This is a genomic window from Halomonas sp. MCCC 1A11062 (assembly GCF_021404355.1).
Lineage (GTDB): Bacteria > Pseudomonadota > Gammaproteobacteria > Pseudomonadales > Halomonadaceae > Halomonas > Halomonas aerodenitrificans.
This window is the reverse complement of the sequence record NZ_JABFTW010000001.1, coordinates 225014-453135: the sequence shown is the minus strand read 5'-3', so window position 1 is coordinate 453135 and position 228122 is coordinate 225014. Positions and strand designations below refer to the sequence as shown.

Below are 228122 nucleotides of genomic sequence, written 5' to 3'. Positions count from 1 at the left end.
GCCGGTGAGATGTTCGCCCCCAAGCCGGACCCGCGACCCTTCCTGGCGGCCCTGGGGCGCCTGGGTGTGACGCCGGCCCGCGCCATGCACGTGGGCGACTCCTGGCGTGAGGACGTCGAGCCGGCCAGACGCCTGGGCATGCAGGCGGTGTGGATCTCTCCGCAGGTGGATACCTTGCCCCTGCCGCCCGGCGTGCATCACCTCGACCACGTACGCGAACTGCCCGCACTGCTGCGCCGGCTGGGTCAGGAAGCTCCGGAGCTGCCCGATTCCTGATTCCCGGTGGGCTCATTCAACCACTGGTCCAGGCGGGCGCACGCCTCGTCGACTCCCTCGCGCTTGAGCGAGGAGAACAGCTGCACCGTTACCAGGTCTTCCCACTCGCGCAGGCGGCTGCGCACCTGCTGCAGGGCGTTCTTGGCCGCGCCGGACTTGAGCTTGTCGGCCTTGGTCAGCAGGATGTGCACCGGCTTGTCCTGGTCGTCGGCCCAGCCCAGCAAGGTCTGGTCGAACTCGGTCAGCGGATGGCGCACGTCCATCACCAGTACCAGACCGCGCAGCGAATGCCGCCCCTCAAGGTACTCGGCCAGGTGACGCTGCCACTCGAGCTTGACCGCCTCCGGCACCTTGGCATAGCCATAGCCGGGCAGATCGACCAGCCGACGGCTGATGTCGTCGCCCAGCGAGAAGAAGTTGATCAGTTGGGTGCGTCCCGGCGTGCGCGAGGTGCGCGCCAGCGCCTTCTGCCGGGTCAAGGTGTTGATCGCGCTCGACTTGCCGGCGTTGGAGCGGCCGGCGAAGGCGACCTCGGCGCCGTCGTCGACCGGGCACTTGGCAAGCGTGGGGGCGCTGATCAGGAAACGCGCGCTCTGGTAGTTCAAACGGGACATGACCTCGACTTCCTACGGCATGGGCATCAGGGAACAGCGCCGGGTTCTTGACCTGCATTCCCGATGCCGGCTTGTTTCGTTATAATGCGATGTCTTTTGTCTGCGACCTGGGCGCGCTAGTGTACCACCGTGCTCTTGCCGGCAGCGACCGACGCACGCGGCGCTCGCTTCGGCAGGGTGAACCCGGCCTGGCTCGTGAGAGGCTCGGGCAGCTCCCAGGATGCGTACCGGTACAACCCATAACGGCATAGTGAAACAGCGATGAGAAAGTTACTGGCAAGCCTGGCATTTACCATCGGCGCCGTTGGCGTCGCCCACGCCGACCTGGAAGCAGACGCCGATCCTGCTGCCGGACGTGAGCTGGCACAGCCCTGTGCCGCCTGTCACGGTCAGAACGGCATCAGCTCCGCTTCTTCCTTCCCGCATCTCGCCGGTCAGAACATGACCTATACGGCCAAGCAGATCATGGACATCCGCGACGGCAACCGCGTGGTGCCGGAGATGGTCGGTCAGGTCGACGACTTCTCCGACGAGGACGCCTGGGACGTAGCCGCCTTCTATGCCGAGCAGGACGCCCATGTCGGCCAGGCCGATGCCGACGAGGAAGCGCTGATGCGCGGCCAGGAGCTCTACCGTGCCGGCGACATGACCAAGGGCATCCCCGCCTGTGCGGCCTGCCACGGCCCCACCGGCGCCGGTATCAACACTGCCGTCTACCCGGCGCTCTCCGGTCAGTTCCCGTCGTACACCGTCTCCACGCTGCAGGACTTCGCCAGCGGCGAGCGGGCCAACGACCCGAACAACATGATGGCCGACATCGCCGCCAAGATGAGCGATGCCGACATGCAGGCCGTGGCCAACTACATCTACGGTCTGCACTGAGGCGCTGCCGACAGGCATTCGCCGGCCCCGGGCCGGCAGCGGAAGGCGGCTTCGGCCGCCTTCTCCGTATGCAGCGGCAGAGGGTTCGTAGGGAACCGTAACCGACTCCAGCCCTCAAAGTGAGCAGCAAATTCGCTATGCTGGCATTGCCGCCCTAACCTGCGGCCTCTCAAGGAGTTCAATCCATGTTCAAGCCTTTTCGCCTTCTCCAGTCAGCCGTGATAGCCGTGGCCGGCCTCGGTCTGGCATCGCTCTCCTCGGCCAACGTGGTCGAGGGCCAGCACTACGAGCGCCTGCCCGAGCCCGTCGAGACCCGCGTCGAAGAGGGCCAGATCGAGGTGGTCGAAGCGTTCTGGTACGGCTGCCCGCACTGCTACAACCTGCAAAGCAGCGTGAAGGCGTGGTACGAGACCCTGGGCGACGACGTCAGCGTGGAGCATCTGCCTGCCACCATGGGCGGCGAATGGAACACCCACGCCGTGGTGTTCTATGCCGCCGAGGAGCTGGGCATCCGCGAAGAGGCGCATGCCGACATCTTCAACGCCATTCACCAAGAGGGCCGCCGGCTGACCGATGCCGACAGCATTGCCGCCTTCTTCAGCGAGTACGGTGTCAGCGAGGAAGAGGCTCGTAAGGCGCTGGACTCCTTCGGCGTCAAGTCGCAGGTCAACCAGGCCCATACGCGCATGCGCAGCATGCGCCTGATGGGCGTTCCGGCGCTGATCATCGACGGCCGCTATCTGGTCACCCCCAGCAGCGCCGGCAGCCTGGAGAACATGCCGCAGGTGGCCGATGCCTTGATCGAGCGCGTGCGTCAGGAGCGCGAAGACTGACCGTGACTGCCGAGAACTCGCACCTGGCCCAGGCCAGGACCCCGACCCTCGAAGGTGGGCACCTCAAGCTGCTCACCTTCAACATGCAGGTCGGTATCCAGACGTCGGCCTATCACCACTACCTCACCCGTAGCTGGCAGCACCTGCTGCCGCACCCGCATCGGGCGCGGCGGCTCGACATGGTCAGCAGCGTGCTGAGCCGCTTCGACATCGTCGGCCTGCAGGAGGTCGACGGCGGCAGCTTTCGCTCGAGCAACGTCAACCAGGTCGAGTACCTGGCCACCCGGGGCGGCTTTCCCCACCATTTCCAGCAGCTCAACCGCAACCTGGGACGCTTCGCCCAGCACAGCAACGGTCTGCTGTCGCGGCTCGCCCCGACGCTGGTCGAGGAGCACCGCCTGCCCGGCACGCTGCCGGGCCGCGGCGCCATCCACGCCCGCTACGGCGACGGCCCGGACGCCCTGCACCTGTTCGTCGCCCACCTGGCCCTGAGCCACCGGGCGCGGATGCGCCAGTTCGACTATCTCAGCGAGATCATCCAGCCGCTGCGCCACGTGGTGGTGATGGGCGATCTCAACTGCACGCCGGAGCAGCTGCACTCGCATTCGCGCTTCTGCGCCTCGCTGCCGCTACACCCCGTGCGTCCGCTGCTCAGCTACCCTTCCTGGCAGCCGCGCCGTGCGCTGGACCACATCCTGCTCTCCGATTCGCTGGAGGCGCGGGACGTGCGCGTGCTCGACCACCTCTTCTCCGACCACCTGCCGATCGCCGTCGACGTCGCACTGCCGTCATCCTGCCAGGCGGTGCTGGAAGCGCTGCACAAGAAGCAGACCCTCTAACAGCCGGGGCGTTGAGGACCAGGGATGACGCCCGCGGCGGAATCGGCGATGATGCGGTCCCTGAATTCGCTTCGACACGAGACCCTCCATGCCTACCGCGAACCGTGATCCGGTCCTGCTCGCATGGCTCGACGGCTTTACCGAGGTCGTGGGCCGCTCCATCGCCTGGCTGGTGATCATCATGATGGCCGTACAGTTCGCCATCGTGGTGATGCGCTACGTCTTCAGCATCCATAGCATCGTGATGCAGGAATCGGTCATGTACATGCACGCCATGGTGTTCATGCTTGGGGCCGCCTGGACCCTGCGTCACGACGGCCATGTGCGCGTCGACATCTTCTACCGCAAGCTCTCCGCCCGCGGCCGCGCCTGGATCGACCTCGGCGGCACGCTGTTTCTGCTGTTCCCGGTGGTGCTGTTCATCGCCTGGTCGAGCTACGGCTACGTGCGCAGCAGTTGGGCGATCCTCGAGCGCTCCCCCGACGGCGGCATCCCCGGCGTCTATCTGCTCAAAACGCTGATCCTGGTGATGATGGCGCTGCTGCTGGTGCAGGGCGTGGCTCAGGTGATGCGTCAGATTCTGATCCTGCGCGGCAAGGCGCCGGGTAATACTCCCGACCACGACGAGGTAGTCTGACGTGGAAGCCCTGCTCGAGTTCATGCCGCTGTTCCTGTTCCTCACTGTCTGCGCCGTGCTGATGCTGGGCTATCCGGTGGCCCTGGCACTGGCCGGTACCGCGCTGATCTTCGCCGGCCTCGGCCACCTGCTGCTGCAGATGGGCGTGCCGGTGCCCTTCGAGGCGCGCATGATGGGTGCGATGCCCAACCGCCTCTACGGCATCATGACCAACCAGACCCTGCTGGCGGTGCCGCTATTCGTGCTGATGGGGGTGCTGCTGGAGAAGTCCCGCGTGGCCGAGACCCTGCTCGACGCCATGGCGCTGCTGTTCGGCACCCTGCGCGGCGGCCTGGGCATCTCGGTGATCCTGGTGGGCATGCTGCTGGCCGCCTCCACCGGCATCGTCGGCGCCACCGTGGTCACCATGGGCCTGCTGTCGCTACCGACCATGCTCAAGCGCGGCTACTCGCCGGCGCTTGCCACCGGCAGCATCTGCGCCACCGGCACCCTGGGTCAGATCATCCCGCCTTCCATCGCCCTGGTACTGCTCGGCGACGTGCTTTCCAACGCCTACCAGCGCGCCCAGTTGGCCATGGGCGTGTGGAGTCCCAAGACCGTCTCGGTGGGCGATCTGTTCGTCGGCGCGCTGATTCCCGGCCTGCTGCTGGTGGTGGCTTACATCCTCTACATGATGATCGTCGCGTGGCTGAAGCCGGAAAGCGCTCCGGCCGCCGATCGGGACGTGCTGAAACAGGAGCTGGGCCACACCGGCAGCATCCTGCCGCTGCTGATCAAGGGGCTGATTCCCCCGGTGCTGCTGATCGTCGCCGTGCTGGGCTCGATCCTGGGCGGTTTCGCCACCCCCACCGAGGCCTCGGCGGTGGGCGCCACCGGCGCCTTCCTGCTGGCGCTGGTCAACCGCCGGATGAACCTGCCGATGCTGCGCGAGGTGGTGTTCACCACCACCAAGGTCACCAGCATGGTGTTCCTGATCCTGATCGGCGCCGCGCTGTTCTCGCTGGTGTTCCGCGCCTACGGCGGCGAGGAGCTGGTCAAGGAGATGTTCGAGGCGCTGCCCGGCGGCGTGGTCGGTGCCACCCTGGTGGTGATGCTGGTGATCTTCCTGCTCGGCTTCATTCTCGACTTCATCGAGATCACCTTCGTGGTGGTGCCGATCGTCGGCCCGGTGCTGCTGATGATGGGCCTCGACCCGATCTGGCTCGGCATCATGATCGCGGTGAACCTGCAGACCTCGTTTTTGACGCCACCGTTCGGCTTCGCGCTGTTCTACCTGCGTGGAGTGACGCCGGAGTCGGTGCCCACCTCCGCGATCTACCGCGGCGTGGTGCCCTTCATCCTGATGCAGCTCGGCATGCTGGGGGCGCTGGCTCTGTTCCCGGGGCTGGCCACCTGGCTGCCTTCGGTATTGAGGTAAGCTTGGCCCGGTCTTGAGCCTGGCTTGGTCTGACATTACTGGCAGAGCGGGGCCAGCCACGCCTGGGCCAGGTAGAGCACTACGGCGTAGCGCGTCCCCTTGGCCACGGTGATCAGCAGGATGGCCCGCCACCAGGGCAGGCGGAAGATGCCGGCCAGCACGGTGAGCGGGTCGCCGATCACCGGTGCCCAGGAGAGCAGCAGGCTCCACTCGCCGAAGCGGTGATACCAGCCCTCGGCGCGGGCCAGGCCCTGGGGCGAGGCGGGAAACCAGCGCCGGTCCTGGAAACGGCGCGCATAGCGACCCATCCAGACATTGACCACACTGCCCAGGGTATTGCCCGAGGTGGCCACCAGCCACAGCGCCAGCACCGGCTGTCCCAGGCACCACTGGCGCGCCAGCCACACCTCGGAGCCACCCGGCAACAGGGTGGCACTGACGAACGCCACCACGAAAAGACTCAGCATCCAGCCCCCTACACACCGCCATTCTGTTTGCGAGAGGACGCCATGACGACCCACCGCCCCGCTCCCAATGCGCTCACCATCGCCGGCTCCGATCCCAGCGGGGGTGCCGGCATTCAGGCCGATCTCAAGAGCTTCTCGGCGCTGGGCGCCTATGGTACCAGCGTCATTACCGCGCTGACCGCCCAGAACACCCTTGGCGTGCGGGGTGTGCAACCGATACCGGTGGAGTTCATTCGTCTGCAGCTCGAAACCCTGCTCGATGACGTGACCATCGATGCGGTGAAGATCGGTATGGTTGCCAGCCGCGAGGTGGCCGAGGCCATCCGCGACGCACTCGAGGCCAGGCGCCCCCGCTGGGTCGTGCTGGACCCGGTGATGGTGGCCAAGAGCGGCGACATCCTGGTCGACGACGTGGGCATCGCCGCGGTGCGCGAGGTGCTGGTGCCGCTGGCCGACCTGATCACCCCCAACCTGCCCGAGGCCGCGGTGCTGCTGGGACGTTCGGCGCCGGCCAGCCGCGACGAGATGCTGGCCATGGCACCCGCGCTGGCCGGCCTGGGCGCCGGCGCCGTGCTGCTCAAGGGGGGCCATCTGCGCGACGAAAGCTGCCCCGACCTGCTGATCGAGGCCGGCGAGAGCCGTTGGATCGAGGGCACCCGCATCGCCACCTCCAACCTGCACGGCACCGGCTGCTCGCTCTCTTCCGCCATCGCCGCCCGCCTCGCCCTGGGCGATGAGCTGCCCGCCGCCATCGCCGCTGCCAAGCGGTGGCTCGAGACGGCGCTGACCGAGAGCCGGCGGCTCGCGGTGGGCCAAGGCCACGGGCCGGTTCACCACTTCCATCGCTGGTGGTAACGAAACGGCCTTGCAGCCTCGCCAAGTGGCGCCCATGCTGAAGTCTGCCTCGCCAGGCTCATCGCATCGGAGAGACGCCATGACCCAGACCCTGCTGTTCGCCTGCGACCTTTCGGCCGAGAACCGCGCTGCCTTCGCCCGGGCCATTCGCCTGGCCACCGAGAGCGGCGCACGCCTTGACGTGATCCACGTTCTCGACCCCTATCTGCCGCGCCGCGTGCTGCACGATCTCGAGGCCGCCGTGGTCGACGACATGCAGGCCATCATGACGGACATCCGCGAGGACTATGCCCTACCGGAGCCCAGCGTCATGCTGCAGACCGTGGCCGGCGCCACCTATGCCGAGATCGTCCGCGAAGCCCACGACCGTGAAGTGGACATGATCGTGCTCGGCTCTCACCGCAAGCGCGGGCAGAACGATCTGATCGTCGGCACCACCCTGGCTCGCGTGCTGCGCAGCGCACCCTGTCCGGTACTATCGGTGATCCAGCCGGCCAACCGCGACTGGCAGGAGGTGCTTCTGCCCGTGGACTTCTCGCTGGCCAGCCGCAACACACTGCGCGAGGTGCTCAAGCGCTTCCCCGAGAGCCACCTGACCCTGCTGCACGCCTGGGACATCCCCGGCGAACGCGAGATGGGCTCCGACAGTGACTATGCCCGCTGGCGCGACCGCGAGGTGGAGCGCCTGCGCTGCCAGCTCGAACGCGAGACCGACCAGCTGATGGGCGAGCTCGACAGCGTGCCCGACGTCGACCTGGTACTGGAACAGGGCGACCCGCTGGAGGTGCTGGTCACCCGACTGCGGCGCCAGCCGCCCGACCTGCTGGCGCTGAGCAGCCGCGGTCAGCTGGGACGCCAGAGCCCCATCACCGAGGCGCTGCTGGCGGAGCCGCATTGCGACATCATGCTGTGCCGCGCTTGGTAACACCCTCTCCGCACCAGGCTGAAGTTGCGTGATACCCTTTCGGCAAACTCATGCTCAGAAAGGGGATATCGGCGCATGAAAGCCTTGATACAGCGTGTGCGACGCGCCAGCGTGACGGTGGACGAGCGAACGGTGGGAGCCATCGATCACGGCCTGCTGGCCCTGGTGGGGGTGGAGAAGGGCGACGACGAGACCGCCGCCGAGCGCCTGCTGCACAAGCTGCTGCACTACCGGGTGTTCAGCGACGAGGCGGGCAAGATGAACCTCGACCTGCAGCAGGTCGAAGGCGGGTTGCTGCTGGTCTCGCAGTTCACCCTGGCCGCCGATACCCGCAAGGGGCTGCGCCCGAGCTTCTCCAGCGCCGCGCCGCCGGCCGACGGCGAGCGGCTGTTCCACTACCTGCTCGACCGCGCCCGGGCGGCCTGGCCCCGGGTCGAGAGCGGCGAGTTCGCCGCCAACATGCAGGTCGAGCTGATCAACGACGGGCCGGTGACCTTTCTGCTGGAGAGTTGAAGGCACCATGCTGGCCGCATCCCGCGGCTGATCCGGGGACAGGCCATATTTCAAGCCCCACTTTCGAGCAGCTCCGCCTCCATCGCCTCGAGCGCCTCTTCAGCGGCCAACCAATCGGCTTCCAGCGTCTCCAGCCGTGACTTGAGCTCGCCCTGCCGGGCCAGCCGCTCGGTGAGCTCGGCCTTGCGCGCCGGGTCGGTGTAGAGCTCAGCCTCACCCAGCGCCTCCTCCACCGCAGTCAGCTCCGCCTGGGCCTTCTCCAGCGCCTGCTCGGCGCGGTCGCGCGCCTTCTTCAGCGGCCGTAGCTTCTCGCGCAGCTCGGCAGCGGCGCGGCGGCTCGCCTTGCGGTCCTCCTTGGGCGCGGCGCTCTCCGCCTGGCGCTCGGCCTTGTCGGCCCGCGCCTCGCGCCGCTCGCCCTCCAACCGCGCCTTGAGCCAGGCGCGATAGTCCTCCAGGTCGCCGTCGAAGGGCTCGACGCGATGGTCGGCCACGCGCCAGAACTCATCGACGGTGGCACGCAGCAGGTGGCGGTCGTGGGAGACCAGAATCACCGTGCCCTCGAAAGCGGCCAGCGCCTCGGTGAGCGCCTCGCGCATCTCCAGGTCAAGGTGGTTGGTGGGCTCGTCGAGCAGCAGCAGGTTTGGCTTGCGCCAGGCCACCAGGGCCAACGCCAGGCGCGCCTTCTCGCCGCCGGAGAAGCGCCCCACCTCGCCGAAGGCGTCGTCGCCCTGGAAACCGAAGCCACCGAGGAAGGTGCGGATCGACTGGTCGCTCGCGGTAGGCGAGAGCCGCTGCACGTGCATGAACGGCGTGGCCGCCATGTCGAGCCCCTCGAGCTGATGCTGGGCGAAGTAACCCACGGCGAGATGCTCGCCCGGGATACGCTTGCCCGCCAACAGCGGCAACTCACCGATCAGCGACTTGATCAGTGTCGACTTGCCGGCCCCGTTGGGCCCCAGCAGACCGATGCGCTGCCCCGGCAGGATGGTCAGCTTGACCTCATCGAGCTGGAGCTTTTCTTCGCCTGCGGCGTCGCGGTAGCCAAGCCGCGCCTGGTCGAGCACCAGCAGCGGATGCGAGGTCTTGTCCGATGAGGGAATGGTGAAGTGGAACGGCGAGTCGGCGTGGGCCACGGCGATGTCGCCCATGCGTTCGAGCATCTTCATGCGGCTCTGGGCCTGGCGCGCCTTGCTCGCCTTGGCCTTGAAGCGCGCCACGAAGCGCTCGATCTCCTCGCGCCGGGCCTGCTGCTTGGCCGCCTCGGCCTGCTGCAGCGCCAGCTTCTCGGCGCGGGTACGCTCGAAGGTGGAGTAGTTGCCGCGGTAGAGCACCAGCCGGCGCCGGTCGAAATGGACGATGTGGTCGCACACCGCGTCGAGAAAGTCGCGGTCGTGGGAGATCAGCAGCAGGGTGCCGGGGTAGCGCACCAGCCACTGCTCGAGCCACAGCAGGGCGTCGAGGTCGAGGTGGTTGGTGGGCTCGTCGAGCAGCAGCAGATCCGACGGCATGAACAGGGTGCGCGCCAGGTTGGCGCGCATGCGCCAGCCGCCGGAGAAGGCCGAGAGCGGGCGGCTCAGATCGGCCTGGCCGAAGCCCAGCCCGATCAGCAGCTGAGCGGCCCGCGACGGCGCGCTGTAGCCGTCCAGCGCCTCGATGTGGCCGTGCAGCTCGGCTTCGCGGTTGGCATCGCCCTGGCGACGCGCCTCTTCCAGAGCGGCCTCGGTCCGGCGCAGCTCGTGGTCGCCGTCGAGCACGTAATCGACGATGGGTCGGTCGAGGGCATCGACTTCCTGGGCCATGTGGGCGATGCGCTGGCCGCCGCTCATCTCGATCTCGCCGCGGTCGGGGGCAAGCGTGCCCAGCAACAGCCCGAACAGGCTGGACTTGCCGGCACCGTTGGGGCCGACGATACCGGCCTTGTGGCCGGCGTGCAGGGTCAGTTCGGCTTCCTCGAGCAGGGTCTGGGTGCCGCGTTGCAGGGCAACCTGGCGCAGTGCAATCATGCAGGCTCCAACTGGCGATACAGAGTACGGTCGCGGCCCGGTGCTCACTATCGAGACAGCGGCGGCGACATCCGAAACATGAGCAACGATTCTACCGCAACCATGGCGTCTCTGCGGGCCGGGCTTGCCGCCGACCCGCTGTGGGACTTCGCCCTCTCCTTCTATGCCCGCCCCGGGGTGGAGGCGGCCTGCCTGCTGCTGCAGGATGACGCCGGTGTCGATGTCTGCGAGCTGTTGTGGCGCTGCTGGCTGCATCGTCACGGCTTGGCGCCTGCCGGAGAGCCCGACGAACTGTCAGCGATACGCCGCTGGCAGGACGAGGTGACGGTGCCGCTGCGGACGCTGCGCCGACAGTTGAAGGCCCAGGCCGCCCACGACCCCGGCACCGCCGAGGTGCGCCGCTGCATTCAGCAGGCCGAGCTTGCAGCCGAACGCGAAACGTTGCTGCGACTACAGCATCTGGCCCTGCGCACGACGCCGCCGACGGCCCTGTCCGCCGCCACTCCCAACCTCGAAAATTCCCTTGCAAGTCGCTGGAAATTACAGAAAAAAGAGCAACTTTTGGCGGTTCAAACCCTCGAATGCCAGCTTGACCCTCTGTAGGCGGCACGCTAGCCTGAAAAAAGATGTGTAGCGTTTTGTGGCTACCAATGCCTGTCGATGCCGCTTATTTCACGGGCCAAACCTGCAAGGAGAACATAATAATGAAGGCAACCAAGCTGTTGACCACTGCCAGTATCGGCGCACTGCTGTTCGGCATGTCGGCTGCCGCCCATTCCGCCAACTGGCGCTATGCGCATGAGGAATTCGAAGGTGACGTTCAGGACGTTTTCGCCGTCGCCTTCAAGGAGTACATCGAGGAAAACTCCGATAATACCGTCCAGATTTACCGCTTCGGCGAGCTGGGTGAATCCGACGATATCATGGAGCAGACCCAGGCCGGCATCCTGCAGTTCGTCAACCAGTCGCCCGGCTTCACCGGCGCCCTGATTCCCGAAGCCCAGATCTTCTTCATCCCCTATCTGCTGCCCACCGACGAAGAGACCGTTCTGCAGTTCTTCGACGAGAGCGTGGCGATCAACGAGATGTTCCCGGAGCTCTATGCCGAACAGGGCCTGGAGCTGCTCAAGATGTACCCCGAAGGCGAGATGGTCATCACCGTGGATGAGCCGATCCGCACTCCGGAAGACCTGCGCGGCAAGAACATCCGCACCATGACCAACCCGCTGCTCTCCGAGACCTATCGTGCCTTCGGCGCCACGCCGACCCCACTGCCCTGGGGTGAGGTCTACGGCGGCCTGCAGACCGGCATCATCCAGGGTCAGGAGAACCCGATCTTCTGGATCGAATCCGGCGGTCTCTATGAGGTGTCCCCGCACTTGGTCTTCACCGGTCACGGCTGGTTCACCACCGCGATGATGGCCAACCAGGACTTCTTCGACGGCCTCTCCGAGGAGGAGCAGCAACTGGTGCGTGACGCCGCCGAGGCGGCCTACGCGCACACCATGGAGCACATCTCCGGCCTGGCCGACGAATCGCTGGAGAAGATCCAGGCCGCCTCCGACGAGGTCACCGTGACACGTCTCGACGAGGACGAGATCGAGGCCTTCCGTGAGCGTGCACCGCGGGTCGAGGAACGTTTCATTGAGATGACCGGCGATCGCGGTCGCGAACTCCTCGAGCAGTTCAAGGCAGACCTCGAAGCCGTCACCGGCGACGAGTAAGCCGCGAGCGATTCGACGTGCAAGCATGCGAGGGGGTAGCCGGTCGGCTGCCCCCTCGGCGTTTGGACGGCTACCCGACCGAGACTCAACCCAACCCGACTCTGCGCATCATCCCGCGCAGCGGAGCCTGGAGCCTGCCGCCATGGACATGAGTGAAGAAGACATCGCCGAGAAGAACTACCGTTCCACGCTCCCCGGCCCCCTCGGCGTCGTCGATACCTGGATCAGCCGCGTCGAGGCCATCATCCTGGCCATGGGTGTGATCCTGATGGCGATCAATACCGTTGCCAACGTGATCAGCCGTTTCGCCTTCGGCGAGAGCCTGCACTTCGCCGAAGAGATCAACCGTATCCTGATCATCATGATCACCTTCGCCGGCATCGGCTATGCGGCGCGCCACGGCCGCCATATCCGCATGTCCGCCTTCTACGACGCTCTGCCCACCGGCGGCCGTCGCACCCTGATGATCTTCATCTGCCTGTTCACCGCGCTGGTGATGTTCGTGCTCTGCTACTTCTCCATCGGCTACATCCAGACGCTCTACGGACGCGGCCGGGTGCTGCCCTCGCTAAGCATCCCGGTGTGGACGATCTATCTCTGGGTACCCATCGGCTTCGCCATCACCGGCATCCAGTATCTGCTCACCGCGTTCAAGAACCTCACTTCACGCGACGTCTATCTGTCGACCCATGTGGTCGACGGCTACAAGGATACCGAGACGGAAGTCTGACGCAGGGCGACAAGGAACAATAACCATGACAGCCATCATTCTCTCCATCATGATCGTGCTGCTGCTGCTGGGGTTTCCGATGATGATTCCCCTGGCCACGGCGGCCTTCGTCGGCTTCTACATGACCTTCGGCGGCATGGGTCAGATGGAAACCCTCATCCAGCAGATGATGGGCGGCATCCGGCCCACGGCGCTGATCGCCGTGCCGATGTTCATCCTCGCCGCCGACATCATGACCCGCGGCCAGTCGGCCGGCCGTCTGATCGGCTTGGTCATGAGCTTCGTCGGCCACATCAAGGGCGGCCTGGCCGTCAGTACCGCGGCCTCCTGCACCCTGTTCGGCGCCGTATCGGGCTCCACTCAGGCCACCGTGGTGGCGGTGGGCTCGCCGCTGCGCCCGCGCATGCTCAAGGCTGGCTACAAGGATCCCTTCACCCTGGCGTTGATCATCAACTCCAGCGACATCGCCTTTCTGATACCGCCGAGCATCGGCATGATCATCTACGGCGTCATCTCGGGCACTTCCATCCGCGAGCTGTTCATCGCCGGCATCGGCCCAGGGCTGCTGATCCTTGCCATGTTCTCGGTCTACAGCATTTTTTACGCCATCATCCACAAGGTTCCCACCGAGCCCAAGGCCACCTGGAAAGAGCGTGCCTTGGCACTACGCGACTCATTGTGGCCGCTGGGCTTCCCGGTTCTGATCGTGGGCGGCATCTATGGTGGTGTGTTCAGCCCCACCGAGGCCGCCGCGGCCTGCGTGCTCTATGCCGTGCTGCTCGAATTCGTGATCTTCCGCTCACTGAAGATGTCGGACATGTATTCCATCGCCAAGTCCACCGGGTTGATCACCGCGGTGGTGTTCATTCTGGTGGCGGTGGGCAACGGCTTTTCCTGGATCATCTCCTTCGCCCAGATCCCGCAGACCCTGCTCGAGGCGTTCGGCATCAACGAGGCGGGGCCGGTCGGCGTGCTGATCGCCATCTGCGTGGCCTTCTTCATCGCCTGCATGTTCGTCGACCCCATCGTGGTGATCCTGGTGCTGACGCCGATCTTCGCCCCGGCCATCGCCGCCTCCGGTCTCGACCCGGTCCTGGTGGGCGTGCTGATCACGCTGCAGGTGGCGATAGGCTCGGCGACGCCACCCTTCGGCTGCGACATCTTCACCGCCATTGCGATCTTCAAACGACCCTACTGGGAGGTGATACGCGGCACGCCGCCCTTCGTCTTCATGCTGATCCTGTCGGCTGCGCTGATCATCATGTTCCCGCAGATCGCCCTGTTCCTGCGCGACATGGCCTTCCGCTAGCGGCCCGATGCTGAGGAGACGCTGAGATGTTCAATCGCATACTGATACCGGTGGACGGTTCGAAGGGCGCCCTGAAGGCGCTGAAGAAGGCAGTGGGCCTGCACCTGCTGACCGGCGCCGAGCTCTACGTGCTGTGCGTGTTCAAGCACCACAGCCTGCTGGAGGCCTCGCTCTCCATGGTGCGTCCGGCGAAGCTCGACATCCCCGACGATGCGCTAAAGGCGTACGCCACCGAAATCGCCGTGCAGGCCAAGAGCGAGGCGGTGGGGCTGGGGGCCGACCCCGACAAGCTGCGCGCCTTCGTCAAGGGTGGCCAGCCTTCGCGCACCATCGTGCGCTTCGCGCGCAAGCGTGAGTGCGACCTGATCGTGGTCGGCGCCCAAGGCACCAACGGCGAGAAGAGCCTGCTGCTGGGCAGCGTGGCGCAACGGGTGGCGGGAGCCGCCCACTGCCCCACTCTGGTGGTGTGACCCGCAGGCCGGGTTCGTCATGCACCATGCATGTGCGGAACCGGCCCCGCCCTGATAGAGTCCGAGTACTGTTATCGAGCCGACCGCTCCCAAGGGAGCGCAGTACAAATCGCCCAACGATCAATCGCCCAAGACTATTCGATAGGACTCTGCATGAAGACACTGCTGACTTCCGCCTCCCTGGCTGCCCTGGTGGCCGCGGCGCCTTTCGCCCTGGCTGCGCCGGAGACAGAGGATGAGCGTCTCAGCTACAGCCTCGGCATCGCCTACGGCCAGAGCATCGCCCAGGAGTATCCCGAGCTCGATGTCGACGCCTTCAGCGCTGCCATTCGCGACATCATCGAGGGTAACGACACGGCCATGAGCGCCGATGAGATGGCCGAGACACTAAGCCAGTTCCAGCAGGACGCGCTGGCGGCCCGCCAGGCCGAAGCCGAGCAACTGGCCGAGCGCAACCTCGCCGAAGGTCAGGCCTTCCTGGCCGAGAACGCCGAGCGTGAGGAGGTCACCACCACCGACTCGGGCCTGCAGTACGAGGTACTGGAGAGCGGCGACGGCGAAAGCCCGGGGCCCAGCCACCATGTGGAAGTGCACTACGAAGGCACCCTGGTCGACGGCACGGTGTTCGACAGCTCCCTGGAGCGCGGCCAGCCGCTGAGCTTCCGCGTCGACCAGGTGATCGAGGGCTGGCAGGAGGCTCTGCAGCTGATGAGCGTGGGCGACACCTGGATGCTGTTCATTCCTCCGGAGCTGGGCTACGGCGCCCAGGGCCAGGGCCCCATCGGCCCCAACGAGACGCTGATCTTCCGCGTCGAGCTGCTCGACGTCATGGAGTGACGCGACGCCATGAGAGCCTCGTCACTACTGGTCGCCGGCCTGCTGCTGGCGACCGGTGCGCAGGCCGCCGAGCGCCTGCCGGAACTGCCCCGGCTCGGCATCGAGCCTGAGGGAGTCAGCGTGATCGGTGTCTCCTCGGGTGGCTACATGGCCACCCAGCTGGCCGTTGCCTGGCCGGAGCGCTTCACCGGCGTGGCCGTACTGGCGGCCGGCCCCTGGAGCTGCGCGCAGGGCGGCCTCGGTCAGGCGCTGGGCCAGTGCATGGCCACGCGTCGTGGACCGCCCGACCTCACCGCACTGGACGTGCGCCTGCGGGACTATCAGGCCCGCGGCCTGGTGGGGGCGGCGGAAGCGCTGGCCGAACTGCGGGCCTTCGTCTGGCATGGTGACGAGGACGGCGTGGTGGATCCCACCCTGGGCGCGGCACTGGCGGAGCAGCTCTCCGGCTGGCTGGCCAGCCCCAACGAGCAACTCAGGGTCGTGCGCTCACCCGGTGTCGGCCACGGTTGGCCCGTGCAGGCCGACGAGCAGGTCCCACCGAGCCAGCTGGCGCAGTGTCGTCTCGGCGGGGGAACCCATATGCTGGCCTGCGATCTAGACATCGCCGGCGAAGCACTGAGCTGGCTACACGGCACGCTGACGCCACCCCAGCAGGGCACCGATAGTGAGCTACTGCGCTTCGATCAGGCCCCGTTCGCTGCTCGCGGCCTGGGCAAGGCCGGCTATGTGCTGATTCCTGAAGGCTGCGAGGCGGGCGGCTGCGAGTTGACGATTGCCCTGCATGGCTGCGGCATGACCGAGGAGCAGATCGACCGCGCCTTCGTGGAGCACAGTGGTCTCAACGAGTGGGCCGAGGCCAACCGGCGCGTGGTGCTCTATCCCCAGGCCACCACCAGCCTGGCCAACCCCCAGGGCTGCTGGGACTGGTGGGGCTTCACCGAGAGCACCTGGCAGCTCGACCCGCTGCACGACACCCGGGAAGGCGTACAGGTCAAGGCACTGATGAGCATGCTCGAACGGCTCGGACAGAGACCAAGCCCTGAAGGAGAGTGAGAGGTAAGCGCTCGGCGGCCTCAGCCGCCGAGCTCTTGCTCCAGCGCCGAGCGCAGGGCATGCGGCGCCGGCGAGTAGAGGACGCGCTGACGGATCGTGCCCTCGCGATCGACCAGATAGAGCGAGGAGCTGTGATCGACGGTGTACTCCATCGCCGACTCGGGCGTTTCCACCCGGCGCCAGACCACACCATAGCGCGCGGCCAGCTCTTCGAGCTGCTCCTGGCTGCCGGTGGCGCCGATGAAGTCGTCGCCGAAGTAACCGACGTATTCAGTGAGCCGCTCGATGGTGTCGCGCTCGGGGTCCACCGAGATCAGCACCGGCACCACACGGCGGCGCTGCTCGTCGTCCAGCCCCTGCATCACCTGGCGCATCACCGCCATGCTCATCGGGCACACGTCGGGACAGTAGGTGTAACCGAAGAACAGCACGGCCAGCTGGTCGTCCTCGAGCTGGGTCAGCGAGAAGTCGCCCTGGGTCGAGGCCAGCTCCACCGGGCCGCCCCGCGGGCTGCCGTCGTCGTCATCCTGGAACTGCTGGTAACCGAACAGCCCCCCCAGGCCCACCACGACGATCAACGCCCCCAGCGCCATCCACATACGTTGACGTTTCATGGCAAACTCCGCTCCACCGTGAAATCGAATCGGCTTCCCAGCCGGCCTTCAGGTGTCTCCACCACCACCTGAGCCTGCCAGCGCATGACCGATTCGGTACAGATCGGCACCTGGCCGACACCTTCGAAATGCCCTCTATCCTGCTTGCTCAAGGGGAAACGATGCAAGCCCATATCCATGTCGCTGCCAACGAAGTCGACCCTGACCGACTGCGCCTCGACGCCATCCACATGGACCTTCAGCGGCAGGAGCTCCAGAGCCCGAATGCTCCCGGGCGCGTCGACATCGAGGGTCAGCCTGCGCCCTTCGCCCAGGGAGGCACTGCACTGGCCGCGTTGAAGTTCGCAGGGCAGCGTGGCGAGATGCCAGTCGACGTCGGCGCCGCCACGCAGCAGGTGCGAGGCCAGATACCACAGCGCCACGCAAAGCGTCAGCAGCGTGGCCAGGATCAGCAGACGAAGCCCCGGAAAGCGGGACTTGCCGACGTTAGGCAGGGTGGGCGAAGACATGGCAGCGAAAGCAGCACTTCACGAAACGGCGGTAGAGGGTAAGCTTAACAGCATTTGCCGGTCGCCCTGGCGTGTACCGTTGTCGCAGGGTTTAACGGTTCCGGCAGCTCAAACCCCGAGAACGACAAGGACATCGAGATGGATGGCGTTACCAATGCGCTGGGCCCCCTGTTCCTGCTGATACTGCTCGGCGCCGCGCTGGGACGATTGCGTCAGCCGAGCGACGACTTCTGGGTACAGCTCGAGAAGGTCATCTATTTCCTGCTCTTTCCCGCCATGCTGGTCGCCACGCTGGCTACCGCCAACGTGGGTGAGGTGCCGGTGGTGCGCCTGGCCATCGCCCTGCTCGGCGGCATGCTGGTCTTCGCCGGGCTGCTGTGGGCAACACAGCGGCGGCTGGGCCTGGAGCCGGCGGCCTTCACATCGGTGTTCCAGGGTGCGCTGCGCTTCAATACCTACGTGGGGGTCGCCGGCGCCGCCGCGCTGCACGGTTCGGCCGGCGCCACCGTGGCGGCGGTCGCCGTGGCGCTGATGGTGCCGGTGGTCAACGTGCTGTGTGTGGCCAGCTTCATCGCCGCCGGCACCCTGGGCCCATCGAGCCTGGGCAAGAGCCTGACGGCCCTGGTGCGCAACCCCTTGATACTGGCCTGCCTGGCCGGTATCGCTCTCAATCTCTCCGGTATCGGCCTGCCCGGTTGGAGCGGTTCGGCGGTGGAGCTGCTGGGCCGTGCCGCCCTGCCACTGGGGCTGGTGGCGGTTGGTGTCGCCCTGCGTCCTCAGGCGCTACTGCGCCTGGATCGCGGGGTGTGGACATCCAATCTGGTCAAGCTGATGCTGATGCCAGCGCTGGTGTTCGGCCTGGCGCTACTGCTGGGGCTGGACGCAGTGAGCCGCGACGTGGCGCTGCTCTTCGCCGCCCTGCCCACCGCCACCTCGGCCTACATCCTGGCCCGTCAGTTGGGCGGCGACGCCGAGCTGATGGCAGCCCTGATCACCGGCCAGACGCTGCTCGCCATGGCGACACTACCCTTGTGGCTGCATCTCGCCGGGAGCTGAAATAAAAAACATTCGCATTCGTGTTGACATCGATAATGAGAATGGATTACATTGAATGCGTGGTGTTGATGAGGCACCACGGCCATTAGGGGAACCGCCAGTTTCCCGCTATGGTTTCTCCCCCTCATTGCTAGTCACGGTCTTGCCTGCGCCCTCTATGAGGGCGCTTTTTTTGTGCAAAAAACAAATCCCCCTCATTGCTGCTCTTTACCAGGTCAGGGTCTTGCCCGCGCCTCCCAATCATCCCGCCGCTGCGCTGCGCCAGGGGCCGCGTCCGCGCAGGCGCTCACGCAGCAGGTCGGCCAGGGCCTGGGCGGCGGGCTGCGACGCAGGTTCGATGGCGCGGGCGAAATGCAGCCGCGCCTCGCAGCGGCCGAGCGCGGGCAAGCCTTCGGCCTCGCCTAGCTCGCGCATGGCGGGAGTCAGGCGTTCGCGGTCGAGCACGCTGATCGCCAGGCCCGTCTCCACTGCGCGCTCGATGGCGTGGATGCTGGTACTGGTGAACAGCGCATGCCAGGGCCTGCCGAGCCGCTCCAGGGCTTCGGTGGCCAGCGCCCGGTAGGGGCAGTCGACCTCGTGCAGGGCCAGCGGCAAGCTCTCCCGCTCGATCAGGTTAGCGTGGCGCGGTGCGGCCCATACCGGCGTGGTGCGCCATAGCGGCTCGCCACCGGGCAGTGCGATGGGCCGGTCCAGCACCACTGCCAGGTCCAGCCGCGAGCGCTCCAACTGCCGCACCAGCTCGCCGCTGGTGGCCGTCACCGCTTGCAGCAGCACCTCCGGGTGGTAAGCGGTGAACTCGGGCAGCACGTCGCCGAGCAACTCGCGGGCGTAATCCTCGGGCAGCCCGAAGCGCACCTTGCCCCGTAGCCCGCGCCCGGCATAGCGAGCAAGCATCCCATCGTGCATGCGCAGCAGCTCCCGCGCCTCCTGCAACAGCGCCTCACCGGCGGTAGTGGGCACCACGCCGCGAGGGCCCCGCTCCAGCAGGCGGACGTCGAGCAACGCCTCCAGGCGCTTGATCTGCATGCTGATGGCGCTGACGGTACGGTGCCTCTGCTCGGCCGCCGCCGCCAGCGAACCAAGCTGGGCCGCAGCCTGGAAACTGCGCAGCAGTTCGAGATCCAGCGTTGCCGATGAGACTTCAGCCATATTGAACTCTGCCTACAAAATATATCGCTTCATTGAAACCGGGATGACCTTCAAGCTCAAGCACCGTCATCGAGAAGGAGTACGACGATGCCAGCACAGGTCCTCGCGCTACTGATCGCCGCCGGCTTCGTGGTGTGCTGGAGTTCGGGTTTCGTCGGTGGGCGGCTGGCCAGCGAGCTCGACACGCCGGTGCTCGACCTGTTCGCCTGGCGCTTTCTGCTCGCCGCGCTGCTGGTGGCGCTGTGGTGTCGCCTGACGCTTGGCGCGCTTCCGGCAATGCGCGACATGGGACGGGAGATGCTCGTGGGCAGCCTGACCATGGGCGGCTACCTGCTGGGAGTGATCGTGGCCATCGATCTCGGTGTCAGCGTCGGCATCACGGCGCTGATCGCGGCTCTGCAGCCACTGCTGGCGGCAGCACTGGCCGGACGCTGGCTGGGCGAGCGCCTGGGCGCCTTCGGCTGGTTGGGGATGGTGCTGGCCACCCTGGGCGTGGCGCTGTGCGTGGGTGACGACATGCAGCGCTCGCTGGATGCGCCGGGCTGGGCCTATCTGCTGCCACTGTTGTCGGTCGCGGCAGTGACGCTCGGCAGCCTGCTGGCGGTGCGCCAGTCCTCGGTACTGCCGCTGCCGGCGGCGCTGCTGGCGCAGCTGCTCGCGGCCGGCGGTATCTTCCTGGTGGCCGCCTGGGCGATGGGGGGCGGCAAGCTGACCGCCCCTGGCTTCGAACCTGCCGTGCTGGTGAGTATGAGCTGGCTGGTGGTGCTGTCGAGCCTCGGGGGCTACGGCTTCTTCGTCGTCAGCCTGCGTCGGCTCGGGGTCACCCTGACCTCGGCACTGGTGCATCTCACGCCGGGAGTGACGCTGCTGTGGGCCGCGGCGATGTTCGGCGAACGCCTCGGCCCCACCGGCCTTGCGGGAATGGCGCTCGCCGGGGCGGGCGCCGGTCTGGCTATTCGCAGCGCTCGAAGATCAGATCCCACACGCCGTGCCCCAGGCGCTCGCCACGGGCCTCGAACTTGGTCAGCGGACGAAACTCAGGACGCGGCACATAGGGCGCCGTCGCGGGCGTCGCCGTATTGACGTAGCCCGGCGCGACTTCCATCACCTCGGCCATCCATTCGGCATAGGCCTGCCAGTCGGTGGCCATGTGCAGCTTGCCGCCCAGCTCGAGACGGCTACGAATCAGCTCGACGAAGGCGGGCTGAACGATACGCCGCTTGTGGTGCTTCTTCTTCGGCCAGGGGTCGGGGAAGAACAGCTGCAGGGTGGCGATGCTGGCCTCCGGCAGGCACTGTTCGAGCACCGCCAGGGCGTCCTCACGGTAGACGCGGATATTGGTCAGGCCGCGCTTGTCGGCCTCGTCGAGCAGCTTGCCCACGCCCGGGGCATGCACCTCGATGCCGATGAAGTCGGTATCGGGATGGGTCTCGGCTTGCTCGATCAGCGAGGCGCCCATGCCGAAGCCGATCTCCACCACCCGCGGCGCCCGGCGTCCGAACAGGGCGTCGAGATCCTGCCGCCCCTCGGCCAGGGTCAGGCCCAGCCGCGGCCAGACCTCTTCCAGGCCGCGGGTCTGGGCCTGGGTCATGCGACCGGCGCGCAGCACGTAGCTCTTGATGCCGCGGCGATGCAGCGGGGCGTCCGGCCCTTCCGGGCCGGTGGTCGAGGAATCGCGTTGCGGGTCACTCATGGATTCGTTGCGGCTCCGGTGGATTCAGCCGTTGATGCGGCCGGCAAAGGGAGAGGAGGGGTCGGCGCTCTGGCGGCGCGGCATGCGTCCGGCGAGGAACGCCTCGCGCCCGGCCTCGACGGCCTTCTTCATGGCGCTGGCCATCAGCACCGGCTGGCGGGCATGGGCGATGGCGGAGTTCATCAGCACGCCGTCGCAGCCCAGCTCCATGGCCATGGCGGCGTCGGAGGCGGTACCGATGCCGGCATCCACCAGCACCGGCACGTTGGCATGCTCGATGATCAAGCGGATGTTGTGCGGGTTCTGGATGCCGTGCCCGGAGCCGATCAGCGAGCCCAGCGGCATGATCGCGCAGCAGCCCAGGCGCTCGAGCTCCTGGGCCACGATGGGATCGTCGCTGGTGTAGACCATCACGTCGAAGCCGTCGCGGATCAGCTCTTCCGCCGCCTTGAGGGTTTCGACCACGTTGGGGTAGAGGGTGGAGTCGTCACCGAGCACCTCGAGCTTGACCAGCTTGTGGCCGTCGAGCAGCTCGCGGGCCAGCTTGCAGGTGCGCACGGCGTCCTTGGCCGTGTAGCAGCCGGCGGTGTTGGGCAGCAGGGTGAAACGCTCCGGCGGCACCACGTCGAGCAGGTTGGGGCCGTCTTCCTGGCCGAGATTGGTACGCCGCACGGCGAAGGTGACGACCTCGGCGCCCGAGGCGGCGATGGCCTCGGCGGTCTCGTCGAAGTCCTTGTACTTGCCGGTACCGACCAGCAGACGTGAGGTGAAGGCGTGGCCGGCAATCCGCAGCGGCTGATCCTGGAAGAAGTCTGTCATCGCGTGGGCCTGTGTCTTTAGCGGGTCTTGGAGCGGTAAACCGTCGGCGGGTGGCAATCAGCCGCCGCCGATGGCGTGAACGATCTCGATGCGGTCGCCGTCGGCCAGGCGCGTGGCATCGTGCTCGCTCTTCGGCACGATCTCCTCGTTGCGTTCGACGGCGATACGCCGACCGGTCAGGCCAAGGTCGTCGACCAACTGCGCCACCGTGAAGCCGGGGGCAAGGTCTCGGGGCTCACCGTTGAGCTGGATCTGCATGGCGTCCCTCTCCAGTTGACGAGTGTCGCGGGCCCATATTGTAGCCCCTTAACGCCTCCCGGGGTACGGTAGGCGGCAATCCCAATCCCCCAAGGAGAAAGAGATGCGCGATCGCGGATGGTGGTGCCTGGCAGCGCTGTCGGGCGGAGTGGCGGTCATGGCGGGTGCCTTCGCCGCCCATGCCCTGCAGGGCCAGCTGTCGGAGCGGCTGCTGGCCGCCTTCGAGACCGGCGTGCGCTACCAGATGTGGCACACCCTGGCGATGCTCGGCGTGCTCGCCTGGCGCGCCACGCATCCGCGGCACGGGTTCGGCATCGTGCTGGGCCTGTGGGCCGTGGGGGTGCTGCTGTTCTCAGGTTCGCTGTATGCCATGGCGCTGACCGGCCTGCGCGGCCTGGGCATGATCACCCCGTTCGGCGGCGTGCTGATGATCGCCGGCTGGCTGACACTTGCCGTGGGAGCCTTGCGCGCCGGGCGCGACGCTCAGTCGGAGTCGGGAATGGCGTAGGTGGCGGTGACGTGGGCCACAGGACGCTCGTCGCCAGCGGAGAAGAGCTGCACCTCGCCCACCGCCAGGCGGCGGCCCAGCTTGATCACGCGGGCATTGGCGATGAGGTCGCGGTCGCCGCGGGCACGGCGCAGGAAATGGCAGTTGAGATCGGTGGTCACGGCCATCGGCTCGGGGCCGATCTGGGCCAGGATGGCCACGTAGAGACAGACATCGGCCAGCCCCATCATTGTCGGTCCGGAGACGCTGGAGCCGGGCCGCAGATGCTCGTCCTCGATAGCCAGACTCATGGTGGCGCGCATGTGATCGACCGCCTCGATGGTGCCGGCACGCTGGGGAAAGACCTCGTCGAGAAAATCTTCGATGGCGGCGGCGGTCATCACGGTCATCGTCGGGCTCCCTGCTGGTTGTGCTCGTGGCTAGCGGTTGTGATCGTGGAGCCCAACATAACCCAAAGCGCCCCGGGCGGGTACCCGGGGCGCAGTGGATCAGACGTCGGTCTGAGGACGAGACCTTGAGGATCAGCCCGCCTTGTGCACCGCCCGCCAGTGATGCAGCAGCGGCTCGGTGTAGCCGGAGGGCTGCACGCGGCCCTTGAAGACTAGGTCGCTGGCCGCCTTGAACGCGGTGGAGGCCGCGAAATCGGCGCTCATCGCGGTATAGGTCGGGTCGCCGGCGTTCTGCTCGTCGACCACCTTGGCCATGCGCTCCAGGGTCTTCTGCACGCGCTCGGCGTCGACCACGCCGTGGTGCAGCCAGTTGGCGATATGCTGGCTGGAGATACGCAGCGTGGCACGGTCCTCCATCAGGCCCACGTCGTGGATGTCCGGCACCTTGGAGCAGCCCACGCCGTGCTCGACCCAGCGCACCACGTAACCGAGAATGCCTTGGCAGTTATTGTCGAGCTCTTGCTGCAGCTCAGCGTCGGACCACTCGGCCTTCTCGGCCACCGGCACGGTGAGCAGCTTGTCGAGCAGCTCCTCCAGCAGGGCAGGCTCGCCCTGGGCCTCCAGCTCGCGCTGGATCTCGCTGACGTCGATCTGATGATAGTGCAGCGCATGCAGGGCGGCGGCGGTGGGCGACGGCACCCAGGCGGTGTTGGCACCGGCCTTGGGGTGGCCGATCTTCTGCTCCAGCATGGCCGCCATCAGGTCCGGCATGGCCCACATGCCCTTGCCGATCTGGGCCCGTCCGCGCAGGCCGCAGGCCAGACCGACCAGCACGTTGTTGCGCTCGTAGGCGCCAATCCAGGCGGCATTCTTCATGTCGCCCTTGCGGATCATGGGGCCTGCTTCCATGGCGGTGTGCATTTCGTCGCCGGTACGGTCGAGGAAGCCGGTGTTGATGAACACCACGCGCGAGGCGGCCTCGGCAATACACGCCTTGAGGTTGACCGAGGTGCGACGCTCCTCGTCCATGATACCCATCTTGAGGGTGTCACGGGCCAGGCCCAGCAGGTCCTCGACGCGGCCGAACAGCTCGTTGGAGAAGGCGACTTCCTTCGGCCCGTGCATCTTCGGCTTGACGATGTAGACCGAGCCGCTGCGGGAGTTGCGCGGATCGTTCGCGCCCTTCTTGAGATCATGAATAGCCAGCAGGCTGGTCACGATGCCGTCGAGAATGCCCTCGGGCAGTTCGTTGCCGTCGGCGTCGAGCACCGCCGGGGTGGTCATCAGGTGGCCGACGTTGCGCACGAACATCAGCGAACGGCCGGGCAGGGTCAGGTTGCCGCCGTCCGGGGTAGTGTAGCTACGATCGGCGTGCAGGCGACGGGTGAAGGTCTTGCCGCCCTTCTCGATGGCCTCTTCGAGATCGCCCTTCATCAGGCCCAGCCAGTTGGCGTAGACGCCGACCTTGTCCTCGGCGTCGACCGCGGCCACGGAGTCTTCGCAGTCCATGATGGCGGTCAGCGCGGCCTCGACCAGCAGATCCTTTACGCCGGCCGGGTCGGTCTTGCCGATGGGGTGGCTGGGATCGAACTGGATTTCCAGGTGCAGGCCATGGTTGGAAAGCAGAATCGACTCCGGGCTTGCCGCCTCGCCGCTGTAGCCGACCAGCTTGCCCGGCTCCTTGAGACCGGTCTCACGGCCGCCTTCGAGACTCACGACCAGGTGGCCGTCGCGCAGCACGTACTTGACGGCATCGCGGTGGGAACCGGTGGCCAGCGGTGCGGCCAGGTCGAGCACGCCGCGGGCGTAGGCAATGACCTTCTCGCCGCGCTTGGGGTTGTAGCCCGAGCCCTTCTCGGCGCCGCCCTCTTCGGAGATGGCGTCGGTGCCGTAGAGCGCATCGTAGAGGCTGCCCCAACGCGCATTGGCGGCGTTGAGCGCATAGCGCGCATTGCTCACCGGCACCACCAGCTGCGGGCCGGCCTGAATGGCCACTTCACGGTCGACGTTGGCCGTGGACACCGTAACCTGTGCCGGGGCGTCCACCAGGTAGCCGATCTCCTCGAGAAAGGCGCGATAGACGCTCATGTCGCGTACCGGACCGGGATTCTCACGATGCCAGGTATCCAGCTGCGCCTGCAGCCGCTCGCGCTCGGCGAGCAATTCACGATTTTTCGGTGTCAGATCATGAAAGATGGCGTCGACCCCGGCCCAGAAGCTCTCGGCATCGATGCCGGTGCCCGGCAGGGCCTGGTCGTTGATGAAACGGTCCAGCTCAGCGGCCACCTGGAGACGATGGCGAGTAACGCGTTCGGACATGGAAGAGTCTCCTCCTGCGTGGCGGCCGAATATCCTGCTCTCGGCTCGCCGCAATTCGTGGGGGTGATACCACTGCGAGGCGCCAATTTTGTGGAAAACTGTTCCATATGTAAACCCGAAGGAAGGGCTACCCTACTAGACATAGGGTTAAGAGTCGTTTTTCTGACCAAATGGTCAACAAATATCGGCTACCGCAGCGATCTTTCGGGAAGCGCTGCACAAGTCGATGAGCGAGTGCAGTGGTTTCCCTCACTCGACAGCATGGCCGGAAGTTATACTCACTGCACGCTCGGTGTCGCGACAGATGAAAGGAATCGAAGGGAAAGTGTCTTGATCCGCTGGAGCACGTCATGACCGACTTTACGCCCCTGCAGGCGCTGGGACCGGTGGCGCCCTTTCGTGCCGAAGGCGAGCCTTCGCTGGCGAGCTATCTGGCGCATTACGGCCTGGCGCCGCTGCTCACCGAACATGTCGGACTCTACGTTGGCTATACCGGCACTCAGCGCTATCAGCTGTGGACTCAGGTATGGAACCCCGCGGAGCCCATCGGCACGGCCTTCGTGGTGCACGGCTACTACGATCATCTCGGTCTCTACCGCCACCTGCTGCAGCGGCTGCTGGAGCGTCGCTGGCGGGTGGTGATGTGGGACCTGCCAGGCCACGGCCTGTCCAGCGGCAAGCGCGCCTGCATCGACGACTTCGCGCATTACGGAGAGTGCCTGAACGCGTTGCAGGAGCAGCTGGAAGGTAGCGGGTTGGCCCCCCGGCCCTGGCTGGGAGTCGGCCAGAGTACCGGCGCCGCCATTCTCGCCACCGACGCCCTGAGTCACCCCGACGAGGATCGCTGGGCTGGCCTTGCACTGCTCGCGCCCCTGGTGCGCCCTTTCGGCTGGCCCCAGGCGGGGTGGCTGCACAGCCTGGTGGGCCCCTTCGTCGAGACCCTGCCGCGTCGCTTCGGCGCCAACTCCACCGACGCCGAGTTTGCCGCCTTCCTGCGCGAACACGATCCCCTGCAGCCGGAGCACCTGTCGCTCAATTGGGTCAGCGCCATGCGCCGCTGGATGCCTCAGCTGCTTGCCCTGCCCCCGCGTGACCTTCCCACCCTGATCCTTCAAGGGGAGCAGGACGTCACCGTCGATTGGGAGTGGAATCTGGCGGTATTGGAGCGAAAATTTCCCAAGGCCCGCATCGAGCGTCATCCTGAAGCGCGCCATCATCTGGTCAACGAAGCCGAACCCATCCGCGACGCTCTGTTCAGATCACTCGACGGCTTCGTCGAAGAGCTGGAGCAGCGCCTGGCACCGGCCGCTCAGGAGCCTAACATTCGATGCTGAGACACATCGCGCCGCTCGCTCTTCTCATCCTGCTGGCGGGCTGTGCCGCCCAGCCTCCCGAGCCCGATCCCATTCGCCGCGCCCTGCAGAACCTGAGCGACCGTGCCGTCGACCGGGTGATCCAGGTGGATGCCTTGCAGCCCCCCGCCGAGCAGGTGCTGCTGCTGGTCTCGCCCCAGGTGGACGATAGCCTCGAGATCGACAGCGACCGCTTCCTCGAAAGCCTCACCCGCGCCCTGTTGGGCGTGAGCGACGGCCCCCAGGTGATCGACTGGCGACCGGCGATGGCCGGAGAAGGCGGCGCTCACCAGTGGCGCATGGAGAGCCGGCTGGAAGCCACCGCGCCGCGCCTGCGCCTGACCGACCGCGACCTGCTGCCCTACCGCCTCACACTGTCGCTGCATCGCCCCGACAACGACAGCGCCCTGTGGCAGACCGAGGTCGAAGGCGCCTTCGACGCCACGGCTCTGTGATCCCCTATCCCTGTCGTAATTGGCGATCCAACTGCCGATACCCGATCGCCTCCATCAGCTCGCCGCGCTCCGGGTGCGGCTTTTCGAGCAGATCGGCCAGGGTCAGCGCCACCCGCAGCACCCGGTGGTAGGCCCGCGCCGAGAGCCGCAGGCGTTCGAGCACCCCAGCCAGCCAGGCACGGTCGGCCGTGGAGAGCGCGCAGGCCGCCTCCAGCTCGCGCCCGCCCAGGTGGGCATTGAGGGCGCCGCGGGCGTACTGGCGCTGGCGAGCGGCCATGACCCGGGCACGCACCACGGCAGAGCTTTCGCCCACCTCACGTGACGTCAGCTGCTCCGGCGGCAGCGCCGGCACCTCGATCTGCAGGTCGATGCGGTCGAGCAGCGGCCCGGAGAGGCGCGACTGATAGCGCTGGATCTGCGCCGCAGTGCATTGGCAGGCCTGGCGCGGGTCGCCCAAATGGCCGCAGGGACACGGATTCATCGCTGCAACCAGTTGAAATCTAGCGGGAAACTTACGTTCGTGGTTGGCCCGGGCGATATGAATGCGCCCTGACTCGAACGGTAGGAGCTTTTCTCAAACTTATACAAAAGGAATGGATTGGATGACATTTCTAATCCTTCTTGTGTATAATTAAGGATTATAAAGTTGCTTGGGGTGTGATCATGCTAATGGCTCTACTGGTGGCAAAACTTTTAGATTTAATTGGCTTCATAATAGCTGGGACTATAGTTCTATTCTTCAAATCAAAGTGGGGAATAGTAACATCTGGTGCAATAGCCTCGATTGCAACAATATTTATTATTCAAGCCACTGGCAGAAGCTTACCCCCAGACATCATTGCTTCAGTTTTTTTTGCAGGTGTAATTGCTCATAGCATTCATGCTGGAATTGTTTACTACATCAAACAGCTATTCACCAAGAAAAAATCTAAAAGTGAGGTTTAAAAATGGGCATCATTTCTGACTTAATTCTCGGCAATGCTCTAACAAAACTCACCAATTTTTTTGTGGACCTTGAAGAATCTCATAGTTACAATTTTATTGGTGCAGGTGGCGGCATTGATAGCCTGCCAAAGCATAAGAGAGAGCTCTATGAAAAGAAGGTCGAAAAGTGGATTGGGACATTAAAAAAACATCCAAGACATGTCATCACCCGCGAACTAATAAAAAATATGCAGGTGTCGCACTCATTTAATAGAATAGGAAGGGCAAAAGCCCAATTCCAGTTGCTAGAGTTTTTGATTAACGAAGAAGTCGCATTAGGGATAGAGGATTTTGAGAAATCATACCTTTAACTCTCTAGGTTACAATGCCGTCTCGTAGAGCCTAAAACCGCTATCTAAGCGATTTATTGCGGTAAAGTCATACTGACAGAGCCTCATGTCTATACGGCTTTTTAGGCTTGATTCTGCTAAGCACCCCAGCACTAGAGTCAGGCATTTTTAGAACACTTTCGGCATCTATGTCTTTTATAATTTTATCCGCCAAGCCTGGGTTGCTTATCATCTTGCTGAGTTCTTTGTTTACCTGAATCAACTTCTCGTTTTTCTCTTTCTGCAATTTAAGCTCTTCTGCCAGAACCGATATTGTCTTATATTGCTCGTTTAAGCTATAATTCGCCTCTTCTGAGAATATCTTGAAATCTTCTCCCACTTGCTCCTCAACTATTTCGCTTATAAGCTCACCGCACCTTTCTCTATATTTAGAAGCACTTTCGAATCTCTTTGGCTTTGGCATTTTAAAACCATATATATTTACATCTTTTGGCCTTTCGATACCCTCAACCTCTATTTCACTATTTAATGCCTGATGAACCCTTCTAGCATATTCATCGGTCTCTGTGTGCTTTGCTTGAGTAAACTCTTTCTTCTCACCAGGCTCTACTTCCAACCCTTCTGCATTGCAGTAATTAGAAAACCTCTCTTGTAACTCATCAAATAACTTTGGGTTAAGCATATCTCTGGCTGATAATGAGTTAACAACTTTGGTAGGCTTTGGCTCGCCTCTTTCTTCCCTAGCCAACCTTTGCTTCTTTGTCTCTCTAACTTTAACTTCCTTCTCAACAATAGGAACAAAGGTCAAATGAATATGCGGAGTAGTCTCCGACAAGTGAAGTTCCATGGAAATAATATTTTCTTTACCGAAAGTATCAAATGCAAACTTTTTAGCTGCTTTTTTAAATCTGTTAACTCTGTCCTCATCATATAAGCCACTTCCATCTGGGTCACCAGACTCATACTGAGGTCTAAACACAGGAGAGGAGGCACTTAAAACCGCCGTGGCAGCTATAACGGAATTCTTTCTAGTCTTGATACCACACTCTTTAAACTTCCGGGCTATAAGCAGGTTGTAATCAGTGTTTAACTCGAACTCATCTCGGTAAGCCCTGTGAAGTATCTTTATTTTACTTTTGAGCTCTTGCTTGCTATTAACTCTATCTCTGCTATGCAATTCTAACTTCCCTTCATTGCTTAGCCTTCTGTTGTGCTTGAAAAGCTTTTTTAGCTCACCATAGCTCTTCCTTTTCTTTATATTAACAAATACTTTATTTCTCATCCTAAGATCTCCTTTTGATTAAATCAATTCCATTTCAAACCCCCTTTCTTCAATAACTAATATGCTTGCGCAGCAAGCATTGATGCGATAGCATCATAGCCCTCGGCAGAGCTCACACAATGAAGTAGGCGGAGCCGTTAAGCTTCATTGTATAGTGAGCTATACAATGAAGCTCATTATATTCTAACATACTTATGCGAGACTGTTGTTATCGGGAAAAATGACATCCGCTTTACTCTCCATCTCTTCCATAGCCTTTTCCATTTTGTGCTTGTAGCCATGACCCTTCCAAGCTAAGTCTAAATGCAACCTGATGCCTTTATACTGTGTAGACAAAAACCCATACTCTCGTAGCTTCTTTATTGACCTACTGATATGCGGTTGTTTTTTATTTAGCTTAACAGCGATTTCTTTTTGCGACATTTTCACATAGTTTCCATAGTCGGCAATGCCGATTAAGTAAAGCAACAGCATTAGATCTGTTTTATGTAGGTTTGAGTCTATAAGTTTTTGTATCGCTGTCTTCTTCTCTTTATCATTCATTGTTGAACTCTCCCTTATTTCTTCACACTTCTTTTTTATGTCCGCCTCTCTTTCCATATCTTCCATTACTATCCTAATATAGTGGTCCTGATTGTTGCTTATCGTTCGACTGAAGTCGTTTCCCACAGGCTTTGATTTTTGAATCACCTCCTGCTCAAAAATCTCACCGAACTCATCTTCATAATAAACCTTTCCATTTTCCTGAAAAAAACTTCCCTCTTTTGTAATTCCCATGATATACTATCCTTATTGTTAGCGGTTAAATTAGGAGTTCTGGCGGAACTCCTTTTTTGTGTGCATAATTATACCACACAATGTATATTTAGTCAATCTAATTTAAAAAAATTACCTTGCACGGTAATCAAGATACCTTGTAAGGTAATTAAAGTTACCGTATAAGGTAAGCGATGGTTTCATTTATAAAGCAAAAGTGCTTGAAATATGACAGCGAAATCTTTCTATATTCTATAGGCTTGGGAAAAACCACATTATTTTTTTGTTGAAAACCACCCAAGCCTTCGGCATTATTTTGTTTTTAATCTTGCTCCCGCCCTTCGGTTGGGGTTATTGAGCCAAGAAGTTTTAATATTCCATATAGTCAGCCAAGTTAGTTAATTTGTATTTTTCTAATGTTTCGTTGCCTCTCAGCTTAAACCTTCCTATTTCAAAAGAATACTGTTCGTCATTTATATATATTGACAATTCAACTGCCCGATGCTTTTTAATATGGTTCACGTAGAGCTTCACCCCAGCATCCTTTAAAAACTTATTTATTCTCAACCTCCCGTTTTCTGTATAAACCATATCTAAAAGCTCATTGAAAGAGTATATATTTAATCTTTCTTTTTTCTGGAAGTCCATTTTGTTTATGTCTGCCTTGAACCTTTCTATTTCCTCTTCAATCATTGCCATTTTTTTGAAAAGATAGGTTGGTGCTTTCCCTTCAAGTTCGTCTGCTGTTTTTTCAAGATTAGAGAGAATGGATATATTTTTAGAAAGCTCTTCTTTCTTTTCATTAAAAGCTTCTAGGTCTTCTGGTTTTTCTTTTGGCCTCATTATTTCGTAGATGAGCTTGTCTTTTTCGTTAATATCTTTCTTGTATTCTAGCCTTAGCTCCAACTCAGCCAAGAACATGCTGACAACGTATTCAGCACGGAGGAACTGTCCTTCACACCCAGCCTTCTTTTCTTTCCTCGTTTCGCATTGATAATAGCTATACCAAACACCCCTTGGGTTCCTGTTTTTCATAAAAATCATAGTGGAACCACACTTGGCACATTTAATGCAGTGCTTGAATATATTTAAGTTGCCAACCGACTTGTTGCCATACTCAACCTTTACCCTCCTGCTCTCCATTGCCTTTTTTGCTTCATAAAAATCGGAATCGCTAACTATTTTAGGGTAGTAATTTTCTATATATCGCTCATGAACTTTTTTGCCATCGACCCTTCGCTGTGCTCTATAAGCTCCCCTGATATACTGATTTTTCATGAAGTGAGCTATATGTTTACTTTGCCACTTTCGTTTTGACCACTCGTTTACTTTTCTTATTGACTGACTAGCACCTTCATACTTCAAATTTTGAATAATGAAACGAATTTCCTTCGCTTCTTCTTCAATAATACGGAACTTCCCATCCACCACCTCCAGCCCGTAAGGTGTGTTCTGCTTCGTGTTAAAAACTTCACCTTTTTCTGCTAGTTTTTTGGTTTTATTCCAAGCCGAACGACGACGTTTACTTTTTGTCTCACTTTCCTCATTGGCACGTTTAGCTATTAGGCCAATCATTAAATAGTTTTCGAGATCCCTTTCTTTATCTTCATAGTTGTAAAGCTTCTCGTCTATAGTTGTATATATCTTAATCCCTTTTTCAAGTATGTCTTGCAATATCTTCGCTGTTTTGTTGAGCTCTTGCCTGCTTATGCGATCTATACTTTCGATGACAAGAAAATCCCCCGGCTTTATTTCTTGATTGTCAATTTTTTCCAGTATTTCCGAGAATCGGCCTTTCTTAATATTATCGCCTCTATAAGACGATATGCCTTCATCTGTGTAGATTTCATCAACCTTGACATTGAATCGGCTCTCAAAGGCTTCCAGGGGGCTTCTCTGCCTTTCTATGCTGTCGCCCTTGGACTGGATGGCCGACGAGTAGCGGACGTATGCGATTGCCTTGGTCATAGAGGTGTCCCTTGTCATTCAATTTGTTTGACTATAACACCCTCCGCTCTCCATCGGCTCGCGCATCACCTCCAGCACGTGGCGACTGAACTCAGGCAGCTCGTCGAGAAACAGCACACCGTGATGGGCCAGGGAGATCTCCCCCGGGCGCGGCCAGGAACCGCCGCCGACCAGGGCCACGGCGCTGGCGGTGTGGTGCGGTGCGCGAAACGGCCGGCGCCCCCACTGCTCGGCCAGGGGCAGACCGCATACCGAGCGGATGGCGGCGACTTCCAGCGCCTCCTCCTCGGTGAGCTCGGGCAGGATGCCGGGCAGGCGGCTCGCCAGCATGGTCTTGCCGGTACCGGGCGGGCCGGCGAACAAGAGGTTGTGCGAACCCGCCGCGGCAATCTCCAACGCACGTCGCGCCTGGTGCTGGCCACGCACGTCGGCCAGATCACCTTCACGCACGGTGGCAACCGGCGGCGCCTCGAGACGATGCGCGGCGATGGGCTGCTGCCCTAGCAGGTGCGCCATGACATCGAGCAGGTGTTCCGCCGGCAGCACCTGCAGATCGCCGGCCAAGGCCGCCTCGTCGGCATTCTCCTTGGGCACGATCAGCTTGCGCCCGGCCTTGCGTGCCGCCAGGGCCAGCGGCAATACGCCGCTGATGGGACGCAACCGGCCGTCCAGCGCCAGCTCGCCGACGCTCTCGATGCCCTCCAGCGCCTCACCCGGCACCTGGCCTGAAGCCACCAGAATGCCCAGCGCGATGGGCAGGTCGAAACGCCCGCCGACCTTGGGCAGGTCGGCGGGCGCCAGGTTGAGTACGATTCTGCGCGTGTTTGGGAAGTCGAAGCCAGCGTTGGTGAGGGCGCTGCGCACCCGTTCGCGGCTCTCCTTGACGGCGGCCTCGGGCAGACCCACCAGGGTCATTCCCGGCAGGCCGTTGGCCAGATGTACCTCGACCTGCACCTCGGGCGCTTCCAGCCCCAGGCCGGCCCGCGTGGCAACGATCGCCAGCATCTTGCGGTCCCTCGCTCCATTAGCTAAGGGTTAGATACTAGCACTGTGCTACCACGGGCTCTCCACGCTGGCTCAGCGCTTGGCTTCGCCGGGCTCGTCAGCGTCCTTGCCCGCATCCTCGGGCAGCGTGAGGGTCGCCTGGGTCACCGGGGTCTCGCGGGCCGCCAGCGCCTTCTCCAACGCCGCCACCTGCTGCTCCAGCGCCTCGACCCGGATGCGCGTGCGCTGCAGCACGTCCATCAGGATGTCGAAATCCTCCCGCGATACCAGCTCGAGGCGGTCGAAGGCGCCGCGTACGACCTGCTGTATTCCCTTCTGCAACTCTTCCGGCGCCTGGGCCGCCCCCTGCAGGCGCTCGCCGAGCTGCTGCGCCAACCGGCTGATGGGGTCCTGACTCGCCATGGTGCGCTTCTCCTTTCGCCTGGGCATGTTGCTCTACAGCATACGCAAGGCGCTGCAACGACGCATTCCCTTCTCACGCTCCGACATGGCGCGCCTGCACCACAACAAGGCACCAAGCTGGTGCACGGGCGCGTAACCCTCCTCTCCCTCTTGGTGAATCGAGCCTATCTCGTCCTGAAAAACGGCTGTAAGAAAAGGTTTTTTTCGGAAATGGCACGTAATGCGCATAAGCAAGACACAGCAGCTGGCAACCCATCGCCCAATACCAGCATGGAGAGACGCTAATGAAGCTCATCACCGCCATCATCAAACCGTTCAAGCTCGACGACGTACGGGAGGCCCTGGCCGACAACGGCGTGCAAGGCATCACCGTGACCGAAGTGAAAGGCTTCGGCCGTCAGAAGGGCCACACCGAGCTCTACCGCGGCGCCGAATACGTGGTCGATTTCCTGCCCAAGGTCAAGGTCGAGGTGGCCGTGGACGACTCCCGCGTCGAGAGCGTGCTGGATGCCATCTGCGGTGCGGCCAACAGCGGCAAGATCGGCGACGGCAAGGTCTTCGTGACGCCGCTGGAGGATGTGATTCGCATCCGTACCGGCGAACGCGGCGCCGAAGCCGTCTGATCGACATAACGAGAACAACGGAGAACAGCCATGAGTGAACTTGCCGAGTTGAGCTATGCGCTCGACACCTTCTATTTCCTGATCTGCGGCGTGCTGGTGATGTGGATGGCCGCCGGCTTCTCGATGCTGGAAGCCGGCATGGTGCGCGCCAAGAACACCGCCGAGATCCTGACCAAGAACATCGCCCTGTTCGCCATTGCCTGTACCATGTATCTGCTGGTGGGCTACTCGATCATGTACTCGAGCGATGCCGGTGGCATCCTGCCCAACCTGGGCGTACTGATCGGCGGCGAGAACAGCGTCGATGCGGTCACCGCCGGTGGTGAAGACGCCCCCTACTACTCCATGCGCGCCGACTTCTTCTTCCAGGTAGTGTTCGTCGCCACCGCCATGTCGATCGTCTCCGGCGCCGTGGCCGAGCGCATGAAGCTGTGGGCCTTCCTCGCCTTCGCCGTGGTCATGACCGGCTTCATCTACCCGGTGTCCGGCTACTGGACATGGGGCGAGGGCTGGCTCGACGAGCTGGGCTTCTCCGACTTCGCCGGCTCCGGCATCGTGCACATGGCCGGTGCGGCCGCGGCACTGGCCGGCGTGCTGGTCCTCGGCCCGCGCAAGGGCAAGTACGGCAAGGACGGCAGCATTCACGCCATCCCGGGTGCCAACATGCCGCTGGCCACCCTGGGTACTTTCATCCTGTGGATGGGCTGGTTCGGCTTCAACGGCGGCTCGGAGCTCAAGCTCTCCGACGTGGCCTCGGCCAACAACGTGGCCCAGGTGCTGGTCAACACCAACGCCGCGGCGGCCGGTGGCGTCATCGCCGCGCTGATCCTGGCCAAGCTGTGGTTCCGCAAGGCCGACCTGACCATGGCCCTGAACGGCGCCCTGGCCGGCCTGGTGGCGATCACCGCCGAGCCGCTGGAGCCCACGGCGCTGGGCGCGACCCTGATCGGTGCCGTGGGCGGCATCATCGTGGTAGCCGCCATCGTCACCCTCGACAAGCTGAAGATCGACGATCCGGTCGGCGCCATCTCGGTGCACGGTGTGGTCGGCATCTGGGGTCTGCTGGCAGTGCCGCTCTCCAACGGTGACGCCACCTTCGGTGCACAGATCATCGGCGGCCTGGCGATCTTCGCCTGGGTCTTCGCCGCCAGCCTGGCCGTGTGGCTGATCATCAAGGCGATCATGGGCGTGCGCGTCAGCGAAGAGGAAGAGTACGAGGGGGTCGACCTGGCCGAGTGCGGCATGGAAGCCTACCCCGAGTTCAGTGTCGCCCGTGTCTACGGCGGCAGCGGTGGACGTCCGCAGTCCGGCGGCTACGCAGCCGGCGCACCGGTCGGTCAGCCCCGCCCAGAATAAACGCTTACCCCTTCCGGGCTCCCTGCGGGGAGCCTTTTTTTCTTCCTGCCAAGGGCGGTGTATGCTTGAGGCCAGCCGATTCGTACCCGCCCGGGTTCGAGCGAAGAACCCCGCACGACAATGAGGAAACAGACCATGAAACTGGTGACCGCCATCATCAAGCCGTTCAAGCTCGACGACGTTCGCGAGTCGCTTTCGGAGATCGGGGTGCAGGGTATCACCGTGACCGAGGTGAAGGGCTTCGGTCGTCAGAAGGGCCACACCGAGCTCTATCGCGGTGCCGAATACGTGGTCGACTTCCTGCCCAAGGTGAAAGTGGAGATCGCCATCGACGACGACCTGATCGAGCAGGTGATCGATGCCATCACCCAAGTGGCCAATACCGGAAAGATCGGCGACGGCAAGATCTTCATCACGCCGCTTGAGCAGGTGATCCGGATTCGTACCGGCGAAACCGGCAAGGATGCGGTATAAGCCCAGTCAAACAAAAACCCACGACCGCAAGGCCGTGGGTTTTTTGAAGCTCGCCAAGCACCGAACGCCCCTTTTTATTTCTCGACGAAGGCGCGCTCGATGACGTAATCGCCGGGTTCGCCCATGCGCGGCGAGATGTTGAAGCCCAGGTCGTCCAGCAGGGCGCTGGTCTCGTCGAGCATCGCCGGGCTGCCGCAGATCATGGCGCGGTCCTGCTTGGGATCCATCGGCGCAATGCCGGTGTCCTCGAACAGCTTGCCGCTGCGGATATGGTCGGTGAGGCGGCCCATGGTGTGGAACTCCTCGCGGGTCACCGTGGGGTAGTAGACCAGCTTCTCGCGGATCTCGTCGCCCAGGTATTCGTGAGCCGGCAGCTCCTTCTGGATGAAGTCGGCATAGGCCAGCTCGCTGACGCTGCGCACGCCGTGCACCAGGATCACCTTCTCGTAGCGTTCGTACACCTCCGGGTCCTGGATCAGGCTCATGAACGGGGCCAAGCCGGTACCGGTGGAAAGGAAGTAGAGGTTGCGCCCCGGCAGCAGGTCGTCGGTGACCAGGGTGCCGGTGGGCTTGCGGCTGACCATGATCTGGTCGCCCACCTTGAGGTGCTGCAGACGCGAGGTCAGCGGGCCATCGGGCACCTTGATGCTGAAGAACTCGAGGTGGTCCTCGTAGTTGGGGCTGGCGATGGAGTAAGCACGCATCAGCGGCTTGCCGTTCACTTCGAGGCCGATCATCACGAACTGACCGTTCTTGAAGCGCAGGCTGCGCTCGCGGGTGGTGCGGAAGCTGAACAGGGTGTCGTTCCAGTGGTGGACACTGAGAACCTCTTCCAACGCAAACTTGCTCATGCCGGCTCCTAGATATTCCTATATCGAATAAAGCATTGGGCTAGATGATTTGCTTGCATTATAAGAGCGCAAGGTTTATCTGTTAATTGGATTGTATGGATATCCTTTATCCAGATTACTGATATAGATCAACATCGAGCCGTTTCATGCATTTCACCCTGCGCCAACTCGAGGTCTTCGTCGCCGTCGCCCAGCACGAGAGCGTCTCCCGCGCCGCTCGGGCGCTCTCCCTGTCGCAGTCGGCCACCAGTACCGCCCTGGCCGAACTCGAGCGCCAGTTCGACTGCCAGCTGCTCGACCGTATCGGCAAGCGGCTGCGGCTCAACGCGCTGGGCTTTCAGCTGCTGCCCAAGGCGGTGGCGCTGCTCGACCGCGCCGAGGAGATCGAGGAGATCCTGCACGGTCAGCAGGGCATCGGTTCGCTCGACGTGGGCGCCACCCTGACCATCGGCAACTACCTGGCGACGCTGCTGATCAGCGATTTCATGCAGCGCCATCCGGGCAGCCGAGTACGCCTGGCGGTGCGCAATACGCGGGAGATCATCGACCGCGTGCGTCAGCACGAGCTCGACCTGGGGCTCATCGAAGGGCACTGCGAGGAGGAGGACGTGATCACCCAGTCCTGGGTGGAGGACGAACTGTCGGTGTTCTGTTCGCCCCGCCATCCGCTGGCCGGCCAGGGGCCGGTGGAGCTGGAGCGGCTGCTGCGCGAGGCCTGGATCATGCGCGAGCAGGGCTCGGGCACGCGCATGACGCTGGAGCAGGCCGCAAGGCACCGCCGCGGGCGCTTCAATACGCTGCTGGAGCTGGAACATACCGAGGGCATCAAGCGCGCGGTGGAGTCGGGGCTCGGCATCGGCTGCGTGTCGAAGCTGGCGCTGCGTGACGCCTTCCGCCGCGGTAGCCTGGTGCCGATTCCCACTCCCGAGCTCGACCTGAGCCGCCAGTTCGCCTTCATCTGGCACCGCCACAAGTACCTGGCCACCGGCATGCGCGAATTCCTGCGCCTGTGCCGGCAGATGACCGAGGGGGTCAGGCGCAGCGACGAGATCGACCTGCCGCCGGTCTCCTGACCCTCCTGTTGCCTTACCCCAGGGTCCCTTGGCCCCTGCCGTCAGCGATCGCGCAGACGGAACCCGCCGACGACCTGGGCCAAACGATCGGCCTGCTCGCTGAGCTGCTCGGCGGCGGTGGTCGACTCCTCCACCAGCGCGGCGTTCTGCTGAATCGTACGGTCGAGGTCGGCCACGGCCACGCTGACCTGGCCGATGCCGTCGCTCTGCTCACCAGCGGCCATACTGATCTCGCCGAGCATGTTGGCTACCCGGTTCACGCTGGCCATCAGCTCGCCCATGCTCTCGCCGGCGCGTCCCACAAGCTCGGTACCGGTGATGACACGCTGGCTGGAGGCCTCGATAAGGGAACGGATGTCGCGCGAGGCCTCGGCGCTGCGCGTGGCCAGTTGGCGCACCTCACCGGCCACCACGGCGAAGCCGCGGCCGTGCTCGCCGGCCCGGGCGGCTTCGACCGAAGCATTGAGCGCCAGCAGGTTGGTCTGAAAGGCGATGCCGTCGATGACCTTGACGATCTCGCCGATCTGCTGCGACGAGCGGCTGATCTCCTGCATGGTGTCCACCACCTGGCCGACCGTTTCGCCGGAGCGCTGGGCGACCTCGGCGGCCGACTTCGACAGGCCGTTGGCTTCCCGCGAGGAGGCCGAGGTGTGCTCTACCGTGGCCGAGATCTGCTCCATGGAGGCGGTGGTCTGCTGCAGACTGGCAGCGGCCTGCTCGGTGCGCCGCGACAGATCCTCGCCGCCGTTGGCGATCTCGCTGGCCGCTATACGTACCGATTCGCTGCTGGCGCGCACGTCGAGCAGCACGTCGTGAATCTTGTCGACGAAGGCATTGAACTGAATGGCGAGCTCGGCGCTCTCGTCGCGCCCTCGTACCGGCAGGCGTTGGGTCAGATCGCCGTCGCCGGTGGCGATCTCACGCATGCGTTCGGCCAGCAGGCGCAGCGGCCGCGACACGCGGGTGCCGACCCACCACAGGGCGGCGAGCCCCAATGCCGCCAGCAGCAGGCCGACCAGCGCCATGCCCAGGGTGTCGGCCCGGCGCTGCTCGTTCATCATCGCCTGCAGCGCCGTTAGCTCTGCCATCACCGCCGCTTCGGGCAGCCGGATCATCAGCGTCCAGGGCTGCTCGCTCTCGCCGATGGTGAAGGGCTGATAGCGCTCCAGCATGCCATCCCGCACCAGGCTCACGCTGGAGCCCTCCGCCTGAGCCTGCTCGAGGGCCGACAGCACCTGAGCATCGAAGGCTTCGCTTGCCGCATCGCCGAGCCGCTCGGCATTGGCGGTATAGGCCACCAGCCCCCCGCGCCCCGCCACCAGGGCCATTTCGCCCGCCCCTCCGTAGAGCGACTGGTTGGCCTCGAGCAGCAGTGCCTGGATGAAATCCAGCGACAGGTCGACACCGGCCACGCCGCGAAACGCCCCCTCGACCAGGATCGGCACGTTGAACGAGGTGACCAGTAGCGTCTCGCCGCCGAAGTCGTAGGGCGCCGGGTCGATGATACAGGGGGCGAGGCTCTCCCGCGGGCAGAGGTAGTATTCGCCCTCACGCACGCCATTGCCGAGCAGCGCCGTGCTCTCCATGGTCTCGCCCAGCGGCAACACCTCGACGCCGCCCTCCCCGGTGCGATACCACCAGGGCATGAAGCGACCGCTGCCGTCGTAGCCGTCGCTTTCGCCAAGATCGGCATACAGCGCATCGCGGCCGAAAGCATCAGGCTCCCAGCCGATGAAGGCGTCCAGCAGCGAAGGGTTCTGCACCACCGTCTCGCGCACCAGATTGGAGAGCTCGCGCCGGCTCAGGCCAAGGGCGGTGCGGCCGCTGCCGTCCCGCTGGCCCATCAGCGCGTTGGTATCTGCCAACTGGGTGGCCAGGGTCAGGGCATGCTCGAGTTCGCGCTGGATCCTGCCGGCCTCGGCGTCCGCCAACACCGCCAGGCGCTCGTCTACGGCCCCTTCGAGCAGTTCGCGCGTGTGGGTCTCGACGGTCTGCTGGGTACGTGCCGAGGAGAACAGGGCATAAACGACCAGAGCCACGACCACTGCCAACAGGCAGGGTCCGGCCAGCATGACCACGAATTGGCGGATCGATCTGAGGTGCATGGGCGTTCTCGCTGAAGTGGATAGCATGTTGCAGCGAAGTAAACTTCACAGCCATGCTCCTTCTATCGGCAAGAACGCCCCTTTCTTGAGTGCACGCTTGAGTTCAGGCTCGAGCGCGAGGCCAAAGTCGCTTCAGCGCATGTCGCTGACGGCTTTCTGGATATCGTTCAGCGGCGCCTTGGAGAGATCCTTGTCCAGGGTGTGGATGATCAGCTTGCTGGTCGGCCCGTCGATCTTGTCACGCAGCACGCCCAGGAAGCGGGGCGGAGCGACGAGGATCAGCTTGTCCATGCTGTTGTCGACCCTGGCCTTGTAGATTCGCTCGGCGATCTGCTTGGCGAAGATCTCCGCCTCATGGTCCAGCGCCACGCTGTCACCGCGACTGGAACGCCGAGTGTGAGAGGTCGACTCGTCGACGGCTCCCGTCTCGCCGGTGACCAGGTCTCCCTCGTGCAGACGCCCTTCGGCGTGCACCAGGCTCTCCTTCTCCTCCAGCTTCAGCGCGTCGCGGGTGAATACGCGCGCCCTAGCCGCATCGGCCACCACGATATACGTTGTCATAGCCTCTCCTTGATGCAGTGAATGGAGCCCCATCGCGGGACCTCGATTTCAACATGGCAAGGGCAGCCGGGAAGGTCAACCGACCAACAAGCCGTCGTCCCTCAGAGCACCTTGCGTCGCAGCAGGCCCGTCACCGCCTCGCCGATCAGCACTAGCACGATGATGGCGATGAGGATGGTGGCCACCGTGGGCCAGGCGAAGGTGTCGATCGCTCCCTGCAGGATCACCCCGATACCGCCGGCGCCGACCAGACCCAGCACCGTCGATTCACGGATGTTGATGTCCCAGCGCAGGATGACGATGGCGAAGAAAGCTGGCATCACCTGGGGCACGACGGCATAGGCGATGACCTTGGCCTTGGAGGCGCCGGTGGCTTCCATGGCCTCCACCGGGCGACGGTCGATCTCCTCGATGGCCTCGCCCATCAGCTTGCCGATGAAGCCGATGGAGCGAAACATGATGGCCAGGATTCCCGCCAGAACCCCGGGGCCGAAGATGGCCACGAACAGCAGTGCCCAGATGATGGTGTTCACCGAGCGGCTGGCTACCAGGATGAAGCGCCCCAGCCACAGGCAGGCGCGGTTGGGCGTGGTGTTCTGGGCCGCGATGTAGGAGACCGGCAGCGCAATGAAGATCGTCAGCAGGGTCGCCAGGGTGGCGATGTGCACCGTCTCCAGCAGCGCGTTGGTGATCGCGGCAAGCCGCGAGGGGTCGGGCGGCCACATGCGCGCGCCCAGGCTCGAGATCTGGTTGGGAGCGTCCCACACCCAGGGCCAGAAGATGTCGATGTCGCGTATCGCCCAGTAGACCACCATCACGGTAATCAGCAGCACGCCGTAGCGGATCAGCTGCTGCTTGCGGTCGTAGCGCCGCCAGACGCGGTCGGCCAGGGCTCCGGCATGATCTACCATATCTTCTTCCTCACCCAGCCGCTGATGCCTTCACTGACCAGAATCACGGCAATGATCATGAGCAGGATGGCAAAGGCGAAATCGTAGTCGTAGCGACCGAAGGCATTCATCAGGGTACCGCCGATGCCGCCGGCGCCGACGATGCCGACCACCGCCGAGGCGCGCAGGTTGCTGTCGAGCTGGTACATGGAGAGCCCCACCTGGCGCGGCAGGATCTGCGGAAACACGGCATAGATCAGCGTCGCCAGGTAGCCCGCTCCGGCGGCTTTCATCGCCTCGACCTGGCCCCAGTCGATCTCCTCGATCTCCTCCGCCAGCAGCTTGCCGACGAAGCCGATCGAGTAGATCGTGAGCGTCAGGATCCCGGCCAGCGGACCGAAGCCCACCGCTGCCACGAACAGGATGGCGACGATCACCGGATGGAAGCTGCGCGAGACGATGATCACCGCACGTCCGAGAAGGTAGATGGGCTTGGGCGCCACGTTCTTGGCCGCCATCACGGCGAAGGGGATCGACAGCGCTACCCCCATCAGGGTGGCCAGAATGGCGATCTGGAAACTCTCCTTGAAGCCGGTGATCAGCAGCCCGCTGCGCTCGAAGCTGGGAGGAAAGCCGCCGCCGAAGATACGTGCCGCCCGTGGCAGGCCCTCGCTGATGCGCGCCCAGTTGAACGGCAGCGAGCCGAAGGCCCACACCAGGTAGACGATCACCACCAGCCACAGCCCATAGCGCAGCACCGGGTTGGCGATGAAGGGCGGTTTGCGCCAGGTACGCGGCGCGGCGGCCTGGTCAGGTCGAGTCATGAGCCACCCCCTGCTGCGCCGGGCGGCCGGGCTCCTCGGTGATCTCGTCTTCGGCTGTCTCGATGCCGCCGTAGATGGCGTCCAGCGCCTCCTTGCCGAAATCGGCCGGCGCGCCGTCGAAGATCATCCGGCCATGGCGCAAGCCGACGATGCGTTCGGTGTAGGCCTTGGCCTGGGCCACGTTGTGAATGTTGATCAGCACCGGCAGTGAGAGTTCGCTGGCCAGGCTCTGCAGCAGCTTCATGATCTGCTCGGAGGTACGCGGGTCGAGCGAGGCCGTAGGCTCGTCGGCGAGCAGGATTTCCGGTTCCTGCATCAGCGCCCGTACCACGCCGACCCGCTGACGCTCACCTCCGGAAAGCTCGTCGGCCCGCTTGTTGGCATAGTGGGCGATGCCCACCCGTTCCATCAGCGTGAAGGCGCGCTCGATATCGCTCTGGGGATAGCGGCGGGTAATCGCCTGGTAGAGATTGACGTAGCCGAGCCGTCCTGCCAGCACGTTCTCCATCACCGTGAGACGGTCGATCAGGTTGAAGCCCTGAAACACCATGCCGATCTTGCGCCGGGCACGGCGTAGTTCGCGCCCGCGCAGGTGAACCAGCTCGGTGCCGTTGAGCTTGATCGAACCCGACGTGGGCTCCACCAGGCGGTTGATACAGCGCAGCATGGTGCTCTTGCCGGCCCCGGAGGCGCCGACGATGGAGACCACACTGCTGCCTTCGACCGTCAGATCCAGCTCTTTGAGCACCGGCTCGTCACGGCCGTAACGCTTGACCAGCTTTGAAATTTCCAGCATTCACCCACCTCGCGGAAAGAGAAACGGAGACGCCCCCGGCGAAGCCGAGGGCCCCGGCTGCACGCTGCCAGGTTTACTCCTGCTCCAGGTCCTCGCGGGTGTAGCGCACGTCGTTGGCGGCCTGGATGGTACGGATGACCTCCCAGTGCTCCTGGTAGTTGATGGGGATGAACTTGTCGACGCCCTCGAACTCATCGCCCAGCGCCGTGCCTTCGAAATCGAAGGTGAAGAAGGCTTCCTTGATCTTCTCGACCAGGTCAGGGTGGAGGTTGTGCGCATGGTTATATGAGGTGGTGGGGAACGCATCGGTCTCGTAGATGATCTTGACCTCGTCCGGATCATAGAGACCCCGCGCCGCCATGCGCTCGACCACCTCGGAGGCCACCGGTGCGGCGTCATAGTCGCGAGCGACCACGCCCAGCATCGACTGGTCGTGACTGCCGGAGTAGACCACCTCGTAGTCCTCATCGGGCACGATGCCGAGCTCCGGGAACAGCGCCCGCGGCGCCAGATTGCCGGAGTTCGACGTTGGCGAGGTGTGCGCCACCCGCTTGCCACGCAGGTCCTCCAGATCGTCGATGCCGGAATCGACGTGAGTGTAGACCTGCAGGGTGTAACCGAACTGACCGTCGTCGGAGCCCATCAGGGCGAACGGCACCGCGCCGGCCAGGTTCACCGCGAACGGCGTCGGGCCGGTGGAGAAGCCGGCGATGTGCAGTCGCCCGCTGCGCATGGCCTCGACCTGAGCCGAGTTGGACTGCACGGCGAAGAAGCGTACGTTACGCTCGGTCACTTCCTGGAGATGATCAATGAAGGGCTGCCAGATGTCGGAGTAGATGGCTGGATCCTCCACCGGGGTATAGGCGAAGATCAGCGTATCGGGGTTGGCCCACTCGGATTCGTCGGCGGGCAGATCGGCGACCATGTCGCCATCCTCGTCGCAGAAAAGAGTGTCCAGGGCGCCGCGGGGGCAGTCGGCCTGGGCCTGCGCCGAGATCAGCAGGGCCAGAGGCAGCAGGCTGGACAGAGCCAGTGAATTGAGGGCGGCGCGGCCGAAAGTCTTAGGTGTTGTCATTGGCGTGTCTCTCTGATCTTTGTCGTTATTCGAGTTATTGGATTCATGTATGCCGATCTTGCGGCAAGACGCGGGATGACCTGTGCCGGCATCCCGCCTAGCCTGCTCGAAAGTGAACATGCTGAAGCCCGCATGATCGCAAACGAAACTAACCTTCAATCTAGGTAGTGTGACAAGACGATGTCAAACCGATTTCAATTCTCTTCGGGCTCGCGCCACAACCGCTACCTGCTGATGCGGCATGGTCACAGCGAGGCCAACGAGCGGCACCTGATCATCAGCACCCCGGCCAGGGGGCTCTCGGCGTTCGGCCTCTCCCACCAGGGCGAGGCACAGCTGCAAGCGCTGCTCGACGACTGGCGCTGGCCATCGCCGACTCGCATCCTGCATTCCGACTTCCTGCGTACCACCGAAACCGCCACCCGAGTGGCCACTCACTTCGGGCTCGCGCTGCAGGCCGAGCCGCGCCTGCGCGAGCGCGACTTCGGCGATTTCGAAGGTGGGCCGGACTGCCGTTATCCCGACGTCTGGGCGCTGGATGCCCAGGACCCGGAGCATTGCGAGCATGGCGTGGAGAGCGCCGCCAGCGTCGCCGCTCGCATGCAGGGGGTAATCGCCTCACTGGAGCAATCGCTGCGCCAGGAGACCGTGCTGCTGGTGAGCCACGGCGATCCGCTGCAGATCCTGCTGACCGCCCTGGCGGGCCGTGCGCTCGGTGAGCACCGCGCCCGCGACGCGCTGCTACCGGCCAGCATCACCCTGCTCGACTGAGCGGCGAAGCGCTGCCCGACGTAACGGCTGACGCTGGCCGCGATCTGGGGTAGCATCGAACCGCCGGCAGGGATGTCGGACCGTTCATCGTATGCCGATGTCCCTAAGGGAGGAGCCCGATGCGCCAATTTCTGTTTCCCAGCCGCCCCATGTCCCGCGGCTTCCTACTCTTCTTGCACCTTCTGTTGCAGATGGGGCTGCTTGTAACCGCCGCTCTATGGCTGCTGCCACGCACCCCTTGGTTCGCTGCCACCGACTGGTACCTGGCCTGGCCCGAACTGGCAGCGGGTGCCGGGCTGTGGCTGGCGGCAGCATTCACGCTGCGCCTGCTCATCGAGCTCTGCCTGTTGCCTCATCACCTCGCCGCTCGTGCCGGTTTCGCACCCGGCGACGTGGTGACGCGCTCCTTCGAGCGCCGCCCTGCAGTACATGATGCCCAGGCCGCATGGACCAGCGAGGCACGCTCGGTCGAGATCGAACCCAGCGTGCTGGGCAGCGCACGAGTGACACGCCCCGCCGAGCCCCTCAAGCCTCAGGGCAGCATCTGACCTTCGGCCGGCCAGAATTCGTCCCATTCATCGTGCACGCTACGGTGTAACAGAAATGTAAGCCTCTGTTATGATCGGTCTACCGCCCGATGGATGAGTCGACCCATGACGGTTCCGATCCAGCCAGACGCCATGCGCCTCCTCGCCGCTCTCGCCAAGGGCAGCCGGGCCTTGATGAAGGGACGTTTCTGGGGCGACGGCGTCGATGCACTGCTGGGCGAGATCGGCCGGGCCTCGGGGGCCAGCCGGGTATGGATCTTCCAACTGCTGGAGCTGCAGGACGAGGCGGTCATTCAGGACTATGTGTTCGAGTGGGCCGCCAAGCCACGCTATCGCCAGCTCACGCAGAAGCGCTTTCGCTTCTTTGCCAGCGTTTTCGATGACCCCACCTACCGCCACATGGTCGCCGAGCGTCAACGCGGCATGTCACAACGCTTCATCACCGAACGAATGGCGCCGGGGCCGCTGCGCGAGAACCTCGAGAGCCAGCAGATACTCTCGATGATCACGGTCCCCATCATGGTGGACGGCCGCTGGTGGGGCACGCTGGGAATCGACGACTGCGAGCGCCCCCTCGACTGGGAGGGCGCCGGGCTCGACGCACTCATCATCGCCGCAGAACTGATCGCCTCGTCACTCTATCGCCACCAGCTGACCAGCCGCCGACGCCAGTTCGAGCTGTTTCAACAGGTCGCCGAATGCGGGATCTGGGAAATCGACCTGCATAGCGGTTCGACCTGGTGCTCTCGCGCCCTGCTGCGCACGCTGGGCTACCCCGACGACTATGCCCGCCTGCCGCTACGACGGTTGCTGGCCCATATGCTAAGAGCCGACCGGCGGCGCCTGTGGAAGCGGATGCGCCAGTGCCTGAACGGCTCGGATGCAGGCCAGAGCTTTCGCCTGGACGTGCGGCTGCAACGCCCTGGAACCCCGGCACGCTGGCATGAGCTCGTCGCCGAACTGGCTTGCGACACCAGCGGCCGGCCCAGCGTCATATCGGGGCTGGTCATCGACATCAGCCGTCGCAAGCAGGGAGAGGAGCGAGCCATGCTCGCCGCCGAGTACGATGAACTCACCGGCGTGATGAACCGACGCGGCCTGACACGCCATCTGCAGACGACACTAAAGCGCTCCTCGACCACGCTCTGCCACCTGTTGATGCTCGACATCGACCACTTCAAGCAGATCAACGATCGCTACGGGCACCCCGCCGGCGATGCCCTGCTCAAGCTGGTCGCCACACGGCTGGACAACGAGCTGCGCGGCCAGGACGTGCTGGCCCGCATGGGCGGCGAGGAGTTTGCGGTATTCGTCAGTGGGCTCGACGATGCTCTGGCGTGGCTGCTGGGCGAACGTCTGAGGGCCAGCATCGCCGATACCCCCTTTTCGCTTCCCCCGCTGGCGGGCATGGCCGCAGCACCGCCCGTCATCATCACGATCAGCATCGGTATCGCCCGGCTGATTCCCGGCGAGGATCTGGAGCACGCCCAGAGCCTGGCCAGCACTCAGGCCGACCAGGCGCTCTATGCCGCCAAGCGCACGGGACGCAACCGTGTCATGGCGTATCCTCAGGCGACGCCGGCGATGCAGCAAGCCACACCGCCGCCGGTCTCGCCACCTAGTGACCGAGGATCTGACTGAGGAAGAGCTGGGTACGCTCGGACTGCGGGTTGTTGAAGAAAGGCTCCGGCGCATTCTCCTCGATGATCTGTCCCTGATCCATGAAGATCACGCGGTCGGCCACGGTCTTGGCGAAGCCCATCTCGTGGGTCACGCAGAGCATGGTCATGCCCTCGTTGGCCAGCTCGACCATGACGTCGAGCACCTCCTTGATCATCTCCGGGTCGAGCGCCGAGGTGGGCTCGTCGAACAGCATCACCTCGGGGTGCATGCACAGCGAGCGGGCGATCGCCACGCGCTGCTGCTGGCCGCCGGAGAGCTGGCCCGGGTACTTGCGCGCCTGCTCGGCGATACGCACCCGCTCCAGGTAGCGCATGGCCTGCTCCTCGGCCTCGCGCCGCGGCTTCTTCTGCACCCACATTGGCGCCAGACAGCAGTTCTCCAGCACCGTGAGGTGCGGGAAGAGATTGAAGTGCTGGAACACCATGCCCACATTGCGGCGAATCTGCTCGATGCGCTTGACGTCCTGGGTCAGCGGAATGCCGCCGACCACGATCTCGCCGGCCTGATGCTCCTCGAGATGGTTGATGCAGCGGATCAGCGTCGACTTGCCCGAGCCCGAAGGGCCGCAGATGACGATGCGCTCGCCGCGCTTGACCTCGAGATCGATGTCGCGCAGCACGTGGAAGTCGCCGTACCACTTGTTGACGCCACGCATCTGGACCATGGGGGTCTCGTTGCCGGCCTGGGTTGCTTGTTCAGTCATTGTTCTCATTCCTATCTCTTATGGCCGGTGTGCAGCTTCCGCTCGAGGTACTGACTGTAGCGCGACATGCTGAAGCAGAAGACCCAGAACATGAACGCGGCGAACACGTAGCCCTCCAGGGCGAAGCCTAGCCAGCGGGAATCCGACAGTGCCGCCTGGACGATGCCCAACAGGTCGAACAGACCGATGATCATGACCAGGGTGGTGTCCTTGAACAGCGAGATGAAGGTGTTGACGATACCGGGAATCATCATTTTCAGCGCCTGGGGCAGCACGATCAGGCCCATGCGCATCCAGTAGCTCATGCCCAGCGCCGCCGCCGCTTCCTCCTGGCCGCGGGGTATCGCCTGCAGCCCGCCACGGATGACCTCGGCCATGTAGGCGCTCTGGAACAGGGTGATACCGATGAAGGCGCGGATCAGGCGGTCGACGCTGACGCCGGTGGGCATGAACAGCGGCAACATCACCGAGGCCATGAACAGCACCGTGATCAACGGCACGCCGCGCCAGAACTCGATGAACACCACGCAGAAGCTCTTGACGATGGGCATCTGAGAGCGCCTTCCGAGCGCCAGCAAGATACCGATCGGCAGCGCTCCCACCATGCCCACCACGGCCAGCACCAGGGTCAGCATCAGACCGCCCCAGCGATGGGTCTGCACGACGGGCAGGCCGAAGTGGCCACCGTAGAGCATGACGTAGGCGAATACCGGGAAGGCCACCAGGGTTGCCAGCGCCACCCAGCGCTTGAACGGTAGGCGCGGAATCATCAGCCAGGCGATCATGCCGACGAAGACGGCGAAGGTCACATCGACCCGCCAGATCTGGCTGCGCGGATAGAGGCCGTAGATGAACTGGGTGAAACGGGTGCTGACGAAAACCCAGCAGGCCCCCTCCCGTGAGCAGTCGTCTCGGGTGGTACCGACCCAGTCGGCATTGATGAGGGCCCACTGGATGGTCGGTACCAGCAGCAGATAGAGCAGGTAGAGGCCAAGCAGGGTGAAAATGGTGTTCACCGGCCCGCTGAACAGGTTGGCACGCAACCAGGCGACAGGCCCCACCGTATTACTCGGCGCAGGACGCGCCTCGATCATCTTGTATTGAATCGTCATGGCGCCTCTCCTAGCGTTCCACCAGCGCCACGCGGGCGTTGAACCAGTTCATGAACATCGACACCAGCAGGCTGATGGTCAGATAGACCGCCATGGTCATGGCGATGACCTCGATCGCCTGACCCGTCTGGTTCAGCGTGGTACCGGCGAATACCGAGACCAGGTCGGGATAGCCGATGGCCGTGGCCAGCGAGGAGTTCTTGATCAGGTTGAGGTACTGGCTGGTCAGCGGCGGAATGATCACGCGCAGCGCCTGAGGCACCACCACCAGGCGCAGCACCAGGTTCTGCGGCAGGCTCAACGCCTGGGCCGCTTCGGTCTGACCATGGGAGATCGCCTGGATACCGGAGCGCACGATCTCGGCGATGAACGACGCCGTGTAGATCGAGAGCGCCAGCCACAGAGCGAGGAACTCCGGGATGATGGTGATGCCGCCGCGGAAGTTGAAGCCGCGCAGCTCGGGTACGTCCCAGGTGACGGGTACGCCGGTCGCCAGCAGAACGAATAGCGGCAGGCCGACGATCAAGGCCAGCGAGATCCAGCCCGCAGGCAGGCGCTTACCGGTAGCTTCATGGCGGCGCTTGTTCCAGATCGTCAGCGCGATGCTGGCGACGACGGCGACACCGAAGGCCAGCGGGATCAGGCCGAAGCCCGACTCGAACAACGGCTCGGGCAGAAACAGCCCGCGCACGTTGAGAAAGATGACTTCGCCGAAAGCCAGGCTATCGCGCGGACCGGGCATGGCCCGCAACACGGCGAAGTACCAGAAGAATATCTGCAGCAGCAGCGGGATGTTACGGAATATCTCGATATAGCCGCTGGCCAGTCGGGCGATCAGCCAGTTGGGCGACAGCCGCGCGATACCGACGATAAAGCCGATGATAGTGGCGGCCACGACACCCAGTGCCGATACCAGCAGCGTATTGAGCAGGCCCACCACGAAGGTACGGCCGTAGGTGCTCTGGGACGAATATTCGATCAGGGTCTGGCCGATGCCGAAACCGGCGGTTCTGTCGAGAAAGCCGAAGCCGGTGGTGATGCCGCGGGCGGCCAGGTTGTCCTGGGTATTGCCGATGATGTAGAGCAGAAAGGCGACGACAGCGGCAACCAGCAGCGCCTGGAAGATCAGGGCGCGCTTGGCGCGGTCGCGCCAGAAAGGCGGTTTGGGGCCCAGCGAGTGAGCTTTGGGACGAACGGACATGAAGGGACTCTCCGCCTGGATCCGTCAAGCAGTTATCAAACCCCGGCCTGGGGGTATCCAGGCCGGGGCAGGGTTGGATCGAGGCACCGCAGGTGACTCGGGCGGGCGATCAACGAATCGGCGGAGCGTACATGATGCCGCCATCGGTCCACAGGGCGTTCACGCCACGCTCGATCTGCAGCGGTGAGTCCATGCCCACGTTGCGGTCGTAGCTCTCGGCGTAGTTACCCACTTGGCTGATGATGTTGTAGGCCCAGTTGGCGTCGAGACCCATGCCCTCACCATAATTGCCGTCCTGTCCCAGCAGACGAGCGATGTTGGGGTTGTCAGACTCGCGCATCTCGTCGACGTTCTCGCTGGTGATGCCATACTCCTCGGCATTGATCATGGCGAACAGCGCCCACTTGACGATGTTGAACCACTGATCGTCGCCCTGGCGCACCGACGGCCCCAGCGGCTCCTTGGAGATGACGTCGGAGAGGACCACGGCGCCATCCGGGTCGGAGAGCTGGATACGCAGCGCGGCGAGCTGGGAGGTATCGGAGGTCAGCACGTCACAGCGACCGGCTTCGAAGCCGCCCACGGTCTGCTCGGAGGTATCGAAGACGATGGGCTGGAACTCCATGCCGTTGGCACGGAAGTAGTCCGCCAGGTTGAGCTCGGTGGTGGTGCCCGACTGGGTGCAGACCGCAGCGCCGTCGAGTTCCTTGGCGCTGGTCACGCCGAGGTCACGCGAAACGAGGAAACCCTGACCGTCGTAGAAGGTCACGCCGGTGAAGTTCAGACCCAGAGTGGTATCGCGAGTGGTGGTCCAGGTGGTGTTGCGCGAAAGGATGTCGACCTCGCCGGACTGCAGCGCGGTGAAACGCTCCACGGCGTTCAGGGAGATGTAGCGCACGGCTTCGGCATCGCCGAATACCGCAGCTGCCACGGCACGACAGACATCGACGTCCAGCCCCTGCCATTCGCCCTGGTCGTCGGGGGCGGAGAAGCCCGGCAGGCCGTCGCTGACGCCACACTGGACGGCGCCACGCTCGAGGGTGTTCTGCAGGGTGTTGGCCGAAGCCAGGGAGGCGCTACCCAGTGCCAGTGCCGCTGCGGAAGTGGCCAGTAGCCACTTGTTCTTGTTGTCACGCATGAAAAATATCCTCGATGGGTTATTGGTCTTCTTGAGTGATGCATGCCTGGGCATGTGCCCAGCACCTTAGCAAGGATTGTTCCAGGACAGGGATAGAGCAGGCAAAACACTTATTCAACGGTCGCAGCCAAGGCGATCCGTCCTGTGAGAACGCACCGCCTTAGTGCGCCCAGAGCCTACCGGCAGCCCACTTGCACCTGCAGAGTGCCACCTGGAAGGAGGAGCGACAGGCGGAGATCGAGACCGCTGAAAAGACGATGCCCCGCAGGTCATGGCCTGCGGGGCATCGAGTGAAGCGGCGGCCGGCAACGAGTTCCCGTTGCCGGCCGCGGACGTCAGTGACGTATCAGGGCGTCAGTGGCGAATCAGATAGTCGAAGGCGCCAAGTGCGGCCTTCGAGCCCTCGCCCATGGCGATGACGATCTGCTTGTAGGGCACGGTGGTGACGTCGCCGGCGGCAAAGATACCGGGCACCGAGGTCATGCCGCGCTCGTCGATCACGATCTCGCCGCGCGATGAGAGCTCGATGGGCGAATCGGTAAGCCACTCGGTATTGGGCACCAGGCCGATCTGGACGAAGATGCCCTCCAGCTCGAGCCGCTTGATCTCGCCGCTGGCACGCTCCTCGTACGTCAGGCCGTTGACCCGAGTGCCGTCGCCGTTCACTTCGGTGGTACGCGCGCCGAGGATGATCTCGACGTTGGACAGGCTGCGCAGCTTCTTTTGCAGCACTGCGTCGGCACGCATCTCGTCCATGAACTCGATCAGCGTTACGTGACCGACGATGCCAGCCAGATCGATGGCCGCCTCGACGCCGGAGTTGCCGCCGCCGATCACCGCCACGCGCTTGCCCTTGAACAGCGGACCATCGCAGTGGGGGCAGTAAGCCACGCCCTTGTTGCGGTACTCGGCCTCGCCTGGCACGTTCATCTCGCGCCAGCGGGCGCCGGTAGAGAGAATTAGCGTCTTGCTCTTGAGGCGCGCGCCGGAGGCGAACTCCACCTCATGCTCGCCGCCCTGGTCGGAGGCCGGGATCAGCCTGACCGCACGCTGCAGGTTCATGATGTCGGCTTCATACTCCGTGACGTGCTGCTCGAGGGCCGCGGCCAGCTTGGGGCCTTCGGTGTAGGGCACGGAGATGAAGTTCTCGATGGCCATGGTATCGAGCACCTGGCCGCCGAAGCGTTCGGCCGCCACGCCGGTGCGGATTCCCTTGCGCGCGGCGTAGATGGCCGCTGCGGCGCCGGCCGGGCCACCGCCCACCACCAGCACGTCGAAGGCATCCTTCTCGTTGAGCTTGGCCGCCTCGCGCTGGGCCGCGCCGGTGTCGACCTTGGCCAGGATCTGCTCCAGGCTCATGCGCCCCTGGTCGAAGGGTTCGCCGTTGAGGTAGATGCTCGGCACCGACATGATCTGGCGCTGTTCGACCTCGTCCTGGAACAGCGCGCCGTCGATGGCGACGTGGCGCACGCCCGGGTTGAAGATGGCCATCAGGTTGAGCGCCTGCACCACGTCGGGGCAGTTCTGGCACGACAGCGAGTAGTAGGTCTCGAAGTGGAACTCGCCTTCGAGCGCCTTGATCTGGGCGAGGGTGTCGTCGCTGACCTTGGGCGGATGACCGCCCACCTGCAGCAGCGCCAGCACCAGCGAGGTGAACTCGTGGCCCATGGGGATACCGGCGAAGACCACGCCGGGCTCCTCGCCGGGACGGTTCAGGGCGAAGGAAGGCTTGCGCGCATCCGTACCGTCCAGGCGCAGGGTGATCTTGTCGCTCAGGGCGACGATGTCCTTCAGCAGCCCATGCAGCTCCTGGGATTTCGCGCCGTCATCGAGGGATGCGACGATCTCGAACGGCTGCGTGACCTTCTGCAGGTAGGCTTTTAGCTGACTTTTCAGATTGTCGTCCAACATGACAGCGGTTTCCTTCATGTCTGGGCTGGAAAATGGCAAGACGATGCTCTCAGCGCTGACGTGGCGTCGGCACAGGCATGGGCTTGCACGTATCGGAAAATCGCCCGGGCAGCACATGCCCGGGCGGGAACGCGAGGCCAGCTCGCAGCCTCGCGATGATTCGACTTAGGGAACTGCTGATTCATGTCGCGAGCGATGAGAGGTTGGCCACCGCCGGAGCGCAGTACCGAGCGAAGCGACAAACAGCCGTAGGCTGGCCCCGAAGGGGCGAGAAGCCGAAGGCTGCGAGTCAACCGGAGCCTATGCGGTACTAGGTGAGGATTTCGAGCACCGCCGGTGGCCAAGATATCGAGCGCAGCAATGAATCAGTGTTTCCTTAGATCTTGCCGACCAGATCCAAGGAGGGAGCGAGAGTCTGCTCGCCTTCCTTCCACTTGGCCGGGCAGACTTCGTTCGGGTTGTTGCGAACGTACTGGGCGGCCTTCAGCTTGCGCAGGGTCTCGGCGACGTCGCGGGCGATGGCGTTGTCGTGGATCTCCAGGGTCTTGATCACGCCTTCCGGGTCGATCACGAAGGTGCCGCGCAGGGCCAGACCGGCTTCTTCGATATGCACACCGAAAGCGCGAGTCAGCTGGTGAGTCGGGTCACCGACCAGCGGGAACTTGGCCTTGCCCACCGCCGGGGAAGTCTCGTGCCATACCTTGTGCGAGAAGTGAGTGTCGGTGGTGACGATGTAGACCTCGGCACCGGCCTTCTTGAACTCCTCGTAATGCTCGGCGGCGTCCTCGACTTCGGTCGGGCAGTTGAAGGTGAACGCGGCCGGCATGAAGATCACCACAGACCACTGGCCCTTCAGGTCCTCGTTGGAGACTTCGACGAACTCGCCGTTGTGGAAAGCGGTGGCCTTGAACGGCTGGACTTCGGTGTTGATCAGGGACATTCAGTAATGCTCCGTGTCATTGGTGGGGTGATCCGAATACGGGGGCTATCTTATCTATCGCAACCCATAGGCGAAAATTGATTGCCGCCATGGTTCCGATAAGGGTTCTCTATGGTGTCACCGAAACGCTATTGCAAGGCTATCGCCTCACCCTGACGATTCAGCGCCAGGAAGCTCTGGGTATTGCCCATCTGCAGCGACTGCACCATACGCTGCACATGGTTCTCGGCCTCCTCGCTGGTGGGCGCCTCTCGGCCGCGGCCGGACAGCGCGCCGACGAAGACGACGTCCCACTCAATGCCGGTGTGCTGCGACTCCGCCACCAGCGCATCCATGTCACTGAGCTCCTCGGGCGCCTTGTCGACGCACAGTACCGGGGTCAGCGCGCCACCCTCACCCTGCTCGAAGCGCTCACGCTGCTCCTCGGTGGGGTTGTCCGGCAGCTCGGCGCGGGTGAAGACGAACAGCAGCCGCTGCGGCTCGGGCTGACGACGCGCCTCGTCCAGCAGATCGGCAAAACGGGAAATGGCCAAGGCAATCCTCCAGCAGATTCCGTGCGCTTTCGCGACATGATCGAGTCGTGCGCCGGGCATCCGGCGGCTCCCGATACGATAGCGCATCGAGCACCGCTGCGTGCAAGCGATCAGGGCGACCAATCGACGCGCAGGGCCGTCTCCTCGAGCGGCCAGGCGCCGGTAGTCGTTTCGTCGCCGTCCACGATCAGGTAGCCATGTGCCAGCTGATGGCGCAGGCTGCCCAGCAGGCGCATGAGGGTCTCCCGGTCGTCAGCGCTGACCGCCGTCACGGTGGTGCCGGGCAGGGTCCAGGCCCGTGCCTGGCCACGTTGCGCCATGTCGGGGACGACACCATCGAGCCCCTGGCCCTCGAGCCAGCCAGCGACGGGCTCGGTCAGCCCCACCAACAGCAGCGGCGGCGCGCCTTCTGCCAGCGACATCCCCTCGCTGGCAGAAGGCAGCGGGGCACCCAGGGCCTGCCTGACCGGCTCGGCCAGCGAGGCCTCCAAGGCCAGCAGCCGACTGGCAGGATCGAGCGCCACCCGGCGCAGGATCGGCGGTCCGCCCACCCGGCGCAGCAGGTCGAAGTCGGGGTCGACGAGAAGCGCGAGCGGCTCATTCTCCAGCCGCAGCGAGAAGTCGGCGCGCTCCGCTTCGAGCGAAACACGGTGCCGCTCCACGCCGGCAGTAGTCTCGACCGTGAGCGGCACCTGGAGCGGCCAGGGTGCACCCACCCCGCTCTGCTCTAGCACCCCCGCTAGCGTCCAGCCGTCCGGCGTCTCACGGCGAGTGGCCTCGACACCCAGCGCTGGACGCCCCGGCTGCTGCGCCCAGGCTTCGACAAACGCGTGAAGCGACTCGCCGGCGGCCTCGCCCAGCGCCTTCGCGAGGTCGCCCCAACCGGCCTCACGATGCATATGGCGCTCGGCGAAGCGGCGCAGCCCCGCATCGAAGGCTTCGTCGCCGATACGCTGGCGCAGCATGTGCAGCAGCATGGCGCCGTGCTGATAGCCCAGCAGGCGTAGCGCCGGGTCGCGCTGGCCGCGGAAATCAGTCAGGCGGCGGTCGTAGCCATCCGGCAGCGCCGCCAGATCGAGCAGCCAGCGGCGGCGGGTCTCCCGCGCCTCGCCGCGGGCTTCGTCGAGGGCATAGTCGGCCAGGTAGGTGGTCAGCGCCTCGGACCAGTTGCCGCCGATCCCGTCTTGGTTGGAATAGTCGACCAGCACCCCGGCACCCCACCAGGCGTGCATCAGCTCGTGGGCCAGCGAAGTGCGAGGGATGAACGGCAACGGGATGACCCGCTCGCCGAGCAGGGTGAAGCCGGGATAGGCCAGCCCAACCGGGGCCGGCGAGGCGGCGATGCTGAAACTGGCGTAGGGATAGGGGCCGACGCGTTCGACGAAGCGCTGCAGGTAGTCGGCGGCATGGTCCAGGTAGGTTTCGGCGTGGGCGGCATCGAGCGCCTCGGGGAACAGCGTGCGCAAAAGCACGCCGTCGACCTCACGGCTGCGCTCCACCCACGGGCCGGAGGCCAGCTCCACCACCCGCGTGCGCGGATGCTCATGGCGCACGCGATAACCCACCTCGTCGACCCGGGGCTCGCCCTGCAGCGAACCGGTGGCCACCGCCCGCTGCCCTGGGGGTAGCGCGATCTGCAAGGTCAGTGCAAAAGGGCCGAGGTCGTCGAAGCGCGGATACCAGCCGCCGTGGGCCGGCAGCAGGCTGCCACGAGGCGAGACCATTAGCCGCTCGCCGTCCTCCAGCCGCCCCTGCCAGCGCAGCGTCAGCGTTTCGGCTCCCGGCGGCAGCGCCAGCCGATAGTGGCCGTCGCCCTCAGCCGCCGCCGCGATGGCGTCGCCGTCGGCCTGCGCGGCAACCAGCTCGAGGCCGGGCAGAAGCGTGAAGTCACTCGACTCGGGCGGCGGCGAGAAGGTCATCTCCCCCGCCAGGCGGCCACTGTCGGGATCGAGCGAGATATCGAGGCTGACCTGGGGCAGCGCCTCGGCCCGCGCCGCAGCGATGCCGAAAAGCAGGGCGAACGCCGTCAGTCCGACCAGGAGTGCGCGCAGCGCGTTCGGCATGGCCCGGCTCATCGCGTGCCGCTGCCGCCGTCACTCGGCGGGAAACGCGCCAGGATCTCGCGCCGCTCACCGTTGCGCTCCACCTCCAGCGGCAGCAGGGTGCCGGGCGGCTGCCGCTGCACCCGTTGGGTCAGATCGGCAGGCCTCGCCAGCGCCTCACCCGCGGCGCGCATAATGATATCCCCCTCCTCCAGGCCCGCGCTCTCGGCCACGGAGCCACTCTGAATGCCGCGCACCTCGATCCCGGCCTCATTGGGCACGATATAGACCCCGAGCTGCATCGGCGGCTGGGCCTGCGCCGGGGTCTCGGCCAGGGTGAATACGGCATGCGCCAGCCCCGCCGGCGGCAGCTCGCAGCCGTCGACTTCCACCGCCCAGGGCAGCAGGGTAGCGTGGGCGTCTACATCCAGGTCGTTGAGCTGATGGGGCACCCCGTGCTCGTACTGCAGGTGGCCTTGGCCGATCAGCCCCACCGCCAGCACCCCCTCGGCAGTGGCTTCGGCCAGCCCTGTGGCCATGGCGCGGTCCCATACGAGCTGCGCGGCGATGAAGCGCTCGAGGCTCGCTTCATCGTCCCCCGCGCTGGGATGCTGGGCATGCACGGCGGCCAGACGCTCGCGGTAGGCCGGCAGCGCCTCGGCCGGTGGAGAGATTCCGAAGCGCTCGCTCTCCGGAACCCCATCCCAGCTCTCACCGACCAGGCGACCGCGCAGCTCGGGGGTGACGTTGATCGCCTTGAGCGGCACCTGGTTCAGGCGGGCGAAGTGCAGGATCGGCAGGTAGAGCTCCGGATCGAAGCCCCAGGCGCTGCGCCAGTTGCTGGCGTCGAGGAACTCCGCCTCGTCGAGCTCCCCCGCCACCCAGGCATCCAGCGCGGGCTGGGCCTCGCGGGGCAGCATCTCCAGGCCGATCACCATGTCCGGGCGCAGGGCGTGCAGGCCGGCCAGGGTGTGCAGCTGCCAGCGGTGGTGATCCATGCGGTCGTGCTGCTCGCCGAGCAGCACCACGTCGCGCTCGGCGAGATTGGCGAACAGTGCCGCCGAATCGAGCCGCTCGCCGCCGGGCTGCAGCCATTGGCCCGGCGGCGGGCAGCTGTCGGCCTGTACGGTCATGGGCAGCGCCAGGCAGGTCAGCAGGCCCAGCGCATGGCCCAGCATACGGGGCAGGGCGAATGAACGTCGCATCGGTCTTTTTTCTCCCTCTGAGGGCGTCCCCCATGATGGCGCATTCGCCAGCCTCAGGCAGCCTCTTCCCGCGACGTCCCCGCGGCCTCCTCGAAGTGGAACTCCATCTGGGTCGGCTCCAGGCGCGGATCGAGCTCGGTGAAATGCGGCGTCTCCAGGGTCGGCACCGCCACGAAGGGCTCCTGCTCGACTTCCTCGATCGGCTCACCGGGACGACGGCGCAGGCGCAGCGTCACGAACAGCGCCAGCGCCAGCGAGGCGCCGCCGAGGAACATCCACAGCCCATCGGGGCCGATCGCCTGCATCACCAGCGAGGCCGAGAAGGGGCCGATGATCGAGCCGATGCCGTACCAGATCATCAGCTTAGCATTGGCGGCGACGATCTCGCCGGGCTCCAGCCAGTCGTTGGTATGGGCCAGGCTCAGAGCGTAGAGGGTATGCAGCATGGCGGTGTGGAAGCAGGCCACCAGTACCAGCAGCCAGAAGTCGATGCGCACCAGCATCGACACCAGGACACCGGAAATCGTCATCACCACCGCCATGCCGAGGATCACCTTGCGCCGGTCGATACGGTCGGAGAGCCGCCCGAGCCCCCACTGGGCGAACAGCGCCACCATGGTGGTGATGGCCATGAAGCGCGCCGTTTCGCCAGTGGTCAGGCCGATCTCCTGACCGTAAAAGGGCGTCATGGCGAAGAAGGACTGCACCATCAATCCGGCGGTGAATGCCCCCACCAGCCCCACCGGTGCGCGTTTGAACAGCGTCTTGAGCGGGATCTTCTGCGGCTGGATGTCGTGGGTCTGGCGCGGACCGTGGATGCGCACGATCGACAGCGGCACCAGCGCCAGGGCGAACAGCATACCGACCAGTGAGAACAGCGCCGGGCCGGCCGGATCGGCCAGGTTGAGCATCCACTGCCCGCCGGCCAGCGACAGGGTCGAGATGATCATGTAGATCGCCAGCACCCGGCCGCGATTGTCGTTGGTCGACTCCCCCGAGACCCACGACTCCATCACCATCAGCATGCCGGCCGTGGCGACCCCGCCGAGCAGGCGCCAGACCAGCCAGGCCCAGGCGTCGACCCACAGGCCGTGAAGCATGGCGGTCACCGCCAGGATGCCGGCGCAGGCGGCGAACACACGGATATGCCCCACGCTGCGAATGCGCTTTTCCAGCAGGTAGCTGCCCAGCACGAAGCCGAGCGAAAAGCTCGACATCAGCAGGCCCGCCATGTGCGAGGGGAAGCCCTCGATGGACATGCGCACCCCGAGCAGGGTCATGATCAGACCGTGCCCGAGCAGGAAGCTGATTTCACAGACGAACAGGATCGGAAGGGTGGCCGGTAAACTGCGCAAGATGTCACTCCATTGACGATGCCGGACGATGGACGATGCCGGACGCGAAACGAACGTGACCACCCCGGCATCCCATCGGGCGGCCTGGCTCCAGTGTAGAAAGGCGTAGCGAGAGATTGCCACTCATCGAACCCAGGCTCCTCGCTGTCGGCCTCAGCCGACAGGGTCTACGCTGGGTGTGTGAGAGCGGCAGGCAAGGAGGCAAGCATGGCAGCCAAGACATTCCCCCCTATGCTGCTGGGAGCCATCATGCTCTGGTCGGCCCCAGCACTGGCCACCGACCCGGCCACACCGGACGAGAGTGCCGCCGGCATGGACCCGGCGGAGATCACCGAAGCGCCGGATGTCACCACCGGACGGGCCGGCACCACCAGCGGTATCACCGGTGCCGACATGGAAGAGGAGGATCAGGGCAGCGGCAGCGGCGAGACCCAGGGCGACGAGCTGTTCCAGACGCCCGCCGCCGCATCCGATGCCGGCCCGGCCTACGAGACCCAGTCGCCCGAGCGCGAGGAGGATGGCGAAGGCGATGACGAGGTCATGCCCGACGAACCGCTGGGCGCCGACGACACCGGTCGACAGGAAGACGGCGAGCCCCAGGCCAGCGGCGATCAATCGCCCTGATGACCCGGCGACAGCCATCCCGCGGCAGCCATTCGTTACCAACGGAAACCAACGACGAACCGCGATCCTGTCAGGAGTCGCTACGCTTAATACAGACCGCTAGCAAAGATGCATAACGATACAATGGGTACGGGAACCAGGCAGGAGGCCTCATGACCCTCAGGGTTTCGCGCAGACAGTTCTTCAAGCTCGGTGCGGCGGGGATGGCCACATCCAGCATGGCGATGATGGGCTTCGCCCCGGATCCCGCCATCGCCTCGATTCGCCACTTCAAGCTCACCGGCGCCAAGATCACGCGCAGCAACTGCACCTACTGCTCGGTGGGCTGCGGCGTGCTGATCTATGCCCGCGGCGACGCCGCGATCAACAACATCGACGACATCTATCACGTCGAAGGCGACCCGGATCACCCGGTGAGTCGCGGCTCGCTATGCCCCAAGGGCGCGGGGCTGCTCGACTACATCCGCAGCGAATCGCGCCTGCGCTATCCCCAGGTACGCGAGGCCGGCAGCAGGGAGTGGAAGCGGATCAGCTGGGACGAGGCCTTCACCCGCATCGCCCGACACATGAAGGACGATCGCGACGCCAACTTCGTTACCCAGGACGACGAAGGCAATACGGTCAATCACTGGACCACTACCGGCATGCTGGCGGCCTCGGCCTCGACCAACGAGACCGCCTACTGCACTCACAAGATCGCCCGCAGTCTGGGCATGGTGGCGTTCGACAACCAGGCGCGCGTCTGACACGGACCGACGGTGGCAGGTCTTGCCCCAACATTCGGTCGCGGTGCCATGACCAACCACTGGGTCGACATTCGCAATGCAGACCTGATCATCGGCATGGGTGGCAACCCTGCCGAGGCTCATCCTGTTGGCTTCCGCTGGGTGATGGAGGCGCGCGAGCACAACGACGCCCGGCTGGTGGTGGTCGACCCGCGCTTCACCCGCACCGCCGCGGTGGCGGACTATTTTGCCGAGATACGCACCGGCACCGACATCGCCTTCCTCGGCGGGCTGATCCATTACCTGATCGAGAGCGGTCGCTTCCAGCGCGACTACGTGCTCGCCTACACCGACGCCAGCCTGCTGGTGGCCGATGAGTTCGGCTTCGAGGACGGTCTATTCAACGGCTACGACACCGACAACGGCGAATACGAGATGGAGGGCTGGCAGTACCAGTACGACGAGGACGGTCACGCCCTGCGCGACGAGACACTCGAGCACCCGCGCTGCGTGTTCCAGCTGATGCGCCAGCACTACAGCCGCTACACCCTTGACGTAGTCTCCTCGGTGTGCGGCACGCCGCGCGACAAGATCCAGCACGTGTGGGACATGGCCGCCGAAACGGCCGCCCCCGACAAGACCATGACTTTCCTCTATGCGCTGGGCTGGACGCAGCACTCCATCGGCTCGCAGATCATCCGCACCGCGGCCATCGTCCAGTTGCTGCTGGGCAACATGGGCATGCGCGGCGGCGGGGTCAACGCCCTGCGCGGCCACTCCAACATCCAGGGACTGACCGACCTGGGGCTGCTCTCCGATCAGTTGCCCGGCTACCTGACCCTACCCGACGACGACGAGCAGGACTACGAGGATTTCATCCTCGAACGTGCACGGCCGCCGCTGGTGCCTGAAGAGATCTCCTACTGGCGCTACTACGAGCGCTTCCACGTCAGCCTGATGAAGGCGTGGTACGGCAACGCCGCCACCGAGGCCAACGACTGGTGCTACGACTGGCTGCCGAAGATGGGCGAGGACCTCTACGACATCCTGCACACCTTCGAACGCATGCATCGCGGCGAGATGACCGGCTACCTGTGCCAGGGCTTCAATCCGCTGGCGGCCTTCCCGCACAAGGCCAAGGTCACCGAGGCGCTGTCGCAGCTGAAATTCCTGGTGGTGATCGACCCGCTGCGCACCGAAACGGCGGAGTTCTGGATGAACCACGGCGAGTATCACGACGTCGACCCCGCCGCCATCGATACCGAGGTGTTCCGCCTGCCCACCACCAGCTTCGCCGAGGAGGACGGCACCATCGTCAACAGCTCGCGCTGGCTGCAGTGGTTCTGGCAGGCCGCGCCACCGCCGGGCGAAGCCAAGCCCGACACGGCGATCCTGGCCGGCATCTTTCTGCGCATGCAACGGCTCTACCAGGAAGAAGGCGGTGCCTTCCCCGACCCCATCCTCAACCTGCACTGGCCCTACCGCCGGCCGGAGGAACCGAGCCCCGAGGAGCTGGCTCGGGAGTACAACGGCTGGGCGCTGGAGGACGTCTTCGACGAGGACCGCAACCTGGTGGTACGCGCCGGCGAGCAAATCGAGGATTTCGGCTTCCTGCGCGCCGACGGCTCCACTGCCTGCGGCTGCTGGATCTTCGCCGGCTGCTGGACCGAGGGCGGCAACCAGATGGTGCGCCGCGACAACTCCGACCCCTACGGCACCGGCCAGACCCTTGGCTGGGCCTGGTCGTGGCCGGCCAACCGCCGCATCCTCTACAACCGCGCCAGCGCCCGCCCCGACGGCACGCCGTGGGCGGCCAACAAGGCCGTGGTGTGGTGGGACGGCGAACGCTGGGTCGGTAACGACGTGCCTGACTTTCCCGAGGACTCGCCGCCCGAGGCGACCCAAGGCCCGTTCATCATGAATCAGACCGGGCGCGGCCAGCTGTTCGCCCGCGACCGCATGAAGGAGGGGCCCTTCCCGGAGCACTACGAACCCTTCGAAACGCCAGTCGCGAACAACCCGCTGCACCCGGACAACCCGCTGGCCAAGCACAACCCGGGAGCGCGCATCTTCCCGCAGGATCGGGAAAACCTCGGCACCTTCGAGGAGTTCCCCCATGCCGCCACCAGCTATCGCCTGACCGAGCACTTCCACTACTGGACGATGCACAACCGGCTCAACGCCATCGCCCAACCGGAGAAGTTCGTCGAGATCGGCGAGAGCCTGGCCCAGGAGCTGGGCATCGCCAAGGGCGATCGGGTGCGGGTCAGCTCCAAGCGCGGCTACATCGATGCGGTGGCGGTGGTGACCAAGCGCATTCGTCCGCTGCAGGTGGCCGGCAAGACGGTGCATCAGGTGGGCATTCCGCTGCACTGGGGCTTTCTCGGCGAGACCAAGAAGGCCCATCTGACCAACACGCTGACCCCATCGGTGGGCGACGCCAACACCCAGACGCCGGAGTACAAGTCGTTCCTGGTGCGCGTCGACAAGCTGTAGCGCAAGGAGGCCAAGATGAGAGGCGAACAGGTCAATCTGCAGAACATCATCGCCCGCTCGGCGACCACGGTGCCCTCGCCCCAGGAGCGAACGGGGGGCATCGACCCGGTGACCAAGCTGATCGACGTGTCGCGCTGCATCGGCTGCAAGGCGTGCCAGGTCGCCTGCGCCGAGTGGAACGACCTGCGCGACGAGGTCGGCAACAACGTCGGCGAGTACGACAACCCGCTCGATCTCACCCCCAATACCTGGCAGGTGATGCGCTTCGACGAGTACGAGAACGAGCAGGGCAACCTGGAGTGGCTGATCCGCAAGGACAACTGCATGCACTGCGCCGACCCCGGCTGCCTCGAGGCCTGCCCGGCACCCGGCGCCATCGTGCAGTACGCCAACGGCATCGTCGACTTCAACTCCGAGCACTGCATCGGCTGCGGCTACTGCGTCACCGGCTGCCCCTTCGACGTACCGCGCATCTCGGAGGTGGACGGCAAGTCGTACAAGTGCACGCTGTGCTCCGACCGGGTGTTCCACGGCCTGGAGCCGGCCTGCGTCAAGTCGTGCCCCACCGGTTCGATCATGTTCGGCACCCGGGACGACATGCTCGACCTGGCCGAGACCCGCACCAACTTTCTCAAGAGCCGCGGCTACGACAACGCCGGGGTCTACAACCCCGAGGGCGTGGACGGCACCCACGTGATCTACGTGCTGCAGCATGCCGACAAGCCGGGGCTCTACAGCGCCCTGCCGGAGGATCCCCGCATCAGCCCGATGGTCAGCGCCTGGAAGGGCGTGACCAAACCGCTGGCCTCGGCGGCCATCGGCCTGGCCGCCCTGACCGGCTTTCTCCACTACGCCACCGCCGGCCCCAAGGAGCACGGCGAGGAGGACGAGCAGGCGGTGCGCGACGACGAGGCCCGCCAGCGGGAACGGGAGGAGCGACCATGAGCCTGGCCAAGACGGATCCGCAGCTGCTGCGCTACGGCGTCTGGACACGCCTGCTGCACTGGCTCGTCGCCATCAGCTTCGTGCTGCTGGTGCTCAGCGGGCTGCCCTTCTTTCACCCCTTCTTCTGGTCGCTGACCGGGCTGTTCGGCGGCCCCACCATGACCCGCATCCTGCACCCCTGGATCGGCCTGTTCATGTCGCTGCTGTTCGTGCTGATGGCGATCCGCTTCTTCAAGGAGAGCCTGTTCAAGCGCCACGACGTGCAGTGGCTCAAGCAGATCGACGACGTGCTGGCCAATCGCGACGAGAAGCTGCCGCCGGTGGGCAAGAACAACGCCGGCCAGAAGCTGGTGTACTGGGTCATGCTGCTGTGCGTACCGCTGCTGCTGATCAGCGGCGTGCTGATGTGGCAGCCCCTGGTCGGTGAAGAAGTACCGATCACTCTGCGCCGGCTGGCCTCGATGGGCCACGCCTACCTCGCCTTTCTCGCCATCATCACCCTGATCATCCACATCTACTCGGGCATCTGGGTCAAGGGCTCGTTCCAGGCCATGGTGCGCGGCCGGGTGAGCAAGGCCTGGGCCCGCCATCATCATGACCTGTGGTACGAGGAAGAGATGGAGAAGGAGCGCAAGCACCGCGAGATAAGCCGCCGCCACGAAAGCCGCAAAGGGGAGTCGCCGTGACCCACGCTTATGGCAATGCCCCCTCGGGGATCATGCAACCGCCCGAGGTCCGCCTGCCCGGCGACGACCACTTCGCCCGGCGCGCGCGGCGTCTGCAGGCGCTGGCCGAACGCAACGCCCCGCTGGGAGAGTTTCTCGGTTTCATGGCCCAGCTGGCCACCGCCCAGCAGGTGGCGCTGGAGCGGGCCACGGGCTGGCAGCCCGGGCCCGAGGCGTTTCACCTGGCGCTGGAGCACGGCATGCCGCCGCTCAATGCCCAGGCGCTGCAGGGCGACATCGACATCCAGGGCGAGCTGACGGCTCTGCTCGGCGCACTGGAGCTGCACGTGGGCGAGGCTCAACGCCCCCTCATCGCCGCCCTGCGCGAACTGCCCGACGCCACGCTGAAGCAGCTCATGGCCCAGCTCCTGGCCGGTGAGGCCGGTGACGAGCAGCACCGTGGGCTGATGCCGCTGATCGCCGCTGCCCTGCAGGTGGCCTGGCAGCGGCTGGTGCAGGCGCTGCCGCATGCCCCGGCCCGCCCCAGCGGCGAGACACGTACCCTGTGCCCCTGCTGCGGTTCGCCGCCAGTGGCCAGCGTGATCGAGAGCGAGGCCAGCTGCAGCGGCGTACGCTACCTGCAGTGCGGCCTGTGCGCGACCCAATGGTACTTCGAACGCTCCCTGTGCAGCGTGTGCGAGCAGAGCGGCAAGCTCAGCTACTTGAGCCTGGCGCCGCAAGCGAGCGAAGGGGAAGACGAAGCGACTGCCGAGGCGGCCCAGGCCGAGGCCTGCGGCGACTGCGGCAGCTATCTCAAGATATTCCCCCGCACGCTGGACGCCGAGGCCGAGCCGCTGGCCGACGACCTGGCCAGCCTGGCGCTGGACCTGCTGCTGGGCGAGGAGGGGCGCTACCGACGCAGCGGCTATAACCCGCTGCTGATCGCCGAAGGCTGAGCCGGCGGTTGGACGCCGCGCGGTCGGACATGCTATGCCATAGGGAGCCACAGTGCGCTTAGGCGCCTGGCAACGCCACCTGATCGCTCCGACATGGACACGAGCACGACAATGGACGTTCGACGCAGCCTGCCCGCAGTGGATACCCTGCTGGCCCATCCCGCCGTGGCCGCCGCCCGCGCCCGCCATGGCCACCGCCTCGTGCGGCGCGCGGTACGCCAGACCCTGGACGAGGCCCGCCAGCAGCTCGCCGCTGACCAGAAGACCAGTGAAAGCGTCGATGGCGACGCCCTGGCCAACGCCGCCATCGAGCGGCTCACCGAGCTGGCCCGCCCGGCTTCCCGCGCGGTATTCAATCTCACCGGTACCGTGATCCACACCAACCTGGGCCGCTCCACCCTCGCCGAGGCGGCCATCACGGCCATGGCCGATGCCGCACGCCACCCCATGGCGCTGGAGTACGATCTGGACGATGGCGGCCGCGGCGACCGCGACCGCCTGGTCGAGGATCTGCTGTGCGAACTGACCGGCGCCGAGGCCGCCACCGTGGTCAACAACAACGCCGGCGCCGTGCTGCTGGCGCTGGGCGCCCTGGGAGCCGGACGCGAGGCGCTGATCTCCCGCGGCGAGCTGATCGAGATCGGCGGTGCCTTCCGCATGCCCGACATCATGCAGGCGGCCGGCTGCCGGCTGCGCGAGGTGGGCGCCACCAACCGCACCCACCCGCGGGACTTCGAGTCCGCCATCGGCGAGCACACCGGGCTGATCGTCAAGGCGCACACCTCCAACTACGCCATCACCGGCTTCACCAAGAGCGTGCCGGAACCCACGCTGGCCGAGATCGCCCACGCTCACGGCGTCCCCCTGCTGGTCGACCTGGGCAGCGGCGCGCTGGCCGACTTCACCGCCCTCGGCCTGCCCTACGAGGCGCAGCCGAATGACGCCATCGCCGCCGGCGCCGATGTGGTCACCTTCAGCGGTGACAAGCTGCTCGGCGGCCCCCAGGCGGGCATCATCGTCGGCCGCCGGGAAGCCATCCAGACCATCAAGCGCCATCCCCTCAAGCGCGCCCTGCGCCTGGACAAACTGACCCTGGCGGCGCTGGAGGCCACCCTGCGCCTCTACCGCGACAGCGACGCCCCCGAGCGCGACATCCCCACCCTGGCGCTGCTGACCCGCCTCGAGGCGGAGATCGCCGCCACCGGCGAACGCCTGCTCCCCCATGTGAGCAGTCTGCTCAGCGACTTCGAAGTGACGCTCGCCCCCTGCGCCAGCCAGCTCGGTAGCGGCTCACTGCCGGTGGACCGGCTGCCAAGCCGGGCCCTGACATGGCGCCCCCGCGCCGAGCAGCGACGCCAGCGCGAGCGTCAGCTGCATCGCCTGGAAGGCGCCCTGCGCCAGCTGCCGCGCCCGGTCATCGGGCGCATCGGCGATGGCGCCCTGCACCTTGACCTGCGCTGCCTGGCCGGCGAGGCGGAAATCGCCATCTTCATCGGTCAGCTGGAGCAGCTGCCCCGCCTGTATGGCGCTGCCCCGCCGGGAGACACGCCGTGATCGTCGGCACCGCCGGCCACGTCGACCACGGCAAGACCGCCCTGATCCAGCAGCTCACCGGTATCGACACCGACCGGCTGAAGGAGGAGAAAGCACGTGGCCTGACCATCGAGCCCGGCTTCGCCTATCCCGAGGTGGCCGAGGGCGTCGAGCTCGGCTTCGTCGACGTGCCCGGTCACGTGCGCTTCCTGCATCACATGGTGGCCGGTAGCGCCGGGGTCGATACGGTGCTGCTGGTGGTGGCCGCCGACGACGGCGTGATGCCGCAGACCGTCGAACACCTGCAGATCCTCTCCCTGCTGGGGCTCGACCGCGGCCTGGTGGCACTGACCAAGGTCGACCGGGTCGACGCCGCGCGCCGCCGTCAGGTGCGCGAGGAGATCGCCGCTCTGCTGGCCGGCACGCCGCTGGCCGAGGCGCCGCTTCACGAGGTGTCGAGCACAAGCGGCGAAGGGGTGAATGCCCTGCGCGAACGGCTGTGGGCGATGGCCTCGGCGCAGCGCGACACCGTCGTGCGCGGCCATTTCCGCTTCGTCGTCGACCGGGTCTTCACCAAACGCGGCGCCGGCGTGGTGGTGACCGGTACCGCACTGGCCGGCCGGGTGAGCGTGGGCGACACGCTACGCCTGGCCCTCAGCGGCCATAAGGCCAGGGTGCGCGGCCTGCGTCGCCAGAACCGCGAGAGCGAGTGGGCGCACCAGGGCGACCGCGTGGCGCTCAACCTGGCCGGCAGCGACATCGACCACGACCTCGTTCAGCGCGGCGACTGGCTGGTCGCCGATGCGCTCGAGACGCCGCCGCTGCGTCGCCTGGACGCGGCACTGCAGCTGCTCGACTCGGCTCCGAGCGTGAAGCACTGGACGCCGGTGCAGGTGCACCTGGGCGTGGGCCGCTATGGCGGGCGCCTCTCGCTGCTGGAAGGCCAGCACCTCTCCCCCGGTGAGAGCATGCTGGGTCAGCTGGTGCTGGACGAGCCGGTGCACGCCTGCCTGGGCGACCGCTGCGTGATTCGCGATCCCGCAGCGGGCATCACCCTGGGCGGGGCCACGGTGCTGGAGGGCGACCCGCCGCGCCGCGGCCAGCGCCGTCCCGAACGGCTGGCCTGGCTCGCCGCCCTGGCCCGCTGCGCCGACAGCACGCCGCTCGACCTGGCACCGGCGCTGGAAGCCGGGCTACGCCTGCAGCCTACCGGCATCGATCTCGACGCCCTGGCACGCAACGCCAACCTCGAGCCGGCGGCGCTGATCGACGCGGTGGCGGCGCTGGGCGGCGTTACGCTACCGAACCGGGAACGGACCCGCGTCTTCTCCGCCGAGGCCATCGCAGCTCTGGAAGCCCGGCTGCTCGACAGCGTGGCCACTAACCACGAGCGCGAGCCTTCGATGCTGGGCACCGAGCGCGGCCGGCTGACGCGCCAGGCCGTTCCGCAGCTACCCGAAGCGACGGGCCGGCAGCTGATCGAGCGGCTGGTGGCCTGCGGCAAGCTGGTGTCCCACGGCCCCTTCGTCGCCCTGCCCGGTCACCAGGCCAGCCTCGGCGAAGCGGACGAAGCACGTTGGCAACGGCTCGAACCGCACATCGCCGAGGCAGGCTTCCAACCGCCGCGAGTGCGCGATCTGGCCGCCAGCGAAGGCTTCGCAAAAGAGAGCCTCGATGAAGCCCGCATCCGCGAGGTGCTCATCGCCTGTGCCCGCCTCGGCCGGCTCTACCAGGTGCGCCGCGACCACTTCTATCCGGCCGCCACGGTGGCCGAGATGGCCGCCATCGTGCAGGCACTCGAACGCGAGCACGGCAGGATCCGCGCAGCCGACTTTCGCGACCGCATCGGCACCGGCCGCAAGCTGGCCATTCACATACTCGAATTCTTTGATAAGGTAGGCTTCACGCGCCGTATCGGAGACGAGCGCGTGATACGCAACGCCGAGATGTGGCCGTAGGACAACGGCCTATCATGAAGAACCGCTCAAGGAAGAGGATCGACCCCCGGTGGGGCGACTAGACTTCAAATCTAGTAGGGGCTGCCAGCGGTCCCTGGTGGGTTCGACTCCCACGCTCTTCCGCCAGCTCCCCCTATTGCACAAGACTTTGCCTAGCCCTTGATCACCACTCGTGTGCCGATGCGCAGCCACGGGTCGAGTGCACGAATCTCCTCGTTGCTGACCGCCACGCAGCCCTCGGTCCAGTCGAAGCTGCGATGGATCTCGGGGTCGCCCTGCCCCAGGCCATGAATCCCGATCAACCCGCCCAGCGCCGTGGTATGCGGTGCCCGGCCGTGGCGCGCCCGGTAGTTCTCGATGTGCCAGTACTCCTGCATGGTGATCTTGCCGCTGCGCAGCGCTTCTTCGGCGACTTGGGCATTGGGATAGTCGAAGCCGAAGAACAGGCCGAAGCGCGAGGCGCGGTTGATGCGGTCTACGCGGAACTCGCCGATCGGCGTCATCGAACTGCCCCTGGCGCGCAGCGGCGCCGCACCGCCGGCACCGAAGGCGAGGTGTTCGATGCGCTTGATCTCACGCTCGCCGCGCATCACCCGCACCCGGCGGTTGCGCAGATCGATGCTGAGCCAGACCTCGTCGGCGGTCAGCCCTTCGGGCTGCGCCACCGCGTCCAGCACCTGCCACAGCGTCGGCAGCTCCGGCATCACGCCATTGAGTGTATGAGAAGATTCGGGAATATTGGCCTGGGCCGTCGGCCCAAACGCGAAGAAGCCTGCCGTCATGGCGGCAGCCTGGAAGAATGCCCTGTTCATGAGCCCCTGCCCGTGCGTAGTGGAGTTATCGTCGACTCGAGCCGATCGAATTATTCGGACCCGCCATGGCCCGCGCCATGAGGATATGGCACGACTCCCTTCGAGGGGACGTCATCGCATGGAAGCCGGGGCAAAGATCCTGGACCGGGCCCTATCGGCCCGCTGTCGAGGTCGCCAACCGAACCATGAGACGCATGGGCCGAATATACCATAGGCACGCTAAGGCAAAAGAGGGGCTCGCCTCCTTTCGTTGAAAAAGCGCGGGAAAGACCGGTATCGGGCGTCAGGCGCTCGCCGAATGCGTCTCGCTCTGGCTCTGTGCCAGCCGCTCGATGGCCTGCCGGGCCAGGGGCGACAGCTCGCTGCCGTCCTGCTGGAGATAGTCGACGATCTGGCGTTTCATGCTGCGCGCCCAGAACTTCTTCAGATGGGTATACACGCGTTCGGCAGCGTCATCGCTGTAGTGGGCATTGTTGGCGGCGATCTGGTTCGCCATATGGATCAGGGTATCGAGCTGACTGCGGCTCATGGCGACTTCAACCTCCGCTGGCTTGAACGACCGGCACGGCTTCGCGTACCGGCTGATGATAGATGACGTGGCGCCCCGTGCGGGCGAAGCCGACCAGCAGCAGGCCGGCATGGCGCGCCTGCTCGATGGCGAGCGAGGTGGGAGCCGATACGGCGACGAGGCAGCCGATGCCGGCGCTGGCGCACTTCTGCACCATCTCGTAGCTGGCCCGGCTGGAGACCAGCGCAAAGCCGTCCCCCACCGATAGACGACGACTCAGCATCGCGCCGATCAGCTTGTCCAGGGCGTTGTGGCGACCGACGTCCTCGCGTGCCAGTTGGATCTGCCCGCCGAGGTCGCACCAGGCGGCGCCGTGGGTGGCGCCGGTTTCGCGCTGCAGCGGCTGGTGCCACTTCAGCGCCTCCAGTGCCTGCTGAATGGCAGCGTCGTCAATGGCCGGCGCTGCCACCCGGCCGATGGGACGGATCGCCTGCTCCAGCGACTCGGTACCGCACAACCCGCAGCCGGTACGACCGGCCAGACTGCGGCGGCGCTGCTTGAGCTCCATGAAGCGCTGAGTGGCGATCTCCAGATGCACGGCGATCCCTGCGGCCTCCTCCCGCACCTCGATGCCGTAGAGCTCATCCGGCGTGTGCAGGATGCCCTCGGTGAGGCTGAAGCCGAGGGCGAAGTCGTCGAGATCGTCCGGCGTGGCCATCATCACGGCATGTGAGATGCCGTTGTAGACCAGCGCCACCGCCGTCTCCACGGCGACGCTGTCCTCCAGCCGCTCGGCGCTGCCGGTCCGGCGCACGTCCACCGAAACCCGGCAGCGGCTGTGGTCGTCACTCATTCACGCGCTCCGCTGAGAGCCTCGCCCGCTTCGTCCTTGTTTCCACCGCGCAGCAGCTCGAGCTGCTGCCGGTCGAAGGTCTGGAACTGGCGCTGCCAGGCGGACGGCTGGCTGACCTTCTCGACCTGTACGGCGGTCACCTTGTACTCCGGACAGTTGGTCGCCCAGTCGGAGCTGTCGGTGGTGATCACGTTGGCCCCGCTGCCCGGATGGTGGAAGGTAGTGTAGACCACCCCCGGCGGCATGCGGTCGCTGATCCGCGCGCGCAGCACCGTCTGGCCGGCGCGGCTGGTGATGCCGACCCAGTCACCGTCGCGCACGCCGCGCAGCTCGGCGTCGGTCGGGTGCAGTTCGAGCACGTCTTCGTCGTGCCAGGCCTGGTTGTGGGTACGCCGGGTCTGGGCGCCGACGTTGTACTGGGAGAGGATGCGCCCGGTAGTCAGCAGCAGCGGGAAGCGGCGGTTGGAACGCTCTTCGCTGGCGATGTAATCGGTGATGGCGAACTGACCAAGGCCGATGGGGAAGTCCTCGACGTGCATGGTCGGCATGCCCTTCGGGTACGCTTCGTTGCACGGCCACTGGATGCTGCCCAGCTCGTCGAGCCGCGCGTAGCTGACCCCGGTGAAGCTCGGCGTGAGGCCGGCGATCTCGTCCATGATCTGCGACGGGTGGTCGTAGTGCATGGGGTAGCCCAGCGCATTGGCCAGATCCACGGTCACTTCCCAGTCCTGCTTGCCGGCCAGCGGCGGCATCACCTTGCGCACCCGATTGATGCGGCGCTCGGCGTTGGTGAAGGTACCGTCCTTCTCCAGGAACGAGGAGCCCGGCAGCAGCACGTGGGCGAACTTGGCCGTCTCGTTGAGGAAGATGTCCTGCACGATCAGGCACTCCAGCGAGCGCAGCGCCTGCTCGACGTGCTGGGTATTGGGGTCGGACTGGGCGATGTCCTCGCCCTGCACGTAGAGGGCCTTGAATTCGCCGGCCACGGCGGCATCGAACATGTTGGGGATGCGCAGCCCCGGCTCGTCGTCGATGGGCACGCCCCAGGCCGCCTCGAAGCGCTCACGCACGGCGGGGTCGCCGACGTGCTGGTAGCCCGGCAGCTCGTGGGGGAAGGAGCCCATGTCGCAGGAGCCCTGGACGTTGTTCTGCCCGCGCAGCGGGTTGACGCCCACCCCTTCGCGGCCGATGTTGCCGGTGGCCATGGCCAGGTTGGCGATGCCCATCACCATGCTCGAGCCCTGGCTGTGCTCGGTGACGCCGAGGCCGTAGTAGATCGCGCCGTTGGGCGCCTGGGCATAGGTGCGCGCGGCGCGGCGCACCTGCTCGGCGGGCACGCCGGTGATCGCCTCGACGTTCTCCGGCGCATGGCGCGGATCGAGGATGAACTCGCGCCAGGCCTGATAGCCCGCCGCGTCGCAGCGCTTGGCAATGAACTCGCGATCCTCGAGCCCCTCGCCGATCACCACATGGGCCAGGGCGTTGATCATCGCCACGTTGGTGCCGGGGCGCAGGGCGAGATGCTGGGCGCCGCGATGGTGCGGGGTCTTGAGCAGGTCGATGCGGCGCGGGTCGACGACGATCAGCTCGGCGCCCTGGCGCAGACGACGGCGCATCTGCGAGGCGAACACCGGGTGGGCGTCGGTGGGGTTGGCGCCGATGACCACGATCACGTCGGCTTTCATCACCGAATCGAAGGTCTGGGTGCCGGCGGACTCGCCCAGCGTCGTCTTGAGGCCGTAGCCGGTGGGCGAGTGACACACCCGGGCGCAGGTATCGGTGTTGTTGTTGCGGAAAGCCGCACGCACCAGCTTCTGCACCAGGTAGGTCTCCTCGTTGGTGCAGCGCGACGAGGTGATGCCACCGATGCTTTCGCGGCCGTACTTGGCCTGGATCGCCTTGAGCCGCTCGGCGGCGAAAGCGATCGCCTCCTCCCAGCTCACCTCGCGCCAGGGCTGGTCGATCGACTCGCGAATCATCGGCGTCTTCAGGCGGTCGGGGTGGGTGGCGTAGCCGAAGGCGAAGCGGCCCTTGACGCAAGAGTGGCCGTGGTTGGCGTCGCCGCCCTTGTACGGCACCATGCGCACCACCCGGTCGCCCTGCATCTCCGCCTTGAACGAGCAGCCTACGCCGCAGTAGGCGCAGGTGGTCACCACGCTGTGCTCCGGCTGGCCCTGCTCGATCACCGATTTTTCCATCAGCGTCGAGGTCGGGCAGGCCTGCACGCAGGCGCCGCAGGAGACGCACTCGGAATCCATGAACGCCTCGCTCTGGCCGGCGGCGACCTTGGACTCGAAGCCACGCCCCTCGATGGTCAGGGCGAAGGTGCCCTGTACCTCTTCACAGGCGCGCACGCAGCGCGAGCAGACGATGCACTTGCTGGGGTCGAAGCTGAAGTAGGGATTGGAGTCGTCGGTTTCGGCGTCCAGGTGATTCTCGCCGTCGAAGCCGTAGCGCACCTCGCGCAGCCCCACCGCACCGGCCATGTCCTGCAGTTCGCAGTTGCCGTTGGCCGGGCAGGTCAGGCAGTCCAGCGGGTGATCGGAGATGTAGAGCTCCATCACGTTGCGCCGCAGCTTGGCCAGACGCGCGTTCTGGGTGGTGACCTTCATGCCGGCCGCAACCGGCGTGGTGCAGGAGGCCGGCAGGCCGCGCCTGCCCTCGATCTGCACCGCGCACAGGCGGCAGGAGCCGAACGCCTCGAGGTTGTCCGAGGCGCACAGCTTGGGAATGTTGATGTCGGCCAGCGCCGCTGCGCGCAGCACCGAGGTGCCTTCGGGCACGGTGATCGCGACGCCGTCGATCTCGAGGCTGACCAGCGTCTCGGAGAGCCGCGCCGGGGTACCGTAGTCGCGCTCCGGCAAGAAGTGCTGGGGAACGGACGTCTGCTTGGGATCGTAATAGTTCAACATATCGGGCCTCCTCCCGCTCAATGCGGCTGCGCGTCGCGCTGCAGATCGTCGGGAAAGTGTTTCATCACGCTCTGCACGGGAAAGGGCGTCATGCCGCCCATGGCACAGAGTGAGCCGTCCACCATGGTCTCGCACAGGTCGGCGAGCAGTACGAGATTGGCCTCGCGACGCTCACCGGCACGGATGCGGTCGATCACCTCGACGCCGCGCACCGATCCGATGCGGCAAGGGGTGCACTTGCCGCACGACTCCACCGTGCAGAACTCCATGGCGAAGCGCGCCTGCTCGGCCATGTCCACCGTGTCGTCGAACATCACCACGCCGCCGTGGCCGAGTACCGCGCCGACCTCGGCGAAGGCCTCGTAGTCGAGCGGCAGGTCCCACTGGCTGTCGGGCAGATAGGCGCCCAGCGGGCCGCCCACCTGCACCGCACGCAGCGGTCGTCCGCTGAAGGTGCCGCCGCCGAACGCCTCCATCAGATGGCGCAGGGTGGTGCCGAAGGCGAGCTCCACCAGCCCGCCGCGCTGGACGTTGCCGGCCAGTTGCAGCGCCAGGGTGCCCCGCGAACGGCCCATGCCGTAGTCGGCGTACGCCTGCCCGCCGTCGCTGAGAATGAAGGGCACCGCCGCCAGCGACAGCACGTTGTTGACCACGGTGGGCTGACCGAACAGGCCTTCGATGGCCGGCAGCGGCGGCTTGAAGCGCACCATGCCGCGCTTGCCTTCGAGGCTTTCGAGCAGCGAGGTCTCTTCGCCGCAGATGTAGGCGCCGGCCCCCAGACGCACCTCGAGGTGGAACGTCCGGCCGCTGCCGAGGATGTCGCCACCGAGATAGCCGGCGGCCTCGGCGCGGGCGATGGCCTCATTGAAGATCTCCTGGGCCAGCGGATACTCCGAGCGCAGGTAGACGTAGCCTTGGGTGGCACCCACGGCGAGGCCGGCGATGGCCATGCCCTCGATCAACAGGTAAGGATCGCACTCCATCACCAGGCGGTCGGCGAAGGTGCCGGAGTCGCCCTCATCGGCATTGCAGACGATGTACTTCTGCGCGGCGGGAGCGTCGAGCACGGTCTGCCACTTGATGCCGGTAGGGAACGCCGCCCCGCCGCGACCGCGCAGGCCGGAGGTCTTGACCTCATCAACGATGGCCTGGGGAGCGAGGCCAAGTGCCCGGCGCAGGCCGCGGAAGCCGTCGTGGGCGCAATAGTCCTCCAGCGACAGCGGGTCGGTGACGCCGATGCGCGAAAAGGTTAGGCGCTGCTGGGCCTGAAGATAGGGAATCTCCTCGGCCGGCCCCTGGCACAGCGACGATGCCTCGCCACCTTCGAGCAAACCGGCATCGAACAGCCCGGCCACGTCCTCGGGGGCAACCGGCCCGTAGGCGATGCGCCCGGCAGCGGTCTCGACCTCGACCAGCGGCTCCAGCCAGAACAGCCCACGGGAGCCGTTGCGCACCAGTTCGATCTCGACGCCACGGGCCTCGGCCTCGGCCTCGATGCGCTGGGCGACCTCGTCGGCGCCCAGCGCCAGCGCGGTGGTCTCGCGGGGAACGAAGAGTCTCGTGGTCATCAGCTCACCTTCAGCACTTGGGTGGTCAGTTCATCGACCAGCCGGTCGAAGCGCTCGGGGGTGACCCGGGCCAGGATGCGATCGTCGACGCGCAGCGACGGGCCGCAGGCGCAGTTGCCCAGGCAGTAGACCGGCTCCAGGGTGATCTCGCGGTCGGCAGTGGTCTGGTGGTAGTCGATCCCCAGGGTGTCCCGCGCGTGCATTTCCAGCGCCCGTGAGCCCCGCGCCTGGCACGCCTCGGCGCGACAGATCTGCACCACGTGGCGCCCCGGCGGCGTGGTGCGGAAGTGATGGTAGAAACTGATCACGCCGTGCACCTCGGCCCGGGTGAGCTGCAGCGATTCGGCGATGAGCGGCACCGCCTCGCGCGGCACGTAGCCGCAGCGGTCCTGAATCGCGTGCAGGATGGGGAGCAGAGCGCCGGGCTTGTGCTTCAGGGCGTCGATCTCGTCCTGAATCAGTTGGGGCGTCCATGAAGGGAATGGGCTATTGAGCATGGCCTGGCCTCGAGGCGAACGTATGGAGCGCATCTTCTGGCGTCTTGCGTCGGTACGTTCGGAGCTGCTGGTTACGGTCTAGTTATGTACCACTTGTTTATGTACTACAGTGCATATATTGGATAAGGTGCCCGTAGCATCATTGATGGTGCGTATTTGTGAAGGTAGCAGTCCTGCTTGGGTTACGAAATATGAAAAACACATCATATGAAACGCATTAAAATCGAACCTGCCTGGTCCTTCACCGACGAGGCCGGCAACCGCCTGGATCCGCAGCTGTTCGGGCTGCTGCAGGGCATCCATCGCAGCGGCAAGCTGACCGAGGCTGCTGCCGAGGCCGGTATCTCCTACCGCCATGCCTGGAACCTGCTGAATAAATGGGCCACCTTCTTCGGTGCTGCCTTGGTGGAGATGCAGAAGGGCCGTGGCGCACGGCTCACCCCGCTGGGCGACAAGCTGCTGTGGGCACGCCAGCGGGTGGCCGCCCGGCTCGGACCGCAGCTGGAGAGCCTCGGCTCGGAACTCAATCTCGAGCTGCAGCAGCTGTTCGAGGGTGTCGAACCGGTGCTGCGCATGCACGCCAGCCACGGCTATGCAGTGGCGCTACTGCCCAGGTTCGCAAGCGACTTTCAGCTCGATCTGCAGTACTGCAGCCCCCAGGAGGCGCTGTCAGCGCTGAATCGAGGCGCCTGCGACGTGGCCGGCTACCACATGCCGACCTCGGCGACCCGGGGCCCGCTGATGCAGGGCTACCGCCGTCAGCTGCGGCCACGCAGTCACAGCATCATTCGCTTCATCACCCGCTGTCAGGGGCTGATGCTCGCGCCGGGCAATCCCAGGGGCCTGACCGGCCTGGCCGATCTAGTGCGCGAAGACGTACGCTTCATCAACCGCCAGCAGGCCTCCGGCACCCGGGCACTGCTCGACATCCTGCTGCGGGAGGCTGGCCTCTCGTCACAGCGTATCCGCGGCTTCGAACTGGAGGAGTACACCCACTCCGCCGTGGCCGCCTACATCGCCGCCGGCATGGCCGACGTCGGCTTCGGCGTCGAGGCCGCTGCGCGCCAGTTCGGCCTGGATTTCCTGCCGCTGGCCACCGAGCACTACCTGCTGCTGTGTCAGCGCCGGAGTCTGGCCGACCCCAGCGTCGTGCACCTGCTCGAGATGATCCGCAGCCAACCGTTCCAGGCGGCCGTCCGCGAGCTTCCCGGCTATTCGCTGGACCGCTGCGGCGAGGTGTGCGGCGTCGACGAGCTGTTTGGCGAGGCCCAGCACGGCTGAGCCTCGCCGGTGCCGTCGTCAGTAGTCGACCACCACGTTGCCCCGGGGCTTGCTGCAGCAGGAGAGGATGTAGCCCTCTTCGATGTCCTCGTCGGTGATGCCACCGTTGTGCTCCATGTCCACTTCACCGGACTTGAGCCCCACCCGGCAGGTGCCGCAGATGCCCATACCGCAAGCCTTGGGAATGTGCAGCCCCAGCTTGGCCGCCGCGGCATGCACCGTCTCGCCCGGCTGAATGCGTACGCTCTTGCCCGAGCCGACGAACTCGACGCTGAGCATGTCGGCGTAATCGATCTCCTCGGCCTCGGCCTCGGCTTGCTCGGCCAGCTCCAGCACCTCCTCGCGCACATCGAGCGGCGTGGCGCCGAAGGATTCCTCATGGTAGCGGCTCATGTCGAAGCCGTTATCGCGCAGAATGCGCTTGATCGCGTTCATGTACGGCGTAGGGCCGCAACAGAAGATCTCCCGCTCGAGGTAGTCGGGCGCCATCAGCTCGAGCATCGGCTGGGTCAAATACCCGCGATAGCCGGCCCAGGCCTCGCCGACGTCGTCCTTTTTCTCACAGACGATATGCAGTTTGAACTCGGGGATCCGCGAGAACATGTGCACCAGCTCGCGATGGTAGATGACATCGCGGGGGGCACGTGCACTGTGGATGAACTCGACGTCGACGTTGGCGTTGGTGTCGAAGAACCAGCGTGTCATCGACATCAGCGGCGTGATACCCACGCCACCGGAGAGGAACAGCACCTTGTCGGCGGGAAAGTCGATCGAATTGAAGTTGCCCACCGGGCCATGCACCGCCAGTTCGTCGCCGACCTTCAGGTTGTCGTGCAGCCAGTTGGAAACCTTACCGCCGGGCACCCGCTTGACGGTGATCGAGAAGCTGTAGGGAATCGACGGTGAACTGGAGATGGTGTAGGAGCGCATGATCGGTTCGCCTTCGATCTCCAGCTCCAGGGTCACGAACTGCCCCGGCTTGAAGAAGAACAGCACCGGCTGCTCGGCCATGAAGCAGAAGGTACGAACGTCCCAGGTTTCCTGGATCACCTTGACGCAACGCACCATGTGGCGGCCGTTGGTCCAGGTCTGGGTCGTGACGGGGTTGAGAAAGTTCATGGTCATGTCGAGTCGCCTGGCATTGATCAGCGTGGAAGGCTCCGACTGCGGAACACCGCCTGCCGTTGATCGAATTCTGCGTCAGCCGGCAAGCCCTCGACTTGCCTGACTGCGACACGAACGTACCCCTGGCTTCCACTTGGGGGGATTTTTCTGCACCCACTGGTCGCGACTGAACGCTTTCGGGTCGTCGGCAGACAACTGAACGACCTGAGGCTGATCCACACTCGCCGTATTCGTACTCGGCACCCAAGACAATTACCATGCCGCTCCCTGGCGAAAACCAACAATTCGACCGATGCCGCCACCGCGGCCAGCAATGAGGATGTCTCTCCATGGATCCGATCTCACCCACCACTCTGGACGATCCCCTGGACCCGGCGCGTGAAGCCGTCGTCGCGATGCTCGCCGAGCGCGAGCGCAACTTCTCGCTGCCCCAGGCGTTCTACAACGATGCCCGCCTGTTCGCCCTGGACATGCAGGAAATCTTCGGCAAGGAGTGGCTGTTCGCCGGCATGACCTGCGAGATTCCCGCCAAGGGCAATTACATGACCCTGCAGGTCGGCGACAACCCGGTGATCCTGGTACGCGGCGACGGCGGTACCATCCATGCGTTCCACAACGTCTGCCGTCATCGCGGCTCGCGGCTGTGCGTCAGCGACAAGGGCAAGGTGGCCAAGCTGGTCTGCCCCTACCATCAGTGGACGTATGAGCTCGACGGCCGCCTGCTGTTCGCCGGCAGCGACATGGGCGAGAACTTCGACCTGGGCAGTTATGGCCTGAAGCCGGTCCACGTGCGCACCGGCGGCGGTTTCATCTTCATCAGCCTGGCCGAGCAGCCGCCCGTCATCGACGACTTCCTGATCACCCTGGAGCACTATCTCGAGCCTTACGAGATGGGCAACCTCAAGGTCGCGGTGGAGTCGAACATCGTCGAGCAGGCCAACTGGAAGCTGGTCATCGAGAACAACCGCGAGTGCTACCACTGCAACGGCTCCCACCCGGAGCTGCTCAACTCGTTGCAGGAGTTCGACGACACCGACGATCCCCGCGCCACGCCCGCCTACAAGGCGCTGGTGGCGAAGAAGCAGTCCGACTGGGACGAGCAGCAGATTCCCTGGCAGCTCAAGCGCTTCGGCAAGCGCAACCGGCTGACCCGCACCCCGCTGCTGGATGGCGTGGTCTCGATGACCATGGACGGCAAGCCGGCCTGCGCCAAGCTGATGGGCCGCCTGACCAGCCCCGACATGGGCTCGCTGCGCATCCTGCACCTGCCCAACTCCTGGAACCACTTCATGGGCGACCACGCCATCGTGTTCCGCGTGCTGCCGCTGGGTCCGCAGGAGACCCTGGTGACCACCAAGTGGCTGGTACACAAGGATGCCGTGGAGGGCGTCGACTACCAGCCCGAGGAGATGCGCCGGGTATGGGACGCCACCAACGCCCAGGACAAGCGCCTGGCCGAGGAGAACCAGCGCGGCATCAACTCCAAGGCTTACCAGCCGGGCCCCTACTCCGAGACCTACGAGTTCGGCGTGATCGACTTCATCGACTGGTACAGCGAGCGGATGCAGGAGAACCTGGGCCACAGCGCCCCTCACCTGCAGGTGGTGAAGGGCTAGGCCCCACCTACTCCTCGTGACGTGAAACAAATCGCCCCCGGCCAAGGCCGGGGGCGATTTGTTTCACTCGGGTTCGATCAAATGCTGACAGCGGCGGGGCTCATGCCGCTGGCTAACCCGCGATTGGCCGCAGATGATTCACCAGCGCTTCGCGCACCTCGGGCAGCATGACGCCGGTCTGCGCCTCCAGCTCGGCGACCAGCGCCTCCAGACCGGGCACCTCCGACTCGGCCTGCCGCTGGGCGACAAGCCGGGCGCAGGTGTCGGGGTCGGCATCGGCAGGCAGGTCGATGCCCAGCGCCACCAGGCGCTGACGGAAGTCCTCCGCATCGATCAAGTCGGCGTACATCATCTCTCTCACCTCCCGCTACCGTCGTTCGCTCCTCTAGATTACCCGCTCGGCCGTCAGGCGGCCACGCTGCGCATGGGTCGAATAACGAAAATGGCTGGTCGCGCCGCTTACAAGGTGCGGCGTCGGCCAGCTCGGGTTACTCCTTACGTCACCAAGCTTACTTACGCAGCTACGCTGCCGTGGGGATCGATGACGAATTTCTTGGCCGCACCACCGTCGAAATCGGCATAGCCCTGTGGTGCCTGATCGAGCGAGATTATCTGCACGTTGACCGCGTCGGCGATCTTGACCTTCTCGAACAGGATCGCCTGCATCAGCGGGCGGTGATACTTCATTACCGGGCACTGGCCGGTATGGAAGGAGTGAGACTTGGCCCAGCCGAGGCCGAAGCGCATGCTCAGTGCACCCTGCTTGGCGGCGTCGTCCACGGCACCCGGATCCTCGGTCACGTAGAGGCCCGGGATGCCGATCTGGCCGCCGGCACGGGTCATCTGCATCGCCGAGTTGAGCACGGTGGCCGGCGCTTCCTTGCCGTGGTTGCAGCCACAGGCATGGGCCTCGAAGCCGACGCAGTCGACGAAGGCATCGACTTCGCGCTCGCCGAGGATCGCCTCGAGCTTGTCGGCCATGTCGCCGTCCTGGGTCAGGTCGATGGTTTCACAGCCGAAGCTGCGCGCCTGGGCCAGACGCTCCTCGATCATGTCGCCGACAATCACGCAGGCCGCCCCCAGCAGTTGGGCCGACGCCGCCGCCGCCAGCCCCACCGGGCCGGCACCGGCGATGTAGACGGTGCTGCCCGGCCCGACACCGGCCGTCACGCAGCCGTGGAAGCCGGTGGGGAAGATGTCGGAGAGCAGGGTCAGGTCGCGGATCTTCTCCATGGCCTGATCGGTGTCGGGGAACTTCAGCAGGTTGAAGTCGGCGTAGGGCACCATGACGTATTCGGTCTGGCCGCCGACCCAGCCGCCCATGTCGACGTAGCCGTAGGCGGCACCGGGGCGTGCCGGGTTGACGTTGAGACAGATCCCGGTCTTGCCTTCTTTGCAGTTGCGACAGCGCCCGCAGGCGATGTTGAAGGGCACCGAGACCAGGTCGCCCGGCTTGATGAATTCGACGTCGCGCCCGCACTCGACCACCAGGCCGGTGATCTCGTGGCCCAGCACCAGGCCGGCGGGCGCAGTGGTACGGCCGCGCACCATGTGCTGGTCGCTGCCACAGATATTGGTGGTGACCACCTTCAGGATCACACCGTGGTCGCATTTGCGATTGCCAAGGGCGAGTTCCGGATAGGGGATGGATTCGACATCGACCTTACCCGGGCCCTTGTAGACGACGCCTCGGTTGGCTTGGCTCATGGCTGGCTCCAGTGCTTTGTTGTCATGGGGCGGCACATTCCGCCGCTTCAGCCTATGCCCTCCACCAAGTGGCACTTGCCCCACAGAGACCTCCACTTGCCTGACCGAGACACGTCGCCGCGGTAATGAGCCAACGGATAGCTGGAGGTCGCTTTCACGACATACCCCTCGCCGCCCTGGCCCAACAATGATTCGCCCGGGAGCGCCTGCCGCTTGCGGATGCCAACAACAACATGCGAGGAATCCCCATGAAGCATGACGATGTGCCAATCCTCAAACCCGGGCAGGACAACGCCCAGGTGCTGGGGATGGACTTCCACCATCCCGTGTTCCCACTCTCGGCCCTGGCCATTCTGGCCTTCATCCTCTACGCCCTGATCTATCCCGATGCCGCCAACAGCCACCTCACCGCGGCCCGCGGCTTCTCCATCGAGTATTTCGACTGGCTGTTCATGATTGCCGGCAACCTCTTCGTGCTGCTGTGCCTGGCGCTGATCGTGATGCCGTTGGGGCGCATCCGTCTGGGCGGCAGTCAGGCCCGCCCCGAGTACTCGACTACCTCATGGTTCGCCATGCTGTTCGCCGCGGGCATGGGCATCGGCCTGATGTTCTGGAGCGTGGCCGAGCCGGTGGCCTACTACACCGACTGGTACGGCACCCCGCTCAATGCCGAGGCACACACCCCGGCCGGCGCCAGCGCGGCCATCGGCGCCACCATGTTCCACTGGGGCCTGCACCCCTGGGCGATCTACGGCGTGGTGGGCCTGTCGCTGGCCTTCTTCGCCTACAATCGCGGCCTGCCGCTGACCCTGCGCTCGGCCTTCACGCCGATCCTCGGTGAGCGGGTACGTGGCTGGTTCGGCCACATCATCGACATCGTCGCGGTACTGGCCACCATTTTCGGCCTGGCCACTTCGCTGGGCTTCGGTGCCTCCCAGGCGGCCGGCGGCCTCAACTACCTGTGGGGCGTGCCCAACACCATCGGCACCCAGTTGGCGATCATCGTGGTGGTTACCGCCGTGGCCCTGTTCTCGGTGTGGCGCGGTATCGACGGCGGTGTGAAGCTGTTCTCCAAGATCAACATGATGCTTGCCCTGGGCCTGCTCACCTTCGTGATTATCACCGGCGGTGTGCTGCTGTTCGTCAACAACCTGTGGCACACCACCTTCGCCTACGTCAGCCACGTCGTGCCGCTCTCCAACTGGATCGGTCGCGACGACACCACCTGGTACCACGGCTGGACCGTGTTCTACTGGGCCTGGTGGATCTCCTGGTCGCCCTTCGTCGGCATGTTCATCGCGCGGGTCTCCCGCGGGCGTACGGTACGTGAGTTCCTGATCGCCGTGCTGCTGGTGCCGACCCTGGTCACGCTGGTGTGGATGAGCGCCTTCGGCGGCACCGCCCTGACTCAGTCGGCGGCCGGTGTGGGCGCCCTGGCCGACGGCATCAGCGACGTCTCGCTGGCGATGTTCCAGATGCTCGAGCACCTGCCGTTGACCACCCTGACCTCCAGTCTGGCGATCCTGCTGGTACTGATCTTCTTCATCACCTCGTCGGATTCCGGCTCGCTGGTGATCGACAACATCACCGCCGGCGGCAAGACCGATGCGCCCCGCGGCCAGCGCGTGTTCTGGGCGGTTCTGGAAGGCGTGATCGCCGGCATCCTGCTGTACGGCGGCGGCAGCACCGCACTGGGCGCCCTGCAGGCCGGCGCCGTGGCCACCGGGCTGCCCTTCACCCTGGTACTGCTGGGCATGGCTTACTGCCTGGTCAAGGGGCTGAGGGAAGAGCAGCGTGGACTGGCGGTCGCCAAGCCGGCCTGATACACCATCGACCTCACGCAAGAAGCCACCACGCGACCCCGGCCTTGGCCGGGGTCTTCTTGTTGGAGACGACCACACGCCAGGCAGCAGGCAGCAGGCAGCAGGCAGCAGGCAGCAGGCAGCAGGCAGCAGGCAGCAGGCAGCAGGCAGCAGGCAGCAGGCAGCAGGCAGCAGGCAGCAGGCAGCAGGCAGCAGGCAGCACCAGGAGACCAACCCGTTGGTCGGTGTCGCAAGCAGTGCAAGCAACTAGCGCCGGAGCGATGCCATCGTGCGTGCCGCTCATCGTGTGCATTGCCTGCATCGCGAAAATAATACCGGCGCCCCAAACGCAACGACCCCGGCCAGGGCCGGGGTCGTCGTGTTGGTTGGTGCGTTATTCGTGGGTGCGTTATCGACAGCTAGCGCAGAACGCCCTCATCCTTGAGCAGCTTGAAGATCGCCTCGGCGCCCTGCTCGGGGGTCACGTCGGTCAACACCTGGCCGCTGCCGCCTTCGGCCTTGGCCGCGGCGGCCTTGAAGCGATCCCGGGCCGAGGCCGCCTTGACGATCTTGAGCCGCTTGGGGCGCTTGCGGGCCGGGGTCACGTTCCACTCCGGCTGAGCCTCGTCCCACTCGACCGCTGCCGACTCGGCCTCGATCTCACCGCGCTGGGCCGGACCGAAGGCGCTCTGGCGGGCCGCGGCGGCGGCAGCGTCGACAGTGACGATGGCCGGCAGCCGCACCTGAAGCCGGCGGCGCTGGCCGCGAGGCAGAGCCTGGAGCAGGGTGGCCACGCCATTCTCGATCTTCTCCACGGCGGCCAGGCCACCGACCAACGGCCAACCAAGACGCTCGGCCAGCAGGTAGGGCAGCATGCCGGAGCCTTCGCCCTGCTCGGCGCGCTCGCCGGCGATCACCAGTTGCGGCCGTGATTCATTCAGGCTGTCGACCAGCGCGGGGATAACGTCGGCGCCGGGCAGCTGCTCGATCAGGGTCAAGGCGGGGAAACCCATGCCCAGATAGCCACGCATGGCACTCTCGCTCTCCTCGTCGAGCGCGCCGGCGTGCAGCAGGGAGATGCGCGCCCCAGCGAGGGACAGGGCCAGCTCCACGCCGCGGGCGTCCTGATCGGCGCGCCGGGCGCGCCCGGTCACGGGGTGGCGGCCCACGGAGACCAGCACTGCTACCTCGAGTGCACCATCTTGCTGAGCACTAGTCGCTTGTACACCTGTATTTCGCGCTCCAGTCGTCTGGGCATCAGGCCGCATCGCGCTTCTCCTCTCGTTGCCGTTGGACCATCTCGACCAGCGCCGCGAGTATGCTCGCCGAGTCGCCAATCACCGCCAGGTCGGCGCGCTTGATCATGTCGCACCCCGGATCGAGGTTGATGGCCACCACCTTGTCGCAGCTCTGGATGCCCTGCAGGTGCTGAATGGCACCGCTGATGCCCACCGCCACGTAGACCCGCGCGGTGACCCAGGTCCCGGTGGCGCCCACCTGACGATGGCGCGGCATGAAGCCATCGTCCACCGCCACCCGCGAGGCACCTTCGGTCGCTCCCAATACCTCGGCGGCCTGATGGAAGCCATCCCAGTCCTTGACGCCGTTGCCGGCGGAAAGAATGAACTCGGCCTCGGAGAGCGCTACGCCGGCCGGGTCGACGGCCACCTGGCCCAGGTCCTCGATGCGCCCTAGCAGGGGCGGCAGCGGCTGCGACAAGGCCAGCGGACGGGCCGCATGGCGGGTCTCGGAAACGGGTTCGGCACATTCGGCCAGTGCCAGTACCACACGCGGCAGGGCGCGCTGGATATCGCTGGTACCGGCAGCACCGCGCCCGGTACAGCGCCAGCCCAGCGCGCAGGTAGCGTCCCGTTCGACCTGCCAGACGCCGGCGGCAGGCCGTTCGCCAAGGCGCGCCGCCAGGCGCCGCCCCAGGTCGGCGCCGCCCAGCTTGGAGTCGGGCAACAGCCAGTGACGCGGGGCAAACTCGCCGTCGACGGCGGTGAGTGCCGCCAGGCGTGCCTCCGGCGCGTAGCCGTCGATGTCATCGCCCTCCAGCACGAGCAGCCGATCGATGCCGGCTTCGCCATACCCTTCGACATCCGCCTGGCCAAAGACCACTGCCAGCACGGCACCCGGCCGCTCACCATCGGCATCGGCCAGCTGCCGGGCCAGGCCCAGCAGGTCGCGGTCGTGGCTGGAGAGACGCCCGCCGGGCAGGTCCGGAACCACCGCGACCAGGAAGTCCGGGGCCTCGATGATGACCTGCCGCCGTTCGTCGGCGGCCTTGCTACCGGCACTGGCACCACGTCCCGCAGCAGCAGCCTGCTGGACACCGCTGCGGTCGATGCGCTTGATACCGTTGGGCCCGATGAAGCCGACCGCATGGGGATTCTTGCGGATCACGCCGTTGGGGCCCATCCACTCCGTCGCCGCCATGCCATGCCCGGCACTCTGGCCAAGCTCGGCCAGCACCCGTTCGTGCTCGGGATGCAGGCGGTTGCGGGCGATCCACTCGCGGCGCGGATCGCGACGCACGATCTCGCTCATGACGTGACCTCCTTCATTACGGGGCGGGTACCGGAGGCAGACTGCGGGGGGCGAGCGCTATCGCTGCTGCCACCGGAGCCAGCAGGGCGCTCCACCAGGGCATCGGCCACCAGCTCGGCGATGTCGCGCACCTCGGCGGTGGCATCGACCACCCCCTCGAGCATGGCGGTGCACTGCGGGCAGCCTACCGCCACCAGCTCGGCGCCGGTCTCCTTGACGTCATTCATGCGCATGTCGGGAATCCGCTGCTTGCCCGGGATGTCGGTGATCGGCGCGCCGCCGCCACCGCCACAGCAGCGCGAGCGGAATCCCGAACGCTGCATCTCGGCCACTTCGATGCCCAGCGCCTTGAGCACGTTGCGTGGTGCTTCGTATTCGCCGTTGTAGCGGCCCAGGTAGCAGGGGTCGTGATAGGTGACGCGGCCGCCCTTCCAGGGCGCGAAGTGCAGCCGGCCCGCCTCGAACAGCTCGGCGATGTAGGTACTGTGGTGGCGCACAACATACTTGCCGCCCAGCTCGCCGTACTCGTTCTTGAGGACATGGAAACTGTGCGGGTCGCAGGTGACGATGCACTGGAAGCGGTACTGCGACAGCGTCGCGATGTTGCGCTTGGCCAGCGACTGGAAGGTCGCCTCGTCGCCCAGGCGGCGCGCCACGTCGCCGCTGTCGCGCTCCTCGTTACCGAGCACGGCAAAATCGACGCCAGCCGCACGCAGCACCTTCACCAGCGCCCTGAGCGTGCGCTGATTGCGCATGTCGAAGACCCCGTCGCCCAGCCACAGCAGCACGTCGACCTGCCCCAGGTCGCGTATCAGCGGCAGGTTGAGGTCCGCCGCCCAGTGCATGCGCGAGCCGGGATCGAAGCCGCCGGGGTTGTCGGTGGCGATCAGGTTGTCGAGCACCTCGGCGCCCTTGCCCGGGGTATTGCCATGTTCCAGGGTCAGGAAGCGACGCATGTCGACGATGGCATCGACGTGCTCGATCATCATCGGGCACTCCTCGACGCAGGCGCGACAGGTGGTGCACGACCACAGCGTCTCGGCATCGACAAGGGCTTTCCCCTCACGAGCGACGATAGGGCCATTGGGAGTGCCGGTATGCTCGCCCACCGGCTTGCCCGGATAGGGCGAGCCGGCATAGTGGGCATCGCTGCCGCCGGCCATGCCGACGACCATGTCCTGGATCAGCTTCTTGGGGTTGAGCGGCTGACCGGCGGCGAAGGCCGGGCACATCGCCTCGCAGCGTCCGCACTGCACGCAGGCATCGAAGCCGAGCAGCTGGTTCCAGGTGAAGTCGCTGGGCGTCTCGACGCCCAGCGGCGCCTTGGCGTCGTCCAGGTTCAGCGCCTTGAGGCCGGTGGAGCGGTTGCCCTCGCCCCCTTTCGTGGAAAAACGCTCGGGGCGGCGATGGAAGGCCAGATGCAGGGCGCCGGCGAAGGCGTGCTTCATCGGCCCGCCCCAGGTCATGCCGAAGAACATTTCGCCCAGGCCCCACACCAGCACCGCGACCAGCGCCAGGGCGAGGATCACGCTACCCGTTCCGGCAGGCAGGATGCCCAGCGTCGGCAGGGTGAGCAGGAACACGCTCACCGAGAACGCCATCAGGCTCTTCGGCAGGCGCATCCAGGGCCCCTTGGAGAGCCGCGCCGGCGGATTGCGCCGCCGTTTGGCGACGAACAAACTGCCGACGAACATGGCGGCGCTGGCCAGCAGCAGCAGCCCGCCGAGGATTGGCCCCATGCTTTCTGAAGAGCCGAGCCCCAGGCCATGTACCAGGATCATCAGCACGGCCGCCGCGACGAAACCGCCGGCGGTGGCTACGTGGGTGTTGGACATGACCTTGTCACGTGCCACCACATGGTGCAGATCGACCAGGTAGCGCCGCGGCATGGCGGCGAGCCCGCGCAGCAGATCGACCCGGGCGGGTCGACCCTGGCGCCACAGGCGAATGCGCCGCACGGCGCCGATCACGGCCAGCGCCAGGGCGGAGAAGATTAGTATTGGCAGCAGGGTCTCGAGCATCTCGCTCACCTCGCAGGCTAGAAATGATGGCTCGACGCAGGGGTGGGAAGGGGAGCCGGCGTCGCGCCCTTAGCATTCGCCCGAGCCGAGGCGCTGCGACGCGGTCCTGTCGAAGGAACTCGACTCCACTTTCTCCTTACCCGAGCGCAATAGCTTTCAAAGGTCTTTACACAGCCGCAGGGCGTCATAAATTGCCGCATGCGTATTGCGCGGCGCGGTGCAATCGCCCAGGCGGAACAGCAGGTAACCCTCGCCCTGCTCGCTCAAACAGGGCTGCGCCTTGGCGGCGTAGAGCGCCTCGAGATCCACCTGGCCGCGGTTGCGCGAGCGCTCCTTCAGCGCGTAGTAGAGCGCCTCGTCGGGGCGTACGCCGTTCTCCACCACCACCTGATCGACCACTCGCTCCTCCATGGCGCCGGTGTACTCGTTCTCGAGCACCGCCACCAGGGCGTCGCCCTCGCGGTAGACCTTGTGCAGCATCAGGTCGGAGGTCATGATCACCTCCTTCTCGTAGAGACTGCGGTAGTAGGTCGGGAAGGTGGTGCCGCCCACCGCCGCGCCGGGCTTGATGTCGTCGGTGACGATCTCGACCTTGGCTCCCTTGTCGGCCAGATAATCCGCCGCCGAAACGCCGGAGAACTCGCAGATGGAGTCGTAGATCAGCACGTTCTTGCCCGGCGCAACCTTGCCGGAGAGTACGTCCCAGGTGCTGACCACCAGGCTCTCCTCGGGGTTCTCCGAGTAGCCCCACTCCGGGTACTGGCTGAGGAAGGGCTGGCCGCCGGTGGCCAATACCACGACGTCCGGGCGCAGGTCCTCGATGGTGGCCTCGTCGGCGCGGGTGCCGAGGCGCAGGTCCACCTTGAGGCGTGCCAGCTCCAGCTGATACCAGCGGGTGATACCGGCGATCTGGTCACGCTGCGGCGCCTGAGCGGCGATGGTGATCTGGCCACCGAGCTGATCCGCGGCTTCGAACAGGGTCACGTCGTGGCCGCGTTCGGCGGCGACACGAGCCGCTTCCATACCGCCGGGGCCACCGCCTACTACCACCACCTTGCGCTTCGGCCCCTCGGTCTTCTCGATGATGTGCGGCAGGCCCATGTACTCCCGCGAGGTCGCGGCGTTCTGGATGCACAGCACGTCGAGGCCCTGATACTGGCGGTCGATGCAGTAGTTGGCACCCACGCACTGCTTGATCTGGTCGATCTGGCCCATCTTGATCTTGGCGATCAGGTGCGGGTCGGCGATGTGCGCCCGGGTCATGCCCACCAGGTCGACGTAGCCCCCTTCGAGGATACGCTGGGCCTGGTTGGGATCCTTGATGTTCTGGGCATGGATCACCGGCACCTTGACCACTTCCTTGATGCCCGCCGCCAGGTGCAGGAAGGGCTCCGGCGGGAAGGACATGTTGGGAATGACGTTGGCCAGGGTGTTGTGGGTATCGCAGCCGGAGCCGATCACGCCGAAGAAATCCACCTGATCGGTGGCGTCGTAATAGGCGGCGATCTGCTTCATGTCCTCGTGGGTCAGGCCGTCCGGATGGAACTCGTCGCCGCAGATGCGCATGCCGACGACGAAGTCGTCGCCCACCTCGGCACGCACCGCCTTGAGCACCTCCATGCCGAAGCGCATGCGGTTCTCGAAGCTGCCGCCCCACTGGTCGGTACGCTTGTTGACCCGCGGACTCCAGAACTGGTCGATCAGGTGCTGGTGCACCGCGGAGAGCTCGACGCCGTCAAGACCGCCCTCCTTGGCCCGCCGCGCGGCCTGGGCGTAGTCGCCGATGATGCGCCAGATCTCCTCCTCCTCGATGGTCTTGCAGGTGGAGCGATGCACCGGCTCGCGAATGCCGGAGGGCGACACCAGAGTCGGCCAGTCGAAGCCGTCCCAACGCGAGCGACGCCCCATGTGGGTGATCTGGATCATGATCTTGCCGCCGTGCTTGTGCACGGCATCGGCGAGATTCTGGAAGTACTGGATGATGCGGTCAGTGGACAGGTTCACCGAGCTCCACCAGCCCTGGGGGCTGTCGATGGAGACGACGGAGGAGCCGCCACAGATGCACAGGCCACAGCCGCCCTTGGCCTTCTCCTCGTAGTACTTGACGTAGCGCTCGGTGGTCATGCCGCCGTCGGTGGCATGCACCTCGGCGTGGGCGGTGCTGACCACGCGATTGCGGATGGTCAGCTTGCCGATCTGGATCGGCTCGAAGATCGCGTCGAATGCCATGGAAACCTCCTCAACCCTGGGCGTCGGCCAACGGCTGAACGGTGAAGATGCCTACCTCGCAGCCGGGCTCAGCGGCGCTCTGGGTCTGTTCGGCGACGGTGCGCAGGGCGCTGCCGCGGGCGGCGAGGATCTGGTCCATGGCGCCGGCGAACCAGCCGGTGAACATGTACTCCTCCTTCTGCCCCGTCTTGCCGAGCTGATAGACGAAGGCGCTGTGCTCCAGGCGCACGCGGGCGGTACCGGCATCGAGGTCGATGGCCTCGGTGACGAACTTGCCCCAGCCGCGCTGGGAGAGACGCAGCATGTAATGCTCGAACACGTCGACGCCTTCCAGGCCGTGCAATTCGGCCTCCTTCTCGCACCAGTGCCAGGCGCTCTTGTAGCCGGCGCGGTAGAGAATCTCGGCATACTTATCCACACCCAGCGCTTCGGCGACGGCCGTGTGGTTGTTGATAAAGAAGTGCCGCGGTACGTACAGCATCGGCAGGGCGTCGGTGGTCCACACGCCGGTTTCGCTATCCACCTCGATGGGAAGCTCAGGGGCCATCTTGGTCACGGTCTTGATCCTCGAAATCGTTGTTCTAAGCGCTGGTAATTTGGTTCACGAATGAGTCCGGGCCGTCATGAGCGCAGCGAGAACAAGGCGCGAAGTCGAGAGAAAGCGGAGTGGACTGTTGTCCATGAGCATTTCGAACGACTTCGCAACGCAGTAATCGCAAGCGCAATAGGCCCGAGGGCCGGTTAAGAACCCCATACCTCTTTTAAGATTCGTACCCAGTTTTCGCCCATGATCTTGCGTACCTGGGTCTCACTGAAGCCGCGGCGCAGCAGCGCCTCGGTCAGGTTGGGGAACTCACCGATGGTGCGGATGCCCTCGGGATTGATGATCTTGCCGAAGCTGGTCAGGCGACGGGCGTAGCCCTTGTCGTGGGTCAGCCACTCGAAGAAGTCCTTGCCGTGGCCCTGGGTGAAGTCGGTGCCGATGCCGATGGCATCCTCGCCGACGATGTTCATCACGTACTCGATGGCCTCGACGTAGTCGTCGACGGTGGCGTCGATCCCGGCGCGCAGGAAGGGGGTGAACATGGTCACGCCGACGAAGCCGCCGTGCTCGGCGATGAAGCGCAGCTCCTCGTCGGACTTGTTGCGCGGGTGCTCCTTGAGCCCGGACGGCAGGCAGTGGGAGTAGCAGACCGGCTTCTTCGATTCGAGAATCACCTCTTCGGAGGTCTTCGAACCGACGTGGGAGAGGTCGCACATGATGCCGACGCGGTTCATCTCGGCGACGATCTCACGACCGAAGCCGGAGAGCCCCCCGTCGCGCTCGTAGCAGCCGGTGCCCACCAGGTTCTGGGTGTTGTAGCACATCTGCACGATGCCGACGCCGAGTTGCTTGAAGATCTCGACGTAGCCGATCTGATCCTCGAAGGCGTGGGCGTTCTGGAAACCGTAGATGATGCCGGTCTTGCCCTCTTCCTTGGCCCGGGTGATATCGGCGGTGGTGCGCACCGGGCGCACCAGGTCGCTGCACTCGGCCATCAGCTGGTTCGATTTGACGATGTTGTCGACGGTGGCCTGAAAGCCCTCCCACACCGAGACGGTGCAGTTGGCGGCAGTGAGTCCGCCGCGACGCATGTCCTCGAACAGTTCGCGGTTCCACTTGGCGATGATCAGGCCGTCGATGACGATGGCATCGTCGTGCAGGTCTTGGGGCGTCATGAGGGCGTGCTCCGGATGGATTGACTTGAAGGCAGCATAGCGCTGGCATGGTGAGTCCCGACTTCTGGAAGCGACGGCGATAATTCCAAAAACGTCACCCCTGTCGCGACTGCGACGAACAGCACAATGCACCTCTCCTGCCGCCTTCCGCTGAGAGGGCGGAAACCGGTCACGTAAATGCCTCTCCCGCGCCGGGCGGGAGAGGGAAGGAATCGACAAGAGAAGTGGGGAAACGGCCCACGGCGCCCTGGCCGCGAGCCGCCGGGCTCAGTGGTCCAGGCGCACGCTGGCGTAAGTGGGCTCGCCGCGGGCATTGTCGAGCGCCACCAGCGCCGCCGAGATCGGTTGCTCCGACACGGGCTCGAGGCTGACCGGCTGCAGCAGCAGGCTCTCGGCCGGCGGTTCAGGCAGCGGCGGCTGGCGCAGCGGGCTCATGCCCAGCCGCTCCTCACGCGGCGGCAGGCCGAAGAATTCCCGATAGCACTTGGAGAAGTGGGGCGTGGAGACGAAGCCGCAGGCCGAGGCCACCTCGATGATCGGCATCGAGGTCTGCTTGAGCAGTTGGCGGGCCCGGGTGAGGCGCAGCTTGAGGTAGTAACGCGACGGCGAGCAGTGCAGGTACTTCTGGAACAGCCGCTCGAGCTGGCGGCGCGAGACGTCGACGTAGTCGGCCAGCTCGGCGAGCTCGATGGGCTCCTCCAGGTTGGCTTCCATCAGCGCCACGATTTCCAGCAGCTTGGGCTGGGTGGTGCCCAGCACGTGCTTGAGCGGCACGCGCTGATGGTCGTTCTCGCCGCGCACGCGGTCGCAGATGAACATTTCGGAAATGCCCGCCGAAAGTTCGCGCCCGTGTTCGCGTTCGATCAGGGTCAGCATCATGTCGAGCGGTGCGGTACCGCCGGAGGCGGTGGCGCGGTCACGGTCGATGGTGAACAGCCGGGTGGTCAGCACCGTCCGGGGGAACGACTCGCGCATCGCCGCCAGACACTCCCAGTGCACGCTGGTCTCGTAGCCGTCCAACAGCCCGGCCTTGGCCAGTGCCCAGCTGCCTGTGCAGATGCCGCCCAGTCGGCGCGACAGGCGCGCCTGGGACTGCAGCCAGACGACGTGCTCGCGCTGCACGGTACGGGATGGTCCCACGCCGCCGCAGACGATGATCATGTCCAGCGCCAGCGGCATGGTGATGGCGCCATCCGGCGTGACCCGCAGGCCATCGCTGGCCGAGATCGGCCCGCCGTCCACGCTCAGCGTGAACCAGCGATACAGCTCGCGACCGGCCAGTTGATTGGCCATGCGCAGCGGCTCGATGGCCGAGGCCAGAGAGAACAAAGTAAAGTTTTCCAGCAGCAGAAAACCCAGCGTTTGGGGCATGGGTGTCTTGCGCAGGGCGTGAGCCGGGGAGGCCGAAGCCGGGGGCATCGTGGACATGTTTCATACTCCAATGCCGTGAATCGTTATAGGTTGTATCGGCATTCAACTCGTCAGGGTCTGGGTGTCGCTTTCAGGCAAATCTGTCTGGCAAAGGTATAGCAAATTGTCGCTCACAGATATGCTTAACATCGTCCAGACGCAGAAAGTATGCCAGTAACGGCAAGCGCATATGTCGCAAATTGGATGGGTGGGCGTCGTATTTGCCCAGTACTGGCGCATTGACTAGGCTGAGTCTGCCCCGCCCGCCCCCCCCAGAGCGAAAACAGAGCGAAGACAGAGCGCACACAATGACAAAACGCATCGTCGCCTACACCCGCCTCAAACCGATCCACCTCGATCAGCTTCGCCAACGTTTCCACGTCGATTACTTCGAGGCCTTGAAGAGTACCGACAACCCCGACTTTCGCCAGGCCCTGGGTCAGGCGCACGGGCTGGTCGGCTCCAGCCTCGTCATCACGCCGGAGCTGCTCGACCTGGCGCCGCAATTGGAGGCCATCGCCACCATCTCGGTGGGCTACGACAATTACCCCGTCGAGGCGCTGACCCGGCGCGGCATTTTGCTCTGCAACACGCCCGACGTGCTCACCGAGACCACCGCCGACACCGGTTTTCTGCTGATCATGGCGACCGCCAGACGCGCCATCGAGCTGGCCGATCTGGTCAAGCGCGGCGACTGGACGGCCAGCATCGGCGAGCCCCACTTCGGCACCGACGTACACGGCAAGACGCTGGGCATGGTCGGCTTCGGCCGCATCGGTGCCGGCGTGGCCCGCCGCGGCGCCCTGGGCTTCGGCATGCGGGTGCTCTACGCCTGCTCCTCGCCCAAGCCCGCACTGGAGCAGGAGCTGGGCGCCGTGCGCTGCGAACTGGACGAGCTGCTGGCCCAGGCCGACTTCGTCTGCGTCACCGTGCCACTGACGGCGGAGACTACGCATCTGATCGGCAGGCGCGAGTTCGGGCTGATGAAGCCCTCGGCGATCTTCGTCAACATCGCCCGCGGCAAGGTGGTCGACGAAGCGGCGCTGATCGCAGCGCTGGAAACGGGCGAGATCCATGCCGCCGGGCTCGACGTCTTCGAACAGGAGCCGCTCTCGCCGGAGTCGCCGCTGCCGCACATGGTCAACGTGGTGGCCCTACCGCACGTGGGCTCGGCAACTCACGAAACCCGCGACGCCATGGCCCAGCGCGCGGTGGACAACATCATCCTGGCGCTGGAAGGCAAGCGTCCGCTCAGCCTGGTCAACGAAACAGCGTGGCGAGGGGAAACGCCATGAACCGCTGAGCCTCCTCAGCGGCAAAGCAGCCGACTCGGCGGCGATGTCCGTCAACCCGACCCCGAACACTGCCATGCAGCGCCCGCGCCGCGCTGGATCGACGCGACGGCATCGTCTACGGTAGGCTTGTATGACAGGTAGCACGACATACCATCACTAGCGATTCGTTGCATGCCCGCGCAAGGAGCTCCCATGACACTGCAAGGCACATCCCTGATCGGCCGCGAGGCCGTCACCGGCAGCCGCGACGAGATTCGCGCCGTCAATCCTGCGACCGGCGCGCCGCTCGACCCCGCCTATCGTGGCGGCAGTGAAGCCGAGGTGGAGCGCGCCTGCGAACTCGCCGAGGCGGCTTTCGGCGTCTATCGCGAGACGACCCTCGACGCGCGTGCAGCGTTCCTCGAAAGCGTGGCCGGCGAGATCGAGGCCATCGGCGATGAGCTGATCGAGCGCGCCATGGACGAGACCGGCCTGCCCCGCGCCCGCCTCGAGGGCGAGCGCGGCCGTACCTGCGGCCAGCTGCGCCTGTTCGCCTCTGTGGTACGCGCCGGCGAGTGGCTCGACCTGCGTCTCGATCCGGCCCTGCCCGAGCGTCAGCCGCTGCCTCGCGCCGACCTGCGCCAGCGCCATATTCCGCTCGGCCCGGTGGCCGTGTTCGGCGCCTCGAACTTCCCGCTGGCCTTCTCCGTGGCCGGCGGCGATACCGCCTCGGCGCTGGCCGCCGGCTGTCCGGTGATCGTCAAGGCGCACTCGGCCCATCCCGGCACCTCGGAGTTGGTGGGCCGTGCCGTACAGCGGGCGGTGGAGAAGAGCGGCCTGCCCGAAGGGGTGTTCTCGCTGCTGTTCGGCTCGGGCCGTGAGGTGGGCCAGGCGCTGGTGGCCGACCCGCGCATTCAAGCCGTCGGCTTCACCGGCTCCCGCAGCGGCGGTACCGCCTTGATGAAGACGGCTCAAAGCCGCCCCCAGCCGATCCCGGTCTACGCCGAGATGAGCTCGATCAACCCGGTGTTCCTGTTGCCCGAGGCGCTCAAGGCACGTGGCGCCCAGCTCGCCGAAGGCTTCGTCGCCTCGCTCAACATGGGCGCCGGGCAGTTCTGCACCAACCCCGGGCTGGTGATCGGCGTGAAGGGGCCTGAGCTTGACGCCTTCGTCGAGGCCTCGGCCGGCGCCGTCAAACAGAGCGCCGCTCAGACCATGCTCACCCCGGGCATTCACGCGGCGTACGAACAGGGCGTGGACCGGCTCGCCTCCAACGACAAGGTACGCGAAGCGGCCCGCGGTCAGGTCGGCGAAACCGCCCATGCCTGTCAGGCCGGACTGTTCGTCACCACCGCCCAGGACTTCCTCGCCGAGCCCGAGCTGCAGGAAGAGGTGTTCGGTGCCACCTCGCTGGTGATCGAGTGCGCCGACCTGGAAGAAGTGAAGCGCGTCGCGGCCCACCTGGAAGGCCAGCTCACCGCCACCCTGCAGATGGACGACGGCGATCTCGACGCGGCGAAACAGCTGCTGCCGATCCTCGAACGCAAGGCGGGGCGCATCCTCGCCAACGGCTGGCCTACCGGGGTCGAGGTGTGTCACGCCATGGTTCACGGCGGCCCCTTCCCGGCCACCTCCGACTCACGCACCACCTCGGTAGGCAGCGCGGCAATTCATCGCTTCCTGCGTCCGGTGTGCTACCAGGCGCTGCCGCAGGGACTCTTGCCCGAGCCGCTGCGCGACGGCAACCCCTGGGGGGTAAGCCGATTAGTCGACGGCAAGCGCGAGTGAGCGTTGCCATTCGTGCAATGAAAAAAGGTGGCCTGAGGGCCGCCTTTTTCATGTCACTGCTTGGCACGGCGCTGGCGCCAAACAGGGCCACGCCCTGGCCGGCCATGCCCGGTTGGCAAGCCGTTTCAACTGCGCCATACTTAACCGAACATCAGGCTAGCAGCCTATCATACAGGTATGGGTACCATGCGACTGCAGCACAAGACCGCGCTGATCACCGCCGCCGGCCAGGGCATCGGTCGTGCCACGGCCCTGCGCTTCGCCGCCGAGGGCGCTCGGGTCATCGCCACCGACATCGATGCCGACAAGCTGCGCGACCTCGAAGATACGCCCGGCGTCGAGGCGCGCCGCCTGGACGTACTCGATGCCGAGGCCGTCGCGGCCCTGGGCAACGAGCTAACCTCGCTGGACGTGCTCTTCAACTGCGCCGGCTACGTCGCCAGCGGCGCGCTGCTGGAGGTCACCGATACCGACTGGGAGCGCTCGCTGGCCCTCAACGTCACCGCCATGCTGCGCCTGACCCGCACCCTGCTGCCGACCATGATCGCGAGCGGTGGCGGCAGCATCATCAACATGGCCTCGGTGGCCTCCAGCCTCACCGGCGTGCCCAACCGCTGCGCCTACGGCACCACCAAGGCCGCGGTGCTCGGCCTGACCAAATCGATCGCCGCCGACTACATCGACCGCGGTATCCGCTGCAACGCCATCTGCCCCGGCACGGTGGACTCCCCTTCCCTGCGCCAGCGCATCCGCGAACAGGCCGAGCGCCAGGGGCGCCCCGAGGCGGAAGTACACGCCGAGTTTCTCGCCCGCCAACCCTTGGGGCGACTCGGCACGGCCGAGGAGATCGCTGCCCTGGCCACCTATATGGCTGCCGACGAGTCGGCCTACACCACCGGCACCGCTCAGGTCATCGACGGCGGCTGGCTCATCTGACGGAGGAGAACTCGATGAAACTGCTGCGCTTCGGCCCCCGGGGCCACGAGAAGCCTGGGCTACTCGACGCAGAGGGCGTGATCCGCGACCTTTCGGCCCACCTGACCGACCTCGACGGCGCCCATCTGGGGCGCGACACCCTGGCCCGGCTGGCCGAGCTCGACCCCACCCGGCTGCCGGCGGTGGATGCCGACACCCGTCTCGGGCCCTGCGTAGGCCGCGTAGGCAAGTTCATCTGCATCGGCCTCAACTACTCCGACCACGCCGCCGAGACCGGCGCCGAGGTGCCGCCGGAGCCGGTGGTCTTCGCCAAGTGGACCAGCGCCATCTGCGGCCCCAACGACGACGTCATCATCCCCCGCGACTCGCGCAAGACCGACTGGGAAGTGGAACTCGGCGTGGTGATCGGCAAGAGCGCGCGCTACGTGGACGAGGCCGACGCCATGGAGCATGTAGCGGGTTACTGCGTGGTCAACGATGTCTCCGAGCGGGAGTTCCAGCTCGAGCGTAGCGGCACCTGGGACAAGGGCAAGGGTTGCGACACCTTCGGCCCGCTCGGCCCCTGGTTGGTGACGCCGGACGAAATCCGCGATCCCCATGAGCTCGATCTCTGGCTGGAGGTGGACGGCCATCGCTACCAGGACGGCAGCACCCATACCATGGTCTATCGCATTCCCTTCCTGATCAGCTACCTGAGCCGCTTCATGAGCCTGCAGCCGGGCGACGTCATCTCCACCGGCACCCCGCCCGGGGTCGGTATGGGCCAGACGCCGCCGACCTATCTGAAGCCCGGCCAGCGGATGCGCCTGGGTATCGAGGGACTCGGCGAGCAGGTCCAGAACGTGATCGCCGAACCGCAGTGACGAGCCTCTGTAACGGGCTGCCATAAGGAATACCGCCCATGACCACCCAGACTATCGCTAGCGATCACGGACATCTCGACAGCCTGCGCGTTCATCACGCCGACAACGTGCGCGTGGCCCTCAAGGACCTGCCCGCCGGCCACGCCGTGGAAGACGGCGACCGGCACCTGCGCCTGGCGGAAGCCATCCGCCACAAGCACAAGTTCGCCCTGCGCGACCTTGCTGTCGGCGACGCGGTGGTCATGTACGGCGTCACCGTGGGCCGTGCCACCCGTCCCATCCCAGCGGGAGCGGCCATCACCACCGACAACACCGCCCACAGCACCGCCACCAGCGAACCCCAGGCCCGCCGCGGCCAGTGGCAGGCGCCGGACGTCTCGGCCTTCGCCGGTGCCACCTTCGAAGGCTATCACCGCCCGAACGGCCAGGTGGGCACCGCCAACGTCTGGCTGGTGGTTCCGCTGGTGTTCTGCGAGAACCGCAACATCGAGGTGCTGCGCCAGTGCGTCGCCGACGCCCTGGGAGAGGATCCCTATCGCGACTACAAGCGCATGGCCCGGGAGCTGCTGCACGGCAGCAGCGGGACGGCGCCGGCCGAACCGAGCGGCGAGCGCCTCTTCCCCAACGTCGACGGCGTGCGTTTTCTGACCCATACCCTGGGCTGCGGCGGCACCGACGACGATGCCCAGGCGCTGTGCCAGCTGCTGGCGGGGTATATCTGCCACCCCAACGTGGCTGGCGCCACGGTGCTCAGCCTGGGCTGTCAGAAAGCACAGATCGAGATGCTGCAAAACGCCGTGGCCGAGCGCGATCCGCGCGGGCTGCGCCCGGTACACTACCTGGAACAGCAGGCCAGCATCAGCGAAGAGGCGCTGATTCGCGAGGCCCTGACCACCATCTTCGACGGCCTGAGTGAAGCCAACCGCACGCCGCGCACACCGGCCCCGCTCTCGGCGCTGACCCTCGGCGTGGAGTGCGGCGGCTCCGACGGCTTCTCGGGGCTCTCCGCCAATCCCCTGGTGGGGGCCGTGGTCGACCGCCTGGTTGCGCTGGGTGGCAGCGGTATCCTGAGTGAGTTTCCCGAACTGTGCGGGGTGGAGCACGAGTTGATCGCCCGCTGCCGCGACGATGCCGTGGCCGAGCGCTTCGCCAAGCTGATGGAGGCGTATCAGCGCCATGCCGCCCGGGTCGGCGCCGATTTCTCGATGAACCCCTCGCCCGGCAACATCCGCGATGGCCTGATCACCGACGCCATGAAATCGGCCGGGGCCGCCAAGAAGGGCGGCGACAGCCCGGTGGTGGACGTGCTCGACTACACCGAGCCGCACACCCGGGCCGGGCTGAGCCTGCTCTGCACCCCGGGCAACGACGTGGAGTCGACCACCGCCCTGGCCGGCTCCGGGGCCAACCTGATCCTGTTCACCACCGGACTCGGCACGCCCACCGGCAACCCCGTGACCCCGGTGCTCAAGATCTCCAGCAACAGTGAACTGGCCGCACGCATGGGCGACGTCATCGACTTCGACGCCGGCCCCATCATCCGCGGCGAGACGAGCATCGACGAGCTCGCCGAGCGGCTGCTCAGGCTGTGCCTCGACACCGCCTCGGGGCGCTACCTGCCCCGCGCGGTGGAGCTGGCGCAGTATGATTTCATTCCCTGGAAGCGCGGCGTCTCTTTATAGTGGTCAACGTGGCTGCGCTCGACGAGGGGCGCCGGGGACAGGTCGAAGAGGAGGTCTTTTGCCATGGCCTCCTCGTAGACCTGTCGACGGATCAGCGCCGAGTCAACTTGCAGCTGATCGCTACTCAGAAAGGCGCTTCTTGAGCTTCATATAGGTCCCATAATGCCGGTCGAGGTGGCGCCGCATGGCCGCCTCGGCGGCATCGGGGTCGCGGGATTCGATGGCCTCGACGATCTCGATATGGGCCGCCATCGCCGCCTTGTCCTCGTCCTTCTGCTGCAGCACCTGAGCGCGACGGTCGTCGAGCCACTCGGAGAGCGCCACGTGGATGGCGTCGAAGATGGGGTTGCGGGCGATGCTTGCCAGCACGCCGTGGAAGTCGTTGTCGGAGCGCTTGAAGCGCGCCTCGTCGCCCACGGCCTCGCGGTTGTCCTGCAGCGCCGCACGTAGGTTCGCCAGGTCCTCGTCGCTGGCGTGGCGAGCGGCGTAGCGGGCCAGGGAGATCTCGAACAGAGCCCGCGCCTCCTGGAAGTACTGCTGGCCGTCGGGCTTGGCGAGCAGCTGGCGGGTGACCCCGGAAAGGCGCGCCATGACCGACTCGGCGGTGGGGCGAATGACCCTGGCCCGGGTACCGCTGTTGATGGCGATCAGACCCAGCTGCTGCAGATGGAAGAGCGCCTCGCGCACCGCCGGGCGGCCCACGCCGAACTGCTCCATCAGCTCCCGCTCCGAGGGCAGCTGATCGTTCTCGCTCAGTCGCCCCTCGAGGATATCCGCCTCGAGCTGCTCGGCGACCTGCTCCGAGAGCGTCTTGCGCTCTATCCGATATCGGCTCATGGGCTGGGGCTCCTGTCAGTCACGATTGTTGCGGCTATCTTACTGCATCGCCGCGCCAGATGCGCTCAGCTCAGCGGCCGCAGCGGCGGTACGTCCAGACGCTCGGCCAGCTCGGCGTAGGCGGCCTGATTGGCGCTGTCGAGGGGAATGCCCCGGGCGTCGCGCTGCGCCTGGCAGGCCCACTCCCGGTCGCCGGGCACCAGCACTTCGCCCCCGTTGCGCCCCGGCTGGGCGCGCAGATCGTCCAGGTAGCGCCGCAGGCAGGCGGGAAAGGGATCGCCCGGCGCGAAGGCATCAGGCCTGAGCGCCATGACGAAGTGGGCGATACCGCGCGGCGAGGCCATGTCGGGTCCACCCATGGGCAACAGCCGATAGCCATGCTGCATGCCGGCGAGCATCGAACTGAGAACCTCTACCATGCCGCCAAGGCCGGCGCCCTTGAAACCAAACTCGCTGCCGCCCAGGGGCAGCAGTGCCGCCACCTCGCCCGGCGTGCGGGTCACCCGGCCCTCAGCATCGGCGGCCACCTGGTCGGGCAGCTCGCGGCCGATGGCACCGTACTGCTGCACCCGGTTCCAGGGAATGGCGCTGGTCGCCATATCGAGCAGGTAGGGCTGCTCTCCCGCCACCGGCGCGGCAAAGGCGATGGGATTGGTGCCGTGGAACGGGCGGCTACCCTGGTGCGGCAGCACGAAAGGGTCGGAGTTGCACGTGACCAGCCCGATCAGCCCGCGCTCCGCCGCCGCCAGGGCGTAGCAGCCCGCCGCACCAAAATGTGAGGCGTTGCCCACCGCCACCGCCCCCATGCCGACCTGCTCGGCCATCTCGACGGCATGCTCCATGGCTCTATAGGCGGCCAGGTGGCCGAGGCCGTCGTCGGCATCGAGATAACCGGTGGCGGGCAGCCGGCGTTCGAAGTGCATCCTGGGCGCGCCCTTGAGGCGTCCGCCCTGCAGCGCCTGCACGTAATGGGGCAGGAGCCGCAGGCCGTGGCTGTCGGTACCCATCCGCGAAGCGGTGACCAGGGCCCGCGTCGCGGCGCTGGCCGAGGCTTCGTCGGCGCCGACACGCCCCAGCACCGCCTTCATGAAGCGCTCCAGCGCTTCCCGCTCCACTCTGAAGTCCGTCGTTTCACTCATCGTTCCCTTTCCTTGTGGATCGTCGTCTCAGCGATAGACCAGGGTGGGCAGCCACATGGAGATGGCCGGCACGAAGGTCACCAGCAGCAGGCACAGCACCAGCGGGATAAGGAACGGGATCGTCCCGCGCATGCAGCGCTCGAAGCTGACGTTGGAGACCCGTGACAGTACGTAGAGCACCATGCCCACCGGCGGCGTCAGCAGGCCGATCATCAGGTTCAACACCATGATCACCCCGAAGTGCACCGGGTCGACGCCCACCGCAACGGCCAGCGGCAGCAGCACCGGTACCAGAATGGTGATGGCGGCGATGGTCTCCATGAAGCAGCCGATGATGATCAATACGATGTTGGAGAACAGCAGCACGGCGATCTTGCTATCCGCGAACGGACCGAGCAGAACCACCAGATGCTGCGTTACCTGATTGCTGGAGAGGATCCAGGCGAAGATGGAGGCGGCGCCCACGATGAACAGGATGATCGCCGTGGTTTCGATGGTCTCCATGCTCACCTTGAGCAGCTTGCGCCAGGTCAGGGTGCGATAGATCCCCACCCCCAGGAACAGCGCATAGACCACCGCAGCCACGGCGGATTCGGTGGGCGTGAACATCCCGGTGATGATGCCCCCCACGATGATCACGGGCGTCATCAGCGACAGCACCGCGCGCCCGAAGGTCCTGCCCAGCACGCCCACCGAGAAGCGGGCATCGGCGGTATAACCGCGGCGCCGGGAGATGATGAAGATCATCCCCATCAGCATGGCGCCCATGAGCAGACCCGGCAGCAGGCCGGCAGCGAACAGCTGCCCTACGGACGCCGAGGCCATGACGCCATAGATCACCATGGGCAGACTGGGCGGAATGATCGGCCCGATGGTTGAGGATGCCGCGGTGATACCGACGGCAAACTCCTCGTCGTAGCCGGCATCCTTCATCGCCTTGACCTCGATGGTGCCCAGCCCGCCGGCGTCTGCCACCGCGGCACCAGACATGCCGGAGAAAACGATGCTCGCCCCCACGTTGACATGGCCGAGGCCGCCACGCATCCAACCCATCAGTGCCTTGGCGAAATCGAAGATACGCTCGGTGATGCCGGCGTTGTTCATCAGGCTGCCGGCGAAGATGAAGAACGGAATGGCCAGCAGCGGAAAGCTGTCGATGCCGTTGATCATGCGATGCGCCACGACGATATCCGGCACCTGACCGGAGATCAGCACGAACATCAGGCAGGCGCCGGCCAGACTGATGGCGATCGGCACCCCCAGCACCAGCATGGTGAACAGCGAGAAGAACAGAAAGGAGAGGTAGTAGCCGGTCACTGCCAGGATCACGCAGCCGAGCACGGCAAGCGCGGAGAGCAGTGGCGTGACGACCGGCGCTCGCCAGCGCAGCATGGAAAGTCGACTCATGGATGGCAGCCCTTACTGACGCGCTGCGCGAAGGCGCAGGACGATTCTCTGAATGCCGCGAAACGCCATGACGACGAAGGCGGCAAAGACCGTGAAGTAGATGATGTTCTTGGGCAGGTCGACCGAGATCATCATGCTGCCGGTGCGATCGGCGAGCTTGTAGGTGACCCAGGCCATGGCGATGTAGAACCCCACGCTCACGCCCTCGGCCACGCCGGCCACGATCTTACCCAACCAGCCGGGCATGTAGCGGTAGAAGAACTCCACCATGATGTGGGTGCCCTTCCTCACCGCCAGCGCACTGCCGGCAAAGCCGACCACGATCAGCAGATAGCGCGCGATCTCTTCCGTCCAGGTGGTGGAGTCGCCCAGCACGTAGCGGGTGAAGAACTGCAGCGAGACGACGAAGATCAAGGCCCAGAAGATCACCAGAGTGAAGTAGTCCTCGATGGCATAGTCGCCAAAGCGGAACTCCTCGCTATCGAACGCCGACTCGAAGTCGAGCATGGGGTCGACCGCTTCATCGAGTTCGTCGATCCGTTTCGACATCTCACGCCTCCCGGCGTCCACCGCCCGTGGCGGTGGACGCACCCGTCGATGATCGCTGGTGGCTTACTGGCCCAGGGCCTGCAGCCGCTCGTAGGTCTCTTCGTCCCAGTCCGCATCGTCGCCGAGGTGGTAGGGCACGGTGACATCCCGGAACGGTTCGCGATCCACCTCGTTGATGGTGTTGCCCTGCTCCTCGAACCAGGCCGCCAGCTCCGCCTCGGCCTGCAGGATGTCGTTGGTATTGTTCTGCGCGGCCTCCTGCAGCACCTCACGGAAGATCTCCTGATCCTCCTCGGAGAGCTGGTTCCAGCGTATGCCGCTGATGATGGTGACCAGCGAGTCCGTCACGTGGCCGGTCAGGTTGATGACGTCCTGTACCTCGTGGAAGGCCATGGCACGGATCGCCGGCAGAGGATTTTCCTGGGCATCGACCACCCCCTGCTGCAGGGCCAGGTAGGTTTCGTCGAAGGCGATGGGGGTGGGATTCGCACCGGCCGCACGCGGGAACATCATGTAGAGGGGAGCGCCGGGCACGCGGATCCGCAGCCGCTGCATGTCCTCCGGCACGTTGATCGGCTCGTTGGAGGTGACGTGGCGCTCACCGTAGTAATTCAGGGCGATGGGTACGTTGTTGGTGGCGTCCTGGAAGCCCTCGGCTATCTCCTGGAACAGGTCGCTCTCGGCATAGGCCTGCCAGTGGTCGAAGTCGCGGAACATGTAGGGCGCCCCGGCAATGCCCATCGGCCCGTAATAGCGGCCCGCGAACTGGGTACCGGTATAGATGATGTCGACGGTGCCCAGCCCAAGCGCCTCGTTGATGTCCTGTTCGTTACCCAGCGACGAGGCAGGATGCACGCTGATCCTGTAACGGCCCTCGGTGCGCTCCTCGATCTCACCGGCGGCCCATTCCGCCCAGCGATGGAAAGGCTCCGACGTCTCGTACACGTGGGCAAAACGCAGGGTCTCGGTGGCTTGAACCGCCCCGGTGAAGCCGATACCCGCCGCGATCAGGGCGGCGCTCAGCAGGGACGTCTTGAGGTGGCGTTGGCTCTTCTGGCTCATCATGAACTCCTCGCGATTTGTCGATGTTGTTATGCGTATCGAGCAGGTCTGAGTTGGGTCTTGTCGGGCAGGCAGCTTGCATCGCTGTGAATGTCTTTCAGTGCGAACATCCAGCTGTCCTGCTGTATACGTATCATACCATCAAGCTAACACTAGCCCTCCTCCGAGCGGTGCGCAACCCGGTCAAGAAGTCGACAAGGACGACGCACTCTCCAGGCCAAGGCGATCATGTAGCCGCACCAGCAGATCCGCGTCGCCGAAGCCCCCCGCCTTGGTCATCACCAAGCGCTGCGGCGCACCTTCCAGATGCCCCAGGGCAATCCCGGGGGCCCACTCCGCCTCCACCGCGATGACCGCGCCCCCCAGCCGGGAGAGGGTCGCCACGGCGATATCGCCGCCGCTGAGAAAGAGCAACCCCGTAGCCGCCTCTGGCCAGTGCGATACCGTCCGCAATGCCGCCTCGCCCATGGCGGCGGCAATCTGCGACGGCGCCAGCTCGGTATCGTCATCAGCGCCGGGGGTCAGCAGCACTGCCGTGGCCTCTTCATCGCCCCCCTTCAGCGCCGTCAACCGGGCCAGAGCCGGGACATGCTCTCGCAGCCGCCGCTCCTGCTCCTGGGTTCGTTGCGCGCGGGAGCCCACCGCGTAGAGCACGCGCTCGACGCCTACCAGCGGACAGGGGGCGGCTCGCAGCAGGCCAAAGCAGCGCTGGGCGACGGCCGTCGCCAAACCCGCGGCTCCCACCAGCAGCCAGTGGCCGGGCGCGCTCAGTACCGCATCGTAGAGACAGGCCAGCTCGCGGTCGCTTGCCGTATCGGCCACGCAGTCGCCCTCGGGAAGCGGCGCGTCGCAGGGCTTGGCATGCTTGGCCAAGGGCACCCCCGCGGCGCCAAAAGCACGCTCCAGGGAGTCGCCCAGCGGTTCCCCCTCGACCCACACCCGCCCCTCGCACACCGTTCGCCCCTGGGCCGGCACCGCCGGTGCCACCAGCAAACGCCGCGGGACGACGTCACGCATGGCCAGGCTCTCGGCCACCACCTGGCCGCGCAGGGTGGAGTCGACCTTCTTGAACCACACCGTGGGGGTGTATGGGGCGAGACGCCGGGTCACCGTGGCCACCCGCTCGGCAGCCTCAGCCGCCGGTAAATGGCGCGACTCCGTGTTAACGGCAATCACTTCTGGCGGGGCTTCGCCCCAAGCGCTCAGCGCCGCCTCGAGCCGCTCGGGGGCGATCACCACCCGCGCCTGCGCCCCACGGGCGGCAAAGGGAGCCGCTGCATCCAGTGCGCCGGTCAAGTCGTCGGCGACGATGGCGACCCGGCAGCCGTTCATTACCCGCCGCCCGCGGCCAAGCGGCGCGCATAGGCGATGGCCGCGCCCAGATTGGTGGCGTCCGCGCGGCCCTGCCAGGCGATATCGAAGGCGGTGCCGTGGTCCACCGAGGTGCGCTGAATCGGCAGCCCTAGGCTGACGTTGACCGTGGTGTCGAAGGCGATCAGCTTCACCGGGATATGGCCCTGGTCGTGATACTGCGCCACCACCAGGTCGAACTCGCCGCGCGAGGCGCGATAGAAGACGGTGTCCGCCGAGATCGGCCCCTGCACCTCGAAGCCGCGTTCGCGCAGCTCACGCACCGCCGGCGCAATGATCCGCTCATCCTCGTCGCCGAAAATGCCACCTTCACCGCAGTGAGGGTTGAGTCCGGCCACGGCGATACGCGGCTGCGGAATGCCCATGCTCACCAGGTGCTCGTGCCCCACCGCCACGGTGGCGGCGATGCGCGCCTCGGTGACCCGCTCGATGGCATCGCGTAGCGACACATGAGTGGAAACGTGCAGCGTGGAGAGCGTCTCGGAGGCGAGCAGCATGAAGGAGGAGGGCGCACCGGTGAGCGCCGCCAGCATGCCGGTATGGCCATCGTAGTGATGCCCTGAGGCATGCAGCGCCGCCTTGTTCAGCGGCGCGGTGACGATCACCCGGGCGCGGCCCGCCTGCACCAGCTCCACCGCCCGTTTTACACAGCGAAAGGCCAGGTCACCGCCAGCAGCACTAATGCGGCCATCGGCGATCTCTGCTTCGGCAGCCACCTCGGCCACCGCTATCTTGCCATCGCCGGCACGGGCCTCCTCCAGTGCAGCGAAGTCGAGCGCGGCGCCGAGCAGGGCGGCAGCCCGGCGATAGATGACCGGATCACCCACCAGCAGGGTGCCGTCACGCTCCTCCGGCGACATTTCTGCCAGGGCACGACAGATGATCTCCGGGCCGATGCCCGCCGGGTCGCCCATGGTGATGGCGATTGCACCTCCGTTGACCTCGAACATCGTTTGCCCCTCGCGGTTCGTCTCGCCCAATCTTGCTCCTCGACCCATCTGCGCCCTTGCGATAGAGTTAGGAGAGCTGGCATACCTGTCATACATACCTACATCAATAACATGATAGGCGGAACCTGGCCAGGCGCCACTCCGCCCTCACCGGAGACCCCCATGACCCCTCTCTCGTTACGCGACTGCCTGCCTCGGGACCTGGACCGTGCCTGCCTGGTCGGCCGGGTCTGGTGCGACACACCGAATCCCGGCCCCGTCCTGATCACGGTGCGCAACGGAGAAGCCATCGACGTCACCCAACTGGGACCAACCATGGCCGACCTGCTCGAGCGCGACGACCTGCTCGAGGCGTTGGCGAATGCCGAGGGCCCCTCGCTGGGCTCCGTGGAGCAGCTGCTGGAGAACGCCCTGGCCGAGCCGCAACGGACCCCTTACCTGCTGGCCCCCTGCGACCTGCAGGCGGTGAAGGCCTGCGGCGTGACCTTTGCGGTGAGTCTGCTCGAGCGGGTGATCGAGGAGCAGGCGGGGGGCGACCCGGCCCGGGCCAGCGCCCTGCGCGCGGAGCTGCAGGCGCTGATCGGCAGCGACCTGTCACGCATCGTGCCGGGCTCGGAGGAGGCCATGACGCTAAAGCGCGAGCTGCAGGCCCGCGGGGGCTGGTCGCAGTACATGGAGGTCGGCATCGGTCCCGACGCCGAGGTGTTCACCAAGGCGCAGCCGCTCTCCTCGGTGGGCTTCGGCGCCGGTGTGGGCCTGCACCCGGCGTCGCAGTGGAACAACCCGGAACCGGAGATCGTGCTGGCGGTGGACAGCCGCGGCACGGTCAGAGGTGCTGCCCTCGGCAACGACGTCAACCTGCGCGATATCGAGGGGCGCAGCGCCCTGCTACTGGGCAAGGCCAAGGACAACAATGCCTCCAGCGCCATCGGTCCCTTCATTCGGTTGTTCGACGAGAATTTCGGCATCGATGACGTGCGCCGCGCCCGGGTCACCCTGCGCATCGAGGGCACCGACGACGACTTCCTGCTCGAGGGCGAGAGCGACATGGGCGAGATCAGCCGCGACCCGCTCGACCTGGTCAGCCAGACCCACGGCGCCCACCACCAGTACCCCGATGGCTTCATGCTCTACCTCGGCACCATGTTCTCGCCGATCCAGGACCGCGACGGCGCCGGCCAGGGCTTTACCCATCACCTGGGCGACCGGGTCACCATCGCCACGCCGGCGCTGGGCGCCCTGGTCAATCACGTGGGCAGAAGCGATGCCCTGCCGCCCTGGCGCTACGGCCTGCGAGCGCTGATGCGCGATCTTGCCGCCCGCTGAACCTCGGCAACTTTTGCACGTGCGGTCAGGCTGGGCGGAAACGCCCTGCCAGGCCGCGCAGCGCCTGGGCCAGCAGCAGGGCATCGATACCCACCCCGACGAAGCCGCACCCCGCCGCCAGGTAGTCGTGGGCCTGCTGCTCGTCCAGCGTGAGAATGCCGGCCACGCTGCCGGCGGCGCGGATCCTGACGATGGCGTCGTCGATGGCGGCACGTACTTCCGGGTGCCCCGGGTTGCCGCGATGGCCCATCGCCGCGGAGAGATCTGCCGGCCCGACGAACAGCGCATCGACCCCCTCCACGGCGGCGATAGCCTCGAGATTGGCCAGCGCACGAGGGCTCTCCAGCTGCAGGATCAGGCAGATCTCGTCATCGGCGCGGGCGACATAATCTTCGATCTGGCCCCAGCGCGAGGCACGCGCCAGCATACTGCCCATACCGCGAACGCCGTGCGGGGGATAGCGGGTGGCCGCCACCAGCTCGGCGGCTTGCTCGGCGGTTTCCACCATGGGGACCAACAGATTCTGCGCGCCGATATCCAGGTACTGCTTGAGCAGTGCGGTGTCGCCATGGGGCGGGCGCACCACCGGCTGACTGGCATAGGGCGCGATGGCCTGCAGCTGGCCGAGCAGGCTGGCCAGGTCGTTGGGGGCGTGCTCGCCGTCCAGCAGTAGCCAGTCGAAGCCCGCAGTGGCCGCCAGCTCCGCCACATAGGGGCTGGCCAGCCCCAGCCAGATGCCGGTCAAGGGCTCGCCTGCGAGCAGCCGCCGCTTGAAGTCGTTGCGTCCCATGTTCATCCACACCCCCTCGTGTTTGTCGCAGCCGCCTCGCCATGGTGATGATCCGGCCAACTTGTCATACAAGCATACATGCTCTAATAGTGAATCCGCATGCCGACAGGCAAGCCTCGCTCCCGGCCACCTTCGGCATGGGGCTCTGCGCAATCGAGGAGAACCCTGGTGAGAATCACCCGACTCAAGACCTGGCAGGTGCCGCCGCGCTGGCTGTTTCTCAAGATCGAGACCGACGAGGGCTGCTACGGTTGGGGCGAACCGGTCATCGAGGGTCGTGCCGCCACGGTGGAAGCTGCCGTGCACGAGCTGGCCGACTACCTGATCGGCCAGGATCCGCATCGCATCGAGCACCTGTGGAATACGCTCTACCGTGCCGGCTTCTACCGCGGCGGCCCGATCCTGATGAGCGCCATCGCCGGCATCGACCAAGCGCTGTGGGACCTCAAGGGTCGCGACCTGGGCGTGCCGGTGCACCAGCTGCTGGGCGGCGCGGTACGTGAGCGTATGCGCATGTATGCCTGGACCGGCGGCGACCGCCCGAGCGAGGTGGGTGCCGGCGCCCGGGAGCTGGTGGCGCGGGGCTTCACCGCGTTCAAGATGAACGGCACCGCCGAGATGCAGATCGTCGATTCGCACCGCAAGATCGACGAGGCGGTGGCGCGGGTAGCCGAGGCGCGCGAGGCGGTGGGACCCGAGGTGGGCATCGCCATCGATTTCCACGGCCGGGTGCATCGGCCCATGGCCAAGGCACTGCTGCGCGAGCTGGAGCCCTACCACCCGATGTTCGTCGAGGAGCCGCTGGCGCCCGAGCACCTGCCTAGCCTGAAACATATCGCCGGTGGCCTGGGCTATCCTCTGGCCACCGGCGAACGGCTGCACACCCGCTTCGAGTTCCGCGACCTGCTGGCCGAGGGCATGATCGACATCGTGCAGCCCGACCTCTCCCACTGTGGCGGCATCAGCGAAGGGCTGAAGATCGCCACGCTGGCCTCGGCTCACGACGTGGCGCTGGCGCCGCACTGCCCGCTCGGCCCGCTGACCCTGGCCGCCTCGCTGCAGTTGGACGCGGTGAGCCACAACGCCTTCATCCAGGAGCAGAGCATGGGCATTCACTACAACCGCGACAACGACGTGCTCGACTATCTGATCGACAAGTCGGTGCTGGCCATCGAAGAGGGCTTCTGTGCCGTTCCTCAGGGGCCGGGGCTCGGTGTGGAGATCGACGAGGCCTTCGTCGAGGAGCGGGCCAAGCTGGGACATCGCTGGCGCAACCCGGTATGGCGCCACGAGGACGGCTCCATCGCCGAGTGGTGAGGAGGCCGAGCATGCACGAGGAAATTCCTGAGCGTCTCGCCTGGATCGCCGTGGACTGGGGCTCGAGCCATCTGCGCGCCTGGGCCATGGATGCCCAGGGTGCCGTGCTGGCCCGGGGCGGCAGCGACCAGGGCATGCTGGCGCTGACCCCGCCAGCCTACGAACCGGCACTGCTCGAGACCGTCGGCGACTGGCTGCCGGCATCCGACCGCGTACCGGTGTGGATCTGCGGCATGGCGGGTGCCCGTCAGGGCTGGCGCGAGGCGGCCTATCTGCCGCTGCCGGCGCGCCTGGACCAGTTGGCCCGCGGCGCCGTGGCACCGCCGGTGTGCGACCCACGCTTGGACGTGCGCCTGCTGCCCGGCCTCTGTCAGTACGCCGACGGCGCACAGCGAAGCTTCGACGTGATGCGCGGCGAAGAGACCCAGCTTGCCGGCCTGGTGGCCAGGGAGCCGGGGTTCTCGGGGCTAGCCTGTCTGCCCGGCACCCACGCCAAGTGGGTGTGGCTGGAAGCGGGCACGGTCGTGCGCTTCGCTACCTTCCTGACCGGCGAACTCTACGGCCTGCTGGCCAGCCAGTCGGTGCTCAGGCACTCCGTGGCCGATACCAGTCTCGGTGAATCCGATTGCCGCGAGGCCTTCGCCGATGCGGTACGCGAAGCCGCCAGCGAGCCCGGTCGCTTCAGTCAGCGGCTGTTCGGCCTGCGCGCCGCCGACCTGCTCGACGACACGCTGCCCCACGACCAGGCACGACGCGCCCGCCTGGGGGCGCGTCTCTCGGGCCTCACCATCGGGCTCGAGCTGTCTGCACTCACAGACGATCTGCCGAGCGATGCCGCCGTCATCCTGATCGGCAACGCAGCCCTCTGCGCCCGCTACACCCTGGCACTGAGCACCCTGGGCCGCAGCAGCCGGCACCTCGACGGCGAGACTGCGGTCTTAGCTGGACTCGAGCTGGCCGCGGCCGGCATGGGCGAGGCGAACCCAACAGGAGAAACGCCATGAGCCTGCCATTGATCGCCATATTGCGCGGCATCACTCCCGATGAGGCGGTGGCGGTGGGCGAGGCGATACTCGCCGCCGGCATCACCACCCTCGAAGTGCCGCTCAATTCCCCCGAGGCGCTGGAAAGCATCCGCCGTTTGAGCGAGGCGCTGGGCGAACGTGCCCTGGTGGGCGCCGGCACCGTGCTCATGGAAAAAGAGGTCGGCGAGGTACACGCCGCCGGGGGCCGGCTTGCCGTCTCGCCCAACTGCCGTCCAGCGGTGATCGCCGCGGCCCGCCGGCTCGGCATGCAGAGCTGGCCCGGCGTGCTCACCCCCAGCGAGGCGTTCGACGCCCTGGATGCCGGCGCCACCGGTCTCAAGCTCTTTCCCGCCGTTCAAATGGGCATCGCCGGGATGCAGGCGATGCGCGCCGTGCTGCCCACCGGCACCCTGCTATACGCCGTGGGCGGTATCGATGCCGACACCATGGCAGCCTGGCGTAGCGCAGGCATCGACGGTGCCGGCCTGGGCAGCGCCCTCTACCGGCCCGGCCAGACGCCCGAGCGGGTCGGCGAACAGGCGTGCGCCCTGGTGGCAGCCTGGAAGGCTGCAGAGTTTATCTGCCCCCCAAAGGACGTATGAAGCGTCATGCAGAGAATCTTGCCCTTTTGGTAGGGGGCCCTATCATCGGTGCTAATATGACCCCCGCCTCTTGGCTCTCACGAGCATACGCGGGGGTTCTTATTTCTCCGCTGTTCCTCTCAAGAATGACCATCATCGCTCCCAGCCGGGCGGGCACCCAAATCCTCCAGCGCGAACAGACGCTGTGCAAGCTGTGACGGGAAGGGCGATATCGATACCTACACTATGGCGGCCTGGCGTAGCGCAGGCGTTGACGGCTCCGGCCTGGGCAGTGTCCCCTGCCTCCGATCAAACGCCCGAGCGGGCCGGTGAACAGGCGCGCGTCCTGATGGCAGCCCGGCACGTTGCGGAAAGCAGCGGCACAAGGTGAAGGAAAGGCCCGCCCGCTACATGGCTCGGTATTCGAGCCTATGGATAATGGATAGCGCTCAGGCAATAGTCATCAGCCTGGAAGGTCGCAAACTTACCGTTACGGCAAAGGCTTGCATTGGTTGCACGGAGAAGCGAACCGTATTTCAGCCACACTGCCTACGGCTCGCATGAGCTCCGTCATGTGCTGAATTCGATTTCAAGATCGAGCATTCACTAGCTTCCCGAGGACCATAGCTCTAAGCCGGTACGGCTGGATTTGGTATCTGCTGCGCCAACGAACACCAGAAGCAGCACGAAGGTACCCCGTCGCAGGGGAAGGCAGATAAGATAAGGGAGGCTTGGCAAATATGCCCTTTCCGACGTTGAGAAATCCCCAAGCCATTGAAACTTAATGAAGATCGAGCTTGCTTTGAAAGTAAATCATGGTAGCATGACCTAACCATGCAAGGCGATCAGGGGTAGTCTCAAAAAACCCTAACGAGAAGAAGCGCTTTGGATCGCGATTCCCCCCATGACGGAAAGATTCTTCAGGGGAAAGCGGCAAACCGATGAGGGTGATCGTATTACGCGCGTTGGGCGCAGCCGGAACTCAAGTGACAAAAAGGAGCTTAAAGACCGGCGAAAGGGCCCATAAGGAGTGGGAGTTGGCGAAGAAGACAAACGATAGCACTAAGCCGGAACCCAGCAAGTGGCGAAAGGCTGACGTGCTAGCATGCGATTTGTTCGCCGGTGCCGGTGGATTCTCTTTAGGTGCGCATCTAGCTGGAGTGAAAGTCGCCGCTGCGGTCGAATGGGATAAACACGCCAGCGCAACCTATCGTTCTAATTTTATAGCTTCCAAACTAACTAAAACTCATCTGTTCGAAGATGACATCACAGCGCTCGATCCACGGGAAGTTCGTAAGGTAGCCGGATTCGATCAGTTCGGCTGTGACATCCTACTGGGCGGACCGCCCTGTCAGGGTTTTTCAACACACAGAATCAAGAACGCTGGCGTAAACGACCCGCGCAATGATCTACTGTTGCGATACTTTAAGTACGTTCAGGTTCTAAGGCCCACCATTTTTTTAGTGGAGAATGTGCCGGGTCTTTTGTGGCCGCGACACCGAAAGTACCTCGAAGCTTTTTATAACCTTGCAAAATCTGCTGGGTACGGAGTTCTTGAGCCGCAAATTTTGAATGCAAGGGATTATGGCGTTCCTCAGAATAGGCGTAGGGTATTCATTCTTGGGTACGATCTGAAAAAGTTCTCGTCGGCACCGGTATGGCCGCCAGCCCCAACCCATGCCGCCCCCGGATCGGACGAAAATCTACCGGCATGGGTTCCAGCCGCTGATGCGTTCAAAAAACCGCCGCCCAGTCGAGACCAGAACGATATTCATATGCAGCATGGCCCTGCTCTTGTAGAAGCTTTTAAACGCACCCCCCTGAACGGGGGGTCACGCACTGAGTCTGGACGGCTTTTACCGTGTCATAAGGATCATGACGGCCATAGGGATGTGTATGGAAGGATTGATCCGATGAAGCCAGCACCAACAATGACCACAGCGTGCATCAATCCTTCCAAGGGGCGCTTCGTTCATCCCACCGAGCATCATGGCATTACAGTCCGGCAAGCTGCCCGCATCCAGACTTTTCCAGATAGTTTCGTTTTCCAGGGCGGACTCATGGCTGCGGGACAACAGATCGGGAATGCCGTCCCCGTCGAACTTGCCAGGAGACTGATAGACCACCTTGTGCCCATACTCAAAGAGCAAAAACAGTCAATTGAAAAAGAACGTCCCTCTATAGCAATTTCAACGGGGAAAGAGAAAGCTGCATGATCGAATCCCTGTCTTTCAGAACACAAGCCCGGACCGTCGACCACCTCGGTCGGGAACAAATTGCCGATTGTCCTACTGCGATATCCGAGCTTTGGAAGAATTCCTACGATGCATACGCTCGATCAGTGGGCCTTCACATTTTCGATGGTGAAGAACCGGTCGTGGCCATTTTCGATGACGGCCATGGCATGAGTCGTTCAGAATTTGTAAATCGTTGGCTGGTTATCGGGACTGATTCAAAATACGACACGCAAGCAGCGAACAAATTCGACCGAAACGGCTTGCCGGAACGCTCGAAGCAAGGCCAGAAAGGGATCGGCCGCCTTTCATCCGCTAATCTAGGTCCGCTCCTCCTCATCGTATCCAAGCGAAAGAACCACGATTTCATTGCCGCTCTCATTGACTGGCGCATTTTTGAAAACCCGTACCTCATCCTCTCAGACGTTGAAGTGCCAGTCACGCAGTTCCAAGATAAGAGTCAGCTTTTCAAGCTGCTACCGGAACTTTTTGATAAACTGACCGACAATGTCTTGAGTGATAAAAAAAAGGGCGAGCGAGCACAGCGTATAAGTCTGGCATGGTCAGCCTATGACACCCTCATACAAGAGTCGGATGGCGCCGAAAGCAAGCCGTCAGAAGATATTACTAATACAATTGTCAAGGCAAGGTTCGAAGAACCCCATCTTGCTCAATGGTCCGTCTGGAACGGCAATGCGGACTGCGGTACGGCAATGCTTGTTTCGGATATTAATTACGATCTGCGCGCGCAACTACCCAGCATCGATCCGGATGGTTCGACCAAAAGTATACGCCAAAAATTTTTCGCCACACTGTCCGCATTCACGGACCCTTTTGTAGATGCCCAAGCAAACGAGACGAACGCGTTCGATCCCGAATTTAACTATGAGGTCGTTACTTGGTCGAAAGGTGTTCCCAACCACATTATAGGAAAAGAAGGAATCCGCCTCAATCACCAAATAACTGACGATATGGAGCACGTTCTTAGCGGCAATTTCGATGCCGACGGCGTGTTTAGAGGGCAAATCAAAGCGTTCGGCGAATGGCGTGAGATCGGAGATGACTACGTTATACGGCCGCCGGCCGATTACACACCACCGCGCGGACCTAAAACATTTGTCGGCCCTTTTTCTTTGCACTTGTCCACTTATGAAAGGGACCGCATCAACTCTACCCATAGCGACGACCAACACGCGAGGCTAAACGAGCTAGCGGAGCGTTATTCTGGTTTCATGATCTATCGCAATGGTCTTCGAGTTCTGCCTTATGGACGCGTCGACAGTGATTTCTTCGAGATCGAGCAGCGTCGGAGTGTAAGTGCGGGCCGTGAATTTTGGAATGCTCGGCGTATGTTCGGCCGCGTTGCGCTATCCCGTGAATGCAATCCGAATCTGCGTGATAAAGCCGGTCGTGAAGGATTCATCGACAACCGAGCGACTAAAGCGCTGCGCACCCTTGTCGTGAACGTCCTGAAAACCGCTGCACGCGACTACTTTGGGCAAGACTCGGAAACTCGTAAGACGGAGTTGCCGGAGATTAGGCAACGAAATGATAAAGCGAAGGCGGAGCAGGCAAGAAAAGAGCTCGCAAAGCGAAACCGCAGACAGTTTCGCAAACGGCTTAGCGAAAACCTGCCTCGAATCGTCAATCTCGTCGATGAAATGGCGGCCTACGAATCGGATCTGGAACTACAGAGTGAAGCCGACATTGCTCGTGCCCAGCAGGCATTCGCTCAGTTCGATGAAAGGATTTCAGGTCTTCGTATCGTCGGAGCTCCATCGAACCTGGGAACCAGCGAAGAAGATTACAGGGAGTTTCGACTGTCTTTTTCCGAGGCGCAGCGCCTACTGGCGGAAATGACCGAAGCCAGAAAAGAGGCCGTTGAGCGGATCAAGCCAGCCAAGCCCAAAGAAATTGTGGCACAGCACAGTAGTCAGCTAGCGGGGCAGATCCATGCGCGCACGAGGCGCTGGCGGAAGGAAGTTGACGAACTTCAGAGCTCGGAAAAGCGGCGCATCGACGATCTTTTTTCGAGCCGAAACAAGGCTTTTCACGAACAAGCCGCACCCATTCTTACACAGGTGGAAAACGGCATCTGCGATCTGAACGAAGCTTTAGAAAAGCTAACCGTACTGCGACATGTGGTCGATGAAGAAAACGAAGATATTTTCCAATCATACATTGACACCCTAGAGCTTGTAAGAGCCAATATCGACATAGAACTCATTGCCCGACAAGGAACAGCAGAGAACACCTATTTAAGGGATGAACTGAACAGACTTAACCAGGTAGCCCAGCTCGGCATAACCGTTGAAATTCTCGGCCATGAACTCCAAACCAATGAGCAATTGATTCGCACCGGCCTGAGCCAAGTCAAGTCTTCGGGCTCTCCCCCAGGAACGAAGCAAATAGAGCTCGGCTTCGAAGGGCTAAGCCAACAACTGGAATTTCTCTCACCACTGAAAATCTCCGGCACGAGAGTAAGACGTACAATTTCCGGCACGGAAATTATTGAGTATATTCAGGGCTTTTTCGCCTCTGTCATAAAGACAAGGGGCATCGATATTGACGCATCGGATGCATTCCGGTCATTTTCTGTGGAAGAACTGCCTTCTCGTCTTCTTCCGGTTTTCGTCAATCTCGTCAATAACAGTATTTACTGGCTCGTACACCGGCATACCGATCATCCTAAAATCCGCCTCGATGTCGTTGAAGAGATGATCGTTGTCTCGGATAACGGACCTGGCATCGACCCAATGGATAGAGAACAGCTATTCAAAATGTTCTTCACCCGTAAGATGAGCGGCGGCCGTGGTATAGGCCTTTATCTGTGCCGTATGAATCTCACCGTTGGCGGTCACTCCATTCGCTATGCAAGCGAAAAAAGGTATCAAATTCTTCCAGGCGCCAATTTTATTATCGAGCTTAAGGGTGCGAGTTTCTGAAGATGACAGAATTACAAAATCTTATCAAAGAGGCTTTTATCGACCCAATCCGCTCAGTCCTGATCGTCGACGATCAGTACCCGACATGGGAAGAGATACTAAATGAGAGGTTTCCAGAAGAAAGCCGAGACCCTCAATTAAATGAGCGATCCGCAAAGAAAAATTGGCGCGACGAGCCCTCCGGTACACTACACGTAATTAATCAGTTCAGAAAGCAAAAGCCGGCACTAGTCATAGATATTCACGATGCCTCGGATGTTTACATGCCCGACGAAGCTACCCAGAAAAAGGGAACCGATGCGGAAAATGCAAGTGTCGAGCAAACTGCTAATCATCTTCATCAGTCGGATCTCCTTATTCTGGATTACAATCTCGAAGGGGCGGCAAGTGGACTGGAAGGGCGTCTAGCACGAAAAATTCTAAAATCGGTTCTGCAAAATCAACATTTCAACCTAGTAATTATTCACACGCAAGAAAAAGAGCTAAAGGAGGTTTTCTATAACTGCCTTGTCAGCCTGAGCACCCCTTTGCACCGTTCCTTTGAGAACGAAAAAAAACTCATAAGTGCTGTGCGGGAGCACTTGGCAGAATTAGAAGATGAAGAAAAATTTAATAAAAAAGAACGCACCGACTATTTCGATCTCGATGACTACATGAGATTACGGCACCCATCCATCGACTGTAGCAAGGCTATCCGAGAGTATATGAATGGGGATGGTCTGCTATCCAGACTTCATGAATGGGCGGAAAAAATCGGCCTTAAAGGCGCTCAGAAGAAAGGCTTTGCCTACTGGGCTATAGAAGAATTCGAGAAAGAGCGAAAAGATATTTTTTCGGATGAACCCTTTGAGGGGTTGAACTGGACCCTACAGGACGAGCGTCTGTGGCTTCGAACCGGGCGTGGATTCGTAGCGTTTGTGAAGAAGGATCATCAAGACCTTCTCAGCGAACTACAGCTTGCCCTAGAGGCCTGGCAGCCTTCACCGTCCCGCCTTCTGTCGGCAAAAGTGCGGCACGAAATTAGCTGCAACGGCGTCGTAGCGGAAGATCGCACGCTCTCGAAGTCACATGTATTTGCATATTTCTACGACCTGATCCGCAACGGCGGAACCGAAGAAAAGCGAGCTGCGCTGGTTCGGGAGCACCTCAATCGTCAGACCGAAACCCTAACTTATCAAATAGCGCCTGCAATCGTTGAATTCGGCGAACAAATTTTCAGCACAGACGCGAGCACGGGTGATACGTTCGCCACTCACTACGGTATCGACTTGTCCGACAAAACCGCCGAGCGATTCGCTGCCACACACTTCAACAGCTATATATCAACATTGCCATTGGTTCGCGGCGACGATCATCTCGACTGCGGGCACATCTTTCAAATGAATTCCGAGTGGTGGGTATGCGCTACGCCTGCGTGCGATATGGAGCCCGGTCAAAACACTATAGCCTTTGTGGGTACAAGTAGCGAGCTGAGGCCGTTCACGGCGCTGAAGCTCAATGAAGTGAGCGAGGACTCGCTTACTGAGAGGCACATCAACAGCGGACTGTATTGCTTTGCAGAAATAGAACCTGGAAAGATCAAGTGCCTAGGACTTCCTTCGCCGGAAACGAAAGACAGCCCGGATTTTGGCTCGGAAAAGGCAACTTGGCGCACTTTTGTTGCTAAAAACGATGGTCGCTTAACGGATAGAAAATTTAATCTATTCCGCCCTAAACTTAACGGCGAAAAGGTAGAACTCCCTTCCGACACGGCGCATGTGATGGCGAAACTGAGATATGAATATGCGTTGAACTACATTCAGAAAGTAGGGGCAAGTGTTACACGTATTGGCTTAGGATATCGCGCAGCTTCGTTTGAAAAAAAGGGCTGAATTTATCCCTATTGGATCAACGAATACTTGCATCTCCTTTTCCCGAAGCCAAGGACGAGGGTGCCGCATCGTCATAGCTCTCTAAGTTACAATTAGCCATCGGTCAGAAATTTTCGCAATCGCTCCAGAAGCCCTTCGAGGTCTTTGATTTCACACTCCCATACTGTATATGTCCGCCAACCAAGCCGCGCCAACTCCTCGCGATTTCTCTTGTCACGCTGACGGTTTTTTTGCAGCTTTTCATTCCAAAAATCCTCACGGGACTTTGGAGCAGCGCCGCGTTTGCAATCGTGCCCATGCCAGAAGCACCCATGCACGAATATGACCTTTTTTCTACCGGGAAAAACGATATCAGGCGAACCCGGAAGATTGCGACGGTGCAATCTGAACCGGTAACCAAGCGCGAATAAAGCCCTGCGAACAATAAGTTCCGGCCCTGTATTTTTTGATTTCACGGCTTGCATTATCTTTCGCCGCTGTTCTGGTGTACGAGTATCCATCGAAGTTTATCGTCGTCTGTGCCCGTCTCGTAAAGATAAGCGACAGCAGTATAGCATCTCATTTGTTATGCCACCGCGCCTTATCCGGCTAAAGATGGAACCCGGCGCTCAGCTTGCCCATCTTGGGACTATGGTCCGTTGCGGCCTGGTAGCCGGGCAGTATAGGCCTCTAGCAGCATAGATGAGGGCAAAACGAGCGGCTACGCCGTGCTAGGATGAGCTTAAGTTGTCCTCTATCCGGATTCCAGCTCGCGCAGGTCCGCTACGATCTGTCCCTCGGTAATTTTAATCGTTTCGTCGAATACTCTCTTCTAGTGCCGATCTCTAACTCCAAATGTAAGAGGAGGTCGTGCCAAGACAAAATGTACTACATAACAAATTCTTGGTTGTCTCTTCCGCGTCTCCATGTGATGATAATGAAATCAAAGGACCACACACCATAACTATATGCGAAAACTGTTATGAAAGCTGTATTCGACACCAAGCCAACTTCAATTTACGATGACCTTCAGACCGAACACTATCAATTCCCTAGGCGCTATCTTAATATCGTGCAACGGTGCGAGAATGATTGGGTCGTGTTACGAAGGCCTCGAGCCGACGGTGGCAATCTTTCCTATTTCGCGGTAGCGAAAGTCGCCAGAATCGAACAAGACCCCATCAACCCCTCGATGTTTTATGCTCGATACGCTGACTATTTGCAGTTCGACGACCCTGTACCCTGGCGGGTTGAGGGGCGATACGCTGAAGAGGAGCTTCGTAACATTCCTCAAACCCAAGTCGGTGTTTATTTGCGGGGGCGCTCGGTAAGGCGCCTTTCCGATGAAGATTTTGCTGCACTCGTGGCGTCCGGCTTGCACCGAGCACTCTCGAACACACAGTCCTCCGGCTTGCTCGAAGGGCCGTTGGAAAATATCACCAAAGCGTTGACTTCCGGACTGCCTGAAGAACGGGACCGGAAGGTGAAATTAGTTCTGACCAGCCGGGTCGTTAGAGAAGCGAATTTCCGTGATCTGGTTTGCAATGCATATGAAGGTCGCTGCGCGATTACCGGTCTTTACTTAGCGGATCATGCTGGTAATCTGGAAGTGCAAGGAGCGCATATTTGGGCGGTCGCAGACGGTGGTCCCGATATGATACAAAATGGTATAGCACTTACGGCAACTGTTCATTGGCTCTTCGATAGACATCTAATATCGCTATCTGACAATTATGAATTACTTATAGCAGACGGAAAAATTCCACTGGCTTTTCGTAAGTTTTTCGGGGATCCAAGTAAACGTATCGCACTTCCCAAGCGTGAGGCAGACCGCCCACACCCCGGATACATTGCCAAACATCGGGCGCTCTTCCTGGCAAAAAATAGGGAATAAGCTGCATAGCTTGTCTGCCGTCCTCGGCATAACCGCCAAACTCTCGGATCGTTATTCGTAGGGCAAGGTGGCGGCAAAAGGCTTTTGTTGACACATTGACGCGATCCAATCTACGAAAGGTTGGCCTAGATGAGATCGTCACAGACGTGTCGGCGAGCAGGATGTTAACCGGATGGCCGCTGCCATTGGGTAGCCCCGTGCCCTCGCTCTACCCTGCCCAATAGGCCGTACCCAGCCAACCTTTTCCGGCTGATAGCCGGTCAGACACCGGGTCGACGCCATCAAGAACCGCTGGCAGTTGAGCTGAGCACCCAACGAAAAAGCCCCACGGCATGACCGTGAGGCTTCGAATTCGTGGCGCGCCCGGCAGGATTTGAACCTGCGACCTTTGGCTTCGGAGGCCAACACTCTATCCAACTGAGCTACGGGCGCTTTGAGTGGTCCGGTTTCGCACTGGGCGACGGACGTATTGCTTGCTGAGAAGCGGCCAACATCGTAACCGCCGCCGCCCGGACTGTCCAGCCCAGGCAGTGCTCAGCGGCTTCCCAGAATCCGGTATTGCGACGGTATCTGCGCAGCCTCTTCGGCGTCGTGGATACCCCGCTGCAAGTTGCGCTCCAGAGATTGCGTCCAGTCGCTCGCGGCGGCCTCGAGGGCCTGGCGCACCTCGGCCCTGGCGCGCGTGAGTTCGAGCTCCAGCTCGGCGTGCATGTCGTCGCGGTAGCGGCTCTCCTCGGCCTTGAGCAGGGCGTATTCGGTGCCGGCAAAGCCGGCTAGTGCCACTGCCGTGGCGGCGGTGCCGGCCAACAGCGCCATCGGGCCGCTGGGCGCGGTGGCGGCCGTGGTCGCCGCGCCGGTGCCCACCGAACGCGCCGCATGCATGCCCAGGCGCGGCGCGATACGGGCCATCAGGGCACGCGAGCCCTGCATGGCCGTGCCGGCCACCAGCCGCTGCGTCAGCACGCGCCCGGCGGCGAAGCCGACGACCCCACCGGCCCCCGCCGTTCCCCAGCGCGCCTCGTCCCAGCGGCCCTGGAGCGTGCCTTCGAGGGCCAGATCGAGATCGATGGTGGGGAGCTCATCCTCGTTTCGCGCCGCGGCCTGGCGAGGGGAGTAGCGTGCCTGCAGCGTGCTGCCGATCTCCCCCACGACTCGCTGCTGCACCTCGACCAGGCGTGCACCGAAGTCGGCTTCCAGCTCTTCCAGCGCCGCGGCAATGTTGCTGCGCTCGAGGAGCCGTTCGTTCAGCTGTGCCTCGAGCCACTCGTCGAGATCGCCGCCCAGCGCCACCGCCAGACGCAGGTAGCTGCCCCGCAGCGAGAAGTGCCAGTCGAGATACTCGGGTATGGCCGCCTCCAGCGGTGCGAAGGCGGTATCGAGACGCGCATCCAGCCACGGCTGCATCTCGTCACGCAGATGAAGATCGAGCTGGCCGCTGAGCACGCTCAGCTCCTGACCCAGGGCGGCGTGGGTCTCACCGTCCAGAATCAGCGCCTCACCGTTGACGACGACCCGAAACAGCGGCGCCTCGCTGCGCTCCTGCAGCTGTCGGTAGCCGTAGCCCAGCGCGAGCATCAACGTCAGCACGAGCAGCAGTGTCAGCCCCCAGTAGGCAGCCGGTACGCGTCGCAGGGGCTCGGCCATCGATGTCATGGTGCATCCTTCCCTTCAGCGTTGCGCAAGTGCCCGAGCGTATCGCGCAGGGCATCGGCGCCGACCGTCAGCCTCACCACGGCCCAGGCAAAAGCACTCTGGGTTAGCAGCAGCAGGAACCAGCCGAACAAGATCAATCCCTGGCCCAGGCCGCGTCGCTCGAGGGCATTCTGCATGGCCCAGAACTGGGTCAGTTCGAGCGCCTGGCCAAAGCGCTCGAAGGCGCCCAGCAGACCGTCGCCGGCCGCCGTCGAGGTGTGGCGTATCACCGCCTCTTCCCAGCCCAGCCCCACCAGATAAGGCTGCGGCAGCCACAGCGCCGTGAGCACCAGCAGCAATGCCAGCAGTGCGCCGGCGGGCCACACCAGCAGCCGTCGCACCAGCGCGGCGAGATACTCGCCAATGACATGACGCTGCAGGTGCCGCTTCAGGAGCTGCTGAATGATCACCAACACCACCAGCGACATCAACAGCACTGGCCAATAGACCGGCGGAAGGAGCCGCAGTTTCACCAGCAGCAGCAGGGCCAGCAGGATGGCGAGGCCCTGGTGCCACAGGGCCATCAGCAGGCCGCCGCGCAGCCAGCGATGCCAGGGCGAGGCGGCTACGAGGTACTGCCCCACCCAGGCCCGGCGACGCAGGCGTGCCGCCTCGAAGCTGCCGAAAAAGATCAGCTGCGCCGCGATCACCCACACCGGCAGCAGCAGAGTGGCGGCCACCCTTGGCCCCAGCAGCGCCCACACGGCCATGAGGCCTGCCACGAGCACGACATGACCATGCCGTGACAGGACCTGCCGACAGCGTTCGGAAAGGCGCTTGGCCATGTTCATGCCTCGTTCGCCTGCGTAGCCAACACCTTACGATGGCCAGCGCACGGGTGCGATCAGCTCGACTGCACCATCGCGCTGACCTTGTCGAGAATGTGCCGACCGATGGGCAGCGCCGAGGTGGCGGCCGGCGATGGGGCATTGCAGACGTTGACAGTACGCTTGGTGTTGACGAACAGGAAGTCGTCGATCAGGCGGCCGTCGCGGGAGACGGCCTGAGCCCGCACTCCGGCGGGCCAGGGTTCGAGGTCGTCCAGCGTCAGGCTGGGGCAGTACTTGCGTACCTCTTCGAGATAACCACGACGCCACAGTGAATTCTTCAGCTCATGTATACCCGGCCGCAGGTTGCGCCCCAGCACCTTGAGAATGCCGGGATTGCTGAACATGCGTGCCATGTCGGCGAGCGAGACGTCGCTCTTGCGGTAGCCTTCGCGCTTGAGCGCCAGCACCGCATTGGGCCCCACGGTCACCGAGCCGTCGATCATGCGGGTCAGGTGCACGCCGAGAAACGGCATGCTGGGATCGGGAATGGGATAGATCAGGTGCTTGACGATATCGCTGTGGCGATCGGACAGCCGATAGTATTCGCCGCGGAAGGGGCAGATGGTGAAGCCCGGATTGCGGCCCAGCAGGCGCACCACCCGATCGGCCATCAGTCCGGAGCAGGTCACCAGATAGCGGCTGCTGAACTCACCCTGAGTGGTGCTGACAAGCACCTCACCGGTGCGTTCGGCGATACCGGTCACCCGATGGTCGTAGCGGACCTGGCCGCCGTGACGCTGGAACTCGTCGGCCATGGCCTCGGCTACCCGGGCATAGCTGACGATGCCGCTGGAGGGCACGAAGATGGCGCCCTGGCCGGTGATGTGAGGTTCGCGCTCCTTCAGTTCACCGGCAGAGAGCCACTCGCGCTCCAGCCCGTTGGCGGCGGTGCGCTCCCACAGCGCCTCCATGCGCTGCATCTCCTGCTCGTTGGTGGCCACCAGCAGCTTGCCGCAGACCTCGTAGGGGATGGCGTGACGGTCGCAGAACTCCTTCGTGGCGCGGTTGCCCTCGAGGCAGAAGCGCGCCTTCAGGCTTCCTGGCGCGTAGTAGACGCCGGCATGGATCACACCGCTGTTGTGGCCGGTCTGGTGCTGCGCGGGGCCGCTCTCCTTTTCCAGCAGCAGCATCTTCTTTTCGGGGTAGCGTTCGATCAGCTGCATCGCGGTGGAAAGGCCGAGAATGCCGCCACCCAGAATGATGAAATCGTACACGTGGGCCTCGCGTCGCCAGTGTGATCGCCAGAAGGATGGCCATTACGATACCCTTGGCCCGTTGGGCTTGCCAGCCAATGGCACGAGCCCTTCATGCCAAAGGCGTGGGCAACGGCGTTTTCCAGCGGTTTGGGTTGTCGGTATACTAGTGCGCATTGCATTCAGGCGCCCGGCCGTTGCGTACAGACATCGCCATGGGCAGATAACGATTACAGGACCGTCGAGAGGTGGTGAGAGTGAAATCCAGCAAACTGATCTTGGGCTGTCTGGCCACCGTGGGCCTCACTGCAGGCGCTGCGACCGTGCACGCCGAAGTGGACCGCGATGCCATTGCCGAGCGCATCAAGCCCATCGGCCAGCTCTGCCTGGTAGGTGACGACTGCGGTACGGCCGCGGCACCCGCCAACGGCAACGGCGATGCCGCGGCCAACGGTATCGATGGCGGGGCCATCTACCAGCGCGTGTGCATGGCCTGCCACGATACCGGCGCTGCCGGCGCTCCCCGCCGCGGCGAAGAGGGTGAGTGGAGCGAGCGTATCGACCAGGGCTGGGACACCCTGCTGGAGCACGCCATCGTCGGCATCGGCGCCATGCCGGCCCGCGGCGGCAACCCCAACCTCTCCGACGAGGAGGTCGCGGCTTCCACCGCCTATCTGCTCGAGCCGGTGATGGACGTTCCCGAGATCGGCGGCGAAGAGGCCGCTGATGAAGCGCCTGCCGAAGATGCCGCCGCCGACGAAGAAGCCGTGACCGAAGAGGGTCCGGTGGAAGAGGAAGCCGAAGCGGCCGCCGTGGCAGCCGACGAAGCGGTGGAAGAAGAAGCCGTGGAAGAAGCCGCGACCGAAGAAGCGGCCGCTGGCGATGACGAGCCGGCGTGGGCCGGTATCGACGGTGAAGCCATCTACAACCAGGCGTGCATGGCCTGCCACATGACCGGCGCTGCCGGCGCACCGATCCGTGGCAATGATGACCACTGGGCCGAGCGCCTGGAGCAGGACATGGACACCATCTACGAGCATGCCATCAGCGGCATCGGTGCCATGCCGCCCAAGGGTGGTCATGCCAACCTCTCCGACGACGAAGTGCGTGCGGCTACCGACTTCCTGGTAGAGCCGACTCGCTGATTGAAAGAGTCGCAGAAAACGAACGGGGCGCCATCGGCGCCCCGTTTGCATTGGCGTGTGTGAGAGCAAGAGCCTTCAGCTTGTGAAGAGCCCTCAGCTCAGTGGAAAGCCCTCAGCTCAGAGGAAAGCCCTCAGCCCAACAATGAGCGCAACCCGGCGATGGCATCCTGCCCCCGCGCCTGTTTCTTGTCCGGGTCCTCGCGGTCCGGCCGCCCCTCCCACTCCAGGTCCTCCGCCGGCAGCTCGTCGAGAAAGCGGCTCGGCGCACAGTCCATCATCTCGCCGAAGGCCCTGCGCTGGCGCGCCAGGGTCAGGGTCAGGGTCTGGCGCGCCCGGGTGATGCCCACGTAGGCCAGGCGACGCTCCTCCTCCACCGTGCCGGCCTCGATGGCATTACGATGGGGCAACAGCTCCTCCTCCAGCCCCATCAGGTAGACGTGAGGAAACTCGAGCCCCTTGGAGGCGTGCATGGTCAACAGCTGCACCCGGTCGGTGTCGTCCTCCTCGGCCTGCTGCTCGAGGATGTCGCGCAGCACCAGGCGTGAGATGGCCGCTTCCACGTCGTCGGTCTCGGCGTCGTCTTCCGCCCCGGCCTGCTCCGCACGCTCTTCGGGGTCGCTCTTCATCGACTTCTCCAACTGGTCGATCAGCGTCCAGACGTTGGCCATGCGCTTTTCGGCGATGGTCGGCGCGCTGGCGTTCTGGTAGAGCCACGCCTCGTAGTCCATCTCGTGCAGCATGCCGCGAATGGCGGCCAGGGCGTCGCCCTCGTCCATGCGCCGGCGCACACCGTCGATGAAGTGGGTAAAACGCCCGAGCCGTTCCACCGCCCGCGCCGGCAGCTGCTGCTCCAGGCCCAGCTCGTGGCAGGCGTCGAACAGCGAGGCGCCGCGCTCGGTGGCATAGTTGGCCAGCTTCTCCAGGGTGCCGGGGCCGATCTCGCGGCGCGGCACGTTGACGATGCGCAGGAAGGCGTTGTCATCGGCCGGGTTGATCAGCAGGCGCAGGTAGGCCATGGCGTCCTTGATCTCGTTGCGCGAGAAGAACGAGGTACCGCCGGAGAGCTTGTAGGGAATCTGGTAGTGCTGAAGCTTCAGTTCGAGCAGCCGGGCCTGGAAGTTGCCGCGATAGAGCACGGCGAAGTCGCGCCACTCGGCGCGCTCCTTGATGCGCCGGGTGAGGATCTCGCTGGCCACCCGCTCGGCCTCGGCCTCCTCGTGACGGTTGACCACCACGCGGATCGGCGCACCCTGGCCCATCTCCGACCACAGCGTCTTCTCGTAGACGTGGGGGTTGTTGGCGATCAGCGTGTTGGCCGCGCGCAGGATGGTGCCGGTGGAGCGATAGTTCTGCTCCAGCTTGATCACGTTGAGCCGCGGAAAGTCCTCGCCCAGGGTCACCAGGTTCTCGGGCCGCGCGCCGCGCCAGGCGTAGATCGACTGATCGTCATCGCCCACCACGGTGAAGGTCTTGCGCTCTTCCATCAGCAGCTTGACCAGCAGGTACTGCGAGACGTTGGTGTCCTGGTACTCGTCCACCAGCATGTAGTGGATCTTGCGCCGCCAGCGCGCCAGCACCTCGGGATTATCCTTGAGCAGCACCACCGGCAGCAGGATCAGGTCGTCGAAGTCCACCGCGTTGTAGGCCTTGAGGTGGCGCACATAGGCCTCGTAGACCCGGGCGGCGTACTGTGCGTCCTCATCTACGGCATGGGACAGCGCCTGGCCCGGCAGCACCAGGTCGTTCTTCCACTCCGAGATCTGGTGCTGCACGGCGTTGATCTGCTCGGCATCGACCTGGGCGTCCTTGTTCATCAGGTCGCGCAGCAGTGCCTTGGCGTCCTCGGGGTCGAACAGCGAGAAGCCCGGTTTGTAGCCCAGCGCCTTGAGTTCGCCGCGGATGATGTTGAGGCCCAGGGTGTGGAAGGTCGAGACGGTCAGCCCATGGCCCTCCTTGCCCTTGAGCATCTGCCCCACCCGCTCCTTCATCTCGCGGGCCGCCTTGTTGGTGAAGGTCACCGCGGCGATGCGCCGGGCGCTCATGCCGCACTCCTGCACCAGGTAGGCGATCTTGGTGGTGATCACGCTGGTCTTGCCGGAACCGGCACCGGCCAGCACCAGACAGGGGCCGTCGATATAGCGCACCGCCTCCTGCTGACGGGGGTTGAGCTTGGCCAGGCGCTGCTGAATGCTCATGGGCGTGCCTCGGTTGGCCTGTCGAATTCCGCCGCACCGGCGAAGCCTAGCTGACGCCAGGCCTCGAACACCAGGATGGCGCAGGCGTTGGAGAGGTTGAGGCTGCGGCTGTCGGGCAGCATGGGGATACGCAGGCGCTGTTCCGGCGGCAGGGCGTCGAGCATGACCTGGGGCAGCCCGCGGGTCTCGGGACCGAACAGCAGCACGTCGCCGGGGCGGTAGCTGGGCTCGTGGTAGCCGGTACGACCGCGGGTCGAGACGGCAAACACCCGCTCGGGTTGCAGCGCTTCGACGCAGGCCGACCAGTCGCGGTGCACCCGTACGGCGGCCCACTCATGGTAGTCGAGCCCGGCGCGGCGCAGGCGCTTGTCGTCGAGCACGAAGCCCAGCGGCTCGATCAGGTGCAGGCGAAAGCCGCTGTTGGCGCACAACCGGATCAGGTTGCCGGTGTTGGGCGGGATCTCGGGTTCGAACAGCACGACGTCAAGCATGGGGTGGCCTGCTGGAACGCATGCGGGCCCCCGCAGGGGCCCGTTGGCTCGGTGAACGAGCGATCAGAAGCTCAGGCGAACGCCGACCTGGGCGCCACGATCCAGGGTGCGGTTGCCGTGACGGTTGTCGAAGTCGGCCGCCGCCTGACGCAGGCCGACGTAGCCATCGACATTGGGCGTGAAGGCGTAGCGCGCACGCACGCCGAACTCATAGCCGTCGTCCAGGTCGCCGCTGGTCACCACACTGGGGGTATAGAAGCCGTAGCCGCCCACGGAGACGGCCGGCGCCTGGGGCAGGTAGACGTAGCCATAGCCGCCCAGGCCGAGACCGCCGCCGTTGCCGTAGTCGGTGTCGTACTGGGTCCAGCGGGCGCCGATGCCCACGTCGCGCTCGCGGGTGCGCTGTGCGCCGAGCAGCTGGGCGTGGTAGATGGTGGCATCTTCGCGATAATCGCTGTGCAGGACGCCGCCGCCCAGCATCACGCCGTGGGCGATCTCGCCGGCCGCCTCGAACTGCACGGCATCGGGGCCGAGGTTGAGATCGAGACTGCCCGCCGCATGGGCGCCGGTGGCAGCGAAGAGAATGCCGGTGGCCAGCACGGCCTTGGCGAAGTGTCCAAGCGTTTTCATCGACGACTCCTCATAAGATGCGCTTGAATCGCGCTTCACAATTCACTCGGCGGCGACACCGTAGCGCGCACGATAGTCGCGTATGGCGGCCGCATGTCCCTGTAATTCCTGGTTCGACTGCTGCTCGAGGTAGCTCAGCACCATGTCCAGGGTGACGATGCTGACCACCGGCATGGCGTAGCACGACTCGACTTCCTGGATCGCACTCTGGCTGCCCTCGCCGCGCTCCTGGCGGTCCAGCGCGATCACCACCCCTGCCGCCTCGGCGCCGGCGGCCTCGATCAGCGCCATCACTTCGCGAATGGCAGTACCTGCGGTGATCACGTCATCGATGATCAGGATACGCCCGGCAAGCTCGGCACCGACGATGTTGCCACCCTCGCCGTGACTCTTCGCCTCCTTGCGGTTGAAGGCAAAGGGCAGATCGCGGTCGTGATGGTCGGCCAGCGCCACCGCCGTGGTGGCTGCCAGCGGAATGCCCTTGTAGGCGGGGCCGAACAGCACGTCGAACGAGAGCCCGCTGGTCTCGATGGCATTGGCGTAGAAGCGGCCCAGCTGCGCCAGGGCGCTGCCGGTGCGAAACAGCCCGGCATTGAAGAAATAGGGGCTGACGCGGCCCGACTTGAGGGTGAACTCGCCGAACTTCAGCACGCCCTGCTCGATCGCGAACTCGATGAACTCCCGCTGATAGGCTTGCATGCTGGCCGACACCTCACTCCCCCTGCTATTCATAAGGTTCAGTTCATGAACCCGGTTCATAAGCCCTGTTCACGCCCCCATGGGATGGAATCTGTGTCCTACCATGGAATATCCATGCGGGCCATTTACCCAAACGTCGAAACGTCGGGTATCATACACGCGCGACGTCAAAGGGACCATGTATGAAAATTGCCACCATCAATGTCAACGGAATCCGCGAGGCGGTCGGACGGGGCTTCCTCGACTGGCTGGCCGAGCAGGACGCCGACGTCATCTGCGTGCAGAACCTCAAGGCCAAGAGTTTCGAACTCGACGACAGCATTCTGTACCCGGAAGGCTATGAAGGCTACTTCCTCGATGCCGAAGAGGACGGCTTCTCCGGCGTGGGGATCTATTGCCGCAAGATACCCAAGGCGATCATGTACGGCCTCGGCTTTCCCCAGTGCGACCACGAGGCGCGCTTCCTGCAGGCCGATTACGACCGTTTCAGCATCGCCAGCTTCCTGATGCCCGACGGCAGCGACTACGCCGCCAAGCAGGCCTTCATGGCCCAGTATCAGGAATACCTGAACAAGATGGCACGCAAGCGTCGCGAGTACATCATCTGCGGCACTTGGCACATCGCCCACAAGACCATCGACCTCGAGAACTGGGCCGACAACCAGACCACGCCGGGCTTCAAGCCCGAAGAGCGGGCCTGGATGGACCAGGTGTTCGGCCCCACCGGCTTCATCGATACCTTCCGCGAGATCAACCGCGACGCCGGTGAGTACACCTACTGGCCCAAGCTCGACCAGGATGTGCCGCGTTCACGTCAGGAAGGCTGGCGGATAGATTATCAGATCGTCGGACCCAACCTGCGTCGCCACGTGGTCGACGCCTGGATCGACTACGACGCCACCTTCAGCGAGTACGCCCCGCTGTTCGTCGAGTACGACCTGACGCTGTAAGCTCGCCCCTTCGTCGCGGCCCGACTCGGGCTGCAGTGCGCCGGCATTGATGCCGGCGCACTGCGTTTTGGTTCAGCGGCGAATGCCCAGGGCCTCGCGCTGGTGCTCGAAGAGCTGGGCGCCGGCGTTTTCGGCCAGCTCCAGCATGGCGTTGAGCTGCTCGCGGGAGAACACCCCCGCCTCGGCGGTACCCTGCACCTCGATCAACCCGCCCGACTCGGCCATCACCACGTTCATGTCGGTGTCGGCGCCGCTGTCCTCGGGGTAGTCGAGATCCACCACCGGCAGACCCTTGAACAAGCCCACCGAGACCGAGCTGACCAGCTGCACGAAGGGGTCACCCTTGATCAGCTTCTTGCGCTGCAAATAGCGAATGGCATCCACCAGCGCCACGCAGCCGCCGGTGATCGAGGCGGTTCGGGTGCCGCCATCGGCCTGGATCACGTCGCAGTCCACGGTGATGGTGAATTCGCCCAGCTTCTTGAGATTGACCGACGCCCGCAGCGAACGGCCGATCAGGCGCTGGATCTCCAACGTGCGCCCGCCCTGCTTGCCGCGAGCCGCCTCCCGGCCGCCACGGGTGTGGGTAGCGCGCGGCAGCATGCCGTACTCGGCGGTGACCCAGCCCTGCCCCTTGCCACGCAGCCAGCGCGGCACGCCGGCCTCGACGCTGGCGTTGCACAGCACCTTGGTGTCGCCGAACTCCACCAGCACCGAACCCTCGGCGTGGCGAGTGAAATCACGGGTCAGGCGAATCTCGCGGGGCTGGTCGGGGCGCCGTCCGCTGGGGCGTTTCAGGTCGGAAGCCATGTTACCTCTCGAATCGATACGAACTGAGTGACGCCGGGCCGGGCGGGACGCCCTGGGCATCGGTGTCGAATGGCTGGCCATTCTACACGGTCGGGGCGGGTAATCGGTTAAACTCCTCGTCTCACATCCCGTCCGTGCTGCTTGAAGTGCCGACACCGAACAAGGAGTTCCCATGGTTGACCAAAGCAAGGTTCACAGCATGACCGCCTTTGCCCGCCAGAGCCGTGAGGACGACTGGGGCAGCCTGCAGCTGGAGCTGCGCTCGGTGAATCAGCGCTACCTGGAACCTTTCTTCCGGCTGCCCGAGGCTCTGCGCGACCTGGAGCCCGCCTTCCGCGAGGCGCTGCGTACGCGCCTGGCCCGCGGCAAGGTGGAGTGTCACCTGCGCTTCGAACCCACCGACATCAGCGAGACCCTGGCGGTCAATCACCCCCGCCTGGTGGCCCTGGCCGCGGCGCTGGGCGAGATTCGCGAAGCGCTGCCCCAGGTCGCCATGCCCGACGCCCTCTCGCTGCTCGAGCACCCCGGCGTGCTCGACTCCCAGGGCATCGACCTGGATCTGGTGAAGGCGGAAGCCACGGCGCTGTTCGAAGCCGCCCTCGACGAACTGATCGAGGCCCGCGCCCGCGAGGGCGACAAGCTCGCCGTGATGATTCGTGAACGCCTGAGCGGCGTGCGCGAACAGGTCGCCGAAGTGCGCCGGCTGATGCCGACCATCCTCGAGCGTCAGCGCGCCCAGCTGCTGGAGCGCCTGGAAACGGTCAAGGCGGAACTCGACCCCCAGCGCCTGGAGGCCGAGCTGGTGCTGCTGGCCCAGAAGGCCGACGTGGACGAGGAGCTGGACCGTCTCGAGGCTCACGTCAGCGAAGTGGAGCGTCAGCTCGGCCAGAAGGGCCCCAAGGGGCGCCGGCTCGACTTCCTGATGCAGGAGCTCAACCGCGAGGCCAACACCCTCTCCTCCAAGTCGGCGGTGGCCAGCACCACCCGCTGCGCGGTGGAGCTCAAGGTGCTGATCGAGCAGATGCGCGAGCAGATCCAGAATATCGAGTGACTCTCTAACAGCAAGCTAGATGCAGGAGAAGAGGGCTTGGCCTGATGCATCCCAACCATCAGCTTCATCACCTGCTCAACGGCGTCGGCGAGAGCGAAATCGTCGAGTTCAAGGAAGCGAAGCACACCTTCAGCTTCGACAAGCTCGGCAGATACGTCTCGGCGTTGAGCAATGAGGCAAACCTCAAGGGACTGAACAGTGCCTGGCTGGTGTTTGGCGTCAATGACCGCCTGCAGGTAGTCGGTACCAGCTTCCGGAAACACGCCAGGGAACTCCAGTCCCTGAAAAAAGAAGTGGCGGACAAGACCACCCACCGCCTGACCTTTATTGATATTCATACCGCCCAGCACCCGGACGGGCGGGTGCTGTTATTCGAGATTCCGGCGGCGCCACAGGGCATGCCGGTGGCCTGGGAGGGCCACTACTACGGCCGCGATGGGGAGTCTCTCGGCCCTCTCTCCATCGAAGAAGTCGAGCGAATTCGTCACCAGTGCCGACAACGTGACTGGAGCTCTGAGATCTGCCATGGCGCCTCCCTCGACGATCTCAGTGAGGAGGCGATCGCTTTGGCACGCCAGGAGTATGTCACTAAGCACCCTAGGCTTGCCGAAGAGGTGAAAATCTGGGACAACGCCACCTTTCTGAACAAGGCCAAGGTCACGATCAAGGGCCAGATCACCCGAACGGCTATCCTGCTGCTAGGCAAGCCGGAAGCCTCTCACTGGCTCAACCCCGCCTCCCCTACCATCACTTGGATCCTCAAGGACCGGGACGGCCTAGAGCGGGATTATGAGCATTTCTCCTGTCCGTTGCTCCTCAGCGCCGAGCAGATGTTCCGCAAGATCCGCAACCTCAAGTATCGCTACATGGCGGATGCCAGCCTCTTTCCCGAAGAGGTAGAGCAGTACGACCCTTTCATCATCCGAGAGGCGCTGAACAACGCTATCGCTCATCAGGATTACGAACTGGGTGGCAAGGTCTCGGTGGTGGAATTCGAGGATGGTCGGCTCTGCTTCAGCAACCCTGGCCGCTTCATTCCCGGTTCGGTGGAGAATGTTATCCACTCGAACGCTCCGGAAACACGTTACCGAAACCGCTTCCTGACCGATGCTATGGTCAACTTCAACATGATCGACACCATCGGCAGTGGCATCCGTAAGATGTTCATTATCCAGAAGAAGCGCTTCTTTCCACTACCGGAATACCAGCTCGACCAGGAACGGGTCCAAGTAACGATCACCGGACGGGTAGTCGATCTGAACTATGCCAGGAAGCTAGCGGAACTGCCTAACCTGACTCTGGAAGACATCATCCTGCTCGACCGGGTACAGAAACGTAAGTCGCTGACAGACGACCAGGCCAGGCATCTCAAGCGACAGGGACTTATCGAAGGCAGGAAGCCCAATTTTCACATATCGGCGCATGTGGCCCGGCACAGCGATGAAAAGGCCAGGTATATCCGCAACCGAGGCTTCGACGACCAGCACTACAAACAGCTCATCTGCGACTTCATTGAGGAGTTCGGCGAAGCCCGGCGAAAGGATATCGATGGATTACTGTTAGACAAACTGCCGGATATCCTGGACGAACACCAGAAGAGCAACAAGATTAAAAACCTCCTTCAGTCACTTAAAAATCAAGGGGTTATATCCCCATCCGGCAAGAGATGGCGAATGTCTAGGCGCTGAAGCTTAGACATTTCTAGACATTTGCATGGCGCTATTCGACAAAGGGCGATTGGGCAGATCGGCTCCGCCGCCTTTCGAGAGCCCAGAGTTCACTTAGAGTGCTAATCGCGCTTACTGGGGCAAGGTCAGAACCTGAAGGATCTGGATGCGGACTGGACAACAAGTGATACGACTGCTGACACTGGCCGTCTGCCTCGTAGTGCCCCTGCCGGGCTGGGGGCAGACGGCGGTCGAGGGGCCCGAGGGGGGCAGAGACGTCATCGTCGTCGGTGGCGATCACTATCACCCGCCCTACGAGTTTCTCGACGACGACGGCGAGCCGGCCGGCTACAACGTGGAGCTGACCCAGGCCATCGCCGAGGTGATGGGCATCCAGGTGCGCATCGAGCTCAAGCCATGGAGCGAGGTGCGCCGGGGGCTGGAGCAGGGGGAGATCGACATTCTCCAGGGCATGTCGTTCTCCGAGGCGCGCACCGAGCAATTCGACTTCGCCCCGCCCCACGCCATCGTCCATCAGTCGATCTTCGCCCGCCGCGGCGACCCGGTGGTGGAGGTCGAGGAGCTGCGCGGCAAAGAGGTGCTGGTCCAGCGCGGCGACATCATGCACGACTACCTGATCGAACATGACATCGGCGCCGTGGTGATCCCCGTGGATACCCACGCCGATGCGCTGCGGGCGCTGGCCGCCGGCCAGCACGACTACGCCCTGGTGGCCAACCTGCCGGCGCTCTACCTCAGCCGCGAGCTTGGCCTGACCAACCTGGTGCCGGTGGCGCGACCCTTTTCGCTGCGCTACGGCTACGCGGTGCGCCAGGGCGATGCCAACCTGCTGGCCAAGTTCAGCGAGGGGCTGGCGATTCTCAAGAACACCGGCCGCCACCAGGCCATTTACGACCGCTGGCTGGGGCCACTGGAGGGTGGCGAGGGCTTCCCCTGGCACCGGGTCGGCCAGGTCGGCGCGGCGCTCTCGGCGCTGCTGCTGCTGATCCTGGGCGTCATCGTGATCTGGAACCGCATGCTCAAGCGCGAGGTGGCGGCGCGCACCGAGGAGCTGCGGCTGCACCAGCAGCAGCTGATCCAGGCCGACAAGATGGCGTCGCTCGGCGTGCTGGTCTCGGGGGTGGCCCACGAGATCAACAACCCCAGCAGTCTGCTGCTGCTGAACCTGCCGGTGCTGCGCGACGCCTGGGCCGACGCCGAACCGATCCTCGAATCGCACTACCGCCGCCACGGCGACTTCCCGTTCGGCGGACTGCCCTATTCGCGCATGCGCGAGGAGATCCCCGGCATGATCGACGACATGCAGGAGGGTACCCGCCGCATCAAGCGTATCGTCGGCGATCTCAAGGATTTCGCCCGCCAGGGCGGCGACGCCCGGGGCGAGGTCTTCGATCTCAACGAGGTGGTGGCCACCGCCGTGCGCCTGGTGGACAATTCGATCCGCAAGGCGACCGGACGCTTCGAGGCCCGCTATGGCGACGACCTGCCACCGCTGGTCGGCAACGCCCAGCGCATCGAGCAGGTGGTGATCAACCTGGTGCTGAACGCCTGTCAGGCGCTGGAGAACCCTGCCCAGGGCATCCGCCTGACGACGCGCCACGAGCGCAGCGAGGGCCGGGTGCTGGTGGAGGTGCGCGACGAGGGATGCGGTATCGCTCCCGAGGACATGAACCGGTTGACGGACCCCTTCTTCACCACCCGCCGCGAGTGCGGCGGCACCGGGCTGGGCCTCTCCGTCTCCGCCAGTATCGTCAGCGAGCACCAGGGCAGCCTGACCTTCGATTCCCTGCCCGGCCGCGGTACCCGGGCAGAGCTGTCGCTGCCGACCTCGACCGGCACGCCCCCGAACCGTGAGCAGGAGACAGACGCATCATGAGCACGCCCCTGACCACAAACCTGACCACGCCCCTCTACCCCGCATTCGGCGTGCTGCTGGTCGACGACGAGCCCTCCTTCCTGCGCAGCCTGGGCATCGCCCTGGAGCGCAGCGGCGGCATCAACCACATTCACCGCTGCCAGGACAGCCGCGAGGTAATGGACATCCTGGCCCGGGAGAACATCGGCCTGGTGACCCTGGACCTGACCATGCCCCACCTGTCGGGCGAGGAGCTGCTGGCACGCATCGTCGAGGAGTATCCCGACATGGGCGTGATCGTCATCAGCGGCCTCAATCAGGTGGAAACCGCGGTCAACTGCATCAAGCTCGGGGCCTTCGACTACTTCGTCAAGACCGACGAGGAGAGCCGGCTCATCGAAGGCATTCGCCGCGCCATTCGCCTGCAGGAGCTGAGCCAGGAGAACCAGGCGCTGCGCCAGCGCGTGCTCTGCGACACCCTGGAACAGCCCGAGGCCTTCGCCCATATCGTCACCACCGACAAGGCGATGCGCGCGGTCTTCCAGTATCTGGAGTCGGTGGCGCTGACCCGTCAGCCCATCCTGATCACCGGCGAGAGCGGCGTGGGCAAGGAGCTGATCGCCCGGGCCGCCCATACCCTGAGCGGCTGCAGCGGGCCGCTGGTGTGCGTCAACGTGGCCGGTCTCGACGACAACGTCTTCGCCGATACGCTGTTCGGCCACCAGCGCGGGGCCTTCACCGGCGCCGATCAGCCGCGGGCCGGCATGATCGAGCAGGCCGCGGGCGGCACCCTGTTCCTCGATGAGATCGGCGACCTCAGCCCAGCCTCCCAGGTGAAGCTGCTGCGCCTGCTTCAGGAGGGCGAGTACTACCCGCTGGGCAGCGACCGGCCCAAGCGCCTGCAGGCCCGGGTGCTGGTAGCGACTCACCACGACCTGGCCGAGAAGCAGCGCACGGGCACCTTCCGCAAGGATCTCTACTACCGCCTGCGCACGCATCAGGTGCACATTCCGCCGCTGCGCCAGCGCAAACAGGATATCCCCCTGCTGCTGGACCACTTCCTGACTGAAGCGGCCGAGGAGCTCGGCAAGCGCAAGCCGAGCCATCCCCCCGAGCTGGAAATCCTGCTCGGCGAGTACGCTTTTCCCGGCAACGTGCGCGAGCTGCGCGCCATGGTCTACGACGCCATGAGTCTGCACCGCAGCCACACGCTCTCCATGGAGTCGTTCAAGCGGGCCATCGGCCAACCGGGAGCGGTGATTCCCGCTCAGCAGCCCAGCACGGGGCCCGTGTTCGCTGCCGACGAGCCGCTGCCCACCCTGGAAGCGGTCGCCGAGGCGCTGGTGGAGGAAGCGCTGCGCCGCGCCGAAGGCAATCAGTCGATCGCCTCGCGCTGGCTGGGCATCTCGCAGCCCGCCCTGAGCAAGCGGCTGAAGAAGCGCCGCACGGAAGGGTCATAACTAGAGTTATAACGATAACCTGAGTTATAGCTCTTTTTAATTCTTTTAATTCAATAGGTTAGCTTTCCCACCTCGCCCCTCTAGAACCAAGGTTATACCGCCGGCGCTGGCGCAAAGCCTCGCCCTCTCAAGTTTTTACTCCTTGAATCAACAGCTTGCAGGAAAGCGGCGCAATGGCATGGAACTTGCGATGACAACCGGCCCGCGAAAGGAAGCGCTGAACAAATCGACGAGCGAGATGAAGCACAAGGCGCACGGAGCACAGGAACCGGAGCCTATGGGGTATAGGTGAGGATTCCGAGCACCGCGCAACGCAGTGATTCGCTCGTGCAGGCATTTGTGCAGTGTTTCCTTAGGACGGGCCCAGTCGAAAAAACAGCTAGAGGTTCCAGTTCCATGCCAAGAATAACGATACCCACCGTCACTCCCCGGTCCGTGCTGCCCCAGGTCGCGCCCGAGCGGAGGAACGCCTGATGCTCGATCTGATCAACGAATTGCTGTGGGGCAAGGTGCTCATCGCCCTACTGATCGCCGTCGGCGTCGGCTTCACCCTGGGCTCGCGCTTCGTCCAGTTTCGCTATTTCACCCGCATGTTCCGCATCCTCGGCGCCAGCCAGGCGTTCAAGCGTGACAAGCACGGCCACCTGAGCTCCTTCCAGGCGCTGCTGCTCTCCATTGCCGGCCGCGTCGGCGGCGGCAACATCGCCGGCGTGGCGGTGGCCATCACCCTCGGCGGCCCGGGGGCGATCTTCTGGATGTGGCTGGTCGGCCTGATGGGCATGGCCACCAGTTTCCTCGAGTGCACCCTGGCCCAGGCCTACAAGACGGCCCAGCCGGACGGCACCTACCGCGGCGGACCGGCCTACTACATCGCCCGCGGCCTCGGCAGCCGCTGGAAATGGCTGGCCGCGCTCTACTCGGTGCTGCTGCTGGTCACCTTCGGTTTCGGCTTCACCGCGTTGCAGTCCTACGCCGTGGCCACCTCCTTCGACGACGCCTTCGGCATTCCGGTGCTCTATACCGGCCTGGGCATGGCCGCGGTGGTCGGCCTGATCATCTTCGGCGGCATCAAGCGCATCGCCCGGGTGACCGAGGTGCTGGTACCGGTCATGGCGGTGGGCTATCTGCTGATCGCCTTCGTGGTACTGGGCATGAACCTGCCGCGCATCCCCGAGGTCTTCCTGCTGATCGTCAACAGCGCCTTCGGCCTGGAGCCGGCGGTAGGTGGCGGTATCGGCGCCGCGATAATGATGGGGGTAAAGCGCGGTCTGTTCTCCAACGAAGCGGGCCTGGGCAGCGCCCCCAACGTCGCCGCGGTGGCCTATGTGCCGCACCCGGCCAATCAGGGGGTCGTGCAGGCCTTCTCGGTGTTCATCGATACCCTGATCATCTGCTCGGCCACCGCCTTCATCATCCTACTCAGCGGCGCCTACGACCCGGCCAGCGGCGCCGATATCGGCGGCGTGGCGCTGACCCAGGTCTCGCTGGCCGACCACGTGGGCGAATGGGGCCGCAGCTTCGTCAGCGTGGCGCTGCTGCTGTTCGGCTTCAGCACCATTCTCTACAACTACTACCTGGGCGAGAACAGCCTCAACTACTTCAGCGATGGCAACGTCACGCTGTTCAACCTGTTCCGCATCGCGATCGTCGCACTTTGCGCCTGGGGTGCGCTGACCGACCTGGGCACGGTGTTCGCCTTCGCCGACGTGACCATGGGCTTCCTGGCGCTGGCCAACCTCATCGCCCTGCTCATGCTGTTCAAGCCGGGGCTTCGCCTGATGCGCGACTTCGACGAGCAGATCCGCGCCGGCATTCGCCACCCCGTGTTCGACGCCCAGAAGTTCGCCGATCTCGACATCGATCCCGCCGCCTGGGAAATCGAGCCCGAGGACATCGAGCGCCTCAAGCGTTACGGCGCAGCGGCACCGACTGCCAGCCAGCCGGCGAAGTAGCGGTGCGACATCCCAAGTCACAGCCTGCGGCCGGCCCCGATGCTTCGGGGCCGGCCGTTGGGGCTCAGAGCGTGCGAACCCTGCCGGAAAGGGAAGACATGCAGGCCTGGCTGGAGAGCGTCCACGCCCGAGCCCGTTCCCGGCTCGGCAGCGGCCGGGTCGCCAGCTATATCCCGGCGCTGGCCGAGCAGGACCCCGCGCGGCTCGGTATCGCCGCGTGCACCAACGACGGCACGCTGTATGCCGTTGGGGACGCCGAGACGCCCTTCTCGATCCAGAGCATCGCCAAGGTGCTGCTGCTCACCCTCGCCCTACGCGTGCACGGCGAAGCGCTGTGGCAGCGGGTCGGGCTCAATCCGTCGGGGATGCCCTTCAATTCGCTGGCCCAGCTCGAGGCCGAGCGGGGCAAGCCGCGCAACCCCTTCATCAATGCCGGCGCCATCGCGGTCACGGATCGCCTGGTCAGCGCCTTCGCCACCCCGGACAAGCACCTGCAGGACGTGGCCCGGCGGCTGGCGGGCAACGCCAGGATCCTGATCGACGACGAGGTGCTGGACTCCGAGTGGCAGCACCGCTCGCGCAATGCCGCCATGGCCTACCTGATGAAGGCCTTCGGCAACCTGGACAACGACGTCGACGAGGTGCTGCGCACCTACTTCTCCTGCTGTGCGCTGGCCATGAGCTGCACCGACCTGGCCGTGGCCATGAACTTCCTGGCGGCCGACGGCGAGGCCCGCGCCATGGGCGAACGCTTCGTCTCGCCGGGGCTGACGCGCCGCATCAATGCGATCATGGCGACCTGCGGCATGTACGACGCGGCGGGAGATTTCGCCTATCGCGTCGGGCTACCGGCGAAGAGCGGCGTGGGCGGCGGCATCGTTGCCGTGGTGCCGGGCCGGATGACGGTCTGCGCCTGGTCGCCGGCCCTCGACGACAACGGCAATTCCGTGGCCGCCCAGTACGCCCTGGAACTGTTCGCCGAGGAGCTCGATCCGGCTGGGATCAGCGTGCCCCGGGGATGATTTCGAGCTGATAGCCGGCAGCGAGCTGATAGTTTTTCTCCTGCTCGAGGGCACCGAACAGCAGGGCGCTACCGGTCAAGTCGTCGGGCAAGGTGACGAGAAGCACTTCGCCCTCGACGCCCAGGGTAACGCCATCGGGCGGCGCTTCAGGTCGGGAGTGGTTGAGTATCGCCGCCAGACGCAGCAGTCGCGCCAGACGCGCATAGCGCTGGCGTACCGTTGTCGGAAACTCCTTGAGCTCCTTGATGGGGAACTTGCGCCGGTGCGCCCGTACCAGAAAGGCAAGGCCGCGCTGATCCGTGCGCGAGAAGCCCGGCAGGTCGGAATGCTCGAGCAGGTAGGCGCCATGCCGATGGAACTGGCTATGCGAAACGGCCAAGCCTATCTCGTGTAACCTGGCTGCCCAAGCCAGCAACTGGCGCTGCTCGTCGCCGAGCTGCCAGGCCCCGGCCACCTGGTCGAAGGCCGCCATGGCACTTGCAGCCACGTTGCCAGCCTGGCGCCTGTCGGTGGCATAGCGCAGATCGAGACCATCGAGCGTCTTCAGCCGCGAATCCTCCGGGGTGTTACGGCCGATCAGATCGTAGAGGATGCCCTCGCGCAGCGCGCCGTCCGAATAGCGCAGAAACGGCAGGTCGAAGGCCTCGAAAACCGCGCACAGCACCGCCACGCCCGCCGGAAACACTCTGGCGCGATCGGGCTTGAGCCCAACCAGGGCGAGCTGGTCGATATGGCCGTAATCGATCAACTGCTGGCGCAACCGAAGCAGCGCATCACGACGAATGATGCCCTCGACGCTCGCCCCCTCGGCGGAGACGATGGCCGCCACGTTGCGGATAGTGCCGCTGGTGCCCACCGGATCCGACCAGCCCAACTGCAGGAACGGCTGGCGGATACTCTCCACTTCGTACAGCGCTGCGGTTTCGGCCTGGCGGAAGCGACTCTCGTCGATTCTGCCCTCGGCAAAGAAACGTCGGGTGTAAGAGACGCAGCCCATCTCCAGGCTCTCCAGGGCCTGAGGTTCGAACCGCTCCCCGATGATGAACTCTGTCGAGCCGCCACCGATGTCGAGGATGAAGCGGCGGCCATGCACGTCGGCCAGCGAATGCGCCACACCCAGATAGATCAGGCGGGCCTCTTCGCGACCGGAAACGATCTCCACCTCATGGCCAAGCAGGGCTTCGGCATGGGCAATCAGCTCCTGGCCGTTGCTGGCCACGCGCAGCGTTTGGGTACCGACGATACGCAGGTGCCTGGGGTCGATGTCGGCGACGAACGGCGCGAACCGGGTCAGGCAATCCATGGCGCGCTGCATGGCCTCGTCGCTCAGCCTGAGGTCGTCGTCGAGCCCGGCGGCCAGTTGCACCTTCTCACCGTACTTGGCGGTCACCTGGAAACGTTCGTGCTGATAGTTGGCGACCAGCAAGTGGAAGCTGTTGGAGCCCAGATCGATCGCCGCCAGGCGGCGCGGCTCGTCATGAGTCGATGGGGTCATCGGTGGCGAGTTCTTCCTTCAGAGGCCTGCCGAAGCAGACAAGAGCAAAGGGGGCGGCTACAGCTTCAGCCGGAACGGACAAAGCCACTCAGGCCTTCGCTGCATAAGCGTAGAGCAGCGTCTCCTGGGCGCTGATGGCCGGGACGCCCTCTTCGGGCACCTGTTTCACGTAGCGACCGTCAGCGGTCAGTACCCAGGCCTGGCAGTTGTCCACCAGGTAGGTCTCCAGGTCCTTGCGTACCTGCTGTGCCAGCTTCTTGTCGAGGATGGGGAAGCAGGTTTCCACGCGCTGGAACATGTTGCGTTCCATGAAGTCGGCGCTCGAAGCCCACACCTCCGGCTTGCCATCGTTGTGGAAAGTGAAGACACGGGTATGCTCGAGGAAGCGCCCCACGATCGAGCGTACCTGGATATTCTCCGACACCCCCGCCACACCGGGGCGCAGGCAGCACATGCCGCGTACGATCAAGTCGCAGCGCACCCCGGCCTGCGAGGCGCGATAGAGCGCCCGGATGAGCTGGGGCTCGGTCAGCGAATTGCACTTGATGATCAGGTGCGCCTTCCTGCCCTTCTCGGCGTGTCTGGCCTCACGCTCGATCATCTTCACCAGCCGGTCATGGAGCACGAATGGCGCATGCAGCAGGGTTTCGATCACCCTGGGCTTGCCCATTCCCGACAGCTGCTGGAAGACCAGATGCACATCCTCGCACAGCCGCTCATTGGCGGTCAGCAGGCTGTAATCGGTGTAGAGCTTGGCCGTGCGCGAGTGATAGTTGCCGGTGCCCAAGTGGGCGTAGTATCGCAGGCCGCCTTTCTCGCGGCGCACGATATGCAGCATTTTGGCGTGGGTCTTGTAGGCCATCACGCCATAAATCACGATGGCACCCGCCTCCTGAAGGCGGGCCGCGAGCAGCAGATTGTCCGCCTCGTCGAAGCGCGCACGCAGCTCGATCACCACCGTGACCTCCTTGCCGTTGCGCGCGGCCTCGACCAGCGCACTGACGATGGCCGAATCGGCACCGGTGCGATACAGGGTCTGCTTGATGGCCAGCACGCCAGGATCGTTGGCCGCCTCGGCCAGCAGGCTCTCGATCGGCGTGAACGACTGAAAGGGGTGGTGAAGCAGAATGTCGCCCTGAGCGATCAGGCTGAACAGGCTCTCCTTGCGATTGTTGAGCACCTTGGGCAGCCCGGGAATGAAGGGCTTGTAGAGCAGATCGTGGCGCTCGAAATCGCCCAGCAGCGTCATCAATCGGCTCAAGTTGACCGGGCCATCCACCAGGTAGAGGTCGCGGGGCGCAAGGTTGAACTGGTTGAGCAGAAAGTCGGTGAGATGGGCCGGGCAGTCGTTGACCACCTCCAGTCGCACGCCGTCGCCGTAGCGTCGCGCCAGCAGCTCACCCTTGAGGGCCGAAGCGAGATCGGAGATCTCCTCGGTATCCACCGAGAAGTCGGCGTTGCGGGTCAGGCGGAACTGATAACAGCCGATGATCTTCATGCCGGGGAACAGCTCCTCGGCATGGGCATGAACCATGGAGGAAAGAAAGACGAACTCATCGCAGCCCGGACGGCTCAGGTGCGCAGGCAAGCGAATCAAGCGCGGCAGCGGTCGCGGTGCGGGTAGAATCGCCAGTCCGCCCTCGCGGCCGAATGCATCCTGTCCCTCCAGCTCGACGATGAAGTTCAGGCTCTTGTTGACCAGGCGCGGGAAAGGGTGGGAGGGGTCGAGCCCGATCGGGCTGATCACCGGCATGATCTCTTCGTCGAAATATTCCCTGACCCACTCCCGCTGGGATGCGGTCCAGCTCTCGCGGCGCAGGAAGAAGATGTTCTGCCGGGCGAGCTCGGGAATCAGCGTCTCGTTGAGAATACGGTACTGTCGCTCCACCTGCTCATGCACTATGCGAGAAATTTCGTCGAGCAGCTCCGTGGGTCGCATGCCATCGCTCCCCACCTCGTCGGGATGCAAGGCAATATGCCGCTTGATACCCGCCACGCGAATCTCGAAGAACTCATCCAGATTGGAAGAGAAGATGAGCAGGAACATCAACCGATTGACCAGCGGGTGAGACATGTCCAGCGCCTGCTCGAGCACGCGGATATGAAACTGCAGGGTCGACAGCTCGCGATTGAAGTAGAGGCTGGGAGACTTCAGGTCGAGCTCGGATGTGGCGGAGGTCGGCTTGGCACGGACCCCGGTACGGGTGTGATTGACCCGCAGCAGCGGTTCGTCATGCGTCTCGGCGGGCGTCAAAGGCTCGGGGAGCGCTGCCGGTATCGCCTCCTGGCTGCGTTTCTCCTCAATGGCGCTCTGTTCTTCCGGCATGGCCTCTACCCCGCTGCAGCATGACCCCACCTCTCGGCGACATGACGCGCCGTGAGCCTGAGTGACGTTGTCACATAGCATACGCAGCCTTTGTGACAAGCTGATGTCCACCGGGCCGGAAGAGCGCTGTCGAGAGGCATCTTGGCGTAGTCTCGCCAGTGAAGACGGTCTGCCCCTGCAGCGCACCTGGAATTCGTGAGATACTTCGCGTTTTCCTGCAGTCGCTCCATCACTCGTCGCCACATCAGGGACGCACGCTCATGTCTCAAGGTACGCTTTTCATCGTTTCCGCCCCCTCCGGGGCCGGCAAGACCACACTGGTACGCGAGCTGATCGAGAGCCTCGACGGCATCCAGGTCTCGGTGTCGCATACCACCCGGGGCCAGCGCCGTGGCGAGGTGGACGGCGTCAATTACCACTTCGTGACGGTGGGCGAGTTCGAGGCGATGATCGCGCGGGGCGAGTTCTTCGAGTACGCCCGGGTATTCGACAACTTCTACGGCACCTCGCGGCCCGCGGTGGAAGCCCTGCTCGAAGCCGGCCAGGACGTGATTCTCGAGATCGACTGGCAGGGCGCCCGCCAGGTCCGCGAGCAGATGGCCGATGCGGTGTCGATCTTCATCCTGCCGCCTTCCCGCGACGAGCTGGAGCGGCGCCTGGCCAACCGCGGCACCGACGAGCACGCCACCATCGCCCGGCGCATGCGCGATGCGGTCAGCGAGATGTCGCACTACGACGAATACGACTACCTGGTGATCAACGACGACTTCACCACCGCCCTGCGCGAACTGCAGTCACTGGTGATCAGCCGGCGGCTGAGCCTGGCGCGGGTGAAGGAGAGCCACGGCCCGCTGCTGGATGCGCTGTTGTCCTAGCCGCAGGCGCCTGTCCTGGCCCGCAGACGCTTGTCAGGGTAGCCGAACGTCGAGTAATCTAGTCTGTCCTGTTCCATTTCGGTCCTCAGGCCGCTGCCGTGGGCCCACTACAGTTTTCGGGAAGTACCCTATATGGCGCGTGTCACCGTCGAAGATTGTCTGGAAAACGTCGAAAACCGCTTCAAGCTGGTGATGATCTCCACCCAGCGCGCTCGCCAGCTGTCGCGCGGCTCGCGCGATGCCCAGCTGCCGTGGGAGAACGACAAGCCCACCGTGATGGCGCTGCGCGAGATCGCCGCCGGGCTCGTCGACCATACCGTGCTGGACGAGCCGATCGAGGCACCGGTGAGAATTCGCCGTGAAGGCGAGCCGGGTATCGCTCTCGAGGAGTAAGGCTGTCACTCAAGGCGCGCTAATGTTCACCATCGACGACCTGGCCGACAGACTCGGCGGCTATCTTCCTCCCGACGAGATCCAACAGGTCAAGCGCGCCTTCTACTATGCCGAGCAGGCCCACGACGGCCAGCGCCGGCGCTCCGGCGAACCTTACGTCACCCATCCGCTGGCGGTGGCCAACATCCTCGCCAACATGCACATGGACCATCAGAGCCTGATGTCGGCCATGCTGCACGACGTGATCGAGGACACCGGGGTTTCCAAGGAGGCTCTCGCCGAGCAGTTCGGCAAGCCGGTGGCGGAGCTGGTCGACGGCGTCTCGAAGCTGACCCAGATCACCTTCGAGGACAAGGCCGTCGCCCAGGCCGAGAACTTCCAGAAGATGGTGCTGGCGATGTCCCGAGACATCCGCGTCATCATCGTCAAGCTCGCCGACCGTCTGCACAACATGCGCACCCTGGGCGCGCTGCGCCCGGAGAAGAAGCGCCGCATCGCCCGCGAGACGCTGGAGATCTACGCCCGCATCGCCAGCCGTCTGGGCATCAATACCATCCGCGTGGAGCTCGAGGATCTCTCCTTCCAGGCGCTGCACCCGATGCGCGCCGAGCGCATCAAGCGCGCCGTCTCCAGCGCCCGCGGCCATCGCCGCTCGGCGATCCGCCAGATCCAGACCACGCTGCAGAAGAGCCTCGACGACGAAGGGCTGGCCGGCACCGTGGTGGGCCGCCAGAAGCACCTGCTGTCGATCTACAAGAAGATGCGCGACCAGCGCAAGCCGTTCGCCGAGATCATGGACGTGTTCGGGTTCCGCATCATCACCGAGGACGTCGACAGCTGCTATCGCATCCTCGGCGTGGTGCACAACCTCTACAAGCCGGTGCCGGGACGCTTCAAGGATTACATCGCCATCCCCAAGGCCAACGGCTACCAGAGCCTGCACACCACCCTGTTCGGTAGCGGCGGCATGCCCATCGAGGTGCAGATCCGCACCCGCGAGATGGAGGCCATGGCCAACAACGGCATCGCCGCCCACTGGCTCTACAAGGCGGGCCAGACCGATCACCCCATCGCCGAGGGCAGCCACGCCCGGGCCCGGGAGTGGGTCAAGGGGCTGCTCGAGATGCAGCGTCACGCCGGCGACTCGCTGGAGTTCATCGAGCACGTCAAGAACGACCTGTTCCCCGACGACATCTACGTGTTCACGCCCCGCGGCGACATCATGGAGCTGCCTCAGGGCGCCACGGTGATCGACTTCGCCTACGCCGTGCACACCGACATCGGCAACAGCTGCATCGCCTGTCGTATCGACCGTCACCTGGCGCCGCTCTCGACCCGCCTGGAGAGCGGTCAGACGCTGGAGATCATCACCGCCCCCGGGGCGCGTCCCAACCTGGCCTGGCTCAACTTCGTGGTCACCGCCAAGGCGCGCTCGGCAATCCGCCACGCCCTCAAGCATCAGCAGCAGACCGAGGCGGTTCAGCTCGGCCGGCGGCTGCTCAACAAGGCCCTGGCCGATTTCGAGACCAGCCTGGAGGAGCTGCCGGAAAGCGTGCTGCCGGAGCTGCTGGACGAGCTCACGCTCAAGGACGAAGAGAGCCTGCTGGAGTCGATCGGTCTCGGCACCCGAGTGGCCCTCGTGGTGGCCCGACGCCTGGTCGATCTGCTGCATGGCGACATGGCCGAGGCCGGCGAGCGCGGGCTGGCCGCCCAGGGCCCCATCGTCATCAGCGGCGGCGAGGGGATGGTGATCAAGTTCGCCCGCTGCTGCCACCCGCTGCCCGGCGATCCGGTGGTGGGCCATCTGTCGGTGGGCAAAGGCATCGTGGTGCACCGCACCGAATGCCGCAATCTCGACGAGTTGAAGAGCGACCCGGACAAGCTGTTCGCCCTGGAGTGGTCCGACGAGATCAGCGAGGACTTCCCGGTGGCCCTGCGCATCGAGATCGAGAGCCGCCGCGGGCTGGTGGCCGAGCTTGCCAGTCTGGTCACCGACGCCGATGCCAATATCGAGCGCATCGGCATCGAGGAGCGTGACGCCCGACTCTCCATCGTGCATCTGACCCTGGCGGTACGCGACCGCGTGCATCTGGCCCGCATCATCAAGCGCATTCGCAATCTGTCCCACGTCGGCAAGATCACTCGCGTCGGCAATTGAACCCGTTTCGGCCCGTTCGCCGCCCGGCGCGGCGAACGGGCTTTTCATTGACCCTTGCCATGCAGTACATGAACACCATGAGGAGAGCGTCATGAGCAACAAGGCCGTGATCAATACCGAAAAGGCCCCCGCCGCCATCGGTCCTTACTCCCAGGCCATCAAGGCCGGCAACACCGTTTATCTGTCCGGTCAGATTCCCCTCGACCCAGCCACCATGGAGCTCGTCTCCGACGACTTCGAGGCCCAGGCCCGCCAGGTCTTCATCAACCTCAAGGCCGTGTGCGAAGAGGCCGCCGGCTCGCTGGGCGAGATCGTCAAGCTCAACCTCTATCTGGTCGACCTGGACAACTTCGCGGTGGTCAACAAGGTGATGGAGGAGTTCTTCGACAAGCCCTACCCCGCCCGTGCCGCGGTGGGCGTCAAGGCGCTGCCAAAGGGGGCGCAGTTCGAAGCCGAAGCAGTTATGGTGATTGGTGATTAAAGAGCCATGAGGCTCTTCCTGGCACTGAATCCTCCGCCCGAGCTGCGTAAGCGGCTCGGTGCGCTGGCGGATATCGCCCACGCCCGCTGCGGTGGAAGGCGCATGCCCGACCCTAGCCTGCACCTGACGCTGGCCTTTCTCGGCGAGGTTGAGGAAGCCAAGGCCGCCGAACTCATCGAGTGGGTCCGGGGCCTGACCATCGAACCCGGCGAGTGGCGCCTCGACGGCTGGGGCTGCTTCAAGCGCCCCGGCATCGTCTGGGTAGGCGGCCGGCACACCGACCACGGCCTGGCACGGCTGCAGAGCCGGCTGTGGGACGCGCTCGAAGCACGCGGCTTCGGCATGCGTCCCGGCGGCTTCACGCCTCACGTCACCTTGCTGCGCCGCGCCGCCTCGCTCGAGGTGAACGGGCTTCCCGCCGTCGACCTGACATGGTCTTATGAGCGCATGGAGCTGCTTCACTCGGTGGTCGATCAGCGGGGCGCGCACTACCACTCTCTGGCCACATCTCAGCATTGATGCCTCAAGGACGAAGAGGCGCCAGATCAGCCAACACAGATTGGCACACAAGAAAAAGGGGAACACTGTGAAGCGCAGGAAGAACCTCGCCGCCGGGCTGCTGGCCTGCCTGGCACTGATCGGTAGTCCTGCCGGACTGGCCGACTTATACCTCGACGTCGGCATGACCAGCGAATCGGCCGCCGCCGCCCGTATCGAGCTCGATACACGTCCTGAACTCGACTTCCTGCCGGCAGCGCTTAGCCTGCGTCTGGCCACCGGCCTGCTGTTGCTGCAGGGCCGCGAGGGCAACCACAACGCGGCCTGGCTGGCCACCCCGGCGCTGCGCTGGACCTTCGGCGAACAGCGCGGCGTGTTCGTCGAAGGCGGCATCGGCGTGGCGCTGTTCCTCGAATCGCGCCACGAGTCGCGCGAGCTCGGCAGCGCCTTCCAGTTCCAGGATCGCCTGGCGCTGGGCGGGGCACTGGGGCCCGGCGAGGTCGCCCTGAGCCTGACCCATTACTCGAACGGCGGAATCCGCTCGCCCAACCAGGGCTTCGAGGTGCTGGCTCTGGGCTATCGCCTGCCGCTCTAGCTCAGATCCAGCCCAGCTCGATGCCGCGCAACACTGCGCGCACCCGGTCACGCACGCCCATCTTGGAGAGGATGCTGGAGACCTGATTCTTCACTGTGCCCTCAGCCGTGCCCAGCGCCAGCGCCACCTCGCGATTGTTGAGACCGCTGGCCAACAGCCGCAGGATCTCCGTTTCCCGCGAGGTCAGCCGACACGGTGGATCGAGGCATTCGAACTCGGGGCTCAGGCTGCGCAACCCGCGCAGGACGCGCTCGGTGATCGACGGCCGGATGGCCGAGCCACCCGCGGCGACATGGCGAATGTCCTCGGCCAGACGCTCCAGAGAAATGTCCTTGAGCAGAAAGCCGCGGGCACCGGCACGCATGCCGGCCAGCAGCGCCTCGTCGTCGTCGAAGGTGGTGAGCAGAATGGTTGGCGGGAAGTACTCCGCCTCGTTCAGACGAGCCAGCACCTCGATGCCGCTCATGCCGGGCATGCGCACGTCCAGCAGCATCACGTCGGGAGTTTTGGCGGCGACGAGCTCCAGTGCCTCTTCGCCACCCGCCGCCTCGCCGACCATTTCGATGTCGGGCGTTAGCCCCAGCAGCCCGGCGATGCCGCTGCGCACCAGATGCTGGTCGTCGACCAGCAGCACTCGAATCATGATCTCCCCCCTTCCATAGGCAGCCATAGCCCAACCTGACAGCCGGCGCCGGGTCGCGATTCCAGCGCCAGACTGCCACCCACCTCTGCGGCCCTTTCGCGCATTCCCGTCAGTCCGTTGCCCGGCACGATCCTGGCCGCACCGCGGCCGTCGTCGACGATGCCGACATGTATGCCGCCGGCCTTGCATGCCACACTGATCTCGACCCTACCCGCGTCGGCATGGCGCAGGGCGTTGGAGAGCGCCTCCTGCACCGTACGGAAAATCACATGGGCCAGGGCCGGGTCGCACACCCGGCAGCGCGGGTCGTAGCGCAGCTCGATGTGGGGCTGGGGTATGCCCGAGCAGAGCGTCTTCAGGCTGCCGAACAGATCGATCGGGACGACGAGGCGCTCGCGCTCGACCGTGCTCCTGACCTCCTGATAGAGCGCCTTGGCGATCTCACGCGCAGTATGCAGCGATACCGCCTTATCCTCCGGCTGCCGCGAAGCCAGGTCCAGATGCAGATTCAGCGCCGCCAGATGGTGGCCGAGGCCGTCGTGAAGGTCACGCGAAATACGCAGGCGCTCGCTGGCGCGTGCGCTGTCCGCCAGCAGCTGGCGCGTAGCCGTGAGTTCGGCATGGGCCTTGGCCAGCCGATAGCGCTGGCGCCGCTCGGTCATGGCGATACAGCCCAGACAGAAGGCGAACAGCTGCCATACGAAGAACATCAAGATGGCCAGCCCCAGCAGGCTCGCCAGGCTGATGGCCGGCAGCTCGATACCCGCTGCCTCAGCCGCCGCAAGGGTCGCCTCCATCGGATCCGCCGCCAGCAGAATCGCGCCCCACAACAGCGCCTTGAGCAGTGCCTGGGCCAGCAGCCAGGCGAACGCCAAGGGCAAGGGATAGAGAAAGGGAAGCTGGGCGGCCACGATCAGCAGCAGCTCTTCGTTGATCACCAGACCTATCGCTATCTGGATCACCAGCAGCCAGCGCGTGCGGGGCTGGCGATAGGCAGTCGGCGCCGTCGCCAGGCAGAACGCCACGGCGAAGACGACGAAGCCGATCATCACCAGCGTCTCGCTGAACAGCAGCCCCGCCACGGTATCGCCCAGCCACTGCCGCACCAGGGTCTCGCCGTTCAACACGAGGGTCAGCTCGTCTTCCGCAGCCAGCTCCTCGTGTACCCGGTGCATGGCATAGATCACCGCACAGGCGATCAGCCCGACGCCGCGAAACAGCAGAGTGGTGGGGCCGAACGATCCCGCCAGGGCATGCCAGCCGCCTCGCGCCCTGTCTCCCATATCCGATACCCATGATCCGGCCGCCATTTCCCCGCCCTCGAACCATGCCTGTGGAGAGGGTCACGCTCACCGGCGCGACCCGATATCGCGGCAGCATATCAGGCGTTTCGGTCGACGGCGTATGCACTTTGTCACATGGGGCGATAGCGACGGGCGGGACATGCCGGTGGGCCGGGCCAGGCGTAACGTGACGGCTCGTCGGGCCGGCCAGGTGGCCGGCCCACTACCGAGGAGACACCCATGAACAAACGCGTGATCGCCGCGACCTGCCTGGCCGCTCTCTGCTCCAGCGTGGCCTTCGCCGATGACAATGCCGCCGGGTCGGGCGCCTTCGTCTACAGCAAGCTCGGCACCTTCGGCCTGGGAGCCGGCGTCGGCTATGCCATCGACCGTCAGTTGGCAGTGCGTCTAGGCATCAATGGCGAATCGGAGTTCAAGGACGACCGCACCCTGGAGGGCGTCGAGTACGAGCTCAAGCGCAAGCAGCGCAACGCCGTCGAGGCGCTGGTCGACTGGTATCCGCTGGCGGGCAGCGGCTTTCGGGTGAGCGGTGGATTGCTGTTCGCCAACCCCGAGACCCGCCTGGAAGGCAAGCGCGACAACCGGGGCGGCTATACCATCAACGGCACGCGCTACAGCGCAGCGGAAGTCGGCGATCTGACGGGCAAGGTGGAACACAACCGCGTCGCGCCCTATCTCGGCCTGGGCTGGGAGTCGTCGCCGGCCTGGCAGCCTGGCTGGCGCTTCATCAGCGACCTGGGCGTCGCCTACTACGGCAGCCGCAGCCCTTCTCTGGAAGCATCGCGCGGCAGCGGTAACAGCGACCTACGAGCGGATCTACGCGCCGAACGTGAGCGCCTCTCGCTGAGAAGGCAGGACGAGTTCGGTCTTGGCATGTCGATCGGTGTCGCCTACACCTTTTGACGTCTCACCTTTTGAGGCCCCATCTTTTGAAATTCAGACGCTTCGTCTGACACCAACGCGGGCAGTGAGCCCGCGTTGGCGTATCGCGGTGGCGAGCGGACTCAGACCGGCTCGGGCAGAAAGCCGCCTTCCTTCATGACCTGAGCGTAACCTTCCCGATAGCTGGGATAGCGGAACACGTAGCCGGTCTCGCGCAGGCGGGTGTTGTCGCAGCGTTTGCTGGAGCGCTTGCGCAGCGGCGCCTGGATCACCTCGGTGGGCTCCACCTTGAGCTGACCGGCCAGCCACGCCATGACATCGTGCAGCGGCTCCGGCGCACAGTCGCTGGCCAGATAGAGTTCCTCCAGCGACTCGCCTTGCGCGTCCAGGCCGATCAGGTGGGCCAGTACGCCTGCGCAGTCGTCGCGATGGATGCGGTTGGAGTACATGGGCGGCGTTGCCGGCGCAATGCGGCCCTCCAGCACCTGCCGGATCAGGCGATCGCGGCCCGGCCCATAGATACCCGAGAAGCGCACCGTGGTACCCGCCAAGGGGCTCGCCCGCAGGGCCTGCTCGGCCTCGCGCATCAGCGCACCGGCAAAGCCCGCCGATTCGGCCTGGGTCTCCTCGTCGACCAGCTCACCCTCCTTCTGACCGTAGACGCTGGTGGACGAAACGAAGAGCAGGCGCTTGGGAGCCGTGTCACGCCCTTCATAGACCTGCAGCACGGCCTTGAGACCATCCAGATAGGCGGCCCGGTAGGCAGCCTCGTCGAAGCGATCGGCGCTGAGGATATAGACCACGTAGTCGGCGTCGGGCAGCGCGGCCAGAGCCTCTTCGTCGTTCAGGTCGAGCGGTAGCGGTTCGATACCGCTACCCTCCAGCGGTGCGACGCTGCGCCGGGCTCCGATCACGCGATGCCCTGCCGCCAGCAGTTCCCTGCCCAGCACCATTCCGATGTCGCCACAGCCTAGAATCAGTGTGGTTTTCTTCACCTTTCTCTCGCCCCCTGATAAAAAGTCCCTATTGAAAGTCGTCTATCGTCCGAGAGGATGCCCACAGGGCACCAGTCATGACTCTAACAGAACTTCGGTACATCGTAACCTTGGCGCAAGAGCGTCACTTCGGCAGAGCGGCCGAGCGCTGCTTCGTTTCCCAGCCCACGCTGTCGGTAGCGGTCAAGAAGCTCGAGGAGGAGCTCGGCGTGGCACTGTTCGAACGCTCCAAGTCCACCGTGCAGGTCACACCGCTGGGCGAGAAGATCGTCGAACAGGCCCAGCGCGTGCTGGAGCAGAGCAGCGTGATCAAGGAGCTGGCCAATGCCGGCAAGGATCAACTGGCGAGCCCGCTGCGCATCGGGGCCATCTACACCATCGGCCCCTACCTGTTCCCGCACCTGGTGCCGGCCCTTACCCGCAGCGCGCCGCAGATGCCGCTCTACATCGAGGAGGGCTTCACCGCCAGCCTGCGGCGCAAGCTGCGCAGCGGTGAGCTCGATGCGATCATCATCGCGCTGCCGTTCACCGAAACCGACGTGGTGACCAAGCCCCTCTACGAAGAGGAGTTCGAGGTACTGATCCCGGCCGATCACGCCTGGAGCCAGCGCGAGTTCATCGAGAAGGAGGACCTGCTCAAGGAGCGTCTGCTGCTGCTGGGCGAAGGCCACTGCTTCCGCGATCAGATTCTCGAGGCCTGCCCCGCCATCAGCCAGCAGCTCAACAGCCCCAGCAACACCCTGACCGCCGAAGGCGGCTCGCTGGAAACGATCCGTCACATGGTCGCCTCTAAGCTGGGTATCACCGTGCTACCGCGCTCGGCCATCGGCACCGGGCACTACGAAAGCGGGCTGCTCACCAGCCGGCCGTTCAAGTCGCCGGCGCCATCGCGCACCGTGGCGATCGCCTGGCGCGCCAGCTTTCCGCGTCCCAAGGCCATCGACGCGGTGACCGACGCCATCCAGCTGTGTCACGAGGCGCTCCCCGAGCTCGCATGAACGCCCTCGACGCGCCGGTCACCGCCCTGAAGGGCGTCGGGGAAGCAGTAGCGCTCAAGCTGGCTCGCCTGCGCATCGAGAGCGTGGCCGACCTGCTGTTTCACTTGCCGCTGCGCTATCAGGACCGCACCCGCATCACGCCGATCGGCACGCTGAGAGCCGGACACGAGGCGGTGGTGGAGGGCGACGTCTCGGCCAGCGACGTGGTGAAAGGGCGTCGTCGCAGCCTGCTGGTGCGGCTGCGCGACGGCTCCGGCATCATCAGCCTGCGCTTCTTCCACTTTTCCCCGGCGCAGCAGCAGCAGTTCCGCCCCGGCACCCGGGTGCGCTGCTTCGGCGAGGCGCGAGCCGGCGCCACCGGGCTCGAGATCTACCATCCCGAATACCGCCTGCTCAGCGCCGATGCCCCGCCGGTGGAAGATCATCTGACGCCGATCTACCCCACCACCGAAGGGCTCAATCAGGCGCGTCTGCGCGCACTGATCGAGCAGGCGCTGACCCGCCTGGACGAGGCCCCCGAGGCGCTGCCCGACTGGATCGGCGAAGAGCTGCGCACCCGCTTCGGTCTGCCCGAGCTGCGTCACTGCCTGCAGACGCTGCATCAGCCGCCCCCCGACGCCGACCCCGAACGCCTCTCCAGCGGCAAACACCCTGCCACGCGTCGCCTGGCCCTGGAGGAGCTGCTGGCCCATCGCCTGAGCCTGCAGCAGGTGCGCCTGAAGATTCAGGAGGATGGCGCCCCGGCGCTGCCCAGCGGGCGTAGCCTGCAGGCGCGCTTTCTGACCCATCTACCGTTCTCGCTGACCGGCGCCCAGCGTCGAGTGCTCGACGAGATCGGGGCGGATCTGGCCCGCGAGGTGCCCATGCTGCGGCTGGTGCAGGGCGATGTCGGCTCGGGCAAGACGGTGGTGGCCGCCATGGCAGCACTGGCGGCGATTGCCGGCGACTGCCAGGCGGCCATGATGGCGCCCACCGAGATCCTGGCCGAGCAGCACTACCGCACGCTCAAGGCGTGGTTCGCGCCGCTCGGCATCGAGGTGGCGTGGCTGGCCGGCAAGCTCAAGGGCAAGACGCGGCTCGACACCAAGGCCGCCATCCTCGACGGTCGCGCGCAGATGGTAGTGGGCACCCACGCGCTGTTTCAGGGCGACGTACACTTCAAGCGCCTGGGCCTGGCCATCGTCGACGAGCAGCATCGCTTCGGCGTGCACCAGCGCCTGGCGCTGCGCGAGAAGGGCGAGGCCGGCGGGCTGACGCCGCATCAGCTGGTGATGACCGCCACGCCGATTCCACGCACCTTGGCGATGAGCGCCTACGCCGATCTCGACGTCTCGATCATCGACGAACTGCCCCCCGGGCGCACCCCGGTGAAGACGGTGGTGGTGCCCGACGAACGGCGCCCCGAGGTGGTGGCGCGCATTCGCCACGCCTGCGCCGAGGGCCGCCAGGCCTACTGGGTCTGCACCTTGATCGAGGAGTCGGACGCGCTGCAGTGTCAGGCCGCCGAGGCGACCCGCGACGAGCTTACCGAGGCGCTGCCGGAGCTGGCCATCGGCCTGGTCCACGGACGCATGAAGCCAACCGAGAAGGCGGCGGTGATGGACGCCTTCAAGAGCGGTGAGCTAGACCTGCTGGTGGCCACCACGGTGATCGAGGTCGGCGTCGACGTGCCCAACGCCAGCCTGATGATCATCGAGAACCCGGAGCGCCTGGGCCTGTCGCAGCTGCACCAGCTGCGCGGCCGGGTCGGCCGCGGCTCCAGCGAGAGCTTCTGCGTGCTGCTCTATCACGGGCCGCTGTCGGCCCACTCGCGGGAGCGCCTGGCGGTGATGCGCGAGACCACCGACGGCTTCCGCATCGCCGAGAAGGATCTGGAACTGCGCGGTCCCGGCGAGGTGCTCGGTACCCGTCAGACGGGCCTGGCGCAGATGAAGATCGCCGACCTGGAGCGCGACGCCGACCTGCTCGAACGGGTCGCGCCACTGGCCGAGGCTCTGCTGGCCCGCCATCCCGAGGCGAGCCGGCCGCTGATTCGGCGCTGGCTGGGCGAGGAAGCTGGGCGGTACGGCCAGGTGTGAGTTCCTAGCCGGCGGCGCTCAGGGCCTCGCGCTCACGGCGGTCGCGCATCGCCACCAACCGCTCGGCGGCCTCGCTCAGGGGCGTCAGCTGGCGTGCGGCCAGCAGCAGCTGGCCATGCATGGGCCGGTACTCCTGCTCCTCCTCTTCCGATGACTGCAGCACCTCCTGCTCCAGGCTCGTCAGCAGGGCTTCGCGCTCCGCCGCCAACTCAGCCACCGGCTGGCGCCGCTCGAGCCGCTCGGCCAGCGCGGCGAGGTACTCGGCAATACGTTCGCCGTTCGGCAGCAGTCGGGCGTCGGCCTCTTCGGCATCGAGCCGGTGGCGATGGGCGCCCAGCGCCGAGAGATAGCCCAGCAGCGTATGCGAGTGCACCAGGAAGCGGAAGCCGTCGTCGGCGTCGCGCCGCCGGTAGTGCTCCGGCTCCTGCAGCATGTTGGCCAGCATCGTCGACAGCGCCGCATCGGCATTGTGGGCGTTGCGCCGCGCCAGGCGGTAGGCCAGGTCGTCCTGCTTGCCGCTGGCGTACTGATGCAGGATCTCCTCCAGGTAGCGCCGGCTCGCCTGCAGCGCCGCGGCAGCCTGGCGATGCAGCCGCCGGCCCTGCCAGTCGGGCAGGATCAGGAACACCGCGGCCCCGGCGATCGTGGCACCGATCAGCGTATCGAAGAGCCGCGGCCAGATCAGATCGAAGCCATCACCCACCTGATTGAAGCTGCACAGCACCAGCAGCGTGATCGCCGCGGTGGCGATCACATAGCGCCTCTCCCGCGTGGCGAAGAAGGTCACCCCCGCGGCTACCGCGATCAAGGTCTGCAACAGGGGGCTCGGGAACAGCGTGATCGAGACCCAGCCCGCCACCAGGCCCAGCACGGTGCCGACGATACGCTGGGACAGGAAACGCCGAGTGGCGGCGAAATTGGGACGGCATACGAACAGGGTGGTGAGCAGGATCCAGAAGCCCTGCGTTGGATGGATCAGGTGCAGTACCCCGTAGCCGGCCAGCAGCGCCACGGCCAACCGCAGCCCGTGGCGGAAGGTGGGTGAGGCCACCGTCAGATTGAGGCGAACACGCTCCCAGGCGTCCTTCACGCTGCCGGGCGAGCGGTCGAAGAGGCTGGTGTCGCCGGGGCTCGAGTCGCTGTCGGGATTGTGCGCCAGGACCAACTGACTCTCGAGACTGGCCAGGTTGTCGGCCAGGGCGTTGAGCGGCGGCATCAGCTCGCGCCACGCGGGGTTGCGCATGCCTTTGAGATGATCGATGGAGGCGCGCAGATCGGCCAGCGCCTGCTCGCTCTGATCGTGTTCGAAAGGCTGATTGAGCAGCAGCGCCTTGGCCAGCCGCCGGCACGCCTGGCCCTGCTGATCGAGCAGGCGCTGGCAGCGAAAGAGCACGTCGTAGTGGAAGAAGGCCTCGGTCAGCCGCGCGTAGGGATAGTGCGATGAGCTGGCCCGTTCGTGGATGTCCTGGGCAACGAAATAGATGCGCAGGTAGCGGTTGAGCTTGCTCTCTCCGCGCTGCCCTTCGAGACGACGGAAGATCGTCTCCTTGGCCAGATTCAACGCCTCCACCACCCGGCCGTTCTGCCGCGCCAGAGCCAGACGCCGTGCCTCGACGTCGACACCGCGCAGCGGTTCGAACAGGGTAGCCTTGAGTATCAGGTAGCGGGCCAGCTCGCGATAGAGCCGGGCCATGCTCTGCTTGACCGGCTGACGCGAGAACAGCGCGCACCATATCACCGAGATCGCCCCGTACCAGGCCGCTCCGGAGAGGATCAGCAGCGTCTGGCCCCAATCGCCCGCCTGGGGTACGCCGCCATGATGCTCGATGTTGATCATGGTGTAGATAGACAGGATCAGCGTGCCGGAGGCGATGGTGGCGTAGCGCTGCCCCACGGCGCCCAGCATTACCAGCACGAAGGTGGCAAGCCCCAGCCCCAGCGCGAACAGCCACGGCCAGGGAAACAGCCAGCGCACGATGAGCGAGGCGGCGGCAAAGCAGAACAGTGTGACCACCAGCGCCTGCAGACGGCCCTGCCAGCTGTCATCGGTCTCGGAGAGGGCGCTGGCGATGATGCCGAGGAACAGCGGGATCACCAGCCCGATGTCGGCCAGCGTCCAGCTGAGTAGCAGCGCCCCGCTGAAAGCGAGAAATACCCGCAGGCTGTAGGCGAACTTGTCCAGCGTCCACAGACGCCGCAGCGACAGGGAGAGCGAGGTCGGCATGTTTTCGACTTATTTGGGAATGGCCATCGTCATGTTACTCGACACTAGACTTTCGTATAAAGCCCAACCTTCCTTCGGCACACAGCAGCCCGCCCCCAGCGGCACCGTTACGCGCGTAACAAAAAGCAGAACACCGGCCGCCTATCATTGGAACACCCACCTTTCGATACTCGAAGAGTCCCCTAACACGACAAGGACAACCCAATGGACATGAAGCTGTTGCTCAATTGGCGCCTGCACCTGACGGTGATACTGGCGTCTCTCCTAGCCGAGTGGATCGGCATACTGCGCATCCCCCTCGGCCCCGGCACGCTGCTGCTGCTGCCGCTGTTCTACGCCTTCATCATTGGCGTGCTGCTCAATCCGCACCTGTTCTCGGGCATGCAGCGGGTGATTCCCAAGCCGGTCAGCAATGCCGCCGGGCCGCTGATCATGATCTCGATCCTGCCCTTCATCGCCAAGTTCGGCTCCACCATCGGGCCGGCCATCGAACAGATCATCGCCGCCGGGCCGGCCCTGATCCTGCAGGAGCTGGGCAATCTCGGCACCATGCTGCTGGCGCTGCCCTTCGCCGTGCTGGTGCTGCGCATGGGACGCGAGGCCATCGGCGCCACCTACTCCATCGCCCGCGAGCCCAACATCGCCATCATCTCGGACAAGTACGGCCTGAGAAGCCCCGAGGGCATCGGCATCATGGGCGTCTACGTGGTGGGCACCATGTTCGGTACCCTCTACTTCGCGCTGATGGCCGGCTATCTCGCCTCGCTGGACATCCTCGACATCCGTGCCCTGGCCATGGCCTGTGGCGTAGGCAGCGGCAGCATGGTAGCGGCCTGCTCGGGTGCCCTGGCCGAAGCCGCTCCGCACCTGCGCGACGACCTGCTGGCCTTCTCCGGCGCCAGCAACCTGTTGACCTACGCCACCGGTCTCTACGTTTCCCTGTTCATCGCCCTGCCCACGGCCGAATGGCTCTACAAGCGCCTCGGCGGCGCCAAGCTCAAGGAGGCTCGCAATGAAACCCTCTGATACCACTGCACCCAGTACCGGTTTCGATGCTTCCGCCCTTCAGGAGCTGCGCCCCGAGCAGCAGCTCGGCAAGACCGCCCTGCTGCTGGCCGTGGTGTGCGTCGCCGCGTGGATCGCCAACATCGTGCATGGCGCCCCGCTGCACCAGGCGCTGCCCGGCATGCTGCTGCTCTACGTCATGGTCATGATCGGCCTGCTCATCGGCCGCTTCGCGCCGTTCTACCTGCCAAGCGTGGCCTGGGTCTCGCTGATCAGCATCGTCATGACGCTGCCCTTCTTCCCCGGCAATGGCTGGATCGTCGGTCAGCTCGCCCACGTGAACTTTCTCGCCGTGGTGACCCCGGTGCTGGCCTATGCCGGCCTGGCGCTGACCGGCCGCGAGTTCACCATGTTCCGCCAGACCGGCTGGAAACTGGTGATCGTCTCGCTGCTGGTCTTCACCGGGACCTTCGTTGCTTCGGCGTTCATTGCCCATTTGATTATCTGAGGAGCCGCTCATGGATGACAGCCTGCTGCCGACACCGGACCGCCTCGCAGCCTGGCGACACGACTTCCACCGCCACCCGGAGACCGCCTTCGAGGAGCATCGCACCGGGGCCCGCATTGCCGAGCTGCTGCGCCAGGCCGGGCTCGAGGTCGCCACCGGACTGGGCGGCGGCACCGGGGTGGTGGCGATTCTCGACGGCAGGCGCGGCCCTGGGCGCGCCATCGGGCTGCGGGCCGATATCGATGCACTCGACGTCGAGGAGGCCAACGACTTTTCCCACGCTTCCACCATACCGGGCAAGATGCACGCCTGCGGCCACGATGGACATACCACCATGCTGCTGGGGGCGGCCTATGCGCTGGCCGCCGACCCCGATTTCGCCGGGCGGGTGTACTTCATCTTCCAACCGGCGGAGGAGAGCGAGGGCGGCGGCCGGGTGATGGTCGAGGAGGGGCTCTTCGAGCGCTTTCCCATGGACGCCGTCTACGGCCTGCACAACTGGCCCGGGCTCGCCGTGGGCGAGGCGGCGGTGCACGACGGCGCGGTGATGGCGGCCTTCGACGTCTTCACCCTGAAGCTCAGCGGGCGCGGCTGCCATGCCGCCATGCCCCACCTGGGCAGCGACACCATCCTGGCTGCCTGTCAGCTAGCCAGCCAGTTACAGGGGTTGATCAGCCGCGAAACGCCGCCCCACCAGAGCGCGGTTCTCAGCATCACCCAGTTCCACGCCGGCGATGCCTTCAACGTGATTCCGGAGACGGTGGAGCTGCGCGGCACCCTGCGCTGCTTCGACGGCGAGCTGCGTGCCTATCTGGAGCGACGCTTTCGTCAAGCCGTCGAGGCGCTGGCCGGGTTCCACGACCTCAGAGTCGAACTCGACTATCAATCGCGCTACCCCGCCACGATCAACGCACCCGAGCATGCGGCACGCTGCGCCGGGGTGCTCGAAGCGCTGCCGGGCATCAGCCGCGTGCATCGCGACCTGCCGCCGAGCATGGCCTCTGAAGATTTCGCCTTCATGCTCGAGGCCTGCCCCGGCGCCTACATCTGGCTCGGCAACGGTGTCGAGAGCGCCGCCCTGCACAACCCGCACTACGACTTCAACGACGCCATCGCCCCGCTCGGCGTGGCGTACTGGCAGGCGCTGGTCACGACCCTGCTCGTCGACTGACGGCGCTTTTCGCCACTGCTTCCATGGCCGCAGCGTCGCTGCGGCCCGGATCGACGCGCCTGCCAGGCACGACATCCTGCATCTTCTTGAGGAACGAGCATGAGAATCTGCGTTATCGGCCTCGGCCAGATGGGCGGCAACATGGCCCTGACCCTGCAAGCCGCCGGCTTCGACGTCACCGGCAGCGACCTGTTCGACAGCGCCCGCCAGCGCCTGGCCGAGCAAGGGCTGCCTGTGGTCGCCCCCGACGAACTGCCACCGTGCGACGTCTACCTGCTGTCGCTGCCCACCTCGGCCCAAGTGCGAGAGGTGATCGAAACTTCGCCCGGTCTGCTCGGCCTGGCGCCGAAGGGCAGCGTCATCGTCGATACCTCGACCTCGGATCCGGTGGTCAGTCGGGAGTTGGCCGCCAAGGTCGAGGCCGCCGGGCTGGCGTGGCTCGACGCCCCGGTCAGCGGCGGTCCCAAGGGGGCGGCGACGGGCAAGCTCGGCATGCTGCTGGGCGGCGAGACGGCCACCATCGAGCGCCTGGTGCCAATGCTCGAGGCGATGTCGGCCCGCTACACCCACGTCGGTGGACCGGGCAGCGGTCATGTGGTCAAGCTGGCCAACAACTACCTGTGCGCCGCCCACCTGCTGACCACTGCCGAGGCGGTGGCCATGGCCGCCCGCGCCGGGGTAGATCCCGCCGCCTGTCTGGCCGGGCTCAACAGCGGCTCGGGGCGCAGCGCGGTCAGTGAGGTCAACTTCCCCGAATGGATTCTCTCCGGGCGCTTCGACTCCGGCTTCACCACCGGCCTGATGCGCAAGGACCTGCGCCTGGCCCGCGACGCCGCTGAGCGCCTCGACATGCCGCCGGGCCTGCTCCAAGCCGTGGTCGAGGCGTGGCACGCCGATCCCGCGCACCCCGCCGATAGCGACGACTTCAACCGTATCGCCGGCGCGCTGCTGGCTGCCGCCACCGAGGAGACCGCATCATGAACCGTCTCAATCGCCAGGCCCGGGAGCGTATCTCGAAGCTGCTCGATGGCTTCGGCCTTCAGGGCGCAACGCCGCTCTCCAATTGGATCGACGGCGCGCCCTGCCCGGGCGAAGGCGAGTCGATCACGCTGATCGATCCCGCCACCGGCGAGGCGCTGCTCGACTATCGCGACGCCGGCCCGGCCCTGGTCGAGCGCGCCGTTGCCGCCGCCACACGGGCACAGCAGGCCTGGATGGCGCTCACCGCCAGCGAGCGCGGCCGGCGCATGAACGCCGCCGTACGCGGCCTCGAAGGCCACGAGGAGGCGCTGGCCCAGCTCGAGAGCGTGGTGGCCGGCAAGCCGATCCGCGACTGTCGCGGCGAGGTCGGCAAGGTGCGCGAGATGTTCGAGTACTACGCCGGCTGGTGCGACAAGCAGCACGGCGAGGTGATTCCGGTACCCACCAGCCACCTCAACTACGTGCGCCACGTGCCCTATGGGGTGGTGGGCCAGATCACGCCCTGGAACGCGCCGATGTTCACCTGCGCCTGGCAGCTCGCCCCGGCCATCGCCGCCGGCAACGGCGTGGTACTCAAGCCTTCGGAGCTCACCCCCTTCACCTCGGTGACGATTGCCCGGCTGCTGGAGCAGGGCGGCCTGCCCCAAGGGCTGGTCAACATCGTCAACGGCCTGGGACCGAGCACCGGCGCGGCGCTCACCGGCAGCGAAGGCATCAGCAAACTGGTGTTCGTCGGCTCGCCCCAGAGCGGTCGCCTGATCGCCGAGGCCGCTGCCCGGCGGCTGGTGCCGAGCGTGCTGGAACTGGGCGGCAAGTCGGCCAACATCGTCTTCGCCGACGCCAGCCTCGATGCCGCCGTGGCCGGTGCCCAGGCGGCAATCTTCGCCGCGGCGGGACAGAGCTGCGTGGCCGGCTCGCGGCTGCTGGTCCAGCGCGAGGCCTTCGCGGAGGTGACCGAGCGGTTGGCGCGTGCCGCGGCCGGGATCGAAGTCGGTCTGCCCGGCGACGAGGCGACCCGCATGGGGCCGCTGCAGAACGCCCGCCAGTATGCTCACGTGACGCGTATGATCGAGGACGCCGTGGCCGCCGGCGCGCGGGTGATCGTCGGCGGCAGCCGCCCGGCCGACTTGCCCGAGGAGGCGCAGGGCTACTTCCTGGCGCCCACCGTGCTGATCGACGTTACCCCGGAAATGGAGATCGCCCGCGAGGAGGTGTTCGGCCCGGTGCTGGTGGCAATGCCCTTCGACGACGAGTCGGACGCCGTACGCCTGGCCAACGCTACCCGCTTCGGCCTGGCCGGCGCGGTGTGGACCCAGGACCCGGCCCGTGCGCACCGGGTGGCCGGCCAGCTGCGTGCCGGCACGGTGTGGATCAACGGCTACAAGGCAATCAGCGTGATGTCGCCCTTCGGCGGCTTCGGCGACAGCGGCTTCGGCCGTTCCAGCGGCCTCGACGGCCTGCGCGAGTACACCTTGCCGCAGAGCGTATGGGTGGAGACCGCCAGCGAAGCCAGCGTGGCCATGGGCTATGGTAGCGGCGTGGGTTAGCGGTTCGAAGTCGAGTCGACGTTCTGGAAGGCCTGCATCCAGCGCTGCAGGTGACGCAGCAGCAGAATGCTGGCCTTGGGCTGCTGGCGGCCGATACGGGTCACCATGTGCGCCTGGGAGCGCTGGAACAGCGGGTCGTCGACGGGACGTGCCACCAGACGTCCCTCTGCCAGGTCATCCGCCACGGCAAAGGCCGGCAGCAGGGTGATGCCCATGCCGCTGCGCACGTACTGGGCAAGAATGGCCATGGAGTTGGTGTTCATGGCCATGCGCGGCCGCAGCCGCGCCTGATGGAACGCCTCGTCCACCATATGGCGCACCTGATGGCTGGGGTCCCACATCGCCATGGGCGCCTCGCTCAGCTGCGCCAGGGTCAAGGGCTTCGTCTCTTCGGCCAGCGGATGCTCGGGCGGCAGAATGGCCATCAACGGCTGCGGGCTCGACACCCAGAAGCGCAGCTGGTGATGGGTGCGCTCATGGAACATCAGGCCGATATGCGCCTGCTCGTTGATCACCGCCTCGATGATGCCGGAGGTGCCGGCCAGGTGGATGTCGATCTGAATACCGGTATAACGCTCGGTGAATTCGCGCAGCGGCTTGGCCACCAGGTCGCCGACGAAGCCTTCTCCCACCACCAGCGATACGGTGCCGGTCTCCAGCCGCTGATAGGCTTCCAGCGAGGCGATGAAGCTCTCGTCCAGGGCACCGCGGCGCTCGCAGTACTCCAGCAGCATCTCGCCTACCGGGGTGGGCCGAATCCCCGTGCGCTTGCGCTCGATCAGCGTGGCGCCCAGCGCCTCTTCCAACAGGCTGATCTGACGGCTCACCGCCGACGGCGCGATATCCAGACGAGCGGCGGCCTGGCGCACCGAGCCCGACTCGAGGGTGACTCTGAAATAGACCAGACGCTGGTGGGGGATGTCCACGTCATGTTCCGCCGATTGAAGGCTCGATGATACGTGAAATGATGCGGATTCAGAGGTGCTTGAGCAGCTTCTGCAGCTTCTTGAGGTCGCCCGAATCGCCCACCAGACGCACCTTACCGGCCATCATGCCGTCGAGAAAGGCCTGCTGGGTCGGCTTGCGCAGCACGCGAATGGCGGTGGCTTCATCGTCGAAGCGCAGCTCCAGGTCGAGGTCCACCGGCAGCCCGGCGCCTACCTGGATGCCCTGGGGTGTCATGCGGTAATGACGGGCAATGGAGAGATCTTCGGTGGCAATGCCCCAGTCGAGACTGCGCATCTCGGTGAGCTGCTCGCGAAAACGCGGTTTGCGACGCAGCGCGCGTTTCAGCATCCACCCAAGCAGCCAAAGCATCAGACGCAGCTTCATGTCGAATCCATTTCGCGCAGGTGGTGGGGGTACCGCGGCCTGACGAGGCAGGCCGCGCCGGGTGTGATCCGAGTTCGGATCAACCCTTGCCGACGGCGTCCTTGAGCCCCTTGCCCGGCTTGAAGGCAACGGTCTTGCTGGCCGGGATGGCCAACGGCTGGCCGGTCTGCGGGTTCTTGCCGGTGCGAGCGGCGCGCTCACGCACGGTGAAGGTACCGAAACCGATCAGGGAGACGTCCTGCCCCTGAGCCACGCTGCCGGTGATCTCGTCAAGGATGACGTTGAGCACCTGGCTGGCCTTGTCCTTGGATAGTTCCGCACGCTCGGCGATTGCTGCGGCAAGTTCTGGTTTACGCATACAGCCCTCCTGATATTGGCTCTACCCCGGCAACATGCCGGTATGTTGTTATTCACGATCGAGTCAAGTTGATGATAACTGCCACTTTACCCGGGAGAGCCCGTCCCCCTTTGTTTGGGTTCTTCCCCTGCTCCTGAAGCGTCAAGCGCGGCGATCATCGACGCACCGGGCAACGAAGCCAGCCGGTGCGATGACGACACTAGCCTAGCAACGGCGGCGTTGCCCGCGCCAGCTCAACTTTCCGCTTCACGCAGCCTCCTGTCAACGCAAAGCCGATCAAACGTTCGTCTTGATCTTCGGCAAGGGCGACCAGATCGCGTCCTTCGCCCTCCACTCGCCAGCGCGCCGGCGTCTGCAGCGGCGGCAGGGACACCACCGGCAGCAGAGGGGTCTTCACCAGCACCGGCCAGGCGCCATAGCTCACCGGAGTGGGCGATCCGGCAAGCGTGCGCGCCAGCGCCTTGGCGCTGGCCTGCAGTGGCTGCACGTACATAGCATTGACCCCGTCCACACAGGCCACATCGCCGAGGGCGAAGACACCGGCAGCCGAGGTCTGCAGGTAGCGGTCGACCTGGATACCTGCCGGCCCGGCCTGCAGTCCGGCAGCCTGAGCCAGTTCGATACGCGGTCGCAGGCCGGTGGCCAGCAGCACCAGATCGGCCTCGAGCATGCTGCCATCGTCGAGCTCGAGCCCCACGTCGCTGCCGCGCTGTGCCAGCCGCTGCAGGCCGTGTCCCAGATAGAGCCCCATACCGGCTTCGACGAAGGCCTCGCCCAGGGCCTTGCCCAGAGGCTCCGGCAGCAGGCGCGGCAGCGGCGCTCGCTCAGGTGCGGCCAGGCTCACCGCATGACCTCCCGCCACCAGGTCGTTGGCGAACTCGCAGCCCACCAGGCCGGCACCGACGATGGCCACCCTGGCCGGCCGGCCCAGCGCCTCGAGGCCGGCATGAAAGCACCGGTAGTCGTCCAGGTCGTTGATGCTGAACACCCGCTCTGCGATTCCCTCGGGAATGGCGAAAGGCGTACCGGGTGCCGCACCGGTGGCCAGCACCAGCTCGCTCCAGGCCAGTCGCTCCTCGCCTATGTGCAGGGCACGGGCGTCGAGATCGATGGCATCGACCCGGGTGTGCGTGCGCAACACCGCGCCCAACTGATCGGCCACCTCCAGCGCGGTGCGCGTGGCCAGCCGCTCGGGCGGCAAGCGCTTGGCGAAGCCGGTGGAGAGCAGCGGCTTGGAATAGTCATCGCCGCTGTCGGCGGTGATCAGTGTCACGGGACGTTCGGTATCCAGGGTGCGCAACTGTTTGAGCAGGCCAATGCCTGCCATGCCGGATCCGATGATGGTCAGAGGAGCGGTCATGGGGTCCTTGTCTCGCACGGGGGCCGCCGGCTCGCGCCACGGCTCGGTCAGATTCGTTCAGGTCGCATGTTACACTATGCGCCCCTAGTTCGACCGGAGAGAGCAGGTGACCCGCAACCCCACGGCGCACCACGGCAAGCCACCCCTGTCCTTGGCCTGGCGCCCTCTGGCCGCGGGCCGGCCGGCCATGAGCCCGGCCTGGTGGGCCTGGGTGGCGACCCGCGACTCGCTCACTGCGCGCCTGACGGAGGCCGGCAACGGCCGAACCTTCCGCGTGCGCCTGCTCGAACAGCGTCTGGGGCGGCCTCGCCCCGACGAGGCCCGTGCCATGGGCCTGCCTCTCGACCGCATGGCCTGGCTGCGGGAAGTGGCCCTGTGTCTCGATGGGCGCCCCTGGGTGGTGGCCCGCTCGGTGGCCCCGCTGGCGCAGCTGCGCGGTCAGCGCCTCGAGCGACTGGGCGAGCGCTCGCTGGGCAGCTGGCTGTTCCGTCAGCCCGACCTCGAGCGCGGCCCCATCGAGGTCACTGCCGCGCCGGCTCCCTTTCACCCGCTGCCCGGTCCCTGGGGGCGTCGCTCGGTGTTTCGTCACCGCCGCTTCGCGGTGTTGGTGCAGGAGTTCTTTCTCGACGCCATGGCGGATGAACTGCAACTGCCGACACGCTAGGATGATCGGCATCGAATGAGGAGATACCGATGGATCGCTCCCTGATGCGCCCCAAGGGGCTGGCCCGCCTGCCCGATTTCCTGCACCTGATGCGGCTGGACCGCCCCATCGGCACCTGGCTGCTGATGTGGCCCACGCTGTGGGCGCTGTGGGTGGCCGCGCAAGGGCTGCCCGAGCGGCATCTGCTGCTGATCTTCGTTGCCGGGGTCTACCTGATGCGCGCCGCAGGCTGCGTGATCAACGACTACGCCGACCGCCACTTCGACGGCCACGTCAAGCGCACCAAGGACCGCCCCCTGGCCACCGGACGCATCAGCGAGCGCGAGGCCAAGGGCCTGTTCGCCGGCCTGGTCGCCTCGGCCTTCGTGCTGGTGCTCTTCACCAACCTGTTCACCGTGATGCTGTCGCTGGTGGGCGTGGCGCTGGCCTTCATCTATCCATTCATGAAGCGCTATACCCACCTGCCCCAGCTGTTCCTCGGTGCAGCGTTCTCCTGGGCCATTCCCATGGCCTTCGGCGCGGTACTGGGCCACGTACCTCTGGAAGCCTGGCTGCTGTTCGCCGCCAACCTGGCCTGGACAGTGGCCTACGACACCGAATACGCCATGGTCGACCGCGACGACGATCTGAGGATCGGCATCAAGTCCACCGCGGTGCTGTTCGGCCGCGCCGACCGCGTCATGATCGGCCTGCTGCAGTTGATTACCCTGGGCCTGCTGGGCTGGGCCGGGCTACGTCTGGGCCTCGGCGTATTCTTCTGGCTGGGCCTGGCCGGCATGGCCGCCACCTTCCTGCACCAGCAGTTCCTGATTCGCGGCCGCGAGCGTGAGCGCTGCTTTCAGGCCTTCCTCAACAACCACTGGTCAGGCCTGCTGGTATTCGCCGGCATCGCGCTGAGCCTGTGGCCCATCACCGGCGTCTAAAGCCACTGGCGGCAGTGTCATGCAAATGTCATGATCACATGGTGAGATCGTCACCGACCCGTCACTGACCGCGAGGCTTCGGGATGACCGCCAAGACCGTTTTGATCGTCGATGACGAAGCGCCAATCCGCGAGATGATCGCGGTGGCGCTGGAGATGGCCGACTATCGCGTGCTGGAAGCCGCTAATGCCCAGAGCGCCCACACCATGATCGTCGACAACCAACCCGACCTGCTGCTGCTCGACTGGATGATGCCCGGTACCAGCGGTATCGAGCTGGCGCGCCGGCTCAAGCGCGAGGAAGCCACCCGCGAGCTGCCCATCATCATGCTCACCGCCAAGAGCGAAGAGGACAACAAGATCCTCGGTCTCGAAGCCGGTGCCGACGACTACATCACCAAGCCCTTCTCGCCGCGGGAGCTGGTGGCTCGACTCAAGGCGGTACTGCGCCGGACTACGCCCAAGGGCGTCGAGGAGCCGGTGGAAGTGGACGGCCTGGTGCTCGACCCCGTCAGCCACCGGGTCAGCTCCGATGGCAAACCACTGGAGATGGGCCCGACCGAGTACCGCCTGCTACAGTTCTTCATGACCCACCAGGAGCGGGCCTATACCCGCAGTCAGCTGCTCGATCAGGTGTGGGGCGGCAACGTCTATGTGGAGGAGCGCACCGTGGACGTGCACATTCGCCGCCTGCGCAAGGCATTGGGCGAAGCCCACCAGCATCTGGTCCAGACCGTGCGCGGCACCGGCTACCGCTTCTCCAGCAAGGGCTGACGTGCGCCTCTGGAGCCATGAACTCTGGCGCCTAGGCCTGCTCGCTATCGCCGGCGCCCTCGTCGGCTGGTTGTTTTCCGCCCCCGGACTCGGGCTGGCCCTCGGGCTCGCCCTGCGTCTGGCCTATCATCTGCGACAATTGCACGCCCTGCGTCGCTGGCTCACGCGCAACCCGCACAGCGAACCGCCCGCAGCCACCGGCCTGTGGGGCGAACTGTTCGATCGCCTGTACCGCTACCAGAAAGGTCAGCGCCAGACCCAGCAGCGCCTGCAGACGACCCTCAAGCGTATCCAGGAATCTTCGGAGGCGATGCGCGACAGCGTGGTAATGCTCGACCAGCACGGCGACCTCGAATGGTGGAACAGCGCCGCCGAGCGCATGCTGGGGCTCGAGGCCGCCCACGACCGCGGCCAGCACATCACCAACCTGATCCGCGACCCGCGCTTCGTCACCTATTTCAATGCCCGCGACTACCGCGAGCCGCTGACGCTGAGCTCGCCGGTGAACGAACGCATGGTGCTGCAGTTCCAGATCACTCTCTACGGCGACGACGAGCGCCTGGTGATGGCGCGAGACATCACCCGCCTGCATCGCCTGGAGGAGATGCGCCGCGACTTCGTCGCCAACGTCTCCCATGAGCTGAGAACCCCGCTGACGGTGCTGGCAGGCTATCTCGAGACCTATGCCACCTACGCCGAGCAGCTGCCGCCGCGGCTGGCACAGGGGCTGGCCCGCATGCAGGAGCAGACCAACCGCATGCAGAATCTGGTCAACGACCTGTTGCTGCTGTCACGCCTGGAGATCGACCGCGGCGGCGAGGACCATCTGCCGCTGGCCATGGACGCCCTGCTCGAGGAGGTACGCCGCGACGCCCAGGCGCTGGCGGCGAGCCGCCAGCAGGTGCGCGTCGAGCTGGAGGAGGCTCGCCGCCTGGTCGGCAGCGATACCGAGATCCACAGCGCCCTGTCCAACCTGGCCTTCAACGCGGTGCGCTATACCCCGGAGGGCAGTCAGGTCGTGCTGCGCTGGAAGGCACACCCCAAGGGCGCGTGCCTCGAGGTGCAAGACAACGGCGAAGGCATCGATTCCGTGCACATCCCGCGCCTGACCGAACGCTTCTACCGGGTCGACAAGGGCCGCAGCAGCGAGACCGGCGGCACCGGTCTGGGGCTGGCCATCGTCAAGCACGTGCTGCTGCGCCACGACGCCTACCTGGAAATCGAATCCCGCCCCGGCCAGGGCGCGCTGTTCCGCTGCGTCTTCCCCGCCGAGCGGCTGGTGGCGGCCGAAGCAGCAGCTGATCGAATGACAGGTGCTTGATCCTCGCGGCACCGCCCCAGGATGCGTCTCAGGTGGCGGCGACATCCCCCTCGCCGCGATAGTGGCGGTCCCACATCAGCACGGCGCCGGCCACGGCACCGGGCAGCAGGAAGAGGTTGGCCAGCGGAATCCAGGTGATCAGCGTCACCCAGCCGCCGAAGGTTAGGGTCTGCCAGGAGTGCGCGCTGAGGCGGCGGCGCATGTCGGCGAAGGTCACCTTGTTGTTGTCCATGGGGTAGTCGAGGTAGGTGATCGCCATCATCCAGGCCGAGAACAGGGCCCAGAGCAGGGGGGCGAACACGTTCAGCGCGGGTATCCAACTGATCACGAACAGCGCCAGCGCCCGCGGCAGGATGTAGCCCAGCTTGACCAGCTCGCGGCCCAGGGCGTCCACCGCGGTGCGCGCCAGGCCACGGTCATCCAGCGGCGGTCGGCCGGTGGCCCGAACCTCCACCTTGGCCGCCAGAAAGCCGTAGAAAGGGGCGGCGATCAGATGGGTCACCAGGGTGAAGGTGAAGACCACGATCAACACCAGGCTCAGCACGAACAGCGGCCAGAGCAACCACTCCAGCCAGCCGAGCCAGGCCGGCACCATGGCCATCCACGCCTCCAACCAACCGCCGAAGCGGGTCACCACGAAGTAGAGCATGGCTGCATACACCGTCAGGTTGACGGCGATCGGCGCATAGACGTAGCGGCGCAGGCCGCGACCGTAGACCAGTCGCGTCCCGCGATTGAGTGCCGTGAAGGCGTCCAGCATGAACCTCAGCCCTTGCGCTTGAGCGCATCCTCGTCGATCTTGTCCGGGTCCATGTGGCGGATGTCGAGCCCCTTGACCAGATAGATGACGTATTCGGCCAGATTGTCGGCATGGTCGCCGACCCGCTCCAAGGCACGCAGGATCCACATCACGTTGAGCACCGGGCCGATGGCGCGGCTGTCCTCCATCATGAAGGTCATCAGCGAGCGCATGGCGCTGCCGTACTCGTCGTCCACCGACTCGTCTTCATGCACCACACGCAGTGCCAGCTCGGTATCGAAGCGGGCGAAGGCGGTCAGCGCGTCGCGCAGCATACCGCGCACGTGCTCGCTGATGTGGCGCACCTCTACCAGGCCGCGCACGTTGTTGCCGTTGTCGATCAGGGTCAGGGCGTTGCGCGCGATCTTGCTCGCCTCGTCGCCGATGCGCTCGAGATCCGCCGTGGCGCGGATCACCGCCAGCACCAGCCGCAGATCGGAGGCGGCCGGCTGACGCCGTGCCAGCACCCGCGTGCACTCGTCGTCGATCTTGAGCTGCATGGCGTTGACGTCGCGGTCGCGGTCGCGCACCTTCTCGGCCAGACGACTGTCGCCCTCGAGCAGTGCCTGGATCGCCTCCTGGACCTGCTGCTCGACCAGCCCGCCCATGGTCATCAATTGGGTCTTGAGGGCTTCCAGCTCCTGGTTGAACTGGCGGGAAATATGCTGACTGTGGGTATCGCTGGTGATGTCCATGGTGCTTCTCCTCGGGCGGCCTGGATCAGGCCATACGGCCGGTGATGTAGTTCTCTGTACTGCGCAGACTGGGGTTGGTGAACAGGGTATCGGTGGGGGCGTACTCCACCAGTTGGCCATCCTGCAGGAAGGCGGTGTAGTCGGAGACCCGCGCCGCCTGCTGCATGTTGTGGGTGACCAGGATCAGCGTGAGCTGCGACTTTAGACTGCGGATCAGCTCCTCGATCTTCAGCGTGGAGATCGGATCCAGTGCCGAGGCCGGCTCGTCGAGCAGCAGCACCTCGGGGCGTACCGCCAGCGAGCGGGCGATCACCAACCTCTGCTGCTGGCCGCCGGACAGCGACCAGGCCGATGCTCGCAGCCGATCCTTCACCTCATCCCACAGCGCTGCCGACTGCAGCGCCCATTCGACGATGTCGTCCATACGCCGACGCGTCAGCCCGCCCTGCAGACGCAGGCCGAAGGCCACGTTTTCGTAGATCGACATGGGGAACGGGTTAGGCACCTGAAACACCATGCCGACTCGCCGCCGCAGCTCATCCACGGCCACCTCGGGGGCGTGGATGTCTTCGCCTTCGAGCAGGATCCGGCCGCTGTGACCGACCTCCTCGTTGAGGTCATGCAGCCGGTTCAGCAGCCGCAGCAGCGTCGATTTCCCACAGCCGGAAGGCCCGATGAACGCCGTGACCCGATGCCGCGGCACGCGCAGGGTGATGTCGCGCAGGGCCGGTTTGCCGCCGTAAGCCAGACTCACCCCTTCGATCTCGAAGCAGCTGGCGGTGGGATCGAAGTCGATGATCGAGCCCGGGGCGGACGGCTGGAAGCGTGACAATAGGGTCATCGGTGGGCGTTTTCTCCTCATGGGCGCGGCTGCACGCCGTGGCGCGAACGAAAATAATGCCGCAGAAATATGGCAGTCAGGTTAAGCACCAGGATCACCATGACCAGCAGCAGCGCCGTGGCGTAGACCAGCGGCAGCGCCGCCTGGACGTCGTTGCCGTGAAAGGCCGTATCGAAGATGTGATAGCCGAGATGCATGAACTTTCGATCAAGATGGAGGAAAGGAAACTCGCCGTCCACCGGGATCTGCGGCGCCAGCTTGGCCACCCCGACCAGCATCAGCGGTGCTACTTCGCCGGCGGCGCGGGCCACGGCCAGGATCACCCCGGTGAGCATGGCCGGCACCGCCATGGGCAGCACCACCCGGATCAGGGTCTCCAGCCGTGTGGCCCCCAGCGCCAGGGCGCCTTCACGCTGCTGCACCGGAATCCGCGCCAAGCCCTCCTCGGTGGCCACGATCACCACCGGCAGGGTCAGTAGCGCCAGGGTCAGCGAGGCCCACAGCAGCCCGCCGGTACCGAAGGTGGGTGACGGCAGGGCATCGCTGAAGAACCAGTCGTCCAGGGTACCGCCAATGCCGTAGACGAAGACCCCCAGCCCGAATACGCCGTAGACGATGGAAGGCACCCCGGCCAGGTTACGCACCGCAATGCGCACCAGATTCGTCAACCGCCCCTGGTGAGCCACCTCGTTGAGATAGACCGCGGCCAGCACGCCGAAGGGCGTCACCAGCAGCGACATAAGCAGCACCATCAGCACGGTGCCGAAGATCGCCGGCCATACCCCTCCCGCGGTGTTGCCATCCCGCGGTCCTTCGGACAGAAAGCGCCATACCCCCCGCGCCCAGGCCCCGCCTTTCTCGCCAAGCGACATGGCGTTGGGCTGCCAGGCGCGCAGCACTTCATCGAGGGGCTGAACAAGGCGACGCCCATCGACGCTTTCGAGCAGCGCCGCCTGCCCGCCCATGGCCTGCTGCAGCTCACGCACTCGCGCATTGGCCTCGGCCAGCGCCTGGCGGGCTGCCGTGTCGTCCGGACGGGCATCCAGACGTCGAATCAGCGGTCGCAGCACGTCACGGCGCAGCCGGTCATGCTCGTCACGCAGCGCCTCGAGCTCCGCCAAACGCGCCTCTAACCCGGTCCAGGCCGCTTCCCGGGACTGCGCCGACAGCAGCGCATCGGACTCCCCCACCGCCAGCAGACGGCCGATGAAGGCGCCGTGCCGCCTGCGCTCCAGTACCACCAGTTCGGCTGGCCGCTCGCTGGCCACGATGGTGTCCACCGGCAGCCAGTGCCAGACATGGCCGTCCAGGTCGCGGTTGCCGGTGAAGTAGAGCCGCTCGCGTCCGGCCCGATGTTTCAGCGGCAGCTCGCGCACTGCCTGCCCCGCCAGCAGACGGCCATCCTCCAGCTCGACGAGTGTCACCGAGGCGGGCCAGAAGTGCCCGAGGCCGCGCACCGCCAGCAGTAGCAGCAAACCGCCCAGCATCAGCAGCGACAGCGCCACGCTGCCGGCGGCCAGCCAGGCCCAGGGGCCCTCGGTACGCGGCAGACGTCGACTCATGCCGCACCACCCAGCCAGCGATAGCGCCGTCTCAGGCGGCTACGCACCACCTCGGCCAAGGTGTTGACCAGGAAGGTGAACAGAAACAGCAGCAGGGCCGCCAGCATCAGCAGCACATAGGCCTCGCTGCCCGGCACGGCCTCGGGCAGTTCGACGGCGATGCCGGCCGCCATGCTGCGCATGCCCTCGAACGGGCTCAAACTCATCAAGGAGGCATTGCCGCTGGCCATCAGCACGATCATGGTCTCGCCCACGGCGCGCCCGGTACCGATCATCACGGCGGCGAAGATACCCGGTGACGCCGCCGGCAGCACCACCCGCCGCAGCGTCTGCCAGCGCGTGGCACCCAGCGCGTGGGCACCCTCGCCGAGTCGGCTCGGTACGCCGGAGAGCGCATCCTCGGCCAGGGCATAGATACTGGGCATGACGGCAAACCCCATGGCCACGCCCACGATCATGGCATTGCGCGTGGCGTAGTCGAGCCCCAGTTCACGATCCAGCCACACCCGCAGGTCGCCGCCGAACAGCAGCCCCTCGAGCCAGGGTGCAAGCGCAAAGGTCGCCAGCGCCAGCAGCAGCAGCCAGGGAACGAGCCACAGCCCGGCGCGTGCCAGCGACAGCCGGCGCCGCCAGCCCGACGGCAAGCGGCGCCAGAGGCCCGCCGCCAGCAGCACCCCCAGGGGCAACACCAGCATCAGCGTCAGGACACCGGCCAGATGACGCTCGATCCAGGGGGCCATGACCAGCCCGGCCACGAAGCCGACCACCACACCCGGCATGGCCTCCATCATTTCCAGGGTCGGCTTCATGCGGCTGCGCAAGCGCTGGGTCATGAACAGCGCCGAGTGAATGGCGGCCCCCAGTGCCAGCGGCACGGCAAAGATCATCGCCCACAGGGCCGCCTTCAGCGTCCCCCAGGCCATCGGCGTCAGCGCGAGCCGCACGCGTTCCATCTCCAGCCGGCCACCGAACAGGGCAGGCAACACCTCGACGACGAGGAAAGCCCCGATCGCCATGACCGCCACGATCACGCCGATACCGCCCGCCGCGATGAGCCCCGTGGCCAGTCGATCGAAACGTCGGCGCCAGGGCGAGCGGGGGGCGGAAACGAGATTTTGGGGCTCTATCATGATCGGCAGCCTATAGCGGCTTGATGACAGTTTCGTGACACGCGCTCAGGGCAGCGTAGCGTCGAGGCCCAGCAGCTCACGCTGGGCGGCCAGGTGCTCCTCCGACAGCGCCACGAAGCCCATCTCGGAGACCGTGCGCTGCCCCTGAGGCGACAGGATGAGATCCAGCAGCGCCCGCTCCGGCCCGGAGAGCGCCTCTCCGGGGGGAAGGTTGACGTAGAGGAAGAGCGCACGGCCAAGTGGATACTCGCCCTGGCGCACCGGTTCGGCAGCGGGAACATGCCGGCGCCCCTCGCCATCCTCTATGGCGAGGGCCTTGATCCCGGGAGTCAGGTGATTGAGGCCGACATAGCCGATGGCCTCCAGGCTTTCGGTGACCGCCGCCACCACGGCGGCAGAGCCCGGGTGCTCGTTGAGCCGTGGATTGTAGCTGCCGCCACACAGCGCCTGCTGGCGGAACAGGCCAAAGCTGCCGGAAGCGGGATTGCGCCCGTTGAGCTCGATCCTTCCCCCTCGCCCCGCGACGCCGAGCTGCTCCCAGCGCAGGATCGCCTCGTCGCCACCGCAGCGGCGCGTGGTCGAGAAAATGGCGTCGATCTCGTCAAGTCGCAGCGACTCCAGCGCATGGTGACGGTGCACGATCACCGCCAGAGCGTCTCGTGCCACCTCCACTTCCAGCACCGGGTAACCGTGCCGTTGCTGGAAGGCATCACGCTCGCTGTCGCTCATGGCCCGTGACATCGGCCCGAGCCGGGTGGTGCCGGCCGCCAGCGCCGTGGGAGCACTGGCCGAGCCGCTGGCCTGGAGCTGCAGGCGAATGCCCGGATGGCGCTCGCTGAGCTGTTCGCCCCAGCGCAGCATCAGCCCGGCCATGGTGTCGGAGCCTACCACGCCGAGCGTACCCACCGGCTCATCGCCGTGGGCCGTGGACATGGCCCAGACCAGCAGCAGCAGCACCAGACAACTGTGCCATGGCCTGCGCCGACCACGCGCCTTGCCGAAAGGGATCATGAGAGGCTCCTTGCCGCAGACTGGGAGGATCGCGCACGAGTGACGGCTTGTCGCAGCGCTGGTGAGGCCAAGGCTTGGCGTATAAGATGGCCACCAGCAAGCGCTGCAACGCAATATCGCCGCCCACAACAACAAGCCGAGCATACGACATTCCATGACCGACCTCGACGACGTTCCCGCGCCCCAGGGGCAATTGACACTCAAGCTGCTGGCCGATCGCCAGGATACCAACCTCTATGGCGACATCCCCGGTGGCTGGTTGGTGCGCCACATGGACCAGGCCGCCGAGCTGGCAGCGGGCCGCGAGGCGCGTGGCCGCACCGCGACCGTGGCCATCGAGACCATGGACTTCCTGTGTCCGGTGCGTGTCGGCTCGATGGTCAACATCTTCACTGCCGTGCGTGAGATCGGCCACAGCTCGATCAAGATCGACGTCGAAGTGTGGATTCGCCAGCCTCACGAACGCGAGAGCAGCGAGCTGCACAAGGTCACCGAGGCCCGCTTCGTGATGGTGGCGCTGGACGACAAGGGGCGCATCCGCGCGGTACGTCAGACCGGCTGAGGTTTCGGAAAGCAGCGAGGGCGCCAATAGGCGCCCTCGCTGCGTTCGACGTCGTCGATCAGGTGACGACGGTGTCGCGGGTCTTGAGATACTCGAACTCGCCCACGTCGCTGAACGGGCGAACCAGCGCCTGGAACGCGCGGTAGGACTCGTAGACCTTGGCCGAGTCGGGGTCGTTCTCCACCTGCTGCTGGATGACCCGCTGCGACGACTCGTAGAGCGCCTCGATGACGTCCTGAGGGAAGGTGCGCAGCTGCACGCCATGCTCCTCCACCAGGGTGGCCAGCGCCTGAGCGTTGCGATAGGCGAATTCGCTGATCATATCCAGGTTGGAGGCCTTGGCGGCTTCGCGCACCACGGCCTTGAGGTCGTCGGGCAGGGCGTTCCAGGCGTCCAGGTTGACGGTGCCCTCGAGCACGGCGGTCGGCTCGTTCCACGGCGAAGTGTAGTAGTAATCGGCCACCTGATGCAGGCCGAAGGCCATGTCGTTGTAGGGCCCAACCCAGTCGGCGGCGTCGAGCACGCCGGTCTGCATGGAGGTGAAGATCTCGCCGCCCGGCATGTTGACGGTGGTCACGCCGATGCCGTTCATGGCCTCGCCGGCCAGACCCGGCAGGCGCAGGCGGATGCCCTGCATGTCGGCCAGCGAGTTGATCTCGCGCTTGAACCAGCCGGCCATCTGGGCACCGGTGTTGCCCACGGCGAACGGCTTCAGGTTGTGCTTGGCGTAGATCTCGTCCCACAGCTCCTGACCGCCACCGTGGTAGAGCCAGGCATTCATTTCGGTGGTGTTCATGCCGAAGGGCACGGCGGTGAAGAACTGCGAAGCGGCGACCTTGCCGCGCCAGTAGTAGGCGGCGGAATGGCCCATCTCGGCGGTACCGGCGGCCACCGCATCGAACACTTCCATGGCGGGTACCAGCTCGCCGGCACCGTGCACGCGCACGCGCATGCGGCCGTTGGAGAGCTGTTCGATACGCTGGGCGAATGCGTTGGCACCGGTACCCAGGGCCGGGAAGTTGGTCGGCCAGGAGGTGACCATGTCCCAGGTGATGGTTTCCTGCGCTTTTGCGGTGGAGACGAAGGGGGCAGCGACGACGCCGGCAGCACCGAGGCCGGCGGTCTTGAGGAATTTACGGCGTTGCATGCGGGCATGACTCCAGGTGGTTATTCTGAGTCGCGTCTAAGGAAACACTGCACAAATGCCTGCGCGAGCGAATTGCTCAGCGCTTCCCTAATCAAGCGCGATGTGTCCGCCTGTGAGTATGCTTAATGGCAATTTGGGCAGCAAGCGCGGCTTTTGACGTAGACGTCAACGTACAGGGGATACGCTGATCTCTCTCTATAGAGGAGTTAGCTTGGCGAACCCCAGCACCAGCCACTTGTCGCCTTCGCCCTCGAAGCTGACCTGCACCCGGGCCCGTGCGCCCTCGCCCTCGGCGTTGAGAATCACCCCCTCGCCGAAGACGGGGTGATGCACGCGCTGACCCAGGCTCAGGCTGGGCAGGTCGTCGCCGCCGTCGACCGAGGTCTGACGCGACAGCCCCACCGCCGGACGCATGGCCGTCACCGGACGCGAGATCTGCCCGCGCAGGCGCACTTCCTCCAGATACTCGGCGGGAATCTCACGCAGGAAGCGCGACGGCCGCTGGAAGGTCTCCTTGCCGTGCAGGCGGCGAATCTCCGAATGCGTGAGGTAGAGCTTGCGCATGGCGCGGGTCAGACCGACGTAGCACAGCCGGCGCTCCTCCTCGAGCCGGCCGGGCTCCTCCAGCGACATCTTGTGCGGGAACAGCCCCTCCTCGACCCCGGCGATGAACACTACCGGGAACTCCAGCCCTTTGGCCGAGTGCAGGGTCATCAGCTGCACGCTGTCCTCGAACTCGTCGGCCTCGTGCTCGCCGGCGTTGAGCGCCGCTTCGGCGAGGAAGGCCTCCAGCGCCACGGCGCCCTCGCCGGCCTCGGGCGGGTCGAAGGATTCGCCCTGGGTGAAGGCGCGGGCGGCGTTGATCAGCTCTTCCAGGTTCTCGACCCGGGCCTGCCCCTTCTCGCCCTTCTCGTTGCGATGATGCTCGACCAGCCCGGAGCGCTCATTCACATGATCGATGATCTCGTGCAGCCTCAGGCCGGCGGTGTCGTTGTCGAGCCCTTCGATGAGATCGGCGAAGAGCTGCAGCGACGCACCGGCACGCCCTTTCAGCGAACCGTCGGCCAGGCCGTCGTGCAGCGCCTGCCACAACGATACCCCGGCCACGCGCGCCCGCTCGCGCAGTAGCTCCACGGTACGCGTGCCGATGCCCCGCGGCGGCACGTTGACGATGCGCTCCAGCGAAGCGTCGTCGTCGCGGTTGAGCAGCAGACGCAGGTAGGCCAGGGCGTTCTTGATCTCCAGCCGCTCGTAGAAGCGATGACCGCCGTAGATGCGATAAGGCATGCCCTGGCGGATCAGGGTCTCCTCGAGCACCCGCGACTGGGCGTTGGAGCGATAGAGGATGGCCACGTCGCGGCGTCGGTAGCCCTCGTCGACCTTCTCCTTGATGGTGTCGACGATGAAGCGCGCCTCGTCCAGGTCGTTGAAGCCGGCATATACCGAGATCGGCTCGCCGCGGGCGCCGGCCGTCCATAGCTCCTTGCCCATGCGCTCGGCGTTGTGGCTGATCAGGGCGTTGGCGGCATCGAGAATGGCGCTGGTGGAGCGGTAGTTCTGCTCCAGACGCACGGTATGGGTACCCGGGAATTCCTGCTCGAAGCGACGGATGTTCTCGATCCGCGCGCCGCGCCAGCCGTAGATCGACTGGTCGTCGTCGCCGACCACGGTCATCGGCGTCTTCATGCCGGTGAGCAGCTTGAGCCAGGCGTACTGCAGGGTGTTGGTGTCCTGGAACTCGTCGACCAGCACGTGGGCGAAGCGCTCCTGGTAGTGGGCCAGCAGCGCCGGGGTATCGCGCAAGAGCTCGAGGCTCCTGAGCAGCAGCTCGCCGAAGTCGACCAGACCGCCGCGCTCGCAGGTGAGCTGGTAGCGCTCGTAGAGTTCGACCATCTGGGCCATGTAGGCGTCGCCGTGAACGTCGACCTGATGCGGGCGCAGCCCCTCCTCCTTGCAGCCGGAGATGAAGTACTGCACCTGGCGCGGCGGGTAGCGCTCGTCGTCGATCTGGTGATCCTTGAGCAGGCGCTTGATCAGGCGCAGCTGGTCGTCGGAGTCGATGATCTGGAAATGCTGCGGCAGCCGCGCATCCTGCCAGTGGGTGCGCAGCAGGCGATGGGCGATGGAGTGGAAGGTGCCGACCCAGACGTTGCGCAGCGACAGCCCCAGCAGCGCCTCCAGACGCGTTCGCATCTCGCGGGCCGCCTTGTTGGTGAAGGTCACGGCGAGCACGGCGTAGGGCGAGAGCCCCTCGGCCTGCATCAGCCAGGCGATGCGATGCACCAGCACCCGGGTCTTGCCGGAGCCGGCTCCGGCCAGCACCAGCATGTTGTCCTGGGGGGCGCTCACCGCCTCGCGCTGGGCCGGGTTCAACTGATCGAGAATCGCCGTGACGTCATCCATGGAAGGGGTCTGCCGCTGGAAAAAATGAGCGCCCAGCTTAGCATATTGTGCTCGGCCTGCCGTCGCCGACGCTCACTTCAGGGTTTGCCTTCCTGTTCGGGAAACCGTAACGGCGTCAGGCTCTTCTTGACCGCCTTGAGCTGCTCGGCGAGCTTCGGTCCGCGGGTCTTGGCCACACCCACGGCGAGCACGTCGATCAGCACCAGGTGGGCCACACGTGAGCTCATCGGCGTATAGATCTCGGTGTCCTCGTGCACGTCGATGTAGAGCGGCAGAGACACCTCCTCGGAGAGCGGCGACCCGCTGGGGCACAGGCCGATCACCGTAGCGCCGGCCTCGCGGGCCAGGCGCACGCTGGCCACCAGGGCACGGGTGCGGCCGGTCTGGGAGATCGCCACCACCACGTCGCCCTCCTTGAGGGTCACCGCCGACATGTTCTGCATGTGGGGGTCGGCGTAGGCCGCGGTGGAGATCTGCAGGCGGAAGAACTTGTGCTGGGCATCGAAGGCCACCGCCCCGGAGGCGCCGAAGCCGTAGAACTCGACCCGGTTGGCCATGGCCAGCGCCTGGATCGCCCGGCTCAGTGCCTCGTTGTCCAGGCGGTCGCGCACCGACAGCAGGGTGCCCACGGTGGAGTCGAAGATGCTCTGGGAGAACTCGGCGACGGAGTCGTCGTCGTTCATCGAGAACTGGGCGAACTGGCTGCCTGAAGCCAGCATCTGCGCTAGCTTGAGCTTGAAGTCCTGAAAACCGTTGCAGCCCAGGGCCCGGCAGAAGCGCACCACGGTCGGCTCGCTGACCTTGGCCTCGGTGGCCAGATCGACGATGCGCATGTGAATGACTTCATCGGGATTGCGCAGCACGAAGCGCGCCACTTTCTGCTCGGAGCGGCGGAAGAGCTCCATGCGGCGTCTCATTTCATCGAACAGGGCGCGGCTCACGCTGAACTCCTTGGTTTGACGAACGCAAAATCTCAGTATGCACGATCCCGACTCGCTTGGGGGAGTTTCACTCGCCAGCGTGGAATAGCCCACTTCGTCATGATTCTGTCAAGTAGGGTATAGTAAAGATGCTGTGATTTGATCTTGCCGTACAGACGAAGATAAGGCACAGAAGAAGAAGGGAGGGTCGACATGAGTAAGGTCGAACGAGTCACTTCCGTCAAGAATGAACTTCTCGACATCTTCATGAGCATCAACGTCGCCGAGCATGAAAAGCGCTCCCGCAGCGCCGCCCAGCGAAACCTGCGCGCCCGCCGCGGAATCGAGCTGCATCAGGAGTTCAAGCAGCTGGAGCGGAACATCGCCGACTTGGTCGACGAAGAAAGACACTGAAGCGGCCGCCCAAAGGCGGCCGCGACAAGCAGCAGATCCGGCCCCGGCATGCGGGGCCAGGTAGGCTCGTCACCCAATAATCCCTGGGTCATCCCAACAGGGAGTTGACGAACACCAGGATCACCCCCAGCGGCGCCACGTAGCGCGCCACCACCAGCCACACCTGCTCGCTGCCGCCGGTCAGATTCAGCTCGGCGGCCACGCTGCGGCGATCCAGACACCAGGCAACGAAGACGATCGCGCCCAGCCCCGTCAGCGGCAGCAGGATCTTGCTGGTGAAGGTGTCCAGCAGATCGAACACGTTGAGCCCCATCATCACCGGCTCGGGCCAGACGTTGAACGACATCAGCGCGGCAATGCCCAGCAGCCACACCGCCACGGCGCTCACCAGGGTGGCCATGACCCGCGTCAGCGGCGTGCGCTCCTCGACGAACTCCACCACCGGCTCGAGCAGCGAGATGGCCGAGGTCAGCGCGGCGAAGGTCAGCAGCAGGAAGAACATCAGCCCCAGCAGCATGCCGCCGGTCATGTTGCCGAACGCCAGCGGCAGGGTGACGAAGATCAGCCCCGGGCCTTCCCCGGCACTCAGACCGTTGGCGAAGACGATGGGGAAGATTGCCAGGCCGGCCAGCAGGGCGATGCCGGTATCCAGGATGATCACCGTGCGCGCGGTGCCCAGCAGGTTGACGTCCTCACCCAGATAGGAGCCGTAGGCCATCATGATGCCCATGCCCAGCGACAGGGTGAAGAAAGCCTGGCCCATGGCGGCCAGCACCACGTCGCCGGAGAGCGCGCCCCAGTCGGGGCGGAACATGAAGGCCAGCGCCTCGCCGAAATGACCGGTGGTCATGCCGTAGCCGACCAGCACCACCATCAGCACCACCAGCGCCGGCATCATGGTGCGTACCGCACCTTCCAGCCCCTTGGTCACGCCGCGGGCCACGATCCACACCACCAGCGCCATGAAGGCAGTGTGCCACAGCAGCAGCAGTAAGGGATTGCCCAGCAAGCCCGTGAAGATGGCGCCGACGCCGTCGGCATCCTGACCGGTAAAGGTACCGGTGACCGAACCCAGGGTATAGGAAAGCGACCAGCCGCCGATCACGCTATAGAAGGAGAGGATCAAAAAGGCCGCCAGCACGCCGCTGGCACCTACCAGTGCCCATGCCTTGGGCTGGGCGTTCTTGCTGGCCAGCTCCGCCATGGCGTTGATCGGGTTCTTCTGACCCCGCCGGCCAATCAGCCACTCGGCCACCAGCACGGGGAGGCCCACCACGGCGACACAGGCCAGATAGACGAGTACGAAGGCGGCGCCACCGTTGTCTCCCACCATGTAGGAGAAGCGCCAGATGTTGCCTAGCCCGACGGCCGACCCGGCGGCCGCCAGCACGAAGGTCATCTTCGATGACCACTGCGCGTGGACGAGTTTAGACATGAGTCACCTGTTGTTATGTATCCGATTGTTGATCTGTTTCAAGCGCAAAAACCCGGAAAAACGATGGGTAATTACACCGAATGGTGGCAAATCTATCCGATCATACGCTCGAAGGCCAGCAGCAGAGGACTCAAAACAGCGTGGTTTGGCGCTCGCCGGCAAAGTCGTTGAGCGGCGGTTGGTCGAGCTGGACGATCAGCTCGCCATGGAGTCGTCGGGCAAGCTCGGGAGCCCGTCGGTTATTGGCGGTATGCACAAAGAGAAAAGGGGTTTTCCCCTGTTTTATCCACAGCTTTAGCTGACCGATCCAAGGCCGGAAGTAGCTGAGGTTGATCTCCTCATCGAGGTGTCCGATAAAGCGGACAAGCGGCTCGTTTCCCGTGGAAAGCACGTGTAATGGGCAGCGTGGCTTTTCACTCTGCGCTTGTGCAAGCGCGGGGCAGCCCGTCGCCGGGGTCGAGAACAGCGGCCTCACGTCGAGCATGACGCGGTTGGCGCCATGAGTTATCAACAGGCGGTTGAGAGCGATCTCGGCCGACCCCTTGTGGAAAAATTCAGGATGCCGGACCTCCACGGCGCAGGGAATCGCCGCAGGCCAGCGCTCTAGCAGCGCTGCGAGCCGGGGCAGTAGGTCAGGGCCGAAGTCCCGCGGCAACTGGACGAGCAGAGGGCCCAGGCGATCGTGCAGTGGGGAGAGAGCCTCGACGAAGGCATCGAAATCCGCCTCGATACCCTCGAGACGACGCTCATGGGTCAGCGCCGCCGGCAGCTTGAAGCAAAAGCGGAAATCAGCAGGCGCCAGGCGCGACCAGCCAGCCACCGTCTCGGCCCGGGGCGCCCCGCTGTAGAAGGTCGTGTTGCCCTCCACCGCGTTGAACACCCGCGCATAGTCGGCCAGCCAACCCTCCTGGCCGCCATAGGGCGGGTAAAGGGAGCCACACCAGTCGGGGTTGGCCCACATGGCCAAACCCAGATACAGTCTGGACAACCTTGTCATGCTCCTGTAACAAAATTAATCGGAAACGTCGCCTGACGAATGGCAGCATGAGCGGCCTGCTCCAAATGAACAAGGAAGAGCGCCCAGCGCACCCAACTCATGGAAACCACACTCAACCTTGCCCTGTTCGCCCAGCTCAACGCGGCGCCCGACAGCGACCCACGGCTGCTGCTGATGACGGAAGTCTTCGCCGTCTATTTGATCTGGCTGGTACCGGCTCTGCTGGTCATTGGCTGGCTGCGTGGCAGTGAGCGCCTGAAACGCCCGCTGTGGGAGGCCTTCATCGCCACTCTGCTCGCCCTGGCGGCGAGCTGGATGATCGGCTGGCTGTGGCCGACCCCACGTCCGTTCATGATGCCAGTCGGGCAGACCTTCCTGGAACACGCCCCGACCCCGGCGTTTCCCAGCAATCACGCCACCATCATGCTGACCATGGCCTTCAGCCTGCTGCTGCATGCCGGCACCCGAAGGATCGGTCGCTACCTGCTGCTGCTGGCCGTTCCGGTGGCCTGGGCGAGGGTCTTCCTCGGCGTGCATTTCCCCCAGGACATGCTCGGCGCCCTGGTGCTGGCGGCTGCCATGGCCACGCTGGTAGGTGTCAGCCGCAGTTGGCTTATCCTGCCCATCTATCACCGGGTGGCCATGCGGCTCTATCGAATGCTGTTCGCGCCGTTGATCCGCCGCGGCTGGGTGGAGCGCTGAGCGCGCCACCCAGCCCAGTTCAGCGTTTCTTCGCAGCGGCTCAGAACTGCTCCAGCAGCCACTCGCCGGGTTCGCCGTTCACCAGCAACTGGCCGTCCTGTAGCTGCACCTTCAAGGTGTAGCTACCGTCCTGCTCGCGGCGAACGACGCCCATCTCGAGCATCGGCTCCACGCTTCCAGCCACCACCTCCTTGGCCATGGCATCGAGCTCATTGCCCGAAAGCATGCCATTGTACTGCTGACGCAGGACTTCACGGCTCACCCGGTGCAGCAGCATGGCGGAAGCCTCCACGCTCAGGTCCAGGCGGTTTTCCGCATCGAGCAGAAAGCTCTCGTCGAGACCGGCAATGTCCTGAAGCAGCAGGTCGGCTTCCAGCGCCAGCACGATGTCCGCATCGCCCATGCTGAAGGTGGCCGGCTTGATGGTGAGCACGGAGCGGCCCGCCATCAGCGCCTCGCCGGCCTCACCCATGCGCTCGAAAATGGGCAGCAGGGCCTCAGGGTCGTTCCACTGGAAGCTGGCAATGGCTTCGTAGATCAGGCTCCACAGGGTGTCGTACTCAGTACGCGACAGCTGCCCGTAGCTGGATTCGACATGGAAAGCGATCGGCTCTTCCAGGCCCTGAATCTGCAGCCCCTCGGCCGCCCATAGCTGCGCCAGTTGGAAGTGCTCCTCGGATTCCGGCTCCAGCCCCAGGCGAACCGTGGCGCTTTGCGCGGTAAAGCCCGGTGAGAACTGCTCGCGCACCGCCAAGCCGTCGAGGCTGAGGCCCAGCTGGCCATACCAGCTGCTATCGCCCTGGCGAGTCGCCGTGAAATCGGCTGCTAGACCATCCATGGTGAAATAGAGGTCAGGCGCTTCGGACTCGAAGCCCTGCATCTCGAAGTGCGCTACCAGGTCTGCGAAGCGGCCCTGCTCATCGAACAGGAACTTGATCTCGACGCTCTGTCCTTCGATGCGGGAGTTGCCCACCTCTTGCAGATCGCGGCTCTCCGTCAACATGGGCGCATCGTTCGATCGCAGCGTGATTTCACGCAGCACTCCCTGGGGGAAAGAAATCACCAGGTCGGTGGTAGAGCCCTCGAAGGTGTGAACGGCCGAGGGCTCCACCAACCGGGACTGCCCCAGACGATTCGTACTACGATACTCACCTGAGTTTGGGTCGTAGCGGAACTCACCGCCCAGGTACTCACCCTCGTAACGCATCTCCACACCCAAATCATTGAGTAGCGGACCCGAGGCCAGCGTTACCGTCAGGGGTTCCCATTCGCCCTCCACCATCTGGTCGAAGCCGACCCTGCCGGCATAGCGGGTGAAATCCTCGTCATCCAGTTGGAGCGCTTGCTCGAACAGCCAACCCGACGCCTCGGCTCGCCCCTCGAAGGTGGCCAGAGCGCCCATGAAGGGACCGTGGGTGATGCGGTCGTTGACGGCTATCCTGAGCGGCTCTCCCTCGAACGACAGTCCCATTTCTGCGTCAAGGAGATGCTCGTACGCCTGAGCAAGTTCGGGCTCGATGATGAGTTCATAACTGGCACTGGCTTGGAACCAGCCACGTTCATATACCGGGTTCTCGACCTGTATATAGTCGAAGCGCTGCAACTGTTGCAGATAGTCGGCGTAATGCTTTTCCACCTGCTGGCCCAACCAATAGGGAGCTCCCAGACCCACCACAAGCACGAGCCCTGCGCTGATCACCAGTAAGCGCTTCAGTAAACTTCCCTGACGTTTCTGTCCGTTCCCCACGTCGATATCCTTTTCTCGTTCTTCGTTTAATTGAAATTAGGCAGCAACGAGTGGCTCGTTACTGCCTAGTTCAAGTCGAAGTTTAACGACAGAAAACGTGAAAAGTAAGCTGAAGTATCCCGAGTTCACTCCACCGTTACCGATTTGGCCAGATTACGCGGCTGATCGACGTCGGTTCCCTTGAGTACCGCCACGTGATAACTCAACAGCTGCAGCGGCACGGTATAGAGAATCGGTGCCAGAGCGTCGTGCACGTGGGGTAACGGCAGCACCCTGACGCCATCTTCCTCCTCGATGCCGACTTGCTCGTCGGCGAAGACGAAGAGTTCGCCGCCACGGGCGCGTACTTCCTGCAGGTTGGACTTGAGCTTGTCGAGCAATTCGTCATTGGGAGCGACGGAAATGACCGGCATCTCGCTGTCCACCAGCGCCAGCGGGCCGTGCTTGAGCTCGCCGGCGGGATAGGCCTCGGCGTGGATGTAGGAGATCTCCTTGAGCTTGAGCGCGCCCTCCAGGGCGATAGGGAAGTGCGCGCCGCGCCCAAGGAAGAGGGCGTGATGCTTCTCGGCAAAGGCGGTCGACAGCCGCTCGATGGCGTTATCGAGTTTCAGCACCTGGCCCACCAGCTGCGGCAGCGAGCGCAGCCCGGCCACCAGCTCGGCCTGGGTCTCGGCCGCCAGCCCCTTGACCCGCCCCAGAGCCAGAGTCAGCAGCATCAGGGCGGTGAGCTGGGTGGTGAAGGCCTTGGTCGAGGCCACGCCGATCTCAGGGCCGGCCTGGGTCATCAGGGTGAGGTCGGACTCCCGTACCAGGGAGCTCCCCGGCACGTTGCAGATGGCCAGGCTGCCGAGATAGCCCTGCTCGCGGGCGAAACGCAGCGCCGCCAGGGTGTCGGCCGTCTCGCCGGACTGCGACAGCGTGACGAACAAGGTGTCGTCCGGCACCACCACCGTGCGGTAGCGGTACTCCGAGGCGACTTCCACCTGCACGGGGATGCCGGCGTAGCGTTCCAGCCAGTAGCGCGCCACCAGACCGGCATGATAGCTGGTGCCGCAGGCGACGATATGCACCTGCTTGACCCGCTCGAACAGCGCTTCGGCATCGGGGCCGAAGCACTCGACCGGCACCGCGCGCTCGCCCAGGCGCCCTTCCAGCGCAGCCGCGATCACCGCCGGCTGCTCGAAGATCTCCTTCAACATGTAGTGACGGTATTCGCCCTTGCTGGCGGCGCCGTCGCCATGCTCGAAGGTATGCGTCTCACGCTGCGCGGCTTGCCCCTGCGCATCGTGGATCTCGATCCGGCCGCCGTCGGAGAGCCGGACCACGTCACCCTCCTGCAGATAGATGAAACGGTCGGTGACCTGCAGCAATGCCAGCGGGTCGGAGCCGAGGAAGGCTTCATCGATCCCCACCCCCACCACCAGCGGACTGCCCTTGCGCGCACCCACCACGACGTCGGGCTCGTCAGCATGTACTACGGCCAGGGCATAGGCACCTTCCAGGCGAGCGAGCACTCGCTGTACGGCGGCCAGCAGGCCGCCGCCATGGCGGTACTCGCGCTCCAGCAGGTGCGCCACCACTTCGGTATCGGTCTGCGAGGAGAAGACATAGCCGTCGGCCTTCAGCTCGCGGCGCAGCGGCTCGTGGTTCTCGATGATGCCGTTGTGCACCAGCGCCAGCCGGCTTCCCGACTGGTGCGGATGGGCGTTCTCCTCGCTGGGCTTGCCGTGGGTGGCCCAGCGGGTGTGGGCGATACCGCAGCGCCCCGGCAGGGCTGCCTCATCGAGCATGGCTTCGAGGGCTGCGACCTTGCCCAGCGCGCGACGGCGCTGCAGCTCGCCATCGGGAGAGATCACCGCCATACCTGCCGAGTCGTAGCCGCGATACTCCAGGCGCCTCAAGCCTTCGAGCAGGATGCCTTCCACGTTGCGCTCGGCAACGGCACCGACGATTCCACACATGACGATTCCTCGCGCTGTTGTCAGTCTCGGGTCTTCTTGGCCGGTCGCGCCCAGTCGGCCTTGCCGATCTGGCGTCCACGGGAAACGGCCAGGGCGTTGTCGGGCACGTCCTTGCTGATGGTCGAGCCGGCCCCCACCGTGGCACCTCGCCCGACGCTGACCGGCGCCACCAAGGCGGTGTTGGAGCCGATGAAGGCATCGTCGCCGATGTCGGTATGGTGCTTGTTGGCACCATCGTAGTTGCAGGTGATGGTACCGGCGCCGACGTTGACGCCGCGACCCAGTCGCGCATCGCCCACATAGCTCAGATGATTGATCTTGCTGCCCTCGCCCACTTCGGCATTTTTCGTCTCGACGAAATTGCCCACCTTGGCACCCACCGCCAGGCGCGTTCCCGGGCGCAGTCGGGCAAAGGGCCCGATGCGGTTGTGGCCGGCCGCCACGGTCCCTTCGATCACGCTGTGTGGCTCGATGACGGTTTCGGCGCCGATATGGCTGTCGCGAATCACGCAGTGGGGCCCGATGCGCACCCCTTCGCCCAGCTCCACATCGCCCTCGAACACGCAGCCGATGTCGATCTCCACGTCATGACCGCAGCTGAGACGACCGCGCACGTCGAGGCGTGCCGGATCGATCAACGCCACGCCCTGGGCCATGAGCTCGTCGGCAATCCGCATCTGGTGGGAACGCTCCAGGCGTGCCATCTGCTGGCGATTGTTGACCCCTTCCACCTCCATGGCATCGGCCGGCTGGGCCGTGGCGATGGCCACCCCCTCGGCGGCCGCCATGGCGATGACGTCGGTGAGGTAGTACTCGCCCTGGGCGTTGTCGGCGGAGAGCTGCGGCAGCCAGCGCTTCAGTTGGGCCGCGGTCATGGCCATGATGCCGGTGTTGCATTCACGGATCGTCAGCTCACGCTCGCTGGCATCCTTCTGCTCGACGATGGCCACCGCCTCGCCGTCGGCGTTGCGCAGGATACGGCCGTAGCCGGTGGGGTCGTCCAGGGTCACGGTGAGCAGCGCCATGCGCGACTCGCTCACTTCGGCCAGCAGTGCCGCCAGCGTCTCGCGACGGATAAGCGGCACGTCGCCGTACAGCACCAGCACCTTGCCGTCACCCAGGCCATCCAGCGCCTGAGCCACGGCATGGCCGGTGCCCTTCTGTTCGGCCTGCAGGGCATAGCGTACCGGGTATTCAGCGAGTGCCTCGCGCACCCGCTCGGCACCGTGGCCGACCACGACGTGCAGGCGTTCCGCCTCGAGTTCGAGGGCGGTATCGAGTACGTGACGCACCATCGGCTTGCCGGCCAGGCGATGCAGCACTTTGGGCAGGGTCGAACGCATCCGCGTACCCTGCCCGGCGGCAAGGATCACCACATCCAGGGTCATCGAAGACTCCTTGTCTATTCGATTGGCTTCAGTTCATCAGGGACCAGGCGGTACCCATCGCTCAACATGGACCGTACACCGCTCTTTGCCGGCGGTTCAGCGCACCTCGAGGTCCATTTCTTCGCTCAGCTCCCCACCGAAGCGTTCCGCGAAGGCCGGGCTCGCCACGCTCCGCCAGCCTTCGCCTTCACGTACCAGCAGCAGCACCTTGAGGTCCTGCTCACGGGCCAGGGCCAGACTCTCCTCTTCACCCAGCACCAGCATCGCCGTGGCCCAGGCGTCGGCCCAGGCATTCGAGGGGTGCGCCACCGTTACCGAGGCCACCCGATGTTCGATGGGATGACCGGTTCGCGGGTCGATGGTGTGTGAGAAGCGCCGCCCCTCCTCTTCGAAATAGTTGCGGTAATCGCCGGAGGTGGCAATCGAGATATCCTGCACCGGCACGATCTGCGTCGCTTCCTGACGATCGTCCAGCGGTGCCTCGATGCCGATGCGCCATGGCTCGCCGTCGGCATCACGGTAGCCGCGCGCCACCAGATCGCCACCCAGGTTGACCAGATAGTGTTCGATGCCTTCGCCATCCAGGTAGGAGGCCACCCGGTCGGTACCGTGCCCCTTGGCCACACCGCCAAGATCGACGAACACGTCGCGCAACCGGCGCGCCTGCATGGCGTTCTCGTCGACCTCGATACTGTCGGGCCCCACCTCGGCAAGACGGGCCTGCAGGGTCTCGTCATCCGGCACTTCCCGCGGACGGGCCTCGGAGCCGAAGCTCCACAGGTTGACCAGCCCGCCGATGGTCACGTCGAAGGCGCCGTTGCTGCTCTCGGCCACCGACTGGCTAATTGCCAGCACCTCGATCAGCTCGTTGGAGAGCGGCTGCCACTCCCCTACCGGCGACTGATTGAAGGCTATCAGCTCCGCGTCTTCACGATAGATCGACATGGACGCATCCACCTGCTCGAGCACTTCGAGCAGCCCCTCTTCCAGTTCGCGCGCCTGCCCCTGGGTCAGACTGTCGGCGATGGTCACCTGATAGAAGGAGCCGAAGATGGCGCCTTCGAGACGTACCGGCGAATCCAGCGGACGGTCGTTTTCGGAGCATCCACTGAGAAGCAGCATCAGGCTCAAGGCAAAGGCTGCCACGAGACGCAGGACAGAGGTCATGATATCAGGACTCCTCGATAGAGTAGGCGGGCTACCAGAAGATCCACAGCAGCCATAACCCAAGCACGATGCGGTAGACAACGAAAGGCTGCATTCCGATCCGCTTGATGAAGGCGATGAAGTAGTGAATGCAGATATAGGCGCTCACCCCCGACAGCACCACCCCTGCCGCCATCGCTTGCCAGTCGATCTCGCGCGGCACCTGCAGCGCTCCGTGGATTTCCAAACCCGACGCCAGGGCTGTGACCGGGATCGACAGCAAAAACGAGAAGCGCGCCGCTCCCTCACGGCTCATGCCCAGCAGCAGCGCCGCCGTCATGGTGATGCCGGAGCGCGACGTACCGGGGATCAGCGCCAGCGCCTGAGCGGCACCGATGAACATCGCATCGCGCAAGGTAAGCTGGTACTCACTTCGCCCCGCTCGCTTGTTCCAGTCAGCATATCCCAGCAGCAGGCCGAAGCCGATCAGGGTAACGCCGATCAGGATCGGCGAACGCATGCTGACGCTGATGGCGTCATGCAGAATGAAGCCGGCCACGCACACCGGAATCGTGGCCAGCAGCACCCACCACGCCAGCCGGGCATTTGGATCTTCGACGCCTTGGCGCAGGCTGCGACGCCGCAGCGACATGGCCCAACTGGCGCCCATGCGGCGCAGGTCATGACGGAAATAGAGCACCACCGCCAGCAGGCTGCCCAGATGCACCGCCACGTCGAAGGTCAGCCCCTGGTCGTCCCAGTCGGTGAGCACCGGCACCAGAATCAGATGGGCGGAACTCGAAATCGGCAGGAACTCGGTCAATCCCTGAACCACTGACAATACAACGACCTGGAGCCAATCCATTCCTGGCACTCTCCCGATGGCAAAGCATATGCAGTGCAGCAAACGCACGACCGGACGCGAAGAGGATACACGCCCCCTTCCCGATTGTCCGCCGTAAGGCGTTACAATTCCGCGGCTCGTGCCGATATTGCGGATCGGCAATGACCGGCCTAGAATGCCCGCGCCACCGAATGGCGGCGACACCCCATTTTCCCGAGGACGTTATGGAACCTCCGAGTCGACAGACAACGACGGACATTCCAGCTATCAGCGCTGCACCGCCGCGCGCGCCCCGGCCCTTGCCGGACCTGACTCTCTAAGGTCCAGCCAAAGGCTTCTGCGCGCACGTGCCGATGCGCGCCAGGAGCCCGACCATGAGCTATGCCATTCTCGCTGCCTCTCTGCGCAGCGCCATGCAGCGTCGCGATCAGGAAGCCATCGAGCGCCTGATCGCCGAAATGCAGCCGGCCGACCTGGCCGAATTCGTCCAGCACGAGCACACCGATACCGTGCTTTCGCTCCTGCAGCACCTGCCGCTCGACCAGCGTGCGGTGGCGTTCGGCTATTTGAGCGTGGCGCTGCAGGAGGAGCTCGCCGCCACGCTGACCGACAGCAAGCTTGGCGAACTGCTGCAGCACATGAACGCCGACGAGCGTGCCGACCTGTTCAAGCTGCTCGACGAGGATCGACAGCAGGCCTTGCTGCGCACCCTGGCCAAGGAGGAGCGGGAAGACCTGCGCAAGCTGGCCAGCTACGAAGAAGGAACGGCCGGGGCGATCATGACCTCGGATTACATGGCCGTGCCGATTGGTATCCCGGTGGCGGAAGCCTTGAAACTGGTACGCACCAAGGGGCCGGATGCCGAAACGATCTATCAGATCTACTGCATCGACGAGGCCGAGCGTCTGGTCGGTACCCTTTCTCTGCGTGAGCTGATTCTCGCCGCGCCGGACGCCCTGGTACGCGATCTCATCACCGAAGAGATCGTCTGGGCCAGTGTCGACACACCCCAGGAGGAAGTGGCCAAGCTGATCGCCCGCTACGACCTGCTGGCCCTGCCCGTGATCAATGGCGGGGAGCGCCTGGTGGGCATCGTCACCTATGACGACGCCATGGACGTGGCCGAGGAAGAGGCCACCGAAGACATGCACAAGGGTATGTCCATCGGCAAGCTCGGTGGCAGTCTGCGCACCGCCAGCCTGTTCGATCTCTACCGCAAGCGGGTGGTGTGGCTGGTGCTGCTGGTGTTCGCCAACATCTTCTCCGGCGCCGGTATCGCCTACTTCGAGGAGACCATCGAGGCCTACATCGCGCTGGTGTTCTTCCTGCCGCTGCTGGTGGACAGCGGCGGCAACGCCGGCTCCCAGGCCGCCACCCTGATGGTGCGCGGCATGGCCACCGGCGACGTGCGCACCCGCGACTGGACCCGGCTGCTGGGCCGCGAGGTGCTGGTGGCCATGGGGCTGGGCCTGACCATGGCGCTGGCGGTATCGGTGGTGGGCATCTTCCGCGCCGGTACCGAGATCGCCATGGTGGTGGCCATGAGCATGGTGCTGATCGTGATCGTGGGCAGCCTGATCGGCATGGTGCTGCCGTTCATTCTCAACCGCATCGGCTGGGATCCGGCCACCGCCTCGGCGCCGTTGGTGACCTCCATTGCCGATGGGGTCGGTGTGTTGATCTATTTCGCCATCGCTACCTCGGTGCTGGGCCTACCAACCATCTAGCCATGCCCGCTGGCAACGGCCAGCGGTGTCATCTCCCTTCAATGAACAAGCGCTATCACAGCCAGAGGCTACGGCCCCTGGCTCGCACGGGAGAGCTGCCATGAGCTACAGCATCATTGCCGCCGAATTGCACAAGGCCCTGCAGGATCAGGACACTGCCCTGGTCGAAACCCTGGCCAGCGAACTGAATCCGGCCGATCTCGCCCAGGTCGGCCACCATGAGCCGGCGTCGAGAATGGCCGTGCTGCTGCACTGCGTGCCGCTCGACAAGCGGGCCGCCACGCTGGGCTTCCTGGAGCCGCAGGAACAGTTGGCCGCTACCGCTGGCATGCCCGTATCGGAGCTAGCCGAGTTGGTCGCGCACATGAGTGCCGATGAGCGTGTCGACTATTTCAAGCAGCTCGACAGAGAGCGCCAGCAGACCTTGCTCAAGGCGCTGCCGCCTACGGTGCGCGACGACCTGTTGAAGCTGGCTCGTCATGCGGAAGGCACGGCGGGCGCCATCATGACCTCGGCGTTCATGGCCATTCCCGCCTATTACAGTGTGGCCCGCGCCATGCAGACGTTGAGGCTCAAGGGCGCCGATGTCGAAACCATCTATCAGGTCTACTGCATCGACACCTCGGGGCGGTTTCTCGGCACCGTGTCGCTGCGTGAAATCATCCTGGCCAGCAGCGAGACCCAGTTGGCCGAACTGATGACCGAAGAGGTCATCTGGGTCGGCATCGACACGCTACAGGAAGAGGTGGCCAGACTGATCGCCCGCTATGACCTCCTCGCCTTGCCGGTGCTGGAGGACGAACGCCTGGTGGGCATCATCACCTACGACGACGCCATGGACGTGGCCGAAGAGGAGGCCACCGAGGACATGCACAAGGGCATGTCCATCGGCAAGCTCGAGGGCGGGCTGCGCAGCGCCAGCCTGTTCGACCTCTACCGTAAGCGTATCGTCTGGCTGGTGCTGCTGGTGTTCGCCAACATTTTCTCCGGCGCCGGTATCGCCTACTTCGAGGAGACCATCGAGGCCTACATCGCGCTGGTGTTCTTCCTGCCGCTGCTGGTGGACAGCGGCGGCAACGCCGGCTCCCAGGCCGCCACCCTGATGGTGCGCGGCATGGCCACCGGCGACGTGCGCAGCCGTGACTGGGCCAAGCTGCTGGGTCGCGAGGTCTTCGTCGCCGCCGGGCTGGGCCTGACCATGGCGCTGGCGGTGTCGGTAGTGGGCATCTTCCGTGCCGGCACCGAGATCGCCATGGTGGTGGCCATGAGCATGGTGTTGATCGTGATCGTGGGCAGCCTGATCGGTATGATCCTGCCGTTCATTCTCAATCGACTGGGTTGGGACCCGGCCACCGCCTCGGCGCCGCTGGTGACCTCCATCGCCGACGCTTCGGGGGTGCTGATCTACTTCGCCATTGCCACCGCCGTGCTGGGCCTCTAGGCGCTTCAATTGGCTCAGTGTAAATGAGAACATATAGCAGTTGGATGCAGGGAGCTCGAACGACCATGATCTCGACTGACGATCAGGCAGTGCACAGCCGCGATGCCAAGCGCGCCACCTACATCGCCGCCTGGCTCGACGGCCTGTTGGGCTGTGCCAAGGTGGTGGTGGGCACGCTGGTCGGTTCGGCGGCCCTGGTGGCCGACGGCATCCACTCATTCTCCGACCTGATCACCGACGGCTTCGTGCTGGCAGCCACCCACTATGGCCGCCAGGGCCCCGATCATGACCACCACTACGGCCACGGTCGTATCGAGACCCTGGCCACCCTGTTGCTGGGCAGCGTGCTGATATTCGTCGCCGGTGCCATCGCCTGGTCGAGCCTGCTGCGGCTGCTTGCCGGCACCGAGATCGCCGCTCCGGGGATCTTGGCGATGCTGCTGGCGCTGGCGGCCCTGCTCGCCAAGGAGTGGCTGTTTCACTACACCATGCGTGTTGCCAAGCGGGTGAAGTCGAAGCTCCTCGAGGCCAACGCCTGGCACTCGCGCTCCGACGTGCTCTCCACCGCGGTAGTGCTGGTAGCCCTTATCGGTGCCCAGTTCGGCTTCGGCTGGCTCGACGCCGTGGCGGCGGTGATCGTCGGCCTGTTGGTGGGCAAGGTGGGTTGGGATCTGCTGTGGGAGTCGGCCCGCGAGCTGGTCGATACCGCCCTGCCGGCCGATGCACAACAGCAGATGCACCAAGTCGCTCTCGAGGTGCCCGGCGTGGAAGGCGTGCACGACCTGCGCACCCGCCAGTCGGCGGGTCACGCCATCGTCGACCTGCACGTGGTGGTGGGCCCGCGCATCAGCGTCTCGGAGGCTCACGAGATCGGCAACGAGGTCAGCCGCCGGCTGCGCCTCGCCTATCCCGCGCTCAGCGACGTGACCTTTCACATCGATCCCGAGGACGACGCCGGCGAGGGCGATCCCAGCCGCTTCCCCGGCCTGCCGTTGCGCCCCGAGGTGGACCGTGTGCTGACCGACCACTGGTCGTCGCATCCCTGCTGGCCCCATATCGAACATTATCGGCTGCACTATCTCGAAGGACGAATCAGTGTGGATGTGTTCATGGATTGCCAGCTGTCCTACTCGGAACTCGCGGCGCTGCCCCGTCAGCTGAGCGACCTCATTCACGACGTGCCGTGGCTGGCAGAGGTCGAGATAAAGCAGAACGTGCGCTGAAACCCGGCGTCCGCCGTGCTAACATCGCCTGTCCAGTCGACGCCTAGCGCCGGCGCTCCCCACTCGTCGCTCTCAAGGAGTTCGCCATGGCCGCCGACATGATCGTGCCTGCCGTTTCCCTCATCGCCATTCCTTTCTCGCTACTGCTGACGGTTATTCTGTTCGTCGCCATTCGCTCGATCTTCGAGCATCGAGAATGAGTCCGTCGAGTGGACGAAGCAAGCGTGGGCAATAAATGAAGAAGGCGGCTATGTAGCCACCTTTTGCCTGTCTCTTCCTACTTTGACTTTACGGTTCGCGTTCGGCCAGCCTCGACGCCATTAGCACGATGGCCTTGCGCGTGGCAGCCTGCAGAGTGCCTTCGTCGTAGTCGACCTCAACGAAGCGTGGCTCGAGCAGGGCGGGCTCCTCGACTCGCACCCGCCTGACTCGCTTGCAGACGCTGACCCTCAAGCCCAGGCGAGCCTGGAGCTGACTGGCGTCCCGGCTGCTTTCCAGAGGCTGCCAGCGCTTTTCGCCACCGCCGTGAATGTCCTGCTGCACGAGACAGCAGCGCTTGGCATCCCACTGGCCGTGAATGTTGGCCGCCTTGGCCGCCTGGAGCAGCACCGCGGGGTTGTGGATGGAATAGGTCATCTCGCTCACCTCTTGTTCCCGGGAGGTGGTTGAATAGCAGGGCTGGAGCCACCAGGGGCCCGCAGCCCTGCCGACATCAGAAGGCGTAGGTCAGAGCCAGGGTGTAGGCACGGGTGTTCTCCCCACCCAGCTCCCTTTCGAAAAGGGCATCGATCAGCACTTTGTCGTCCAGCAGCGCCAGCCGGGGGCCCACCTCGATACTGCTCTCACTGCTGCTGCGGTCATTGCCGAACACATTGGCAATCGCCACCAGCGGCCCGGCGATTCCGACTTCGCTGCCAAGCCCCCAGGTCAGGGCGTTGCGTGTCTCCGCACTGCGCTCCCTCTCCCAGCCCAGATTGAAGTGCACCAGAGCACGCTCGTCGGCAAATCCCAGCGTGAGCGGCACCAGCGCATACTGGGTTTCCCAGCGGCTCATTTCAGTCAGGTACTCGCTACCGACGACCAGGCCCAGGCCATAGCCATGCGCTTCGAGGCTGGTGAATAGCATCTTGGCTTCGAGGCCATAAACCTGCTCGCTCTCGCCCTCCTCATGCTCGTTGCCGAACACCGCGGTGAACTGGTAGTTCCCGCCGGGACGGCAGGTGGGTGAGACGTAGTTCTGATAGCCGCCACCGTCGATACGGGTATGCCAGAGATCGAGGGAACAGCTATTGGCATCGATCAGGGCGGCATCGTCCACCCCGGCCAGTGCAAGAGTGGGCAACAAGGCGCAGAGCAGACCGCCGGCAAGACGTCGTGGTTGGAACATGGTGTGATCTCCCATGAGCGAAGCATCCGCTTCGGAGAGCACCCCGGCATGCCGGGGTGCTCGATGAGTCCCAATAAAAGTACCTGTCAATGCCACTTGCTGACTTCAGCCTGACACGCCCAGCAGCCAGCCGGCCATCAGGAAATACACGGCCAGGCCGGTGAAGTCCTTGATGGTGGTGATGAAGGGGTCGGCTCCCGGCGCATGGTCGACGCCGATCTTCAGCATGATATAGGGCAGCAGGAAACCCAGCACGCTTGCAGTGACCACCGAGACGAACAGCGATACGCCGACCACCACGCCCAGCATCGGAATGCCGTTGGGCGCGCCCTGCCAGGCCCAGGCGATGGCACCGGCAAGCGTGGCCAGCAGCACCCCCATGACCAGACCGACACGCAGTTCGCGCAGCAGATGCTTGCGGAAGAACTGCTTCAGGTCGATATGCCCCAGCGCCAGGCCGCGGGCGAAGATGGTAGTCGACTGGGTGCCCACGTTACCGCCCATGTCCATTACCAGCGGGATGAAGATCGCCAACGCCACCAGCGACTCCAGCACGCCTTCGAAGTGATCGATCACCCCGCCCACCAGCATGCCGCCGGCCAACGTCACCATGAGGAACATCAGCCTCACCTTGACCGGATAGCCGATGCCACCGGAAGTGAGCTTCTCGCTGCGCACGGCGTCCTGATAGTGGGTCACGTCACCCACGCCCGCCTTCCAGTAGATGTCGTCGGAGGTCTCTTCATCGAGAATGTCCATGGCGTCGTCGAAGGTCAGCACACCGCGCATCGCACCGCTTTCGGAGAGGATCGGCAGCAGGGCAACGTCATGCTTCTGCAGCAGTCGCGCGGCCTCCTCCTGATCGGTGCTCTCCCGCACGAACAGCGTCTCCCCCTGGAGCAGGTAGTGAACCGGCTGGTCGGACTTGGCACGCAGCAGGGCCGTCAACCGCACGAAGCCCAGGTGACGGCCGTCGTCGGCGTGCACGAAAACGATCCCCATCATCTCTTCGGGCAGCTCCGACCACTTGACCATGTCCAGCACGTCCTTCGCCAGTGTATTGCGGTTGACCCTCAGGAAGGTCTGGCGCATGGAGTTGGAGATCGGGTGAGCCAACTTTTCGCCGCCAGCCGCTTTTTTCAATGTCAGGACTTGAGTCGCCATCGTTCTTTCCTTTCGCTTATTTAAGGCAAAAGAATGCCATGGCCGAAATAAATTAATATTTAATTTCGGCAATAAAAACCCATGAGACTTTAAATAAAAGGCTCAATGGCAGCAGATTGTCAGTGACGCTCGCTCAAGACATGCCTGTCGAATCGCAGACACGACAACGCCTCGCAAGGCCACGAATGGCGCGAGGATAGACGCTTGGTGGGAAATACGATGGCTCCAGGCTCACTCTGCCTGGAAAGGCTGCATCCGGGGGAGGCAGATTTTACAGGCAGGGGGGAAGCTGGGTCATCTCCGCCAGGCGAAAACTCCCGCGCTTGGATAATCGACTACTGGGGTCTTCCATGGATTTCCACCTTGCCTATGTTGATGTTGAACTACGCGGCGAACCTTAAAACAGCTAATTTGATGTGTCAACTAACTTCATGTCGTTACCATTTAAATATTCAGCACTGCTGCACAGTCAATTTCAAGCCGTACTCAGACACACGGCACGAATGCCTCGGCAAGCGAACAGATACCGCCCTTGCCAGCCAGGCCGGGCGGCTCGACCGGTCACCGCCTTGCTGGCAATGACCAACCAAACCGCCTGGCGCTGGTGTGGTCCTTCTAGCCTCCCGGCAGGCCCAGCACAGCCGTTGCCAGGGCAAAATAAATCAGCACCCCCGAAGCATCGGCGATGGAGGTCACCAGCGGCGCCGAGGCGGTGGCCGGGTCCCAACCCAGTCGATTGAGAATGAACGGCAGGATCATACCGATCAGGCTGCCCACGATCACGATCAGTACCATGCTCATGGCCACCACCATGGCGATCTCGGTGCCGGCACGGAAGATGCCCACCACCGACACCGCCAGCGCCATGGTCAGGCCCAGCCCGGCGGCGACGAAGACCTCGCGACCCAGCAGCTTGGCCCAGTCACGGCTGCGCACGTCGCCGGTGGCCATGCCGCGCACCATCAGGGTGGCGGCCTGGGAGCCGGCGTTGCCGCCGCTGTCCACCAGCAGCGGCAGGAAGAACACCAGCGCGATGTAGGCCTCGATGGTCTCCTCGAAGTAGGCGATACCGGCGCCGGAGAAAATGTTGGCGAACACCAGCAGCACCAGCCAGACGATACGCTTACGGTAGAGATCGAACAGGCTGGCGCTGCGCAGCCCGCCCTCGAGCTTGCCGATGGACATACCCTTGTGCATGTCCTCGGTGGCTTCCTCTTCGGCCACGTCCATGGCGTCGTCGTGGGTGATGATGCCAACCAAACGCTCTTCATGGTCGATCACCGGCACGGCCAGCATATCGTAGCGGGCCACCAGACGGGCGACCTCCTCCTGCTCTTCGTCCACCGGTACGCTGATAACATCCTTGATCATCAGGTCGTCGACCTGGGCTCCGGGCCGCGCCACCATCAGCTGACGCAGCGACAGGGTGCCCGCCAGCTTGCCATCCTGGTCAATGATGTAGAGCTGATAGACGGTTTCGGCATCCGGTGCGGTCTGACGAACACGCATCATCGCCTGGGACACGGTCATGCCGCTGGGAATCGCCACGTAGTCCGAGGTCATGATCGAACCCGCGGTGCCCTCTTCATAGCTCGCCAGGCGCTTGAGGTCTTCACGCTCCTGGCGTGCCATGCGCCGCAGCAGCCCTTCGCGCCGGTCTTCATCCAGCAGGTTGAAGAGATCGGCACGCTCGTCCGCACTCATCTCCTCCAGAACCGTGAGCAGCACCTCATCGCTCATCTCACGTGCCAGGTCTTCCTGAAGATCTTCGGGCAGATAACCGATGATGTGCGCTCGCCGATCCAGCGGCAGGCGGTCGAGCAAGGCGAACACGGTCTGGTTGTCCTGCTCCTCGGCAATCTGCTCGAGGATCTCGGCAATGTCCGCCGCGCGCAGCTCGGGCAAGAGTTCATCCAACCGTTCGCGGTCGTCGGCCTGGTGGGCCTCCAGTAGGGCGTCTTTCTGTTCTATCAGGGTCTCGTTCAAGGACATGGCATCCTCCTGACGCCGCAAAGTGGGAGTTAGCCGGCCATGCTAGCAGCCGACCGTGGCAATCTGACTGCTATGGTAACAGATACGAAAACGCCCCTCGAACGCTGTTCGAGGGGCGTTTCGTGACAGACAGGCCTGAAATCAGCCCTTGCCGGCCTTCTTGCGCAGCTGCTGAATGGTACGCAGCTGGGCCACGGCTTCCGCGAGTTCGGCGGCGGCGCGGGTGTAATCCAGCTCCGACGACTTGTCGTTGAATGCCTTGAGCGCATGCTGACGGGCTTCCTCGGCGGCGGCCTCGTCGAGGTCGCCGGCACGGGAGGCCGCGTCGGCCAGTACGGTCACCACGTCGGGCTGCACTTCGAGGAAGCCGCCGGAGACGTAGAAGTTCTCTTCCGTACCGCCTTCCCGGATGACGCGGACCGGACCAGGCTGAAGCTCGGTCAGCAGCGGGGCGTGCCCGGGCAGGATGCCCAGGTCGCCCATGATGCCGGAAGCGACGAGCTGCTCGATCTCACCCGAGAAGATCGCCTCTTCGGCGCTGACGATGTTGCACTTGAAGCTATTCGCCATAGCGAAGTCCCCCTGGTGGACGGCCTTACTTCATCTGGTTGGCTTTCTCGACGGCCTCGTCGATGCTGCCCACCATGTAGAAGGCCTGCTCCGGCAGGTTGTCGTATTCGCCGTCGAGGATGCCCTGGAAACCGCGAATGGTATCCTTCAGCGATACGTACTTGCCGGGTGCACCGGTGAAGACCTCGGCCACGAAGAACGGCTGCGACAGGAAGCGCTGGATCTTACGCGCACGGGCCACGGTCTGCTTGTCCTCGTCGGACAGTTCGTCCATGCCCAGGATCGCGATGATGTCCTTGAGCTCCTTGTAGCGCTGCAGCACGTTCTGCACGCCGCGGGCGGTGTTGTAGTGCTCCTCGCCGACGACCAGCGGGTCGAGCTGGCGCGAAGTGGAGTCCAGCGGATCGATGGCCGGGTAGATACCCAGTTCGGCGATCGAACGCGCCAGTACCACGGTGGCGTCCAGGTGGGCGAAGGTGGTGGCCGGCGACGGGTCGGTCAGGTCGTCCGCGGGCACGTAGACGGCCTGCACGGAAGTGATCGAGCCCACCTTGGTGGAGGTGATGCGCTCCTGCAGAACGCCCATCTCCTCGGCCAGGGTCGGCTGGTAGCCTACCGCCGAGGGCATACGGCCCAGCAGTGCGGATACCTCGGTACCGGCCAGGGTGTAACGATAGATGTTGTCGACGAACAGCAGCACGTCGCGGCCTTCATCGCGGAACTTCTCGGCGATGGTCAGGCCGGTCAGGGCCACGCGCAGACGGTTGCCCGGCGGCTCGTTCATCTGACCGTATACCAGCGATACCTTGTCGATAACGTTCGACTCGGTCATCTCGTGGTAGAAGTCGTTACCTTCACGGGTCCGCTCACCCACGCCGGCGAACACGGAGTAACCGCTGTGCTCGATGGCGATGTTGCGGATCAGCTCCATCATGTTGACGGTCTTGCCCACGCCGGCGCCGCCGAACAGGCCGACCTTGCCACCCTTGGCGAACGGGCAGACCAGGTCGATGACCTTGATGCCGGTCTCGAGCAGCTCGTTGGAAGCTGCCTGCTCGGCATAGGTGGGTGCCGGACGGTGAATGGGCATGCGCTCCTGCTCACCGATGTCGCCGGCCTCGTCGATCGGCCGACCCAGCACGTCCATGATGCGACCCAGGGTCTCCTTGCCGACCGGCACGGAGATCGGTGCTCCGGTGTTGGTGGTCTCCATGCCGCGCTTCAGGCCCTCGGTGGAACCCATGGCAATGGTACGCACCACGCCGTCGCCCAGCTGCTGCTGGACTTCGAGCACGGTCTCGGAGTTGGCGACGTTGAGCGCGTCGTAGACCTTGGGAACCGAGTCCCGCGGGAACTCGACGTCAATCACCGCGCCGATGATTTGTACGATACGTCCGCTCATCTTGCGATCCTCTCAAATACCTGCAAATGAAACCTGTAGCGGGAGAGCCATGGGCTCTCCCCGGGCGCTATACGGCGGCGGCACCGCCGACGATCTCGGAAATTTCCTGGGTGATGGCGGCCTGGCGGGCCTTGTTGTACACCATCTCCAGATCGTCGATCAGTCCGCCGGCGTTGTCGGTGGCGTTCTTCATGGCGATCATCCGGGCCGCCTGTTCACAGGCCCCGTTCTCGACCACCGCCTGATAGACCTGCGATTCGATGAAGCGAACCAGCAGGCTATCCAACAGCGCCTTGGCATCCGGCTCATACAGGTAGTCCCAGCTACCGGGACGCTTGTTGTCCTCGTCATCCGCATCGGCCCCCATATCGGGGGAGAGCGGCAACAGCTGACGAACCACCGGCTTCTGCGTCATGGTGTTGACGAACTCGTTGTACACCACGAACAGGCGGTCGACCCGCCCTTCGTCGTAGGCGTCCAACATCACCTTGACGCTGCCGATCAGAGCCTCGACCTCGGGCGCTTCGCCCAGGCCGCTCTTGGCTGCCACCAGGTTGCCGCCGTAGTTGCGGAAGAAGCCGCCGGCCTTGCTGCCCAGAGCGCAGAAGTCGAGCTCCGCGCCCTCGTTGCGCCACGCCATGGCGTCCTTGATGACGGCCTTGAACAGGTTGACGTTCAAGCCGCCACACAGGCCGCGGTCGGTGGAGACCACGATGTAGCCGACCCGCTTCACCTCGTCACGCTCGATCATGTAATCGTGGCGATACTCGGGGTTGGCGTCGGCGATATGGCCCACCACGTTGCGGATCTGCCGGGCATAAGGCTGGCTGGCCTTCATCAGATCTTGCGCTTTACGCATCTTCGACGCAGCGACCATTTCCATGGCGCTGGTGATCTTCTGCGTATTCTTGATGCTCCCGATCTGGGTGCGTATCTCTTTTGCAGCTGCCATAGCGATCTACTCCGTTCGTGGCCCTCAGAAAGCTCCAGGGCCCGCCCTTGCCGGGCGGGCCAGCGGAATTACCAGCTCTGAGTGGCCTTGAACTGCTCGAGACCCTGCTTCAGCCCTTGCTGGATCTCGTCGTTGTAGTCGCCGGTCTGGTTGATCTTGTCGAGCAGCTCGGCTTGCTCGGACCTCATGTACTCGTGCAGGGCACGCTCGAAGTCCAGCACCTTGCTCACGTCGACGTCATCCAGGAAGCCTTCGTTGGCGGCATACAGCGACACGCCCATCTCGGCCACGGACAGCGGCGAATACTGCTTCTGCTTCATCAGCTCGGTGACACGCTGACCGTGCTCCAGCTGCTTGCGGGTGGCTTCGTCCAGATCGGAAGCGAACTGGGAGAAGGCCGCCAACTCGCGATACTGGGCGAGTGCCAGACGCACGCCGCCACCGAGCTTCTTGATGATCTTGGTCTGGGCCGCACCACCCACGCGGGATACCGACAGACCGGCGTTGATGGCCGGGCGGATGCCTGCGTTGAACTGGTCGGTTTCCAGGAAGATCTGGCCGTCGGTGATCGAGATCACGTTGGTCGGAACGAACGCGGAAACGTCGCCGCCCTGGGTCTCGATGATCGGCAGCGCGGTCAGCGAGCCGGTCTTGCCCTTGACCTCACCGTTGGTGAACTTCTCCACGTAGTCGGCGTTGACGCGCGCGGCACGCTCGAGCAGACGCGAGTGGAGATAGAAGACGTCACCCGGGTAGGCTTCACGGCCCGGCGGACGACGCAGCAGCAGGGACACCTGACGGTAGGCCCAGGCCTGCTTGGTCAGATCGTCATAGACGATCAGCGCGTCCTGACCGCGGTCGCGGAAGTACTCGCCCATGGTGCAGCCGGCGTAGGGTGCCAGGAACTGCATCGGGGCCGGGTCGGCGGCGCCGGAAGCGACGACGATGGTGTGATCCATCGCGCCGTGCTCCTCGAGCTTGCGCACCACGTTGGCGATGGTCGACTGCTTCTGACCGATGGCCACGTAGATACAGATGACGCCCTTGCCCTTCTGGTTGATGATGGCGTCGACGGCGATGGCCGACTTACCGATCTGACGGTCGCCTATGATCAGCTCACGCTGGCCGCGGCCGATCGGCACCATGGCGTCGATCGCCTTGAGACCGGTCTGGATCGGCTGGTCGACCGACTGACGGGTGATGACGCCCGGGGCGACCTTTTCCACCGCGTCGGTCAGCTTGGCGCCCACGTCGCCCTTGCCGTCGATGGGGTTGCCCAGCGGATCGACCACGCGGCCAACCAGTTCGGGGCCCACCGGCACCTCGAGGATACGACCGGTACAGCTGGCGGTCATGCCCTCTTCCAGCTTCAGGTAGTCGCCCAGCACCACGGCGCCCACGGAGTCGCGCTCGAGGTTGAGCACCATGCCGTAGATACCGCCGGGGAATTCGATCATCTCACCGAACATCGCGTCCTCGAGACCGTGAATCTTCACGATGCCGTCGGAGACGCTGACGATGGTGCCCTGATTGCGGGCTTCGGATGCGACATCCAGCTTTTCGATACGCTGCTTGATGATGTCGCTGATCTCGGAAGGATTCAGTTGCTGCATGCCATGTCCCTCAGACTCAGGCGGTAAGGGCTTCGGAGAGGCGGTTCAGTCGACCGCGCACCGACCCGTCGATGACGGTGTCGCCGGCGCGCAGGATAACGCCCCCGATAAGCTTCGGATCCACCTGAGTGGTAATGGAGATTTCGCGATTCAGCCGCTTCTTGAGCGCGCCTGCGAGCTTGTTCTGCTGCTTGTCGTCGAGCGCGAAGGCCGTGACCACGGTGACGTCGACACGCTTGTCATGCTCGGCGCGCAGACGTTCGAACTGCTCGGCAATGGCACCCAGGGCGGTAAGACGCCCCTTCTCGGCAAGCGACTCCAGGAAACGACGGCCTGCGTCGTCGACCTTGGCCTCGGCCAGTTCGATGACCAGCTCGACCTTGCGGTCGTCGGTCAGTTTGGGGCTCGCGAACAGTTTCTGCGCATCACGCTCCGCTACGACCTGGCCCAGCTTGACCAGCATGTCGGACCAGGCTTCCAGCGCCTTGTGGTCACGCGCATACTCGAAAGCCGCCTTGGCGTAGGGTCGTGCGACGGTTGACGTTTCCGCCATGGGTCACCTCCTTCACAGTTCGGCGGCAAGCTTGTCGAGCAGCTTGCGATGCGCCTTCTCGTCGACGGAGGCTTCCAGAACACGCTCGGCCCCGACGATGGCAAGTGTCGCCACCTGGGCGCGAAGCTCTTCCTTGGCGCGATTGATTTCCTGATCGATCTCGGCACGGGCGCCAGCCACCAGGCGTTCGCCTTCGGCACGGGCCTGCTCACGCGCTTCCTCGATCATCTGAGTGGAGCGCTTGTGGGCCTGTTCGAGGATCTGGGAGGCCTGCTCCTTGCTCTCGCGCAGCGTCTGAGCAGCCTGCTCCTGAGCAAGCTCGAGGTCGCGGGAAGCCCGGCTGGCCGCGTCGAGGCCATCGGCGATCTTCTTCTGGCGCTCGTGGAGCGCGGAGCTGATCGGCGGCCACACGTACTTGATGCAGAACCAGACAAAGATCGCGAAGGCGATCGTCTGCCCGATAAGCGTCATGTTGATATTCACGGGTATGTACCTCTGACGGGTTCGTGGCAACCGGAGAGAAGCGAACCGAGCGCCTCAGCGCTCGGTGCTGTCTTTAACCGGCAACGACGAAGATCAGGTACATCGCGATACCGACGCCGATCATCGGCACGGCGTCGAGCAGACCGGCCATGATGAAGGTGCGGGTCTGCAGCTGGTCGCCCAGCTCCGGCTGGCGAGCGGTGGACTCGAGCAGCTTGCCGCCCAGCATGGCGAAGCCGATGCCGGTAGCCAGGGCGCTGACGCTGATGATGATGGCGGCGGCAAGGTAGACGATTTCCATGATGTTGCTCCTAGTAGGTCAGGTTGAGGTTAGTTTCAGTACTTCGTTGCAAAGGTTGCTTGGTTCAGTGGTGCTCGTGAGCGGCACTCAGGTACACGATCGACAGGGTCGTGAAGATGAAGGCCTGCAGCGATACCACCAGAATGTGGAAAATGGCCCACGGCACGTCGAGCACCCAGATCGCCCAGAACGGCAGCAATGCGATCAGGATGAAGATCACCTCGCCGGCGAACATGTTGCCGAACAGACGCAGTGCGAGGCTGATGGGCTTGACGATCAGGCCGACGATTTCGAGGACCAGATTGAACGGGATCAGCAGCCAGTGGTTGAACGGCGTGAGCGAGAGCTCCTTGGCGAAGCCGCCGACACCCTTGACCTTGCAGCTGTAGTAGACGATCAGACAGAACACGCCCAGCGCCATGCCCAGGGTGGCATTGACGTCGGTGGTTGGCACGATCTTCATGTACTCGACGCCGAGGCGACCGAACAGCTCCGGGAAGTAATCGACCGGCAGGATCTTCAGCGTGTTCATCAGCAGGATCCACATGAACAGCGTCAGCGCGATAGGCGCGATGTGGGGATTCTTGCCGTGGAAGGTGGAGCGGGTCAGGTTCTCGATGAACTCGATGACCATCTCGACAGCGTTCTGCAGCCCGCCGGGCACGCCGGTGGTCGCCATCTGGCCGGCCTTGCGGAACAGCCACAGGAACAGCACACCCATGGCGATGGACCAGCCCATGGTGTCCACGTGAATGGCCATGAACCCCATCTCCTGGGCTTCGGTCGAGGTGCTGGCGAACTTCCAACCGAGCTCGGGATGCCTGCCGAAGGTCAGGTTCTGAAGGTGGTGCTGTATGTAATAAATGGCGGTTATTTCATTACCTGCTGCCATACGCTGCTACCTCAGGTTCGTTGGGTCGGTCGGTCACGCAGTAGCCAGGGTGTCAGCCAGTGCATGAGCTGCGCCGCCACATATGCGACAAAGAAAAAAGCCGGGTTTGAGGGGGGCACTGCGACGAACACGATCACGAACAGTGCCACCGTCAAACCAAACTTTCCCATCGCTGCCTGATAGAGATTCATCACGCTGACCCGCGGTCGCCGGCCGTCTCGAACGCGCAGCCCGCGCCAGACGAAGTAGAGCGAAGGCAGCAGACTGACCAGGCCGCCCATCAGGGCCGACAGCACCCCTTCGTGACCATGTCGCAGGCCAGCCAGCAGGGCTACCAGCAAGGTGGCGAAGCCCTGTGCCAAAAAGAGGCGGGTAAAATCCGGGCGCCGGCGCCTCATGGCAGCGTATCCGTGCATCCTGTCGACATTTCCTGCCCTGCCTAAGCAGGGTTTGGGTGCCGGCTTGGCCGAGCGTGACACTCAGGCAAACAACGGCGGATTATAGGGAAGCGCCTCTGGCCCTTCAACCGGGCAGGACGCTTTTAGGCTCGAATGACGTAGCTATGCGACCAAAGGTGGAAGTCATTGTCGACATCCCACGGGCCGCATCGCTCAACGAATGTGCTCGAGAATACCGTCCAGTTCTTCGAGGCTGGAATAGCGGATGGTGACCCGCCCCTTGCCGCCGCGACCGTGCTGAATCCTGACCGGAGCGCCCAGCACTTCGCCGAGGCGGGTCTCCAGGCGCGCCACGTCGGGGCTGGATGCCACTGCCGCGACCTTCTTCGGTTCGCCCTGGGTCAGACGCTTCACCAGCGCCTCGGTATCGCGCACGGTGAGATCCTTGTTGACCACCTCGTGGGCAGCGCGACGCTGCTTGGCGGCGGGCAGAACGAGCAGGGCACGTGCGTGTCCCATATCGAGATCGCCGCGCTCGAGCAGAGTCTGCACTTCCGGATCGAGCGCCAGCAGGCGCAGCAGATTGGCGACCTGGGCGCGGGACTTGCCCACCGCATCGGCCACCTGCTGCTGGGTAAGTTCGAACTCCTCGAGCAGGCGCTTGAGCGCCATCGCCTCCTCCACCGGGTTGAGGTTCTCGCGCTGGATGTTCTCGATCAGCGCCAGGGCCAGGGCGACTTCGTCGCTGACCTCGCGGATCACCGCCGGGATGGTGTCGAGTTCGGCCAGTTGGGAGGCGCGCCAGCGCCGCTCACCGGCGATAATCTCGTAGCGCGACTCGCCGATGGGCCGCACCACGATGGGCTGCATCACGCCCTGGGCTCGGATCGAGTCTGCCAGCTCCTCCAGCGCCTCAGGCTGGATGTCGCGACGCGGCTGATACTTGCCGCGGGTGAGCTGGCTCAGCGGCAGGCGTTCGAGTCGCTCCTCGATCTCGGCTACCGCCGCCGCCGGCTCGCTCGCTCCGTCGGGCAAGACTTGGCCTTCGGGCAGCTCGAGATTCTCGCGGCGGCGGGCGCCGGCACCGATCAGGGCATCCAGGCCGCGGCCCAGGGCGCGTTTTCGCGTCATCAGCATTCCCTCATCACGAGCGGGTCACGACAGTAGGCTCCACCCGGCGCACTACAGCGACAGGCGACGAATCAGTTCCTTGGCCAGCACCCGATGGGCCTGGCTGCCGCGCGAGAAGCGCGCGTACTTGGTCACCGGCAGGCCGTGGCTCGGCGCCTCGGCCACCCGCACGTTGCGCGGGATCGTGGTCTTGAGCAGCGCCTCGCCGAAATAGTCGCGCAGCTGCTTGGAGACGTCCCGGGTCAGACTGTTGCGACCGTCGAACATGGTACGCAGGATGCCATAGATCGCCAGGTCGGGGTTCACGCTGTCCTTGATCTGCTCCACGGTGTCGAGCAGCGCCGAGAGCCCCTCCAGGGCATAGAACTCGCACTGCAGCGGAATCAGCACGCCGTTGGCGGCGGTCAGGGCGTTGACGGTGAGCATGTTGAGCGAAGGCGGGCAGTCGATCAGCACCACGTCGTACTCGCCAGCGACGCTGGCCAGAGCTTCGGTCAGGCTGCGCTCGCGGCCCTCGGCGCGGTCGAGCAGTTCCACTTCCGCGGCGGTGAGATCGCCGTTGCCGGGCAGCAGCGAGTAGCCAGCGGTGGGGCAGTCGAGCATCACCTCGGGAGCGCTCTTCTCGCCCAGCAGCAGGTCGAGCACGCTGCCCTCGAGCGAGTGCTTGTCGATGCCGCTGCCCATGGTGGCATGGCCCTGGGGGTCGAGATCCACCAGCAGCACGCGGCGATCCAGCGCGGCCAGGCTGGCGGCCAGGTTGACGGCGGTGGTGGTCTTGCCCACGCCGCCCTTCTGGTTGGTCAAGGCGATGATTTGACTCACGGGCGACTTCCTTGCGTCGACGGCTCGCTTCAACGGCGGCCTGGGTTGGAATCGGTTCGCTCGACGATCAACAGCTGACGCTCCCCCACGGTGAACGGTACCGCAAGCACGTGGCGCTCGCGCACGACCACACCGGCATCCAGCGCCGCCAGCTCGTCGTCGGCCGCCGGCCCCTTCATGGCCAGCCAGCGCCCGTCGCGGGCCAGCAGCGGCTCGGTCAGCGCGACGAAATCCGCCAGACTGGCGAAGGCGCGCGAGACGATTTGCGCGAAGCCACCCGGCGGTGGCTCGAAAGCCTCGACCCGGGCCTGCACCGGGGTGACGTTGGTCAACCCCAACTCCATCACCGCCTGGCGCTGAAAGCGCACCTTCTTGCCGTTGCTGTCGAGCAGCGTGACCGCCAGGCTCGGCTCGAGGATCGCCAGCACCAGCCCCGGCAGACCGGGCCCGGCGCCAACGTCGAGCAGCGGCGCGGGGCCGACGTGAGGCAGCACGGCCGCGCTGTCGAGCAGGTGCCTTGACACCATCTCTTCCGGTGAGCGTATCGCGGTGAGGTTATAGGCGCGATTCCACTTGTGCAACAGCCCGACCAGGCGCAGCAGTCGCTCGCGCTTCTCCGCGTCGAGTTCGAGACCCAGTGCCGTGAAGCCTTCGTCGAGGCGAGCCGCCACTTGAGGCGTGATGGCTTCGCTCATCCGTTGGCCACTCGCGTGTCGTCGAGAAGACGGCGTTTCTTCAGGTGGATCAGCAGGATAGAGACCGCCGCCGGGGTCACGCCGGAGATCCGCGAAGCCTGGGCCAGGGTCTCCGGACGCGCCTCGGCGAGCTTCTGACGGATCTCGTGGGAGAGCCCCTCGACCTGGACGTAGTCGAGATCGGCCGGCAGCGGGGTGGCTTCGTGACGCTTGAGCTTGTCGATCTCGTCCTGCTGGCGGTCAATGTAGCCCTGGTACTTGGCCTGGATCTGCACCTGCTCGGCCACCGCCTCGTCGTTCACCGGCTCGCCGGCGAGGTGGGCCACGTCGGCGTAGCCGAGCTCGGGGCGCTTGAGCAGGTCGAGCAGGCTGTACTCGCGGGCCAGCGGTTTGCCGGTCCTGGTCTCGATGGCCTCGGCAGCCGGGCTGCCGGGCTGCACCCAACTGGCCTTGAGCCGGGCGCTTTCGCGCTCGATCGCCTCGCGCTTGACGCTGAACGCGGCCCAGCGTGCGTCGTCGACCAGCCCCAGTTCGCGACCGGCCTTGGTGAGGCGCAGGTCGGCGTTGTCCTCGCGCAGCAGCAGACGGTACTCGGCACGCGAGGTGAACATGCGGTAGGGCTCCTTGGTGCCCAGGGTGATCAGGTCGTCGACCAGCACGCCGAGGTAGGCCTCGTCGCGCCGCGGCCACCAGGCCTCGAGCCCCTTGGCACGGCGCGCGGCATTGAGGCCGGCGAGCAGCCCCTGGGCGCCGGCCTCCTCGTAGCCGGTAGTGCCGTTGATCTGACCGGCGAAAAACAGGTTGTGGATAAATTTGGTTTCCAGCGAGTGCCTGAGATCGCGCGGATCGAAGAAATCGTACTCGATGGCATAGCCGGGGCGGGTGATGTGCGCGTTCTCCAGCCCCTTCATCGAGCGCACCACCTTGAGCTGCACGTCGAAGGGCAGCGAGGTGGAGATGCCGTTGGGGTAGAGCTCGTGGGTGTCGAGGCCTTCAGGCTCGATGAACACCTGGTGGCTCGCCTTGTCGGCGAAGCGGTGCACCTTGTCCTCGATCGATGGACAGTAGCGCGGCCCGACGCCCTCGATCACGCCGGAATACATCGGCGAGCGGTCGAGGTTGGCGAAGATGATCTCGTGGGTGCGCTCGTTGGTGTGCGCAATGTGACAGCTCACCTGACGCGGGTGCATCTCGCGATTACCGAGGAAGGACATCACCGGGGTCGGCGTGTCGCCCGGCTGCTCCTCGAGCACCGAGAAGTCGACGCTCTTGGCGTCCAGCCGCGGCGGGGTACCGGTCTTGAGCCGATCGACCCGGAACGGCAGTTCGCGCAGACGGCTGGCCAGTGCGTTGGAGGGAGGATCGCCGGCGCGTCCGCCACGGCTCTGATCGAGACCGATATGGATCACCCCACCGAGGAAGGTGCCGGTGCACAGCACCACCGTTTCGGCATGGAATTGAATACCGGTCTCGGTGATCACGCCACGCACGGTGTCGCCATCGACGATCAGATCCCCCGCCGCCTGTTGGAAGATCGTCAGGTTGGGGGCGTTCTCCAGCATGCCGCGAATGGCTGCCTTGTAGCGCACTCGGTCGGCCTGGGCGCGGGTGGCACGCACCGCCGGTCCCTTACGTGCGTTGAGCACGCGAAACTGGATGCCGCCGAGATCGGTGGCCAGACCCATGGCACCGCCCAGCGCATCGATCTCCTTGACCAGATGGCTCTTGCCGATCCCGCCGATGGCGGGATTGCAGGACATCTGACCGAGGGTCTCGATGTTATGGGTCAGCAGCAGGGTCTGACAGCCCATGCGGGCGGAGGCCAGAGCGGCTTCGGTTCCCGCATGGCCGCCGCCGATGACGATGACGTCAAAGCGGTCGGGATACTCCAAGGTTCACCTCGTTGCGCTTGTGCGCGGATATTGCCTAGGGATGAAAAACAGCCTGCCAGTATAAACCGACTGTGGGTAACCGTCAGGGTTTTCCACACCGGGTTTGCCTGCCAGCCGCGAGCTACCACTCACTAAACAAAACAGAATGATTAAAAGAGAGAAGTTCTGTTGTGGTTGTGACTACTGGTGTGGACAATTTCTGTGGATAACACAATGTCCTACAGATATATCAGTAAGTTGCATTGTTGACTTTTGTGGTGAGAAGAGGATGACGAGCTGAGGGCGAGCGGTGACGAGGCTGTGTATAAAAGAGGGTCTTTTCCACAGCGGCAACGCTACACCTCTTTTCCACCGTTGGCTACCGGGCTTGTCACCGCGACTGTGAACAGTTGCGCTGATGACGACAAGATCCCGGCCTCATGCGGTTTGCAGCGCGATCGGGAGCTTCAAGAGAAGAATGTTATCCACAGGCGAAAAAAAGCCCTGTCGGGAACGACAGGGCTTACGATCGGGCTCGAAGAGAGGGAGAAGGATCAGACCATGAAGGAAGCGCCGCAGCCGCAGGTAGTCGTCGCGTTGGGGTTCTGCACCAGGAAGCGAGCGCCTGCGAGTCCCTCTTCGTAGTCGACGGTGGACCCTACGAGGTACTGGTAGGAGAGCTCGTCGACCACCAGGGCCACCTCTCCGAATTCGATGACGGTATCGTCCTCGCCGACGGTATCGGCAAAGTCGAAGCCGTACTGGAAACCCGAGCAGCCGCCGCCCGTCACGTAGACGCGCAGCTTGAGTTCGGGCTTGCCCTCCTCCGCAATCAGCGTCTGGAGCCGCTTCCTGGCGGCTGCGCTGAGCATCATGGGAGTAGGGACGAAAGATTCTGCGCCGCTCATGGGCATCCTCCCGTGAGCCGAATGAATGGATAACAATCGATTATCTTAAATTCCTAGCAAAAGGGTCAACTATTCAGGAAAAGGACTCACCAGTGACGGCATCGCTAGGGGCTGAGCCGTCGGCAGGTCTACGAGGAGGCGCTGTAAACCCATCCCTGGGCGCTATCGACGCCATCCCTGGCGTAGAACCTCCTCTACGACCTGCCCCCGGCTCCCAATACCTCTGGTGAAATCATCAGGGCATCAGGGCGGGGGCGGCGAGTCCGGCATGCTCGTCGAAGCCGAACATCAGGTTGAGGTTCTGCACCGCCTGGCCGGAAGCGCCCTTGACCAGGTTGTCTATCACCGAGAGTACCACCACGGTGTCGCCGTTGCCCGGCCGATGCACGGCCAGGCGGCAGACATTGGCGCCTTTGACGCTGCGCGTCTCGGGGTGGCTGCCGGCGGGCATCACGTCGACGAAGGGCTCGGCGGCGAAGCGCCGTTCGAACAGCGCCTGCAGATCGCCGGGCTCGCCGGTCAGGCGCCCGTACAGCGTGGCGTGAATACCGCGGATCATCGGCGTCAGGTGGGGCACGAAGGTCAGCCCCACCGAGCCCTTGGCGGCATCAGAGAGGCCCTGGCTGATTTCCGGCAAGTGGCGGTGGCCGGAAGCGCCGTAGGCCTTCATCGATTCGCTGGCCTCGGCCAGCAGTGAGGGCACCTTGGCGCCACGGCCGGCGCCGGTGACGCCGGACTTGCAGTCGGCGATCAAGTGGTCGGCGTCGATCAGGCCGGCTTCCAGCAGCGGCAGCAGCCCCAACTGCACCGCGGTGGGGTAGCAGCCGGGCACGGCGATCAGGCGCGCCTGGCGAATGCGCTCACGGTGCATCTCGGGCAGACCGTACACGGCTTCTTCGAGCAGCTCTGGGGCGCCGTGAGGCTGACCGTACCACTCGGCCCATACCTCGGCGTCACGCAGGCGGAAGTCGGCGGAGAGGTCGATCACTCGGGTGCCCCGCTCGAGCAGCTCGCCGGCCAGGGCATGGGCGACGCCGTGGGGAGTGGCGAAGAAGACTGCGTCGCAGGTTCCCAGACGCTTCGGGTCTGGCTCGCTGAAGGCCAGCTCGTCGTAGTGACCGCGCAGGTTGGGGTACATGTCGCAGACGCGCACACCGGCTTCGGAGCGCGAGGTGATCGCTTCGACCTCGACTTGCGGGTGCTGCGCCAGCAGCCTGAGCAGTTCGACCCCGGTGTAACCGGTGCCGCCGACGATTCCGACCTTGATCACGATGCGACTCCTTCGATGGTTGCCTGGCAGGGAGCGGCTGCCAACGGGACCGCTCTGTCCGGATATGATACACAAGAGAGGGGGCGACCACCCAGCCGGCGCGTCCCACTCACAAGGAATGCCTGGACAGGAAACTGCCGTGCCGCGTCTTTCGCTACCTAGCTTCAGTCTCGAGAGGTTTCGCCGCCAGCTGGCCAGCGTCGATGCCTTGCCGCAGCTGTGTGTGCTGGGCGTCGTCTCGGGGCTCGTTACCGGTGCGGTGATGGTCGCCTTCCGCTTACTGCTCGAGCTGGGGGGCGTGCTGTTCATGCCCGGTGGCGATCACGAGGCCTTCGAGGGTTTGCCGCCGATGGTGCGCTCGAGCCTGCCTTTGATCGCCGTGGCCATTATCGGCATTTTCCTGTGGCGTCAGCCGGCGGCGGCACGCAAGCTGGGCGTCGGTCACGTGATCGAGCGGCTCACCTATCATCAGGGGCGCTTTCCGCTGCGCAACTGGATCAACCAGTGGTGGGTGGGGGTGACCACGGTGCTGGGCGGCCTCTCCGCCGGGCGCGAGGGGCCGGCGATACATCTCGGCGCAGCCGCGGCCAGCGGCCTGGGCCAGCAGCTGCGCCTGCCGCACAACAGCCTGCGAGTGCTGGTGGCCTGTGGCACGGCGGCGGGCATCTCGGCCTCGTTCAATACCCCGATTGCCGGTGTCATCTTCGCCATGGAAGTGGTGATGATGGAGTACACCATTGCCGGCTTCATGCCCGTCATTCTGGCCTCCACCATGGGGGCGCTTGTGGCCATGCTGGTATACGGTTCCGAGCCGGCCTTCCAGGTACCCAGCGTCAGCCTGGGCTCGTTGATGAATCTGCCCTGGATCGTGGTCACGGCGCTGTTCATCGGGCTGCTGGCCGGACTCTTCATCCACGTGGCGCGCAGCGAACGCATCGCCGGGCTGCCGGTGCCGCTGCGTCTGGCGCTGGTGGCGTTGGCCACGGCGACGGTGGGGTGGTGGTTTCCCGAAGTCCAGGGCATCGGTTACGACAGCATGGAAGCCGCGTTAGCCGGCAATCTGGCGGTCGAGGTGCTGCTGGCACTGGTGGTAGCCAAGCTGCTGCTCACCGCCATCACCGTGGCCAGCGGTATCCCCATCGGCATCATCGGCCCGGTGCTGGTGGTCGGGGCCGCCGCCGGTGCACTGGCCGAGCTGCTGGGCGCCTGGTTGTTTCCGCAACTGGAGATGGAGCCGGGGTTCTACGCCATGCTGGGCATGGCGGCGATGATGGGGGCGGTGCTGCAGGCGCCTCTGGCGGCGCTAATGGCACTGCTGGAACTGACCCATAACCCCAATATCATTCTGCCGGGCATGCTGGCGGTGGTGGTATCGGGGCTGACGGCACGCCAGCTGTGTCGCTGCGACGGCTTCTTCATCAGCATGACCCGCCATGGCCTGCACCCGCTGCAACAGCCGTTGATGCAGGCGCTGTCGCGAGTCTCGGTGCCGGCGGTGATGGAGCGCAGCTTCGTCGCCACGCCGCGCATGGTCACCCGCGATCAGGCTCGGGTGCTGCTCGATGCCAGACCGGCCTGGATATTGATCGTACGTTCGAGCGACGACAAGCCGACACTGGCGCTCAAGGCCGCCGACCTGGCCCGCGCCTTGATGGACGAAACGCAGGAAGCCGAAGCGGTTGGCGAAGAAGAAGACGCGCTGATCGACCTGCTCGAGGTACCGGGGCTGCGTCTGGAAATGGCGCCGATCCATCACCAGGCAACCCTGTCGGAGGCGTTCGAGCGACTCAACGATCAGGCGGTCGATGCGCTGTTCGTCGAGCAGGGCCGGCGACCGAAGCAGCAGCGAATTTCCGGTATCATCACCCGCGGCTCCATCGAGCGTTACTACTCATTGAAGTGAGTCGCTGAAGTGAGAGTCGCTGAAGCGAGTCATTGAAGTGAGAGTCGCTGAAGCGAGTCATTGAAGTGAGTCGTTGAAGTGAGCCGGACGAGTTCTTGAAGTACGTTCAATGAAACGAGGCGGCAGCGATCGTCGTCGTCATCTCTAAGGAGACTGCATGTATCTCTGGATCAAGGCGCTGCACATCGTGGCCGTGGTGACCTGGTTCGCGGCGCTGTTCTACCTGCCGCGCCTCTATGTCTATCACGCCATGGCGCGCGACAAGGGCGAGCAGCAGGCCATCGATTACTTCAGCGTGATGGAGCGCAAGCTCTATCGCGGCATCATGACGCCTTCGATGATCGCGGTGATCGTGTTCGGCCTGTGGCTTCTTTATCTGATGCCGCACTGGCTCGGCATGGGCTGGATGCACGTCAAGCTGCTGTTGGTGGTGTTGTTGGTGGCCTACCACCATGTCTGCCTGATCTATCTCAAGCAGTTCGCTGCGGGGCGCTGTCAGCGTAGCCACGTGTTCTTTCGCTGGTTCAACGAGCTGCCGGTGGTCGTGCTGTTGGCCATCGTGATCCTGGCCGTGCTGAAGCCGTTCTGAGCATGGCCGGCGAAACGAACACACAGCCACCCGTGGTGCTGGTACTGGCCGGCCACGACCCTACCGGCGGCGCGGGCATCATGGCCGACGGCGAGGCGATCGCCGCCTGCGGCGGCTGGGCGTTGACGGTGCCGACGGCGCTGACGATGCAGGATTGCCGCGACGTGCATCGTGTGGTTCCGGTGCCGGCCGAGCTGATTCGCGAGATGACGGCGCGGCTCTCCGGCTTTCGTCTGGCAGCGATCAAGGTCGGCCTGCTGGCAAGCCGCGAGACGCTCGATGCCGTGGTCGACATCATCAAGGCACGGCCGGGCATCCCCGTGGTGGTCGATCCGGTGCTCAAGGCGGGTGGCGGCAAAGAGTTATCCACATCCGCCATGGTCGAGGTCTTCCGCTCTCGTCTGCTACCGCTTGTGGATATCCTGACGCCGAATCGTCTCGAGCTCGAACGCCTGGCCGGAACGGAGCCACAGGATGACGAAGCGCGTGCGCGTCAACTGATGGCGCTGGGCTGTCGTGCCGTGTTGGTGACCGGCAGCGACGATCCCGATCGCGACGTGCCGCAAGATGTCGTCGAGCAGGTGCTGTATGCATCAGAACAGAACCGTGCCTGGCGCTGGCCGCGGCTGGCAGGCAGGTTTCACGGCTCGGGCTGCACTCTGGCCGCGGCGTTGGCGGCACGGCTCGCGGCCGGTGAGTCCTTGGAGGTTGCCTGCGAACAGGCTCAGCGCTTCACCTGGCAGGCGCTGGCCAAGGCATGGCAGCCGGGTAATGCTCAGGCGCTGCCGCGGCGAACGGCTGCCCAGGGCAGCTGGTACGATCCCGTACAGGGCGTGGCCAAAGCCCATTCAATGAGCGAAGATCACCGTAACTTCACCACGCATTCCAAGGTTATCCAAGAAGTTATCCACAGACCGGGCAGCGTGAGCCTGGCACTACCCGTGACGGGGTTACACCATTCTCGTGACAGCAAAGAGGCTTACATGACCACTTCCGAAACGCTCTTCGAACAGGCTCGCCGCCATATTCCCGGTGGCGTCAACTCTCCCGTTCGCGCCTTCAAGGGCCTGCACCGGCCGCCGGTGTTCATGGAGCGGGCGCAGGGTGCCTACCTGTTCGACGTCGAGGGCAAGCGTTATGTCGACTATGTCGGTTCCTGGGGGCCGATGATCACCGGCCACGCCGATCCGGACGTGCTGGGTGCCGTGCGTAGCCGACTCGACCACGGTCTTTCTTTCGGCACGCCGACGGCCATCGAGACCACCATGGCCGAGCTGATCTGCGAGATGATCCCCTCCATCGAACTGGTGCGTATGGTCAACTCGGGGACCGAGGCCACCATGTCGGCGATTCGACTGGCGCGTGGCTATACCGGGCGCGACAAGATCGTCAAGTTCGAGGGCAACTACCACGGCCACTCCGACTCGCTGCTGGTCAAGGCCGGCTCCGGCGCCCTGACCCATGGCGAGCCCAGCTCCCCGGGGGTGCCGGTGTCACTGGCCGAGCACACCATCACGCTGTCCTACAACGACCTCGATGAGGTGGAAACCTGCTTCGAGGAGATCGGCAACGAGATCGCCTGCATCATCGTCGAGCCGGTGGCGGGCAACATGAACTGCATCCCGCCGCAGCCGGGTTTCCTCGAAACCTTGCGCCGGGTTTGCACCGAGTACGGCAGTGTGCTGATCTTTGATGAAGTGATGACCGGTTTTCGCGTTGCCCTGGGTGGGGCCCAGGCGCACTTCGGCATCGAGCCCGATCTGACCTGTCTGGGCAAGATCGTCGGCGGTGGCATGCCGGTGGGCGCCTTCGGCGGCAAGCGTGCGATCATGGAGCAGATCTCACCGCTGGGGCCCGTCTATCAGGCGGGTACGCTGTCGGGCAACCCGCTGGCCATGGCCGCCGGTATCGCCCTGTTGACCAAGCTGCGCGAGCCCGGCTTCCACGATGCCCTGGCGCAGCGCGTGGAAACGCTGTGTCACGGGCTGCAGGAGCGCGCCGATGCCGCCGGGGTCGACATGATCACCCAGCGCGTGGGTGGCATGTTCGGGCTGTTCTTCACCGGGCAGACCCGGGTCGACAATTTCGCCCAGGCCACGGCCTGCGATGCCGAGGCCTTCCGGCGCTTCTTTGCGGCGATGCTGGAAGAGGGCGTTTACCTGGCACCCTCGGCCTACGAGGCGGGATTCATGTCGAGCGCGCATACGCCGGAAGACATTCAATTCACGCTGGACGCTGCCGAGAAGGCATTCGCCAAGGTACGCTAGGCCAATAGAAAACAGGAGTGAACATGGACGCCACTTCAGTGCCCTACCCGACCTCAGCCACCGCCCTCGAGCTGGATGAGCTGATCGATTCGCTGGTGGCGTCGCACCGCTCCTTCGTCGACGACCTGCCTTATGTGGGGGCGTCGGGCTGCCTGGCGGCAACCCGGGCCCTAGTCAAGGAGGAAGTCGGCGTGCTCGATGCACGCCTGAGCGGTGAGGAGGATCGCTTGCACCTGCAACGGCTCGAGGCCTGGTTGGAGCAGGAGATGGTGAGGCTAGAGCCCTGGTTCGACGAGCGCGGCGAACCGCGGCCGAGCTGGATCGTAGGGCGGCAGGTTCTGCCGTTGTGCGATCGGCAGCGCCTCATCATGACCAGCGCTCTCGATCTCGAGCCAGCGGATCCCATGGCCAATCGTTGCCTCGATCCGGGGTTCGACCTGGTCTCGCTGCTGGTGGGCCTGTATGTCCGCGACGAGACGCGACTGGCGCACTACGCCCTGGATCGCTATCTGCGTCGCTCCGGCGACTACTCCCTGATGCGGCTGATCTCGGTCTTTGCGGTGTGTCGTTGCCTGGCAGGGGCACGGCGAGCGCTGCAGCGCTCTGAGTCGGGGCGTGAGCCGGCATTCCGCATGGCGGAGATCATGACCGAGTGTCGTCGCTATCTCGACCTGGCCGAACAGGTCTCCAACTTCCGCTTTCCGCCGTTGATCATCGGGGTTGGCGTCTCAGGCAGCGGCAAGAGTCGCTTCATGGCCGAGATCGTCGAGCGGCTGGGGGCCGTCAGGCTGTGCTCGGATGCCGAACGCAGACGGCTGTTCGGAATCGATCCACAGGCGGTGGAGCCCGATACGGCTGTGGATATCTTCAGTCCCGAGTCCACCGAGCGTACCTATCAGCGTCTGGCCAGTCTTGCCGGCCTGCTGCTCAATGCCGGCATACCCACCTGCATCGATGCTACCTGCCTGACACAAGCGCAGCGGCAGCTACTGCGACAGCAGGGCGAGGCGCGCGGCCTGCCGGTGCTCATCGTCAGCTTCGAGGCGGACGAGGATACCTTGAAGGAGCGCATCATCAAGCGCTCAGGGGAGTATGGTGTAGAGCCTGATGCAAGCCTTGCCGTGCTGAATGGCCAAATGGAAGGCTTCGAGGATTTTTCCCCTGACGAAAGGCGCAATTTGTTGCGCATAGATACCACGGCGGAACATGTCGGTGATACATTGGCCTTATTGGTCGAGAAGCGTTTCAATCTGAGCTTTAGCTGAGAATATGATGAACAGGCTTTCAAGGATCCTCTTGGCCAGCTTGATAGGTGTTAGCTTCATGTTGGCCGTTGCCGGAGCGAATGCCATGTCGAAGCAGGTAAGTCGGGCTGATTCACCCAAAAGTGAGATCGTGATCGTCTTCGATGGCGTGCCGGGCACCCGCTTTCAAGCTTCATTGAAGATCGATGATGGGGTTCAGGCCGTAACTCATGAGCTGGAAGAGAGCGTCCCCAGTGAATATCGCTATCAAGGGGAGGCATTGGAAGCGCACATCCGCCAGACGAGCCAGGAAGGCGCACTGAGCGTCGAGGTGCGTAAGCAGGGAAGTGTCAGCCGTTCCAGCACCCAGGGGCAGGGTAGCGAAATCAGACTTCGGGTCAGATAGCAGGTCTGATCTCGCCCCTTCCGTTGGTCAGGCCATGGCGTCGGATTGCCTAGAGGCATGCAGGCCGGAGCTGCCTTTCTGCCTGCGGTGATAAAGATATCGCTTGTAGAGGGCCCAGCAGTGAAAGCTGAGGAACGTCAGGATGAATCCCAGGACGATGACCCTCGGCAGCAACGAAGTCGCGATCGTCAGTATCCAGACATCACTGCTGATGATGGAGATGGTCGTCTTGGCGATCAGCGCCAGCCAAACGGCCAAGGTCAGTGCGGTAATGGATAGGTCCCTTGCCCGATAGGACAGGCTCCTTTTACGTGGATTGTTGATGACCACTGGATGCAACTTATTCATGGAAGATTTCTCCTCTGTCTGGGCTGGTCCAGGTAGCCAATCGGCCTTTCTGTCGCTTTGCGGCTTTGGGTACTGCCAAGACAACCGTAGCCATGTTCAATAGCCAGTAGACGAGCGGATACCAGACACACCAGTATGCGCAACGCAACATACCTCTCTCATAACGACTGTCGATAGCAAAACTGACGATAAACTGAACGAAGCTCAGTATGATAAGGGTGCTTCCTACATAAGAAAGAAGAGCGCCCGAGTAGACCGTTGAGGATGTGAGGAAGGCCAAGGAAAAGAGCCAAGACAGCAGCATGAACAATGCAGAGTAGCACCACACAACGCTGACCATGTACTCCAGCATCAATGGCCAGAAGCGCCGGTTCTGCCATCTCACCGTCTGAGTGAAGTAGCGCAAAAAGACTTCTGCACCGCCTTGGGCCCAGCGCAGGCGCTGACGAAACAGACCGCGGAGCGTTTCCGGCATCAGCACCCAGCACAGCGCCCTCGGCTCGTAGCGGACCTGTCCTCCCGCCATTTGCAGGCGCCAGCTGATATCGATGTCCTCGGTGATCATGTCGGTGTTCCACCCTTCGATGGCTTCTAGCGCGCTCCTTCTAAACGCGCAAACCACGCCGGAAATCGTGAACACCATGCCGTAGATTCGCTGGGCTCGCTTGATCAAGCCGATGATGGATGAGAACTCACCGGTCTGTATCTTGCCGATCACCGTGGAGCGCGTTCTCACCCTGGGATTCCCGGTTACGCCGCTGACGTTGGAACTTTGCAGGAAGTGCCCCACCATGTAGCCGATGGCGTCGTAATCGAGAATGGCATCGCCATCGATGCCAACGATGATCTCGCCGGTGGCCTCCTTGAGCCCATGGTTGAGAGCGCTGGCCTTGCCCTGATTGCTCTGATGAAGGACCTTCAGGTTCGGACAGGTGAGCTTGAGAGACTCCAGTAGCTCTCCTGTAGCATCTTTGCTGCCATCATTGATGGCGATGATTTCCAGTTTTGGGTAATTTTGATGTTTCAGATGCTCTATGGTTTCCCGGATATTAGCGGCTTCATTATAGCAGGGCAGTAACAAGGAAACTTGGGGGCATGTTTCATCCCATACCTGAGGTTCAGGCCAAGCCTGTTTTCGTTCCCAATGCAAGTAAAAATAGAGCCCCCCGCAGATCCATATCGTGGCCATGACGCTGGGATAGGCATAGGTAAATATCGATATGGCATCAAGGATATTCATTGCTGCACCCCGAATCTTCGGCCAAGAGAGAAAATCGGACGCAGCATGTAAATATCAGGATGATTGATGTGAAAGTCATCGGGGTAGTAGCCGATGTGCCTGACGCCAGTTTGCTTGACGGTATCGATCCAGCTCATGAGAACTTCATTGGGAACGAGTGTATCGTCTCGCCAGTCACGTGTTTGTAATTCGAACACCAACCGATCGGCAGGAACGGCAGCCAGAGAAGCTCGTGCCAACTCCTCCAGCCAGCGCTGCGGATTATCAGCCTCTTCCATGTAAGGCATGGCCATGACTGCGACATAGTCGTAGGCGGCAGCGAAATCCTCTGCCGATTGAGCGAACCAGGCCTGACTCTCCGGCTCGAGAATAGGCAGCGCATAGATGTTTCGAGAAATCGTGAAAGTCTTGTTGTCGGATTGCCGATAGTAGTTGGCAGCCTCGACCAGCTCGAGGGTGAACTGCGTCAAGAACGAAGTCTTTTGCTGGGTCCACTGGTGAAAAAGCGCTTCATCTGCGCGAATGCTGTCGACATCGGGTGGCAGGTTCCATTCGTCTGCGTAGACACTGCGAGCCTCTTCGCTGGCATCCTCGAAGTCGGTCAGGAAGGCATCGTCGTGGAAGAGCAGGCCATCGAACTTGGTCATGCGGCCGAGGTCTTCGTAAATCTCGGCAATGAGCTGTCGATTGGCTGCCGAGTAGGGTGAGAGACGCAGGTAGTGTTCCGTGGCCTTCTGCCCAGTCCTGGCATCCGTGACGTAGGGGTGCCCCGGACCCAGATCGAAGGCGAGCACCGGCATCCAGGCATAGACCTTTACATCGGCGCGTTTCTTCAGCTGCCAGGCAACGCGATTGAACAGATCTTCGCGCATCGGGAGATGACGGTTGGGAAAATAGAGAGCCTCGGCCACGCCATTGCCGTTCGGATCGGCGAAAGCCTGCAGGTAGACCGTGCTGACCCCGAAGCGGTAGATGCGGTCGATCAACAGGTCCAGATTGGCTTCCTGCTGAATGGGGTCGGGATCGTATACGTAGTCGAGATCCACATGCACGATACGCAGGACGTCGCGTTCCCACACCCGGTTGCTGAGTATTTCCTCGAAGGTCTGCAGGCTGGTTTCCTGATCGATGAGATAGCGGCCCATGACCCTCGTGCCGTCACCGATGCGGTTGGGCTGGCTGAGCAGGCTGAAGCTGTGTGGCATGCCGTGCTCGGCGGCAATGTCCAGGGTGGCCTGACTGTAGGCTCCGTAGGGCCACACCATGAGACGCGGTGGCGTGCCGGTGATCTCCTTCAACTGCTCGCTGGCCCGATGCATGTCGTCGTGTATTCGCTGCAGATAGTCGGCCTCGCTCTCGTAACCGTCTGTCTGCCAGCGGCTGGTGACGGCGGCCGCCTGTTCATTGCCTTGGGGGTTGCCGATCACCCCATAGTGCAGGTCGTAGGTATGCGATGCGATCTCCACCAGCGGATCGTCATGCAGTTCGCGCAGCTGCTCTCGGGTCATGATGCGATCCCGTTCGAGAAAGCCGTCGCCATAGGGCACGGGGGCGGTTGGCGGAACATCGATCCAACTGCCGACTATCGCCGTGATGGCAGGGTAGCGATAGAGCTGCAGAAGTGGGTAGACGATGTCGTAAAAGCTGCGATAACCATCATCGAAGACCAGCATGACGGCCTTGTCGGGTAAGGGGGCGATGCCGGCCTCGGCATCGAGTACCTGTTGCAAGGAAACGGGCTGGTAGCCGTGGGCCCTTATCAGGTTGAAGTGTTCGATGAGGCGCGTTCGTGTGATCGTCTGCGGCAGCAGGGCAAGTTCCGGTGTCACATCGAAATCGACCACGTCATGGTAACTGATCACCACGAAGTCGTTGCCCTCCCGGGCCGCCAGGGCGGGCTGTGCGAGAATGCCTAGGCAGAGCAGACCGAAGAGAAGGGCCATCCTGACGTTCATGGGAATCTCCATACCAGGGTTCCTGTCACTACCGTGTCGTGTTCGGCCTGGCCGTCGTACACGGCTCGCTGGCGGGCAATGCCGTATTCGATGGATACGCTCGGCAACAGCTCCCAGCGCTGGTGATAGCCGAGGCTCCAGGTATCGTCATCGTCTTCGCCTTGCTGCCAATACCGGCCGACACCGGCCGTGATGCCCTGAGTAAAGGTCCGGCGATAGCCCAGGGGATGAGCGTACTCAAGCATCAGCTCTCCACTGAGATAGGTGTCCCGTTCGGGGTTGTAGTAGCTGGCATCCATCTCATCGTTGAGAGAACCGCCGAGCCAACCCGTTGCGGCAAGCAACCAGCGGTCGCGGTGAAAGAGCCGCTCCTGCCAATAGCCGAGCGCGCTGCGACGCAGGTTGCCATCTTCGAAATCGGTCAGACTCATCTCGGTACCCAGGCTGCGTCTTTCATCACGCCGATAGGTCAATGCTGCGTGGTAGCGGTCGGCGCTGACGTCGTCATTCAAGGCACGTAGCGGCGTGGTGAGGCTGTTGTATTCGGCGCCGAGGGTGACGGCGAGATGGTCAGTGAAGTCATGGCGCAGCGCGGCGCTGAAATGCGGTTCGTCGTTGAGATGCAGGCCATGACCGGCAGCCAGCGTGACCTGACTGGGAAAGAGATTCCACTCATAGCCTGCGATGGCATACCCCGCCCGCAGTGAACCCTCGTCAAAGGTGCCTTGTTGATGACGATGCTGCAGGAAGTATCGTGACCCGTTGTCGCTGCGGGGCGAGCGAAAGACGATATCGCTGCGCCACTCCCTGGATGCCTGGGTGCCACCACCGCCTTGGCCATCGCTTTGCTCGACGGAAAAGCTGAGCTCAGCGGCGCGCTGCTCCCGCCACTCCCGCTCGAGGTTGTCTCTCGATACGCTGGGTTTGGCGTTGTCGAGTTCCTGTCGTACCTGCGTTACCGTGCCTTGCCAGTTACCCTGCTGAAGTCTGGCCATCAACTCACCGTGGCGGGCCGTATCGCGCTGGTCGGGTCCCAGTAGCGAAACGGCTTGGCGATAGTCGGCCTGGGCCTGCTCGGGCCAGCCGCGCCAGCGTCCGATATCGCCCCGCAGCTGCCATAGATAGGCATTGGCTGGTGCTTCGGCCAGGTAGGCGTCGACCTGAGTCAGTGCCTCTCGTTCGTTACCCCGCCAGGCCTCGAGCATGGTGTCGAGCAGGAGTACCTTCGACAGATTGGGGTTCTCGATATGGGTGGTGCCGGTGAAATCCCGGCGATAGGGAGGTTCTGTGCGGCGCCATGCTTCGAGCAGGCGCTGCGCCTCGCGAAACTGTCTGGCATCCGTGTGGCTGAAAAACAGCGCCTCATAGAGAGGATCGCTCAGGTCCGCCCCCCGCTCTGGCTCGTCCCGGAGCAGGGCTTGATAGATCGCTATGGCTTGCTCGGGCTTCCCCAAGCCGTTGAGTGCATGCGCCCTGGCCCGCAGGACATAGTTGGGCAAGCGGCCGTATTGGTGAAGTAGCCTCTCGCTCAATGCCTCGGCCTGTGAGAATCGACGCAGTTGAGCAAGCGCCACGACGCGGTCATAGTCCGCCAGCCTTGCCAGATCGGGGTGCAGGTCATCTGCCGCCACGACCTGATCGAGCAGCGCCAGACCCCGCTCGATGCTGCGATGATCGTCGATATGGATGCCCAGACGGAGGGCATTGACGCCCTCGTAGTAGCGCAGCCAGAGGGCATCGCTGGAGGTGAAGAGTTCGGGGTGTTGCTCGACCATCCGGCGTGCAGGCTCGCTGGCGCCTAGTCTCAAGGCGAGCCGATACATAGC

At 64.5% G+C, this 228122-nt stretch carries 205 protein-coding genes, 2 tRNA genes and 4 pseudogenes (2 of these 211 running past the window's edge); 93 read left to right on the top strand and 118 right to left on the bottom strand.

Features of this window, described 5'->3' with window-relative positions; all coding sequences use genetic code 11:
- Nucleotides 1-276, top strand: the 3' portion of a protein-coding gene (locus tag HOP58_RS02115) for an HAD family hydrolase (RefSeq protein ID WP_234259395.1). Its footprint begins 495 nt before the window's first position; only the last 276 of its 771 coding nucleotides appear in the window; its start codon lies off the left edge, out of view; the stop codon is at nt 274-276.
- On the opposite strand, the gene yihA is transcribed toward HOP58_RS02115, so the two are convergent.
- Entirely contained in the window at nt 246-890 is a 645-nt protein-coding gene (yihA, locus tag HOP58_RS02110) for a ribosome biogenesis GTP-binding protein YihA/YsxC (RefSeq protein WP_234259394.1), read from the bottom strand. The genes HOP58_RS02115 and yihA overlap by 31 nt on opposite strands.
- Nucleotides 891-1151: 261 nt before the next feature.
- Here yihA and HOP58_RS02105 point away from each other — a divergent pair, with 261 nt between their 5' ends.
- From HOP58_RS02105 to HOP58_RS02085, 5 genes are all read left to right on the top strand, one after another.
- Nucleotides 1152-1772, top strand: coding sequence for a c-type cytochrome (locus HOP58_RS02105; protein WP_234259393.1), 621 nt, complete (start codon nt 1152-1154; stop codon nt 1770-1772).
- Nucleotides 1773-1957: 185 nt separating this feature from the next.
- Nucleotides 1958-2605, top strand: a complete 648-nt coding sequence (locus HOP58_RS02100; protein WP_234259392.1) for a thiol:disulfide interchange protein DsbA/DsbL — start codon at nt 1958-1960, stop codon at nt 2603-2605.
- An 83-nt stretch (nt 2606-2688) separates the two neighbouring features.
- On the top strand, nt 2689-3444 hold the full coding sequence (locus HOP58_RS02095) for an endonuclease/exonuclease/phosphatase family protein (RefSeq protein ID WP_234254940.1): 756 nt from the start codon (nt 2689-2691) through the stop codon (nt 3442-3444).
- Between the two features lie 88 nt (nt 3445-3532).
- The gene (locus HOP58_RS02090; RefSeq protein WP_234254847.1) at nt 3533-4081 is read left to right on the top strand and encodes a TRAP transporter small permease subunit; all 549 of its coding nucleotides are present in this window, start codon (nt 3533-3535) and stop codon (nt 4079-4081) included.
- 10 nt (nt 4082-4091) lie between these two features.
- Nucleotides 4092-5498 carry a TRAP transporter large permease subunit gene (locus HOP58_RS02085; RefSeq protein WP_026037782.1) on the top strand — a complete coding sequence of 469 codons (1407 nt, stop codon included), beginning with the start codon at nt 4092-4094 and terminating at the stop codon, nt 5496-5498.
- A 35-nt stretch (nt 5499-5533) separates the two neighbouring features.
- Here the strand turns inward: HOP58_RS02085 and HOP58_RS02080 are convergent, their stop codons facing one another.
- A complete protein-coding gene (locus tag HOP58_RS02080) occupies nt 5534-5965 on the bottom strand; it encodes a YqaA family protein (protein ID WP_234254848.1) in 432 nt (143 codons plus the stop codon).
- Between the two features lie 42 nt (nt 5966-6007).
- Between HOP58_RS02080 and thiD the strand changes: the two genes are divergently transcribed.
- The 3 genes from thiD to dtd all read left to right on the top strand — a co-directional run bounded on the left by thiD (nt 6008) and on the right by dtd (nt 8258).
- Nucleotides 6008-6820: a bifunctional hydroxymethylpyrimidine kinase/phosphomethylpyrimidine kinase gene (thiD, locus tag HOP58_RS02075; RefSeq protein WP_234254849.1), complete on the top strand. Its 813-nt coding sequence runs from the start codon at nt 6008-6010 to the stop codon at nt 6818-6820.
- Between the two features lie 79 nt (nt 6821-6899).
- On the top strand, nt 6900-7745 hold the full coding sequence (locus HOP58_RS02070; protein ID WP_234254850.1) for a universal stress protein: 846 nt from the start codon (nt 6900-6902) through the stop codon (nt 7743-7745).
- 75 nt (nt 7746-7820) lie between these two features.
- The gene (gene dtd / locus HOP58_RS02065) at nt 7821-8258 is read left to right on the top strand and encodes a D-aminoacyl-tRNA deacylase (RefSeq protein ID WP_103970476.1); all 438 of its coding nucleotides are present in this window, start codon (nt 7821-7823) and stop codon (nt 8256-8258) included.
- 50 nt (nt 8259-8308) lie between these two features.
- Here dtd and HOP58_RS02060 read toward each other — a convergent pair whose 3' ends face one another.
- The gene (locus HOP58_RS02060; RefSeq protein ID WP_234254851.1) at nt 8309-10261 is read right to left on the bottom strand and encodes an ATP-binding cassette domain-containing protein; all 1953 of its coding nucleotides are present in this window, start codon (nt 10259-10261) and stop codon (nt 8309-8311) included.
- 78 nt (nt 10262-10339) lie between these two features.
- Between HOP58_RS02060 and HOP58_RS02055 the strand changes: the two genes are divergently transcribed.
- From HOP58_RS02055 to HOP58_RS02025, 7 genes are all read left to right on the top strand, one after another.
- On the top strand, nt 10340-10864 hold the full coding sequence (locus HOP58_RS02055; RefSeq protein ID WP_083861741.1) for a TIGR02444 family protein: 525 nt from the start codon (nt 10340-10342) through the stop codon (nt 10862-10864).
- Between the two features lie 101 nt (nt 10865-10965).
- Nucleotides 10966-11985, top strand: a complete 1020-nt coding sequence (dctP, locus tag HOP58_RS02050) for a TRAP transporter substrate-binding protein DctP (RefSeq protein WP_010625776.1) — start codon at nt 10966-10968, stop codon at nt 11983-11985.
- Between the two features lie 148 nt (nt 11986-12133).
- Entirely contained in the window at nt 12134-12715 is a 582-nt protein-coding gene (locus HOP58_RS02045; protein WP_026037783.1) for a TRAP transporter small permease, read from the top strand.
- 25 nt (nt 12716-12740) lie between these two features.
- Complete coding sequence (locus HOP58_RS02040) at nt 12741-14024, top strand: TRAP transporter large permease (RefSeq protein ID WP_010625778.1); 1284 nt, start codon at nt 12741-12743, stop codon at nt 14022-14024.
- Between the two features lie 26 nt (nt 14025-14050).
- Nucleotides 14051-14494 carry a universal stress protein gene (locus HOP58_RS02035; protein ID WP_010625779.1) on the top strand — a complete coding sequence of 148 codons (444 nt, stop codon included), beginning with the start codon at nt 14051-14053 and terminating at the stop codon, nt 14492-14494.
- Between the two features lie 153 nt (nt 14495-14647).
- The gene (locus tag HOP58_RS02030) at nt 14648-15331 is read left to right on the top strand and encodes an FKBP-type peptidyl-prolyl cis-trans isomerase (protein WP_010625780.1); all 684 of its coding nucleotides are present in this window, start codon (nt 14648-14650) and stop codon (nt 15329-15331) included.
- Between the two features lie 9 nt (nt 15332-15340).
- Nucleotides 15341-16384: a PHB depolymerase family esterase gene (locus HOP58_RS02025; protein ID WP_234259391.1), complete on the top strand. Its 1044-nt coding sequence runs from the start codon at nt 15341-15343 to the stop codon at nt 16382-16384.
- 20 nt (nt 16385-16404) lie between these two features.
- On the opposite strand, the gene HOP58_RS02020 is transcribed toward HOP58_RS02025, so the two are convergent.
- Nucleotides 16405-16998 carry an SCO family protein gene (locus HOP58_RS02020; protein WP_234259390.1) on the bottom strand — a complete coding sequence of 198 codons (594 nt, stop codon included), beginning with the start codon at nt 16996-16998 and terminating at the stop codon, nt 16405-16407.
- Nucleotides 16995-17507, bottom strand: coding sequence for a hypothetical protein (locus HOP58_RS02015; protein WP_234259389.1), 513 nt, complete (start codon nt 17505-17507; stop codon nt 16995-16997). Before HOP58_RS02015 ends, HOP58_RS02020 begins: the two co-directional genes overlap by 4 nt.
- 138 nt (nt 17508-17645) lie before the next feature.
- Here HOP58_RS02015 and HOP58_RS02010 point away from each other — a divergent pair, with 138 nt between their 5' ends.
- A complete protein-coding gene (locus HOP58_RS02010) occupies nt 17646-18563 on the top strand; it encodes an AEC family transporter (protein ID WP_010625785.1) in 918 nt (305 codons plus the stop codon).
- Nucleotides 18564-18803: 240 nt separating this feature from the next.
- Here HOP58_RS02010 and HOP58_RS02005 read toward each other — a convergent pair whose 3' ends face one another.
- On the bottom strand, nt 18804-19712 hold the full coding sequence (locus HOP58_RS02005; protein ID WP_234259388.1) for a LysR substrate-binding domain-containing protein: 909 nt from the start codon (nt 19710-19712) through the stop codon (nt 18804-18806).
- Nucleotides 19713-19799: 87 nt separating this feature from the next.
- On the opposite strand from HOP58_RS02005, the pseudogene HOP58_RS02000 reads away from it, so the two are divergent.
- Nucleotides 19800-20654 (top strand): annotated as a pseudogene (locus HOP58_RS02000) (DMT family transporter); the annotation flags it as partial.
- 10 nt (nt 20655-20664) lie between these two features.
- Here HOP58_RS02000 and trmB read toward each other — a convergent pair.
- From trmB to thiS, 3 genes are read right to left on the bottom strand one after another with little or no spacing between them, the layout of a single operon-like run.
- Nucleotides 20665-21405: a tRNA (guanosine(46)-N7)-methyltransferase TrmB gene (gene trmB, locus HOP58_RS01995; protein WP_234259387.1), complete on the bottom strand. Its 741-nt coding sequence runs from the start codon at nt 21403-21405 to the stop codon at nt 20665-20667.
- Between the two features lie 24 nt (nt 21406-21429).
- Nucleotides 21430-22224, bottom strand: a complete 795-nt coding sequence (locus tag HOP58_RS01990) for a thiazole synthase (RefSeq protein WP_234254859.1) — start codon at nt 22222-22224, stop codon at nt 21430-21432.
- 57 nt (nt 22225-22281) lie between these two features.
- Nucleotides 22282-22482, bottom strand: a complete 201-nt coding sequence (thiS, locus tag HOP58_RS01985; RefSeq protein ID WP_234259386.1) for a sulfur carrier protein ThiS — start codon at nt 22480-22482, stop codon at nt 22282-22284.
- 103 nt (nt 22483-22585) lie between these two features.
- On the opposite strand from thiS, the gene HOP58_RS01980 reads away from it, so the two are divergent.
- Nucleotides 22586-22990: a DUF423 domain-containing protein gene (locus tag HOP58_RS01980; RefSeq protein WP_234259385.1), complete on the top strand. Its 405-nt coding sequence runs from the start codon at nt 22586-22588 to the stop codon at nt 22988-22990.
- On the opposite strand, the gene HOP58_RS01975 is transcribed toward HOP58_RS01980, so the two are convergent.
- Together HOP58_RS01975 and HOP58_RS01970 are read right to left on the bottom strand one after the other, a co-directional pair.
- Nucleotides 22966-23379 carry a PaaI family thioesterase gene (locus HOP58_RS01975; RefSeq protein ID WP_010625792.1) on the bottom strand — a complete coding sequence of 138 codons (414 nt, stop codon included), beginning with the start codon at nt 23377-23379 and terminating at the stop codon, nt 22966-22968. The genes HOP58_RS01980 and HOP58_RS01975 overlap by 25 nt on opposite strands.
- A 132-nt stretch (nt 23380-23511) precedes the next feature.
- A complete protein-coding gene (locus HOP58_RS01970; protein WP_234259384.1) occupies nt 23512-25698 on the bottom strand; it encodes a malate synthase G in 2187 nt (728 codons plus the stop codon).
- Nucleotides 25699-26048: 350 nt separating this feature from the next.
- On the opposite strand from HOP58_RS01970, the gene HOP58_RS01965 reads away from it, so the two are divergent.
- The gene (locus HOP58_RS01965; protein WP_234254862.1) at nt 26049-27032 is read left to right on the top strand and encodes an alpha/beta hydrolase; all 984 of its coding nucleotides are present in this window, start codon (nt 26049-26051) and stop codon (nt 27030-27032) included.
- On the top strand, nt 27026-27505 hold the full coding sequence (locus HOP58_RS01960) for a hypothetical protein (RefSeq protein ID WP_234259383.1): 480 nt from the start codon (nt 27026-27028) through the stop codon (nt 27503-27505). The genes HOP58_RS01965 and HOP58_RS01960 overlap by 7 nt, the downstream gene beginning before the upstream one ends.
- A 4-nt stretch (nt 27506-27509) precedes the next feature.
- Here the strand turns inward: HOP58_RS01960 and HOP58_RS01955 are convergent.
- Nucleotides 27510-28061 (bottom strand): annotated as a pseudogene (locus tag HOP58_RS01955) (ATP-binding protein); the annotation flags it as partial.
- 107 nt (nt 28062-28168) lie between these two features.
- Here HOP58_RS01955 and HOP58_RS01950 point away from each other — a divergent pair.
- Entirely contained in the window at nt 28169-28450 is a 282-nt protein-coding gene (locus HOP58_RS01950) for a hypothetical protein (RefSeq protein ID WP_234259382.1), read from the top strand.
- A 2-nt stretch (nt 28451-28452) separates the two neighbouring features.
- The gene (locus tag HOP58_RS01945; RefSeq protein ID WP_234259381.1) at nt 28453-28800 is read left to right on the top strand and encodes a hypothetical protein; all 348 of its coding nucleotides are present in this window, start codon (nt 28453-28455) and stop codon (nt 28798-28800) included.
- 67 nt (nt 28801-28867) lie between these two features.
- Here HOP58_RS01945 and HOP58_RS01940 read toward each other — a convergent pair whose 3' ends face one another.
- From HOP58_RS01940 to HOP58_RS01920, 5 genes and pseudogenes are all read right to left on the bottom strand, one after another.
- Nucleotides 28868-30061 carry a plasmid recombination protein gene (locus HOP58_RS01940; RefSeq protein ID WP_234259380.1) on the bottom strand — a complete coding sequence of 398 codons (1194 nt, stop codon included), beginning with the start codon at nt 30059-30061 and terminating at the stop codon, nt 28868-28870.
- A gap of 192 nt (nt 30062-30253) precedes the next feature.
- Nucleotides 30254-30838 carry a helix-turn-helix domain-containing protein gene (locus HOP58_RS01935; RefSeq protein WP_234259379.1) on the bottom strand — a complete coding sequence of 195 codons (585 nt, stop codon included), beginning with the start codon at nt 30836-30838 and terminating at the stop codon, nt 30254-30256.
- Nucleotides 30839-31186: 348 nt separating this feature from the next.
- A complete protein-coding gene (locus tag HOP58_RS01930; protein WP_234259378.1) occupies nt 31187-32785 on the bottom strand; it encodes a recombinase family protein in 1599 nt (532 codons plus the stop codon).
- 42 nt (nt 32786-32827) lie between these two features.
- Nucleotides 32828-33790: pseudogene (locus HOP58_RS01925) on the bottom strand (YifB family Mg chelatase-like AAA ATPase); the annotation flags it as partial.
- A gap of 72 nt (nt 33791-33862) precedes the next feature.
- The gene (locus tag HOP58_RS01920; protein ID WP_234254871.1) at nt 33863-34192 is read right to left on the bottom strand and encodes an accessory factor UbiK family protein; all 330 of its coding nucleotides are present in this window, start codon (nt 34190-34192) and stop codon (nt 33863-33865) included.
- Between HOP58_RS01920 and HOP58_RS01915 the strand changes: the two genes are divergently transcribed.
- The 4 genes from HOP58_RS01915 to glnK all read left to right on the top strand — a co-directional run bounded on the left by HOP58_RS01915 (nt 34191) and on the right by glnK (nt 36645).
- The gene (locus tag HOP58_RS01915; protein ID WP_158409627.1) at nt 34191-34328 is read left to right on the top strand and encodes a hypothetical protein; all 138 of its coding nucleotides are present in this window, start codon (nt 34191-34193) and stop codon (nt 34326-34328) included. The two genes, HOP58_RS01920 and HOP58_RS01915, sit on opposite strands and share 2 nt — an antisense overlap.
- A 148-nt stretch (nt 34329-34476) precedes the next feature.
- Complete coding sequence (locus HOP58_RS01910; RefSeq protein ID WP_010625805.1) at nt 34477-34815, top strand: P-II family nitrogen regulator; 339 nt, start codon at nt 34477-34479, stop codon at nt 34813-34815.
- Nucleotides 34816-34845: 30 nt separating this feature from the next.
- Nucleotides 34846-36171 (top strand): ammonium transporter, encoded by a 1326-nt coding sequence (locus HOP58_RS01905; RefSeq protein ID WP_234259377.1) that lies wholly within the window; start codon nt 34846-34848, stop codon nt 36169-36171.
- 135 nt (nt 36172-36306) lie between these two features.
- A complete protein-coding gene (gene glnK, locus HOP58_RS01900; RefSeq protein WP_010625807.1) occupies nt 36307-36645 on the top strand; it encodes a P-II family nitrogen regulator in 339 nt (112 codons plus the stop codon).
- A 74-nt stretch (nt 36646-36719) separates the two neighbouring features.
- Here the strand turns inward: glnK and HOP58_RS01895 are convergent, their stop codons facing one another.
- On the bottom strand, nt 36720-37496 hold the full coding sequence (locus HOP58_RS01895) for a ferredoxin--NADP reductase (RefSeq protein ID WP_010625808.1): 777 nt from the start codon (nt 37494-37496) through the stop codon (nt 36720-36722).
- Between the two features lie 146 nt (nt 37497-37642).
- Here HOP58_RS01895 and HOP58_RS01890 point away from each other — a divergent pair, with 146 nt between their 5' ends.
- Entirely contained in the window at nt 37643-38569 is a 927-nt protein-coding gene (locus HOP58_RS01890) for a LysR family transcriptional regulator (RefSeq protein WP_010625809.1), read from the top strand.
- A 41-nt stretch (nt 38570-38610) separates the two neighbouring features.
- Here HOP58_RS01890 and HOP58_RS01885 read toward each other — a convergent pair whose 3' ends face one another.
- The 6 genes from HOP58_RS01885 to phnD all read right to left on the bottom strand — a co-directional run bounded on the left by HOP58_RS01885 (nt 38611) and on the right by phnD (nt 44820).
- On the bottom strand, nt 38611-40674 hold the full coding sequence (locus HOP58_RS01885) for a methyl-accepting chemotaxis protein (RefSeq protein ID WP_234259376.1): 2064 nt from the start codon (nt 40672-40674) through the stop codon (nt 38611-38613).
- Nucleotides 40675-40806: 132 nt separating this feature from the next.
- A complete protein-coding gene (locus HOP58_RS01880; RefSeq protein WP_010625811.1) occupies nt 40807-41235 on the bottom strand; it encodes a host attachment protein in 429 nt (142 codons plus the stop codon).
- A 101-nt stretch (nt 41236-41336) separates the two neighbouring features.
- Entirely contained in the window at nt 41337-42146 is an 810-nt protein-coding gene (phnE, locus tag HOP58_RS01875) for a phosphonate ABC transporter, permease protein PhnE (RefSeq protein ID WP_010625812.1), read from the bottom strand.
- Nucleotides 42140-42949: a phosphonate ABC transporter, permease protein PhnE gene (phnE, locus tag HOP58_RS01870; RefSeq protein WP_010625813.1), complete on the bottom strand. Its 810-nt coding sequence runs from the start codon at nt 42947-42949 to the stop codon at nt 42140-42142. The genes phnE (HOP58_RS01875) and phnE (HOP58_RS01870) overlap by 7 nt, the downstream gene beginning before the upstream one ends.
- Nucleotides 42936-43745, bottom strand: a complete 810-nt coding sequence (phnC, locus tag HOP58_RS01865; protein ID WP_010625814.1) for a phosphonate ABC transporter ATP-binding protein — start codon at nt 43743-43745, stop codon at nt 42936-42938. Before phnC ends, phnE (HOP58_RS01870) begins: the two co-directional genes overlap by 14 nt.
- Before the next feature lie 73 nt (nt 43746-43818).
- A complete protein-coding gene (gene phnD, locus HOP58_RS01860) occupies nt 43819-44820 on the bottom strand; it encodes a phosphate/phosphite/phosphonate ABC transporter substrate-binding protein (protein ID WP_234259375.1) in 1002 nt (333 codons plus the stop codon).
- Between the two features lie 180 nt (nt 44821-45000).
- On the opposite strand from phnD, the gene HOP58_RS01855 reads away from it, so the two are divergent.
- The 3 genes from HOP58_RS01855 (at nt 45001) to HOP58_RS01845 (ending at nt 47780) form a co-directional block, all read left to right on the top strand.
- Entirely contained in the window at nt 45001-45591 is a 591-nt protein-coding gene (locus HOP58_RS01855) for a histidine phosphatase family protein (protein ID WP_010625816.1), read from the top strand.
- Nucleotides 45592-45710: 119 nt separating this feature from the next.
- On the top strand, nt 45711-46139 hold the full coding sequence (locus HOP58_RS01850; protein ID WP_234259374.1) for a hypothetical protein: 429 nt from the start codon (nt 45711-45713) through the stop codon (nt 46137-46139).
- A gap of 105 nt (nt 46140-46244) precedes the next feature.
- Nucleotides 46245-47780 carry a diguanylate cyclase gene (locus HOP58_RS01845; RefSeq protein ID WP_234259373.1) on the top strand — a complete coding sequence of 512 codons (1536 nt, stop codon included), beginning with the start codon at nt 46245-46247 and terminating at the stop codon, nt 47778-47780.
- On the opposite strand, the gene HOP58_RS01840 is transcribed toward HOP58_RS01845, so the two are convergent.
- The 10 genes from HOP58_RS01840 to HOP58_RS01795 form a co-directional block, all read right to left on the bottom strand.
- A complete protein-coding gene (locus HOP58_RS01840; protein ID WP_035589725.1) occupies nt 47758-48486 on the bottom strand; it encodes an amino acid ABC transporter ATP-binding protein in 729 nt (242 codons plus the stop codon). The two genes, HOP58_RS01845 and HOP58_RS01840, sit on opposite strands and share 23 nt — an antisense overlap.
- A 50-nt stretch (nt 48487-48536) precedes the next feature.
- Nucleotides 48537-49637, bottom strand: a complete 1101-nt coding sequence (locus HOP58_RS01835) for an amino acid ABC transporter permease (RefSeq protein WP_234259372.1) — start codon at nt 49635-49637, stop codon at nt 48537-48539.
- Between the two features lie 10 nt (nt 49638-49647).
- A complete protein-coding gene (locus HOP58_RS01830; protein WP_234259371.1) occupies nt 49648-50838 on the bottom strand; it encodes an amino acid ABC transporter permease in 1191 nt (396 codons plus the stop codon).
- Nucleotides 50839-50947: 109 nt separating this feature from the next.
- Entirely contained in the window at nt 50948-51976 is a 1029-nt protein-coding gene (locus HOP58_RS01825; protein ID WP_234259370.1) for an amino acid ABC transporter substrate-binding protein, read from the bottom strand.
- A gap of 354 nt (nt 51977-52330) precedes the next feature.
- Nucleotides 52331-53887, bottom strand: a complete 1557-nt coding sequence (ahpF, locus tag HOP58_RS01820) for an alkyl hydroperoxide reductase subunit F (RefSeq protein ID WP_234259369.1) — start codon at nt 53885-53887, stop codon at nt 52331-52333.
- Nucleotides 53888-54263: 376 nt separating this feature from the next.
- Nucleotides 54264-54827, bottom strand: a complete 564-nt coding sequence (gene ahpC, locus HOP58_RS01815) for an alkyl hydroperoxide reductase subunit C (protein WP_010625824.1) — start codon at nt 54825-54827, stop codon at nt 54264-54266.
- Between the two features lie 128 nt (nt 54828-54955).
- Nucleotides 54956-55360, bottom strand: a complete 405-nt coding sequence (locus tag HOP58_RS01810) for a ribonucleotide reductase subunit alpha (protein ID WP_234259368.1) — start codon at nt 55358-55360, stop codon at nt 54956-54958.
- A gap of 110 nt (nt 55361-55470) precedes the next feature.
- The gene (locus HOP58_RS01805; protein ID WP_234259367.1) at nt 55471-57423 is read right to left on the bottom strand and encodes a M1 family aminopeptidase; all 1953 of its coding nucleotides are present in this window, start codon (nt 57421-57423) and stop codon (nt 55471-55473) included.
- A gap of 8 nt (nt 57424-57431) precedes the next feature.
- Nucleotides 57432-58607: a ChaN family lipoprotein gene (locus HOP58_RS01800; RefSeq protein WP_234259366.1), complete on the bottom strand. Its 1176-nt coding sequence runs from the start codon at nt 58605-58607 to the stop codon at nt 57432-57434.
- A 53-nt stretch (nt 58608-58660) separates the two neighbouring features.
- Nucleotides 58661-59962 carry an MFS transporter gene (locus tag HOP58_RS01795; RefSeq protein ID WP_234254874.1) on the bottom strand — a complete coding sequence of 434 codons (1302 nt, stop codon included), beginning with the start codon at nt 59960-59962 and terminating at the stop codon, nt 58661-58663.
- A 207-nt stretch (nt 59963-60169) separates the two neighbouring features.
- Between HOP58_RS01795 and HOP58_RS01790 the strand changes: the two genes are divergently transcribed.
- The 8 genes from HOP58_RS01790 to HOP58_RS01755 all read left to right on the top strand — a co-directional run bounded on the left by HOP58_RS01790 (nt 60170) and on the right by HOP58_RS01755 (nt 69990).
- Complete coding sequence (locus tag HOP58_RS01790) at nt 60170-60586, top strand: hypothetical protein (RefSeq protein ID WP_234259365.1); 417 nt, start codon at nt 60170-60172, stop codon at nt 60584-60586.
- Nucleotides 60587-60738: 152 nt separating this feature from the next.
- Nucleotides 60739-63807 carry a formate dehydrogenase-N subunit alpha gene (fdnG, locus tag HOP58_RS01785; protein ID WP_267963258.1) on the top strand — a complete coding sequence of 1023 codons (3069 nt, stop codon included), beginning with the start codon at nt 60739-60741 and terminating at the stop codon, nt 63805-63807.
- A 15-nt stretch (nt 63808-63822) separates the two neighbouring features.
- On the top strand, nt 63823-64752 hold the full coding sequence (gene fdxH, locus HOP58_RS01780; RefSeq protein WP_234259364.1) for a formate dehydrogenase subunit beta: 930 nt from the start codon (nt 63823-63825) through the stop codon (nt 64750-64752).
- Entirely contained in the window at nt 64749-65438 is a 690-nt protein-coding gene (locus tag HOP58_RS01775) for a formate dehydrogenase subunit gamma (protein ID WP_234254876.1), read from the top strand. The genes fdxH and HOP58_RS01775 overlap by 4 nt, the downstream gene beginning before the upstream one ends.
- Nucleotides 65435-66373, top strand: coding sequence for a formate dehydrogenase accessory protein FdhE (gene fdhE, locus HOP58_RS01770; protein ID WP_234259363.1), 939 nt, complete (start codon nt 65435-65437; stop codon nt 66371-66373). Before HOP58_RS01775 ends, fdhE begins: the two co-directional genes overlap by 4 nt.
- A gap of 111 nt (nt 66374-66484) precedes the next feature.
- Nucleotides 66485-67927: an L-seryl-tRNA(Sec) selenium transferase gene (gene selA / locus HOP58_RS01765; RefSeq protein WP_234259362.1), complete on the top strand. Its 1443-nt coding sequence runs from the start codon at nt 66485-66487 to the stop codon at nt 67925-67927.
- Nucleotides 67924-69864: a selenocysteine-specific translation elongation factor gene (gene selB / locus HOP58_RS01760; RefSeq protein ID WP_234259361.1), complete on the top strand. Its 1941-nt coding sequence runs from the start codon at nt 67924-67926 to the stop codon at nt 69862-69864. The genes selA and selB overlap by 4 nt, the downstream gene beginning before the upstream one ends.
- Nucleotides 69865-69894: 30 nt before the next feature.
- Nucleotides 69895-69990, top strand: a tRNA-Sec gene (locus HOP58_RS01755).
- Between the two features lie 26 nt (nt 69991-70016).
- On the opposite strand, the gene HOP58_RS01750 is transcribed toward HOP58_RS01755, so the two are convergent.
- From HOP58_RS01750 to HOP58_RS01725, 6 genes are all read right to left on the bottom strand, one after another.
- Nucleotides 70017-70676, bottom strand: a complete 660-nt coding sequence (locus tag HOP58_RS01750; protein ID WP_010625837.1) for a L,D-transpeptidase — start codon at nt 70674-70676, stop codon at nt 70017-70019.
- 283 nt (nt 70677-70959) lie between these two features.
- On the bottom strand, nt 70960-71205 hold the full coding sequence (locus HOP58_RS01745; protein ID WP_234259360.1) for a formate dehydrogenase subunit delta: 246 nt from the start codon (nt 71203-71205) through the stop codon (nt 70960-70962).
- 7 nt (nt 71206-71212) lie between these two features.
- Nucleotides 71213-72037, bottom strand: coding sequence for a formate dehydrogenase accessory sulfurtransferase FdhD (gene fdhD, locus HOP58_RS01740; protein WP_234259359.1), 825 nt, complete (start codon nt 72035-72037; stop codon nt 71213-71215).
- On the bottom strand, nt 72034-74949 hold the full coding sequence (gene fdhF, locus HOP58_RS01735) for a formate dehydrogenase subunit alpha (RefSeq protein WP_234259358.1): 2916 nt from the start codon (nt 74947-74949) through the stop codon (nt 72034-72036). Before fdhF ends, fdhD begins: the two co-directional genes overlap by 4 nt.
- 17 nt (nt 74950-74966) lie before the next feature.
- On the bottom strand, nt 74967-76517 hold the full coding sequence (locus HOP58_RS01730) for an NADH-quinone oxidoreductase subunit NuoF (RefSeq protein ID WP_234259357.1): 1551 nt from the start codon (nt 76515-76517) through the stop codon (nt 74967-74969).
- A complete protein-coding gene (locus tag HOP58_RS01725; protein WP_010625842.1) occupies nt 76517-77014 on the bottom strand; it encodes a formate dehydrogenase subunit gamma in 498 nt (165 codons plus the stop codon). Before HOP58_RS01725 ends, HOP58_RS01730 begins: the two co-directional genes overlap by 1 nt.
- Before the next feature lie 207 nt (nt 77015-77221).
- Between HOP58_RS01725 and HOP58_RS01720 the strand changes: the two genes are divergently transcribed.
- Entirely contained in the window at nt 77222-78295 is a 1074-nt protein-coding gene (locus HOP58_RS01720; protein WP_010625843.1) for a substrate-binding domain-containing protein, read from the top strand.
- Between the two features lie 18 nt (nt 78296-78313).
- Here HOP58_RS01720 and HOP58_RS01715 read toward each other — a convergent pair whose 3' ends face one another.
- On the bottom strand, nt 78314-79420 hold the full coding sequence (locus HOP58_RS01715; RefSeq protein WP_234259356.1) for a hybrid-cluster NAD(P)-dependent oxidoreductase: 1107 nt from the start codon (nt 79418-79420) through the stop codon (nt 78314-78316).
- 329 nt (nt 79421-79749) lie between these two features.
- On the opposite strand from HOP58_RS01715, the gene HOP58_RS01710 reads away from it, so the two are divergent.
- On the top strand, nt 79750-81036 hold the full coding sequence (locus HOP58_RS01710; protein ID WP_234259355.1) for an aromatic ring-hydroxylating dioxygenase subunit alpha: 1287 nt from the start codon (nt 79750-79752) through the stop codon (nt 81034-81036).
- A gap of 112 nt (nt 81037-81148) precedes the next feature.
- On the opposite strand, the gene HOP58_RS01705 is transcribed toward HOP58_RS01710, so the two are convergent.
- Both HOP58_RS01705 and fdhA read right to left on the bottom strand, forming a co-directional pair.
- The gene (locus tag HOP58_RS01705; RefSeq protein WP_010625846.1) at nt 81149-81388 is read right to left on the bottom strand and encodes a hypothetical protein; all 240 of its coding nucleotides are present in this window, start codon (nt 81386-81388) and stop codon (nt 81149-81151) included.
- A 161-nt stretch (nt 81389-81549) separates the two neighbouring features.
- Entirely contained in the window at nt 81550-82743 is a 1194-nt protein-coding gene (fdhA, locus tag HOP58_RS01700; RefSeq protein ID WP_234259354.1) for a formaldehyde dehydrogenase, glutathione-independent, read from the bottom strand.
- Between the two features lie 248 nt (nt 82744-82991).
- Here fdhA and HOP58_RS01695 point away from each other — a divergent pair, with 248 nt between their 5' ends.
- Nucleotides 82992-84566 carry a BCCT family transporter gene (locus HOP58_RS01695; protein ID WP_234259353.1) on the top strand — a complete coding sequence of 525 codons (1575 nt, stop codon included), beginning with the start codon at nt 82992-82994 and terminating at the stop codon, nt 84564-84566.
- Between the two features lie 13 nt (nt 84567-84579).
- Here the strand turns inward: HOP58_RS01695 and HOP58_RS01690 are convergent, their stop codons facing one another.
- The 8 genes from HOP58_RS01690 to HOP58_RS01655 all read right to left on the bottom strand — a co-directional run bounded on the left by HOP58_RS01690 (nt 84580) and on the right by HOP58_RS01655 (nt 94483).
- Nucleotides 84580-84849: a hypothetical protein gene (locus HOP58_RS01690; RefSeq protein WP_234259352.1), complete on the bottom strand. Its 270-nt coding sequence runs from the start codon at nt 84847-84849 to the stop codon at nt 84580-84582.
- 115 nt (nt 84850-84964) lie between these two features.
- Entirely contained in the window at nt 84965-85813 is an 849-nt protein-coding gene (locus tag HOP58_RS01685; protein WP_234259351.1) for an electron transfer flavoprotein subunit beta, read from the bottom strand.
- Nucleotides 85803-87095 (bottom strand): electron transfer flavoprotein subunit alpha/FixB family protein, encoded by a 1293-nt coding sequence (locus HOP58_RS01680; RefSeq protein ID WP_191223559.1) that lies wholly within the window; start codon nt 87093-87095, stop codon nt 85803-85805. The genes HOP58_RS01685 and HOP58_RS01680 overlap by 11 nt, the downstream gene beginning before the upstream one ends.
- Nucleotides 87092-89116: a (Fe-S)-binding protein gene (locus HOP58_RS01675; protein ID WP_234259350.1), complete on the bottom strand. Its 2025-nt coding sequence runs from the start codon at nt 89114-89116 to the stop codon at nt 87092-87094. The genes HOP58_RS01680 and HOP58_RS01675 overlap by 4 nt, the downstream gene beginning before the upstream one ends.
- Before the next feature lie 156 nt (nt 89117-89272).
- Nucleotides 89273-91345 (bottom strand): dimethylglycine demethylation protein DgcA, encoded by a 2073-nt coding sequence (dgcA, locus tag HOP58_RS01670; RefSeq protein WP_234259349.1) that lies wholly within the window; start codon nt 91343-91345, stop codon nt 89273-89275.
- A 10-nt stretch (nt 91346-91355) separates the two neighbouring features.
- Entirely contained in the window at nt 91356-91901 is a 546-nt protein-coding gene (locus tag HOP58_RS01665; protein ID WP_010625860.1) for a DUF5943 domain-containing protein, read from the bottom strand.
- A 185-nt stretch (nt 91902-92086) separates the two neighbouring features.
- Nucleotides 92087-93064, bottom strand: coding sequence for a dipeptidase (locus tag HOP58_RS01660; RefSeq protein ID WP_234254913.1), 978 nt, complete (start codon nt 93062-93064; stop codon nt 92087-92089).
- Between the two features lie 267 nt (nt 93065-93331).
- Entirely contained in the window at nt 93332-94483 is a 1152-nt protein-coding gene (locus tag HOP58_RS01655) for a GlxA family transcriptional regulator (RefSeq protein ID WP_234254947.1), read from the bottom strand.
- A 299-nt stretch (nt 94484-94782) separates the two neighbouring features.
- Between HOP58_RS01655 and HOP58_RS01650 the strand changes: the two genes are divergently transcribed.
- The 5 genes from HOP58_RS01650 (at nt 94783) to HOP58_RS01630 (ending at nt 101017) form a co-directional block, all read left to right on the top strand.
- The gene (locus HOP58_RS01650; RefSeq protein WP_010625863.1) at nt 94783-95769 is read left to right on the top strand and encodes a D-glycerate dehydrogenase; all 987 of its coding nucleotides are present in this window, start codon (nt 94783-94785) and stop codon (nt 95767-95769) included.
- Nucleotides 95770-95961: 192 nt separating this feature from the next.
- Nucleotides 95962-97536 carry an aldehyde dehydrogenase (NADP(+)) gene (locus HOP58_RS01645; RefSeq protein WP_234259348.1) on the top strand — a complete coding sequence of 525 codons (1575 nt, stop codon included), beginning with the start codon at nt 95962-95964 and terminating at the stop codon, nt 97534-97536.
- Nucleotides 97537-97722: 186 nt separating this feature from the next.
- Nucleotides 97723-98472: an SDR family oxidoreductase gene (locus tag HOP58_RS01640; protein WP_234259347.1), complete on the top strand. Its 750-nt coding sequence runs from the start codon at nt 97723-97725 to the stop codon at nt 98470-98472.
- A 14-nt stretch (nt 98473-98486) separates the two neighbouring features.
- Nucleotides 98487-99335, top strand: coding sequence for a fumarylacetoacetate hydrolase family protein (locus tag HOP58_RS01635; RefSeq protein WP_234259346.1), 849 nt, complete (start codon nt 98487-98489; stop codon nt 99333-99335).
- A gap of 38 nt (nt 99336-99373) precedes the next feature.
- The gene (locus tag HOP58_RS01630) at nt 99374-101017 is read left to right on the top strand and encodes an altronate dehydratase family protein (protein ID WP_010625867.1); all 1644 of its coding nucleotides are present in this window, start codon (nt 99374-99376) and stop codon (nt 101015-101017) included.
- A gap of 120 nt (nt 101018-101137) precedes the next feature.
- Here HOP58_RS01630 and nanR read toward each other — a convergent pair whose 3' ends face one another.
- The 7 genes from nanR to pdxA all read right to left on the bottom strand — a co-directional run bounded on the left by nanR (nt 101138) and on the right by pdxA (nt 108332).
- Nucleotides 101138-101854, bottom strand: a complete 717-nt coding sequence (gene nanR, locus HOP58_RS01625) for a transcriptional regulator NanR (protein ID WP_010625868.1) — start codon at nt 101852-101854, stop codon at nt 101138-101140.
- Between the two features lie 65 nt (nt 101855-101919).
- Complete coding sequence (locus HOP58_RS01620) at nt 101920-102993, bottom strand: Ldh family oxidoreductase (protein ID WP_234259345.1); 1074 nt, start codon at nt 102991-102993, stop codon at nt 101920-101922.
- Nucleotides 102994-103020: 27 nt separating this feature from the next.
- Complete coding sequence (locus HOP58_RS01615; RefSeq protein WP_026037793.1) at nt 103021-104400, bottom strand: TRAP transporter large permease; 1380 nt, start codon at nt 104398-104400, stop codon at nt 103021-103023.
- Between the two features lie 12 nt (nt 104401-104412).
- The gene (locus HOP58_RS01610; RefSeq protein WP_010625871.1) at nt 104413-104949 is read right to left on the bottom strand and encodes a TRAP transporter small permease; all 537 of its coding nucleotides are present in this window, start codon (nt 104947-104949) and stop codon (nt 104413-104415) included.
- A 63-nt stretch (nt 104950-105012) separates the two neighbouring features.
- Nucleotides 105013-106011 (bottom strand): sialic acid TRAP transporter substrate-binding protein SiaP, encoded by a 999-nt coding sequence (locus HOP58_RS01605; RefSeq protein ID WP_234254927.1) that lies wholly within the window; start codon nt 106009-106011, stop codon nt 105013-105015.
- Nucleotides 106012-106194: 183 nt separating this feature from the next.
- Nucleotides 106195-107343: a four-carbon acid sugar kinase family protein gene (locus HOP58_RS01600; RefSeq protein WP_234259344.1), complete on the bottom strand. Its 1149-nt coding sequence runs from the start codon at nt 107341-107343 to the stop codon at nt 106195-106197.
- On the bottom strand, nt 107343-108332 hold the full coding sequence (gene pdxA / locus HOP58_RS01595) for a 4-hydroxythreonine-4-phosphate dehydrogenase PdxA (protein WP_234259343.1): 990 nt from the start codon (nt 108330-108332) through the stop codon (nt 107343-107345). Before pdxA ends, HOP58_RS01600 begins: the two co-directional genes overlap by 1 nt.
- Before the next feature lie 162 nt (nt 108333-108494).
- On the opposite strand from pdxA, the gene HOP58_RS01590 reads away from it, so the two are divergent.
- A complete protein-coding gene (locus tag HOP58_RS01590; protein ID WP_234259342.1) occupies nt 108495-109658 on the top strand; it encodes a fumarylacetoacetate hydrolase family protein in 1164 nt (387 codons plus the stop codon).
- 25 nt (nt 109659-109683) lie between these two features.
- On the opposite strand, the gene hpaI is transcribed toward HOP58_RS01590, so the two are convergent.
- Nucleotides 109684-110454, bottom strand: a complete 771-nt coding sequence (gene hpaI / locus HOP58_RS01585) for a 4-hydroxy-2-oxoheptanedioate aldolase (protein ID WP_234259341.1) — start codon at nt 110452-110454, stop codon at nt 109684-109686.
- Nucleotides 110455-110616: 162 nt separating this feature from the next.
- On the opposite strand from hpaI, the gene dgoD reads away from it, so the two are divergent.
- From dgoD to HOP58_RS01555, 6 genes are all read left to right on the top strand, one after another.
- Nucleotides 110617-111765 carry a galactonate dehydratase gene (gene dgoD, locus HOP58_RS01580; RefSeq protein WP_234259340.1) on the top strand — a complete coding sequence of 383 codons (1149 nt, stop codon included), beginning with the start codon at nt 110617-110619 and terminating at the stop codon, nt 111763-111765.
- A gap of 11 nt (nt 111766-111776) precedes the next feature.
- Nucleotides 111777-112769: a 2-dehydro-3-deoxygalactonokinase gene (locus HOP58_RS01575; RefSeq protein WP_234259339.1), complete on the top strand. Its 993-nt coding sequence runs from the start codon at nt 111777-111779 to the stop codon at nt 112767-112769.
- The gene (locus HOP58_RS01570) at nt 112766-113392 is read left to right on the top strand and encodes a 2-dehydro-3-deoxy-6-phosphogalactonate aldolase (protein WP_234259338.1); all 627 of its coding nucleotides are present in this window, start codon (nt 112766-112768) and stop codon (nt 113390-113392) included. Before HOP58_RS01575 ends, HOP58_RS01570 begins: the two co-directional genes overlap by 4 nt.
- A gap of 1016 nt (nt 113393-114408) precedes the next feature.
- Nucleotides 114409-115587, top strand: coding sequence for a DNA cytosine methyltransferase (locus tag HOP58_RS01565; RefSeq protein WP_234259337.1), 1179 nt, complete (start codon nt 114409-114411; stop codon nt 115585-115587).
- The gene (locus HOP58_RS01560; RefSeq protein ID WP_234259336.1) at nt 115584-118550 is read left to right on the top strand and encodes an ATP-binding protein; all 2967 of its coding nucleotides are present in this window, start codon (nt 115584-115586) and stop codon (nt 118548-118550) included. Before HOP58_RS01565 ends, HOP58_RS01560 begins: the two co-directional genes overlap by 4 nt.
- A gap of 2 nt (nt 118551-118552) precedes the next feature.
- A complete protein-coding gene (locus tag HOP58_RS01555) occupies nt 118553-120421 on the top strand; it encodes a response regulator receiver domain (RefSeq protein ID WP_234259335.1) in 1869 nt (622 codons plus the stop codon).
- A 92-nt stretch (nt 120422-120513) separates the two neighbouring features.
- On the opposite strand, the gene HOP58_RS01550 is transcribed toward HOP58_RS01555, so the two are convergent.
- The gene (locus tag HOP58_RS01550) at nt 120514-120921 is read right to left on the bottom strand and encodes a very short patch repair endonuclease (protein ID WP_234259334.1); all 408 of its coding nucleotides are present in this window, start codon (nt 120919-120921) and stop codon (nt 120514-120516) included.
- Nucleotides 120922-121382: 461 nt separating this feature from the next.
- On the opposite strand from HOP58_RS01550, the gene HOP58_RS01545 reads away from it, so the two are divergent.
- Nucleotides 121383-122294, top strand: coding sequence for an HNH endonuclease (locus HOP58_RS01545; RefSeq protein WP_234259333.1), 912 nt, complete (start codon nt 121383-121385; stop codon nt 122292-122294).
- A 355-nt stretch (nt 122295-122649) separates the two neighbouring features.
- Here the strand turns inward: HOP58_RS01545 and HOP58_RS01540 are convergent.
- From HOP58_RS01540 to lhgO, 4 genes are all read right to left on the bottom strand, one after another.
- Nucleotides 122650-122726: transfer RNA gene (locus HOP58_RS01540), tRNA-Arg, on the bottom strand.
- Nucleotides 122727-122828: 102 nt separating this feature from the next.
- A complete protein-coding gene (locus HOP58_RS01535) occupies nt 122829-123947 on the bottom strand; it encodes a hypothetical protein (protein ID WP_234259332.1) in 1119 nt (372 codons plus the stop codon).
- Nucleotides 123944-124777 (bottom strand): hypothetical protein, encoded by an 834-nt coding sequence (locus HOP58_RS01530; RefSeq protein WP_234259331.1) that lies wholly within the window; start codon nt 124775-124777, stop codon nt 123944-123946. The genes HOP58_RS01535 and HOP58_RS01530 overlap by 4 nt, the downstream gene beginning before the upstream one ends.
- A 53-nt stretch (nt 124778-124830) precedes the next feature.
- A complete protein-coding gene (gene lhgO, locus HOP58_RS01525) occupies nt 124831-126030 on the bottom strand; it encodes an L-2-hydroxyglutarate oxidase (RefSeq protein WP_234259330.1) in 1200 nt (399 codons plus the stop codon).
- Between the two features lie 236 nt (nt 126031-126266).
- Here lhgO and HOP58_RS01520 point away from each other — a divergent pair, with 236 nt between their 5' ends.
- Nucleotides 126267-127154, top strand: coding sequence for a c-type cytochrome (locus HOP58_RS01520; RefSeq protein WP_234259329.1), 888 nt, complete (start codon nt 126267-126269; stop codon nt 127152-127154).
- A 131-nt stretch (nt 127155-127285) separates the two neighbouring features.
- Here HOP58_RS01520 and rep read toward each other — a convergent pair whose 3' ends face one another.
- From rep to pyrE, 4 genes are all read right to left on the bottom strand, one after another.
- Nucleotides 127286-129349 carry a DNA helicase Rep gene (gene rep, locus HOP58_RS01515; protein WP_234259328.1) on the bottom strand — a complete coding sequence of 688 codons (2064 nt, stop codon included), beginning with the start codon at nt 129347-129349 and terminating at the stop codon, nt 127286-127288.
- Entirely contained in the window at nt 129346-129840 is a 495-nt protein-coding gene (gene trmL, locus HOP58_RS01510) for a tRNA (uridine(34)/cytosine(34)/5-carboxymethylaminomethyluridine(34)-2'-O)-methyltransferase TrmL (RefSeq protein ID WP_234259327.1), read from the bottom strand. Before trmL ends, rep begins: the two co-directional genes overlap by 4 nt.
- 63 nt (nt 129841-129903) lie before the next feature.
- Complete coding sequence (locus tag HOP58_RS01505; RefSeq protein ID WP_234259326.1) at nt 129904-130470, bottom strand: YfaZ family outer membrane protein; 567 nt, start codon at nt 130468-130470, stop codon at nt 129904-129906.
- A 42-nt stretch (nt 130471-130512) separates the two neighbouring features.
- Nucleotides 130513-131169 (bottom strand): orotate phosphoribosyltransferase, encoded by a 657-nt coding sequence (gene pyrE, locus HOP58_RS01500; protein WP_234259325.1) that lies wholly within the window; start codon nt 131167-131169, stop codon nt 130513-130515.
- Nucleotides 131170-131351: 182 nt separating this feature from the next.
- Here pyrE and HOP58_RS01495 point away from each other — a divergent pair, with 182 nt between their 5' ends.
- Nucleotides 131352-132119, top strand: a complete 768-nt coding sequence (locus tag HOP58_RS01495; RefSeq protein ID WP_010625890.1) for an exodeoxyribonuclease III — start codon at nt 131352-131354, stop codon at nt 132117-132119.
- Nucleotides 132120-132191: 72 nt separating this feature from the next.
- Here the strand turns inward: HOP58_RS01495 and rph are convergent, their stop codons facing one another.
- Entirely contained in the window at nt 132192-132929 is a 738-nt protein-coding gene (rph, locus tag HOP58_RS01490) for a ribonuclease PH (protein WP_234259324.1), read from the bottom strand.
- 172 nt (nt 132930-133101) lie between these two features.
- Between rph and HOP58_RS01485 the strand changes: the two genes are divergently transcribed.
- The 6 genes from HOP58_RS01485 (at nt 133102) to glsB (ending at nt 141957) form a co-directional block, all read left to right on the top strand.
- Nucleotides 133102-133980 carry a YicC/YloC family endoribonuclease gene (locus HOP58_RS01485; protein WP_010625892.1) on the top strand — a complete coding sequence of 293 codons (879 nt, stop codon included), beginning with the start codon at nt 133102-133104 and terminating at the stop codon, nt 133978-133980.
- Nucleotides 133981-134024: 44 nt separating this feature from the next.
- Complete coding sequence (locus HOP58_RS01480) at nt 134025-135668, top strand: RNA-binding domain-containing protein (protein ID WP_234259323.1); 1644 nt, start codon at nt 134025-134027, stop codon at nt 135666-135668.
- A 163-nt stretch (nt 135669-135831) separates the two neighbouring features.
- Complete coding sequence (locus HOP58_RS01475) at nt 135832-137544, top strand: transporter substrate-binding domain-containing protein (RefSeq protein ID WP_234259322.1); 1713 nt, start codon at nt 135832-135834, stop codon at nt 137542-137544.
- Nucleotides 137541-138983 carry a sigma-54 dependent transcriptional regulator gene (locus HOP58_RS01470; protein WP_234259321.1) on the top strand — a complete coding sequence of 481 codons (1443 nt, stop codon included), beginning with the start codon at nt 137541-137543 and terminating at the stop codon, nt 138981-138983. The genes HOP58_RS01475 and HOP58_RS01470 overlap by 4 nt, the downstream gene beginning before the upstream one ends.
- 473 nt (nt 138984-139456) lie before the next feature.
- The gene (locus HOP58_RS01465) at nt 139457-140935 is read left to right on the top strand and encodes an alanine/glycine:cation symporter family protein (RefSeq protein ID WP_234259320.1); all 1479 of its coding nucleotides are present in this window, start codon (nt 139457-139459) and stop codon (nt 140933-140935) included.
- 98 nt (nt 140936-141033) lie between these two features.
- Nucleotides 141034-141957, top strand: a complete 924-nt coding sequence (gene glsB / locus HOP58_RS01460) for a glutaminase B (RefSeq protein WP_234259319.1) — start codon at nt 141034-141036, stop codon at nt 141955-141957.
- Here the strand turns inward: glsB and HOP58_RS01455 are convergent.
- Both HOP58_RS01455 and ppk1 read right to left on the bottom strand, forming a co-directional pair.
- Nucleotides 141938-143452, bottom strand: coding sequence for a Ppx/GppA phosphatase family protein (locus HOP58_RS01455; protein ID WP_234259318.1), 1515 nt, complete (start codon nt 143450-143452; stop codon nt 141938-141940). The genes glsB and HOP58_RS01455 overlap by 20 nt on opposite strands.
- A gap of 88 nt (nt 143453-143540) precedes the next feature.
- The gene (gene ppk1 / locus HOP58_RS01450; protein ID WP_234259317.1) at nt 143541-145778 is read right to left on the bottom strand and encodes a polyphosphate kinase 1; all 2238 of its coding nucleotides are present in this window, start codon (nt 145776-145778) and stop codon (nt 143541-143543) included.
- Between the two features lie 260 nt (nt 145779-146038).
- On the opposite strand from ppk1, the gene gmk reads away from it, so the two are divergent.
- The 6 genes from gmk to HOP58_RS01420 all read left to right on the top strand — a co-directional run bounded on the left by gmk (nt 146039) and on the right by HOP58_RS01420 (nt 150778).
- The gene (gmk, locus tag HOP58_RS01445) at nt 146039-146653 is read left to right on the top strand and encodes a guanylate kinase (protein WP_010625899.1); all 615 of its coding nucleotides are present in this window, start codon (nt 146039-146041) and stop codon (nt 146651-146653) included.
- A 132-nt stretch (nt 146654-146785) separates the two neighbouring features.
- Nucleotides 146786-147046, top strand: coding sequence for a DNA-directed RNA polymerase subunit omega (rpoZ, locus tag HOP58_RS01440; protein WP_010625900.1), 261 nt, complete (start codon nt 146786-146788; stop codon nt 147044-147046).
- A 22-nt stretch (nt 147047-147068) separates the two neighbouring features.
- Nucleotides 147069-149204: a RelA/SpoT family protein gene (locus tag HOP58_RS01435; protein WP_234259316.1), complete on the top strand. Its 2136-nt coding sequence runs from the start codon at nt 147069-147071 to the stop codon at nt 149202-149204.
- Nucleotides 149205-149295: 91 nt separating this feature from the next.
- Nucleotides 149296-149685, top strand: a complete 390-nt coding sequence (locus HOP58_RS01430) for a RidA family protein (protein ID WP_010625902.1) — start codon at nt 149296-149298, stop codon at nt 149683-149685.
- Nucleotides 149686-149691: 6 nt separating this feature from the next.
- Nucleotides 149692-150204, top strand: a complete 513-nt coding sequence (thpR, locus tag HOP58_RS01425; RefSeq protein WP_234259315.1) for an RNA 2',3'-cyclic phosphodiesterase — start codon at nt 149692-149694, stop codon at nt 150202-150204.
- 67 nt (nt 150205-150271) lie between these two features.
- Nucleotides 150272-150778, top strand: a complete 507-nt coding sequence (locus HOP58_RS01420) for an acyloxyacyl hydrolase (protein ID WP_234259314.1) — start codon at nt 150272-150274, stop codon at nt 150776-150778.
- A 1-nt stretch (nt 150779) separates the two neighbouring features.
- Here HOP58_RS01420 and HOP58_RS01415 read toward each other — a convergent pair whose 3' ends face one another.
- Together HOP58_RS01415 and HOP58_RS01410 are read right to left on the bottom strand one after the other, a co-directional pair.
- Nucleotides 150780-151421 (bottom strand): response regulator transcription factor, encoded by a 642-nt coding sequence (locus tag HOP58_RS01415; protein WP_010625905.1) that lies wholly within the window; start codon nt 151419-151421, stop codon nt 150780-150782.
- On the bottom strand, nt 151418-152704 hold the full coding sequence (locus tag HOP58_RS01410; protein WP_234259313.1) for a histidine kinase: 1287 nt from the start codon (nt 152702-152704) through the stop codon (nt 151418-151420). The genes HOP58_RS01415 and HOP58_RS01410 overlap by 4 nt, the downstream gene beginning before the upstream one ends.
- A 240-nt stretch (nt 152705-152944) precedes the next feature.
- On the opposite strand from HOP58_RS01410, the gene HOP58_RS01405 reads away from it, so the two are divergent.
- Complete coding sequence (locus tag HOP58_RS01405) at nt 152945-153628, top strand: hypothetical protein (RefSeq protein WP_010625907.1); 684 nt, start codon at nt 152945-152947, stop codon at nt 153626-153628.
- A 101-nt stretch (nt 153629-153729) separates the two neighbouring features.
- On the opposite strand, the gene HOP58_RS01400 is transcribed toward HOP58_RS01405, so the two are convergent.
- Complete coding sequence (locus tag HOP58_RS01400; protein ID WP_234253445.1) at nt 153730-154602, bottom strand: NAD(P)H-binding protein; 873 nt, start codon at nt 154600-154602, stop codon at nt 153730-153732.
- 77 nt (nt 154603-154679) lie between these two features.
- On the opposite strand from HOP58_RS01400, the gene HOP58_RS01395 reads away from it, so the two are divergent.
- Complete coding sequence (locus HOP58_RS01395; protein WP_234259312.1) at nt 154680-155600, top strand: hydrogen peroxide-inducible genes activator; 921 nt, start codon at nt 154680-154682, stop codon at nt 155598-155600.
- A complete protein-coding gene (recG, locus tag HOP58_RS01390) occupies nt 155489-157678 on the top strand; it encodes an ATP-dependent DNA helicase RecG (RefSeq protein WP_346657448.1) in 2190 nt (729 codons plus the stop codon). The genes HOP58_RS01395 and recG overlap by 112 nt, the downstream gene beginning before the upstream one ends.
- A 4-nt stretch (nt 157679-157682) precedes the next feature.
- On the opposite strand, the gene yccS is transcribed toward recG, so the two are convergent.
- Nucleotides 157683-159902, bottom strand: a complete 2220-nt coding sequence (yccS, locus tag HOP58_RS01385; protein ID WP_234259311.1) for a YccS family putative transporter — start codon at nt 159900-159902, stop codon at nt 157683-157685.
- A gap of 204 nt (nt 159903-160106) precedes the next feature.
- On the opposite strand from yccS, the gene HOP58_RS01380 reads away from it, so the two are divergent.
- The 5 genes from HOP58_RS01380 to HOP58_RS01360 all read left to right on the top strand — a co-directional run bounded on the left by HOP58_RS01380 (nt 160107) and on the right by HOP58_RS01360 (nt 165114).
- Nucleotides 160107-160928, top strand: a complete 822-nt coding sequence (locus HOP58_RS01380) for a DUF3100 domain-containing protein (RefSeq protein WP_010625912.1) — start codon at nt 160107-160109, stop codon at nt 160926-160928.
- Nucleotides 160915-161415 (top strand): hypothetical protein, encoded by a 501-nt coding sequence (locus tag HOP58_RS01375; RefSeq protein ID WP_234259310.1) that lies wholly within the window; start codon nt 160915-160917, stop codon nt 161413-161415. Before HOP58_RS01380 ends, HOP58_RS01375 begins: the two co-directional genes overlap by 14 nt.
- Before the next feature lie 10 nt (nt 161416-161425).
- Nucleotides 161426-162586 (top strand): amidohydrolase, encoded by a 1161-nt coding sequence (locus HOP58_RS01370; RefSeq protein ID WP_234259309.1) that lies wholly within the window; start codon nt 161426-161428, stop codon nt 162584-162586.
- 99 nt (nt 162587-162685) lie between these two features.
- Nucleotides 162686-163567: an NAD(P)-dependent oxidoreductase gene (locus HOP58_RS01365; RefSeq protein WP_234259308.1), complete on the top strand. Its 882-nt coding sequence runs from the start codon at nt 162686-162688 to the stop codon at nt 163565-163567.
- Complete coding sequence (locus HOP58_RS01360; protein ID WP_234259307.1) at nt 163564-165114, top strand: aldehyde dehydrogenase family protein; 1551 nt, start codon at nt 163564-163566, stop codon at nt 165112-165114. The genes HOP58_RS01365 and HOP58_RS01360 overlap by 4 nt, the downstream gene beginning before the upstream one ends.
- On the opposite strand, the gene HOP58_RS01355 is transcribed toward HOP58_RS01360, so the two are convergent.
- The 4 genes from HOP58_RS01355 to HOP58_RS01340 form a co-directional block, all read right to left on the bottom strand.
- The gene (locus tag HOP58_RS01355) at nt 165111-166040 is read right to left on the bottom strand and encodes a LysR family transcriptional regulator (RefSeq protein WP_234259306.1); all 930 of its coding nucleotides are present in this window, start codon (nt 166038-166040) and stop codon (nt 165111-165113) included. The two genes, HOP58_RS01360 and HOP58_RS01355, sit on opposite strands and share 4 nt — an antisense overlap.
- A 49-nt stretch (nt 166041-166089) precedes the next feature.
- Nucleotides 166090-166446: a hypothetical protein gene (locus HOP58_RS01350; RefSeq protein WP_010625918.1), complete on the bottom strand. Its 357-nt coding sequence runs from the start codon at nt 166444-166446 to the stop codon at nt 166090-166092.
- Between the two features lie 79 nt (nt 166447-166525).
- Complete coding sequence (locus tag HOP58_RS01345; RefSeq protein ID WP_010625919.1) at nt 166526-166804, bottom strand: HU family DNA-binding protein; 279 nt, start codon at nt 166802-166804, stop codon at nt 166526-166528.
- 199 nt (nt 166805-167003) lie between these two features.
- Complete coding sequence (locus HOP58_RS01340; protein ID WP_234259305.1) at nt 167004-168164, bottom strand: FAD-dependent oxidoreductase; 1161 nt, start codon at nt 168162-168164, stop codon at nt 167004-167006.
- 106 nt (nt 168165-168270) lie between these two features.
- Here HOP58_RS01340 and HOP58_RS01335 point away from each other — a divergent pair, with 106 nt between their 5' ends.
- The 4 genes from HOP58_RS01335 (at nt 168271) to phoR (ending at nt 171845) form a co-directional block, all read left to right on the top strand.
- On the top strand, nt 168271-168828 hold the full coding sequence (locus tag HOP58_RS01335; RefSeq protein WP_234259304.1) for a chorismate lyase: 558 nt from the start codon (nt 168271-168273) through the stop codon (nt 168826-168828).
- A 29-nt stretch (nt 168829-168857) separates the two neighbouring features.
- On the top strand, nt 168858-169751 hold the full coding sequence (gene ubiA, locus HOP58_RS01330) for a 4-hydroxybenzoate octaprenyltransferase (protein ID WP_234259303.1): 894 nt from the start codon (nt 168858-168860) through the stop codon (nt 169749-169751).
- Nucleotides 169752-169834: 83 nt separating this feature from the next.
- The gene (gene phoB / locus HOP58_RS01325; RefSeq protein WP_234259302.1) at nt 169835-170524 is read left to right on the top strand and encodes a phosphate regulon transcriptional regulator PhoB; all 690 of its coding nucleotides are present in this window, start codon (nt 169835-169837) and stop codon (nt 170522-170524) included.
- A 1-nt stretch (nt 170525) separates the two neighbouring features.
- A complete protein-coding gene (phoR, locus tag HOP58_RS01320; protein ID WP_234259301.1) occupies nt 170526-171845 on the top strand; it encodes a phosphate regulon sensor histidine kinase PhoR in 1320 nt (439 codons plus the stop codon).
- Between the two features lie 28 nt (nt 171846-171873).
- Here the strand turns inward: phoR and cysZ are convergent, their stop codons facing one another.
- Genes cysZ through HOP58_RS01290 form a run of 6 tightly spaced genes read right to left on the bottom strand, consistent with a single transcriptional unit; the run spans nt 171874 to nt 177883 of the window.
- Complete coding sequence (gene cysZ, locus HOP58_RS01315; RefSeq protein ID WP_234259299.1) at nt 171874-172605, bottom strand: sulfate transporter CysZ; 732 nt, start codon at nt 172603-172605, stop codon at nt 171874-171876.
- A gap of 5 nt (nt 172606-172610) precedes the next feature.
- Nucleotides 172611-173339, bottom strand: coding sequence for a phosphate signaling complex protein PhoU (phoU, locus tag HOP58_RS01310; RefSeq protein WP_010625927.1), 729 nt, complete (start codon nt 173337-173339; stop codon nt 172611-172613).
- A 25-nt stretch (nt 173340-173364) separates the two neighbouring features.
- A complete protein-coding gene (gene pstB / locus HOP58_RS01305) occupies nt 173365-174180 on the bottom strand; it encodes a phosphate ABC transporter ATP-binding protein PstB (RefSeq protein WP_234253434.1) in 816 nt (271 codons plus the stop codon).
- A gap of 17 nt (nt 174181-174197) precedes the next feature.
- Nucleotides 174198-175742 carry a phosphate ABC transporter permease PstA gene (gene pstA / locus HOP58_RS01300; RefSeq protein ID WP_234259297.1) on the bottom strand — a complete coding sequence of 515 codons (1545 nt, stop codon included), beginning with the start codon at nt 175740-175742 and terminating at the stop codon, nt 174198-174200.
- Entirely contained in the window at nt 175739-176872 is a 1134-nt protein-coding gene (locus HOP58_RS01295; RefSeq protein WP_234259295.1) for an ABC transporter permease subunit, read from the bottom strand. The genes pstA and HOP58_RS01295 overlap by 4 nt, the downstream gene beginning before the upstream one ends.
- Before the next feature lie 45 nt (nt 176873-176917).
- Nucleotides 176918-177883 carry a phosphate ABC transporter substrate-binding protein gene (locus HOP58_RS01290; protein ID WP_234259293.1) on the bottom strand — a complete coding sequence of 322 codons (966 nt, stop codon included), beginning with the start codon at nt 177881-177883 and terminating at the stop codon, nt 176918-176920.
- A 154-nt stretch (nt 177884-178037) separates the two neighbouring features.
- Here HOP58_RS01290 and HOP58_RS01285 point away from each other — a divergent pair, with 154 nt between their 5' ends.
- Nucleotides 178038-178445 carry a hotdog domain-containing protein gene (locus tag HOP58_RS01285; RefSeq protein WP_234253430.1) on the top strand — a complete coding sequence of 136 codons (408 nt, stop codon included), beginning with the start codon at nt 178038-178040 and terminating at the stop codon, nt 178443-178445.
- Nucleotides 178446-178503: 58 nt separating this feature from the next.
- On the opposite strand, the gene HOP58_RS01280 is transcribed toward HOP58_RS01285, so the two are convergent.
- The 3 genes from HOP58_RS01280 to hexR form a co-directional block, all read right to left on the bottom strand.
- Complete coding sequence (locus tag HOP58_RS01280) at nt 178504-179592, bottom strand: TRAP transporter substrate-binding protein (RefSeq protein WP_010625933.1); 1089 nt, start codon at nt 179590-179592, stop codon at nt 178504-178506.
- A 195-nt stretch (nt 179593-179787) separates the two neighbouring features.
- Nucleotides 179788-181995, bottom strand: coding sequence for a DNA helicase II (gene uvrD, locus HOP58_RS01275; RefSeq protein WP_234259292.1), 2208 nt, complete (start codon nt 181993-181995; stop codon nt 179788-179790).
- Between the two features lie 77 nt (nt 181996-182072).
- Nucleotides 182073-182936 (bottom strand): transcriptional regulator HexR, encoded by an 864-nt coding sequence (gene hexR / locus HOP58_RS01270; RefSeq protein ID WP_010625935.1) that lies wholly within the window; start codon nt 182934-182936, stop codon nt 182073-182075.
- Between the two features lie 192 nt (nt 182937-183128).
- Here hexR and HOP58_RS01265 point away from each other — a divergent pair, with 192 nt between their 5' ends.
- A complete protein-coding gene (locus HOP58_RS01265; RefSeq protein WP_010625936.1) occupies nt 183129-183329 on the top strand; it encodes a hypothetical protein in 201 nt (66 codons plus the stop codon).
- A gap of 88 nt (nt 183330-183417) precedes the next feature.
- On the opposite strand, the gene HOP58_RS01260 is transcribed toward HOP58_RS01265, so the two are convergent.
- Together HOP58_RS01260 and HOP58_RS01255 are read right to left on the bottom strand one after the other, a co-directional pair.
- Nucleotides 183418-184764 (bottom strand): sodium-dependent transporter, encoded by a 1347-nt coding sequence (locus HOP58_RS01260; protein ID WP_234253428.1) that lies wholly within the window; start codon nt 184762-184764, stop codon nt 183418-183420.
- Nucleotides 184765-184894: 130 nt separating this feature from the next.
- Nucleotides 184895-185761: a DUF72 domain-containing protein gene (locus HOP58_RS01255; protein WP_234253427.1), complete on the bottom strand. Its 867-nt coding sequence runs from the start codon at nt 185759-185761 to the stop codon at nt 184895-184897.
- Between the two features lie 99 nt (nt 185762-185860).
- Here HOP58_RS01255 and HOP58_RS01250 point away from each other — a divergent pair, with 99 nt between their 5' ends.
- Nucleotides 185861-186463 carry a phosphatase PAP2 family protein gene (locus tag HOP58_RS01250; protein WP_234253426.1) on the top strand — a complete coding sequence of 201 codons (603 nt, stop codon included), beginning with the start codon at nt 185861-185863 and terminating at the stop codon, nt 186461-186463.
- 40 nt (nt 186464-186503) lie between these two features.
- Here the strand turns inward: HOP58_RS01250 and HOP58_RS01245 are convergent, their stop codons facing one another.
- The 5 genes from HOP58_RS01245 to HOP58_RS01225 form a co-directional block, all read right to left on the bottom strand.
- Nucleotides 186504-188210, bottom strand: coding sequence for a DUF945 family protein (locus HOP58_RS01245; protein ID WP_083861748.1), 1707 nt, complete (start codon nt 188208-188210; stop codon nt 186504-186506).
- A gap of 125 nt (nt 188211-188335) precedes the next feature.
- Nucleotides 188336-190171 carry a glutamine--fructose-6-phosphate transaminase (isomerizing) gene (glmS, locus tag HOP58_RS01240; protein ID WP_234259290.1) on the bottom strand — a complete coding sequence of 612 codons (1836 nt, stop codon included), beginning with the start codon at nt 190169-190171 and terminating at the stop codon, nt 188336-188338.
- 20 nt (nt 190172-190191) lie between these two features.
- Nucleotides 190192-191559 (bottom strand): bifunctional UDP-N-acetylglucosamine diphosphorylase/glucosamine-1-phosphate N-acetyltransferase GlmU, encoded by a 1368-nt coding sequence (glmU, locus tag HOP58_RS01235; RefSeq protein ID WP_234259288.1) that lies wholly within the window; start codon nt 191557-191559, stop codon nt 190192-190194.
- A 96-nt stretch (nt 191560-191655) separates the two neighbouring features.
- Nucleotides 191656-192726, bottom strand: a complete 1071-nt coding sequence (locus HOP58_RS01230; RefSeq protein WP_234253422.1) for an FAD:protein FMN transferase — start codon at nt 192724-192726, stop codon at nt 191656-191658.
- A 31-nt stretch (nt 192727-192757) separates the two neighbouring features.
- Nucleotides 192758-193570 carry an undecaprenyl-diphosphate phosphatase gene (locus HOP58_RS01225; RefSeq protein ID WP_234253421.1) on the bottom strand — a complete coding sequence of 271 codons (813 nt, stop codon included), beginning with the start codon at nt 193568-193570 and terminating at the stop codon, nt 192758-192760.
- Between the two features lie 353 nt (nt 193571-193923).
- Here HOP58_RS01225 and mgtE (HOP58_RS01220) point away from each other — a divergent pair, with 353 nt between their 5' ends.
- From mgtE (HOP58_RS01220) to HOP58_RS01210, 3 genes are all read left to right on the top strand, one after another.
- Nucleotides 193924-195276 (top strand): magnesium transporter, encoded by a 1353-nt coding sequence (mgtE, locus tag HOP58_RS01220; RefSeq protein ID WP_010625945.1) that lies wholly within the window; start codon nt 193924-193926, stop codon nt 195274-195276.
- A 100-nt stretch (nt 195277-195376) separates the two neighbouring features.
- Nucleotides 195377-196717, top strand: coding sequence for a magnesium transporter (gene mgtE / locus HOP58_RS01215; RefSeq protein ID WP_234259286.1), 1341 nt, complete (start codon nt 195377-195379; stop codon nt 196715-196717).
- A 65-nt stretch (nt 196718-196782) separates the two neighbouring features.
- The gene (locus HOP58_RS01210) at nt 196783-197940 is read left to right on the top strand and encodes a cation diffusion facilitator family transporter (protein ID WP_010625947.1); all 1158 of its coding nucleotides are present in this window, start codon (nt 196783-196785) and stop codon (nt 197938-197940) included.
- Between the two features lie 288 nt (nt 197941-198228).
- On the opposite strand, the gene HOP58_RS01205 is transcribed toward HOP58_RS01210, so the two are convergent.
- The 19 genes from HOP58_RS01205 to argC all read right to left on the bottom strand — a co-directional run bounded on the left by HOP58_RS01205 (nt 198229) and on the right by argC (nt 216344).
- Entirely contained in the window at nt 198229-198576 is a 348-nt protein-coding gene (locus HOP58_RS01205) for a hypothetical protein (RefSeq protein ID WP_234253418.1), read from the bottom strand.
- 76 nt (nt 198577-198652) lie between these two features.
- The gene (locus tag HOP58_RS01200) at nt 198653-199327 is read right to left on the bottom strand and encodes a hypothetical protein (RefSeq protein WP_234253417.1); all 675 of its coding nucleotides are present in this window, start codon (nt 199325-199327) and stop codon (nt 198653-198655) included.
- Between the two features lie 105 nt (nt 199328-199432).
- On the bottom strand, nt 199433-200491 hold the full coding sequence (locus HOP58_RS01195; RefSeq protein ID WP_234259284.1) for a magnesium transporter: 1059 nt from the start codon (nt 200489-200491) through the stop codon (nt 199433-199435).
- A gap of 615 nt (nt 200492-201106) precedes the next feature.
- Nucleotides 201107-202483 (bottom strand): magnesium transporter, encoded by a 1377-nt coding sequence (gene mgtE / locus HOP58_RS01190; protein ID WP_010625951.1) that lies wholly within the window; start codon nt 202481-202483, stop codon nt 201107-201109.
- Between the two features lie 141 nt (nt 202484-202624).
- On the bottom strand, nt 202625-203053 hold the full coding sequence (locus tag HOP58_RS01185; protein ID WP_010625952.1) for a F0F1 ATP synthase subunit epsilon: 429 nt from the start codon (nt 203051-203053) through the stop codon (nt 202625-202627).
- 25 nt (nt 203054-203078) lie between these two features.
- On the bottom strand, nt 203079-204455 hold the full coding sequence (gene atpD / locus HOP58_RS01180; protein ID WP_086510229.1) for a F0F1 ATP synthase subunit beta: 1377 nt from the start codon (nt 204453-204455) through the stop codon (nt 203079-203081).
- 67 nt (nt 204456-204522) lie between these two features.
- Nucleotides 204523-205407 carry a F0F1 ATP synthase subunit gamma gene (atpG, locus tag HOP58_RS01175; RefSeq protein WP_010625954.1) on the bottom strand — a complete coding sequence of 295 codons (885 nt, stop codon included), beginning with the start codon at nt 205405-205407 and terminating at the stop codon, nt 204523-204525.
- A 68-nt stretch (nt 205408-205475) separates the two neighbouring features.
- Nucleotides 205476-207020 (bottom strand): F0F1 ATP synthase subunit alpha, encoded by a 1545-nt coding sequence (atpA, locus tag HOP58_RS01170; RefSeq protein ID WP_010625955.1) that lies wholly within the window; start codon nt 207018-207020, stop codon nt 205476-205478.
- Between the two features lie 16 nt (nt 207021-207036).
- Entirely contained in the window at nt 207037-207573 is a 537-nt protein-coding gene (locus tag HOP58_RS01165) for a F0F1 ATP synthase subunit delta (RefSeq protein ID WP_010625956.1), read from the bottom strand.
- Nucleotides 207574-207585: 12 nt separating this feature from the next.
- Nucleotides 207586-208056 (bottom strand): F0F1 ATP synthase subunit B, encoded by a 471-nt coding sequence (locus HOP58_RS01160; protein ID WP_010625957.1) that lies wholly within the window; start codon nt 208054-208056, stop codon nt 207586-207588.
- Between the two features lie 73 nt (nt 208057-208129).
- On the bottom strand, nt 208130-208357 hold the full coding sequence (atpE, locus tag HOP58_RS01155) for a F0F1 ATP synthase subunit C (RefSeq protein WP_010625958.1): 228 nt from the start codon (nt 208355-208357) through the stop codon (nt 208130-208132).
- Nucleotides 208358-208421: 64 nt separating this feature from the next.
- A complete protein-coding gene (atpB, locus tag HOP58_RS01150) occupies nt 208422-209249 on the bottom strand; it encodes a F0F1 ATP synthase subunit A (RefSeq protein ID WP_010625959.1) in 828 nt (275 codons plus the stop codon).
- A gap of 11 nt (nt 209250-209260) precedes the next feature.
- Nucleotides 209261-209647, bottom strand: coding sequence for an ATP synthase subunit I (locus tag HOP58_RS01145; RefSeq protein ID WP_234251542.1), 387 nt, complete (start codon nt 209645-209647; stop codon nt 209261-209263).
- 213 nt (nt 209648-209860) lie between these two features.
- Nucleotides 209861-210778, bottom strand: a complete 918-nt coding sequence (locus HOP58_RS01140) for a ParB/RepB/Spo0J family partition protein (RefSeq protein WP_234259282.1) — start codon at nt 210776-210778, stop codon at nt 209861-209863.
- Nucleotides 210779-210829: 51 nt separating this feature from the next.
- Nucleotides 210830-211600 (bottom strand): ParA family protein, encoded by a 771-nt coding sequence (locus tag HOP58_RS01135; RefSeq protein WP_010625962.1) that lies wholly within the window; start codon nt 211598-211600, stop codon nt 210830-210832.
- 29 nt (nt 211601-211629) lie between these two features.
- The gene (gene rsmG, locus HOP58_RS01130; RefSeq protein ID WP_234253414.1) at nt 211630-212295 is read right to left on the bottom strand and encodes a 16S rRNA (guanine(527)-N(7))-methyltransferase RsmG; all 666 of its coding nucleotides are present in this window, start codon (nt 212293-212295) and stop codon (nt 211630-211632) included.
- Nucleotides 212292-214187 carry a tRNA uridine-5-carboxymethylaminomethyl(34) synthesis enzyme MnmG gene (gene mnmG, locus HOP58_RS01125; RefSeq protein ID WP_234253413.1) on the bottom strand — a complete coding sequence of 632 codons (1896 nt, stop codon included), beginning with the start codon at nt 214185-214187 and terminating at the stop codon, nt 212292-212294. The genes rsmG and mnmG overlap by 4 nt, the downstream gene beginning before the upstream one ends.
- Before the next feature lie 533 nt (nt 214188-214720).
- Complete coding sequence (gene erpA, locus HOP58_RS01120) at nt 214721-215074, bottom strand: iron-sulfur cluster insertion protein ErpA (protein ID WP_010625965.1); 354 nt, start codon at nt 215072-215074, stop codon at nt 214721-214723.
- A 235-nt stretch (nt 215075-215309) separates the two neighbouring features.
- Complete coding sequence (argC, locus tag HOP58_RS01115) at nt 215310-216344, bottom strand: N-acetyl-gamma-glutamyl-phosphate reductase (RefSeq protein ID WP_234259280.1); 1035 nt, start codon at nt 216342-216344, stop codon at nt 215310-215312.
- A gap of 139 nt (nt 216345-216483) precedes the next feature.
- Between argC and HOP58_RS01110 the strand changes: the two genes are divergently transcribed.
- The 6 genes and pseudogenes from HOP58_RS01110 (at nt 216484) to HOP58_RS01085 (ending at nt 222753) form a co-directional block, all read left to right on the top strand.
- Entirely contained in the window at nt 216484-218247 is a 1764-nt protein-coding gene (locus HOP58_RS01110) for a chloride channel protein (protein WP_234259278.1), read from the top strand.
- Between the two features lie 157 nt (nt 218248-218404).
- Complete coding sequence (gene hemJ, locus HOP58_RS01105; protein WP_010625968.1) at nt 218405-218836, top strand: protoporphyrinogen oxidase HemJ; 432 nt, start codon at nt 218405-218407, stop codon at nt 218834-218836.
- Nucleotides 218837-218838: 2 nt separating this feature from the next.
- Nucleotides 218839-219630: pseudogene (locus HOP58_RS01100) on the top strand (hydroxymethylpyrimidine/phosphomethylpyrimidine kinase); the annotation flags it as partial.
- Between the two features lie 189 nt (nt 219631-219819).
- Complete coding sequence (gene hemL, locus HOP58_RS01095; RefSeq protein WP_234259439.1) at nt 219820-221103, top strand: glutamate-1-semialdehyde 2,1-aminomutase; 1284 nt, start codon at nt 219820-219822, stop codon at nt 221101-221103.
- Nucleotides 221104-221126: 23 nt separating this feature from the next.
- Nucleotides 221127-222368, top strand: coding sequence for a bifunctional aminoglycoside phosphotransferase/ATP-binding protein (locus HOP58_RS01090; protein WP_234253410.1), 1242 nt, complete (start codon nt 221127-221129; stop codon nt 222366-222368).
- 85 nt (nt 222369-222453) lie between these two features.
- Nucleotides 222454-222753 (top strand): hypothetical protein, encoded by a 300-nt coding sequence (locus HOP58_RS01085; RefSeq protein ID WP_234259276.1) that lies wholly within the window; start codon nt 222454-222456, stop codon nt 222751-222753.
- Nucleotides 222754-222780: 27 nt separating this feature from the next.
- On the opposite strand, the gene HOP58_RS01080 is transcribed toward HOP58_RS01085, so the two are convergent.
- The 4 genes in view from HOP58_RS01080 to pgaA are tightly spaced (each overlapping or abutting the next) and all read right to left on the bottom strand, a layout consistent with a single transcriptional unit that may run on beyond the window.
- Nucleotides 222781-223101: a hypothetical protein gene (locus HOP58_RS01080; RefSeq protein WP_234259274.1), complete on the bottom strand. Its 321-nt coding sequence runs from the start codon at nt 223099-223101 to the stop codon at nt 222781-222783.
- Complete coding sequence (gene pgaC / locus HOP58_RS01075; RefSeq protein WP_234259272.1) at nt 223094-224341, bottom strand: poly-beta-1,6-N-acetyl-D-glucosamine synthase; 1248 nt, start codon at nt 224339-224341, stop codon at nt 223094-223096. The genes HOP58_RS01080 and pgaC overlap by 8 nt, the downstream gene beginning before the upstream one ends.
- Nucleotides 224338-226296 (bottom strand): poly-beta-1,6-N-acetyl-D-glucosamine N-deacetylase PgaB, encoded by a 1959-nt coding sequence (pgaB, locus tag HOP58_RS01070; RefSeq protein WP_234259270.1) that lies wholly within the window; start codon nt 226294-226296, stop codon nt 224338-224340. The genes pgaC and pgaB overlap by 4 nt, the downstream gene beginning before the upstream one ends.
- Nucleotides 226293-228122, bottom strand: the 3' portion of a protein-coding gene (pgaA, locus tag HOP58_RS01065; protein WP_234259268.1) for a poly-beta-1,6 N-acetyl-D-glucosamine export porin PgaA. The gene runs 600 nt beyond the window's last position; 1830 of the gene's 2430 nt are visible here — the last part of the coding sequence; its start codon lies beyond the right edge, outside the window; the stop codon is at nt 226293-226295. The genes pgaB and pgaA overlap by 4 nt, the downstream gene beginning before the upstream one ends.

Excerpts from the sequence above, each read along its gene's own strand:
- yihA (WP_234259394.1), bottom strand. The coding sequence starts at position 890 with ATGTCCCGTTTGAACTACCAGAGCGCGCGTTTCCTGATCAGCGCCCCC.
- HOP58_RS02105 (WP_234259393.1), top strand. The coding sequence starts at position 1,152 with ATGAGAAAGTTACTGGCAAGCCTGGCATTTACCATCGGCGCCGTTGGC.
- HOP58_RS02100 (WP_234259392.1), top strand. The coding sequence starts at position 1,958 with ATGTTCAAGCCTTTTCGCCTTCTCCAGTCAGCCGTGATAGCCGTGGCC.
- HOP58_RS02095 (WP_234254940.1), top strand. The coding sequence starts at position 2,689 with ATGCAGGTCGGTATCCAGACGTCGGCCTATCACCACTACCTCACCCGT.
- HOP58_RS02090 (WP_234254847.1), top strand. The coding sequence starts at position 3,533 with ATGCCTACCGCGAACCGTGATCCGGTCCTGCTCGCATGGCTCGACGGC.
- HOP58_RS02080 (WP_234254848.1), bottom strand. The coding sequence starts at position 5,965 with ATGCTGAGTCTTTTCGTGGTGGCGTTCGTCAGTGCCACCCTGTTGCCG.
- thiD (WP_234254849.1), top strand. The coding sequence starts at position 6,008 with ATGACGACCCACCGCCCCGCTCCCAATGCGCTCACCATCGCCGGCTCC.
- HOP58_RS02070 (WP_234254850.1), top strand. The coding sequence starts at position 6,900 with ATGACCCAGACCCTGCTGTTCGCCTGCGACCTTTCGGCCGAGAACCGC.
- dtd (WP_103970476.1), top strand. The coding sequence starts at position 7,821 with ATGAAAGCCTTGATACAGCGTGTGCGACGCGCCAGCGTGACGGTGGAC.
- HOP58_RS02060 (WP_234254851.1), bottom strand. The coding sequence starts at position 10,261 with ATGATTGCACTGCGCCAGGTTGCCCTGCAACGCGGCACCCAGACCCTG.
- HOP58_RS02055 (WP_083861741.1), top strand. The coding sequence starts at position 10,340 with ATGAGCAACGATTCTACCGCAACCATGGCGTCTCTGCGGGCCGGGCTT.
- dctP (WP_010625776.1), top strand. The coding sequence starts at position 10,966 with ATGAAGGCAACCAAGCTGTTGACCACTGCCAGTATCGGCGCACTGCTG.
- HOP58_RS02045 (WP_026037783.1), top strand. The coding sequence starts at position 12,134 with ATGAGTGAAGAAGACATCGCCGAGAAGAACTACCGTTCCACGCTCCCC.
- HOP58_RS02040 (WP_010625778.1), top strand. The coding sequence starts at position 12,741 with ATGACAGCCATCATTCTCTCCATCATGATCGTGCTGCTGCTGCTGGGG.
- HOP58_RS02035 (WP_010625779.1), top strand. The coding sequence starts at position 14,051 with ATGTTCAATCGCATACTGATACCGGTGGACGGTTCGAAGGGCGCCCTG.
- HOP58_RS02030 (WP_010625780.1), top strand. The coding sequence starts at position 14,648 with ATGAAGACACTGCTGACTTCCGCCTCCCTGGCTGCCCTGGTGGCCGCG.
- HOP58_RS02025 (WP_234259391.1), top strand. The coding sequence starts at position 15,341 with ATGAGAGCCTCGTCACTACTGGTCGCCGGCCTGCTGCTGGCGACCGGT.
- HOP58_RS02020 (WP_234259390.1), bottom strand. The coding sequence starts at position 16,998 with ATGAAACGTCAACGTATGTGGATGGCGCTGGGGGCGTTGATCGTCGTG.
- HOP58_RS02015 (WP_234259389.1), bottom strand. The coding sequence starts at position 17,507 with ATGTCTTCGCCCACCCTGCCTAACGTCGGCAAGTCCCGCTTTCCGGGG.
- HOP58_RS02010 (WP_010625785.1), top strand. The coding sequence starts at position 17,646 with ATGGATGGCGTTACCAATGCGCTGGGCCCCCTGTTCCTGCTGATACTG.
- HOP58_RS02005 (WP_234259388.1), bottom strand. The coding sequence starts at position 19,712 with ATGGCTGAAGTCTCATCGGCAACGCTGGATCTCGAACTGCTGCGCAGT.
- trmB (WP_234259387.1), bottom strand. The coding sequence starts at position 21,405 with ATGAGTGACCCGCAACGCGATTCCTCGACCACCGGCCCGGAAGGGCCG.
- HOP58_RS01990 (WP_234254859.1), bottom strand. The coding sequence starts at position 22,224 with ATGACAGACTTCTTCCAGGATCAGCCGCTGCGGATTGCCGGCCACGCC.
- thiS (WP_234259386.1), bottom strand. The coding sequence starts at position 22,482 with ATGCAGATCCAGCTCAACGGTGAGCCCCGAGACCTTGCCCCCGGCTTC.
- HOP58_RS01980 (WP_234259385.1), top strand. The coding sequence starts at position 22,586 with ATGCGCGATCGCGGATGGTGGTGCCTGGCAGCGCTGTCGGGCGGAGTG.
- HOP58_RS01975 (WP_010625792.1), bottom strand. The coding sequence starts at position 23,379 with ATGACCGTGATGACCGCCGCCGCCATCGAAGATTTTCTCGACGAGGTC.
- HOP58_RS01970 (WP_234259384.1), bottom strand. The coding sequence starts at position 25,698 with ATGTCCGAACGCGTTACTCGCCATCGTCTCCAGGTGGCCGCTGAGCTG.
- HOP58_RS01965 (WP_234254862.1), top strand. The coding sequence starts at position 26,049 with ATGACCGACTTTACGCCCCTGCAGGCGCTGGGACCGGTGGCGCCCTTT.
- HOP58_RS01960 (WP_234259383.1), top strand. The coding sequence starts at position 27,026 with ATGCTGAGACACATCGCGCCGCTCGCTCTTCTCATCCTGCTGGCGGGC.
- HOP58_RS01950 (WP_234259382.1), top strand. The coding sequence starts at position 28,169 with ATGCTAATGGCTCTACTGGTGGCAAAACTTTTAGATTTAATTGGCTTC.
- HOP58_RS01945 (WP_234259381.1), top strand. The coding sequence starts at position 28,453 with ATGGGCATCATTTCTGACTTAATTCTCGGCAATGCTCTAACAAAACTC.
- HOP58_RS01940 (WP_234259380.1), bottom strand. The coding sequence starts at position 30,061 with ATGAGAAATAAAGTATTTGTTAATATAAAGAAAAGGAAGAGCTATGGT.
- HOP58_RS01935 (WP_234259379.1), bottom strand. The coding sequence starts at position 30,838 with ATGGGAATTACAAAAGAGGGAAGTTTTTTTCAGGAAAATGGAAAGGTT.
- HOP58_RS01930 (WP_234259378.1), bottom strand. The coding sequence starts at position 32,785 with ATGACCAAGGCAATCGCATACGTCCGCTACTCGTCGGCCATCCAGTCC.
- HOP58_RS01915 (WP_158409627.1), top strand. The coding sequence starts at position 34,191 with ATGGTGCGCTTCTCCTTTCGCCTGGGCATGTTGCTCTACAGCATACGC.
- HOP58_RS01920 (WP_234254871.1), bottom strand. The coding sequence starts at position 34,192 with ATGGCGAGTCAGGACCCCATCAGCCGGTTGGCGCAGCAGCTCGGCGAG.
- HOP58_RS01910 (WP_010625805.1), top strand. The coding sequence starts at position 34,477 with ATGAAGCTCATCACCGCCATCATCAAACCGTTCAAGCTCGACGACGTA.
- HOP58_RS01905 (WP_234259377.1), top strand. The coding sequence starts at position 34,846 with ATGAGTGAACTTGCCGAGTTGAGCTATGCGCTCGACACCTTCTATTTC.
- glnK (WP_010625807.1), top strand. The coding sequence starts at position 36,307 with ATGAAACTGGTGACCGCCATCATCAAGCCGTTCAAGCTCGACGACGTT.
- HOP58_RS01895 (WP_010625808.1), bottom strand. The coding sequence starts at position 37,496 with ATGAGCAAGTTTGCGTTGGAAGAGGTTCTCAGTGTCCACCACTGGAAC.
- HOP58_RS01890 (WP_010625809.1), top strand. The coding sequence starts at position 37,643 with ATGCATTTCACCCTGCGCCAACTCGAGGTCTTCGTCGCCGTCGCCCAG.
- HOP58_RS01885 (WP_234259376.1), bottom strand. The coding sequence starts at position 40,674 with ATGCACCTCAGATCGATCCGCCAATTCGTGGTCATGCTGGCCGGACCC.
- HOP58_RS01880 (WP_010625811.1), bottom strand. The coding sequence starts at position 41,235 with ATGACAACGTATATCGTGGTGGCCGATGCGGCTAGGGCGCGCGTATTC.
- phnE (WP_010625812.1), bottom strand. The coding sequence starts at position 42,146 with ATGGTAGATCATGCCGGAGCCCTGGCCGACCGCGTCTGGCGGCGCTAC.
- phnE (WP_010625813.1), bottom strand. The coding sequence starts at position 42,949 with ATGACTCGACCTGACCAGGCCGCCGCGCCGCGTACCTGGCGCAAACCG.
- phnC (WP_010625814.1), bottom strand. The coding sequence starts at position 43,745 with ATGCTGGAAATTTCAAAGCTGGTCAAGCGTTACGGCCGTGACGAGCCG.
- phnD (WP_234259375.1), bottom strand. The coding sequence starts at position 44,820 with ATGACAACACCTAAGACTTTCGGCCGCGCCGCCCTCAATTCACTGGCT.
- HOP58_RS01855 (WP_010625816.1), top strand. The coding sequence starts at position 45,001 with ATGTCAAACCGATTTCAATTCTCTTCGGGCTCGCGCCACAACCGCTAC.
- HOP58_RS01850 (WP_234259374.1), top strand. The coding sequence starts at position 45,711 with ATGCGCCAATTTCTGTTTCCCAGCCGCCCCATGTCCCGCGGCTTCCTA.
- HOP58_RS01845 (WP_234259373.1), top strand. The coding sequence starts at position 46,245 with ATGACGGTTCCGATCCAGCCAGACGCCATGCGCCTCCTCGCCGCTCTC.
- HOP58_RS01840 (WP_035589725.1), bottom strand. The coding sequence starts at position 48,486 with ATGGTCCAGATGCGTGGCGTCAACAAGTGGTACGGCGACTTCCACGTG.
- HOP58_RS01835 (WP_234259372.1), bottom strand. The coding sequence starts at position 49,637 with ATGACGATTCAATACAAGATGATCGAGGCGCGTCCTGCGCCGAGTAAT.
- HOP58_RS01830 (WP_234259371.1), bottom strand. The coding sequence starts at position 50,838 with ATGTCCGTTCGTCCCAAAGCTCACTCGCTGGGCCCCAAACCGCCTTTC.
- HOP58_RS01825 (WP_234259370.1), bottom strand. The coding sequence starts at position 51,976 with ATGCGTGACAACAAGAACAAGTGGCTACTGGCCACTTCCGCAGCGGCA.
- ahpF (WP_234259369.1), bottom strand. The coding sequence starts at position 53,887 with ATGTTGGACGACAATCTGAAAAGTCAGCTAAAAGCCTACCTGCAGAAG.
- ahpC (WP_010625824.1), bottom strand. The coding sequence starts at position 54,827 with ATGTCCCTGATCAACACCGAAGTCCAGCCGTTCAAGGCCACCGCTTTC.
- HOP58_RS01805 (WP_234259367.1), bottom strand. The coding sequence starts at position 57,423 with ATGCCGAACGCGCTGCGCGCACTCCTGGTCGGACTGACGGCGTTCGCC.
- HOP58_RS01800 (WP_234259366.1), bottom strand. The coding sequence starts at position 58,607 with ATGCGACGTTCATTCGCCCTGCCCCGTATGCTGGGCCATGCGCTGGGC.
- HOP58_RS01790 (WP_234259365.1), top strand. The coding sequence starts at position 60,170 with ATGGCAGCCAAGACATTCCCCCCTATGCTGCTGGGAGCCATCATGCTC.
- fdxH (WP_234259364.1), top strand. The coding sequence starts at position 63,823 with ATGAGAGGCGAACAGGTCAATCTGCAGAACATCATCGCCCGCTCGGCG.
- HOP58_RS01775 (WP_234254876.1), top strand. The coding sequence starts at position 64,749 with ATGAGCCTGGCCAAGACGGATCCGCAGCTGCTGCGCTACGGCGTCTGG.
- selA (WP_234259362.1), top strand. The coding sequence starts at position 66,485 with ATGGACGTTCGACGCAGCCTGCCCGCAGTGGATACCCTGCTGGCCCAT.
- HOP58_RS01750 (WP_010625837.1), bottom strand. The coding sequence starts at position 70,676 with ATGAACAGGGCATTCTTCCAGGCTGCCGCCATGACGGCAGGCTTCTTC.
- HOP58_RS01745 (WP_234259360.1), bottom strand. The coding sequence starts at position 71,205 with ATGAGCCGCAGTCAGCTCGATACCCTGATCCATATGGCGAACCAGATC.
- fdhD (WP_234259359.1), bottom strand. The coding sequence starts at position 72,037 with ATGAGTGACGACCACAGCCGCTGCCGGGTTTCGGTGGACGTGCGCCGG.
- fdhF (WP_234259358.1), bottom strand. The coding sequence starts at position 74,949 with ATGTTGAACTATTACGATCCCAAGCAGACGTCCGTTCCCCAGCACTTC.
- HOP58_RS01730 (WP_234259357.1), bottom strand. The coding sequence starts at position 76,517 with ATGACCACGAGACTCTTCGTTCCCCGCGAGACCACCGCGCTGGCGCTG.
- HOP58_RS01725 (WP_010625842.1), bottom strand. The coding sequence starts at position 77,014 with ATGCTCAATAGCCCATTCCCTTCATGGACGCCCCAACTGATTCAGGAC.
- HOP58_RS01720 (WP_010625843.1), top strand. The coding sequence starts at position 77,222 with ATGAAACGCATTAAAATCGAACCTGCCTGGTCCTTCACCGACGAGGCC.
- HOP58_RS01715 (WP_234259356.1), bottom strand. The coding sequence starts at position 79,420 with ATGACCATGAACTTTCTCAACCCCGTCACGACCCAGACCTGGACCAAC.
- HOP58_RS01710 (WP_234259355.1), top strand. The coding sequence starts at position 79,750 with ATGGATCCGATCTCACCCACCACTCTGGACGATCCCCTGGACCCGGCG.
- HOP58_RS01705 (WP_010625846.1), bottom strand. The coding sequence starts at position 81,388 with ATGATGTACGCCGACTTGATCGATGCGGAGGACTTCCGTCAGCGCCTG.
- fdhA (WP_234259354.1), bottom strand. The coding sequence starts at position 82,743 with ATGAGCCAAGCCAACCGAGGCGTCGTCTACAAGGGCCCGGGTAAGGTC.
- HOP58_RS01695 (WP_234259353.1), top strand. The coding sequence starts at position 82,992 with ATGAAGCATGACGATGTGCCAATCCTCAAACCCGGGCAGGACAACGCC.
- HOP58_RS01690 (WP_234259352.1), bottom strand. The coding sequence starts at position 84,849 with ATGAGCGGCACGCACGATGGCATCGCTCCGGCGCTAGTTGCTTGCACT.
- HOP58_RS01685 (WP_234259351.1), bottom strand. The coding sequence starts at position 85,813 with ATGCGGCCTGATGCCCAGACGACTGGAGCGCGAAATACAGGTGTACAA.
- HOP58_RS01680 (WP_191223559.1), bottom strand. The coding sequence starts at position 87,095 with ATGAGCGAGATCGTGCGTCGCGATCCGCGCCGCGAGTGGATCGCCCGC.
- HOP58_RS01675 (WP_234259350.1), bottom strand. The coding sequence starts at position 89,116 with ATGCTCGAGACCCTGCTGCCAATACTAATCTTCTCCGCCCTGGCGCTG.
- dgcA (WP_234259349.1), bottom strand. The coding sequence starts at position 91,345 with ATGGCATTCGACGCGATCTTCGAGCCGATCCAGATCGGCAAGCTGACC.
- HOP58_RS01660 (WP_234254913.1), bottom strand. The coding sequence starts at position 93,064 with ATGACGCCCCAAGACCTGCACGACGATGCCATCGTCATCGACGGCCTG.
- HOP58_RS01655 (WP_234254947.1), bottom strand. The coding sequence starts at position 94,483 with ATGCCCCCGGCTTCGGCCTCCCCGGCTCACGCCCTGCGCAAGACACCC.
- HOP58_RS01650 (WP_010625863.1), top strand. The coding sequence starts at position 94,783 with ATGACAAAACGCATCGTCGCCTACACCCGCCTCAAACCGATCCACCTC.
- HOP58_RS01645 (WP_234259348.1), top strand. The coding sequence starts at position 95,962 with ATGACACTGCAAGGCACATCCCTGATCGGCCGCGAGGCCGTCACCGGC.
- HOP58_RS01640 (WP_234259347.1), top strand. The coding sequence starts at position 97,723 with ATGCGACTGCAGCACAAGACCGCGCTGATCACCGCCGCCGGCCAGGGC.
- HOP58_RS01635 (WP_234259346.1), top strand. The coding sequence starts at position 98,487 with ATGAAACTGCTGCGCTTCGGCCCCCGGGGCCACGAGAAGCCTGGGCTA.
- HOP58_RS01630 (WP_010625867.1), top strand. The coding sequence starts at position 99,374 with ATGACCACCCAGACTATCGCTAGCGATCACGGACATCTCGACAGCCTG.
- nanR (WP_010625868.1), bottom strand. The coding sequence starts at position 101,854 with ATGAGCCGATATCGGATAGAGCGCAAGACGCTCTCGGAGCAGGTCGCC.
- HOP58_RS01620 (WP_234259345.1), bottom strand. The coding sequence starts at position 102,993 with ATGAGTGAAACGACGGACTTCAGAGTGGAGCGGGAAGCGCTGGAGCGC.
- HOP58_RS01615 (WP_026037793.1), bottom strand. The coding sequence starts at position 104,400 with ATGAGTCGACTTTCCATGCTGCGCTGGCGAGCGCCGGTCGTCACGCCA.
- HOP58_RS01610 (WP_010625871.1), bottom strand. The coding sequence starts at position 104,949 with ATGTCGAAACGGATCGACGAACTCGATGAAGCGGTCGACCCCATGCTC.
- HOP58_RS01605 (WP_234254927.1), bottom strand. The coding sequence starts at position 106,011 with ATGAGCCAGAAGAGCCAACGCCACCTCAAGACGTCCCTGCTGAGCGCC.
- HOP58_RS01600 (WP_234259344.1), bottom strand. The coding sequence starts at position 107,343 with ATGAACGGCTGCCGGGTCGCCATCGTCGCCGACGACTTGACCGGCGCA.
- pdxA (WP_234259343.1), bottom strand. The coding sequence starts at position 108,332 with ATGTTCGAGGTCAACGGAGGTGCAATCGCCATCACCATGGGCGACCCG.
- HOP58_RS01590 (WP_234259342.1), top strand. The coding sequence starts at position 108,495 with ATGACCCCTCTCTCGTTACGCGACTGCCTGCCTCGGGACCTGGACCGT.
- hpaI (WP_234259341.1), bottom strand. The coding sequence starts at position 110,454 with ATGAACATGGGACGCAACGACTTCAAGCGGCGGCTGCTCGCAGGCGAG.
- HOP58_RS01575 (WP_234259339.1), top strand. The coding sequence starts at position 111,777 with ATGCACGAGGAAATTCCTGAGCGTCTCGCCTGGATCGCCGTGGACTGG.
- HOP58_RS01570 (WP_234259338.1), top strand. The coding sequence starts at position 112,766 with ATGAGCCTGCCATTGATCGCCATATTGCGCGGCATCACTCCCGATGAG.
- HOP58_RS01560 (WP_234259336.1), top strand. The coding sequence starts at position 115,584 with ATGATCGAATCCCTGTCTTTCAGAACACAAGCCCGGACCGTCGACCAC.
- HOP58_RS01555 (WP_234259335.1), top strand. The coding sequence starts at position 118,553 with ATGACAGAATTACAAAATCTTATCAAAGAGGCTTTTATCGACCCAATC.
- HOP58_RS01550 (WP_234259334.1), bottom strand. The coding sequence starts at position 120,921 with ATGGATACTCGTACACCAGAACAGCGGCGAAAGATAATGCAAGCCGTG.
- HOP58_RS01545 (WP_234259333.1), top strand. The coding sequence starts at position 121,383 with ATGAAAGCTGTATTCGACACCAAGCCAACTTCAATTTACGATGACCTT.
- HOP58_RS01535 (WP_234259332.1), bottom strand. The coding sequence starts at position 123,947 with ATGACATCGATGGCCGAGCCCCTGCGACGCGTACCGGCTGCCTACTGG.
- HOP58_RS01530 (WP_234259331.1), bottom strand. The coding sequence starts at position 124,777 with ATGAACATGGCCAAGCGCCTTTCCGAACGCTGTCGGCAGGTCCTGTCA.
- rep (WP_234259328.1), bottom strand. The coding sequence starts at position 129,349 with ATGAGCATTCAGCAGCGCCTGGCCAAGCTCAACCCCCGTCAGCAGGAG.
- trmL (WP_234259327.1), bottom strand. The coding sequence starts at position 129,840 with ATGCTTGACGTCGTGCTGTTCGAACCCGAGATCCCGCCCAACACCGGC.
- HOP58_RS01505 (WP_234259326.1), bottom strand. The coding sequence starts at position 130,470 with ATGAAAACGCTTGGACACTTCGCCAAGGCCGTGCTGGCCACCGGCATT.
- pyrE (WP_234259325.1), bottom strand. The coding sequence starts at position 131,169 with ATGCAAGCCTATCAGCGGGAGTTCATCGAGTTCGCGATCGAGCAGGGC.
- HOP58_RS01495 (WP_010625890.1), top strand. The coding sequence starts at position 131,352 with ATGAAAATTGCCACCATCAATGTCAACGGAATCCGCGAGGCGGTCGGA.
- rph (WP_234259324.1), bottom strand. The coding sequence starts at position 132,929 with ATGGCTTCCGACCTGAAACGCCCCAGCGGACGGCGCCCCGACCAGCCC.
- HOP58_RS01485 (WP_010625892.1), top strand. The coding sequence starts at position 133,102 with ATGGTTGACCAAAGCAAGGTTCACAGCATGACCGCCTTTGCCCGCCAG.
- HOP58_RS01480 (WP_234259323.1), top strand. The coding sequence starts at position 134,025 with ATGCATCCCAACCATCAGCTTCATCACCTGCTCAACGGCGTCGGCGAG.
- HOP58_RS01470 (WP_234259321.1), top strand. The coding sequence starts at position 137,541 with ATGAGCACGCCCCTGACCACAAACCTGACCACGCCCCTCTACCCCGCA.
- HOP58_RS01465 (WP_234259320.1), top strand. The coding sequence starts at position 139,457 with ATGCTCGATCTGATCAACGAATTGCTGTGGGGCAAGGTGCTCATCGCC.
- glsB (WP_234259319.1), top strand. The coding sequence starts at position 141,034 with ATGCAGGCCTGGCTGGAGAGCGTCCACGCCCGAGCCCGTTCCCGGCTC.
- HOP58_RS01455 (WP_234259318.1), bottom strand. The coding sequence starts at position 143,452 with ATGACCCCATCGACTCATGACGAGCCGCGCCGCCTGGCGGCGATCGAT.
- ppk1 (WP_234259317.1), bottom strand. The coding sequence starts at position 145,778 with ATGCCGGAAGAACAGAGCGCCATTGAGGAGAAACGCAGCCAGGAGGCG.
- gmk (WP_010625899.1), top strand. The coding sequence starts at position 146,039 with ATGTCTCAAGGTACGCTTTTCATCGTTTCCGCCCCCTCCGGGGCCGGC.
- rpoZ (WP_010625900.1), top strand. The coding sequence starts at position 146,786 with ATGGCGCGTGTCACCGTCGAAGATTGTCTGGAAAACGTCGAAAACCGC.
- HOP58_RS01435 (WP_234259316.1), top strand. The coding sequence starts at position 147,069 with ATGTTCACCATCGACGACCTGGCCGACAGACTCGGCGGCTATCTTCCT.
- HOP58_RS01430 (WP_010625902.1), top strand. The coding sequence starts at position 149,296 with ATGAGCAACAAGGCCGTGATCAATACCGAAAAGGCCCCCGCCGCCATC.
- thpR (WP_234259315.1), top strand. The coding sequence starts at position 149,692 with ATGAGGCTCTTCCTGGCACTGAATCCTCCGCCCGAGCTGCGTAAGCGG.
- HOP58_RS01415 (WP_010625905.1), bottom strand. The coding sequence starts at position 151,421 with ATGATTCGAGTGCTGCTGGTCGACGACCAGCATCTGGTGCGCAGCGGC.
- HOP58_RS01410 (WP_234259313.1), bottom strand. The coding sequence starts at position 152,704 with ATGGGAGACAGGGCGCGAGGCGGCTGGCATGCCCTGGCGGGATCGTTC.
- HOP58_RS01405 (WP_010625907.1), top strand. The coding sequence starts at position 152,945 with ATGAACAAACGCGTGATCGCCGCGACCTGCCTGGCCGCTCTCTGCTCC.
- HOP58_RS01395 (WP_234259312.1), top strand. The coding sequence starts at position 154,680 with ATGACTCTAACAGAACTTCGGTACATCGTAACCTTGGCGCAAGAGCGT.
- yccS (WP_234259311.1), bottom strand. The coding sequence starts at position 159,902 with ATGCCGACCTCGCTCTCCCTGTCGCTGCGGCGTCTGTGGACGCTGGAC.
- HOP58_RS01380 (WP_010625912.1), top strand. The coding sequence starts at position 160,107 with ATGGACATGAAGCTGTTGCTCAATTGGCGCCTGCACCTGACGGTGATA.
- HOP58_RS01375 (WP_234259310.1), top strand. The coding sequence starts at position 160,915 with ATGAAACCCTCTGATACCACTGCACCCAGTACCGGTTTCGATGCTTCC.
- HOP58_RS01370 (WP_234259309.1), top strand. The coding sequence starts at position 161,426 with ATGGATGACAGCCTGCTGCCGACACCGGACCGCCTCGCAGCCTGGCGA.
- HOP58_RS01365 (WP_234259308.1), top strand. The coding sequence starts at position 162,686 with ATGAGAATCTGCGTTATCGGCCTCGGCCAGATGGGCGGCAACATGGCC.
- HOP58_RS01360 (WP_234259307.1), top strand. The coding sequence starts at position 163,564 with ATGAACCGTCTCAATCGCCAGGCCCGGGAGCGTATCTCGAAGCTGCTC.
- HOP58_RS01350 (WP_010625918.1), bottom strand. The coding sequence starts at position 166,446 with ATGAAGCTGCGTCTGATGCTTTGGCTGCTTGGGTGGATGCTGAAACGC.
- HOP58_RS01345 (WP_010625919.1), bottom strand. The coding sequence starts at position 166,804 with ATGCGTAAACCAGAACTTGCCGCAGCAATCGCCGAGCGTGCGGAACTA.
- HOP58_RS01340 (WP_234259305.1), bottom strand. The coding sequence starts at position 168,164 with ATGACCGCTCCTCTGACCATCATCGGATCCGGCATGGCAGGCATTGGC.
- ubiA (WP_234259303.1), top strand. The coding sequence starts at position 168,858 with ATGGATCGCTCCCTGATGCGCCCCAAGGGGCTGGCCCGCCTGCCCGAT.
- phoB (WP_234259302.1), top strand. The coding sequence starts at position 169,835 with ATGACCGCCAAGACCGTTTTGATCGTCGATGACGAAGCGCCAATCCGC.
- cysZ (WP_234259299.1), bottom strand. The coding sequence starts at position 172,605 with ATGCTGGACGCCTTCACGGCACTCAATCGCGGGACGCGACTGGTCTAC.
- phoU (WP_010625927.1), bottom strand. The coding sequence starts at position 173,339 with ATGGACATCACCAGCGATACCCACAGTCAGCATATTTCCCGCCAGTTC.
- pstB (WP_234253434.1), bottom strand. The coding sequence starts at position 174,180 with ATGACCCTATTGTCACGCTTCCAGCCGTCCGCCCCGGGCTCGATCATC.
- pstA (WP_234259297.1), bottom strand. The coding sequence starts at position 175,742 with ATGAGTCGACGTCTGCCGCGTACCGAGGGCCCCTGGGCCTGGCTGGCC.
- HOP58_RS01295 (WP_234259295.1), bottom strand. The coding sequence starts at position 176,872 with ATGATAGAGCCCCAAAATCTCGTTTCCGCCCCCCGCTCGCCCTGGCGC.
- HOP58_RS01290 (WP_234259293.1), bottom strand. The coding sequence starts at position 177,883 with ATGATCCCTTTCGGCAAGGCGCGTGGTCGGCGCAGGCCATGGCACAGT.
- HOP58_RS01285 (WP_234253430.1), top strand. The coding sequence starts at position 178,038 with ATGACCGACCTCGACGACGTTCCCGCGCCCCAGGGGCAATTGACACTC.
- HOP58_RS01280 (WP_010625933.1), bottom strand. The coding sequence starts at position 179,592 with ATGCAACGCCGTAAATTCCTCAAGACCGCCGGCCTCGGTGCTGCCGGC.
- uvrD (WP_234259292.1), bottom strand. The coding sequence starts at position 181,995 with ATGGATGACGTCACGGCGATTCTCGATCAGTTGAACCCGGCCCAGCGC.
- HOP58_RS01265 (WP_010625936.1), top strand. The coding sequence starts at position 183,129 with ATGAGTAAGGTCGAACGAGTCACTTCCGTCAAGAATGAACTTCTCGAC.
- HOP58_RS01260 (WP_234253428.1), bottom strand. The coding sequence starts at position 184,764 with ATGTCTAAACTCGTCCACGCGCAGTGGTCATCGAAGATGACCTTCGTG.
- HOP58_RS01255 (WP_234253427.1), bottom strand. The coding sequence starts at position 185,761 with ATGACAAGGTTGTCCAGACTGTATCTGGGTTTGGCCATGTGGGCCAAC.
- HOP58_RS01250 (WP_234253426.1), top strand. The coding sequence starts at position 185,861 with ATGGAAACCACACTCAACCTTGCCCTGTTCGCCCAGCTCAACGCGGCG.
- glmS (WP_234259290.1), bottom strand. The coding sequence starts at position 190,171 with ATGTGTGGAATCGTCGGTGCCGTTGCCGAGCGCAACGTGGAAGGCATC.
- glmU (WP_234259288.1), bottom strand. The coding sequence starts at position 191,559 with ATGACCCTGGATGTGGTGATCCTTGCCGCCGGGCAGGGTACGCGGATG.
- HOP58_RS01230 (WP_234253422.1), bottom strand. The coding sequence starts at position 192,726 with ATGACCTCTGTCCTGCGTCTCGTGGCAGCCTTTGCCTTGAGCCTGATG.
- HOP58_RS01225 (WP_234253421.1), bottom strand. The coding sequence starts at position 193,570 with ATGGATTGGCTCCAGGTCGTTGTATTGTCAGTGGTTCAGGGATTGACC.
- mgtE (WP_010625945.1), top strand. The coding sequence starts at position 193,924 with ATGAGCTATGCCATTCTCGCTGCCTCTCTGCGCAGCGCCATGCAGCGT.
- mgtE (WP_234259286.1), top strand. The coding sequence starts at position 195,377 with ATGAGCTACAGCATCATTGCCGCCGAATTGCACAAGGCCCTGCAGGAT.
- HOP58_RS01210 (WP_010625947.1), top strand. The coding sequence starts at position 196,783 with ATGATCTCGACTGACGATCAGGCAGTGCACAGCCGCGATGCCAAGCGC.
- HOP58_RS01205 (WP_234253418.1), bottom strand. The coding sequence starts at position 198,576 with ATGACCTATTCCATCCACAACCCCGCGGTGCTGCTCCAGGCGGCCAAG.
- HOP58_RS01200 (WP_234253417.1), bottom strand. The coding sequence starts at position 199,327 with ATGTTCCAACCACGACGTCTTGCCGGCGGTCTGCTCTGCGCCTTGTTG.
- HOP58_RS01195 (WP_234259284.1), bottom strand. The coding sequence starts at position 200,491 with ATGGCGACTCAAGTCCTGACATTGAAAAAAGCGGCTGGCGGCGAAAAG.
- mgtE (WP_010625951.1), bottom strand. The coding sequence starts at position 202,483 with ATGTCCTTGAACGAGACCCTGATAGAACAGAAAGACGCCCTACTGGAG.
- HOP58_RS01185 (WP_010625952.1), bottom strand. The coding sequence starts at position 203,053 with ATGGCGAATAGCTTCAAGTGCAACATCGTCAGCGCCGAAGAGGCGATC.
- atpD (WP_086510229.1), bottom strand. The coding sequence starts at position 204,455 with ATGAGCGGACGTATCGTACAAATCATCGGCGCGGTGATTGACGTCGAG.
- atpG (WP_010625954.1), bottom strand. The coding sequence starts at position 205,407 with ATGGCAGCTGCAAAAGAGATACGCACCCAGATCGGGAGCATCAAGAAT.
- atpA (WP_010625955.1), bottom strand. The coding sequence starts at position 207,020 with ATGCAGCAACTGAATCCTTCCGAGATCAGCGACATCATCAAGCAGCGT.
- HOP58_RS01165 (WP_010625956.1), bottom strand. The coding sequence starts at position 207,573 with ATGGCGGAAACGTCAACCGTCGCACGACCCTACGCCAAGGCGGCTTTC.
- atpE (WP_010625958.1), bottom strand. The coding sequence starts at position 208,357 with ATGGAAATCGTCTACCTTGCCGCCGCCATCATCATCAGCGTCAGCGCC.
- atpB (WP_010625959.1), bottom strand. The coding sequence starts at position 209,249 with ATGGCAGCAGGTAATGAAATAACCGCCATTTATTACATACAGCACCAC.
- HOP58_RS01145 (WP_234251542.1), bottom strand. The coding sequence starts at position 209,647 with ATGAGGCGCCGGCGCCCGGATTTTACCCGCCTCTTTTTGGCACAGGGC.
- HOP58_RS01140 (WP_234259282.1), bottom strand. The coding sequence starts at position 210,778 with ATGACGCGAAAACGCGCCCTGGGCCGCGGCCTGGATGCCCTGATCGGT.
- rsmG (WP_234253414.1), bottom strand. The coding sequence starts at position 212,295 with ATGAGCGAAGCCATCACGCCTCAAGTGGCGGCTCGCCTCGACGAAGGC.
- erpA (WP_010625965.1), bottom strand. The coding sequence starts at position 215,074 with ATGAGCGGCGCAGAATCTTTCGTCCCTACTCCCATGATGCTCAGCGCA.
- hemJ (WP_010625968.1), top strand. The coding sequence starts at position 218,405 with ATGTATCTCTGGATCAAGGCGCTGCACATCGTGGCCGTGGTGACCTGG.
- hemL (WP_234259439.1), top strand. The coding sequence starts at position 219,820 with ATGACCACTTCCGAAACGCTCTTCGAACAGGCTCGCCGCCATATTCCC.
- HOP58_RS01090 (WP_234253410.1), top strand. The coding sequence starts at position 221,127 with ATGGACGCCACTTCAGTGCCCTACCCGACCTCAGCCACCGCCCTCGAG.
- HOP58_RS01085 (WP_234259276.1), top strand. The coding sequence starts at position 222,454 with ATGTCGAAGCAGGTAAGTCGGGCTGATTCACCCAAAAGTGAGATCGTG.
- HOP58_RS01080 (WP_234259274.1), bottom strand. The coding sequence starts at position 223,101 with ATGAATAAGTTGCATCCAGTGGTCATCAACAATCCACGTAAAAGGAGC.
- pgaC (WP_234259272.1), bottom strand. The coding sequence starts at position 224,341 with ATGAATATCCTTGATGCCATATCGATATTTACCTATGCCTATCCCAGC.
- pgaB (WP_234259270.1), bottom strand. The coding sequence starts at position 226,296 with ATGAACGTCAGGATGGCCCTTCTCTTCGGTCTGCTCTGCCTAGGCATT.